The following is a 230,686-nucleotide window of genomic DNA, read 5'->3' as shown; positions in this document are numbered from 1 at the left end:
ACGGATCAAATTAGCGGATGCCAGAAGTAAAACGGCTAAAGTTGCCTGTTTAAAGCGCTTTTGATCAATCCGATCCGCAACACGCCCGCCAAGCCACATGCCCAGCACCGCTGGCACCACCATTGCGATGGACAAAGGCGCAGTCTGGAACGTGAACACGCCAGACGCAATATGCGCCCCAAAGAGAACAACAGCCCCAAGGCCGTAGATCACACCTTGGACACGAATTTGCTCATGTTTCTCTGTTCCCAGCGCTGTGAGATAGGTGACTGTCGGTGGTCCCCATACCCCAGACATGCCGCCAATACTGCCCGCAACCGCGCCAACGAACATCTCTCCTTTGGGCGTGGGATTCGAAATCACGATAGTACGCCCCAACAACTGCAAAAGCGAAAACAGTGCGACGGGTACACCAATCAACAGAAGCAGCGCTTCCGCAGGCAAAACCCGCACGAATTGCGCGCTGATCGTCAGTGTTATTGCCCCCGCGACGAGAAAGCGACGAAAGCGTTTGACAGATTCCAATGCCGCAGCATGCCCCTGACGCAGGGCCTGAAGACCGTTGGTCACCAATGTGGGGACAATCAAACCGGCCAAAGCCAGTTCTGGAGACACAAATGAGCTCAAACCAGAGATCAAAACCATGGGCATGCCAAAACCGACCATGCCTTTGATAACCCCGGCCAAAATCGCGACAAACCCGCATAAGGCCCATAGGGCGATCGGCAATTCCAACAAAAGCACATCCATATCTTGCTATAGACCGTAACGAATGCGACGGCAAAATTTCAGCGCGAAACATACAATCAAAACGCCACGTTATTGGGTATTTTTGTTGCGCTGCAACTGCAAAAGAATTATGTCACACTGCAGAAACAGAGGGTTTAGACGTATGGCGCATGATGGACAGGACTTGGCGATGGCAACTTCGGTGATTCTTCCCGATCTTCTGAAACTCACCGGGGCGGCGGTGGCGCCTGTGGAGGGGATTCTGGAAACCGCGATTGCGCGGGTGAAGGACACGGTATCTGAGGATGGGCGCGTTTCTGGCAAACTCATCGAACGTCACCAAACCGCAGCCCACGGGCTGAGCTGGCTGGCGACCTATGCGCAGTCGCTTAAACAGATGCAGGGTTGGGCGGAGAAGCTCAACGGCGACGGCAAATTTGGTGAGATCGAACAACTCATTCACCAGATCGCTTTCGGCGAATACCTCTGGCAAGTGTATGGCGGTATTCCGATGAGCCAGGGCGAAATCATCCGCCTGCAGGATCTTGGCCTGACCCAAGACGAAATGCGCGGCTTGATGACCCCAGAGGTCATGACACTTTGCGACAAAGGCAACTCGCAGGACGCGCGCATGCGCCTTGTTGAACTGATGCAGGAACAAGCGGCCAACATCACAGTTGGGGCCTCTGGCCTTGATGAAGAGCTGGAGATGATCCGGGATCAGTTCCGCCGCTTTGCGGTGGATCGCGTGGAGCCCAATGCCCATGAATGGCACCTCAAAGATGAGCTCATTCCAATGGAAATCATTGAAGAGCTTGCAGAAATGGGCGTGTTTGGCCTGACCATTCCTGAGGAATACGGCGGGTTTGGCCTGTCCAAAGCCTCCATGGTTGTGGTTTCTGAGGAACTCTCCCGCGGCTATATCGGCGTGGGGTCTCTGGGCACGCGTTCTGAGATTGCCGCAGAACTGATCCTCTGCGGAGGCACTGAGGAGCAGAAACAGAATTGGCTGCCCAAACTGGCCAGCGCCGAAATTCTGCCGACCGCGGTTTTCACCGAGCCCAACACCGGCTCTGACCTTGGGTCGCTGCGCACCCGCGCCGTGAAGACCGAAGATGGCAACTGGGAAGTGACCGGCAACAAGACATGGATCACCCACGCGGCCCGCACCCATGTCATGACCTTGCTCGCGCGCACCAATCCCGACAGCACCGATCACCGTGGCCTGTCGATGTTCCTCGCGGAAAAGACCCCGGGCACAGATGAGAACCCCTTCCCGACCGAAGGCATGACCGGCGGTGAAATCGAGGTGCTCGGTTATCGTGGCATGAAGGAATATGAGCTGGGTTTTGACGGCTTCAAGGTCAAAGGTGAAAACCTGCTCGGCGGCGAAGAAGGCAAAGGTTTCAAGCAGTTGATGGAAACCTTCGAATCCGCACGTATTCAGACTGCCGCCCGTGCTGTCGGTGTGGCGCAAGCCGCACTGGACGTGGGCATGCAATATGGCATCGACCGCAAACAGTTTGGCAAGTCTCTGATCGACTTCCCACGTGTGGCTGGCAAGCTGGCCATGATGGCCGTGGAAATCATGGTGGCGCGTCAGTTGACCTATTTCTCCGCTTGGGAGAAAGACAATGGTCACCGCTGCGACCTTGAAGCAGGCATGGCGAAGCTGCTGGGCGCACGTGTGGCTTGGGCGGCGGCAGATAACGCGCTGCAGATCCATGGCGGCAATGGCTTTGCGCTGGAATACACCGTGAGCCGGATCCTCTGCGACGCACGCATCCTGAACATCTTTGAAGGGGCTGCAGAAATTCAGGCGCAGGTGATTGCGAGACGTTTGCTGAGCTGACACCCGCTCTCAGTTGGACAGCAGACTCAAAGCGCGGCTCTCCCTCGGAGCCGCGTTTTTTTCGCGCCCTGTTAACCTTTGCGTGAAGGTCAAATTCGGCATGCGGTATCGCATCTGCATCGCGTCGGTATTGCGTCGGTGCCATTTTCACCGCAGGCTTTGCAGGTGCGGCAATGACCGGTGCGTACGGTGCAAAACGCCCCCAAAAGCAACGCCGCAGTCTTTGTGATATGATTGGAGGTTTTCATGCGCTGTGTCACCATCACTTACGAGTACGAAGGCGATGATATGGTTTGGGTTGCCAACTGCGAAGCCTTCATCAACGCAGTCGGCAATGATCCGGGGGCGGCTGGCTTTTCCTATCAGGTGGCGGTGGCCGATGATGGCATCACGCGAGTGCATTGGGGCCGCTGGAACAGCGATGCGGTTTTGAGACATGTGCAAGCACAGGAATATTTCAAAACCTTCGATGCCAAGCTGCGCCAAATGGCAAACGGGTCTCTGACCACCATCACTGGGGAAATGCGCGATCATACCGATGACTGGCATGCGCGCGCCCCTGACGCAGCATACCCAGACCCATCACTGCCGGAATGAGTAGGAAGATGATCCATTGAGGCATGATCCATAAAGTCTGAAGCCGCGCCATCCCATAAAAGACAAACAGTCCTGCAAACCCCAGTTGCACCGCGATCATGACATTGGCAAGCGGCGGGTTTGGATGGCCTATCAGCCAAAGACATCCGGTGGCCAAAACCAGCAACACGACTGTCACAGCATGCCAAAGCACAGCACTGATGGCACGGATCTCAATGGGGAGCGCGTCCGTCGCCTGCACCACGTGATGAATTTCTGGTCCGCCCAAAAAGACATGCACCACCGTTGTCACACATAAAAGCAGGCTCGCAGCAGCCATCCAATAGTTGCGTCTTTTACTTTTCATCGTGACCTCCTGATTCCGTACGCTAGCGTATGTCTTGAATATTTGAAGCTTTGCTTGCCCGAGTCAATACGGCATCGTATGGTGCATCCATGGCACAGAGATTATCCAAAGACGATTGGTTGCAGGCTGGCTGCCTCGCCCTGACCGAAGCCGGGCCCAAAGCGCTAAAGGCGGAGCCTTTGGCACGTCGGCTGGGAACCACAAAGGGTTCTTTTTACTGGCATTTTGATGATGTCCCCACGTTCCAAAGAGCTTTGATGGAGATGTGGAAGAACCGCGCCTATGAAGACATCGTGACGCTTCTTGATCAGCAAGACAGCCCCGTGCTCAAGCTGCGCCAACTGGCACAGATCGCCGGGTCAGGTGCGCCTGAAGAATTTGGCGGCCTGGGGCTGGAACCTGCCATCCGCGCATGGGCGCGTGAAAGCGAGGCGGTGGCGCAGGCGGTGGGTGATGTGGATCGCAAACGCATGGGCTATGTGCAGGAGCTGTTTGAAGCGATCGGTCTGACCAATCCGGAGTTGACCCGCCTGCTTTATGCGGCCTTTGTGGGCATGGAAGAGCTTTCCACCCACGATCAGGCGGACAACAGTTCTGCGCTTGGCACTCTGGTGGATTTGATTTTGGCACTACATGAGGCAAATGGATGAAACAGCGGGTATGGGTAGCGGGCGCGATGGCGCTGGTTTTGGCAAACTGTGGGCCGAGTGAAACAGTCACGCAATATGGGGGAAGCACATATGACTGGCGCCTGACGGAAATCGACGGCACGGAGGTGACCTATCAAGCGACACTGGAGCTTTCTGAAAATGGTGCGGTCGACGGCGCAGGCCCATGCAATGGATTTTCCGGCAGTCAGAGCGCACCTTATCCATGGATCGACATTCAGATAGATTTTGTCGAAGAACTCTATTGTGCCGATATTGACCATGAAGAAGCATATCTGGCGGCTTTGAGCGAGATGAGCCTCGTTGAAGTGGCTGGCACCACAATGATCATGAGCAATGAAGCCGGGCGACAGATGGTGTTCAGCGGGATCGGATCCGACGCTCCAAGCGATCCATAAACCGCGCACGCGCCTCGGGCAGGGGCCTGTGCCCCAAATCCGGTGCAAGTTTCTCTGAGAGGAAATACCCCGTGGTGATCAGCCCCTGCTGTATCTCCACATCCGGGGCCTGCCCCTGCCCCAGCATCACCGGCGGCAGAGGCAAGAGCCGATCCGCCCAGTCTCCGGCCCCTTGAGCAGAGACCGCGCGGCCCGATTTGGGCGAGACATAGGTCAGGCTTTCCGTGCTCCCGGTGACCGCGCATTCAGAGAGATCAAGCCCGTAACCCAAGGCAGAGAGAAGCGCCATTTCCCAGCGCAGATAAGCCAGCGGCCAGAGATCATTCTGGCCCAAAAGATCCAGCAACTGACGGCTTTGCAGATAGAGCGCGGCATGAGGTTCCCGATCTGGCAGACAGAAGCCCAACAGCGCCGTGACCGCATTGAGACCCGCAAGCGCAAAGCGATCACTGAGGACGGCGGTGCGCGCGCGCAGAGGCTCCACGGCAAAGGTGCCAATATGATCTGACAGCCGCGCCCGCCAGGTCAGATCGACCTGCCCACCCGGTTGCAGAATCGGAGTCATCTTACGGCTGATGCCGCCCCGTACGATCCCGGCATGGCGCCCATGCGTTTCGGTGAATGCCTCCAGAATGACGGAGGTCTCACCGTGTTTTCGTGTGCTGAGCACAAAGCCCTGATCCCGCCAATCCATGGTCTGCTCCTTTGGCATAGAAAAGCCTCTGGCACGGCGAAAGGAAAGCTTTAATCCGACAGTCCCGGCTCATCCAGAAGATGGCGGCCCTGACGGTCTTCCACCTCAATGACCCAGGCATCGGGATCAAAGCTGCGCTGGCGGGTCAGGGCCGCGTCCACATCTGCCTCCGGCCCCTCGGCCAGCACCACCCATGTGCGCGCGCCACTCATGAGATCAAAGCTGCGCTGATAGGCCATGGCCTGCCCATCAAGCGTGTTGAGTTTGACCAGAACAGCCCCGGCAGTGTCATCTCCATGGGCCACAACAAAGGCCGCAATATCGGCCAGACGCAGGCGGGCGAGATAGGCATGCACCCAGAACTCAGCGGTTAAACGCATGACAATTCAATACACCTATAGTAGTTAGGGATACCCGCTTTGCGGTTATTTTTAAGAAAGGTCTTAGTTGTGCGACCAGAATTGAAAACACCCCTATTGGTGCGTCTGCTGTTTCTGGCAGCGCTTGTGTTGATCGGGCTGGAAGCCGCTGGCGTGATTGCGCCGGAAGACATGCCCCTCGCCCATATGGCCATCGTGCTTTTGGCTGTGGCCGCGGTGGTCTGGGGCATGGTGGCGCTCATGCGTTTCCGTCGCTGAAGTTGAGCCCCATCTCAGAATAACGCTCTTTCTCTTCCAGCCAGTTCGGGCGCACTTTCACCTGCAAGAACAGGTGGATACGGCGTCCCATGAACTCTTCCAGTTCTTCACGGGCGGCCTTGGAAACGGCCTTGATGGTCTCGCCTTTGTTGCCCAGAACGATGCCCTTGTGACCATCGCGCATCACGTAGATCATCTGATCCACCCGGGCGGAGCCGTCTTTACGCTCTTCCCAGTTTTCGGTTTCAACCGTCATCTGATAGGGCAGTTCCTGATGCAGACGCAGGGTAAGCTTCTCGCGTGTGATCTCTGCCGCAATCATCCGCATGGGCAGATCGGCAATCTGATCTTCGGGATAGAGCCACGGCCCTTCCGGAAGTTGAGCTGCCAGCCATTTGCGTAAATCAGCACAGCCATGGCCTTTTTCCGCAGAGATCATGAAAGTCTCTACAAAGGAAAATCGCTCATTGAGATCTTTGGTCAGCGCCAGAAGCACGTCTGATTTCACCCGATCAATCTTGTTGATCGCCAGCGCCACTTTGCGGCCCTGACCGATCTCTTCAAGTTGCTCCAGAATGGCTTCGACACCTTTGGTCACGCCCCGGTGTGCTTCCACCATCATCACGATGATATCCGCATCCGCAGCACCGCCCCAAGCAGCCGCGACCATGGCGCGGTCGAGACGGCGGCGGGGCCGGAACAGGCCCGGCGTATCCACAAACACAAGCTGGCTGTCACCCTCCAGCGCCACGCCCCGTATGCGGGCGCGGGTGGTCTGAACCTTGTGGGTCACGATGGACACCTTCGCCCCCACCATCTGGTTGGTGAGCGTGGATTTGCCCGCATTGGGCTCTCCGATCAGGGCAACGAATCCGGCGCGTGTGGTCATATCAACAGCCTCAGTGTTTCAGCAAATGCTGGTTAAGTGGCGTCTGTAGCCCAAAACACACGCCGGTGCCAGCAGAAGTGCCGCCAGCGGCGCTGAGGGTTATTCTGACCGCGCGGCCAGAAGCTGATCGTGGATCTGCTGATACATGGATGTCAGCGCCCAAGTCTCCTTTTCCATGGCAGCAAAATTCTGCCCCCGCAGAAGCAGCGCCTGCATCATGTCTGGATGGGCCCCAACGCGATCAGAGCGGTCGATCTCCTGCTTGGTGTACCAGCGCCCCTTCTTCCAAAGGTGACGCCCGATCCTGCGCACGCGCAGTGCAATCAACAGGCTGCTCATCAGGTGAAAGCGCCGCAACACAAGCGGGGCAGCCCCCCCATGCACCTCTTCTATGCGGCGCACAAACCGCGGGTAGATCTCAGCAAAGGGCAGTGCGTGATACTCATCAGCCGCCAGCCAGGCGAGATCTTCATATCCAGCACCCAGAAAGCTGTCTTCGAAGTCAAACCAGCCGATGATACCCGCATCGGAGACGGCAGCATTGGCAAAGCGGTTGTCCCACTTCAGAAAATAGGCATCGGTTGGCAGAAACTCTGCAGCGATGGCAGCGGGATCATAGCCGGTCAGGGCCGCGCCAAAAACTTCGGCAGTGCGCAGCGGGCCTTCCACAAAATACCTGCGATCCTGTGCGCGAGCAAAGAGCACAGGCACATCGGCTGCAGCCACAGGACGCCCGATCTGTCGCTGATATTGAAACACCGAGACAATCGCCTGCTCAAACAAGTCTCCACGCTCGGCTTTTGGCAAAGCCCCCATGGTATTGGCCAGGCTCACCGGTCCCATATCCGTTTGAAAAAGGAAGCCAGCACGCTCCCCAAGCAATTGCGGAAAATGCGGCGTTAACGGCGCCAGATGTTCGAGAATGCGTTTTTCACGTGCCGCCCCTTTGGTGTTGTCACGGCGTGAAACGATGACAGTGCGGTCTTCCAGAAACATCCGAAAAACAGCACGATCGCGTCCACCGGGACAGCTGGCTTTCAAAACCGGCTGCCCCAGTAGGTCTTCGGTGGCGGAGATGAGGTCAGAGACCTCAACCCCGCCAACATGATCCACATGGTCTGGATCTGTCATCACGTCCTTCATTACTGGAGGCGGCTCTCTTGTACGCCCTCAGAGGATAGTGCAACGCCGCTGCCTGTCACCAGATCCTTGCGGTTACGCTGCATGCGCTCAAGGAACTCGCGCAGCTTGGCCCCTTTGGGCGTCGCGCGGGCAACCGTTGGCACACCATTGCCGCCCCCTGTCTTAAGCTCCGGGAAGATCGCAAAGATCTCATCCCGTGCTTCAGTGGACAGCGACTTGAGAGCCTCAGTGCCCGTGAAGAGCGTTTCCGTCACTGTGCCCTCAGACCAGACCAACTCGTGGTTTTCGCAGAGGAAGTGATGGTAGTGAACCCCATCAGGATTGTCCTCGATCACGTCAATGCCGGGGAACATTGTCAGCTTCTTAGCCGCAATCAACACCTCGGATTGACCGAACACGCGCTCGGCAACACGGGAACTGATGAAGATACGATGCTGTGGGCTGACCACCAGATCGTGGGTCGGCAAACCCATGCCCAAAGCCCCGGCAGAAATGCGGATCGGCTTGAGATTAGGATGTGCATCCAGCTCTTCAGCAGAGAGATGCCGCGCGCCAATCCAGCGAATCGGCTGCGCATCGCGATCTTTCGTGAGCACCTTATCCCCTATCTTCAGCGTCTCAATCTCACGGTCGCCCTCTGGCGTTGCAATGCGGGTGCCGCTTGCAAAACAGACAACGGTGAAGTTGATCTCTTCGAAGTTATCAAAGGAGATGTTGCCAATCTGGCCACTCTCATCGCCGGAAGTGATCTGATAGGTCCCGCGCGGGAAAACACCCTGCACATTACCATCGAGAATATCACGCAGCGTTGGTTGGCCCTGCCCGCCAAACTGGATGGTCTGGCCCTTGCTGGAGGTGAAGACACCTTCGGCGCTGCTGTCCAGTCCTGTGATGGTCGAGACATCCGTGACGTTCGTGGTCAGGGTGATCTTGTCATCATTGGCGGTTTCATCGGCCACATAGTGTTCAACCGATTTGACCGTGTCACGATAGCCTGAGCCCAGTTTATCCACATGACCGTTTCCGGCATCGTCGATGAACGCATGAACATGTTCATCGGTGGGATCGTCACTGACATAGGTATCCCGCTCAGAGCCACCGTCGATCTGATCATTGCCATCGCTGCTGACGAAAGTGTCCTGACCCGTCTGACCAAAGAGCCTGTCATGCCCCACGCCACCATCGATCACATCTTCGCCGCTGCCCCCGATGAGCAGGTCGTTGCCATGATCGCCTTCGAGCGTGTCATCGCCACCGCCACCTTGCAGCAGATCATTGCCATCGCGCCCTTCGATCCGATTGTCACCGCCATCGCCGGTGATCCAGTCGTTGCCGCTTGAACCGATGACATTTTCAAAGTTGGTCGTCGATTCAAAATCAACCACCACATTGTTGTGATTGACCAGTTTGGCCTGATCCGTGTTCATGTCAAAGCGGACATGGGAAATGCCGTTGCCGTTGGCCCCCTCAAAGGACACGGTGTCGTTGCCGGCACCACCATCCTGATTGTCCACGCCCTGACCACCAGTGACCAGATCATCGCCGTCGCCGCCAGAAAGCGTGTCGTTGCCACCACGCCCGTCGATGACGTCGTTGCCCCCTTCGCCCTTGATAACGTTGCCGCCGTCTGTGCCGGAGATCGTGTCGTTGCCACGCGCACCAATTGCGTTTTCAAAGTTGCGCACGGTCTCAACGGTCGGGCCGCCGTTCAAACGCCCGGTGCCCGCCTGCAGATCAAGTTCTACAAACTCTGACGCAGTGCCAAAGGAGTCTGCATAGGACACCGTATCATTGCCAGCGCCACCATCCATGGAGTCGGTGCCAAAGCCACCAGCAACGAAATCATTGCCGTCGCCCCCCGTGATCGTGTCATGGCCTATCCCACCCAAGAGGGTGTCATGGCCGAGCCCACCTTTGATGTTATCGTTGCCCGACTGGCCATAGATCGCGTCGTTGCCAGCACCGCCTTCAAGATAGTCGTTACCAGTGCCACCATCCAAAGTGTCATTGCCCTGGCCACCGTAGATCTCGTCATTGCCGTGGCCGCCCAGAATCGAGTCATTGCCTGCTCCACCGTCGACGAAGTCATTGCCGGACCCTGCATCAATGGTGTCATTGCCGGCCACGTCGAGCGTTTCCACCACAGAAACGTTGTCGATTTTTCCGTCACTGCTGTGATGCTCCCCCGTGGCTGTGGTGTTGATAATCCGCAGCGTCGTGTTGGGGGTGGTTGCCGTGAAGGTGAAGCTGACCTTTTGTGTGGTGTTGTTCTGAACCGCTACGGACTCCGAGGAAATCACATTGCCATTGGCGTCCAGCACATCAATCCGGAAGCCGTGATGGGCTGCGCCATTGTTGTTTTCAAAGAGATCCAGCGAGACGGTGTGCTCTGCGCCAATGTTGGTCGCAAAGGTCTGCTGAATGGCATCATTGCCCGCAGCGCGACCGCCATTGTTGAAACTTACAGCGCCATTAATGTGCGGCGCAACACCATCGCCATTTCCATCGATCCGCTGCCAGCCTGCGCCGCCCTGATTGAAATTGCCATTGCTGATCAGGTTGCCGGTGTTGCCACTGTTATTGTCGCCATAAATGCGGTCGCCGCCATCGCCAGCAGTGATGCTGTCATTGCCGCCACCGCCAAAGACCGTGTCGTTGCCTGTGCCGGCGTCGATGGTGTCATTGCCTGCATTGCCAGCAACCACATCGTTGCCAGAGCCAGCTCGCACCACATCATTGCCACGGCCAGCATCGACATAGTCGTTGCCAGATCCGGCATTCACCGTGTCGTTGCCACCATTCGCATAGATGATGTCATCGTTGCCGCCTTCCGTTGGCAGGCGGGCATCATTGGAATCCACCCGATCCCCGTCGCCATCGCGATAGCCCGGAAAGATATTGTCATTGCCATTGCCGCCGCGCACGACGCCATCAGGACCAAGCTTCAGGGGACCGAGCGAATTACCGCCGCCACCGCTTCCACTGCCGCTGCCGCTCCCACTTCCGCTGCCCCGTCGACCTCTTCCTCGACCACCACTACCGCTTCCGCTACCGCTACCACCTGACATCGCAGCATCTCCTAGTCTAAATTCCCTGCCACCGGCGCGCTATTCTGGCGCGTGTTTGATTGGTGGCGATACGTTTTTTGACAGCTCAGTTCTCAAGCCCACCGCACTTAATGGCAGGACAATATGCTAAAGACGTGCTAAAATTCTGTCACAAATGCGTTCCCAGAGACCAATTTATGGGCGAGTTGCAGCCTTTCGGAATCTAGAGCCCACACCCCACTCCAAAAGGTTGCATACCGCGCAAGGCAATAATGCGCCCGTTGATTCGAATTGAATTGATCTAAGATCCAGTCAGCCGCTCACCTGCGCGAGCAACATCTTGGCAGCAGCCTGTTCAGCCTTGCGTTTAGAGCTATCAGTGGCTTCTGCCACGGCGCCGTTCTGAAGCTTCACCGCGATGGTGAACACTGGTGCATGATCTGGACCAGAGCGCCTTACCAGCTCATAAGACGGCGGCGGCAACTTACGCGCCTGCGCCCATTCTTGCAAGCTGGTCTTCGGATCACGCGCATCCGCTTCAACCGTTGTCACACGATTGCCCCAAAGTCGCAAAATCAGCGCTTTTGCCACCTCAAAACCGGCATCGCGATAGACCGCAGCGAGAATCGCTTCCATGGCATCGCCCAGCAGCGCCTGTTTGCGGCGACCGCCAGACATCATTTCAGAGCGGCCCAGTTTCAGCGCTGCGCCCAGATCAATCTCACGGGCCACTTCGGCACAGGCCTCTTTGCGCACCAATGCATTAAAACGTGGTGCCAGCTGACCTTCGGAGGCGGATTTGTCATGCTCCAACAGCGCTTCGGACATCACGAGACCCAGCACACGATCGCCAAGGAACTCCAGACGCTGATTGTCCTGCCGTGTGGCAGAAGACATGGACGAATGTGTCACCGCACGCACCAGAAGCTCCGGGCGGGCAAATTTATGGCCCAGCCGTATTTCCAGCGCTTTGAGCTCTGCGGATAGTTTCACTTTGGCCTCACTCAACCGCCTTGAAGAACCGATCGCCGCGCCATGTCCAGAACGCAAACATGGAACGGCCAGCAGAGGAGAACATGATGCGGTCTGCGCGGCCGATCAGGTTCTCGTAAGGCACAAAGCCCACCCCACGCGCGGATTGTGGCACGCGGCTGTCAGTGGAGTTGTCACGGTTATCTCCCATGAAGAAATAGTGGCCTTCAGGAACTGTATAGATGCCGGTGTTGTCCGATCCCTGCGTGGTGATGTTCAGGGTGGAGTACTGCACACCATTGGGCAGGGTTTCGATATAGCGTGACTTGGCACAGGCTCCGCCATCACCAACCGGGCCATTTTCACAGCGCGGGCGGTGACGTTGTGGACCTTGCGGGCCATATTCTTCGGTAAAGACACCGCCATCTTCGCGCTTGACCACCTGACCGTTGATGTAGACCGCGCCATTGCGCAGCTGCACCTTGTCACCGGGCAGGCCAATCAGGCGCTTGATGAAGTCATAGCCAGTGACGGGATGGCGAAAGACCACCACATCGCCGCGCTCAGGCTCACCACCAAACAAGCGCTCATTGCTGCCCTCACCAAGCCATCCACAGATGTCTTTGGCATCCACATTGATGCCCACAGCCGGAATACGGACAGAGGGGCAGGAGGCATAGGAATAGCCATAGGTCATTTTGTTGACGAAGAGGAAATCTCCGATCAGCAACGTGTCTTTCATAGAGCCGGATGGGATCCAGAAGGGTTGAAAAAACAGGGTGCGGAACACACCGGCAATCAACAGCGCCCAGAAAATCGTTTTGATGGTCTCGACGATACCGTTGTCGCTTTTGGCTTTCTCGGCCATGAGGTCACTCTCCGCTTTTTCACCAATCTGCTTTGGTCTTGGGTTACATGCGGGTGTCAGCGCGGGCTGTCAACCCGACCACTCCCCTGCCTATGCGTCTTAGGCTGACTCTGGCGCGATTGGGCGGGCTTCGATCACCACAAAGGCCTGCGCCCACGGATGATCATCCGTCAGAGTGACATGAATGATCGCCTCATGGCCCGGAGGGGTCATCTCAGCGAGCCGCTCTTTGGCCCAACCGGTGACCTCCATAACCGGCTGTCCACTGCGCAGATTACTGACCGCCATGTCTTTCCAGCTGATCCCCATGGCCAGCCCCGTGCCCAGCGCTTTGGAACAGGCTTCTTTGGCGGCCCAGCGCTTGGCATAGGTGCCGACGCTGTCCCGCCGCCGCTCAGCCTTGGCCTGTTCTACATCGGTGAACACGCGGTTTTTGAAGCGCGCCCCAAAACGGTCGATGGTGCCTGCAATGCGGTCAATATTGGCAAGATCGCTGCCGATACCGAGGATCATAACACTTACCCCTGCAACCGTGCGGTCAGGATTTTGTAGCCTGCAAAGCCGAAAAAACCCGCAAACGCGAGATCAAACCAACGAGATGCGCGACGGTACCCCCGAACGACTTTTTCTGAAGAGAACAGGAATGCATAGCCGATAAAGATCAGAATCGAGCCTACATAAAGCAGGCCGAAATAGCCGAAGAGTGTTACGGGTGTGGCATCGGCAGGCGCAACGATGGCATAGATCGAGGCCCAGCTGAGGATTGCCTTGGGGTTGGTGATGTGGATCGCGGCGCCCTTGGCAAAAAGGCTGCGTGCGCTGCCTGAAAATGGCGTACCTGCGGCGGCGGCTGTGTCTTTGGCAACCGCGCGTTTGAGCGCCTTAAGCGCCAGCCATCCGAGATAAGCGGCCCCCGCATAGCGAAGAATTTCAAACACCCAGACATTCGCAAGCATCACAGCAGACAAACCAAGCGCGGCAGCAATGCCCCAACTGGCGGAGCCTGCCAGAATGCCGAGCGCGAAGGCCAATGCAGACCGGCGGCCTGCGGACATGGCGGTGCCAGCGATTCCCATGGTGGCCGGCCCCGGAGAACCGCCCGCCATAAGCCAGGCTATCCAGATCGCTATGAATTCAGGTGTGATCATCCCGTGGAACCGGTCCGCGCAGCATCCATCAGGCGGCGCATTTCGCGGATGGCAGGATCCAGCCCGCGGAAAATGGACTCCCCAATCAGGAAGTGCCCGATGTTGAGCTCCATCACCTCCGGCAGGGCTGCGATGGGTTGTACCGTGTCATAGGTCAGCCCGTGACCGGCATGCACCTCTAACCCAAGAGACTGGGCAAAAGTGGCCATTTCGGTGAGCCGTGCAAGTTCTGCATCGCGTTCGTCAAACCGGCACTCTGCGTGGAAGTCGCAATAGGCGCCTGTGTGCAATTCGATGACCTCAGCACCGATACGGGCAGCAGCTTCGATCTGGGGTTTCTCTGCGCCGATAAAAATCGACACACGGGAGCCCGCCTCACGCAAAGGGGCGATATATGCAGCCAGTTTGTGCTCTTCTCGCACCACATCCAAACCGCCTTCGGTCGTGCGTTCTTCCCGCTTTTCCGGCACAATGCAAACCGCATGAGGCTTGTGACGCAGGGCAATGGCCTGCATCTCGTCAGTGGCGGCCATTTCAAAGTTAAGCGGCACCGAAAGCGCCTCCATCAAGGCATCAATATCGGCATCGACAATATGGCGGCGGTCTTCGCGCAGGTGCGCGGTGATGCCATCTGCCCCCGCCTCTTCGGCCAGTTTGGCCGCGCGCACCGGATCAGGGTAGGCACCCCCGCGGGCATTGCGCACGGTGGCCACGTGATCGATGTTCACCCCAAGACGCAGCATGCTCATTCTCCTTATGCCTTGGCCTGATTTGCATTGGCCCAATGTCTTTGCATGGACCCTATGACGGCGGTGCCACAAGGAAAACCGCTTTTATGATCAAAAAACGTGATGGGGGTCAGTTGTCGGCGTGAACATGGGCCGCCCGCTCCTCGGCCATGGCCCGGGCCTTGGCAATGCGCGCGGCAAATTTGGCAGATCGACGCTTCTGATAGGCACGGATCAGAGGCACAGAAATGTAATACATAACGGTCGCGGCAATAATACCCGGCAAAATGCCCCCCACCATATAGGGAAAGAACACCTCGTCATAAAAAACCCTGAGCCCGTGCCAATCGGCGACATCATCGGTGAAAAGCGTCCAGAAATTGTGCCACAGATCCGCTCCGGCATTGGCGAATTTACCGCCCAGCGACTGTGTGTCGCCTTCTTCAAACTCAGTGCCCAGCAGGAAGTGTCCGGTTTTCAGCGACACAATGCCAATCGGCAGATAGGTCAACGGGTTGCCAAAGAAGGTCGCCAGCAGTGCCGCCAGAAGGTTGCCCCCCAGGATGCGCGACAACAGCGCTGCCACCACGAAGTGCATCGTGTAAAACGGGGTAAACGTGGTGAAGACCCCGGCCCAAATACCGCGCCCAATGGTTTCAGGAGAGCCGGGCAGCCGCCGCAGCCGGTGCTGCACATAGCGCGCAGCGCGTCCCCATCCACCGCGGGGATAGAAAAACTCACCGAGAATACGGAGAAAAGGCCTTCTATCGCGGCGCTTGAATACCACGGGGTTCTGTCCTCGGCTGTGTCAGGGTGCCAGCGCGTCGCGGGCCCTGTCAGGATTTCGATAGCGTTCGATCTCGGCCACGTCAGTTTCCGCTTCCAAAGCCAGCATCAGCTTGTGCAGGTGTTCGGCGTCGCCGAGGTCCACACTGATCAGAAGGCGGTAAAAATCCGGTTTCCGGTCCACGAACTCGAGGTCAGAGATATTGGCCTTATTCTCGCCAATCAATGTGCAAATACGCCCCAGTACCCCGGCGTCATTGCCGATGGTGACCAGCAATTGCACCGTATAGATCGGTTTGTGCTTGCCTGCATGCCAATGCAGGTCGAGCCAGCGGTCCGGCTGGTCTTCATAGTTGGACAAACTGTCGCAGTTGATGGCATGCACCACAACGCCCTGCCCACGATAGGTGATCCCGACAATCCGTTCGCCGGGCAGTGGCTGACAGCAGGGGGCACGCTGAAAGCTCTGATCATCAGACAGACCGATCACCGCGCGCTCTGCCGCAACCTCGTCGGTCTTTTCTGGTGCCAGATCCGGGTAAACGGCCTGCAACACCTCATGGGCTGTCAATTCAGCAGAGCCAAGTCGCGCCAAGAGCTCATCACGCTCTTTCAGACGTAGGTGTTTGGCAGCCAGATCGAGCACTTTGTCGGTGGCTTTTTTGCCGACGTGTTCAAAAGCGGAGCGTGCCAGCTCTGCGCCCAGCTTCACATAACGTTCCCGATCCAGCTCACGCAGGGCCCGGCGAATCGCCGTGCGGGCCTTGCCGGTTTTGGCGATATCCAACCATGTGGCCTGCGGCATCTGACCTTCGGCGGTGATGATCTCCACCGACTGGCCGTTTTTGATGCGTGTCCAAAGCGGCACACGTCGATGATCGACTTTGGCGCCAACACAGGCATGGCCGATGCGGGTGTGAATCGCATAAGCGAAATCGATCGGTGTTGCACCCCGCGGCAGCTGCACCACCTCCCCTTTGGGCGTGAAACAGAAGACATGATCAGAATACATCTCAAGCTTCACAGCTTCGAGGAAATCCTCATGATCTTCTTCGGCATCAAACTGTTCTGTGAGGCCAGAAATCCATTTCACCGGATCCACCGCAAAGGGGTTTTCGCCGCGCGAGCCATCCTTGTAGGACCAATGCGCAGCCACACCGGTTTCGGCCACATCATGCATCTGATGGGTGCGGATCTGTACTTCCACCCGGCGGCCATTGCGGCCTGACACAGTGGTGTGAATAGAGCGATACCCGTTGGACTTGGGCTGGCTGATATAATCCTTGAACCGGCCCGGCACCGCCCGCCAGCGTTGGTGGATCACCCCAAGCGCCCGATAGCAGCTGTCCTCAGAATCGGTGATGATACGAAAGCCGTAAATGTCGGACAGACGCGAAAATCCCTGATCCTTCGCCTGCATCTTACGCCAGATCGAATAGGGTTTCTTCGCACGCCCCACCACGTCACCCGGCACGTAATGATCGGCCAGTTCCTGCACCATGTCATTGGTGATGCGTTCAATCACATCACCAGTTTCCTTCTGCAGGGTGATAAAGCGGCGCATGATCGACGCACGACCTTCTGGATTGAGCACCTTGAACGCAAGATCTTCGAGCTCGTCGCGCATCCACTGCATCCCCATGCGTCCGGCCAGCGGCGCATAGATATCCATGGTTTCACGTGCTTTTTGCGCCTGTTTTGCCGGGCGCATCGCCTTGATCGTGCGCATGTTGTGCAACCGGTCGGCCAGCTTCACCAAAATCACCCGCAGGTCTTTGGACATGGCCATGAACAGCTTGCGGAAGTTTTCAGCCTGTTTCGTCTCAGAGGAGGACAGCTGCAGATTGGTCAACTTGGTGACACCATCCACAAGCCCGGCAACCTCGCCGCCAAAGGTCTCTGCAACCAGATCGTAGGAAGCTTTGGTGTCTTCGATGGTGTCATGCAAAAGCGCCGTGATGATGGAGGCATCATCCAGATGCTGCTCCGCCATGATCCAGGCAACTTCGATGGGATGGGAAAAATAGGGCTCACCGGAATGACGAAACTGCCCGTCGTGCATGTCGCGGCCAAATTCATAGGCCGCGCGAATCAGATCAGCGTTTGTCTTCGGATTGTAGGCGCGAATGAAATTGATAAGGTCATCAGCAGGGATCATTGGCGCCCACCTATAGTTCCGTAGGGCTTAGCCCTGTCCTTGCGCTTCCATCAGGGCCCGCAGGAGCTTCTCTTCGGACATGTCATCCTCAGCGGGGGCATCCGCCTCAGCACCCATCAGAAGTGCCATGCGGTCTTCTTCAGGCTCATCGACTTCAATCTGGCTCTGGTTGGCCTCGATCAGACGCTCGCGCAGCTCGTCAGCGGTCTGGGTTTCTTCTGCGATTTCACGCAGGGCCACCACAGGGTTCTTGTCGTTGTCACGATCCAGAGTGATCGCGGCGCCAGCGGACACCTCACGGGCACGGTGGGACGCAAGCATCACCAGCTCAAAGCGGTTGGGGACTTTGTCTACGCAGTCTTCAACGGTCACGCGGGCCATCGGGCACTCCATTCGTTATGGATCTGGTCGGAAGTCGTGTATCTACGCGGGATTGCACCCCTTGACAAGCAAGATTCACAGCGGTCGCACTTCATCCCGCGCGCTTTGCGGCAATTGTGCATAGAATTCTGCCACCGTGCCCCCCAAAACCGGGTGACGCCACGTCGCAGCCACATCCATCAGAGGGGCCAGAACAAAGGCCCGCTCCTGCATGCGCGGATGGGGAAGAATCAACTCCTGCGGCGTTGATTTCACCTGTTCTTCCAAAGGCAAGTCGCGCCAAGCGGTTTGCGTTTCAAAATCTGGGCGCACCAGATCTCCGTAGGCGATCAGGTCAATGTCCAAAGGGCGAGTGCCCCAACGTAATGTGCGCTCACGACCAAAAGAGGCTTCGATTTCATGCAGGCGCGCCAGTAAATTTTCCGGCATCAAATCGCTCTCAATTGTGATTGCGGCATTCACATAATCGGGCCCTGCTCCTGCCGGGAAACAAGGTGTTTGAAAGAATCGGCTAATTGCGCGAAGATGAATACCATTACAATTCAATTGCATAATTGCGCGTGCAATGGTTTGGTCGGGAAAACCAAATTCAGAAGGCAAATTACCACCAAGAGCCAATAGACCGAAATTAGGCACTTTCTTCTCCGTGAAATGAGGTGCGTTACTGCAAGAATTCTTCGCAGCGCTTGCGAGCGCGAAAAATATGATTATTTTAGCGACACTGCTTCGTCCACTCAAATTACACTCACGGGACATTCCAGACGGGGCAGGCTTAGAAAGGACATTTTGATGTTTTACAAAGACGAACGGCTTGCGCTGTTCATAGACGGTTCGAATCTATACGCGGCCGCAAAGTCGCTCGGATTCGATATCGACTACAAGCTTCTGCGGCAGGAATTCATGCGCCGCGGCAAGCTGCTGAGAGCATTCTACTACACAGCGCTACTGGAAAATGACGAATATTCGCCAATACGACCTCTGGTCGATTGGTTGCATTACAACGGCTTCACCATGGTGACCAAAGCGGCGAAAGAGTACACGGATGCTCAGGGGCGCCGTAAGGTCAAGGGGAACATGGACATTGAGCTGGCTGTGAATGCAATGGAACTGGCGCCACATGTGGACCACATCGTTCTGTTCTCTGGGGATGGAGATTTCAGACCGCTGGTGGAAAGCCTGCAACGTCAGGGCGTGCGTGTCTCCGTGGTCTCCACGATCCGCAGCCAGCCCCCAATGATCAGTGATGAGCTGCGACGTCAGGCGGACAACTTCATCGAGCTAGACGGGCTGCGTGAAGTGATCGGCCGCCCACCGCGCGATCCAATGCCTGAACACAGCCGCGAAGCGGAACTGGCAGACGACTGATCCTGGGGATGGATCATCATTGAGTGGCAGAAGCCGGGATGCACAAGCACCCCGGCTTTTTGTTTGTTTACGCCAGCATTCGCGCAACTGATTGGGCGGCGCCCCGCACTGGAGCGCGCGCAACAAGAAACGAGCGGTTTTCAGGAGCCGTTTATCTGATTGTGCGTATCGATGACACGACTGGGCCACGTGCTTTTGATATATCCCAGAACATCAAGAATATCCTGATCACTGAGACCATCACCAAATCCGGGCATATTGCTTTGATACCCCTGCCCTACCACCTGTTCGGTGCCAAATTTTGTGATGGCAAACAATATGGCGTCAGGATGATGCCAGGTATGGCCGCTGGAGTCATGCGGCGGCGCAGGCAGCAGACCATCAGCGTCACGCTGGCGCCAATTGGGTGCGCCTTCAAGCTTTGCCCCGTGACATACCGCGCAATTCTCCGCATAAAGTTCTGCGCCACGGGCCACGTTTTCCGCCTTGTCATAGGGCAGCACAACTTGCGCCGCTTCTGCATTGGAAGGGCGCAGACCAAACTGCCAGACAGCACCGCCCATCAAGACAAGGCCAAGGATCATTCCCGTGCGCTTGAGCACGGAGGCATGCAAGTGTTTCATCATGATTTCCATCCTGTTTTCCACTCGCTAACAGCCTCCCCTGCTGGAAGGTCAAGCACTGGACGCAGCGATGTGAAACCTCTACCCCTGAGGGCGCAAAGGCGGGGGCCAGCCCCCGTCGCACAGGTGCGACTCCCCCGGGATATTTTAAGTCAAATGAAGTCCCCGGGTAGGAAAAGCGACAGAACAGACCCAGGAGACAGCGGCCATGACGCATCAGAAGATCACCATTCCTACCGCCGCCCTCATATTGGGCGCAGCTGGGCTCATTCCCTTTGTCTGGGGCGCACTGACCTACCTGAACGACACACTTGCGCTTTGGGGCACCGAAGTTTTGGGGCCAAGGTTTGTCGGGCCCTATATTCAGCTTTTTTATGGCTCGGTTATCTTGAGCTTTATGTCTGGCGTGCTCTGGGGGTTTGCCACCAAGGCGGACGGCAGGCAGGCGACCCTGTGCTATGCGCTCTCTGTAATTCCTGCGCTCTGGGCCTTCTTCATGACGGGCGGCGGCCCCACAGGCGCGGCCAGCAATCTGATTTCTGGCTTCATTGGCCTGCTATTGCTGGACTATTGTTTCTTCAAATGGGGCCTCACACCCCCCTGGTGGATGCAGCTGCGCGTGTTTCTGACCAGCGTTGTGATCTTATGTCTGGGTATCGGGGTGGTGATGTGAGCCACAAAACTATGGGTTAAACAAATGATATCAATTCATTTTCTACTCACCGCTTTTGTTGTGGTCATCGCGCCCGGCACAGGGGTCATTTACACTTTGGCAATGGGGTTGGGCCAAGGGCCACGCGCTGCGCTTTGGGCGGCGCTGGGATGCAGCCTTGGAATTTTACCTCACCTGCTGGCCGCGACATTGGGTCTGGCAGCGGTGCTGCACACCTCTGCTGTGCTCTTCAATGTCGTGAAGTTTGCGGGGGTGAGCTACCTCCTTTATTTGGCATGGCAAGCCCTGCGCAGTGACGGTGCCTTAAGCCTGCGTGCCGAACGCGCAGTGCAAAAGGGCGCCGTGATCGCGCAGCGCGGGGCGCTGATCAACATCCTAAATCCGAAACTCTCGGTATTTTTCCTCGCACTGCTGCCCCCGTTTTTGAGCGGTGTGCCAGAAAATGCCATCACCGAGATGGCCCTGCTCGGCGGGGTGTTCATGGTGATGACCTTTGGCGTTTTTGTGCTCTATGGGCTGTTTGCCGCCAAAGCGCGGGATGTGCTTTTGAGCAGTGAGCGCGTGATGACCTGGCTGAACCGCAGTTTTGCGGCGATTTTTGTGGCGCTGGCGGGACGGCTGGCGATGGAGCGGGTATGAGCGATAAAGAGACACTGGAGGTCTATGCCAAGGCCGCCGAGGATTATGCCGCGCGCTTTGGGAAAGTGGCAGAGGGCGACATTGATCAGTTCAGCGATCTGAAAGCACTGTTTGAGCTTTTGCCTGACAATGGACTGGTGCTGGATCTGGGCTGTGGCCCCGGGCAATGGGCCGCCAAAATTCGGGAAGCAGGCTATCAGGTCGAAGCTATGGATGCCTCCCCGGAAATGGCGGCGCTGGCCAAAGAGCGGTTTGATCTGGATGTGACAGTGGGGGTGTTTGAGGATCTGACAGCAGAGGCCAGATATGATGGGATCTGGGCCAATTTCAGTCTGCTGCACGCGCCACGCGCGGATTTCCCTGCCCATCTGGCGCGGATATATCGCGCACTCAGACCCGGCGGCGCGTTTCACATCGGCATGAAGCTTGGTACGGCAGAGGCGCGAGACGGTCTGGGGCGGTTTTACAGCTACTATGGCGAGGCCGAATTGATCGACCTGCTGGAGGCCGCCGGCTTTACCGTCATCCGAAAAAGGCGCGGCAACGGCAAAGGATTGGCTGGCAGTGACGACACATTTGTCATACTGACCGCCCATGGCTGATTTGATTGCATATACCGATGGCGCATGTTCTGGAAACCCGGGTCCGGGAGGCTGGGGTGTGTTGCTGCAGGCCAAGGATGGCGACACCGTGATCAAATCACGGGATCTGTCCGGTGGCGCACCGGAAACCACCAACAACAAGATGGAGTTGATGGCCGCGATCATGGCGCTTGAGACGCTGGAACGGGCCAGCACCATCACCGTTGTGACCGATAGCACCTATGTCAAAAACGGTGTAACCGGCTGGATTTTCGGCTGGAAGAAAAACGGCTGGAAAACATCAGCCAAGAAGCCTGTGAAAAACGTCGAGCTGTGGCAACGGCTGGATGCGGCGCAGGCGCGCCATCAGGTGACATGGGAATGGGTCAAAGGCCACGCCGGACATCCGGAGAACGAGCGTGCCGATGAGCTGGCGCGCGCAGGCATGGCCCCGTTCAAAAAGTAAGCTGTTAAAAGGCAGACAGCGCTATTTGCGATAATGGGTCGGCACGATGATCAATGCGCCGATGGAAGCGACAATTGCATTCAGACCGGGGCTGCCAAAGCCGATGTGAAACATGCGGCTCACCATGAAAAACAGGAACGCCCCGCCGATGCAGATGATGATCGACGGGATGTAACCATTGCGGGTGAACCCGCTGCGTTCAGCCGCGTAGCCGATGATGCCCGCAATCACCATGGTGCCGAAAAATGCGAAAAACATGCTGCGTCCTTACAGTGTCTGACCTTTGGTGAGCGGGAAGCCCCGCAGGAAGATATCCGCATCCTGCGCGCCTTTGCCGGCCCGCTGTAGACGCAGAAGCTGCACAGCCCCGTCACCACAGGCCACAGTGAGCGACGCCTCATCAAGCAATGTGCCAGCCTGCCCCTGCCCTTCGGCAATGCGCGATGCGAGCAGTTTCACCCGCTGTCCATCAATTTCAGTCCATGCGCCGGGAAACGGCGACAGGCCGCGAATTTTGCGATCCACCTCAATGGCGGGCGCTGACCAGTCGATGCGGGCCTCTGACTTGTCGATCTTTTCAGCGTAGGTCACGCCGTCGTCAGGCTGTGGTTTTGCAGGCAAATCCGCCAGCGCGCCCAATGTGTCAACAATGGCTGTCGCCCCCAAGACCGCAAGCCGGTCATGCAGCTGCGCGGTGGTTTCTTCTGCCCCGATGGCGATTTCGCGGCGCAGGCGCACAGGGCCCGTATCAAGCCCTGCATCCATCTGCATGATGCAAACGCCGGTCTCCGCATCCCCGGCCATGATCGCGCGATGGATCGGCGCGGCCCCACGCCAGCGCGGCAGCAGGCTCGCGTGGATGTTGAGACAGCCCTGTGTCGGCGCATCAAGCACCGCTTGCGGCAGAAGCAACCCATAGGCCACAACAACCCCAACATCTGCTTTGAGGTCGCGGATGGTTTGCTGCACCTCATCGTTGCGCAGAGTTGTGGGGTGATGCACCTCAAGACCCAGTTCTAGCGCGCGGGCGTGCACCGGGGTTGGGCGGTCTTTCTTGCCACGGCCTGCGGGGCGTGGGGGTTGGCAGAACACGGCGGCGATTTCATGGCCTGCCTCTACCAATGCATCAAGAACGGAGACGGAAAACTCCGGGGTGCCCATGAAAAGAATGCGCATTTCTGTCTCTCCTGCTCTTTTGTGTCAGCGGCGCTTTTGCGCCTTCTTGATTAGCATGGACCGTTTGGTTTTGCTGAGATGATCAAAATACATCTTGCCGTTGATGTGGTCGATCTGATGCTGCACAGAGGTGGCCCAGAGACCGACAAAATCCTTCTCCACGGTTGCGCCATGCTCATCCATATAGCGCACGGTCACGGCGCGCGGGCGGGAAATTTTGGCAGACACCCCAACAAGGTTCGGGCTGGCCTCTTCATGCTCACGCGGCTGCACGGAGGCATGCAGAATTTCGGGGTTGGCCATGCGGATGGCCTGATTGCCCTCTTCGGTGGCATCCACCACGATCAGGCGCTTGAGCACACCGATCTGGTTTGCCCCCATGCCGACACCGGGCATGGCATACATGGTGTCGATCAGATCATCCCAGACTTGGCGGACCTCATCGGTGATCTCCGCCACAGGGTCGGAAACAGTGCGCAGGCGTTTGTCTGGCCATGGCAGGCAGGGGCGAACGGTCATGGGGTGGTATATCCTTGCAAAATCTCGGTGCGGGCGGTTTCGGATAGGTGATCCAGCGTCACGCGACCGGCGAGATGGTCCATTTCATGTTGAATGCAGCGGGCTTCAAAGCCGTCAAAATCACGCTCATGCGCGCGGCCAAGCTCATCTGTCCACCGCACTGTGATCCCTGTGGGGCGAATAACCGGCACCATCAGGTTGGGGATCGAGAGGCAGCCTTCCTCAAGGCTCTCCACGGTCTCGCTCTGCGTGATGATTTCAGGATTGAGAAAAGCCATGGGGGTGCGCGTGCCCTCTTTCCATGTGCAATCCATCACAAAGAGCCGTTTCATGACCCCGACTTGCGGCCCGGCGAGGCCAAGGCCCGGGGCGGCATACATGGTGTCAAACATATCGGCAATCAGGGGGCGCAGGTCTTCGTCGTTCACAGGCGCGCAAACCTCAGACAGGCGCGCATCTGGATAGAAGACCAGCGGAAGAACACTCATCCGCGCGCCAGCTCACGCTTCATTTTCTGGCTCTTGCGGGTGATCATCTGGCGCTTCATCGGGCCAAGATAGTCGATGAAGAGTTTGCCATTGAGATGGTCAATTTCATGCTGCACGCAGGTCGCCCAGAGCCCATCAAAATCGCGCTCCTGCGGGTTGCCATCCTGATCAATCCAGCCCACGCGCACCTCTGCCGGGCGGGTGACCTCGGCAAACTGCTCAGGAATGGAGAGGCAGCCTTCTTCATAGACATTCAGATCCTCGGAGCTGGACAGCACTTCGGGGTTGAACATCACCATGGGCTCTGGCGTGCCATCCTTGACGCAATCCATCACGATCAGCCGCTCCAGCACACCCACCTGCGGTGCCGCAAGACCGATGCCCGGCGCGTCATACATGGTTTCCAGCATGTCGTCGGCCAGCCTGCGCAGATCATCATTGAGATCAGGCACAGAGGCGCAGATTTTCTTCAGACGCGGGTCGGGGTGGATGAGAATTGGTTTGATCATGGCCTTCATCTAGGGCAGTCGGGCCTTACACGCAACGGGCTTGCGCAACAGGCCATGGGCAGGGTTGCACATGGGACGCAAATCGCTAGCGTGGCTTGCGATGTTAACAAAGGACGCCCCCCATGAATTTTGATGAAATCATCGACCGTTTTGGCACCCATTCCGTGAAATGGGACATGATGGAGCAGCTCTATGGCGTGCCGGCCGATGACGGAATCGCGATGTGGGTGGCGGATATGGATTTCCGCCCTCCCCAATGTGTGAGCGATGCCATTGGCAAAATGCAGTCTCAGGGGGTCTATGGCTATTATGGCGATGAGAGCGCCTATCGCGCGGCGATCTGCTGGTGGATGAAAACCCGCCACAATTGGGAGGTGGATCCTGCGTCGATTTTCACCACCCATGGTTTGGTCAACGGTACCGGGCTTTGCGTGGACAGCTTCACCAAACCCGGCGAGGGCGTGGTCCTGACCACGCCGGTCTATCACGCCTTTGCCCGCGTGATTGAGGCGGCGGGCCGTGAGGTGATCGAATGTCCTCTGGCCTTGACCAATGGGCGCTATGAGATGGATTTTGACGCTTGGGATGCGCAGATGAAAGGGCATGAGACCATGTTCATCCTCTGCTCCCCGCACAATCCGGGGGGGCGCGTCTGGACCCGCGAAGAGCTTCAGGGCGTGGCGGATTTCTGCAAACGCCATGACCTGATTCTGGTGTCAGACGAGATCCACCATGATCTGGTCTATGCGGGCAACACACATATTCCGATGACCAATGTGGATCCGAGTATTCTGGACCGGCTGGTGATGATGACGGCCACCACAAAGACCTTCAATATTGCAGGCAGCCATTCAGGCAATGTGATCATTCCAGACCCGGCGTTGCGGTCAAAATTTGCCGCGCGCATGGCCGCGCTTGGCATTTCTCCCAACAGCTTTGGCCTGTTCATGGCGGAGGCGGCCTATTCGCCGGAGGGTGCGGCCTGGGTGGATGGGCTGATCAGCTATCTCGACACCAACCGCAAGATTCTGGATGCGGCGATTGCCGAGATCCCCGGCGTGGCCTCCATGCCACTGGAAGCGACCTATCTGAGCTGGGTGGATTTCGGCGACACCGGCATGGAGCGCGCAGAATTCACCCGGCGGGTCGAGAAAGACGCCCGCATCTGCGTCAACCACGGCACCACTTTTGGCAAAGGCGGCGAGAGCTATCTCCGGTTCAACATCGCCACGCCACGGGCACGGGTGGAAGAAGCGGCTCAACGCCTGCGCGCTGCCTTCGCCGATCTGCAGTAAGCCTTCTGGGCTCAAACGTTTGGACCTCTCAGAGCGGCGGCGCTCCCGCCGCTTTGGGCCCATCCAGGATGGGCCCGCCCCGTTGGGCGTGGCTCAGCTGCGCTGAGCCTGAGGCGCAAGACCTCTGCAAAGCGCCACATCCTAGTGTCGAGATCAGTTGGGACGGTCCAGCAATCCGGCCGGCACAGTTTCACCGCGATAGAAATCCACCGGTGCCTGATCTGACGCGGGGGTGAACCTCTTGAACTCATAGTGCATTTCGCCATCTTCCTCATCGGTCGCGATGACCAGACACTGATAAAGATGTTTGCTGCCATCATAGAGGTTCACCAACCCGCGCAGCTGCGGCGCGGTTTGTGCATCCAGCGTGAAGCCATCCTCCAGAAAGCGCAGCACACGCACACTCTGTCCATCCGCCTCCACCCGCAGGCGATGGCGTTGTTTCTGAGCTTTCTTGCGTGCGGCGTCGATGCCGGCCTGCACTTCGGCAGAAAAATACGTGGACATGGGCGTCTCCATAGGCGGGCTTGATCGTTCTTGTGATGGTGCGCCGGGTCAAGCGAAGATTCGGTAAATGCCTGCGAAGTGAGGCTTCAGCCCCACAGATACACCACCTCTACCGCTGCAAACTCTGCTTCCAAAAATCTCGCGACAAATCCCTTCACCACAAACCCTCTGTGCAAAAACGCGCAGCCATCGCGCGCCTATCGCTGTTTTGACAGAGGACCGTGACAGCTAGATGTCACTCAAACACTGATGCGCAACACAGAAAGGACTGTCTCATGGGGCTGCTGGTGGACGGAAAATGGACAGACAAATGGTATGACACCAAAAGTACCGGGGGGAAATTCGTGCGCTCACAAGCCCAGTTTCGCAACTGGATCACCCCAGATGGCAGCGCGGGTGCCACCGGCGTTGGCGGCTTCACCCCCGACAGTGGCCGCTATCACCTTTACGTCTCTTATGCCTGTCCCTGGGCCCATCGCACCCTGATCTTTCGCACCCTCAAAGGGCTTGAAGCGCATATCTCCGTCTCTGCCGTACACCCGGACATGCTTGGCGATGGCTGGACATTTGAGAGAGATGAAGACGGTGCCACCGGCGACACGCTCTATGGGCTGCCTTTTGCCCATAGTCTCTACACAAAGGCGGACCCCGCCTATTCAGGCCGTGTCACTGTGCCGATCCTATGGGACAAAGAGCGCGAGACCATCGTGAGCAATGAAAGTTCCGAAATCATCCGCATGTTCAACAGCGCCTTTGATGGTCTGACCGGCAACCATCTTGATTTCTGGCCAGAAGCGGAGCGGGCAGAGATCGAAGAGGTCAATCAACGTATTTATGATACGGTCAACAACGGGGTCTACAAAAGCGGCTTTGCCACCACGCAGGCGGCCTATGATGCGGCAGTGCATCCGCTGTTTGACACATTGGAGTGGCTGGAGGCGCGTCTGAGCAACCAGCGCTATCTGATGGGGGATCACATCACCGAAGCAGATTGGCGTCTGTTCACCACGCTGATCCGCTTTGATCCGGTCTATCACCTGCACTTCAAATGTAACCGCAAGCGGCTGGTGGATTACCCCAATCTCTGGGCCTACACACGCGAGCTCTATCAGGTGCCCGGCGTGGCAGAGACGGTGAATATGCCCCATATCGTCGGGCATTATCACCGCAGCCATGCGAGCATCAATCCGCATGCGATCGTGCCCATCAATCCGATCCTCGACTATGACGCCCCCCATGGGCGTGAGCCTCTTTAGGCGCAGACCCAATGGCCCTACGCAGGTAAGAAAGCTTGCGCAGGGCCAAAGAGATGCGCTAGGCGCGCCTTGCAGGATGGAGCAAAGCGCAATGACCAACAGGCAGACCCAAAATCAGAAGACGCCCCGCGATCATGGCGGCGGCATTGATGCCGCCATTGCCCGATGGGGTGGTACCCGCGCGGGCTGGCTGGATCTGTCCACAGGCATCAACCCAACGCCCTATCCGGTCACCGCCTTTCCCGCGGATGCCTGGACGGCCCTACCGGACAAAGCCGCGCAAGAGGCGCTGCTGCGCGCCGCACGCCAGTTCTGGAACGTGCCTGACACGGCTGCCATCCTGGCCGCGCCCGGTGCCTCTGCGCTGATTGCTCGTATTCCTGCATTGGCAGCAACTGGCCAAGTGGACATCCCCACGCCCACCTATAACGAACATGCCGCCGCCTTTGCCGCACAGGGCTGGCACTTTGCAGACAACGCGCCTGATGCGCGGGTGTTGGTGCACCCCAACAACCCAACAGGCCATTTCTGGAGCACCGATGACCTGACCGCCCCCCTGATGGTGATCGACGAAAGCTTCTGTGACATCGCACCCGAACGCAGCATGATCGCAGAAGCGGCCAAGCCCGGTCGGATCATTCTCAAGAGCTTTGGCAAATTCTGGGGCCTTGCCGGTGCCCGACTGGGTTTTGCCATTGGCGATCCCGCGCTGATTGCGCAACTGGCAGATTTCATGGGGCCTTGGGCCGTGTCCGGCCCCGCGCTGCATCTGGGCACAGCGGCGCTGTCAGATCCCGACTGGGCCGCAGAGACCCGCGCACGGCTGGCTCAGGATGCAACGCGGCTGGACGATCTGATCTGCGCCAAAGGGGCCACGCTGGCAGGTGGCACAGATCTTTTCCGCCTCTATGAGGTGGCAGATGCCGCCCTCTGGCAGGAGCGCCTGGCACAAAGCCACGTCTGGTCCCGCATTTTCCCCTATTCAAAATCCTTCCTGCGACTGGGTCTGCCCGCCGCAGACCGCTGGGCACAATTGGAGGCCGCATTATGAGCACTGCAGCAATCTTGGTCGGCGCGCTGTTGCTGGACGCCGCCTTGGGCGAACCCCGCTGGCTTTGGGACAGGATGCCCCATCCGGCCGTGTTGATGGGACGCGCCATTGGCTGGGCCGATACCCGCTTCAACAGCGGCATGGCCCGGCAGGCCAAAGGCGTCGCCTTGGTTTTGGCGCTGATCACGGCGGCGTTCTTTCTGGGCAAAATCATCGCGCTCTTTGGCTGGCTGCCACAGATGCTGATCGCGGCGATCCTGCTGGCGCAGCGATCCTTGGTGGACCACGTGCGCGCCGTGGGAGATGGGCTGCGCCTGTCGCTGGGCGAAGGGCGTCGCATGGTTGCGCGCATTGTCAGCCGGGATACCGCCACCATGGATCAAAGCGCCGTGGCCCGCTCCGCAATCGAATCTGGTGCCGAAAACCTCAGTGACGGGGTGATTGCCCCAGCGTTCTGGTTTCTCATCGGGGGGCTGCCCGGCCTGCTGATCTATAAGGTGGTGAACACCGCTGACAGCATGATCGGCTATCGCACGCCACGCCATGAGGATTTCGGCTGGGCGGCGGCGCGGCTGGATGACCTACTCAACTGGGTGCCGGCGCGGCTCACCGCCGGGCTGATTGCGCTGACCCATTTGGGGCTCTCCCAATGGCAGGCAATCCGGGAAGATGCCAAACTGCACCGTTCCCCAAACGCAGGCTGGCCTGAGGCCGCCATGGCGCGCGCGCTCAACGTGGCTCTGGCCGGGCCGCGCTCCTATGACGGCAGATTGCAGGCGTTCCCATATGTGAACCCGATGGGGCGCAAAACCCTCAGCGCAGACGCTGTTGAGGCCTGCTGCCGCGCGCTTTGGCTGAGCTGGGGCGGCGCATTGGCGGTGGTCTTCCTGTTCGCACTGTTCTGATCTTAGCTGCTGGGCGCTTGCCCCGTGGTCAGGCTCTGTCTATGTCTGAGATAGTTTCTGACCACGAGGGATTTTCATGCGTCTTTTGCCCGCGCTCGCCGCGCTTGTTCTGTCTGCGGCCACCGCCAGCTCCGCCTATGCGCAATGCGGCGGCTCCTTTAGCAGTTTTGTCAGCGGCCTGAAGCAGGAGGCCCGCGCCAAAGGCTATGACAAATCCACAGTGGATCGTTTCTTTGCCAGCGCACGCCAAGATCCCAAAACCCTGAAGGCCGACCGCTCTCAAGGCGTGTTTCAGATGCCGTTTCTGGATTTCTCCCAGCGCCTGATCAGCCAGAACCGTATTGATGTAGGGCGCAAGAAATCCAAACAATATGACGCCACCTTTGACCGCATTGAGCGCCAGTATGGCGTCTCGCGCGGCGTGCTGCTGGCCTTCTGGGCCTTTGAAACCGACTACGGCGCCTTTCAGGGGGATTTCAACACGCTGAACTCTCTGGTGACATTGGCCCATGACTGTCGCCGCCCCGAGCTCTTCCGACCACAGGTCTTTGCCGCGCTGGAGCTTTACACACGTGGCGATTTCAGCCCCACAAAAACCACCGGGGCCTGGGCCGGGGAAATCGGCATGGTCCAGATGCTGCCTGCCGATATTATCGAAAACGGTGTGGATGGCGATGGCGATGGCAAGGTGCGCCTGAAAACCTCCGCACAGGATGCGCTGATGTCTGGGGGCAAAATGCTCTCTCACCTCGGCTGGCGCACGGGTGAACCCTGGCTGCAGGAAGTCACCGTGCCCCGCGATCTGGATTGGTCCAAATCCGGGCTGGACACCACATTGCCGGCGCAGCAGTGGGCCAAAATGGGCGTCAAACCACGGGAAGGGCAATTCGCCAACCTGCCCGCCTCCCTGCTGTTGCCACAGGGGCGCAAAGGGCCTGCCTTTCTCGCCTACCCCAACTACAGCGTTTATTTTGAGTGGAACAAAAGCTTCGTCTACGTGACCACAGCCGCCTATTTCGCCACCCGTCTGGAGGGTGCAACCCGCTATGACGCGGGCGACCCTGATCCCGGTCTCACAGGCACTCAGATGAAAGCGCTGCAGAAGAAACTCAAGGCACGCGGCCACGATGTGGGCAAGGTCGATGGCATCCTTGGCAAGCTGACCCGCCGTGCGGTGCAGGCCGAACAAAAGCGCCTCGGCCTGCCAGCAGATGCCTGGCCGACAGCCGCGCTGCTCAACGCGCTCTGACGCCCAATCTGGCACACTACATCTGGCGGCGCGGCTCAGGATTGCGCCGCCACCTCCCTGACAGGAAACCGCTGCCCATCGGCGGTCTGCACCACCAGCCGCCCAGCGTTTTCCACAATCCGGTCACAGCGCTCTACCCCGGTGACAAAAGTCACACAGACCACGCTGTCCGCCCCCACCTGCCAATGCCCATACCAGGTGCCACCGCCGCCATAGGTGTATTGATACTGGCCATTGGCCTCATAGACAGATTGACCATCGTCAAAAAACACCAACCGCTGCCCAGACAGCCGTGCCTCCAGCGCCGCTTTATCAAAGCTCTGATCCCCAGACTGCGCTTTCCAATCCTGCGCCCATGCTGGCGCCGCCAGCAGTATCCCCAAAATCCATAAACCGCGCATCTGCACACCTCCTGCCTGCCCCATCCTAGACAGATCAGAGAAAACAGCCGCGTCACAATCCGGTGAGACAGTCTTCTTCTGGCAAGAAATACTCCGGGGAGGAGTCACAGCCTGCTGTGACGGAGGGGCTGGCCCCTCCCTCTTTATGCAACCAGCGTTTCCGCTGCTTTCAGATCCACAGACACCAGCTGGCTCACCCCCTGCTCCACCATGGTCACGCCAAACAGACGGTCCATCCGCGCCATGGTCACGGCGTGGTGGGTGATGATCAGAAAGCGGGTGTTGGTGCGGCGGCACATCTCATCCAGCAAATCACAGAAGCGCGTCACATTGGCATCATCCAGCGGCGCGTCGACCTCATCGAGCACACAGATCGGTGCCGGATTGGCCAGAAACACCGCAAAAATCAGCGCCATGGCGGTCAGGGTCTGCTCGCCCCCGGACAAAAGCGACAGCGTCGACAGTTTCTTACCCGGCGGCTGACACATGATCTCAAGTCCTGCTTCCAGCGGATCGTCGCTTTCCACCAGAACCAGATTGGCCTCGCCGCCGCCAAACAGATGGGTGAACAGCAGGGAGAAGTTGGAATTCACCTGCTCAAAAGCCGTCAAAAGCCGCTCACGGCCTTCTTTATTGAGGCTGGCAATGCCATTTCTGAGCGTGCGGATGGCTTCTTCCAGATCAGCCTTTTCACTGACCAGACCGCCATGTTCTTCTTCAACTTCCTTGATGTCTTCTTCCGCGCGCAGGTTGACCGCACCAAGACTGTCGCGCTGCCGCTTAAGCCGGTTCACATCCGCTTCCGCAGCTTCAGAATCCGGCATCTTATCGGGGTCCAGCGCCAGGCGTTCCAAAAGTTCGGCAGGGGAGAGCTCCTGCTCTTCGCGGATCCGCTCCGCCGCATAGGTCACGGTTTCACGCGCCGCATCAGCCCGCGCTTCTGAGCGTGCCCGTGCCTCCCGCGCTTCGCTGGCCAGCCGCTCGGCATCGCGCTCCGCATGTTCGGCTTCCCGCAGCGCGCCTTCGGCTTCGGCCAGCGCATCGGCCGCCACGCGCCGCCGCTCATCCGCCGCGTCAATCGCTTCGCTGAGCTCTTCGCGTTTGGCGGCGATCTCCTCCGGAGCGGCGCCTGCGTCGATCAGCTCTTCTTCAGAGGCATCCTTGCGCTCTGCCAGCTCGTTCATGCGCTTTTCTGCGGTTTCCAGCCGATGCCGCCAGCCGCTGATCTCTTTCATGACTTCCTGCGTGCGCTTCAGGCGCGCTTCGCCTTCGCGGCGCAACTCATCATGGGCCGAGCGGCGCGACATCATCATGATCCGCGCGCCTTCCACGGTCATCTTGATGTCTTCCACACTCTGACGAGCAGCATCCAGATCGCCCAGATCCGCCAGCGCCCGCTCCGCTTCGGTGAGCTGCTGACGCGCGGCCATGGCCTCTTCTTCGTGGCGGGTCACGGCCAGCCCGAGGCTTTCGAGCCTGCCTTCGGCCAAATTGCGATCTGCTTCGGCGCGGCTGAGCGCACGGTTGGCATCCGCCACCGCACGATCCGCCGCGCGGCGCGCCTCTCGGGCGGCCAGATCCACATCGGCCAATTGGCGCAGGCGGGTCTGTAGCGTCTCATGCGCATCCACCGCCCCATCCGTGCGGGCCGTGGCCTGTGCCATCGCCTGTTTGAGTTCTTCGAGCCGGTTGAGCTGTTGCAGGCGCAGCGCGGCTGCACTGGGGGCATCTTCTGCCCAGGCGCGATAGCCATCCCAGCGCCAGAGATCCCCTTCCATGGAGACCAGCCGCTGTCCGGGCTTCAGAAGCGGCTGCAAGCGCAGGGCATCCTCGGCGGCCACCAGACCAATCTGGCTCATACGGCGCTCCAGAACCTCGGGCACGGAGACATGCTGCACCAGCGATGTCACCCCATCCGGCAGCGGTTGCACATCGCCATATTGCGGCAGCACATACCAGCCGGATGGGCCATCTTCTTCAACCTCCGGCGCGCGCAGATCATCGGCAAGCGCCGCGCCCAGCGCTTTTTCAAAGCCCTGTTGTACCTGCAGGCGGTCCAAAATCTGCCCGCCCTCCGCCGTATCGCGCTCCACCAGCTTGGCCAGCGCCGTGGTCTCTGCCCGCAGGGCGTTGAGCTCGCCTTCGGCTTCAGAGCGTTCGGCCCGCGCTTCTGCCTCCCGGCTCTGCGTCTCGGCGCGCTCTTCCTCCACCTCTGCAAGACGCTCTTCCGCGTCCTGCGCGGCCTCAATGGCCTCTTCTTCGGCCTCCCGTGCCCTCTCCAGATCTTCTGCCGCCCGGCTCAAAGCCCCTTGCGAGTCAGCAACCGCCGCGCGGGCCTTTTCTGCCTCTGCCTCACTTTTGGCTTGGGTCTTCTGACTGTCATCCAGCAGGCGTTGTGCGGATTGGTGGCGCGCGGCCAAACGGGCCACATCTTCGGTCAGCTGAGACAGCTCTGCCTCTCGCTCCTGCAGCACGCTGGCGGCTTCGCGGCTTTCATCAGAGGCTGCCTCAAGCTTGTCCTCATGGCCTTCGCTGGCCTTGGCCAGCTCCCGCTGTTCCCACTCCAGCCGCTCGATGGTGTCTTCGGCATCGCGATTGAGCCCGGATTCACGCTCCATGTCCCGCGCCAATTGCAGGATGCGGTTTTTCAGCGTTTCAATGATCTGCAGCGCATGGGCTTCCTGATCATTCAGGCCATCCCGCTGCACCTGAAGGCGTTGCAACACCGCAGAGGCAATCGCCTCTTCCTCACGCTTGCCTGGCACCACATCATCACAGGCCGTGCGCTGCGCCGCCGCCGCGCGCGCCAGCGCTTCGGCCTTGGCGGCCTGTGTGGTGCGGGTGCGCAGCTCTTCATCCGCGGTGGCACGGGCGTCATCCGCCTCCCGCCAGCGCCGGTAGAGCAGCATGCCCTCTGCCTGCCGCAGCTCTTCGCCGATGGCACGATAGCGGGCCGCCTGTCGCGCCTGCCGCGAAAGCTGACTGAGCTGACTGGCCAGTTGCTCGATCACATCATCCACACGGGCCAGATTGGTCTCTGCACCCTTGAGTTTCAGTTCCGCCTCATGGCGGCGTTGATACAGACCCGAGATGCCGGCGGCCTCTTCGAGGATACGCCGGCGCGCCTTGGGTTTGGCATTGATCAGCTCTGCAATCTGGCCCTGACGCACCAGAGCTGGCGAATGGGCGCCAGTGGAGGCATCGGCAAAGAGCATCTGCACATCGCGGGCGCGCACGTCTTTGGTGTTCACCTTATAGGCGCTGCCCACATCGCGGGTGATGCGGCGGATGATTTCAAGCGCATCATCATCGTTGAACCCGGCGGGCGCGAGGCGCTCGGAGTTGTCGATCTGCAAGGAGACTTCCGCAAAATTGCGCGCCGGACGCGTGGAGGCCCCGGCGAAGATCACATCTTCCATGCCCCCGCCGCGCATCGCCTTCGGGCGGTTCTCCCCCATGACCCAACGCAGCGCTTCCAGCAGATTGGACTTGCCACAGCCATTGGGCCCCACAACACCGGTCAGACCATCTGCGATGATCAGATCGGTAGGGTCCACAAAGCTTTTGAAGCCTGTCAGTCTGAGTTTAGAAAAGCGCAACTCGCGGTGGGTCCTGTGATTCCTTTATATTAAGGAAGTGTGCAGAGGTGGCTTGTGGTGAGTCAACGGCAAACCACTGTATATGGGATTTACCGGAAAGTTATCCACAAGATATCGCCCAACGTTCTGGATATCTTTGGCCTGTACCGGCGTTTGACCCACTCTCCGCACCGCATGCCGCAGTCTCCGCCCACGTCGCCTCCCAGGTCACCTCCGTGCGCGCGCTCAGCAATTGGGCGCCATCTTCGCACATATCCCGCCTTTTCATCAGAATAGCGCGCCCTCTCTGGACAGGCTCAAGACGATCTGAGAGAGATCGCATAAGAGACAGGAGGGGGAAACAGCCATGTCAGACCAGACCACCGCCATCGAAGTGGTTGCAGGCGATCCACGCGATCCACAGGCCACCGCACTTTTGCAGGCGAGCCATGCCCTGATGCAAGAACTGTTTGATCCCGAAGACAATCACTATCTCTCTATCGACGATCTCTGCATTCCCTCGATTCAGTTTTTCGTCGCCCGTGAGGGCGCGCAGACTTTGGGATGCGTCGCCCTGGCCAACAAAGGCAGCTATGGGGAAATCAAATCCATGTTTGTGGACCCGAGCGCGCGCGGCAAGGGCATTGCGCACAAGCTCATGAGTCAACTCGACGCGGCCGCACGCGCCGCGCAGCTCACAGCAATCAAGCTGGAGACCGGCGATAAGCTCAAGGAAGCACATGGGCTTTACTACGCGCATGGCTTTGAAGATTGCGACCCCTTTGGCGATTACGAGGCCAACAGCTCTTCGATCTTCATGACAAAATCGCTGACCTGACACCACGCGGCCACCTCGCATTCCGGGTTCCACAGACGTTTCTCAACGTTTCTGTGTCGGGAGAGGACTTGCCCTCGCCCAGCCCTCGTGGTCAAATATCCTGACCAGTTAGGCGAGAAGGATTTCCATGCCGTTTCAGAAGGTTCAGCCCGAAAAGCTTTCCACATCGGTTGTGCGACAGATTGAGCTGCTGATTTTGCGCGGCATTCTGCGCCCCGGGGAACGGCTGCCTGCGGAGCGGGAGCTCAGCGACCGTCTCGGCGTGTCGCGACCCAGCCTGCGCGAAGCGATTGCGACCTTGCAGGACAAGGGGCTGCTGACCTCCAAAGCCGGGGCGGGGATCTTTGTGGCAGATGTTCTGGGGAGCGCCTTTTCTGAAGCGCTGGTGCAATTGTTTTCGGCCCATGATGAGGCGGTGTTTGACTACATCGCCTTTCGCCGTGACATGGAAGGGCTCGCCGCAGAGCGCGCGGCGGCCTATGCTTCTGACACGGATCTGCAGGTGATACAGGCCGTGTTCGACAAGATGGAAGCGGCCCACCCGAAACGCAATCCAAATGACGAAGCCCAGTTGGATGCGGATTTTCACCTTGCCATCATTGAGGCCAGCCACAACGTGATCATGCTGCATATGATGCGCTCGATGTATCAATTGCTGCGCGAAGGCGTGTTTTACAACCGCATGATCATGTTCAAGCAGCGCACCACGCGGGGCGAACTTCTGGAACAGCACCGCGCCATCAACGCCGCCTTACAGGCCCGTGATTCCAAAGCCGCGCGGGAGGCCGTGATTGCCCATCTGGATTATGTGGAAGGCGCGCTCGCCAACCACAAGAAATCCACACAGAATGAAGAGATTGCCAAACAGCGCTATGAGCATGAGCTCAACCGCTGAGATCAGGCGGCATAGTCCAGCGTGACCTGCAACTGTGTGACGGATTCGGCGGTCATATTCTGCAAGATCAACGCTGGCTCCTGATCAAGGGTCACAAGCGTGCCTTCCACCGTGTGAGACCCTGACAGCAAAATAGTGGCCGTGCCGCTATCCGGATCAAAGGCCGCCTCCCACTCCATCACCGCATCTGCGCCAAAATCGCTGGCGGCAAAGGTCACCACCTCATTGGCAGCATCCAAATCCGCGATCACCACCGCGTCACGGTCCTGATCAAACTCAAACGCCACTTCAAAGCTGTCCGTGCCCGCGCCGCCGGTCAATGTGTCCCCATTGTCCCCAACAAGCACGTCTTCGCCAAAACCACCCTCCAAGACATCCGCCATCTCATCAAGGCTGTCTGGATGTGTGCCATTCAGCGTATCATTGCCAAGCCCGCCCAGAAGGGTGTCCTGCCCGTCAAAATCGCGCAGGAAATCATTGCCCGCACCGCCACGCACAACATCATCCCCAGCCTCTGAGAACCCCAGATTGCCCGCGCCCACGCCGTCATAGATATCGTTATTGTCGCCCAGTGCGATGGTATCATCACCAGCACCGCCGGTCACGGCATCCTCGCCCGCACCGCCAAGGATATAGTCCTCTCCGGCACCTCCGCTAAGCGCATCACCGCTCGCACCGCCCATCAGCGTGTCATTGCCCACGCCGCCATCAAGCCAATCGGCACCATTGCCGCCGCGCAGCACATCATTACCGCCTTCGCCCAGCACCGTGTCATCCTCGGCACCGCCCTCAAAATCATCATCATCACCGGTCAGCGACATCAAACCGTCTGCAGAGGCGAACTCCGCCTGACTGGGCATGTAGCTGGGATCTGAAGCGGGGTCCTCGCTTTCATCTGCGGCACCCTCATCCGGAAGATCATAGCCCGACAACATGTCAGCCATCATGCCAACACCAAACACTGCGGTAATTGCTATAATTGCGAGCATGTCTTTTCCTCACGCCATCCCAAACCTTGAGTAAGGGGTAGCGTGGGAATCAGGCTGCAATGGGGCAGGAGCATGCCGCTTTCTTGCCGAAAGCCTTGCCAAACCCTTTATAAAAAACGGAGGCCGCATGGGGCCTCCGTCTGTGATACTTCTGAGGAACGTTTGCCGAGAGGCAGGACTTCAGGCTTTGTCCGTGCCGACGTTCTCGGCAAATGACTTTTCAAAAGCCTGCTGCTTTTCGGCGCTCGCGTCGGTCTGATAATTGGCTTTCCAGTCATCCATGGTCATGCCGTAAAAAATCTCACGCGCCTCGTTTTTGTCCATCGCAATGCCGCGTTCGTTGGCCGCTTCCTGATACCAGCGCGACAGGCAGTTGCGACAGAAACCCGCGAGGTTCATCATGTCGATGTTCTGAACATCGGTGCGCTTTTCCATAAGATGCGCCCGCAGGGTGCGAAAGGCGGCGGCTTCGAGTTCGATCTGGGTCTGCTTGTCCATGGCTCATCCTTTGAGGCCCCTTTGCTAGGGCACACATGCTGCTGTGGCTCAGGCCTAGCAATCCGCGCCTCTCAGAGCAAGCGCGTCACAATAACGTCAGTGCGAGCCACGGCACCAAGGCAAAGACAAAGATCAACACTTTATAGGTGCCCAGCCACTGAAAATAGAGCGGTGCCAGCGAGCGTTTTTCCACCCCACTGATCCGTGCATGGATATCACTGATCACATCGCGCAACCCGTAGATCATCACCGTGGCAAAAAGCAGAAGCCCGATGTGAATCACCGTCATCCATCCAAAGAAAGCCGTAAGAGTCGCCTGGGTCATGTCAGCCTCCTTTCAGCTGTGTTTGTCCCATGTTTGAGATGGGGAGTACCTCCCTGTCTCTCAAGGGCCCAGGCTTTGGATTTGGCGCCAATATCCTGCGCTCAGAAGCCACCTTCGCGCAAGGTATCGGTTAGGATCGGCGCCAGTCGCTCTGCCCATGCCTGTTGACCTGCCTCTGTGTCGATCTCATCGTGGCGCAGCTCGATCAGCGCATTGAGACGCCCTGAGGCCAGCGCATGCTGGTCAATGCTGTCACCGGGAAGATAGCCGTCATAGGGTTCATTGTCCCCAACGGTCAGATCTTCTTCGCGCGCAAGCCGCGTGATCAGCGCGCGCCCAAAGCGATCCTCCTGCGAAGCATGCAGAACCCCAATTTCCCAAGGGCGCGGCGCGCGGCCTTTCAGCTTGGGCGAAAAGCTGTGCATCGCAATGATCACCACATCTTCACGGGCTGTCGCCAGCGCTTCCAAGGCGTCATGATAAGGGCGGTAGTGGGTGGCAACCCGACGCGCGATTTCCGCATCGTCCACATGGCGGTTGGCAGGGATGATGGTACCGTCATAAAGCCGCATCACCAACGTCGGATCATCCATGCCCCGGTTGGGGTCAATGCACAGTCGGGACCAGTTGGCACAGATCACCGGCGCATCCAGAAGCTCGCCGAGTTTCAGCGAGGTGCCCCGCGCGCCGACATCATAGGCAATGTGGCGCGCCATCTCTTCGGCAGGCAAGCCAAGATCTCCCCCGGCGATGTCCTCGGGCACAAAATTTGAAGCATGATCACAGGTGATCAGCCAACGCGCGCGCCGGTCAGCGCCATAGATAGAAAACGGTGTATATGTCATGGGCCTGTCATTGCTATATAGTTGGATGTAGGTCACTTCTGCGAGAAAGGGAATTCTCGATGCAGGGACAGCTTGCATTTGTTAGCGTTAACAGGTAGCGCAGATCAAGAGATGAGCACGCAGGGAAGTGACTTGCGGGCAAGACGGGCAAAGCCGAAGAAAGACGGATCATGAGACGACTGAGAAACGTAAAAATCGTAGCCACTCTGGGGCCAGCTTCCGAAACCTACGACATGATCCGGGCGCTCCATGAGGCCGGGGCAGATGTGTTCCGCCTGAACATGAGCCACGGCAGCCACGAAGAAATCCGCGAAAAACACCGCATCATCCGTCAGGTGGAAAAAGACCTGCAAAGCCCAATCGCCATTCTGGCAGATCTTCAGGGCCCCAAGCTGCGTGTCGGTGTTTTTGCCAATGGCGAAGAAGAACTGGTCGAAGGCGCAAAGTTCCGTCTGGATCTGGACAGCACAGAGGGCGATGCAGAGCGCGTCTGCCTGCCCCACCCAGAGATTTTCGCTGCACTGAAACCCGGCGCGAACCTTTTGGTGAATGACGGCAAGATCCGCCTGCAGGTCGAAGACTGCGGCGAAGACTATGCCAATTGCGTGGTGACCACGGCAGGCATCATCTCCAACCGCAAAGGCGTGAACGTGCCGGATGTGGTGCTGCCACTGGCCGCGCTGTCAGAGAAAGACCGCGACGATCTGGAATTTGTCTGCGGCCTTGGTGTGGACTGGCTGGCGCTCTCCTTTGTGCAGCGTCCCGAAGATGTTCAGGAAGCCCGCGATCTAGCACAGGGGCGCGCCGCGATCCTCTCCAAGATCGAAAAACCCGCTGCTGTGGAAGCCTTTGATGACATCCTGGCGGCCTCTGACGGCATCATGGTGGCGCGTGGGGATCTGGGTGTGGAACTGCCGGTCAGCGCCGTGCCCCCGATCCAGAAACGCCTGGTGCGTAAATGCCGCCATGTGGCCAAGCCGGTGATTGTGGCCACACAGATGCTGGAAAGCATGATCGACAGCCCGATGCCAACCCGTGCGGAAATCTCCGATGTGGCCACCGCCATCTATGAAGGCTCTGATGCCATCATGCTGTCTGCCGAATCCGCCGCGGGCAGCTATCCGATCGAGGCGGTCACCACGATGAACAATGTGGCCGTGGAAGTGGAAAGCGATCCCACCTACCGCGAAATTATTGAGGCCAGCCGCACACAGCCGCGCTCAGGCGTGGCCGACGCCATTGTGGCTGCGGCCCGTGAGATCGCCGAAACCACACAGGTTGCGGCCATCTGCTGCTTCAGCCAATCGGGCACCACAGCGCTGCTGATTGCGCGCGAACGCCCGCGCGTGCCGATCATTGCCATGACCTCTCTGCGCGGCACCGCCCGCCGCCTGGCGCTCAGCTGGGGCACCAACTGTGTGATCACCTCCAACGTCAGCCGCTTTAAAATGGCCGTTGTCGCCTCGGCCCGTGCCGCACGTGATCTGGGCTATGCGGAGGAAAGCGATCAGATCGTTGTGACCGCAGGTCTGCCCTTCAACGTACCGGGCACCACCAACATTCTGCGCGTGTCGCCTTGTGACGAGCGTTTGATTTTCAACGTCGAGTCAGAGTAGCGTCAGCCGGACAGATTCCGGACGTCCCTATGACAACAGACTATTTGATCACCATCGGGCTTCTGGTCGGGCTGTTTTCCATCCCGGCCATGCTCGCGGCCTATGCCGATGACCGATTCCCCCGCGCCCCCATGGCGGCCTTTGTGCTGTCTGCCGCCGTGATCGCCATTGCGCTCATGCTCAACCCCATGCGCTATAGCGTGGCGGAACTGCCCAATGTGGTGGTACGGGTCATCGCTGATATCCTCAACTGACCTCATTGACGCGCGAGGCCGCAAAAGCGGCAAATAGGCCTTGCGCGCCTGACCTAAGCGCTCTATACGGCGCCTCTATTCGCGCGACCGGCTGGATGGCATGCCGAGTCGCGTTTGTCACCGACCGAATACAAAGGAGACGGAAATGCCTAAGATGAAGACCAAGTCGAGCGCCAAAAAGCGCTTCAAGGTCACTGCCTCTGGCAAAGTGAAAGCCGGCCAAGCCGGTAAGCGCCACGGCATGATCAAACGCACAAACAAATTCCTGCGTGATGCACGCGGCACCACAACGCTGTCCGCACCGGACACGAAGATCGTCAAGGGCTTCATGCCCTACGACCGCTAAGAGGAGATTGATATATGTCCCGCGTTAAAGGTGGTACCGTAACCCACGCCCGTCACAAGAAAGTCGTCAAGGCCGCAAAAGGCTACTACGGCCGTCGTAAAAACACCTTCAAGGTGGCACGTCAGGCCGTTGACAAGGCGAACCAGTACGCAACTCGTGACCGTAAGAACCGGAAGCGTAATTTCCGTGCGCTCTGGATCCAGCGTATCAACGCTGCTGTCCGCGCACATGACGAGGCGCTGACCTACTCCCGCTTCATCAACGGCCTGAACCTGGCTGGCATCGAAGTGGACCGTAAGGTTCTGGCCGATCTGGCCGTGCATGAGCCCGAAGCATTTGCTGCGATCGTGGATCAGGCAAAAGGCGCTCTGGCAGCTTAAGCCACAGCGACAAACAATTCAGAAAAGCCCGGCAGTTTGTTCTGCCGGGCTTTTTCTTTTTTGACTTTTTGCCGGCAGTAAAGCAACCTTAAGGGGTAAAATCACACAATATGCAATTATAGCATACTGCACGAAGTCACCGTGTCCTCTATGGATCCATCCAAATCAGGAATACACTTTTGAAATATTTTGCACTAGTTATTGCCGCCGTCACGCTCAGCGCATGCGGTGATGCCCTCACCTACCCGGCTGAAATTGAGAAACAAAAAGAACAACTGGAAGCAAAAGCTCCGACACCAGTCGATCAAATTCAGATCACGAGCGCAGACACTATCAACAACGGCAACTTCGAAGTCTTGGGCCCTGTAAAAGGCACCGTCGGCAAAGCCACGGCCTTTCATGCCAACCCAACTCAGGAACAAGCCGAACAAAAACTGAGAATCGAAGCCGCAGAACTCAACGCCGATGCCATTATCAATGCCAGCATATCCGAAGTCAAAGTCTGCGCTTTGAGCTGGGGTTGTCGCGAGCTTTCTGGCACTGCGGTCAAACTCACAAAGTAACACATCGCCCCTCAAACAGCAGGGCGCTCCCGCTTCCTGCTGTTCAGCGCTGATCAGCCAGAAAACGCGGCGCAGCCAAACTGGCAAAATTATCTAAAAATCCATTTATCGCCACATTCCCCCCCAAGATTCTCCAAAATTTTCAATGAGAAAGAGGTATCTGCCGGGGGACTATCTGTATGGCGCGTATCAGTGAGCTACATTATTCAAACGCCTATGCCGCGAGCAGCGGTGTCAGTGAATTTCTTGAAATTGCCCTGAACCCCAACGAAAATCCTGCCGACTTTGTTGCCTCCTTTTACGAAGCCAACGGCACAGAAGGTTTTCGCCTGCGGCTGGATGATCCGGGTATCACCGTTTCCACCGGAGCAGGTGGCGAATTGGTCTATGTTATTTCAGCTGATGTCTATCCGATCCAATTGACCGATCCGAACGGCAATACGGCAGGAAATTACGAAGCTTTTGCGCTCACCAATACAACGACTAACACCGTCTTTGATTTCTACGACATTGGCGGCGGCACCCGGAACATCACCGCCACCAATGGTGCGGCCAGCGGTGCCACCTCAGAAAACATCGCGGTTCCTTTCGGCCCCAACGCCACCACCACGACCATTCAATTCAACCAACCCAACCCGGGTACAGCGGTCTATGAAAGCGTTGATCCCGGCGCAACCGGCGTGATTTGCTTTGTTGCAGGAGCTCAGATCATCACTCCGGATGGTCTCAAACCAGTGGAAAGCCTCAAAGTTGGGGATTTGGTGATCACCCGCGACAATGGTTTCAAACCAGTCGGCTGGATCGGACAGCGCACCGTACCTGGAAAGGGCGATCTGGCACCCATTCGACTGGCCAAGGGTTTTCTGGGTGCACAGCGCCCGCACTACGTTTCCCCCAACCATCGCATTCTCGTCTCCGGTGCCTTTGCAGAAATGCTATTTGGCGAAAGCGAAATTCTCGTGCCGGCCAAAGCACTGGTGGTCAACGATCGGGTCAGCCAGTGCCCCTGCGAAAGCGTCACCTATGTGCACATCATGTTCGACCAGCATGAAATCGTCACTGTCGATGGCGTTGAAAGCGAAAGCTTTTATCCCGGAAAATCAGGCATGGACACGCTCGAAGACGCCACCCGTGAGGAACTGATATCGCTCTTCCCGGAACTGGAAAGCCAAGATGCTGCCCCATGGTACACCGCGCGCATGGTCACAACCGCACGGGAAGGGGCGGCCGTTGCAGCCTATCTTTGACAAGGGCAAGCTGAACAGAACATTAGTTGAATTTAAATTGAACGATAACAGAACAAATTAGAAACAAGTTACACTTTATTTACCAAACCACCTTCATGATACCGGAGCGGCATGTGTTTGCCGCGTGTTTGTACCAGTATTTGGAGGTTTCCATGGCCCGGATCACCGAGCTGCATTTTCCCTGTGCCACCACCGCTCCTGAAGCCGTGGAGCCATATGTTGAAGTCACCCTATCCCCAAGCGAGGCGCCCGGCGATTTTGTCCTGTCTCTCTATCACCCCGATGGTACGGTCGGTGTGGAAATTCCTCTGTCACAGCCGAACATTCTGGTTGCCATCGCACCGGACACCAGCGCTCGCAAACTCGTACTGGCCGCTTCACATTTTCCGCTCCTGAATATGCAACCCGACGGGCAGGACCGCGGGAACTACACCGGATTTGCCCTCACCGATATGGCCAGCGGGCGGCTCATCACCTTTTGTGACATCAGTATTGGGGTAACACGCTTGGTGGCGCTTGATGGCGCGGCGCAGGGGCACAGCTCTCGCCCCTTCGCTCAGAAGGCCCCCCCGGCCAAAAGGCTTTGCCCGCCACCGCCTCCCGCACGCCAACCGCAAAGACCTGCCTCTCAACCTCTCGTCGCTCAGGCAGACGGGGCCTCTGGCGTGGCCTGCTTTGCGGCGGGCACCCGCATCCGCACCAAGGTCGGTCATCAGCTCATTGACACATTGCGCGCCGGAGATCTGATCTGGACCCGCGACAACGGCCTTCAACCTATTCTCTGGATTGGCAAACGCACGCTCTCTGGCCGCTTCCGCTATGCCCCGATCCAGATCGCGCAGGAAACCTTTGGCGCACTGAAACCGCATTGGGTTTCCCCGGATCACCTCCTCCTCCTCACAGGCTGGCGTGCAGAACTGCTCTATCAGGAGCAAGAAATTCTGGTTCCGGCGCGCGCGCTGGTCGATGCCTGTGACGTGCGCATCAGCACCTGTGAAACCGTGACCTATTTTCACCTCGCTTTTGAGCATCCCCAGATTGTCAGCGGTGATGGTGTGCTGAGTCAGTGTTTTCATCCAGACAGCGTCGCCAGCCGCCCCGCTGGAGCCAGCGCACATGCCGAGATGTTTGCGCTCTTTCCTGCTCTGGCCGCAGGCGCACATGTCTATGGCAACACACGCAAAAAATCCACTCAGCCAAAGACCCAGACATCATTGGGCCCAATCCTGATGCGGCCACAATAGGCCATGACACGTCAGCTTGCGGCGGGGCCTTTGCCCGCGCCTCGATTTAGGAGAGCCGCTCGTTGAAAATTCTGTGATCAACGCCCAAGAAAAAAGGGGTTTCCCTCCTTTCAAAAGAGGCGTAATGGGCCCCAGCTTTCCCGGCGGGGCCCGTCGATCTGCGCTCTGTCACCACACAGCCTGACCTCGTGGCCCACCGGTTTTTACATGCAGGACACCCATGAGCATCTCTTCCGCAGAAACCGCCGCACCAACCGGCGCTCTGAACCAGATCACAGCCAGCGCGCTGGATTGGACAAACACCATCGTCAATCAGATGAACGGCATCCTGTGGGGCTACCTGCTGATGTATCTTCTGCTTGGCATTGGCGCCTATCTGACCCTGCGTCTGCGCTTCATTCAGATCGTGAACTTCAAAGAGCAGATCCGCCTGACGATGGTGGCGCGCAGCGCGGATGATGCAGGCATCTCGCCGTTTCAGGCCCTCGCAGTCAGCCTCGCCTCCCGCATTGGCACCGGAAACCTTGCCGGGGTGGCCGTGGCGATTTCTCTGGGCGGGCCGGGGGCGATTTTCTGGATGTGGATTGTGGCGCTTTTGGGCATGGCCACCTCCTTTGCCGAAGCGGCGCTGGCCCAGCTCTATAAAACCCGCGATGACAGCGGCCACTACCGCGGCGGCCCCGCGTTTTACATCGCACGTGGCCTGAACATGCCGTGGCTGGGGGCGCTGTCTTCGGTGTTCCTGATCTTTGCTTTCGGTCTGGTGGTGAATGCCGTGCAATCCAATTCCATCGCACAGGCCATGCACCGCGCCTTTGAGGTGCCGGAAATTCTCTCTGGCGTACTGCTGGCCGCAGCCACCGGCCTTGTGATCTTTGGTGGCATCCGCGCCATCACCCGCGTGGCCTCTCTACTGGTGCCGTTTATGGCCGGGGCCTATATTCTGGTGGCACTCTATGTTCTGCTGACCAATGCCGCGGATGTGCCCGGCGCACTTGTACAAATCGTGAAAGGCGCTTTTGGCCTGCAAGAGGCCGCGGGAGGAGCCGCCGGAGGCATGACCGCTGCGCTGCTCAACGGGGTAAAACGCGGGCTCTTCTCCAATGAGGCAGGCATGGGCTCTGCACCCAATATCGCCGCCGCTGCCACACCCGTGCCCCATCACCCGGCCTCGCAGGGATTTGTGCAGGCCTTTGGTGTTTTCATCGACACCATCCTTGTCTGCACGGCCACCGCTGTGATGATCATCCTCTCCGGTGCAGATAAAATGGTTGATGCGGATGGCAACACGCTTGAGGGCATCGCCATGACGCAACAGGCTGCCGCCGCTTTCCTTGGCCCCTTTGGCACCTATTTCATCGCAATCGCCGTATTGCTGTTTGCCTTCACCACCATCATTGCCTGCTATGGCTATGCGGAAAGCGGCATGGTCTTCCTGAAAAAAGATGGCCCCAAGGCGCTTGGCTTGCTGCGGGTGTTCCTCCTGCTGTTCCTGATCTGGGGGGCGGTCCAATCGGTGGGCGTGGTGTTCAACGCGGCGGACATGTCCATTGGCTTGATGGCGCTGCTTAATCTGGTGGCGCTGGCCTTGCTGTCACCCGTGGTGATCCGTCTGGCGCGTGACTATCAGGCGCAGCGCAAAGCGGGCCAGACGCCCAGCTTCCACATCACAGATCACCCTGATCTGGCCAAAGGTGTGGACGCGCAAATCTGGAAGTAAACAGGCCTGCTGCGGGCGCACGCGCCTGCACCCGCAGCAGCGGACTTGCAATCAATGGGCCTTGTGGTAGGAGGTCTGCGGTAATTTCTTCACTTGGGACAGCCCTGTCATGGACGATCTGCGCATCAAATACATCGACGCCATTGCCGCCGCTGCGGATGAAGCCGCTCTGGAAGAGCTGCGCCTGCAGGCCGTGGGCAAAAAGGGCGAAGTCAGCCTGAAAATGCGCGAGCTGGGCAAGATGACCCCAGAAGAGCGTCAGGTGGCAGGCCCGGCGCTCAATGCGCTGAAAAACGAAATCAACTCTGCGCTGGCGGCCAAGAAGGTTGCGCTGGCCGATGCCGCGCTGGATGCCCGTCTGGCCACCGAATGGCTGGATGTGACGCTGCCTGCGCGCAACCGCCGCGTCGGCACCATTCACCCGATCAGCCAGGTGACCGAAGAGGTCACCGCAATCTTTGCCGACATGGGTTTCTCCGTGGCCGAAGGGCCGCAGATTGAAACCGACTGGTATAACTTTGACGCGCTCAACATCCCCGGCCACCACCCGGCCCGCGCCGAGATGGACACGTTTTACACCCATCGCGCCGAAGGGGACGAACGCCCACCCCATGTGCTGCGCACCCACACGAGCCCGGTACAAATCCGCTCGATGGAGAAAACCGGCGCGCCGATCCGCATCATCTGCCCCGGTCGTGTGTACCGCGCCGATTATGATCAGACCCACACCCCGATGTTCCATCAGGTCGAGGGCCTTGCTTTGGGCCGCGACATCTCCATGGCGAACCTGAAATGGGTGCTGGAAGAATTCTTCTCTGCCTTCTTCGGCACCGAAGTGAAAACCCGCTTCCGCGCCTCGCACTTCCCTTTCACGGAACCTTCCGCTGAGGTGGACATTCAGTGCAGCTGGGAAGGCGGCACCGTGAAAGTGGGCGAAGGCGACGACTGGCTTGAGGTGCTGGGCTCCGGCATGGTGCACCCCAAGGTGCTTGAGGCGGGCGGCATTGATCCAAATGAGTACCAAGGCTTTGCTTTTGGCATCGGGATCGACCGTCTGGCGATGCTGAAATACGGCATCCCCGATCTGCGTGCTTTCTTTGACAGCGACCTGCGCTGGCTGCGCCACTATGGCTTTGCCAGCCTCGACCAGCCAACGCTGCATGGTGGTTTGAATCGGTGAGCCTACTGCCCGAGGAACTTCGCTCGTTTTACCGAGAGGCTTTCCTCGGCGAGATGCCACCAGAGGGCATCGTGCGCCATAAAAGGAAGCAATTTAGAGCGGAACATCATTATTTTCCTGCTTTGAAGTATTGGACAGACTACCAAGCGAAGTTCGAGTACTTGGACGTAAAGTCCCAAGGACTACTAGCGGGGGCGAGTATCAATACTGCCGTCTTTGCCATTTTTTTGACTAGACGATCGCCCGCAACCGATACTACCCCACTGATTGACACGTTCATCTTATTGGTCGCGTTTTTGGGTTTCGCGTGCGTAATATACTCTGCCATTTGTTCTTTGAGATGTTTCGCTACTACAACAGGCGCTCCATTTAGAAGCTTTGTGAAGCGGATACGCAAATTCGAAGACGCTTTCATCGGTGTTGAAGGGAAAAAACGCGAGGCTGCGATAGACTGGCTCCTTTCTTCCTATACGGAATTGATCGCCGCGCCTTTTCACCTGCATCCAGAAATTAAAGAATGCTTGAAGCAAGAGTTTGACAAGCTGTGTCAGGCAGCGCCGCTGGCTGGAGTAAAGATCAAACTTTCCTTCGACGAAATCGACAAAGAGCTTCGAGGAATTTTTGATGAACTGCGATACCGTGCTGAAAGAGAAGTTGAAATCAGGCATAGTAGATATGCCTCTGCCAGAGTATCGCTTAGATTCAGCATCTTGCTGCTTGCCCTGCTAGTGTTTCTGGTTGCTGAAAAGCACCTGAATTTAACACCACTCTAGAACCTAGCACCAAATCACTGGCACTTTCACAAATGCCTATGCAACCGAACAAACTAGACTTGCAATTCAACTAGAATGTCATGACCCGCCTCCTCATTGTTGAAAGCAACTCCACCGATCTTCTGGCGCAAAGCCGGTCTGCTTCCGCCTATTTCCTGAAAGCCTTTCAGGCGCTGATCCCCCATGCGGAACTGCGGGTGGTGGCGCCTTATGCCGCGCCGCTCACTGCCGCTGTGTTTGACGGCGTCGATGGCATTGTGTTCACCGGGTCCGGCGTGGATTGGACCACCTGTGATGCGCGGGCGGCCCCCTTGCGGGCCGCGATGGAATTGGCCTTTGCCACTGGCCTGCCGGTCTGGGGATCGTGCAATGGCATGCAATTGGCGGCCTCGGTTCTGGGCGGCCATGTGAACGATTCGCCCAATGGGTTGGAGTTTGGCCTGGCCGCGCAGGTCACCTTTACCGAAGCGGGCCGGGCGCATCCGATGTTTGGCCAGCGCGATTGCGGCCTCTCCAGCCCCTGCATTCACTCCCATGAGGTGGTGCGCCTGCCGGAGGGCGCTGAAATCCTCGCCTTCAATGCCCACTCACAGGTTCAGGCGATGGCCTATACCAAAGGCGGCGTGAACTTCTGGGGCGTGCAATACCACCCTGAAATGAGTGCGCTGGACATCGGGCGGATTGCCGGATTTTTGAGCCTGCGCGACGATCATGCCGCCATGGTGCCCGATCTGATGTGCGCCGACACAGATCAAGCCGCAGCAGAACGGCTGGGCGTGCGCGCCGGTGATCTGTCCCCACATATGCGCATGCGCGAACTCTCCAACTGGCTGACCCACATCGGTGTGGCCGCCTGATACATCTCCGCTGCCCCACATATATGTGACGTGACACGCCGCCCCGCTGGGCTAATGTCAGCGTCATGACACGCCTTGCCCTTCGCCTCTCCGCCTGTGTGGCGCTGTTTTTCCTCGCGGCCATGGGACCATGGAAAAGCGATGCCGCAGCCTGCGGCGAGGATATCGCCTGCCCTTTGGGGGAGCGCTCCTATCATGTGATGGCCCCGGACGGTTGGGATGGCCTCACCCCTCTGCCTGTGTTGCTGCATTTTCACGGCTGGTCGCGCACCGGCACCCATGCACAGCGCTCTGATCGTGTGGGAGCCTCCACCAAACGGCGTGGCGTGCTTCTGGTGACCCCCAATGGCCTTAACAAAAGCTGGAATTTCTGGAACGCAGACAGCCCGGATGTGCCGTTTGCTGATGCGGTGCTGGCAGATGTGGCGCAACGCTTCCCGGTGGATACCACGAAAATCTATGTCTCCGGCTACTCTTTTGGATCCGCGATGGCGTGGCGCTATGCCTGCGCCAGCGGCAATGACGTGGCCGCACTTCTGGCAATCGCGGGCAGCCTTGATCAGAGCGAAACCTGCGCTGAGGCCCCCGCAGAGGTGCGCCATGTGCATGGTCTGGCCGATACGGTGATGGATTTCCCAATGGGACCGAATGGCGATACCACCTATCCCGTGGCGCTGTGGCGGCGCGCGCTGAACTGTGGGACACCGGGCGTGGATCAAGGCGACTGGCAAGTGCGCAGCTTCCTGACGCTCAGCCGCACCACTTGGGACTGCGAGGGCGGCGCGGTGACACTGGATCTGCATCCGGGCGGGCACTTCATTCCCCATGGGTGGATTGGCCATCAATTGGACGCGCTTTTGGGCCTCACCCCAAGCTATCCGTGATCCCTATATTGCAGCAAGGCTTGCACATAAGGGCAATCTTTGTCATTGCCTGCTGCAACAAACATGGCTTGCCATAGGACACCGGACAGATGAAATTCACTCTTTCTTGGCTGAAAGACCACCTTGAGACCGACGCAAGCGTTGACGAGATTGTCGAAGCGCTGACCGACCTTGGCCTTGAGGTAGAAGACGTATCCAACCCCGCAGAGCGGCTGGCCGGATTTACCCTCGGCAAAGTGGTGCATGCCGAAAAGCACCCGGATGCAGATAAGCTGCGCGTTTGCAAGGTCGCCACCGACGAAGGGGAACTGCAAATCATCTGTGGTGCGCCCAATGCGCGCGAAGGCATCACCGTGGTTGTGTGCAAACCCGGCATGTATATTCCCGGTCTGGATATCACCATCAGCGTGGGCAAGATCCGTGGCGTGGAAAGCTATGGCATGATGGCCTCTGAGCGTGAACTGGAGCTGTCAGATGAACATGACGGCATCATCGAACTGCCCTCTGGCGAAGTGGGCGACAAATTTGTCGACTGGCTGGCGGCAAACAGCCCGTCCAAAGTGGACACAATGATCGAGATTGCGATCACGCCAAACCGCCCGGATGCTCTGGGCGTGCGCGGCATCGCGCTGGATCTGGCGGCGCGGGGTCTGGGCAAGATGAAACCCGCCAAAACCGCAACCATCGAAGGCAGTTTTGAGAGCCCGATCTCAGTGACCATTGATGACGACACCAAGACCGACGGCTGCGAAGTCTTTGCCGGACGCCTGATCAAAGGTGTGAAAAACGGCCCCTCCCCACAGTGGTTGCAGGACCGTCTGAAAGCCATCGGCCTGCGCCCGATTTCCGCGCTGGTGGACATCACCAACTTCTTCACCTTTGACCGCAACCGCCCGCTGCATGTGTTTGACGCCGACAAGGTCAACGGCAACCTGCGGGTGCACCGCACCGAAGGTGGTGAGACCCTGATGGGGCTGGACGAAAAAGAATACACATTTGCCCCCGGCATGGTGGTGATTTCTGACGATACGGCGGTCGAATCCATCGGCGGCATCATGGGGGGGCTGTCTACAGGCTGCACCGAGGACACCACCAATGTCTTCCTTGAGGCCGCGGTTTGGGATCACATTCAAATCGCCTACACAGGCCGTGGTCTGAAGATCAACACCGACGCGCGCTATCGCAACGAACGTGGCATCGACCCGGCTTACAACATGCAGGCCATGGAGGATGCCACCCAGATGATCCTCGATCTCTGCGGCGGTGAAGCCTCCACCATCGTCACCGCTGGCGAAGTGCCGGATGTGTCGCGCGCCTATAAGCTGGACACAGATCGCGTGCAGTCTCTTGTGGGCATGGAGATCCCTGCCGAGACTCAGCGCGCCACGCTCGAAGCCCTTGGTTTTACCATCGAAGGCGACATGGCCCATGTGCCAAGCTGGCGGCCGGATGTGCGCGGTTCTGCCGATCTGGTCGAAGAGGTGGCCCGCATCGCCTCGCTGACCAAGCTGGAAGGCAAGCCTCTGCCCCGCGCCAGTGCGGGCCTGCCGGAGCAGATCCTGTCACCCATGCAAAAACGCGAACAGATCGCGCGCCGCACGACGGCCGCACTGGGCTACAACGAATGTGTGACCTACAGCTTCATCGACAAAGCGGCGGCAGAACTGTTTGGCGGTGGCTCTGAGGCGACCATGCTGGAGAACCCGATTTCCAGCGAGATGAGCCACATGCGCCCATCGCTGCTGCCCGGCCTGTTGCAAGCCGCAGCCCGCAATCAGGCACGTGGATTCATGGATATGGCGCTGTTTGAATGTGGCGCCGTGTTCCACGGTGGTGAGCCGGGTGAGCAGGAAAACCTGCTGACCGGTATTCTGGTGGGTCGCACTGTTGGCAAAGACATCCATGGCGAAAGCCGTGGCGTGGATATCTATGACGCCAAGGCGGATATGGAAGCGGTGATGGAAGCGCTCGGCGCGCCTGCCAAGCTGACCTACAACCGTGGCGTCAACGGCTGGTGGCATCCGGGCCGCAGCGCGAAGGTTGGTCTGGGCCCGAAGAAAATCCTTGGTGCCTTTGGTGAGATTCACCCCAAGGTGCTGGATGCGCTGAATGTGAAAGGCCCGGTTGTGGCCTTTGCTATCCACATCGCCGACATCCCGCTGCCACGCAAAAAATCCGCCTCCAAAGGCGCTGTGACCATGTCTGATCTGCAAGCGGTGGAACGTGATTTTGCCTTTGTGGTGGATGGCGATGTCGAAGCACTGACGCTGGTGAATGCGGCGGCTGGTGCAGATAAGGCGCTGATCGAAAACGTGCGCGTCTTTGACGAATTCATCGGCGGTGCATTGGGAGAGGGCAAAAAATCCCTCGCCATCACCGTGCGCCTGCAACCCACCGACAAGACGCTGAAAGAAGCCGATATCGAGGCCGTCGCGGCCAAGATCGTCGAGAAGGTGACCAAGGCCACCGGCGGCACTCTGCGCGGCTGATACATCCGCCAAACAGTATCAAGATCACAAAACGCGCCCCCTGTTGGGCGCGTTTTTGTTATGCTCCCGCGAGATGCGCCGCCAATGTATCAAACACCAATCGCATACGGCGACTGTTGTGCAACTCGCGGTGTGTGGTCAGCCAGATTGGGAAGACAATCGGATCAAGCTTCGGCAGAATACGCTCCACCCCCGGTGTCATCTCCGCCACTTCCTCAGCCATGGGCGCGATGCCAAACCCCTGTTTGCACATCTCCCACGCCACAAGCCCGCTGTCGGATCCAGTGCGAAAATTCTCCTCCGTGATTGGAAACCCCAAAGGTGTGAGATGCGCCAGCATCCGTGCCACATTGCCGGAGCCAATAAAATCATGGGCCGTGAGATCGTCCAGCGCCTGCGGCCTGCCACGCCGTTCCAGATAGTCGGTGGCGGCATAGAAATATCCGTTGGCCTCCCGCACCAGACGCGCAATCAGATCCGGTTGTTCCGGGCGCACATGGCGCACCGCAATATCAGCCTCCCGCCGCATCAGATCCTGCACATCATCAGAGGCCACCACATCAATGATCAGGCCTGGTGCCTTGGCACGCAGCTCTCGCAGGATCGGCGGCAGCAGATAGACAGAATAGACATCAGAGGCGGTGATCACCACTCGCCCAGCAACAGTTTGCCGCTGCCCGGAAGCCACAAGCGCCACCCGATCTGCCGCCGCGCGCATGGCCCGCACATGCTCCAGCAATTCTCCCCCGGCCACGGTCAAAGCAAGGCTGCGCCCCACCCGTTCAAACAGCATCACGCCCAAATCCGCTTCCAGCGCGGCCACTTGCCGCCCAACCGTGGGCTGGGTCTGGCCAAGTTTGCGCGCTGCAGCAGACAGAGAGCCTTCCTCGGCCGTCGTCAAAAAGGCGCGGATATGGTTCCAGTCAAAGGGGACATTGGGATCAACCATGCATTTACGTATAACAAACCTGCGAATTTCGGCAATTCTCATAGGGTTTATGTATACCTACATTGCTCGACAAAGGAGCCCACCATGCAAAACATCGCCAAATTCTGGGACGGGATCGCGGAGAAATACGCCAAGTCCGACATCCGCGACATGCAATCCTACACCTACACGCTGGAGCGCACCCGCTCTTATCTTGCCCACACAGACCGCGCACTTGAGCTGGGCTGTGGCACCGCAGGCACGGCCATTGCCCTAGCGGATGCGGTTGCCGAAATGGTCGCCACCGATGTCTCCAACGGCATGTTGGATGTGGGGCGGGAGCGCGCCAAGACGGCTCAGACAAGCAACCTCCAGCTGCTGCAAGCCACCGCAGAAACCGCGCCAGATGGCCCGTTTGACGTGGTGATGGCGCATAATCTCCTGCATCTTCTCCCAGATCCAGACAGCGCCTATGCCGCCATCGCCGCCCGGGTCAAACCCGGCGGGCTTTTCATCTCCAAAACCCCTTGCCTCGGCGAAAAAATCACCTCGCTCAGAGTGCGCCTGATCAAGCTCGCCCTGCCCCTGCTTCAGCTGTTGGGCAAAGCCCCTTTCGTGCGTTTTGTGACCATCGCAGAGCTCGAAGCCGCCGTGACAGCTGCCGGGTTTCAGATCATTGAAAGCGGCAACTTCCCGGCAAATCCACCAAGCCGCTATCTGGTAGCCCGTAAAATCTGACACTGCATCAGCCACCGGGGGATTGGTGCGCCCGGCTGGACAGGCTATGACCATGCCAGGCAAAAGAGGATACCCCATGAGCTTGAATGTTTACCTGTCCGGCGAGATTCACACAGATTGGCGTGAGCAGATCATCACCGGTGCCGCCGACCTGAATGTCACCTTCAACAGCCCGGTGACCGATCACGGCGCATCCGATGATTGCGGCGTGGCCATTTTGGGCGCAGAAGACAACAAATACTGGCACGACCATAAGGGCGCTATGGTCAATGCGATCCGCACCCGCAAGGGGATTGAAGACGCTGATGTGGTCGTGGTGCGCTTTGGCGAGAAATACCGTCAATGGAACGCCGCCTTTGATGCCGGCTATGCGGCGGCGCTTGGCAAATCCATCATCGTGCTGTCCATGCCCGATCAGCAACACGCGCTGAAAGAAGTGCACGCCGCCGCTCTGGCCGTGGCCGAAGAACCCCGTCAGGTGGTCGAGATCCTGCGCTACGTGCAATCCGGCGCCCTGCCCCAAAGCTGAGGTGTACCTCTGCCACAGAGGCGTCTGACGCATCGTCAGCCTTGCGCGCTCAAAACCTGCCCTCCTAAGTTGTGGCAACACGGGAGGGCACTATGGAATTTGACTACATCATCGTGGGCGGCGGCTCCGCAGGCTGTGTGCTGGCATCACGCCTCACAGAAGATGCCGACACCACCGTCTGTCTGGTGGAAGCTGGCGGCAAGGGCGAAGACATCTTCATCCGCGCCCCTGCTCTGATTGCCGCGATGGTGCCCGGTCGCCCTAAAATCAACAACTGGGCGCTGCACACCACGCCCCAGCCCGGCCTCAACAACCGACGCGGCTTTCAACCCCGCGGCAAAGCCCTCGGCGGCAGCTCGGCCATCAACGCCATGCTCTATATCCGCGGCCATCAGCAGGACTATGACGAATGGGCCGAGCTGGGTTGTGAGGGCTGGGATTGGCAAAGCGTCCTGCCCTACTTCAAAAAGGCTGAGGGCAATCAGCGCGGCGGCGATGCGCTGCATGGTCAAGCCGGCCCGCTTCAGGTCGGCGATCAAGCCGAACCCCGCCCGATCAACGACGCCTTCATCGAGGCCTGCAATCGCCACCAGATCCGCAGCACCACAGATTTCAATGGCCCCGATCAGGAAGGCGCTGGCCACTATCAGGTGACGCAGTTCTATGAGGGGGATCACAAAGGCGAACGCTGCTCCGCCGCTGCCGCCTATCTGCGCGAGAATTTACATCGCCCCAACCTGACCGTGATGACCAAAACCCAGGCCCGCAAGGTGCTGACCGAAGGCCGCCGCGCCACCGGTCTGGAGATCAAACGCGCCGGTCAGGTGCAGGCCCTGACAGCGCGCAAAGAGGTGATCCTCTCCAGCGGTGCCTTTGGTTCCCCACAACTGCTGCTGTTGTCAGGCATCGGCCCCAAAGCTGAGATCGAAAAACACGGCATCCCTCTGGTGCATGAGCTGCCCGGCGTGGGCAAAAACCTGCAAGACCACCTCGATCATGTCCTCAGCTATAAAAACAAAAAGAAAGACACCGTGGGGCTGACACCGGGGGGGCTGGCCAAAATGGGCAAAGCCGCGCTGCGCTGGCGCAAAACCGGCACGGGCCTCTTTGCCTCGCCCTTTGCCGAAAGCGGTGCCTTCTTCAAAACCGATCCCAGCCTGTCACGTCCCGACATTCAGCTGCATTTCGTGGTGGGTATCGTGGATCAGCACAACCGCAAAATGCACCTGCCCTATGGCTACAGCTGTCACCTCTGCGTGCTGCGCCCTCAAAGCCGTGGCAGCGTGACCCTGCACTCTGCCAATCCCGCCAAGCCCCCCAAAATCGATCCCGGCTTTCTGGAAAACGAGGCCGATCTGACGGTCATGAAGAAAGCTGCGAAAATGCTCGACAGCATCATGGATGATCCGGCCTTGGCCGCCTGGCGCGGCAGCCGCTACTATGATCACGACGGCTCCGATAAGGCCTGGGAAGAGGACATCCGCAACCGGGCCGATACCATCTATCACCCGGTTGGCACCTGCAAAATGGGCACTGACCCCATGGCCGTGGTTGACAAAGACTGCCGTGTCCATGGCATGGAGGGCCTGCGCGTGGTGGATGCCTCGATCATGCCACGTCTGATTGGCGGCAACACCAATGCCCCAACCATCATGATTGGTGAAAAACTGGCCGACGCAATCCGCAGCGCCTAGGCTCAGGACCCACTAATTTTTCTGCACCGGTGCTAAAACGTTAATGGGTCCTGAGCCTAAGCTTCATTTGACCTGAAATATCCTCGGGGGTCAGGGGGCAGACAGCCCCCTGTTCTTTTACTCCCCGCCTCAGACCGGGCGCGGTGGAATATTCAGACCCGCCTGCACCGCAGGACGCGCCAAGAAGCGCGCCAGATAGGCGTTCACATTGCGATAGTCGTCCCAGCCGACAAGCTCCTGCGTGCCATAATAAGCCAAGGCATTGAGCCATGGCGCAATGGCAATATCCGCAATCGAGTAGGATCCGGTGATCCAGTCACGCCCCTCCAATTGCCGCTCCAACACTGCCAGCAACCGCTTGGCCTCCAGCCGGAAGCGCTCTCTGGGGCGGGGATCTTCAATCTCTGCACCGGCAAATTTGGTGAAATACCCAAGCTGCCCCAGCATCGGGCCCAGCCCGCCCATCTGAAACATCACCCATTTCAGCACATCATATTTCTCAGCCGCAGTCTCTCCGATCAACTGGCCGGTCTTCTCCGCCAGATAGATCAGGATCGCACCGCTCTCAAACAGTTGCACCGCCGCCCCATCCGGGCCCTGCGGATCAATGATCGCGGGTATTTTGTTGTTGGGGTTCAGCACCAGAAATTCCGGGCTGCGCACATCCGCATCACTCAGCGTCACAAGATGCGCCTCATAGGGCAGGCCGATCTCTTCGAGCATGATCGACACTTTCACACCATTGGGCGTGGGAAAGGAATAGAGCTGCAAAAGCTCAGGGTTTTCCGCCGCCCAGCGGCGGTTGATCGGATGCGTTGTCACAGCTGTCATGGCAATCTCCTTCTGCGGCCCTGCGGGGATAGATAAGCTGTTTTTCCCATAGTGCCAGCCACCTGTTCGTGCGCATGACAGCATGATACTGTGCATCAGCGCAGAGCCAATAAAACATGGGACAGGCCCAAAGGGGCACAGGAAGTGGGAGACTGCAAATGGAAACAGTGATTGAACAGGCACAGGGCTTTGCCCCGCTGATCCTCGCGGCGGGCAAGGCCCTGATCGTTCTGGTGATCGGCTGGATGGTGGCCGGTGCCGTCAGCCGCATGGTCCGCAACCGGGTCAACAAAACCCCTGAAATCGACAAGACCCTCGGCAATTTTGCCGCCAGCATCGTACGCTGGGTGATCCTGCTGATGGTGCTTGTGGCCATTCTTGGCATCTTTGGCATCGAAGCCACCTCGCTTGTGGCCATGATGGGTGCTGCCACGCTGGCCATTGGTCTTGCGCTGCAAGGCACGCTCTCTGATCTGGCTGCGGGCTTCATGCTGATCCTGTTCCGCCCTTACAAAATCGGCCAATACGTTGATGTGGGCGGCACCGCAGGCACGGTGGTGGATCTCAACCTCTTTGTGACCGAGCTGGTCACCCCGGACAATGTACAGATCATCATCCCCAACGGTCAGGCGTGGGGCAGCATCATCACCAACTTCTCCGCCCATGACACCCGCCGCGTGGATGTGGTCTTTGGCATCGACTACGGCGATGATGCGGATAAGGCCAAGCAGATCATTCTGGACACAGCCAATGCCGATACCCGCGTGCTCAAGGATCCCGAGGCCTGGGCGCAGGTCACCAATCTGGGCGACAGTTCAGTGGACATCACCATGCGCGTCTGGTGCAACGCCGCCGATTTCTGGGAGCTGAAATTCGGCCTCACACAGGCGGTGAAAGAAGCCTTCGACAAAGACGGCATTTCGATCCCCTACCCGCATACGGTGGAAATCCGGCGCGAAAGCTGACCCTCGCGCAGATCGCGCACTCATCACAGACAAAAGGCACCCTGCGGGGTGCCTTTTTTTCGCGATATTGATGGGGCTTTGCCAGATTACATCAAGATGATCTGGGATGTGCCACTGCCTTCGCGCAGCGCATGCACCGATGCCAGATCCGGATCATTGATCCAGCCTTTGGCCGCCGCGCGGTCCGGGAAGGTCAGGATCACCGCCACCGTGGGCGCAGCGCCACCCCCTTCAATCACCTCCGCCTCCTTGGAAACTTCCATGGCCGCGCCGCCATATTTGTTCAGGGCTGCGCCTGCCTGCGCACGATAGGCGTTAAAACTGTCTGGGTTGGTGATCGTCAGATTGACAAAGGCATAAGCGGTCATGCTGTGCTCCAATTGCTGTTGTGTGACCCTGAGATAGGAGCGCGTCCTCCGATCAAAAATGATCATTGCTGCAAGCCTTATGTGCAAATATGATCACCCTATGCAAAATTGGGACGATCTGAAATTTGTCATGCACACCGCCCGCCATGGCGGCACCAGCGGCGCGGCGCGGGCGCTTGGCGTGAACCACGCGACTGTTGCGCGCCGGATTTCCGCCGCCGAAGCGGCTCTGGGCACGCGATTGTTTGACCGGCTGCCCAGCGGTTATGTCCCCACTGAGGCTGGCTGGGAGGCCGTAGAAGCCGCAGAGGCCATGGCCCGACTCAATCAGGATCTTGACCGCCGCATCACCGCGCGGGACACTGCCATCTCAGGCCCTCTCAAAGTCACCGCTCCGGAATTGCTGATTGCCCGCGTTCTGGCCCCCATCGTGGCAGACTTCCTGCACACCCATCCGGATGTAGAACTCTCGCTGGTGGCCACCAATGCCACACTCAATCTGGCACAGCGGGATGCGGATGTGGCCATCCGTTTTGCCAAGTCTCCACCCGACACGCTGGTGGGCCGACAGCTGTTTGAACAGAAAGGCGCGGTCTTTGCCCATCGCGATCTGATTGCCCGTGACCCCGGCGGCACAGCACCGCTTGATTGGATCCGCTTTGCCCATTGGCCCGGCCCTCCCAAGGAGATCAAAGACATTCGCCCCAATCTGGTGCCCCGGCTCACCGTGGATGACATGGCCGCCGCCGTCGGCGCGGTACGCGCACAGATCGGTGCCACGCGTATGGCCTGCTTTCTGGGTGACAGCGACCCTCTGTTGGCGCGTGTGCCCGGCCTGCCGCTGTTTTCACAGGCGCCGCTTTGGGTGCTGACCCACGCAGACCTGCGTCAGGTCCCCCGCGTGCGCATTTTCACCGAATTTGTCACCACACGCCTCAAAGCACTTCAACCTTTGTTTGAAGGTCAAACGCCCGCCTCACCCTGACTCTGTGTCTCTTGAGGGTCAGAAAACCGATCCGGCGCCTCGGGAACAGAGATCTTGCGCTAGAAAGTCTGCTGCCAGTCAAAGCTCACTACGGTCCGCCCTTCACTGGATCGACGCAGCTCTGAACGCAACTGGCCAATTGTGAGACCAACCATGGCTTCCCCTTCGCCCCACGAGTGATCTGCAGCCGTGTTGGTGAGACCGTCTACACGAATATCTGTATCACTGGTGTTGGTGGATCCAATCGTAAAGCCATAGTCGAAAATCATGCCATTGTTCAGCTCGATAGCTTTCAGAAACTCGGCCGCCACATAATGCGCAACAGAGGATCCAATCCTCTGCGTCGTTGAGGCAAAGGCATAATCCTGTGCCTCTTGCACAATCGCGGCATACCGCAGCGAAATCATTTCCTGAAAGCCAAGCACGTTGTGAAATTGCAGAGCGGGCGAGACATAGCCCACCAGATAGTCCTCTTCTGCACTGTCCAAACCGGTCGCGACAACGGTTGTATCATTGATGGTACGCTCGGAGTTCAGATGCATCACACCAACGTCAAGGCTCCACCCAAGGCCCGTCGGCTTCACCTGAGACAGGCCCGCGACCAAACCGTAACCGGTACTGTCAAAGCCAACATCCGCCTCACTATCTGAATTCAACGCGGTGGCGCCCAGATAGTAGTCCAGACCATTGCTCAGTTGGCCCCCCCGCTGGACGCCAACTCCAGCGCCGCTGTAGTCGCCCGCAAAGGATGCATCCGAACTGTCCGAATAATATCCAAAAACACCAAACCAATTGTCGCCGTCACCAATGGCATCCGACGTGGTGATGCCTCCAGAGGTCCGTGCCCCTCTATGGTGCAGCTGTCCAAGCAGGCCCACGACATTGCGGGTGGTCGCGTTTTGCAGGCTCAGATCGACAACATTCAGGTAGTCTCCATCGACCACATAAGCGCCGTTTTCCACGTTGATTGACGCCAGATCCCCCGGTTGATTTCCGGGTGTGCTGACGAAGCCTGAGCTTGAGAACCCGCCAAATTGGTAGCGGCCAGACACGCCCGCACCGAAATGAAAATGCGCATTTTCGATACTGCTGCCGTTAAAATATGTGGAGCCGCTGATCACCGACCCATCAAGAAAATAGGTATCTGACCGACCATCGTTTGCATATTCCAAGGCCACGCCGCCGCCCAGCGCCAGAATCCTGCCTGAGTTGTGCAAGGTAAGCCCATCCGCAGCATCCACCACTTCGATCAAACCTTGATTGTTTGTCGGTGTGCCCACACGCGTGAGAGTGCCGCTGTTGACCACCGCCACCTCATTGAAATCTCGCAAGTAGATCGCAGCATCGACGGCACCATTTGTGATCGTGCCAGCGTTGTAGACATATCCAGCGCTGCCAGCGCTATTGTCACCATCCAAGTCCAGGACATTGCGCGCAGAAGAGGTCTCATCATTGCGAATGGTGCCAAAGTTGCGCACGACAACGGAGGGGCTATTGAACACATCAATAGGGTATGTGCGGGCAGAGATCGTGCCATAATTGGTGATATCAACACTGTCATCGTTCTGCACATCGATGGCATCTGCATCACTTCTAATCGTGCCATGGTTGATGATCGTGATGGTCACGCCATCGCCATTGGGATCCACAGCATTCACGTCGCTGGAGACCAAGCCTCTGTTAATAATAGTATTATTGTCACCCGTTGTCACAATCGCGGAACTTCCGGCGGTCACAATGGAGGCCGTATCGTCAATCGTGAGGGTGTCATCGCCATCAACGGTATTGCCACCATTGGTGACTGTCGTGGGCGCGATAACCGTAAACTCCTCTGCAAAACCTGGAAGAGCCGCTCCGGATAGTGCCAATAACATCACCACTGCTACGATACGCATTTAGATCCCCTTTGTTGTCCCTCCATACACATCTCATAGGAGGCTTCCTCGCGCGTGGCAGTGGGATACCGACACCCCTCTCGCCACAGCACAGGTTCATGGCCAGAAATGTGCGTTTCCGGTCCTCACTCCCCTTAGGAAGCAGGCCTTAAGAAAACACCAAACATTTTGACAAAAACATTCTAAGCGCATCAGCGCGACATACTGAAAATACCCATAAGAATGTGCCTCATCTGACTGCGCAACAGCGCAACGCGCACATATCTGAGCAAAATACTCAGTAGGCCACACCTACAAGAGATGCAAATGAAATCGAACATAAGACGGTCTGGATCTCGTCGGCAAAACACCCAGTCAGCCTGTCCATTCTTGCACACGCAAAAATGCCCCCAAAGCCACAAGGGCCTTGGAGGCAATACAGTTTAACTCTTCAGCGCCAGCGCCGGGGAGATCACATCAATGCCCAGCGCCTTGCCCACCGCATAGTAGGTGAGCTGACCGGCATGCACATTGAGCCCATTGAGCAGATGCGGATCGTCCTCACAGGCCTGTTTCCAGCCTTTGTCCGCGAGGTTCAGCAGGAACGGCAGGGTGGCATTGCCCAACGCCTGCGTGGAGGTGCGCGCCACCGCGCCCGGCATATTGGCCACGCAATAATGCATGATACCATCCACCTCATAGATCGGATCAGCATGAGTGGTGGCACGGGAGGTTTCAAAACAGCCGCCCTGATCAATCGCCACATCCACCAGCGCCGCACCGGGCTTCATCTCTGAAAGCTGCGCACGCGATACCAGCTTGGGCGCTGCTGCCCCGGGGATCAGCACGGCACCAATCACCATATCCGCCTCCCGCACCAGCTCCGCGGTGGCGCCAGCGGTGGAATATTGGTTCTTGAAGGTGCCGCCAAAGACATCATCAAGATATTTCAGGCGGCTCAGAGAACGGTCCAACACGGTGACATCCGCGCCCATGCCTGCGGCGATCTTGGCCGCATGAGTGCCCACGACACCGCCGCCGATCACCACCACTTTGGCCGGAGCCACACCAGGCACACCGCCCATCAAGACGCCCCGCCCGCCATTGGCCTTTTGCAGGGTCCAGGCCCCCACCTGTGGCGCGAGACGACCCGCCACCTCAGACATCGGCGCCAACAACGGCAGGCCGCCATGCGCGTCGGTCACGGTTTCATAAGCGATGGCCGTACAGCCGCTTTCCATAAGATCCTTGGTCTGCTCCGGATCTGGTGCCAGGTGCAGATAGGTAAACAACAGCTGCCCTTCGCGCAGCATCTTGCGCTCACCGGCCTGCGGCTCTTTCACTTTCACGATCATATCGGCGGCGGCAAAAATCTCTTCTGCGGTGCCAAGGAGAGTCGCGCCCGCCGCGCGGTAGTCCTCATCCTGAAAGCCTGCGCCATTCCCGGCACCGGCCTGAATGATCACCTCATGACCATGCGCCACCGCCTCACGGACGGCATCTGGCGTCATGCCGACACGGAACTCCTGGGGTTTGATTTCAGTTGGGCATCCGATCTTCATCGCGGCATCTCCTCAATGTACCTAAGGTCAGGTTAGGAAGCCCTCGCCGGAATGTGCTTCATTTTTAAGCACTATGAAAACTCGCATTTGCAAAAATCTTCGATTATTTATGACCATGACGCAAGGAGCTTTCATAATATGTCTTTGGATCAGACGGATCGTCGCATCCTCACAGTCCTGCAAAAGCAGGGCCGCATCTCTAATGCTGAACTTTCAGAGAAGGTGAACCTCTCCGCTTCCGCCTGTCACCGGCGTGTGCACCGCCTCGAAGAAGATGGCTATATCCGCGATTACGTGGCGCTGCTGGATCCGCGCAAAATGGATGTGCCCACAACGGTCTTTGTGGAAATCACCCTGTCCGGTCAGGCTGATGAGGTGCTTGATGCCTTTGAAAAGGCCGTGGCCCGCATTCCGGACGTGCTGGAATGCCATCTGATGGCGGGCACGGCGGATTACATTCTGAAGGTGGTGGCACAAAACACCGATGATTTCGCCCGCATCCATCGCCAGCACCTCGCCCGCCTGCCCGGCGTCGCCCAGATGCAAAGCTCCTTTGCCCTGCGCACCGTCTTCAAAACCACAGCCCTGCCGGTGTGACACCCCCTAACGCGGGTGTCACAGTCACAAAGGCCGCGCTCTGATCCTTGTCAGAGCACGGCCGTCTCTTTTGTCACGGCGGTGGCGCCTGCCTCCCGCAGGCGCAGGCTTAAAACATAGTTTTGAGCCGGGCCCAACCAGAAGCGCGCATTTCTAAATGCGCTGCGCCCGGGCGGGAGCCCACCCGGACAATCCCCAACAGGAAAAGCGCGCGCGGCTCACTCTGCCTCTGGCGCCAGCTTATCCTGCGTACGAGTGTCAAAATCCTCAGCAGAATGGCGCTCATGGAGTTGCTGCTCTGGTTCGCCCCAGGAGCGGTTCACTTTCACGCCGCGTTTGACGGCCGGGCGATCATTGATCTCTTTGGCCCAGCGCTGCACATGGCCGTAGCTCTCCACATCCAGAAACTCCGCCGCATTATAAAGGCGTCCCAGCACAAGCGCGCCATACCAGCTCCAGATCGCAATATCCGCAATGGTGTACTCGTCACCCGCGATATAGCGGTTCTCAGCCAACTGGCGGTCCAGCACATCCAGCTGACGTTTGGTCTCCATGGCAAAGCGGTTGATCGGATATTCCCATTTTTCTGGCGCATAGGCATAGAAATGGCCAAAACCGCCACCCAGATAAGGTGCGCTGCCCATCTGCCAGAACAGCCAGCTCAGCATCTCGGCCCGCTTTTCTTTGGGCCCCAGAAAGGCGTCAAACTTCTCCGCCAGATGCAACAGGATCGCGCCGCTTTCAAACACGCGCACCTCTTCCTCACCGCTCAGATCCATCAGCGCCGGGATCTTGGAGTTCGGGTTTACATCCACAAAACCAGAGCCAAACTGATCACCTTCGCCGATATTGATCAGATAGGCGTCATATTCTGCACCGCTATGGCCTGCCGCCAGCAGCTCTTCAAACATCACCGTGACTTTCACACCATTGGGTGTGGCCAGCGAATACAGCTGGAAGGGATGCGCGCCCCGAGTCAGCGTTTTGTCATGGGTGGGTCCGGCAATCGGCCGGTTGATATTGGCGAACTGCCCGCCGCTCTTGCTTTCCCATGTCCAGACCTTCGGGGGTGTGTAGCTGTCCGTCATCTTTGCGCCCTTCCTAAAATGCGTTTTCGTTAACTTAGGAAGTTTCCCACCAAAACAAAGCCTTTGGCGCAAATTGACAGAAGATCCCGTTCACAGCTTCGTGCGCAATCAAAGGAGGCTATACATGCGGCGCAATATGGGCTAGGTGCTGCGCTTCTTGCCACAAATGATGATGAGAGCGGTTCAGACAATGAGGGAGCCCGCCGACGCCGTCCAGCTGGCACTCCTCAGATGAAAAGTAGATTTCACCGTGAAAACCGCACTTCAGGCCGCGCTTGACGCCAAAGGCTATGACACACTTACTCAGGTTCAGACCGCCGTCATGGCGCCAGAGCTTCAGGGCAAAGACCTGCTTGTTTCCGCACAGACCGGGTCTGGCAAAACGCTGGGATTTGGCCTCGCCATTTCTTCCACCCTGTTGGCTGAGGCTGAGGCCTTTGAAGAGGCCGCAGCCCCGCTGGCGCTGATCATCGCGCCCACACGTGAACTGGCGCTTCAGGTCAAACGCGAACTGACCTGGCTCTATGCCGAGGCCGGAGCCCGCGTGGCCTCCTGTGTGGGCGGCATGGACATGCGCGACGAACGCCGCGCGCTGGCCCGTGGGGCCCATATCGTTGTGGCCACACCGGGCCGCCTGCGGGACCACATTGATCGTGGCTCCATTGATCTGATGGACATCCGCGCCGTGGTGCTGGATGAGGCCGACGAGATGCTCGATCTGGGCTTCCGCGAAGAGCTGGAGTTCATTCTGGAACAGGTGCCCGCCGAGCGTCAGACTCTGCTGTTCTCCGCCACCGTGCCTAAAATGATCGCCGAGCTGGCCAAAAACTATCAGCGCGATGCGATCCGGGTGGAAACCAAATCCGAACAGAAACAGCACGCCGACATCACCTATCGCGCCATGACTGTGATGGACCGCGATGCGGAAAACGCCGTGATCAACACGCTGCGCTTTTACGAAGCGCCCAATGCGATTGTCTTTGCCAACACCCGTGCCATGGTGGCGCGCCTGACAACCCGCCTGTCCAATCGCGGCTTTCAGGTGGTCTCGCTGTCAGGTGAACTGTCTCAGACAGAGCGCACCCATGCGCTTCAGGCCATGCGCGACGGCCGCGCTCGGGTTTGTGTGGCCACCGATGTGGCCGCGCGTGGCATCGACCTGCCAAACCTTGATCTGGTGGTGCATGCCGAACTGCCCAACAACCACGAAACCCTGCTGCACCGCTCTGGCCGCACCGGGCGCGCAGGCCGTAAAGGGGTGTCTGCCCTGATCGTGACCCGCAAATCGCGCAAAAAAGCAGAGCGTCTGCTGCGGTGGGCCAAGCTGGAAGCCGAATGGTCCGGTGCGCCTTCTGCCGAAGAGGTCAGCGCGCAGGATCAGGCCCGCATGTTTGCGGATCCCGACTGGACATCTGAACCAACCGTTACCGAAACGCCTCTCATTGAAGCTTTGCTTGGCACATTTTCGGCTGAGCAAGTGGCTGCGGCCTATCTGCGGCTTTACAATTCCAAACATTCCGCCCCCGAAGAGATCGCCCCCTCCGATGCCAAACCGGCCCCGCGCAAGGACTTTGGCCCCTCGGTCTGGTTCTCCATTTCCGGTGGCCGCAACAAAGGCGCCGAGCCGCGCCGCCTGCTGCCCATGCTGTGCAAACTGGGCGATCTGACCAAAGACGACATTGGCGCCATCCGCATCAATCCTGATGAGAGCTATGTGCAGGTGCTGGAAAGCAGCGTCGCCGGCTTCCTCGCGGCCATTGGCCCGGCCATGACCCTGGAAGAAGGGGCAAAGCTGGCCCAGATGGACAGCGCCCCAGTGCTGGAGCGCGGCCCCTCCCGTGGCCCACGCGAAGGCGGACGGGATGGCTATCGCGAAGGCCGCGACGGGCGTGATGGTGGCAGAAAACCATTTGGCAAGGGCCCCCGCAAAGAGGGCGGCAAACCCCATCGTGGCAAAGGCAAGTTCGACAAACACAACACAGACCGGGATGCCACCCGCTCTGAGCGGGGTGAAAAGTCGGAATTTCACAAGCCAAAACAAGATAAATTTTCCGAAAAACCCAAAGGCTCAGGCCAGAAACCCGGCAAATCCACACCGCCTGTCGCGTGGAATGACGATCCGGCACCACGCCACAAGAAGCCAAAATCCAGCGCCCCCAAAGCAGCACCCAAAGGCGGCAAGTCCAAACCCGCCTATGGCGCAGGTCCGGGTGGCAACGCCGCTCCACGCCGCCGCGCCATGGCCGAAGGTGCCTTAAGCGAAGCCAAGCCAAGCCGCAAATCCGGTGATAAGCCCAAAGGCCCACCGCCCCCCAAGGGCAAATCCAACAGCAAGAAGAACAAAGCCCGTCGGGCCGCTGCTGCGGCGGCTGCCCCCAAAGGCAAACAGCGCGGCTGATACATTCATGCGAAGCGATTGAGGCATGGGTCTCACTCGCTTCGCATGACAGAGCCACTCGACACAAAAGGTGGCCCGCCCTCTGTAGGCCGCCCAGCCATTGCTCAGGACCGCGCCACGCCTTCTTGCGGCACAAAGACATCTAGCGCGCTGCCATCCGGCGCTGTCAGCGTCAGCATCTGTGTGGCATTCGCCCGTCCACGCAGCGTGGTCTCTTCCACCGGAGACACCCCCATCCCCATGGGCAAGGTGATCCCTCGAACGGTCTCCGCATCTAAAATCACCGACAGATCATGCGCCTTACAGGCCTCCTGCATGCGTTTGGCTTTGTTGATCGTGTCACCGATATAGACCACCTGCCGCTTCTCCCAGCCGCATTCACCCACGGCAACCGGTCCCCCGGCAATGCCCATGCGCAACGAGGGTGCCACGCCAAATTTGGCCAGATAATGCCCCTGCCGCGCTGCCAGCACCTGAAAGATCTCATCGATGCACTGCAGCAGCTGCATATTGCCATCCGCCCCGCGATCCAGCCAGCTCATGATGATCTCATCCCCAACATAGTTGTGGATCACACCACGGTGCTTCTTGATCGTGGCATCAATATCCAGAAACACCCCGGTGATCAGTTCCAGCGCCTTCTGATCCCCCAGCGTCTCCGTGATCGCCGTTGAGCCCCGCAGATCCGCCAGCACAAAAATCCGGCACTCTTCCGTCGGGCGGGCATAACGGCCCAGAATAAAATAGGTCAGGGTGCGTCCCCCGATCAGCCGCCGCGCCTGCAACAGGATCTGCACCACAACCGCGGCCACCAGCGCAAAAAGGAAGTCCGGGCCAAAGCCGTTCTGGATCCAGTCCACATAAACATCGCGGTCCCCGATCAACACAACATGCGATCCCGCCAGCGCCACGTAGATGATCAGGCAGGTGATCGCGACCCGCAGCGCCACACCCCGCCGAAACTTGAGACTGCGCTGCCAGCGCCCAATCGCGCTGTTGCTGATCCAGACCTCCAGCGCCACCGCCACTGAGGCCACCGCCATACCGCGCACCGCGCCCCGGATCGGCGCTTTCAAACCCCAATTGCGATCAAGAATTTCATTCATCATCAGCCCGTAAAGCGCGCCAATGATGGCCCCTGCCACCAGTACAAAGACAAACGACCCAAAGGTGCGCTTCATTGCAAAATCCGTCCCAATTCCCTCTGCGTGGGGTGCCCCCCCAACCTGCTACGCATGTAATCACAAAATCCGTCGTAGCAATAAAAGACAAACCCCCACAGCAAAGCCATGGGGGTCGTCAATTCTTGTGTCCAAAGCTCTGAAGAAGAATTGCTTAGAGCAAACCTTCACGCTGTGCTTTCTTACGCGCCAGTTTACGGGCACGGCGGATCGCTTCAGCTTTTTCGCGCGCTTTTTTCTCGGACGGCTTTTCGAAATGTTGCTTGAGCTTCATTTCGCGGAAGACGCCTTCACGCTGCAGCTTTTTCTTCAGGGCACGAAGCGCCTGATCGACGTTGTTGTCACGAACACTAACCTGCATGTGGTTTTCACCACCTTTCTAAGTTTGAGTTGCAAGGAAATTGCAGGAGGCCGCCGTATAGCAACTTGCCCGAAGTTTGTCTAGTATGGCTGCAACCGCACCGTTTGAGAGGCAGACACCCATGCACGACGACGCCCAGAACCACGCATCAACAGATATCAAAACCCGCCTTCTGGAGGCCGCAGAGATGCATGTGCCCTTTGATGGCTGGTCTGAAACCACTTTTGTGGCCGCCATCGCAGACACGGGCGTGGATGCCACCGTAGCGCGCGCGCTCTGCCCACGCGGCGCTGTGGATCTGGCCGTCGCTTATCACAAACGCGGTGATTCTCAGATGGAAGACGCGCTGCGCGCAGCTGCGCTTCAGGATATGAAGATCCGCGAAAAGATCACCTTTGCCGTGCGCACGCGGCTGGAGCTGTGCCCGGATCGCGAAATCATCCGCCGGGGCAGCACGCTCTTTGCCCTGCCGCAACATGCCGCCACCGGTGCACAGCTGATCTGGGGCACCTCGGATGCCATCTGGCGCGCCATCGGCGACAGCTCCCGCGACATCAATTGGTACTCCAAACGCGCCACCCTGTCCGCGGTATATTCCGCCACCGTGCTCTACTGGCTCGGCGATGACAGCGACGCGCAGGAGGCCACTTGGGCCTTTCTGGATCGTCGCATCGAAAACGTCATGCAGTTTGAAAAGACGAAAGCCCAGTTCAACAAAAGCCCTCTGGGCAAGCTCATGGCGGCCCCGCTCAATGCGCTGTCCAAATGCCGCGCCCCTGAACCACCCAAAGGTCTGCCGGGCAACTTTGAAAACCTCTGGACCCCGCCCCCCAGTTCCTGAGTCGCCCCCGGGCTTCATTTGATCACAAATATCCTGGGGGAGTCGCAGCTTGTCTGCGACGGGGGCAACGCCCCCTCCTCTGGCCTCCTACGCCAGCATCGCACACAGGCGTCAGGCGCATGCGCCGATGCCCTCCCATGACGCTCTCCCCTCGCGTCAGCGCGACAAAAGTCCCTGTTCCCCCAAGCCCTGCCTCTGCTAGACAGTCAACAAGATCACGGACACAGAGATCGCAGAAGGGACCGCGTCATGTCACAGACCATGCAAGTCGTAGAAATCAGCACCCCCGGCGGCGCGGAGGTTTTGAAACGCACCACCCGTGACATCCCCACGCCCGGCCCCGGCGAAGTGCTGATCCGCGTTGCCTATGCAGGCGTCAATCGCCCCGACGTGCTGCAGCGGGCCGGTCTCTATAATCCGCCTGCAAATGCCTCCGACCTGCCCGGCCTTGAGGCCTCAGGCACCATCGCAGCGGTGGGCGCAGGGGTCACCCAATGGGCCGAAGAGGACAGCGTTTGTGCGCTGCTGCCCGGCGGCGGCTATGCAGAATATGCCCTGACACCTGCCGCGCACTGCCTGCCTGTGCCCAAAGGCATGGATCTCAAAGCCGCCGCCTGCCTGCCCGAAACCTTCTTCACCGTCTATTCCAACGTGTTTCAGCGCGGGGGATTGAAAGCCGGCGAACGGTTTCTGGTGCATGGTGGCTCTTCTGGCATCGGCACAACCGCCATTCAACTGGCGCAAGCCGCTGGCGCGCGCGTGTTCGCCACCGCAGGCTCCGCAGAAAAATGCGATGCCTGCGTAAAATTGGGGGCCGAACGCGCCATCAACTACCGCGACGAGGATTTTGTCGATGTCCTGCGTGCAGAAGGCGGCGCCGATCTCATTTTGGATATGGTGGGCGGCGATTATCTCCCACGCAACGTCAAAGCCATGGCCGACGATGGCCGCCTTGTGCAGATTGCTTTTCTGCAGGGCCCCAAGATCAGCCTCAACTTTGCCCATGTCATGATGCGCCGTCTGACCATCACCGGCTCCACCCTGCGTCCGCAAAGCGATCTGGCCAAAGCCAAGATTGCCGAGGCACTGCTGCAAGATGTCTGGCCTCTGCTCGAAAGCGGCCGCATCGCCCCTGTCATGGACAGCACATTTGCCCTGCAAGACGCCATTGCTGCCCATCAACGCATGGAAAGCAGCGGTCATATTGGAAAAATTGTCCTGCAAGTGGCGCCCTAACAGTACCATCGCGAGGCGCAGGGTTCCTGATGTGTCTGCTAACACACCCTGATTCCTGCGCTTTTTGCCGCTTGGTCAGCGTCTCTGACGTTTTATTCACAAATTAAGCAACTAAAGGTTGACTGGTAATATCTCTTAAGTAAATATCAAGGTATTGAAAACACCACTTACGAACACGGCCACCACTCACGGAAGCCTTATTTTCAAGAGCAAACCAGCACCCTATCGCTGGCACAACAGAATACAAAAAGCCGCCGGATTTTCCGACGGCTTTTTCATTTTTTAACCCTCGTACGGCTGCCTCAAACAGCGGCTTTACGGCTCTCGTCGAGATAGATTTCACGCAAACGGCTGGCAATCGGCCCCGGCGTGCCATCGCCCAACGCAACGCCATCAATTTCCACAACCGGCATCACAAAGGCTGACGCTGAGGTGGTGAAGGCCTCATCCGCCGCCTGAGCTTCTTCAATGGTGAAAAGCCGCTCTTCAATCTTCAGCTGCGCCTCTGCCGCCATGCGCAATACGGCCTTGCGCGTGATGCCATGCAGAATGTCATTGGACAGCGGGCGGGTCACGATCACGCCGTCTTTCACGAAATAGGCGTTGTTGGAGGTGCCCTCAGTCACATAGCCGTCTTCTACCATCCACGCATCATCACAGCCGGCTTTCTTGGCCATCATCTTGCCCATCGACGGATAGAGCAATTGCACGGTCTTGATGTCACGACGCCCCCAGCGGATGTCTTCAATCGAGATGATCTTGGCCCCTTTCTTGGCCGCCGGATTGTCCGCCAGCCCGGGTTTGTTCTGGGTAAACAGCACAAGGCTCGGCTTGGTGTCCGAAGAAGGGAAAACAAAATCACGGTCGCCATCGCTGCCACGTGTCACCTGCAGGTACACCAGACCTTCGTCAATGTCGTTCAACTCCACAAGCTTGCGGTGGATCTCCAACAGCTCTTCCTGCGTGCAGGGCGCCGCCATCTCCAGCTCATCCAGAGAGCGCTGCAAACGCACAGCATGCCCTTCAAAATCAATCAGCTTGCCATCCAGAACCGATGTCACCTCATAGACCGCATCCGCCATCAGGAACCCACGGTCAAAAATCGAAATGGTGGCCTCGGTCTCCGGCAGATATGCGCCGTTCACATAGACTGTGCGGGTCATGGTTGGTCGTCCTTCTTTCTGCTCCGGCCCCTGAAGCCGGTGTTCATGGTGTCTCTACTGAATTCCCGCGCGCCTGCAAAGCGCGCATGCTGCCACAACGCGGCGACACTCCCTATCCTACCGCACGCGGGGCCTGCCCCTCCGCCTGAACGGGCCGGTCAAAATCCTCTGGGCGCAACGCGCTTTTCTGCAACAGATGCCGCAATGCCACGGCAATCGACAGTGCATCGTCCACCGCATCATGCGCCCGCGCATCCTGATTGGGCAGCCCATAGTAACCGCCCAGCTCATTGCTGCTCAGTCGTGCCATATCCTCTTGCGGCATGCCTGCCTTGAGCACAAGATTGCGCACATTGCCAAACCGATGCGCCGGGATCGGCGGCGCAATGCCCGCCAGATAGCAGCTCACGCCCAGCGCATAGAGCTCATCTTTGCCCCAGCTCCACAAAGGCGCACCTGCAGCAAAGTCCCGCAAACCGTCCAGACCCGCCTGCAGCGTGCCACCGTCCTGCGCAATCCGCGCGTTGCTCACCCCGGTCAGCTCTTCAAAATAGGGTGTTGCCTGACAGGGCATCCCTTGACGATCCAGTGGCATCACCACCGCCTCATAACGCGCCAGCACCTCAAAATCATCTTCCAGCGACAGTGTCACAGCGCCAATCTGCACCAGCATCGGATCGGGATCTTCCGGCCCAAACCACAACCGCCCCAAAGCGCCCGCATCGGTCAGATACTCGGTGTCAAAAATGATGGCTGTTTTCATCGCGCCCTTATCCCCAGAGCGCGGCCTCTGGCGGGTGCACGCCCCTGTCATCAAACAAAAGTGGTGTGTCACGGTCTTCGGCCAGCAGAAGCGGCCCGTCAAGGTCGGTGATCATGGCCCCCTGCGCCACCAGCGTGGCCGGTGCCATCGCCAGCGAGGAGCCAACCATGCAGCCCACCATGACCTTATAACCTTCCGCCAGAGCCGCTTCGCGCAGTTTCAACGCCTCCGTCAGCCCGCCAGTTTTGTCCAATTTTATGTTCACCACGTCATATTTACCCTTCAATTTGGGCAGACTGCTGCAATCATGGGCACTTTCATCGGCACAGACCGGCACCGGACGCTCCATCCCGATCAGCGCCTCATCCTCTCCCGCAGGCAAAGGTTGCTCCACCAGAGCCACACCGAGACGTACGAGATGTGGCGCCAGATCCGCATAGACCTCTGCCGACCAGCCCTCATTGGCATCCACGATGATGGTGGATTTCGGCGCCCCTGCGCGCACCGCTTCCAGACGCGCCATATCATCTGGCGTGCCCAGTTTGATTTTCAACAGCGGGCGATGCGCATTCTTGGCCGCCTGAGCCTGCATCTCCGCAGGTGTGGCCAGCGACAGCGTATAGGCGGTGATCTCCGGTCCCGGCTTTGGCAATCCGGCCAATTCCCAGGCGCGCTTGCCCGCCTTTTTGCATTCCAGATCCCAAAGCGCCGCATCCACGCCAAAACGGGCTGCGCCAGCTGGCAAGAGATCATACAGGGCCTGACGGTCAAGCCGCCCACTCAACGCCTCAATCTCTGCGGTCACGCTTTCAAGGGTCTCATCGTAGCGCGCATAAGGCACACATTCGCCCCACCCCACATGGCCCTCATCTTCCACCCGCACCGTCAGCACCTTCGCCTCCGTGCGTGAGCCGCGCGAAATGGTGAACACCTGCGCCAGTTTGAACACATCCGGGGTGACAGAGATTTGCATATTTGAGTCTCACTCAGCTTTTTGCCGCCACCCCCGCAGAGATAAAACTGCCGAGGCTTCATTTGGCCTAAAATATCCTGAGGGTCTGGGGGCAACGCCCCCAGCCTCTTGCTTCACAGCTTACAGCGCTGCCAGCGCATCCACCAGCTTGCCCGCGCCAAAGCGGAACGGATCTGTGGCAGGCAGACCCATGTCGGCTTCGATTTTCGCCAGATAGGCTTTCGCCTCATCCTCTGCCATGTGCTGGGTGTTCACAGAAACGCCCACAACCTGACAGGCCGGGTTGGCCACCTGTGCCAGCGGCAGCGCCATATCCCGCAGCGCTTCCAGGCTTGGCTGCTGATACTCCGGCAAACCCCGCATGTGATCGCGGGTCGGCTCATGCGCCAGAATAAGCGCATCCGGCTGCCCGCCATGGATCAGCGCCATGGTCACACCAGAATACGACACGTGGAACAGGCTGCCCTGCCCCTCAATGTGATCCCAATGATCTGCGTCATTGTCCGGGGTCAGCCACTCAACGGAACCCGCCATGAAATCTGCAATCACCGCATCCAGCGGCACGCCATCCCCGGTAACCAAAATGCCGGTCTGCCCGGTGGCACGGAAGGTGGATTTCATACCCCGCTTGCGCATCTCCGCATCCATGCAGAGCGCGGTGTACATTTTGCCCACGGAACAATCCGTGCCGACCGCCAGACAGCGCTTGCCCGTGCGTTTTTTACCATTGGCAATCGGATACTCCACCTCTGGCACCCGCACATCATGCAGCTTGCGGCCAGTGGCTTGCGCAACCGCGACCAGATCCGGCTCATCACGCAGCAGATTGTGCAGACCAGAGGCCAGATCAAAGCCCTCTTCCAGCGCCATCACCAGCACTTTTTTCCATTCCTGAGAAATCACGCCGCCGCGGTTTGCCACGCCGATCACCAGCGTCTTCGCGCCAGCTTCGCGGGCTTCAACCAGCGTCATATCCGTGAGGCCCATGTCCGCCTTGCAGCCTTCCATACGGAATTGACCCACAGCATTCTCCGGACGCCAGTCTTTGATGCCCTGAGCCACTTTGGCTGCCAGTTGATCGGGCGCATCGCCCAAAAACAGAAGATACGGTGTCTCGATCATCGCGCGTCCTTCCCAATGTCTCGCGTAAGTCTTGTTGACCTATATTCTCCGACCATTGATGAAATTTCTTTGTGAACCCACCACAAAATCAGCTCATTCACACAGTTTCTTCACCATTTTTGCCATTTGGCGAAAGATTCTCCCTCGACGCTTCGTAAAGTGGCGCAAATCTACGTCTCATCCACACCAACCTGCCGCGCCGCAGCGTTCTCTTGCCGCAGGCGCAAAATATCCTTGCGCTCGGTCGCGCAACTTCATACCACAACAGGCAAGCAAAACGTAATTTCCTTACCGAGAGACCGATATGAGCTTCCGTATCCAACCCGCCGCCCCTGCCCGCCCCAACCGCTGCCAACTGTTTGGCCCGGCCTCCAACACCAAACTCTTTGCCAAAATGGCGGCCTCTGCTGCGGATGTGATCAACATCGACCTCGAAGATTCCGTGGCCCCCTCTGACAAGGACATGGCTCGCGCCAACGCAATTGAAGCGATCAACACGATCGACTGGGGCAACAAAACCCTATCCGTGCGCATCAACGGGCTGGACACCCCCTATTGGTATCGCGACGTGGTGGATCTGCTGGAACAAGCCGGGGAGCGCCTCGATCAGATCATGATCCCGAAAGTGGGCTGCGCCGGTGACATCTACGCCGTGGATGCGCTGGTCACCGCCATTGAGGCCGCCAAAGGCCGCAGCAAACGCATCAACTTCGAAGTCATCATCGAATCGGCCGCGGGCATCGCCCACGTGGAAGAAATCGCCGCCGCCTCCCCACGCATGGTCGCCATGAGCCTCGGCGCCGCAGACTTCGCCGCCTCCATGGGCATGCAGACCACCGGCATCGGCGGCACACAGGAAAACTACTACATGCTGCACGCAGGCCAGAAACACTGGTCCGATCCATGGCACTGGGCGCAGGCCGCCATCGTTGCCGCCTGCCGCACCCATGGCGTATTGCCGGTAGATGGCCCCTTTGGCGATTTCTCCGATGATGAGGGCTATATCGCACAGGCCAAACGCTCCGCCACTTTGGGCATGGTCGGCAAATGGGCGATCCACCCCAAGCAGATTGCCCTGGCCAATGAAGTCTTCACTCCCTCTGAAGAGGCCGTGAACGAAGCCCGCGAAATCCTTGCCGCGATGGAAACAGCCAAAGCCAATGGCGAAGGCGCCACTGTTTACAAAGGTCGCCTTGTGGATATCGCCTCAATCAAACAGGCCGAAGTGATCGTGGCTCAGGCAGAGCTGATCGCAGGATCCTAAAGCGTTTCGGGTTTGACCTGTCTCAGGTTGAGCCTGCAGAGACGCCTCAGGGGCGCATCCTCAGGATCGCACCCGCGCAAATTCTGGATCATATGGCCCCGCCGGAATCACTTCGGCGGGGTATTTTGTGCCCAGCATGTCAATCTCCAGCGCACGGCCGGTTGCGGCCACCTCCGGGTCCACAAAAGCCATCGCCAGATTGCGTCCAATACGATGGCCCCAGTCCCCTGAGGTGACCGTGCCCACAACCCGCTCCCCCAGCATCACACTGGATCCCGGCTGCGCCCAGCGATCTGCGCAGTCCACCACCAGAGTCACCAGACGTTTGCGCGGCCCCTCCGCCTGACGGGCGAGAAGCGCGGCTTTGCCAACAAACTCCGGCTTCTCCATCCGCACAAACCGATCCAACCCCGTCTCAAACGGGTCAAACTCCGTCAGGATCTCCGTCTTCCAGTGCAAAAAGCCTTTTTCAAGCCGCATCGCATCCACCGCACGCGCCCCAAACAGCCGCAGGCCATGCGCCTCCCTCGCCTGCCGCAGTGCCCGATAGGCCGCATAAAGCTGCGCATTGGGCACATGGATTTCATAGGCCAGTTCACCTGAGAAACTCACCGCCATCACAATGGCAGGCGCAATCCCCACAAAGGCCTCGCGCACCGACAACCAAGGGAAGGCCTCTGACGACCAATCCCCACGCGCCACCTCCGCAAGAACCGCCCGCGCCTTCGGCCCCGCCAAAACAAGAATCGTCCAGTCATTGGTCAGCGAGCGGATCTCAACATCCTCCTCCGGCCTCACATGCGCCGTCAGCCAGTCCATGTCGTGATACTCAGAGGCCGCCGCCGAACCATACCAAATCCGCGCCGCCCCCGTGGCCCCCGCCGGAAGATGCGCAACCGTCGCCTCTCCTTTCAGCATGCCCTGATGGTTGAGCAGATAGCCCAGCCCAACGCGCCCCGCCCGACGCGCCACAGCCCCGCAGAACATCCGATCCAGAAAACCCTGCGCATCCTCGCCGGTGATCTCAAAGCGGTTGAACCCGCTGACCTCGGTCAAGCCAACGCCAGTCTGCACCGCATGGACCTCCTCGGCCACAACCGCCTGCACCTCATTGAAGCGAAACCCCAGCGTCTCGGTGAAATCCGGCGTCGGCTTGATATAGTCCACCCGCTCCCAGCCGTTGACGACAGTAAACTCTGCGCCTTCTGCCGCCAGAACAGGCGTGAGAGGCGTTGTCTTCATCGGCCGCCCGGCAGGGCGATGTTCATGCGGGAAGTGAAAGCGGAATTCGTTCTGATAATCCTCAATCGCTTTCAGCGCGGTGAGTTCCACATTGGCATGTCCGGTGAAGCGGCGCGGATCAATCACCCAGGTGTCGTAACAAGCCTCTCCATGCACAATCTGCTGCGCCAGAAGCCAGCCATGACCGCCCCCCTCGCCCAGCCCCGCACGCAACCCAATGATGCAATAGGCGTTGCGCTTGCCGGGGATCGGCCCCACCAGCGGCGCGCCATCAATGGTATAGGTGATCGGCCCGTTCACCACCGTATGAATGCCCACCTCCATCAGCGCAGGCATGCGCGCAAACGCCCCCTCCAGCACATCACTCACCCGGTCCAGATCATCCGGGCACAGCGCGTTGACAAATTTGGGATCAATCCCATCCATGCCCCAGGTCTTGCAGTCCTGCTCATAAAACCCAACCAGCAGACCATTCTTTTCCTGCCGGGAGTAATAATCACTGATCGGACAGCGCAACAGCGGCACCCGGTGCGCCAGATCCCGAATCGCCGGGATCTCCTCGGTCAGGAAATATTGATGTTCCATCGAAGCCACCGGGTGATGCACCCCCATCATGGCCCCCACTTCATTCACCCGATAGCCACAGGCATTGACCACAATATCTGCATGAATGGTGCCTTTGGGCGTCTCCACCTCCCAGGTGTCATCGTTCAATTGTCGCAGCGCCGTCACCGGCGTGTGCCGATGCACCTCTGCCCCGGCCTGCCGCGCGCGCCGCGCCAGCGCCTGACAGAGCTGGGCCGGGTCAATATCGCCATCCAGCGGATCCCAAAGCCCGCCAATCAGATTTTCCGTCGAAATCAGCGGGTGGCGCCGCGCACATTCCTCCGCATCAATCACCTCAAAATCCACGCCCATACCCCGCGCCATGGAGGCAAAATGGCGGTACCCATCCATCTGCGCCTCGGTATTGGCCAACCGGATGCCCCCATCGGCGTGGTGGTAGTTGATGGGATACTCGGGATCTTCGGCCAGCTCTTTGTAAAGGCGGATCGAATGGCTTTTGAGCCCCACCATGGTTTGGGTCATGCCAAAGTTGGTGACCTGCGCAGCAGAATGCCAGGTGGTGCCAGAGGTGAGCTCGTCCCGCTCCAGCAACATGACATCGCTCCAGCCCTCCTGCGTCAGATGATAGAGGGTGGAGCAGCCCGCAATGCCGCCGCCAATCACCACAACCTTGGTCCGTGTTTTCATGCCTGCCTCAAAATATGTCGCATCAACAACTCCACTCTAACGCAAAAGGCCGGGGGCGCGGCTTGTCTGATTGCGACATCAGGCTCGGCAGCGCCGAGCCGGGCCCAACCGCTGGCAAGGGCCCGGCAGGGCCCTGAAGCGGGCGGGAGCCACGCCGCACACATGTGCTCCATCAGGCTGGGTCACATCCGTCCAAAAGACCTCAGGCGCGCTCGTCTTTGGGGGAGCCCAACACAACATAAGAGGTGATGGCGTTCACCTTCTCCACCGTGCCCAGAACATCGGTGTGAAACCGTTTATATGACCCGATATCAGCCACTTCGACACGCAGTAGATACTCCACCTGCCCGGTGATATTGTGGCATTCGCGCACTTCTGGCGCCGCTGCCATGGCCCGCTCAAAGGCAATCTGCGCCGCCTTGGTATGGGAGTTCAGCCCCACCGTGATATAGGCCACAAACCCTTTGCCCAAAGCCGCCGCATCCAGCACCGCACGATAGCCGGAAATGATACCGGCTTTTTCCAGTGCCGCGACTCGGCGCAGACAGGCCGAAGGCGACAGCCCCACCCGTTCCGCCAGCGCCAGATTGCTGATCCGCCCATCACGACTCAGAACACGCAATATTTCGTCATCTATTCGATCAATACTCGACATAAGTTGCGAACTTATATGCAATAACACACTAAACGCAATTCCATGGCGCATTTTTTCGCTCAGGATTGCGCAATGACTACTGATATCTTCCTCGCCCTCGCCTTCTTCGCTTTTGCCACCCTGTTTTCGCCGGGTCCCAACAATCTCATGCTCATGGCCTCCGGGGCCAATTTCGGTCTGCGCCGCTCGCTGCCCCATCTTCTGGGCGTGGCCACAGGCTTTCCGGCCATGCTGACGTTGGTCGGCCTGGGGGTCATGCAGCTGTTTGATGCCTGGCCGCACAGCCACACCGTGCTGCGTGTGATCGCTGTGGTCTATATGTTCTGGCTGGCCTGGAAAATCGCCCATGCCGCACCGCCAAAGGATGCGGATACCGAGAGCCGCCCGCTGACCTATCTCCAGGCCTCCGCCTTTCAATGGGTCAACCCCAAAGCCTGGACCATGGGGCTGGGCGCCATCACGCTCTACGCCACCTCCCGCGACCTTGACGCCATCCTGATGGTGGCTGGCACTTATCTGCTGATCGGCTGTTTTTCCGCCGCTGCCTGGACGGTGCTGGGCACCGGCATCCGCCGCCTGCTCAACCGCCCTCAGCGGTTGATGATTTTCAACTGGACCATGGCCGGGTTGCTGCTCGCCTCCCTGATCCCCGTCTTCCTAATGCCTTCCTGATGCCCGCATAGGCTCTGATTGTGCAGCGGCCTGATCCACCGCTGCACACCTTGCTCCGCGTTCTCTAGCCGGTGACACCCGCAGGTGTCGCCACATCCGCCGCTTCCGCGCGCGTCAAAAGCGGCAGGCAGATTTCTGTCAACAGATCCGCTTCTGCCACCTCGCGTGGATTGTTGAGATACCTTTCAAAACAGGGGGCATCAGCGGGCAATTCGCCCGATTGGGGCAACCATTGCCCATAAAGCACGTCATAGGCCCCCGACAGGCCAGCATAAGGGCCTTGGTAGGTCAAAACAGCCATCCGCCCAGCAGGCAGCACTTTGCGCTGCATCTCTGCAGGCACCTCTCCCGCAAGCAGTTCCGCGCCCGCCATACTGCGCAACTCCGCCTCTGCCACTTCGGCGGGATTGTCGAAATAGAGCCCAATCGGCAGCCCCAGCCGGGGCCAGAGGTTGCGGCTCTGACATAGGGTGAAAAATCGCTCAAAGGCTGCGCCAATCTCATGATAGCTGCCTTGATGCGGCAAGCCGATCACGATCTGCTCAGGCGCGCTACGCACAATGACATCATACATAAATCTCTCTCCGGTTTTTGTCTCAGGGGCGAGATAAAGCGCATGCAAGGCATCTGATGGCGTACAGGTGGGCTGGCTCCGAAAGGCCTGCGGCGTCTGCCCATACTGGGCGGCAAAGGCCCGGTTGAAGCTGCGCAGCTGGTCATAACCCACCTGCTGCGCCACCTCGGTCACAGGGACATCCTCGCGCAGCAACAGGCTTGCAGCCCGATGCAGGCGCACACGCCGCACGGCCTGCGCGCAGGTTTCCCCGGTCATGGCCCGAAACACCCGGTGCCAGTGAAAGCGCGACATGGCCGCCACCTCCGCCAGACGATCCAGCGACAGATCCTCTGCCGGATGGTCGTGGATATAGGTCAGCACCCGCAACATGCGCGCCTCATAATTCTGCATCACATCCTCTTTGATCTCTGCCCCCTGACTGTCACAGCTCCACAGGACAAATCTTGCTGAGTTGCGATCCTGACCAATGCCATGCCCCGTTGCAATTACCCTTGGTCAGCGTCATATAGCTCTGAAGTGAGACAAGCGCGTGGAGTGCCCAATGACCAACTATCTCGACTTCGAAAAGCCGCTCGCCGAAATCGAAGGCAAAGCCGAAGAATTGCGCGCCATGGCGCGGCAAAACGAAGAGATGGATGTCACCGACGAAGCGGCGGCTTTAGACCGTAAGGCCGCAGAGCTGCTCGAAGAGCTGTACAAAGATCTGACTCCCTGGCGCAAATGTCAGGTGGCGCGCCATCCACAGCGCCCGCATTGCCGCGATTATATCGACACGCTGTTCACCGATTACACCCCGCTGGCGGGCGACCGCAACTTTGCCGACGATCTGGCGGTGATGGGGGGGCTGGCGCGCTTTAATGGCAAGCCGGTCATGGTGATCGGTCAGGAAAAGGGCAATGACACCAAATCCCGCATCGCCCATAACTTTGGCATGGCGCGTCCGGAAGGCTACCGCAAGGCGGTGCGCCTGATGGAAATGGCCGGGCGCTTTGGCCTGCCGGTTGTGACACTGGTGGACACTGCCGGGGCCTATCCGGGCAAAGGTGCCGAAGAGCGCGGCCAGTCTGAGGCCATCGCCCGCTCCACGGAAATGTGCCTGCAGATCGGCGTGCCTCTGGTGTCTGTGATCATCGGCGAAGGCGGCTCAGGCGGCGCCGTGGCCTTTGCCACCGCCAACCGCGTCGCCATGCTGGAACATTCGGTCTATTCGGTGATCAGCCCGGAAGGCTGTGCCTCGATCCTGTGGAAAGACAGCACCAAGATGCGCGAAGCCGCAGAAGCCCTGCGGGTGACCGCACAGGATCTGCATCAGCTTGGCGTGGCCGATCGGGTAATTTCTGAGCCCAAAGGCGGCGCACACCGCGACCGCGCCGCCACCATGCAGAATGTGGCCGACGCCATTGCCGAAATGCTCGGCGAGTTGGAAGAGATGTCTGCCGCTGATCTGGTGTCAAACCGGCGCAAAAAATTCCTCAACATCGGTGCCAAAGGCCTCGCCGCCTAAGTCCAGGCCTGAGGCCAAACCTGAGCCCAGCCACGCGGCGCTCCCGCCCAAAACCCGCGCCTCCCCTGAGGCGCGATTTTGGTTGGGCCCGGCTCAAGGCTGCGCCTTGAGCCTCTGCGCGCCCTCTCTGGCGCAGAAGAGCCGACAAGAGAGCGCTTGCTTTACCGTGCTGAAGACGTAGCCTGAGCCTATGTGGACACTGCTGAAACACCCGATTTTCTCGCGCCTGTTTGCCGCACAACTGGTGGCGCTAGCAGGCAGCGGCCTCCTAACGATTGCTCTGGGCCTGCTGGCGTTTGATCTGGCCGGTGCCAATGCCGGCGCAGTGCTCGGCATCGCCTATACCATCAAGATGGTGGCCTATGTTGGCCTCTCGCCGGTGATGGGCGCATTGGTTGTCAAACTGCCGCGCCGTGCTGTCCTGATCGGCGCGGATGTGATTCGCATCGGCGTGGCGCTTTGCCTGCCTTTTGTGGACAGTGTCGGGCAGGTCTACGCGCTGATCTTTCTGCTGCAAGTGGCCTCCGGCGTCTTTACGCCGACCTTTCAGGCCACCATTCCCGATATTCTGCCCGATGAGGAGGAGTACACACAGGCGCTGTCCCTGTCGCGACTGGCCTCGGATCTGGAGAACATCCTCTCCCCCGCCTTTGCAGGTCTATTGCTTCTGGTTATGAGCTTCAGCGGTCTGTTTGTTGGCACTGCGCTAGGGTTTGCCCTCTCCGCGCTGCTGATCCTCAGCACCCGGCTGCCCCGCCGCGCGCCCAGCACCGAACGCCCCTTTGTGGCCCGGTTGACGCGCGGCAGCTGGATCTACCTCTCAACACCCCGCCTGCGTGGCCTCTTGGCCTTCAACATGGCCGCAGCGGCCACCACCGCCTATGTGCTTGTGAACACCGTGGTTGTGGTGCGCGACAGCTATGGCATGGCGGAAAGTGGTCTTGCGATTGCCATGGGAGCTTTTGGGGTGGGCAGCATGATCGCGGCCTTCGCCCTGCCACGGCTGCTCCACCACATCTCTGACCGCAGCCTTATGGGACTGAGCGCGGCCCTGCTGGCCCTTGTACAACTGGCCCATGGGCTCGTGATCTGGACGCAGGGGCCCCTTACTTGGACAGGCTTCCTTGCGATCTGGGCTTGCGCAGGGTTGCTGTTTTCCGCCGTCATGACCCCCTCAGGCCGCCTGCTCAAACGCTCCGCCCATCCCGAGGATCGCGCCGCTGTCTTTACCGCGCATTTTGCGCTCAGCCACGCCTGCTGGCTGCTGGCCTATCCACTGGCTGGCTGGACCGCCACCGCCGGATCTCAGGCGCTGTCATTGATCGTGCTGAGCGTGATCGGCCTTGGCAGCGCCGCGCTGGGATTTGCGCTCTGGCAGCGCAGCCCCGCAGATCTGCCGCATACGCACCCCGATCTGCCAGCAGACCACCCGCATCTAAAGGCTCACGGCGCGCATAATCACGCCCATGACTTCATCATTGATGACAATCATCTGGTCTGGCCAAACCGCGCCTGATCCGCGTTTCAAATCCGGACCTAGCGCGCCAGAAGCCGCAATCCCTGCGTCACATCTGACCGCACGGCCAAACGCAGCCCCGGCTCATCCCCGGCCTTCAGCGCGGCAATGATCAGCCGATGATAATGCGGCGGTTCTGTGCGCCGCAGCCGCCCGTAGAGCGCCCGCATGGTGGGTCCCAGCTGCAGCCAGACGGTCTCTGCCATGGCCAGCATCGCCGGGGCCTGCGCCCGCAAATAAAGCGTGCGGTGGAACTCCAGATTGGCGCGGATATAGCCAACAGAATCCCCTTTACGCACCGCGTCAGCCACCGTGCCATTGATGCTCACCAAACGGTCGATCAGCGCCATATGCGCCCGCGGCAGCGCCCGGCTGGCCAGCTCCACCTCAATCAACGCCCGCAGCGCTGCCAGCTCTTCCAGGCGCTCACTCGAGAGCTCCGGCGTGGCCACCCGCCCGGAGCTGGACAGGGTCAGCGCCCCTTCGGCCACCAGACGGCGCACCGCCTCCCGTGCCGGGGTCATGGAGACCTCATACTCCTTGCCAATGCCCCGCAGCGTCAACGCCTCGGCGGGGGCCAATTCGCCATACATGATCCGCGCCCTGAGCGCGCGATAGACCCGGTCATGGGCCGACGTGGATGGATCAGAGGAGGCAGGGCGCGCATGGGTAATCATAGATCTCTTGTGATCACAAAAAAGGCGTGCGTCAACCGCAGCCTGTCACAGGCTTCAGATGGCCCGCCCTGCCCCGCCCGCAACAGGCGGAGCCCCCCACAGGCTCAGCCCCTATCCTCAAAGCGGTATCGGTGCAGAACCTGCCCATCCGTGCGCAGCCAGCGGCGCGGCGTCTCATAGGGCCCATGCAACCGCATCACCACATCCCAAAACGCCTGAGAGTGGTTCATCTCCTGCAAATGCGCCACCTCATGAGCCGCCACATAATCCAACACTTCCGGCGCGGCCATCACCAGACGCCAGGAAAACATCAGCGCCCCGGCAGAAGAGCACGAGCCCCAGCGTGAGCGCGTATCGCGCAGCGTCATGCGGCTCGGCGCTCTACCAAGGCGCATGGCATAGTGATCCACCGCCTCTGACAATCGGTGCCGCGCCAGGTCTTTGAGATAAGTCTGCACCCGTCGCGCCACCTGATCCGGCTTGCCCGGCACCGCCAGCGTTTCCTGCCCCAAGACAACACTGCGCCCCGTGCCGGCCACAATCACCCGCTCCCGCCCGGCCACCGGCACCTGCGCTCCAAGCGCAATGGTGACCTGCGCAGGCTGTTTCGCCAGTTGCTGGCGCAACCAGTCCTGTTTCTCTTCGGCAAACCCGAGCGCCTGCGCCGCGCTGACACCGCGCGGCACGGTCAGGGTCACCTTGCCATCCAGTCGCGACACCCGCAGGCTGATGCGGCGCGCCCGTGAAGACGGGCGCAAAACCACCGTGATGGGCGGCGCTCCGGGGATGATATGTTGCGCCATAGGCCCTCCTTCGCCGCGTTTGGTGTGATACCCTTTGACACGCGGCCCTTGATATGGCACGTCGCGCAAACCGTCGAGACCGACTCAACCGATTGAAGGGGATTACCCATGCCCAAGGAAGAATGGGGCGTCAAACGTGTGTGCCCAACCACAGGCAAACGTTTTTATGACCTGAACAAGAACCCTGTCATCAGCCCATACACAGGCGACGTCGTTGAAGTAGAAGCCGGCAAAAGCCGTATGATTGCTGCCGATGCAGAAGACGCCGCAACACTTAAGGCAAAATCCGCCAACTTGGATGACGCGGATGACGTGCTGGAAGATGATGACGCCGTAGATCTGGACCTCGATGATGATGTTCTGGATGACGACGAAGACGACAACGTTTCGCTGGATGAAATCGCGGATGTGGCGTCTGAAGACGACGACAACTGATCGTCCGAAAAAATCTTCAAAAAACTTCTCAGGGGCGGAATTTTTCGCTTGAACCCGCCCCGGGAAGCGCCTAATCAGGCGCACACAGACGGAAACGTCACACTGGTTTGGGGCCTTAGCTCAGCTGGGAGAGCGCTACAATGGCATTGTAGAGGTCAGGAGTTCGATCCTCCTAGGCTCCACCAAATCACTCCACTAAGACAGTTTACATGACTTGAGAGCCTGCGCATTTTTGGTGTTTGCAGATCCAGCAGATCGGGCAAAACTCTACGTTGCTCCCTTCGGATGCCCGCCTACAGCATTGACAGAGCCCCCGAGATACCGACAGGAAAGAGCATCAATTTTTTAGTTTATTGAGAGCTCTAATGAACGACCTCACCCTGATTCAATATTGGCACCAAGGCACCCTGCCAGATGATCTGCAAGCCTGTCAGGACACTTGGACCACAGCCTGCGCCCAAGGCAGCAGGCACCTGTTTGATCGCCAAAGCGCCGCAGCTTTCATCGCAGAGCACTTTGGCCCACGCGAACAAAAAGCCTTTGCCGCCTGCGCCCTGCCGGCCATGGCCTCAGATTATTTCCGCTATTGCGCCCTCTATGTTCTGGGTGGGCTCTATGTTGATATCACATGGGAAAATCATCACCCGCTGGATGAATTTTTGACCGGCCTGGATCCCGAAAAAGACGGCTTCCTCATGAACTTCAACGATGTGCCCGGCAACGTCGCCTCGCACCCTGTGTTGAGCCTGATGGGATCCATGAATTTCGATCTGGTCCTCAATGGCGTCATCTACGTCAAACATCCCCAGAACGCCTTCATCAAAGCCGTGCTGGATCTCTGCACCAGCCTGATCGAACGCAAGGCCACCAACGATGTCGGGCTCGTGACAGGCATCGGCACTCTGATCTCTCTGATCAATCTCCACAAACTACCGCAAGCCGGCTTGGATCCCGTACTTGGTACATTGCAAAAGCAATTCCCGGACTATGCCGAAGTCTTTGCGACATATCGAGCGGAACTGGCAGATCACTACGACAGTTGGAGCGCCGCAGGCAAAAACATCCAGCAAATTCCGATGGATGAGATTGCGCCTTACATCGTGCGCAACAAATCGGCCTCCGCCCCTGAACGCCACGAGTGGCGCGATCACACAGGCTCAATATTCCAATAAGCTCTCCCAAACAGACCCGTGCCTTCAGACAGAATAGCCCCCCTGTGCGCCCGGAAAGCGTGCGGGGGCAATGTGCCCGGCATAAATGGCACAAGCCGCATTCGCAAGATGGTGCAACGTTGGGCAAATCTTAAGGCTTGAAGACTTAGCCGTTGATCCCGAAGGTTTTTTCCCGCACATTTGAGAGGCTGGGGGCCAAAGGTAGAAATGCGCAATGCGGACAAGTATCGCATCGCGTATCGGCAAACATGCGCCAATCGTGTCCCACATGGCGCAAGACCGGAGGTAAGTGATCGTGCGCGAGCGTCTCAGCTGGCTGAGCCAATCCCGCTCCGTTGAGCTCATTGTTCTGTTTTGTTTCGCGGCCCTCATCGTGGCCTTTGGCGTGGTGTTCACGCTGATATGGGATGCAGAAGAACGTGCCAGCAGACGCGAAATTGCCTCCGTTCAGCGCGTTTTTGAAAGTCACAAATATGCCCTCCTCAATGAAATGGAGCGCTACGCTGCCTCCAACGCGGCCTATATCAACATCGAATATGACTTCTCCGGCCCTTGGGTGAAAAACCGTTTTGCGGATGACATGGCCGAGGAGTTTCCGCATTCCGGCGCCTTCTTGCTTTCCCCGGACGATCAGGTCGCCTTTGAGCACACAACAGCCGAGGTCAGCGATGTTGCCCCTGTGCTCACCAACCCAATGTTTCAGGCCGCCGTCGCAGAGATTCGCACAAACTTTCGGGAACTCCGCGCCCTCATGCCTCAGGGGAGCGGGAATTTCTCTGGCAAACTTGATCAGCTTTCAGACATTCAGGCACTCACCATCAAGGAGCAGGTGGCCCTTGTCGGCAGCTTCGCCATTGTGCCCGATCCGGGCGGCATCCCAATTTCCGAAAACATGCCCTATGTGCTGGTGACCATTCACCTTCTTGATCGCCCGCATCTGGACCGCATTCTGCAAAACCTGTCCCTCGCCCATCTGGAATTCTCTCCCACGCCCGGCGATCGCTGGGCAGAATTCCCAATTCTCGGAGCAGATGACAGCGTCAAAGGCTATCTGACATGGCCCCCCATGAGCCGCAGCATGATCATCCTGCTGACTTCCGCGCCCGTGTTGCTACTGTTTGTCGGGCTGATCGTTGCGCTGGCCACCATTGCCATCCTGCGCAACGCCCGCGCACAGAACAAACTCAAAGCTCTTGTTCAGAAATCCCTGCATGACGCCCAACATGACAGCCTCACAGGCTTTGCCGAACGCAAGCATTTCTACGAGCGCGCAGCCGACGCGCTCGACAATCCGCCTTCTGGGGCCGCAGCGTTGATTTATTGCGACATCGATCGCTTCAAGCACATCAACGACACTTGGGGCCATGCGGCAGGCGATGAGGTGATCAAGGTTCTCTCAAGTCGCATTAACACCCGCTTTGCCACCAATCGCATTGCCGGACGTGTGGGCGGAGATGAATTTGTGATCCTGGTCACTGGCTATGAAGATGCGACTGAAATTGAAACCGCCACCCGTGACCTGCTCAGCAGCCTCAATCAACCCCTGACCATTGGCGGCAAGCCAATCGCCCCTCAGTGCCGCGCAGGCGTGGCACATTTCCCCGATCACGGACAAAGCGCCAAGGAACTGATGCATGCCGCCGATGTGGCGTTGCGCCACTGCAAAACCACCGCACAGCGCGATTTTGCCGTCTTTGATCCTGCCATGGATGACGGGCTGATCGAAAACCGGGAATTGCGCTCGGATCTACAGACCGCCGCACAGGACGGGCAGCTGGAACTCTACTACCAGCCAATCCTGCGCAACCCAGATGCCACCCCGACAGGGGTGGAGGCTTTGTTGCGCTGGAACCACCCGACACGCGGACTGGTGCCGCCTGATCGCTTCCTGCCATTGGCGGAGGCCTCCGGGCTCATGCCAGACATTGGCAAATGGGTGGTCCAGAATGCCATCAAGGATGCCGCCGAATGGCCCATGGCGTTTGGTGTCTCCATCAATGTGAACTCCTCTCAGCTCTTGCATCCGGAATTTGCACAAGATGTAGAAAACGCCCTCGCCACGCATGGGTTACCCGCTGAAAAGCTCACCGTGGAAATCACGGAATCGCAAATTCTGGACCGCATCGAAGACACTCAGACAGTCCAACAGACCCTGAACAATCTCGGTGTGCGCTTTGCGCTGGATGATTTTGGCACTGGCTATTCCAGCCTGAGCTACCTGCACCTGTTTGAGTTCCACTCGCTCAAAATCGACAAGAGCTTTCTGGTGGGGCACAATTTCACAGACAACACCAAAGGCCTGCTGACCACGATGATCAACATCGGTCAGGTGCTCTCCATGTCTGTGGTTGTAGAAGGCGTCGAGACCGAGGCCCAGCGCGCCTTCCTGCGTCACTCTGGCTGTGATTTTCTGCAGGGCTTTCTCTTCGCACGCCCCTTGCCGCTCAGCGACCTGCTGGCCGCTTACGGCCAAAGCGACATGGCCACGCCGCGCGTCTCTGTCACGCCCGAATAAACATGCCCAAATAAAAACCGCCGCCATGGGCCTCCCCACAGCGGCGGTTTTCGCATCAAACTCTGAGTCAGAGACCTTCTGGCTGCCCAACCACAACAAACAACAGCCCGTCGCTGTCCAGAAACTGACGCGCCACCCGCGCCACATCTTCGGTGGTCACCGCATCAACCCTGTCATTGCGCGTGGCGATGTAATCAATCGGCATGCCGTCCATCTGCATGGAGACCATGATATTGGCGATCGCCCCATTGCCGTCAAAGCGCAGAGGATAGGCACCGGTCAGCAGCGCCTTGGCTTTCTCAACCTCTTCTGCTGTCGCACCTTCAGCGGCCATGCGCGCCCATTCTGCCTGCACCACCTCAAGCGCCTGCGCCACGCGATCATTGGCGGAGGACACGCTGCCCAGATAGACATTGGCCAGATCTCGCAGCACCAGATAGCTGTAGACCCCATAGGTCAGCCCGCGTTTTTCGCGCACCTCGGTCATCAGACGGCTCTCAAAACCGCCCCCACCCAGAATGGTGTTGAGCACATAGGCCGCAAAGAAATCAGGATCATCGCGATCCATGCCCTCCTGCGCCCAGACCGCCACGGATTGAGGTGTGTTGAAATCCACCACATCCACGCCCCCCGCGATCTCCAGCTGCGCAGGCGTGGGCATCGGTGCCCCCGTCTCAGGCAGATCCCCCAGCAACTGATCCAGCAACGGGCCAAGCTCCTGCGCGGTGATGTCGCCCACTACGCCCACAAACAGCCGATCCTTAGCCAGAGCCCCCTGATGGGCGGCGATCATATCGCCCCGCGTCAGATGGGTAACACTCTCTACTGTGCCTTCCCCATTTGAGCCATAAGGATGGTCACCATAGATCAACTCTGCCAACCGGGTGCTGGCAATGCGTTCCGGGTCCTTGAGATCAGAGCGGATGCCCGAGAGCACCTGCTGACGCACACGGTCCAAGGCATCCTGCGGAAAGCTTGGTGCCACCAGCGACTGACGCAACAGATCAAGCGCAGCGTCGCGATTCTCGCTCAGCACCCGGGCCGAAATCGAGACGGCATCGGCGTGGCTGTCATAGCCGAACTGTGCCGCCAGTTCCTCTGAGGCTTTGGCAAAACCCTGCGCATCCAGCTCACCGGTGCCTTCTTCCAGCAACCCCACCATCAGATTGGTCGCCCCGCGTTTCCCCTCTGTATCCAGCGAAGTGCCGCCTTTAAACCGGAGTTCTAGCGCCACAAAAGGGATCGACGGCTCTTCCACCAGCCAGGCTTTGATGCCGCCCGGCGAGGTCACTTCCTTGATATCAATCTCTGCCCAGGCCGGTGCTGCCACGCACATCGCCACAATCATCGCCCCTCGGGCCATCCACGCGCGGATCATTGGGAGACCTCCTCTTCTGCGATCTTGAGCCATCCGGTCACCGATTTGTCCTTGTCAAAAATCATCTCAGCCGCCGCCATGATCTCCTCCGGGGTGACCGCCTGCAACACCTCGGGCCAGGCCTGAATATCGGCAATGGTCAGCCCAGCCGTCAGCCCCCGCCCATAGCGGTTGGCCACGCTTTCCACACTGTCACGCTCATAGATTTCGCTGGCCCGCAGCTGCATCTTGATACGGTCCAGATGAGCCTCATCCACGCCCTCCTCCATGAAGGCGGCCACAACGCCATCCATCGCATCCTCTGCCTCCTGCAACGTGATGCCCGGTGCGGGCACGGTCAGCAGATTAAAGGTGGTCGCATCCAGCGAGGTTCCCCGATACCAGGAGGTCGCATAAATCGACTGCTGGGTCTCAAACTGCAATTTCTGGCTCAGCACAGAAGTCTGTCCGCCCCCCAGAAGCTCCGCCAACAAGGTCAGCGCCGCCGCCTGTTTCTGATCGCCTGGGTTACGCTCCGGGGCCAGATAGCTGCGCGTCACATAGGGCTGCGCCACACGGGCATCATAAAACACCATCCGCCGCGCGCTGGTCTGAGGCGGCTCACTTGGGCGCGCCCGCTCCGGCAGATCCGGGTTGGCGGGGATCACGCCGTAATACTGCTCCGCCAGCGCCTTGACCTCGTCAGGCTGCACATCCCCCGCCACAATCAGGATCGCGTTGTTGGGCGCATAAAAGGTGCCATAGAACTCCAGCGCATCTTCCAAATCCAGCGCCTCCATCTCATGACGCCAGCCAATGATCGGCACGCCGTAACGGTGGTTCAGATACTGCGCCGCATTCAGCTGTTCACGAAACAGCGCACCGGGATTGTTCTCCACGCGCTGATTGCGCTCCTCAATAATGACATCACGCTCCGTCAGGATCTCCTCTTCGCCAAGCCGGATATTGACCATGCGGTCGCTCTCCATCCGCATCATCAGCTCCAGCCGGTCTGCCGCCACGCGCTGATGATAGGCTGTCATGTCATAGCTGGTGAAAGCATTATCCCGCCCACCATTGGCCGCCACAGTTGCCGAAAACTCGCCCGGCGCCAGCGTGTCCGTACCTTTGAACAGCAGATGCTCCAGAAAATGTGCCACCCCGGAGACGCCGGGTTTCTCATCCGCCGATCCGGCGCGATACCACACCATATGCATCACCACAGGCGCGCGGTGATCCTCGACCACCACAACCTGCATGCCATTGTCCAAGGTGAAATCCGTAACGATGTCCTCAGCCACCGCCGGCATTGCAAGGCCCGCGCCTGCAATCACCGCCAAGACGATCCGTCGCAACATACTTGTGTCTCCCAACCCTTAAGCGCCAGCACATGCCCTAGGGCTCAGAGCCCGCGTGTTCCGTGCACATTGGCAAATTGTCATATCAAATAGATACGCCCCCGAAGGGGCGCTGCAAGAGATCAAACGAGAAAGTGAGACCGCGCGCCCCGTGTCACTGCACAGGGGCCGAAGGGGTTTGCACCCCAGCCCGCTTCCAGCGCCACCATTCTTCGCGATAGTCCAGCGCCTGAGGTTTATAGACATCCTCATAGAGGCCCTTCTTGGTGATCCGAATACTGGTAAAGCGCCCCCGCTTTCTGCGGAACTCTTCATCTTCCTCAAACACCACTTGGCGAATGTTGGGATCACGCCCCATGCGCGAGGCGTAGCTCACCAGCGCGCTGTCACTGCTGGGCACAGAGCTGTTCAGAGCGCTGCGCGCCGCAGCAGAGCCACCAAGCGCGGCCACCGCATCACTCAAAGGATCCTGATCCGTGCGGTTCACCCCACCCGGCACGGGTGGCGGCAGTGCCGCATAATCCGCAGGCTGGGTGAGCTCTTTTCTTGGCAGGATCGAAAACTCATCCGGCCCGGGGGTCGAAGATTGATTGGAACGCAGAGTATCGCTGCTGGTGCATCCGGCCACAGCCACCACCATCAACAGTCCCAGACACTTCAGACGCATCACGCCCATGCTCACCTCTCCAGTACATTGAGCACAGCTTTACCCGATCAAACGGATAAGGTCACGCTTCTCTTTTGTCGCCACCACCAAAGATGACAAGACCAATCGCCCCGGCAAAAATCCAGATATCCGCCACGTTGAACGCATAAGGATTGTTGATGCCACAGCAGGACATATTGAGAAAATCAACCACCGCCCCGAACAACAGGCGGTCCACAACATTGCCCAGCGCGCCGCCAATCAGCAGACCTGCGCTGATCATGCCCCATTTGCCCGGCGGATCTTTGCGCACCCAATAAAGCACAAACCCACAAATGAGAATCGCCAGAGCGATAAGCACCCATTTGGCCGCCTCCGGGCTGTCAGAAAACAGGCCAAAGTTAATGCCCCGGTTCCACGCCATGTGAAACTGCAGCAAGGGCGGAAAGACATCGATATGCATCACCTCGCGCAGATTGAGCGCATTGAGCACAAGGAATTTGCTCGCCTGATCGGTGATAAAGGCCCAAAAGCCTGCCCAAAACACAAGACGCAACAACCGCGTCCCCCTTTCTGCCTGTCTGCCTCTTGGCGCGGCTCCGTGTTGATCACAGAATCTTGCGCCCTACTGTTGCCTCTATGCTACGGCAAGCAAGGTATCGTCAACAAGGGGGTTGCGAGAAATCCAAAACTGGACATGTCCCGCCGCGTAAAGCGTGCCACACGGCGGGATCTTAGGACAAAATTAGTGCCGGAAATGGCGCATTCCGGTGAAGACCATCGCCAGACCGGCCTCATCTGCCGCCTTGATCACTTCTTCGTCACGCATGGAGCCACCCGGCTGAATCACACAGGTGCCACCTGCTGCCGCCGCTTCCATAAGACCATCGGCAAAGGGGAAGAAGGCATCAGAGGCCACAGCAGAGCCCTTGGCCGGGCTCTCGCTCATGCCCAACTCATCGGCCATACGCTGCGCCTTGGCTGCGGCCACATTGGCGCTGTCCAGACGGCTCATCTGTCCGGCACCCACCCCAACGGTTGCGCCGCCTTTGACATAGACGATGGCGTTAGATTTCACATGTTTGGCCACTTTCCACGCAAACAGCAGATCGTCGAGCTGCGCCTCTGAAGGGGCCACTTTGGTCACCACCTTCAGATCCTCTTTGCTGACGTAGCCGACGTCTTTGTCCTGCACCAACACGCCACCGGCGACCTGCTTATAGGCGGTGATCGCTTCGCGCACATTAGGCAGACCATCGGTCAGCAGGAGACGCAGGTTCTTCTTGGCCGCAAAGATCTCTTTTGCCTCTTCCGAGGCACCCGGCGCAATCACCACCTCGGTGAAGATCTCAACAATCTTAGTGGCGGTCTCTGCATCCAGCGGCTGGTTCAGGGCCACAATGCCCCCAAAGGCAGAGGTGCGGTCACAATCAAAGGCTTTCTGATAGGCTTCGACCAAGGTGGCGCCCACGGCCACACCGCAAGGATTGGCGTGTTTGATGATCGCCACAGCCGGGCTCACCGCCGGATCAAACTCCGCGACCAGCTCAAACGCCGCATCCGTGTCATTGATGTTGTTGTAGCTCAGCTCTTTGCCCTGAAGCTGGGTGGCCGTCGCCACACCCGCGCGGCCTGATCCATCAGTGTAGAAGGTCGCTTCCTGATGGCTGTTTTCGCCATAGCGCAGGGTCTGTTTGATTTCGCCGGCAAAGGCACGACGGCGAGGGGCTTTCTCTTCAAGCGCTTTCGCCATCCAATTGGACACAGCCGCATCATAGGCCGCGGTGCGCGCATAGGCGGTCTGTGCCAGTTTCTGACGGAAGGCAAAGCTTGTCTGCCCATCGTTTGCATCCAGCTCCGCCAGCAGCGCATCGTAGTCTTCAACATCAACAACCACATTCACAAAACCATGGTTCTTGGATGCCGCACGGATCATTGCCGGGCCGCCAATGTCGATGTTTTCAATGCAGGTCTCATAGTCCCCGCCTGCGGCCACGGTGGCCTCAAATGGATAGAGGTTCACCACCAGAAGGTCGATGGCACCGATACCATGTTCGTCCATAGCGGCCACGTGATCGTCATTGTCGCGCAGCGCCAGCAAGCCACCATGCACCTTGGGATGCAGCGTTTTTACGCGGCCATCCATCATTTCCGGGAACCCGGTGACCTCAGACACGTCTTTCACCGCCAGACCGGCGTCGCGCATGGCTTTGGCGGAACCGCCCGTTGAGAGGAGCTCAACACCCCGGTTTGAAAGCGCAGTGGCCAGTTCGATCAATCCGGTCTTGTCGGATACGGAGAGCAATGCGCGGCGAATGGGGTGGAGATCGGTCATAGGGGCGGGGTCCTTGGGCTCAGCTGTTTAATTCCATCTCATCCCGGTTCAGGTCCCTGATCGCCACATTGGTCTCATGGGCTTTGCTCAACGACCACCGGATGCGGGTCGCATACTCCATTGCCACGCCAGATAGAACGATTTGTTTCGTCGCACGTGGCTTTAATCGCCCTTTTTCCAGAAAAACACTGGCATCCAGCCGCATTTTGGCAATGGCATCATGGCGGAACACCCACAATTCCCCACTCTTGAGCGCAATCGACACCGCCGCGCCGCCCATATCCAGACTGGCGTCCACCTCAGGGTGCAGATGAAAGGCGATCTCAAACCCGATGCCCTGCAAGGCTCCATCGTCCATGGCTTTATCAAACCGCTGTTTGGCGACATCATCCATCGCCACCAGCAAATCCTCACCCGCCATGCCGCGCCCATCAAAGGTCAGCTCCAAAGTCCGCGCATGGGTCAACCCATGGGTTTTCACATAACCATCGTGCCCCCCTTCAAAGCGCAGCCCGTCGCTGGCCTGGCTCATCTGGATCGGCACATTCTTGGGGGCATCCACCAGTTGCTCCTCACGCCAGCCCTTGCCTTCCTGACCAAGCCGCGCGCTGGAGAGTTCATCCACTGTCACCGTCGAATGTGAGGGCGTCGCGCGGCCAAACCGCCGCCAGTCCTCGCCAAAGCTGGCCCCGGAGCCACAATTCACCACCACAGGCCGCCGCCCGCTGGTCAGCTCAAACGCCAATGTGGAGGCATGGGCATTCAGCGAGCTGGCCCCGCTTGGCGGTGCGCTGGCATCAATCACCGCGCTGGTGCGCCCTGCTGACAGGCGCGCATAGCCCATCGCCAGCCCATCCGCCTGCCGTGTCTTGTTGCCGCTTTCGGCCAAGGCACTGTCCAGACGCCCCTCCATGCCGCGCCCGCCGCCATGAAACCGCGCCAACCCGCCATCCGCATGGCGCAGTGTGCGCAGCGTCGGCGCGATCCGCTCAATCGCCTGCAGATGCACCTCCGAGGGCTGCATGTCCGCCTCTTTCAACGCGGTCGCCGCCCAGGTCAGTAGCGTAAACACCTCCAACAGCTCTTCCGGGTTGCGCGTCGGAATACCACCCTGCGCATCCACCTGCCGCGCGCATTCCTTGTCCAGCGCCTTACAGGCGGGGGCCACATGCATGCCCATCCCTTCCAACGCCAGCCCGGCATAAATCAACCCGGTCAGCGCCTCAAACCTGGGCAATCCCGGGGCAGTCTTGTGCCAGCGTTTGGAGAGGAAAATCGTCTGCTGCGCCAAGGAGCGGTAAAATTCCTCAGACTGAGCCGAATCTCGCGACCGTAGCAGGAAAATCGCATGGCTGATCCACCGGATCAGCCTCCGCCCGGCAAGATCAGGTGTCCAGCCCGGCCCAACACCGCGCCCATAGCGCGCAATCCAACGCCACAGCCAGTCCTGCGCCCGCTCCCGCGCAGGCGCATCGCCCACCGCCGCCAGATCATCAAGCCAGGCAAAGCCATGCAGATCCTCGGCAAAGACCTCGTCAGGCGCCTCAAGGTCCCACATCGACGTATTGGGGGCCGTCACAAGATGACCGGCAAAAAGAAAATTGCCTGCAACCAACTGTTTGCCACGGGCATACAGCCCGATGGTGCGTGGCTCTGGCATGCTGGTAAAGCCCGTCGCCGGGCCTGCGCGCGTCGCCATGCGCGCCGCCACACGGTGCATCACACGGGTCCATCGCGCCGATATGGTTTCTGGGTTGGACATCCACTCTGCCTCTACGCTCTCTGGCGTTTTGGCAGGAGTGTAGCGAGCTGTTAGCGCTGAGTCACCGATTCAATCGCGCGCAAATCTCCCATGGCAAGAGACGGCTCACGCCCCCTTGCGCAACATCGCCATATAAAAGCCATCCATACCGCCCTGCGCGGCCCAGTAGTCTGGCCGCAGACGCAGGCCACCTTCTTCGGTGACCCATGCCGGATCCACGCCATCAATCAGCACCGCGTCGCGATCTACCGTAATATCCGCCCAGCGCGCCACGGCCTCTTCCACCTGCACCTCACCCTCATCCGGCAGTAGCGAACAGGTGCAAAACACAAGCCGCCCGCCCGGTTTCAGCAAGCCAATGGCGTGATCCAGAAACACCTCCTGCATGCCAATCAGATCGCCAAATTCACTGCCATCCTTGGCAAAAGGCAGATCCGGGTGGCGTCGAATGGTGCCGGTGGCCGAACAGGGCGCATCCAGCAGGATCGCATCATATTGCCCCTCTTGCGCCATGACATCACCCACAACAACCTCTGCCTGCAACTGCACCCGCTTGAGGTTTTCCCGCAGCCGCTCCATCCGCGCGGGGTTGTCATCCACCGCCGTCACATGCGCGCCAGCGGCGGCGACCTGCATGGTCTTCCCCCCCGGAGCGGCACAGAGATCCAGCACTTTTTCACCCGGCTGCGCCTTCAGCACCTTTGCCGGCAAGGCGGCCGCCGCATCCTGCACCCACCATTGGCCCTGCTTGAACCCCGGCAAGGCCGTCACCTGCCCGGCCTCCTGAAGACGCACCGATCCGCTTGGCAAAAGCCTGCCCCCGACCATTTCAGCCAGCGCGGCGGCATCACCCTTGGCCGTCAGGTCCAGCGGCGCACCGGCAAAATGCGCCGCCTCAATCTCCAGCATGACCTCATTTCCATAGGCCTGTGCCAAGGGTTTGCGCAGCCATTTTGGCAAGCGTGGCACCCGCAGCTTGTCCCAGTCCTCCTGCCCTTTGTCCGCGACCTTGCGCAGCACCGCATTCACAAGCCCCTTCATGCCCGCCGTGCGCTTGCCTTTGCTGACAATCTCCACCGCGTCATTGATCACCCCATGCGCCGCACCGCCCTGACACAACTCCACCGTCGCCATGCGCAGCACATTCTGCACCGTCATCGCCGGTGTCTTTTTCAGATGTTTCTGCAACACCCGATCCGCCCGCTCCAAAGAGCGCAGCGTCTCTGTCGCCAACCGTTGCGCACGCGCCCGGTCTGCCGGATCCAGCTTCTGCAAGGCCCCCGCCTGAATGACATCAGACATCAGGCGCCCGTCCCCCATGACCTTGTCAAGCAGATGCACGGCACTGCGGCGGGTTTGGTAACCGGATTTGGACATAGGAGATTCCTTGCGGGCTTGAGAACAGCGGACGGGCGCGTATATCAAGGGGGCAGCTTGAAAGGAACCCTCTCATGAGCGACACGCCCGAAACCCGCGCAGACCTGCCCGAAGCCGCCAAACGCGCCCTCGCCGAAGCAGAGGAGCGCCGCCAAAAGGCCAAAGCGATGGAAATGCCCACCGAGCTGGGCGGCCGTGATGGGCCAGAGCCTGTGCGCTACGGCGACTGGGAGAAAAAGGGCCTCGCCATAGATTTCTAGGCTTAAGCCCCCTACTCTTCAAAATCCCAACCCGCCGCAGCAAAGGCCTCTACAAAAGGGCCAATGAAACTCGGCCTCAATGTGTATCGCCCCGAGAGCGTCAAATTGGGACGCAGGTCGGGATATCTTTCGCGCATCAGACCGATCAACTCGCTGGCTCGCTCATGATTACCAAGCTTTTCATGCGCCGCCGCCGCGAAAGCAAAATCAAACACAGAGACATCACTACGTTCCGCAATATCCCATTCCAGCGCTTTGATCACATCCGCATAATTTTCCAGAAAAAACTGTGCGAGACCATAGTGTAAGCGATGCGCGGACAAGACTTCCCCGGTGAACCCATGGGTGTCAGGATTGGTGGCAATCGCAACCTGCTCAAATCGACCGTTGTAAAATCCGACGAAGCCATAAAAATACGAAATAAATGGGTCATCAGGCGCAGCGGCATAGGCTTGCTCTGCCAGAACCCATCCCGCATTCCAGTCGTCTCCCAGCATCTGGCGCATCCCCTGCGCCATCAGCACACGCGCACTCTCAGGAGCCAGCGCCCTGGCAATGGAGAGCCCCTTATCCGCTTCCAGAAGATAGGCCCGCGATTGCCCGCCTCCCATGGTCAGAATGGCAAGACTGATCATGCTGATCGCAAAAGACGCATGCGCATCCGCATTCAGAGGCTCAATATGCACAGCGTGACGAAACATCTCCGCCGCCCGTTTTTGCCCCGGATAATCCACAAAGGGCAGCATCACGGGGAAAGCCTGCTCCATGATTTCTCGTGCATTCAGCCCTGACATGTCCGGCAGCCCAACAAGGTGGGCTTCACGTTCAGCCCATTTATCTTCGGGGTGTGGGCTTTGCTTGATGTCGAGCATCTGAGAGCCAAAGATGCCGATCACGAAACATGCTGCCGCCAGAACCAAAAGCCAATGACCACTGCTCTTCTGAGCCTCCTGCATCAGCGCAGCGTTCTGCGAGTCTAGAGTTTCTACCATCAGTGCGAACCTGCCCTGATCAATGGTGAAGCGCAAAGGCTCTCCGTATCCGGCGCCGGTGTAGTAAGTGGTCAACGCACGTTGCAACAGCGCCATACTGTCTTCTGAAACATCGGAAAGCGCAGCCGCAGGCAATTCAGACAGATATACTTTGAGCAGACGGCCAAAAAGGAAGCCCAGCGCTTCGGGATGTGCGCTTTGCAGATAGGCCTGTACGCGTTCAGCCGCAGGTCTCAATTCTGTGTGCGAAACCGTCATCCTGTCTGTCTTAACTTGGGAAGCAGTCTGTCATAGTTCCCGGCCTCTCTCATGCGGCCAACTCCAGATTTAAACATGGCCGCGCATTTTCCTGACCTGACCTAGAGGGGGAATGTTAACATACCTTCCAGCAAAGCACCGAAACCCGTTTCGGTCACCCCCGAGGCAGAAATTTTGACATCGAACCGTTAACCTTTGCACGCCTGAAAAAGCACCGCTGTGATACCGGTGGAAAACCGACGCAATACCGACGTCAAAAACGGCCTTCCAGTAAAAGTTAACACCCCGGCACATCCCTATGCGTCGCTGCGCCATCCTGCCGCTTGAAACAAACGCAAATACCGCTGCCCATAATCTTCCGAAACACCAGTCATGAACACAGCGTGCACTCTTTCAGGTTGGAATGTCGGCCACTGTCGCCTGATCTCTCCCACCAGCTTTGTCGCCTCCTTGTGACGACCAACGGCCTCATAAGAAGCCGCAAGGAAAGAGGCGCGTACAGCGTTTTGTTCAACACCCCGATTGAGAGCCAACTCAAACGCCTCCAAGGCAGATTGATAGTTGCCCAGCTCAAAGGCTGCAAAGCCATAAATCGCTGGATTGCCCTGCCCCGGCGCATCCGCAGCAGGTTGAGTGACTTCCAGAACCTGCTCGAACTCTCCCATAAATAATAGGATGAGCGCATGAAAAATCAAGATGCGCCGATCCCCCCCTTCTGATCTATATGCCTGTAAGCTAAGGTTTTTCGCCTCTTCCCAGCGCCCCGCGCCAAAGGCTGTCCAACCTGCAGCAGACAAGGTCCAGGGATCATCGGCGCCTCTTTCCACCGCCAAATCTAGCATCGCCTGCGCTTCTCGCAGCACCCCCTGCGCCCGCCCAGATCCACGCGTCACAATCGCAATGCTGCTAAGACTGTGCGCTGCTGTGGCATAGCTGCCCGGATAATCTGGATAGCGCGAGATTACAGCTTTAGAATGCGAGATAACACGCTTCTGGCGCGCCACATCCATGAAGGAAAACATGTGGTTGCGTCCAACCATATCCAGCTTCTCCGGCGTCATCACCTCAAGCCTGGACGCTGACTGCGGCAACAAAACATGGTCCTCCGCCGCCACGACCGACGCTGCTTTGTGGAACTCAGGAAACGGACGCCGGACCTCTCTGATAGCATCAGAAAAAGCGCAGAAAGACCCCATTCCCAGCACCAACACACAAACCGCTCCCCAAAGAAACGTATTGGGCACCCCCTCCACACCGCTCTCAACGATACCGCCGGCATCCTGTGTGGTGTTCAAACGCGCGTCCACACGGTCCAAATCGCTGTGTTCATTTGGTAATTCGCGTTGGCCGGTCATGCTGACGCCTTTCAAAAATGCGCCGCAAACAAATAAAAAATGAGAGAAAAAGCGGCTTCCGTTGCGTAATAGAGCCTTCCTAGACGCAAACAACCTGTTCTGTCGGATAGGTCAGACCTATCACTTAGGCGAATGACCGGCTCTCGAAAGAACCGGTCGCTCGCATCTCTATTGATGCCCCTTACAGGCCTAGAGCCTGCTTGCGCTCTTCGGCAAACCCTTGCACCAGTCGGTCTGCCACCAGAGCAAGTATGGCCATCGCCACTCCTGCGGTGACCCCAAGGCCCACATCAGCCTGCCCAAGCGCTAGAAAGATGGACTGACCTAAGCCCGTCGTCCCAATCAACGCAGCAATCACCAACATAGCAAACGCATAGAGAATGGTCTGATTAAGCCCGAGAAGGATTGTCGGCGCCGCATAGGGTGCACGTACCTCAAACATGGTTTGCCACTTACCTGCCCCGCTGGCCGTAGCCGCTTCGATCATTTCTTCTGGCGTGGAGTTCAAACCATGCCGCGTGTAGCGGATCATAGGCACAACCGCATACATGCAAATAGCCAGAAACGCAGAGAATTCTCCGATTTGGAAAAACATAAGCACAGGGATCAGAAAGACGAACAGCGGAATGGTCTGCAATGTGTCACAGACAGGGCGGATCACCATCCATGCCCGCGGGCTCATGGCGGACCAAAACCCAAGCACACCGCCAACAAGAGCACAGGCTGCAACAGATGCCCCACTCAGATACAGCGACAGCAAGGCACGCTCCCAAAGGCCCGAAACCAAGATTAGCCCAAGCAGCACGCCCACCTGAATGGCCAGCTTACGCCCCCCTGCGACCCAACCAACGGCACCAACACCAAAGATCACACAGGCCCAAGGCAATTGTGCAATGCCCGTCTCAAGCACATAGGCACCAATCAATACCAGGCCAGCCTGAGGCAGATGTCCCCGCAACGCGACAAGTGCAGCGATCGCAGCAAAGACAGCGTAAAAAACAAGGCTATGCTGCGTCGTCCATGCAAAGCCCCACGTGAACGGCAATACCGCATCCGACAGACCAATCCGCAATGGCAACAATCCATAGAACATGGAGGTGTTCTTGATCGTGTCCAACGTGGCACCGTGATTTGCCGTGAATTGTCCCACCCCATGATCAACTTTGTCGGCGACACCATCCATGGCGGCAATACCCGCCGGGTTCCACCCCGCGATCACGGCCCAGACAGCCACCAGCGCACCAATGGCAAAAATGCCCAGCGCCACGCGTTTGTCCTGCGCCGGGCGTGGCTCTGCCAGCGCGGCGGACATGCGGTCAATCACAACGGCGAACACCACAATCACAGATCCTGCAAGAAACGCGGGTCCAAACAACGCCTTGCGCATGGTCAGGAGCACTTCCCAGCCGATATCCTCAAAACCGCCAATCACCGCCGCGATAATGACCATACTCAACGCCGCCATCAGACATTGGTTGAAGCCCACCATGATCTGTTGTGACGCAGCGGGCAATTCTACCAAAAACAACTGTTGGCGCCGGGTGCCACCAGACATCACGGCCGCCTCGCGGATTTCTGGCTCCACACGCTCAAGTCCCAACAAGACGTTACGCGCCATTGGCGGTGCTGCAAAGATTGCAGAGGCAATCAGCCCCACCACGGGACCAAAGCCAAAGAGTACAAGCAGAGGCGTGAGATAGGCAAACGTCGGCATGGTCTGCATCACATCCAAAACCACATTCACACTGCTTTTGAGTTTCGGATATTCGAAGGCAAGAATGCCAATGCCCGCCCCCAACAGCGCCGCCAACGGCACGGAGACCGCCACCAGAGCAAGCGTGTTCATACCCTCAAGCCAATAGCCACTGATCACAACAAAGCCAAAGCCGAAGAAGCCAAGAGCGGCCATGCGCGCGCCGCCGATCAACCAGCCAAGCGCAGTGACGCTGCCCAAGATAAGCGGCCAGGGCGCGCCGCCCAACAGCCCACCGACCCATGTCATTGGAAATTCAAGAAGATAGGAAAAGACACGTGCAATCGGCTTGAACACCGCCAAAAACCAACCGACGCCCGCGCCGACCCAATCGGTCATCGGCACAGTCAGCGCATCAGGCCAGCTCACCAGCCAAGTCAACTCCTCTCCCCAAAATCGGCAGATTGCGGCAATCACCAGCACCAGAAGCGCCGCGACACTCCCCCGCGTGATCTGTAGCCTGCGCGCCTGATCTTGGAAGGCTGTCTCAACGGCGCTCATGTTTCTTCTGCCTGCAAAGCTTTGGCAAGTTCATGCGGATTGACCGCGCCAATCAACTCACCCTGCGCGTCCCGCACAGGCACCGGCTCATACAGATCCATACATTTGCTCAGCGCCGCGTCGATGCTCATGCCCACGCGAATGCCGGGATCATCGGGCATATTGGCCGGGATGCCCTCCATCAAGACGGATTCCACCCGTGCGTGACGCCCTTTGGGAACATCTTTGGAAAACTCTGCGACATAGTCATTCACCGGATGCAGAATGATCTCTTCCGGGGTGCCAATCTGCACCACTTCCCCGTCTTTCATAATCGCAATACGATCAGCAAGCTTGAGGGCTTCCTGAATATCATGCGTGATGAAGACGATCGACTTTTTCAGAGTCGCTTGGATATTGAGGAATTCATCCTGCAATTGGCGGCGAATGAGGGGATCCAAAGCCGAAAACGGTTCATCAAGAAACCAGATATCTGGGTTCACGGCCAAGCTGCGCGCGATTCCGACGCGCTGACGCTGCCCCCCTGACAGGTTGCGCGGATATGTGTCTTCACGCCCGTTCAGATCAACCATCTCAAGCACTTCCAAAGCGCGCGCGCGGCGCTCGGCCTTGCCCATCCCCTGCATTTTCAAAGGGAAGCCAACATTGTCCGCCACGGTCATGTGCGGGAACAGGCCGAAGTGCTGAAAGACCATGCCAAGCTTGTGACGGCGCAGCTCAATCAACCGCTTGTCGCTGGCCTGCAGAATATCTTCGCCGTCGATGCGCACCGACCCGGCGGTCGGCTCAATCAGACGCGAAATGCAACGGATGAGAGTCGATTTACCGGAGCCCGACAGGCCCATAATCACAAAGAGCTCACCTGACTTTACCTCAAAATTCGCGGCACGAACGGCCGGGATGAGGCTTTTTTCCTTGAGCTTTTCCGCGATACTTTTGTCATCCCCAACACTACGTGCATCACGCAGTGCAGAAGCGGCGTTTTCGCCGAAGACCTGCCAAAGGTCTTCGACGGCAATCGCCGGAGCGGTGCTATTTTTTTCAGTCATTTGGTCTTACTTGGTTGCAGCGTCGACAACGGGCTTCCAGGCGCCTTCATTGGCGGCCATCCACTCGGCAACAACCTCTTCAACGGAGTCACCGTCAACATCCACGGCGCCCATCATCGGCTGCTGTGCTTCCACAGACAGCTGATAATTCACCAAAATCTCATGTGCGGCTGGCCATTTGTCTTTCAGACCCGGCCATGCTGCCTTGAAAATACGGCTGGCAGAGAAGTCACAATCATTGATGGCGTTTGGATTTGGCCCCCAGGCTGGATCCGTGAAACATGCATCCTCACCTGCGGGAAGTTCCACAAATTTCACATCATATGCAGACATGGCCCAGTGCGGCTGCCAGAAGGTGATCAGCAATGGAGACTTTTTCTCAGTAGACGCGCGCAATTCTGCGATCAACGCCCCCTCAGAGCCTGCTGGCACTGCCTTGAATGGCAGATCCAGCCCCACCATGCGATCTGCTCCCGGTGTCCCCCAATCCGCAGGGTAATCCACCAAGCGGCCTGCGGGTAGAGTTTCAGCAGTGGCAAAATTGATGGCACAGTCTTTCAACGCTTCCCAGGCTGGCAGGCCCGGACAGAGATCGGCCACATGTGCGGGGTAGGCAATGCCTTCGCGCGCATTCAGACCAAGATCCGACAGCTCTTCAAGTTTGCCGTCATCTTTCAGCACAGCATATTGATCAGAGACGTTCGAAGACCAGATTTCCAGCGTCGCGTGGATGTCTCCATCCGCAATGGCCTGAAACTGGTTCATCATCCCGGCGGTGACATATTCAACCTCGTAGCCAGCGGCCTTAAGCATCTCACCGGCAACATGCGTGGTCACGTGCTGGCCCGTCCATTCATTCAGGGCCAGTTTGATTGGCTCATCCGCAGCCCCCAGTTCAGCAGCCTGAGCGGACATTGCCACTGCAGTCACGGCCAAAGCAGACAAGCTGGCTTTCAAAATCTTGGTCATGCATCTCTCCCTGCGAGTCATTTTTTAAATGATCATTTAAGTTTTTGACTGACCGCATAAAAACACACGAACATCCACCTGCCAACAAAAAATACATCTTTTGTCGACCACAGCCAAAGAGTAGCGTGTTTTTGAGGCGATACCAACCAGCCCCCGCCAGCACACCACCGGCGGAACATATATGAAATCGCAATTTAACTTCAGTATCTTAGGCTAAAAGTTACAGCCCCAACACATCCAGCATGTCATATTCGCCGGGCTTTTGACCTTGCCCCCAAAGCGCTGCCTTCAGAGCGCCACGCGCGAAGATTGCACGGTCCGTTGCAAGGTGACGCAACACAATGCGCTCCCCTGCCGCCGCAAAAAGAACGTCGTGCTCTCCAACAATGTCTCCGCCACGAATAGCCATAAAGCCAATGTCGCCACGTTTACGGGCACCGGTGATTCCATCTCTGCCACGATCCGCAACATCCGAAAGCGCAACGCCCCGCCCCTGCGCAGCGGCCTCTCCCAGCATCAAAGCGGTGCCACTGGGCGCATCCACTTTGTGATGATGATGCGCCTCAATGATCTCGATATCGAAATCCTCATCAAGAGCAGCGGCAACTTTCTCGGTCAATTTGGTCAACAGATTGACACCAAGGCTCATATTGCCAGCCCGCACAATTACCGCATGACGCGCACAGGGGCCCAATTGGGCGATGTCATCCTCTGTCATGCCAGTTGTACCGATCACATGCACCGCACGCGCCTGCGCCGCCAATTTGGCAAATTGCACTGTGGCAGCAGGTGCTGTGAAGTCGATCACCGCCTGTGCCTTGGCAAAAGCATCAAGCGCCTGATCTGTAACCGTCACCCCAAGAGACGCCCCACCCATAGCCTCGCCAATATCGCGGCCAACCCACTCATGCCCTTCGCGCTCAACCACGCCCACAAGTTTGGCTTTGTCACTTTCCACAACGGTCTTGATCAACATCTGCCCCATACGTCCTGAGGCTCCGGTGATGACGATTCCGGGCAAGTCTTGCATGAGGGGCTCTCCAATTATCAGGCTGCCAATACGACGTTGCCCTCTGCTTATAGAAAGCAATCCAGCTTGGCAAAGCCTGTCAGAAAGCCTAAGTGAAGCTTATGGCAAAGAACTCTTTCTCTGAGGGCCGTGGCCCCTCCCAGCGTCAGTTGCGTGTTGGCGAACTGATCCGGCGCACCCTGTCCGAAGTCCTGCTGCGTGACGAATTGCATGACCCCGATATCACCCGCCTGTCCCTGACGGTAGGCGAAGTGCGCGTGACTCCTGATCTCAGCATAGCAACGGTGTTTGTACTGCCTTTGGGGGGCGACAAACAGGAAGAAGCGATTGCACTTCTGGCCCGTCACAAAGGGGAATTACGCCGCATCATCGGTCGCAAAGCCAAACTGAAGCATGCACCTGATCTACGCTTCCGCATCGACACCACTTTTGATCAGATGGACGCCACGCGGCGCATGCTGTCTGATGAACGCGTTCAGGCAGATGTGGCCAAGCCCGACGCAGAGGACAGTGACGCCCCGTGATCCGCTATGCTGCCTTCCTTCTGGTGATGTTCCTCCCTGGCTGGGCCAGTGCGGTGACATGTCAGGACGAAGACTTTGAAGGCACGAGCATGACGGTCTGTACCGTCGATGTCACCCAAGAAGACCTGCGCCTTTTTCTGAGAGATGACAGCGGCACAGTGTTGGGGCAATTTCGTGATATCGAACGCGACCTTGCAGACGAACAAAAGCTCGCTTTTGCAATGAACGCGGGCATGTATCATGCCAACCGCAGCCCGGTTGGCTACTATGTCGAGAATAACAAAGAACAAGCGCCGCTTCTCACCAATGCGAGCAGCGGCAATTTTGGACTTTTGCCCAACGGCGTGTTTTGTATCACACCCAAATCCGCGCGGGTCATTGAAACACTGACCTTCGCCAAACAAGCCCCCGAATGCCGCGACGCCACACAATCCGGCCCGATGCTGGTGATTGACGGTGCCCTCCATCCGCGGTTTTTGAAAGACAGCACATCACGCTTTTTACGCAATGGTGTGGGCACGTCCAAAGATGGCACAACCGCCTATTTTGTGATCTCCAATACGCCAGTCACATTTCATCGCTTTGGGCGTTTCTTTCGAGATGTCCTCAAGACGCCAAACGCGCTTTATTTTGACGGCAAAGTCAGCCGTCTGCACGCGCCCCAACTTGACCGATCGGATGCAGGGTTCTGGCTCGGGCCAATGGTCGGTGTGGTCGATTCCAAGTGAGCCTTTTGGAGGCAGCTATTGAATGATCGCGCTGCTCCACTCCTTCAAAAAGGTCCGCCTTTTCAAAGGGTCTAGATAGGTCATCAAAGCGGGTTCCAAAGAAATCACACTTTGCACCATTGCAATCGGAGTTTGAGCCAAAGACGGCAAGGGAAACTTGGCGGCATCGGGCACGCCCTGCTGTATCTCAAGCAAATGCTGTACAAAATCGGCAGCTTCAGAAGGTCTTTTCGTCTGGTCACTTACAAACGCAGTGCGCATCATGATGGTTGGAAAGTCTGAGGGCAGTACGATTTCCAAAAGCTCTGCACGATCTTCTCGCGCAGCGACATAGCTGCCCAATACGTTGTAGGCGACCAGCAAATTCCCGGAAATAAGATCATCAATCATTTCGCCCGAACAACAATAGAGCTGCGCATCCAAGCCCCCCATTACTTCCATCAAACGCCAATAGGTTTCGGACGCACGGGCATCCTGCGTGGCAAAAAGGTACCCGAGCCCGGACGCGCGAACGTCATAAGTCCCCACACGTCCTCGAAATACATCCGGCCGTGCCCGTAAAGCCTGCACCAGTGCACGGCGTGTTGCGGGCACCTCACCATCTGGGAACGCGGACCGATTGATCACAATCGTGGCGGGCTCTGCTGTAAAAGCAAAAAGACTGTCATGCCAATGCGCCCACTCTGGCTCCCCCAAATCAGGCAAAGCCATGGCATACCCATCGTTAACCAGCTTGAGTTGCAAATCCATGGCGCTTGAAATCACCACATCAAAACGCTCCGGCGCATTGCGAAAGACGTCATCAATCTGCGCCGTACCCGTGACAAAATACTCAACTGAGACACGCGGATGCGTGACAATGAAAGCTTCAATGATCGGTGCGAATAAGGCTGTATCCGTACTGGATAAAATTCGCAGTACAGACGCACTTTCAGGACTCTCAAAGCGGCTTTGATCTTCCCAATCCTGCGCAAGAACAAACATCGGCAGAAGCCACAATATCAAAGCGAAAACGTAACGCATGCGCCCCCCTCTTCACGGTTTTCCAACGACAATGCCCCCCCATGTGCAGCGGCCACATCCTGCGCGATGGTCAAACCAAGACCAGAGCCGATAATGCCTTTCGCATTGTCTCCGCGCGAAAAACGAGCAGCGAGTGTCGTAATTTGCCCCTTTGGAAAACCCGGTCCTTCATCCTCGACCACCACCATAGGATATGGCTCTGCAGCCACTCGAATGAGTATTTCGCTTTCGACAGGTGAGTATTTCAACGCATTATCAATGAGATTGCGCAGTGCGTTCTGAAGTAAAATGGGATCCCCCGTGGTTTTTACCTCCGGTGCGCTGATCACCGTGAGCGCAATGTCTTTCATTTCGGCAACTGGGGTCAGGCGGATCACCAAATCCTGCGCCAGAACAACAAGGTCCAGTTCTTCTCGTTCGAGATGGTCGGCCCGAAACGTAATCATCGCATGATCAAGCAGCTGCCCTGCGGCACGAGAGCTTTCGTCTATCGCCCGGACCATGGCCCGCAAAGCTTGCCGATTATCTTCTCTCTCCACACGTTGCAGCGTGGTTTCTGCATGGCTTCTGACCGTGGCAAGAGGCGTACGAACACGATGTGCAGCTTCCGCTATAAAGTCTTCGGACTGCTGCAGTGACGTATCAAGACGCGCCATCAAGTTGTTGAGAGATGTAACCAACGGCCCCATTTCCATAGGCACAGGCTGCCCAACAGGACTGAGGTCTTTGGGGCCGCGTTTTGTTATCGATGTGGTCAACCGCTCCAATGGGCGAATGGTCGTGGAGGTTGCCCATGACGCGACCAGAACAGATAAGAAAAAGAACCCAACTCCAAAATAGGCGACATTGCGGGAAATTCGATTGAGCGTCTGCTGCAAAGCATCCTGTGTCTGCGCCACTGAGACCGTGACATGCGTTCGGGTGTCAGCCTCCACCAAAGTGCGCCCACCAGACACCACTCGGATCGCGTCCCCTCGTATTTCGGTGGTCACATGACCACGCTGACCGCCATCAAAAGGATGCTGAGGGAGGTTCTCATATCCAGAAAGCAGCACGCCGTCCTGATGGATCGCGTAAAAAACACGATCGTCTTCTTCAGTGCTCAAAATTGCGAAAGCGGCATAGGGAAAATCGACTTCGACGACGCCATCTCTCAGGCTGGCCGCGTCCAAAATAGAGGTGACAGAGGCATCCAGAATGCGATCCTGCCCCTGTTGTGCGATCTGAGCGGCGTAGCTACGCACAACAAAAAAAAGCAGTATCGCAAGCCCAGCCGCACCGCCAATCAAGGTGAGCGCCAACCGCGCGCGCAGCGAACCTGAAACATTCGCCACATCACGCATGATCAAGTCGGTATCCCAATCCACGCAACGTGGTGATTTGTAAAGATGACGCGCCGAGGTGCCGTCTTAGCCGACCGATATAGACCTCTATCGCGTTCTCAGAAACATCTTCGTCGTAAGAGAACAAACGATCAGCCAGCTTTGCTTTTGAGAAAATCTGCCCTGGCGCGTTGATCAAGAGTTCCAGCAGCCTCAATTCACGGTTGCGCAAAGTCACAACCTGATCCCCAATGCGCAACTGCCCCGCCACAGGATCCAAAACAACATTCCCCAGTTGCACGACGGGCTGGGCATGCCCCGCTTTGCGGCGCAAAACCGCTCGGCAACGCGCCTGCAACTCTTCATGATCAAAGGGTTTGGTCACGTAATCATCCGCCCCTAAATCGAGCATACTGATTCTGTCGCTGACCTGTGAGCGGGCGGTCAACACAATCACCGGCGTGTCATTTTTGCCTGCCCGATGCTGTCTCAAAAAGCTACGACCATCACCATCAGGCAGCATGATATCCAGTAGGATCAGATCGTAGTCACCCGTTTCAACGAAAGCAGATGCATCCTCAATTTTATTTGCATGATCAACGACATGACCATCCATTTGCAGGCGTGCGCTGATGGCTTGCGCCAGTTCCATATTGTCTTCGACCAGCAGGAATTTCATCGCCTCATGCACCTTTCGTTCGGCATGACAGGTTTGTGACAGGTAGCCGTGTTTGAGTGTCCCCCAACTGAGCCAGCTTTCGTTCAGTTGTCAAATTGGGAGGACATCATGAAAAGATTTGACCTGGGCCGTCGCGCCCTGATGGCGACCGCTGTGGCGGCCATGGCCTTTGGCGGGCCAGCCCTTGCAGACGGGCATAAATCAGTGGACAGCATCCACTTTCTGATCCCCGGCGGCGCCGGCGGCGGCTGGGACGGTACCGCACGCGGCACCGGCGAAGCTCTGACCAAAGCGGGCATCGTGGGCAACGCTTCATATGAAAACATGTCTGGTGGTGGCGGCGGTAAAGCCATTGGGTATCTGATCGAAAATGCAGACAGCAACCACGGCACGCTGATGGTGAACTCCACCCCGATCGTGATCCGCTCCCTGACTGGCGTTTTTCCACACAACTTCCGTGATCTGACTTTGGTCGCAGGCACAATCGGCGACTATGCTGCGATCGTTGTCGGCAAAGACAGCCCGATCAACTCCATGGACGACCTGATCGCAGCCTATGATGCAGATCCTTCTGCAACAGCCATCGGTGGCGGGTCGGTGCCTGGCGGCATGGATCACCTCGTTGCAGCCATGGTTATGGAAGCAGCAGGCAAAGACGCATTGGGTGTGAAATACATCCCCTATGACGCCGGTGGCAAAGCCATGGCGGCATTGCTGTCAGGGGAAATCGCAGCCCTGTCGACTGGGTTTTCCGAAGCGGTGGATCTCTCCAATGCAGGCGAAGTCAAAATCATTGGCGTGACCTCTGGCGACCGCGTCTCTGCGGCGCCAGATGCGATGACCATGAAAGAGCAGGGCATCGATACGGAGTTTGTGAACTGGCGCGGCTTCTTCGCGGCTCCCGGCCTGCCGGACGACAAGCTTGCCATGTATCAGGCAGCCCTGAGCAAAATGTATGAAACTGATGAATGGGAAGAGGTTCGCGCGCGCAACGGTTGGGTCAATATCCACAACAGCGGCGATGATTTCCAAAGCTTCCTTGAGGACCAAGAGAAAGTCATCGGCGACCTCATGAAAAAGCTCGGCTTCCTGTAATCACATACGCTGAAGACAACGGCAGAGCGGGGCTACGCTCTGCCGAATTTGGAGCGGCGTGCAGCCCCCAACCGCCCCCTATATTCAATGGAAGGAGAGCTTCATGGCTCTTGATCGCTGGATCGCGCTGATCTTGCTGGGCATCTGTCTCACCTATGGCTACGCGGCCTGGTTTACGATGGACGGCAGCCTGGCCCCATTCATGAAACGCAACCCTATCTGGCCCAGTACGTTCCCCAAGGTTCTATCTATTTTCGGCATCATGGCCTCCTCCATCATCCTGCTTGGATTGGAAAAAGTAGAAGTCAAAATTGGCGATATCGATTACCGCCGACTGCATGAATACAAGCTGGGCCAGGCGCTCATCCTGCTTGGGCTAATGGTGATCTATGCGCTGATGTTGCGCCCCGTCGGTTTTATTCTCTCCACCAGCGGTTTTCTGATGTTTGGATCTTTCATTCTCGGGGAGCGCAAATGGCACATCATGATACCCGTCGCTGCCGCAGCAACTCTTATTGTCTGGTATCTCGTGCAAGAAGTGCTCGGTATCTATATGCGCCCGCTGCCGGGCTTTATCGGAGGCTGACATGCTTGAAGGACTCATGATCGGTCTGCAAACGGCCTTTTCCATCCAAAACCTACTCATGGTGATTGGTGGCTGCCTGATCGGCACATTTATCGGCATGCTCCCAGGCTTAGGCCCAATGTCGATCATTGCCATTATGATCCCGGTCGCCATCTCGATGGGAGACGCCTCCGCCGCCCTCATTCTCTTAGCTGGCGTTTATTACGGCGCCATCTTTGGCGGCTCCACCTCCTCCATCCTACTCAACGCGCCGGGGGTCGCTGGCACTGTGGCATCAAGCTTTGATGGCTATCCAATGGCCAAACAAGGCAAGGCGGGCAAAGCGCTCACGGTGGCTGCGATTGCCAGCTTCGCAGGGGGAACAATTGGCGCACTGTTGCTGATGATTTTTGCGCCCATGCTGTCATCCGTCGCTCTGTTATTTCACTCCGCCGAATACTTTGCGCTGATGGTGGTTGGCCTGTCAGCCATTGCCGCGTTTGCGGGCACCGGGCAAGTTGCCAAGGCGTTGATGATGACGGTCCTCGGATTGATGATGGCCACCGTTGGCGAAGGCGCTTTATTTAACATGCCGCGCTTCACAATGGGCATTATGGATCTGCAATCAGGCTTCGGCTTCATTACCCTCGCGATGGCCATGTTCGCCCTGCCAGAGGCGCTTTTCCTCGTGCTCAAACCACGTTTGCCTGGCGAAAATGGTGATGACGAAATCAAAGACCTACGCATCACCAAAGACGAAGCCAAAGCGATCACACCTGTTATTGGGCGTCAGTCTCTGCAAGGGTTTTTCATCGGCGTGCTTCCCGGAGCGGGCGCAACCATTGCCAGCTTTCTAGGCTATGCGGTGGAACGCAACATCGCCACGAAAGAAGAACAGGAAGAATTTGGCAAAGGTTCCATCAAAGGCCTCGCTGCGCCGGAGACCGCCAACAATGCAGCATGTACCGGATCCTTTGTACCTCTACTGACCCTCGGCATTCCCGGCTCGGGCACGACCGCCATCCTGCTTGGAGCGCTGATTGCGTTGAACGTCACTCCGGGGCCACGGTTGATGATCGACGAGCCACAGATTTTCTGGGCGGTGATCATCTCGATGTACATTGGCAATCTGATCCTTCTGATCCTGAACCTGCCACTGATTCCCTACATCGCCAAAGTGCTTTCTGTACCGCGGAACTACCTGATACCCTTCATTCTGTTCTTCACGCTGATGGGCGCCTATATCGGGCAAAACAACGCCACTGAACTCTTGATCCTTGTGGGGTTTGGTGTGTGCGCTACAGCGCTGCGTTTTGCGGATTATCCACTGGCACCATTGCTGATCGGCTTCATCCTCGGTGGCATGCTAGAAGACAATTTTTCCCGCTCTATGCAGCTCTACGATGGCATTGCCTTCATCTGGGAGCGCCCAATGACATTGGGTTTATTAGTCATCGCACTATTGCTGGTGCTGTTGCCAAGCTTTCGGGCCCGCCGTGCACGTTTGCGCGCAGAAGGCATCGCCGACGGAGATTGACCCCTTTGCCACCATGTCAGGGCTCCTGTCTTTAAGAACATACATGGCCATTGGGTCTCGAAGATCCGATGGCCTTTCTCTTTGGGTGTTTTTTCGATCCGGTTAAATTGACAGGATCAAACCAATCCGGTAGGTCGCCGCCTTCACTGCACATCAAGAGGTCAAAAGCATGGGACGCAAACGCAAAGGACGCGACATTTCTGGCTGGCTTGTGGTCGACAAACCCGCTGGCATGACCTCCACCTCTGTGGTGAACAAAGTTCGCTGGGCTTTCAATGCGAAGAAGGCCGGTCACGCGGGCACCCTGGATCCTGATGCAACCGGTGTTCTGGCCGTGGCACTTGGCGAAGCGACCAAAACGGTCCCTTACATCACCGATGCTCTAAAGGCATACACGTTCACTGTACGTCTGGGGCAAGCGACCAATACCGACGACGCCGAAGGCGAAATCATCGCACAGTCCGAAAGCCGTCCTTCTGACGAAGAAATCAAAGCGGCATTGGGCCAGTTTGTCGGCGACATCATGCAAGTGCCCCCCAAGTTTTCTGCGGTGAAAATTGACGGGGAGCGCGCCTACAAACTGGCGCGTGATGGCGAAGATGTCGAACTCGCCGCCCGCCCGCTTTGGGTCGAAGAGCTTTTGATGATTGAACGTGAAGACGACGATCACGTCACATTGGAAATGACCTGTGGCAAAGGCGGCTACGTGCGCTCCATCGCCCGTGACTTGGGTGCGGCCCTTGGCTGCCATGGACATGTGCGCGAACTGCGTCGCATCTGGTCTGGCCCTTTTGATGCCAGCGAAGGGCTGAGCATTGAGAAAATTGACGAGATGGCAAAGCAACCCGATCTTGATACCCACCTGCGCCCTCTCGAAGATGGGCTTGCTGACCTGCCCGAAGTCAAAGCCACGCCAGAAGGCACGGTGCGCCTACGCAATGGCAACCCGGGCATGGTGCTGGCACATGATATTGAATACGGCGAAGAATGCTGGGCAAGCTATGAAGGTGAGGCCGTGGCTGTTGGCACTTTCAAAGCCGGAGAGTTGCATCCCAGCCGGGTCTTTGTGAAATCAGAAGATCTCTGACACAACCCCGGTCATGATCACGCGCCACTTTCAAAAAGACGATGCCGCCTCCTCCGCGATCTACTCTGATTGCGAGACATATCGCTATGCGCTGACCCGCATTTGGGACAGCGCGCGGCCACGTCTTCTGTTCATCATGCTCAACCCTTCCAAGGCGACCGAGCAGCAGAACGACCCAACCATCGAACGCTGCGAACGCCGTGCAAGAGCCTTGGGTTTTGGTGGGTTTCGCGCGGTGAACATCTTTGCCCTGCGCGAAACCGACCCTAAGAAAATGCGCCAGCACCCCGCGCCAGCGGGGCCTGACAATGACGCTGTTGTGGCGGAAAGCTGTCTGTGGGCGGATACTATCCTCGCGGCCTGGGGAGCGCATGGCGACCATCAGCAGCGCGGCTTTCAAATGCGTGACGTACTGCGAAGCACCGGGCAGGATATTCACTGTCTGGGCCTCACCAAGGCGGGGCATCCGCGCCACCCGCTTTACATTGCCTACACGCAACAGCCGGAACTCTGGCAACTGAACAACCGCCAGACCTAGCAGTGCAGCAATTCCCCCTTTTCTTTTAAGGGTTTTGCGCCTATGTACGCCCATCTCTCAAGGGAATCTCTTGAGGGAAATCTCTATGGACCTTGCTGGACGACATCCCGGCTCGTGCCCGAAACCCTTTGATATAGGAGACCCCGATGTCGATCACTGTTGAAGAAAAAGCACGCCTGATGAAAGAATTCGCAACCAAAGAGGGCGACACCGGTTCTCCGGAAGTCCAGGTTGCAATCCTGACATCCCGCATCAACACCCTGACCGAGCACTTCAAAACCCACAAGAAAGATAACCACGGCCGCCGTGGTCTTCTGAAAATGGTTGCTCAGCGCCGTAAGCTGCTGGACTACACCAAGGGCAAAGACGAAGCACGCTATCAGGACCTGATCAAGCGTCTGGGCATCCGTCGCTAAGACGCGCCACAGTTTGATTTTTAAACCGCGTCCCTTGGGGCGCGGTTTTCTTTTGGCGCTTCGGAATCCCTTGGCTGCGTTGTCAACAAGACTGCGCCCTCCGCACCTGGGCAAGGTAATTTACTGACCGCTTGCAGCCATCTCCATATATGTAATATTATATCATAACATATAATCTTGGAGCTCCCCAATGACCGACCCCCGCCTCCCCGTAACAGTGCTTTCGGGCTTCCTAGGCGCAGGCAAAACCACCCTGCTAAATGGCGTTCTCAACAACCGTGACGGATTGCGTGTGGCCGTAATCGTCAATGACATGTCCGAAGTGAACATCGACGCAGACTTGATCCGTGAAGGCGGCGCAGAGCTTAGCCAAACCGAAGAAACACTGGTTGAAATGTCAAACGGATGCATCTGCTGCACCCTGCGTGATGACCTGTTGAGCGAAGTGCGCCGCCTAGCCGCAGAAGACCGCTTTGACTATTTGCTCATCGAGTCCACCGGCATCTCTGAACCACTGCCTGTTGCCGCAACATTTGAGTTTCGAGACGAATTTGGCAACAGCCTCATAGACGTGGCCCGGCTGGACACAATGGTCACAGTGGTGGACGCCGTGAACCTCCCTCGCGACTTTGCCAGCCACGATTTGCTTGCCGATCGCGGCGAAACCCTGGGCGACGAAGACGAGCGGGCCCTTGTGCACCTGCTGACAGACCAGCTGGAATTTGCGGATGTTGTAATCCTCAACAAGGTCACTGACGCAGGCCCAACCCAAACGGATGCGGCGCGCAAGATCATTCGCAGCCTGAACGCTGATGCCCGGATCATTGAAACCGATCACAGTCAGGTGCCTGCCATGGAGGTGCTCAACACTGGGCTCTTTGATTTTGACAAAGCCCACGAGCACCCCATGTGGGCCAAGGAGCTTTACGGCTTCGCGGATCACACCCCCGAAAGTGACGAGTACGGCATCACGTCCTATGTCTATCGTGCTCGCCAGCCCTTTGATCCTGCCAAAATCCATGCGGTCTTAAATGGGGATCTGCCCGGTGTTATTCGCGCCAAAGGCCACTTCTGGATCGCGAACCGCCCGGACTGGGTGGCAGAATATTCTCTTGCAGGGGCCCTGTCCTCGATTGCGCCTCTGGGCACATGGTGGGCCTCCGTCCCAGAGGAACGACGTCCGACACATCCTCAAGCGCAGGAATATATGGCGCAACATTGGGCAGAGCCCTTTGGCGATCGCCGTCAGGAACTGGTCTTCATTGGGTCTGGCATCGACTGGGCCACGTTGCGCGCGCAGCTTGATCACTGCCTGGTAGCGAAAGCCTCTCTCGATACGCTTCCAGACTATGCCGATATGGAGGACCCTTTTCCGCTCTGGCGGCGGGCCTGAACGGGTTCGCCCCCAAGCCCTAAGAACTTGATATGCAAGTCGCATAATTTACCTGTCCGACGGCGTTAATTTGGCTAGGGTGCATCAACGAAATGCAGGGCGGCGGAGCGACATGGAAAACACAAGCGTTGATGTCTTAGTGGTTGGAGGAGGCACCGCGGGGTTTGGTGCAGCACTGGCGGCAGCTCGAAAAGGGCTGTCCGTCACCCTTTTGGAAGCGAACTCCAAAATTGGCGGCGTGATGGCCTTCTGCCCCGGCATGCCGTGGGGTGGGGGATATCCTTGCGACCATAGCATCGGCGGTATCTTCGAAGAATTGACCAACCGCCTCACAGCGATGTCACCCCCAGCTGCGGAAAAGCGCGCCTCGACGCTGGCAAATTTTGGGCCTGAAGTCATTTATGACCACGACATTGCCACGCTGACCATGTTTGAAATGCTGGAAGAAGCAGGTGTCGATCTGCGGTTAAACGCCACGCACGACCAGCCCACTCTGCACAATAACAGCATCACTTCCGTCACCTACTTTGACCGTAATGGCAGGCATACTGTCACCCCCAAGATTGTCATCGACTGTTCTGGGGATGGCGACTTGTCTGCCAAAGCAGGCGTGCCTCACACTCTGGGCGATACCAATGGAAATATGATGGGTGTCACCCTGAGCTTTTTCATGGAAGGTGCCGATTGGGACAGAGTCTTCGCGCAGCAAGATCCCTATTTTCAGGATTACGCAGCAGTGGGCATTCGCGAGGAGCGCCTTCATCCGGACCTCGCAAAGCTCTATCTGATGAAGGGGTTTCACCCCGGCTCGGTGTTCTGCAACACAGTTGTGATACGAGGTGTGGATGGCACAAATGCCCAAAGCATAAGCCGCGCCACCCAAGAGGGCCGACGCCGCTGTCTACAACTCTCGCAGTTTTTGCGCAGCGACGTTCCCGGCTTTGAGAATGCGCATATGAAGATGTTAGGCCCCACTGTGGGCGTGCGTGAAACGCGCAAATTAGAGGGGATGGTGCGGGTGTGCGGCGCAGATCTCGCGCAGGCGCGAAAATACGAAGACGGCATCGTCTGTTGTGACAATCCCATTGATGACGTGATGCGCGACTCAGACAGCATGACACATGAAGCAATTGTACAACCCGGGCAATATTACACCCTGCCCTTCCGCGCGTTGGTTCCCAAGACCATCCGCAACCTGATGTTTGCGGGTCGCATTGTTTCAGCAGATGATGTGGCATTTGCCTCCGTACGTGGCATGCCACAATGCATGACGATGGGGCAGGCCACCGGCACGGCCGCCGCCCTTGCGCTAAAGGCCAGCGTCAGCGTGCAGAAAATAGCCACAGAAGACTTGGTCGCAGATCTGGTGCGCCAGGGCCTGCATGGTCTGGGAGGCGAGCCATTGATCGCCCCTAACACCTGACGCCAAGTCAATTTGACAGAGCCGCCATTCACTCTCAAAATCCACCTCTCAAAGGGGAGGACACCATGAAAGCAACTTTGTCAGTATTGATACGCATGGGCAGCCTGCATCGGCTGTTTCCATTCTGGCTCGTTGGTCTTTGGCTGATCACGCAAAACCTGTCGTGGTGGATTCCTGTTGTACTGGTGTATGGCTACATCGCGCAGCTTTTCGTCGAATACGTGATGCATCGCTTCCTGTTTCACCGCGAACCGCCCACGGATCAGGGCACATTCAATGAGCTGTACAAAAGCCACATTGGCCACCACGAGTATCCAACCGACCCCGAATTTTTTACCGGTGACGATCATTGGTATCCTGTACGCTTTGGCGTTTTGTCCATCGCGATACATACGCTGATTCTCTGGCCTTTCCTTGGCCTGAACATGGCCTTTACCCTGTCCTACATTGCCCTTTTTGTTGGCTCGGTCACCGCCTTTGCAATGTATGAATACTGCCACACCCTATCCCACCTCAACGTTCCCAAAGGAAAGTTCGGGCAATACGTCACACGCAAGCACCTTGCGCATCACTTCCAAGACCACCACGCCACATTCCAAGTCAGCTTTGGTCTGGATTGGATTGATCGTCTCTTTGGTACAGCCCACGACAGAGCCACTGCAAAAGAACGTTTTGATCGCAAGACACTCTTGTCTATGGGTATGGATCCAGAAGACCTGCGGCTTGTGACCGCGCGCAAGGCCTTCGGCATCACCGAACGCCCGGGCGCCAAACGTGCAAAAGCCGAACAGACCTAAACTCAAGCCACAACAGAGAGCTTCGGGCGCCCAGCCGGGCGCGCGTTTCTCCGTACCCCTGCTGGAAAACGATGCGCAAATGACAGGCCCGCCCGAATGAACTCGGGATCCATGCGCCCATGTGTGACACAGGCCACAGCCGACCTTGCCGCTGAGGCGTTGTCTCGGCGCATGTGATGCACCATTGAAATAATCTGGATCTCGTCTTCCGTCACGGTCTTCTTTGCCTCAAGGCACAGAGGGTCGCGCATTTCAGGCCCGCTCTCGCTTTGGCGGCAGGTCAACCAGCTCACAGCCATTTTCTGCAATCCATGTGCCACAGGCAGTCCAATCGCTTCGCCATAACGTTCGATTGCGATGTCAAACGCGCGTGCGCAAGCCTTGGCCTCCCCCTCCAACATGCCCAATACCAAATGACGCAACACCGGCAGCAGACCCATCTCAAATGTGTCACAGCCAACGGTACGAAGCACATCTATGCTTTTGTACGGCATGCTCATGCTTTCTGCTCCATATCCGTTTTCGCGCCATGTGGCGATTTCACGAGAAACCGAACAACACTCGGATCAGACGGATCAAGCACCAGAGGACCATGGTGCATGGGCGATGCCGCCTTCGCCGGGAAACGCAGACTGGCTTCCATTGCGGAACGCAGCTCGGGTTTCAAACCACAGCCTGTTCTTTGAGCAAGATCGTCAGTTGCCAAAAGCGTGGCAAAGAGATGGGACATCGTATGATCCTCTGGCCGATGCGCGACCATCGGCGCCAAGGTAATAGACGGATGTCGCGGCTTCATAATTGGAAACCCCGGCTCATCTGAACGATGTCTGGCTGGGCACATATTATCTGATAAATTTACTCAGATTATTCAAGCCCGTTATTCTCTTTGAATCACAAAAGCCACACACAATGGTGTGGCTTAGGCGCATTTCATTAAGTCTCCGACCTATCTGCCCTGATCATTTGTGGAAATGACGGCGGCGACACGTTTTCCGATTTCCCGGCTCCCCTTCAGGGACGGGTGGATCATATCCACGCCGTGGAAACTGCGATCCCCTTCTGGCACCAAGTCTTGCAAAGAGACAAAATGAACGCCCCAATCCAACTCTGCCAATCGCGTAATGCGCTCCTCTAACACTGCGCCATTGTCCCGGCACCCCTCAATCGGAGACCACACGCCGGGACTGCGCAAATACCCAACGTAGGCAACCTGTGCGCCTGTGGCGCGCAACCTCTGCACCATCTCAGGGATTGCCCCCCGCTTGCCATCCTCTGAAATCAGCTTTTCCATGGTACGCGTGCAGGCCCCGCACCCGCATCCCAGCCAGAGATCATTGCCGCCGCCATTGAGCACAATCCAATCCCAATCGCCCTTGCGGTACTGACTGGAAATTCTGAGGCCTAATGCCCCCGTCACAGGCAAGCTATATAAAACGCGCGCACCGCTCACCGCATAGCTTGAGACCGGTTCATCTAGGGCATCTTCGATGGCATGTGACACAGAGGCCTGCGTCAGTGCGTGCCACGCCATCATACTATCCCCCATGGCCATGATCCGTGGCGACGCAGGAGCCGAGGAAACTGTGCTCTTGGATACAACATCTTTCGCATCAGACGCGTCCGCGCTTGTCGACCGATCAACAGAAGCTGACACAGTCGCCCCATCTGGCGAAGGATCAACTTCAGAGCATCCTGACAATAGGGCGAGCGCCGCGCCGACCAAGCTAGAAACCAAGAAAGAGGCTTTCATAGAACATACCTAAAATTGCACGCCATCGGCGCTACCAGAATCACACGACAAGCCCCCAAGCCGTGCAGCACAATCATCTTCAACAATTTCGCACCAAATTGCCACGGTTTGCGCGTAAACAATATGTTGCCCCAAACGCAGCAAGAGTAACACATCTTGCCACGCGCGCCCCTTCCGCCAAAACCCCACTCTTCAAAATCTGGTTTCCAAAAGGCCTATTTTCAGATATGGGCCGACCATCTGAAAGCTTGCGCTCTGATCCCGGCGCTCGAAGCAAGATAACGGGGATCGGTGGCAATGGGGCCACCATTTCAAACGGGAGACCTGGGATACGCCTAGGAGAGCTCCCAGACAGGATACGATGATGTTCGAAGTAACAAAGAAATCCATGCAGTGGGGCGAAGAGACGCTCACACTGGAAACGGGTAAAGTTGCCCGTCAGGCCGACGGGTCCGTGATCGCCACTCTGGGCGAAACATCCGTTATGGCCAACGTGACTTTTGCTAAGTCACCAAAGCCAGGTCAGGACTTCTTCCCACTGACCGTACACTACCAAGAAAAATACTATGCCGCTGGTAAAGTACCGGGTGGCTTCTTTAAGCGCGAAGCGCGCCCAACCGAAAAAGAAACCCTGACCGCGCGCCTGATCGACCGTCCGATCCGCCCGCTGTTTGTGGATGGCTTCAAAAACGAAGTTCTGGTCATGTGCACCGTGCTGTCGCACGACATGGTCAACGACCCTGACATCGTGGCGATGATCGCAGCCTCTGCCGCACTGACCATCTCTGGTGCGCCATTCATGGGCCCAATCGCAGGTGCACGTGTTGGATATGAAGACGGCGAATACGTTCTGAACCCAACCGTTGACGACATGCAGGATCTGCGCACCAACCCAGATCAGCGTCTGGATTTGGTTGTGGCCGGCACCAAAGATGCCGTGATGATGGTGGAATCTGAGGCTTATGAGCTGACCGAAGCAGAGATGCTCGGCGCGGTGAACTTTGCCCACGAGAACATCCAGCCGGTGATCGATCTGATCATTGATCTGGCCGAAGAAGCGGCCAAAGAGCCGTTTGACTTCCAACCACCAGAGTACGCCGACCTGTTTGAAGCGGTAAAAGCTGCTGGTGAAGAGCAGATGCGCGCAGCCTTCGCTCTGCGTGACAAGCAGGAACGCACCACTGCTGTGGCTGCCGCACGCGACGCGATCAAAGAAGCTCTGTCTGAAGAGCAGCTCGAAGACGCGAACCTCGGCTCCGCTCTGAAGAAGCTCGAAGCAGGCATCCTGCGTGGTGACGTTGTCAAAACTGGCACCCGCATTGACGGCCGTAAAACTGACGAAGTCCGCGACATCGTTTGTGAAACCGGCATGCTGCCACGGACCCACGGCTCCGCTCTGTTCACCCGCGGTGAAACACAGGGGCTGGTTGTGACCACTCTGGGCACCGGCGACGATGAGCAGATCATCGATGCGCTGCACGGCAACTTCCGCTCCAACTTCCTGCTGCACTACAACTTCCCTCCCTACTCTGTGGGTGAAGCTGGTCGCGTGGGCCCTCCCGGTCGCCGCGAAATCGGTCACGGCAAACTGGCATGGCGCGCGCTGCAGGCGGTTCTGCCAGCGGCAACCGACTTCCCATACACCGTGCGTGTTGTGTCTGAGATCACCGAATCCAACGGCTCTTCCTCTATGGCATCCGTTTGCGGTGGCTCTCTGTCCATGATGGACGCAGGTGTGCCTCTGAAATCCGCCGTTGCCGGTGTGGCCATGGGCCTCATCCTGGAAGACAGCGGTGACTACGCGATCCTGACCGACATTCTGGGTGACGAAGACCACCTCGGCGACATGGACTTCAAAGTGGCGGGTACCGAAAACGGCATCACCTCGCTGCAGATGGACATCAAAGTCGCAGGCATCACACCTGAGATCATGGAAAAAGCGCTCGCACAGGCAAAAGAAGGTCGCATGCACATCCTGGGTGAGATGAACAAATCTCTCTCCGGCGCATCGGAATTCTCCGTCCACGCTCCGCGCATCGAGACCATGAACATCCCAACCGACAAGATCCGCGAAGTGATCGGCTCCGGTGGTAAAGTGATCCGCGAAATCGTCGAAGTCTCCGGCGCCAAAGTCGATATCAACGACGAAGGCGTGATCAAGATTGCATCGCCAAACGGTGACTCGATCCAGAAAGCCTACGACATGATCCACGCGATTGTGGCAGAGCCAGAAGAAGGCGCGATCTACACCGGTAAAGTTGTGAAAATCGTCGACTTCGGTGCTTTCGTGAACTTCTTCGGTAAGCGCGATGGTCTGGTGCACGTGTCTCAGATCGAGAACCGCCGCCTGAACCACCCGTCCGACGTTCTGAAGGAAGGTCAGGAAGTGAAAGTCAAACTGCTCGGCTTTGACGACCGCGGCAAGGTGCGCCTGTCCATGAAAGTTGTGGATCAGGAAACCGGCGAAGAGATCGTTCCAGAGAAAAAAGAGAAGAAAGAAGACTAAGCGCTTCCTCTCTTCTGAAATAAAAAAGCCCCGGTTGCGAAACCGGGGCTTTTTTTGAAAGGGTGCTCGGGGATCAAGCCGCCGCCCATTCCTCATCCAGATCAGCTTCAGAGACATGCTCTTGTCGAGCTTCGTCAGCCACACGGAACCCTGACAGCCCATCCACCAGCCGATCCACAGCCATATCAAGGCTTGAGGTCGCCGCAGAGGCTTCTTCAGACCGCGCTGCATTGGCCTGCGTCTCAGAGCCAATCGTTTGCATACTGTCGCGGATCTGGGCCACGGATTGTGCCTGCTTGTCCGAAATTTCAGAGATTTCCGCGATATTTCCGCGCACTTCACTCACGTCATTCAAGATGGTCTCAAGCGCAACACCAACCTCTCGCACCAGTGAAACACCGCTCGCTACGTGGCCGTTGCTCTGAGAGATCAATCCATTGATGTTCTGAGCGGCTTCCGCAGAGCGATGCGCCAATTCACGCACCTCCGACGCCACAATGGCAAAACCGGCTCCCGCTTCACCCGCACGTGCGGCTTCCACACCTGCGTTCAAAGCGAGAAGATTTGTTTGGAAAGCAATGTCTTCAATCAGCGTCACCACATGATCAATTTGACTGGAGCTGGCCTCGATTTCATCCATGGTGGACACAGCTTGGCGCACCACTTCCGTGCCATTGCGTGTAAGATGCGTTGTGTTGTCAAAGCGCTTTTGCGTGTCCATCGCTTTGCCAACAGCGCCTTTCATGGCCTCCGCGATATGCTCTACGGCTTCTGTGACATGTTGCAATTCGCCAGCTTGCTTTTCCGTACTGTGTGCTACGTTCAAAGACACTTCAGAAAGCTCGCGGCTGTCGATTTCAATCTGACTGGAAATCTTGGTCACCGAACTCACAATCCCCCCAAGAGACTGCACGGAGTCATTGAAGCTCTTGCGCAGGTCTTCGTAGCCATCGGCGAATTTGTCATGAATGAAGGCATCTAGGTTGCCTTGCGAAATACGAGTCAAACGCTCATGCAACGTTTCCACCACGTGTGATTGCGCTTTCTCTTTAGCCTCAATCAGCGCCTTCTCTTCGCGAACGGTATCCATCAACTCGGCTTGTGCGGACTGTTCTTTGCTCAGCGCCTTCAACTGACGCTTATAGTTGATCACCGAGCCGACAAGGATTCCTGTCTCGGCCACGACGATCACAGCATGAAGCGCTGTGCGCCCGACATTTTCAAGCAAATCTACCGAAGGGTACACCAAGGAGGGTAGAAGGAAGGTCATGCTCAAATGGTGCAGCGCAATAACACCTGCGGCGGCGACAATTGAAACGGGACAAATCAACATGGAAATCATTGCCAACATGGCAAAGAACATCATGTGAATGTCGAGCTGCCACGGATGGCCCGCCATCGCCGCCAACAGCACCATAATCTGCCCACAACATGCGACAGATACGCTCAAACGCGCAGCGAGACCGCCACCAAGGCGCGTGGCGTAAACTGCCAACCCAACAAGTATCGCCGATCCACCGGTGATCACTGGTACATTGCCGCCGAGCATAGCCCCGACCCCGACTGCAACAACGCCGAGCAGAGCTGCCACGATCGCCAAAACTTTTACGCCTGTTTGGCGAGATTTCACCAATTTGGGATGTTCTTTCATGTCTTCACATCGCAGAGCCAAGCCAGCGCGTCGCCGTCGAGGATGGCCCATGCCCCATTCAATTTAAGTCGCATGTCGAAATCTTCGGCGTCAGATGTCCCCATTATGGCAAGAGGCGCACGTGATACGCCCACCACCCAGCCACCGGACTCTTCAACCAAGCTAGTCAGGTCAACTCCTGGACCCGCGACGACCACCCTGGGGCCACCTTCTTTTAAAGGCGCGCCAACCATTGTCATGACGGGTAAAACCGTCGCACAAAACACACCCGCAAGGACCACGGGGAGATATTGGGCAAATCGCATCATGCAACCTATCTGCATGCTGACCGGTTTCTACCAGATTAACTCTGGTCACTTTGTGAGCGATCCGCAGGCATTCTTTGCGTCACAGTCACCATTTTGCGGCCACGCAAGATGCCACAGGGCTCAATCTGAAAAATAAACGCACCGCCAATAACTTGGCAGTGCGCTGAGGATAAGGTGCAAAAAGAGCAATATCAAAATTGCTCCGGAAATGCCTTACTGAGGCAGTTTCGCAGTTCGAAGATACGGAAAATGCGTGGTGAATTCACCGTATTTTGCTTTGGCGTCTTCGTCGCTCACGGCGACCGGAATCACCACATCACCGCCCGGGGTCCAATTCGCAGGGGTGGCTACGTTCTCTTTGGCTGCTGTCTGCAGCCCATCCAACGCACGCAAAACTTCCGCGAAGTTGCGGCCAACATTCATTGGGTAAGTCATAGACAGCTTCAGTTGCTTGTCTGGGCCAATAATGAACACAGAACGCACTGTTGCACTATCTGCAGGCGTGCGCCCATCTGGCAAATAGGCTTCCGCAGGCAACATATCGAACGCTTTGGAAACAGCCAGCCCGTCATCGGCGATGATTGGGAAGCCAGCATCGGCGCTGGCGTAGGATTCAATATCCTTCTTCCAGCCTTTGTGGTCCTCAACGCCATCGACGGAAACGCCAATCACTTTCGTGCCGCGTTTCGCCCATTCGTCCGCCAACTGAGCCACAGCTCCAAATTCGGTGGTACAGACAGGCGTAAAGTCTTTGGGGTGCGAGAACAAAATCGCCCAGCTTTCGCCGATCCAATCGTGAAAAGTGATCGTTCCCTGATCGGTTTCTGCCGTAAAATTCGGCACAACATCATTGATACGAAGGCCCATGGGTCCCTCCTTTTACTTGGGTGCACATGCCACACAGTGACCAAAAACGGGCGCGCCAAAACGCGCGGGCTAGGCCAATGTGCAAAAATAGGTTTCGACGCCGCAACGCGACATTGCGCAGACTACATCTGTCTCCCATGAACGCCACCCCCTCTGTGCCAGAAATAATTTGATCAAATTTATTGTGACCGGACGTCCAGCCACTTGCGGGGCCCAAATTTGCTCGGCACAGTGGCGTCAAGATCGAGAGGGAGTGAACACCATGATCGAGAAACGCCAATTCTACATCAACGGCCAGTGGGTCGATCCTGTTGCCGCCAATGACCTCAATGTCATTGACCCGGCCACCGAAGAGGTCTGTGCCGTGATCTCCTTGGGGGATCAGGCCGATACGGATGCCGCGGTTGCAGCCGCGCGCGCCGCTTTCCCTGCCTGGGCCGAGACACCACTGGAGGAGCGCGTTTCTTTGGTGAAAAAGCTGCGCGACATCTACACAGCGCGCCGTGAAGACATGGCAGAGGCCATGCGTCTGGAAATGGGCGCGCCAAAAGATCTGGCCACGAACAACCAATGGGGCGCGGGCGTCTGGCATTTGGATGGCTTCCTACAAGCCTTGGAGAGCTTTGAGTTTGAATACGCCATGGGCGCGGATCGTATGCGCAAAGAGCCGATTGGCGTCTGCGCTATGATCACCCCATGGAACTGGCCAATGAACCAAGTGTTCCTGAAGGCAATCCCTGCCTTGCTGGTAGGCTGCACCATGGTTCTAAAGCCCTCCGAAATCGCGCCGCTCTCCTCTATCCTCTTTGCCGAAATGATGGATGAAGCTGGCTTCCCCGCCGGTGTTTTCAACATGGTCAACGGAGATGGTGTTGGTGTAGGATCACAACTTTCCTCACATCCGGGCGTTGATATGGTGTCCTTCACCGGCTCTACACGTGCAGGCATCGCCATCTCCAAAGCCGCCGCGGACACACTCAAGCGCGTCAGCCTCGAACTGGGCGGCAAAGGTGCCAACATCATCTTTGCGGATGCAGATGAAAAAGCCGTCAAGCGCGGCGTAATCCACTGCATGCAAAACTCTGGCCAATCCTGCAACGCACCAACACGTATGATGGTCGAAAGCGGGCGCTATGCAGACGCCGTAGAACAGGCCAAGGCCGCCGCAGAAGCCACACAGGTGGGTGCCACCACTGAGGCCGGTCGCCACATTGGGCCGGTCGTGTCGGAACTCCAGTTCAACAAAATCCAAGGGCTGATCGAAACCGGCATCAAAGAGGGCGCAACCCTTGTCGCAGGTGGTTTGGGACGGCCGGAAGGGGTCAACAAAGGGTATTATGTGCGCCCCACGGTCTTTGCCGACGTGACCCCAGAGATGACCATCTACCGCGAAGAGATTTTTGGCCCGGTCCTCGCCATCTCGTCTTTTGAAGACGAAGCACAAGCCGTGCAAATGGCCAATGACACGGTCTATGGCCTGACCAACTACATCCAGACACAGGATGACGAGAAACGTCTACGCGTGGCCCGCCAAGTGCGTTCTGGCATGGTGGAAACAAACGGCATCTCCCGCGTCAACGGCTCGCCGTTCGGCGGCTACGGCCAATCCGGCAACGGCCGCGAAGGCGGCACATGGGGGCTAGAAGAGTTCTGTGAAACCAAAGCTATCTCCGGCGTGCCAATGAGCTGATCACAGCTCACGACAGAAGAAAAAGCGCCGGGCAATCGTCCGGCGCTTTTTCGTTTTGAACACACTACTTTTTCTGCAACGCCTGTTGCGCTTCAATCTGCGCCACCGTGGCCAATACCGTCGCCACCCGCTTTTCGTCTGGCGGATGGGTCCCCCAAAAACTCAACTTTCCCGTGTCCAGACGATCCCCTTCGGGGCGTGCAAAATACCGCGCCCCCGCCACTGGATCATAGCCAGCCATATAAGCAATGCGGGTTCCGAGCGTATCACTCTCCAACTCATAGGCTTGAGAGTAGGCCATGCCGCCAGCCGCAGCGCCAAGCGCCATGCTACTTTCAACAAGCAGCGGATCATATGAATTGCCATTTGACGCCCCGGCAGCAGCCGCCAGGGTGCCGAGAATGAGCGCACCAGCCAAAGCCTGTTGCTGCTGCTTGTCGATATGGCGCCCGATCAAATGCCCATATTCGTGCCCCATGACAAAGGCCACTTCGTCGTCATTTGCGCTGTCTTGCAGCAAAGGCATGCTCAGCCGAATGACAGGACCGGATTTTTCATATGTAAAGTAAGCATTTCGGCTCTTCATCTCCCGATCAATTTCGACTGTGACATTACACTCAAAATCACCGCGATCGGCTGTCGCGGCCTCACAAACAGCCCTGCCTGTGGGTACAATTTTTGCCCGCACACGATGGAAACGCCGTTCAGCAGCAGATGTGGACATCGGCGCGCGGGCGGTTTGTGCCTGACCCTCGGCAAAAAGCTGTTTTGCACGAGAGGTCTGCTCCGCGCTTATGCTGGGCAACTCATAGGTGGTTCCGCAAGACGTTACAGCCAACAAAGCCGTCGCCAACCACACCGCAGCCAATTTCCTTTTCGTCACACCCAGATCCTTTCAAACAACAGTACGCCCGCATTGATCACGCCTATGCCCCACAGGGGCATAAGCTCAAGCAAATACTACCAGCCACATCTTATAGGTGTGTAAATCAGGCCCAGTCCAGACGGAACCTGCTGCGCTCTACGCCGCAGGTTTTCCTGCGCGATTGCGCCGGCGACGCGGACGGCGTGTGTTGGGCTTGGCGCCATCCCCTTTACGTGCTGCGGTCTCAGACGGACTCTGAGCCGCTTTTTGCCCCGAGCCACGACCTCGATTTCGAGACTTTCCGCCGCCACCTGAGCGCGGGCCACGCCCATACTGTTTCTTGGGCTCCTCAGGCTCCCCTTCAGGCCGATCAAATCGGCGGCCAATCAGCTTCTCAATATCCTTCAGGTAGTCCCGTTCATCCGCAGCGCAGAAGGATATCGCGCGCCCATCGCGCCCGGCACGGGCAGTGCGCCCAATGCGGTGCACATAGCTTTCCGCCACATTGGGCAAATCAAAATTGATAACCAACGAAATCACCGGAATATCAATGCCACGCGCGGCAACATCCGTTGCGACCAACACTGTAACCTCACCATTGCGAAAGGCTTCAATTGCACGGTCCCGCTGGCCCTGACTTTTGTTGCCATGGATCGAAGCCGCATTGAAGCCTTCAGCCACCAGCTGCTTCTTCATCCGCTCCGCACCATGTTTGGTACGCGAGAAAATCAGCGTGCTCTCCCCCATATTCTCCGACAGGATTTCCCGTAGCCGTTCGCGCTTCTCAGCCTTTTCATGAAACTCAACAGATTGGGCAATCTTATCCGCCGTCTTGCCGGGCGGCGCAATTTCCACGCGTTTGGGATCGCTGAGATACGCGCGGCTCAGTTCTTCCATTTGTTTGGGCATGGTTGCCGAAAACAGCATGGTCTGGCGCGGTGTGCCCAGATGAGGCGCAATTTTGCGCAGCGAATGGATGAACCCCATGTCAAGCATCTGATCCGCTTCATCGAGCACAAGATACCCCACCGTCGACAGATCAATCTCGCGCCGATCCAATAGGTCAATCAACCGTCCCGGCGTGGCCACAAGAATATCTGTGCCACGTGATAACATAGAAATCTGGCGATTGATGGATTGCCCGCCGACAACCGTCATCACTTTCATCGGCGTGCCCTGCACCATCGGGCGCAGGTTGTCCGCAATCTGATTGACCAGCTCGCGCGTCGGCGCCAACACCAAGGCCTTCACGGTCTTAGGGGCTGGTTTGCCACGTTTTGCCAGCAACTGATCCATCATAGGAAGGCCAAAGGCGAGAGATTTGCCCGTTCCGGTCTGCGCAAGCCCCAATATGTCATGACCTTCCAAAGCCAGTGGAATGGCTTTTTGTTGAATAGGGGTCGGCGCATCAAAGCCGGCCGCTTTCAAGCCCTTGAGCAAAGTCGGCGACAGTCCCAATCCGTCAAATGTCGACATGTCTATGTCCTTTCATGCCGCACACTCAGGCACGGCCAACGCCACCTCCCGCAAAGGAGAAGCAACAGGGTAAGGCAGCACCGCCACGACACAGACGTATTCTGTGCCATCCGGCCTGTCCGTCAGAACCCTGCGTGATGGGAACGAAATCTGTCACTGATGCGCCCGTTCGGTCTCAGAAAACCCGGCGCGGCCTGCTCACGCGGCTGCGCAGCAACCCGCCCCACATAAGACATCCCGTCAACTTGTCAAGCAGCGCGGCACAACGGGAAAAGGGGCCGATGCCCTGCATCCGCCCCTTCATTTGGCTCTCAATATCCCGGGGTGAATTGACCATATGGCCAAGAGGGGCTGGCCCCTCTTCCCCCAAAATCATGCCTTGACGGTCAGCCTTTGCCCTTCCATGGCACCAGATATTTCTCGGCCCAACGCATCAGCATGTCGATGCCAAAGCCGATGATGCCAATCAGGATAATGCCCATCAGAACAATATCCGTATCCTGAAACTTGGACGCGGCCACAATCATCTTGCCCACACCTTTTTCAGCGGCAACCAGCTCTGCAGCCACAACCGTCCCCCAGCACACCCCCATGGCAACCCGCGCGGCGGTGAAAATTTCAGGCAAGGAGTTCGGAATGATCACATGGCGCAAAATCTGTCGCTTGCTTGCACCAAGCGAATAGGCGGCATGCACTTTTGAGATTTTCACCCCGGACACGCCAGAGCGTGCGCCAATTGCCATAATCCAAAGCGCCGCCAAAAACAGCAGGATGATCTTGCCCTGCTCGCCGATCCCCGCCCAAATAATCACCAAGGGAATCAATGCCAGTGGTGGCACGGGGCGCATAAATTCGACGATCGGATCAAACCACCCTCGGAACCAGTTTGACAGCCCCATGGCATAGCCCAGCGGGATACCCACCGCGGCGCCCAAGGCAAACCCAACAATCACGCGAAACAACGAATAGCTGAGATGCTCAGCCAGCGTGACATTCTGATACCCATCACGGCTAACTGAAATCAGTCTTTGCCACACGCTCTCTGGAGCAGGCAGCCAGATGTTTTCCATCTGCCAGCCTTTGTCCGGCTCAAAGTTCAACGTGCCCTTATCCGTAAGGGCAACACGGCCAAAGCCCACATCCACATCCGTGTCACGGCTGATCGGTGTCTCGTTCACCGCAACGATCTTTGCCCCGTCTTTGCGCGTGACCGCATCATTGGCATCCCATCGCAGCAGCTTGGAGCGATAGGCCTGAACAACCAGCGTGTCATTCTGCGCCAGCCCTTCGTTGCCATCCACCACAGGCGCATCGGGCTTCTGCCCTGCTTCATGCACCCGAACGGCAACCTGCGCCTGCGCGGTTTCACCATCCGCTGTCTCAAGCGTATAGGTAAAGCGCGCATCGCCCAGAAACGGTCCCGGAGCGTGCAGGAACTTTGGCAACCAAGCGGATCCTGTGAATGCCCCCCAGATGACAAAAATCAAAACAACCGAGATGACAGAAGCCGCCTTGTTGGACACCACGGCACTTTCATCGCCAAATGTCACCGTTTTCAGGGAGGTAAAATCTTGAACAGGCGACAGCCGATGCTTGATCTGCGTATAGACAAACAGCGCAAATAGAATGAGCCCGATGTACAGTGCCAGATACGGCAACATGCGCAGCACCGACAAAAACAGCGTGATCAACTCGCCGCCGAGATCTGCAATAATCTGTCCCATTTATGCGCTCTCCTCTGTGCGGCCCATGATCTCTTCTTCCATGTTCCAGATCATGTTGAGGATCTCTTCGCGGGTTGGCGCGTAGTCGGGGTGTTTCTTCACCTCACGCAAATCCGCCCCCACTCCCATATCTGCAAAAGGCAGACGGTATTCCTTGTGTATGCGCCCCGGACGTGGCGCCATCACCAACAACCGCTCGCCCAGCAACAGCGCTTCTTCAACCGAGTGCGTAATGAGAATGATCGTCTTACCCGTCTCTTTCCAAAGTTTGAGGACGAGGCTCTGCATTTTCTCCCGCGTGAGCGCATCCAAGGCACCCAGCGGTTCATCCATCAGGATGACATCCGGGTCATTGGCCAAGCACCGAGCCAGCGCCACCCGTTGCTGCATCCCACCAGAGAGCTCATAGACCATCTTTTCTTTAAAGTCCTGCAGACCAACCACATCGAGCAGATGATCCACGATTTCCGCGCTTTCCGCTTTGGGCATCCCCTTCATGTCCGGCCCAAAGCTCACATTGTCCCGCACGCTCATCCACTCAAACAGCGCGCCCTGCTGAAACACCATGCCGCGTTCCGCATCAGGCCCGGTCACTTGGTGGCCGTTCAGGACGATCTGTCCTTCCGTGGGGGCCAAAAAGCCTGCCACAATATTGAGCAAGGTGGTCTTACCACACCCTGATGGCCCCAGTACGCTCAACAGTTCCCCTTGTTTGAGATCTAGGCTCACGTCCTTGAGCGCCTGAACATGCCCACCATTGGGCAAATCAAACCGCATGGACAGATTTTGAATAGATAATCCTGTCATGGTCCCTGTCAGTCATTGGGCACGTCAAGCAAAACACTCAACGCGCACGGCGGTGAGCCGCCTATATCGTGGGAAAGAAGAGGTAAAGGACTGGAGCACCGTTCGAAGCGGGCTCCAGCCCACAGTCAGGCTTACAGCCCTTTTGCAGCTTCCAAGGGCGCGGTGTTCACCGTACCGTCATAGCTGTCCAATGCACCGGGGATAGAACCAGCATCGACAAAAACGCCCGCAACACCTTGCATGAAGCTCTGCGCCGTCCCGCCGAGCCATGCTCCGCTCAATTGCTCATCAACTGTTGGGAATTTGAAGGTGGCCAGTGTCGAAGCCGTGGCCTCTTCATCCATACCGGCATCTTTGGCGATCACCGGCAGCATTTTTGCCTGATTGGCTTCATCGGCCCACATGGCATTTGCCTTGGCTGTCACTGCGAGGAACTGCGCCAGCATGTCGCCCTCTTCTGCGATGAAGGAAGCCGGGGCCGTTGTGGCATCAAACACCAGAATACCCAGCTCTTCTTTCTCTGCGCCTGTCAAAAGCACATTGCCGTGCTCGGTCATACGACGCAACGCACCACCCCAGCCACAGGCCATATCCAAAGACCCCTGAGCCAGCGCTGCGGCACCTTCTGCCGGCGCCATATCCACAACTTCCATTGAAGCCACATCAACGCCAAAGTGGTTCATTTGGCTCAGGAAGCCATAATGCGCCGCGGTTCCCAGAGGGACGGCCACTTTCTTGCCAGCGAGTTCTGCCGCGCTGTCTTTGTCGATCTCCAAGCCCGATGCGACAACACAGTTGTCATTGTCGGAATAGCTTACAGCAACGTCAACAATCTGGATATCCTGACCTGCACTGGCTGCGACAACAAAAGGCGGCACCCCTTGGCTCACCGAAATCTGCACATCCCCAGAGGCCATGGCCGCACTCATCGCTGTACCTGTGTCAAAGCTCACCCAATTGATGGTGGTGCCCAGCGCTTCTTCATACATGCCTGTTTGTTTGGCGTATTGGAATGGCATTGGCCATTCGAGAAAGTAGGCGACGGTGATTTCTGCGGTCGCGGCCTGTGCCCCCAGCAGCATGGCCGTGGATGCGGTGGCGCCCAAAAGCACTTTTTTGATACTCATCTTCAATTCTCCCGTTGTCTGTAGTGGCGCGTTATGAACCGCACCCAATGGACCTTATGATCTCTTTTTGAGCTGTCAGCAAAACGCGTCCCCCTCAATCCGAGCGGAAATTCACCGACCGATCAATGTTTTTTTGGTCAAATCAATGTGCTCCGCCCCCTGCGCCTCCATCGATTGAAATTTTGACCATTTGATAGAAACACATATAAAATAAGGCTTTGCGGCACTTTGAGAAGTTCTCAAAGGAGAACGCTGGCAGTCTTTGGACTTATAAAGATACAACTTTTGGCCCTATAAAGCTGCTTGAAAAAGTCGCGAGGATATCGTGCAAATCGAGATACATCGCCCGTAGAGGGTCAATCAGCACGCCAAAGTTGCGTTTTTTTAAGGAGTCTCCCGCCATGGACGGCATTCTGAAAGACAATGACATCAGCCATGTCGTCAAAGCAGACAAGGCCCATGTTTGGCACCACCTGATCCAACACAAACCTTTTGAGACCAATGACCCGCGTATCATCATCGAAGGGAAGGGCATGCGTGTCTGGGATCAGAACGGCAAAGAATACCTTGATGCGGTGTCAGGCGCCGTCTGGACGGTGAACGTGGGCTATGGCCGCGAACGCATCGCCAATGCTGTGCACGAAAACCTCATGAAAATGTGCTATTTTGCAAATGCCGCCGGCAATATTCCCGGTGCGCTTTACGCAGAGAAACTGATTGAAAAGATGCCGGGAATGAGCCGCGTCTACTATTGCAACTCAGGGTCAGAAGCCAATGAGAAGGCTTTCAAACTGATCCGCCAGATCGCGCACAAAAAATACGGCGGTAAGAAAACCAAAATTCTATACCGTGATCGCGATTACCACGGCTCTACGCTCGCAGCCATGTCTGCGGGTGGGCAAGACGAACGTAACGCGCAATACGGCCCCTTTGCACCGGACTTTGTCCGCGTGCCACACTGTATGGAGTACCGCAAAGAGGAGCTAGGCCTTGGCCACCTATCCGGTCGTGACTTTGGCATTGCCGCAGCCAATCAAATCGAAGATGTGATCCTGAGAGAAGGCCCAGAAACCGTGGGGGCTCTGTGCTTGGAGCCCGTCACCGCAGGCGGTGGCGTGATCACCCCACCTGAAGGGTATTGGGACCGCGTACAGGAGATCTGTCAGCAATATGACATCCTTCTCCATATTGATGAGGTCGTCTGCGGCATTGGACGCACGGGCACCCATTGGTTCGGCTATCAGCACTACGGCATCAAGCCTGACTTCGTAACCATGGCCAAAGGCGTTGCCTCTGGATATGCCGCAATCTCCTGCATGGTCACCACCGAAGAAGTCTTCGAAATGTTCAAATCCGATCCAACTGACAAGCTGGATCATTTCCGGGATATTTCCACATTCGGTGGCTGCACCGCCGGTCCGGCTGCCGCTCTGGAAAACATGGCCATCATCGAAGAAGAAGGGTTGCTGGAAAATTGCACCGCCATGGGCGAGCGCATGATGGGCAACCTCAAGGCCCTCATGGAGAAACACGCCATCATCGGTGACGTGCGTGGCAAAGGACTTTTCCTTGGCTGCGAGTTGGTCAAAGATCGTGAGACCAAAGAGCCTGTAGATGAGGCAGACATTGCCGCCGTGGTCGCAGACTGTGGCGCACAAGGGGTGATCATCGGTGCTGCCAACCGCTCGGTTCCGGGCCGTAATAACGTCATTGCCTTCTCGCCTGCATTGATCGCCACAGCCGCAGATATCGACACAATCACAAATGCGGTAGACAACGCGCTCACCAAAGTCTTCGGCTGATCTGTTTTGCGAACGTCAGGGAGGTCGGGCGTTGTCCGTCCTCCCTTGAACGCACCCCACTTTGCGCTGCTGAAACACAGGTTTGACTTTCAAACGCGCCGCCTTTGCCTTCCTCTTTGGCATCCAGTTTCACCCTGTGCCACCAGGTTTGATCGCGCGCCCATTCTGCAAATGGCACCAAGATAGACCTCTGCAATCACGGCCTCGTCCGCCTAGCCTCAAGCATAAACGAACTGTGAAGCCCGAATGACAAAGTCCAGTTTGCAACCCAAATAAGTCCAGTATAGCGTCCCACCATGGCTATCTCGGTTGAAACCTTCTTCCTCTCACCTGACTCTCAGGGCACACTTCAGGCCCAAATTCAGCAACTTATCGCAGAAGGCATTCTTTCTGGCCGGTTTCGGCGTGGAGAAAAACTACCCTCCTCACGCAAACTGGCAAGCCATTTGGGGGTGTCGCGTATCACCGTCACCCTCGCCTATACCGAACTTTTGGCCAATGACTATCTGACGTCGCGCGGGCGCTCTGGCTACTACGTCAGTGAGAACGCCCCTGTTCCGCCAAGTTTTTCGCCCCCCAAAGAGCGCGAAGACAAGGTCGACTGGTCCCGCGCTCTTGGGCGTCGGTTCACAGGGGGGGTGACCCCGGACAAACCCAAAGACTGGGCCAATTATCGCTACCCGTTCGTGTATGGGCAAACCGATCCAAGCTTGTTCGATCACGCCAACTGGCGGCTCTGCGCCCTTCAAGCTCTTGGGCAAAAAGATTTTACGGCTCTCACCTCTGACTACTATGATCAGGATGATCCCGAATTGGTCGAGTTTATCGCGCGCAATACATTGCCACGCCGTGGCATCATTGCGCGCCCCGAAGAAATCCTGATCACACTTGGTGCTCAAAATGCACTGTGGATTGCGGCTCAGGTGCTTCTGACACAACGCCGCACAGCCGCCATAGAGAACCCTTGCTACCACGCGCTGCGCGATATTCTCAACCAGTCTCGCTGTCATGTGGAGCCTGTCAATGTGGACAAGGACGGCCTTGATCCAGCCCAAATTCCCGAAGAATCCGACGTCATCTTCACCACCCCCAGCCACCAATGCCCCACCACAGCCACCATGCCCATGACACGCAGGCAGGCTCTTTTGGATCGCGCACGTGAGATCGACGCGCTGATTGTTGAAGACGACTACGAGTTCGAAATGTCCTTTGTGGATGCCCCCTCACCTGCGCTGAAATCGCTCGATACCGAAGGGCGGGTCATCTACGTCGGCAGCTTTTCCAAATCTCTCTTTCCCGGCCTGCGACTGGGCTATCTTGTTGGCAGCGAAAGCTTCATCCGCGAAGCCCGCGCACTGCGTGCTTCCGTTCTGCGCCACCCGCCAGGGCACATTCAGCGAACCGCAGCTTATTTCCTGTCTCTAGGGCATTATGATGCCTTGATCCGCCGCATCAGAGACGCACTCAAAAGCCGCCGAAGCATTATGCAGGAAGCCATTGACCATTCCGGCCTATTGGTCGCAGGCAAAGGGGCCGAAGGCGGATCCTCATTCTGGATGCAGGGACCCAGCGCCTCCAATGCCGCCCACTTCGCGCAAAACCTCAAGCAAGAAGGCGTATTGATCGAGCCGGGCGCATCCTTCTTCTCAGGTGACACGCCACCTCAGAACTTCTATCGCCTAGGGTATTCCTCCATTCCGGCAGAGCGCATACCCGCAGGCATCGACAAAATCGCAAGAGCACTCTCCCAGGAATAAAATTGGCCATATCTGGGCAGCAAAACTGGCCCTAACGCCCCACACCACCAAACCGTAATTTCACATCAAAACAGCACGCCCATCTCAAGTGGGCGCAGTATGGAGTTCGCCTCATGAAAATGACAACCGAAGAAGCCTTTGTAAAAGTGCTTCAAAAACACGGCATTGAGCATGTCTTTGGCATCATCGGCTCTGCTTTCATGCCGATTTCTGACATTTTCCCGCAAGCAGGGATCACATTTTGGGACTGCGCACACGAAGGCTCCGGCGGCATGATGGCCGATGGCTACACGCGCGCCACCGGCAAAATGTCGATGATGATTGCGCAGAACGGCCCCGGCATTACCAACTTTGTGACCGCTGTAAAAACCGCCTATTGGAACCACACCCCGCTGCTTCTGGTGACCCCACAGGCAGCCAACAAAACCGTTGGTCAGGGTGGCTTTCAAGAAGTCGAACAAATGGCCCTGTTCCAGGACATGGTCGCCTATCAGGAAGAAGTGCGCGATCCGTCCCGCGTGGCCGAGGTGTTGGCCCGCGTGATCGCACAGGCCAAACGCCACAGCGCCCCAGCTCAAATCAACATCCCTCGTGATGTCTGGACACAGGTGATCGACATCACGCTGCCGGAACCTGTGGAGTTTGAAGCCTCCTCTGGCGGCACAGATTCGGTCGCACAAGCCGCCGCTCTGCTCTCTGAAGCCAAAAACCCTGTCATGCTCAATGGTGCCGGTGTTGTGCTGTCCAAAGGCGGCATTGACGCGTCCATGGCACTGGCAGAGAAACTCGATGCGCCCGTCTGTGTCGGCTACCAGCACAATGACGCCTTCCCCGGATCGCACCCGCTGTTCGCAGGCCCGCTTGGATACAACGGGTCCAAAGCGGCCATGGAACTTATCAAAGATGCGGATGTGGTCTTGGCCTTGGGCACCCGATTGAATCCGTTCTCCACCCTGCCCGGCTATGGTATGGAGTACTGGCCGACCGACGCCAAAATCATTCAGGTGGACATCAACCCCAACCGTATTGGCCTGACCAAAAAAGTCGATGTCGGGATTGTTGGGGATGCAGCCAAAGTCGCAACAGGCATCCTGACACAGCTGGCGGAAACCGCAGGCGACGCAGGCCGCGACACCCGTAAGAGCCACATTGCCAAAACAAAATCCGCTTGGGCACAACAGCTGTCGTCGATGGATCATGAAGACGATGATCCCGGCACCACTTGGAATGAGCGCGCGCGCGCGGACAAACCTGAATGGATGAGCCCGCGCATGGCATGGCGCGCCATTCAATCCGCGCTTCCTCGCGAAGCCATCATCAGCTCCGATATCGGCAACAACTGTGCCATCGGCAACGCCTATCCAGATTTTGACGCGGGCCGAAAGTATCTGGCACCGGGTCTGTTTGGTCCCTGTGGCTATGGTCTGCCTTCTGTCATTGGGGCGAAGATCGGCTGCCCAGATGTGCCCGTGGTCGGCTTCTCAGGTGATGGTGCCTTTGGCATCGCGGTCACAGAGCTGACAGCGATTGGCCGCGAAGAATGGCCCGCAGTGACGCAGGTCGTCTTCCGCAACTACCAATGGGGTGCCGAGAAGCGCAATTCGACCCTGTGGTATGACGACAACTTCGTTGGAACCGAGCTGGACACTCAGGTCTCTTATGCAGGGATCGCGCAGGCCTGCGGCCTGCAGGGAGTCGTTGCGCGCACGATGGAAGAATTGACCGCCGCGTTGAACAAGGCTGTGGAAGACCAGATGACCCACGGGAAAACCACCTTGATCGAAGCGATGATCAATCAGGAACTCGGAGAGCCCTTCCGCCGCGATGCCATGAAGAAGCCCGTTGCGGTCGCCGGCATTGATCCTGCCGATATGGTTCCTCAGCAAGGCCACTAAAACCATGTTCGGGAGGATGACATCAATCCGCCCGACGGAAAAGTCGGGCTGCACCTGCCATTTACGACATGTGCAGCCCAGTTCAAATCAAGCCAAAGCGAGGGTCACCGCCGTGGCATCCACGATGTCCTGCACGGTTGCGCCACGGCTCAAATCACAGACAGGCTTACGAAACCCTTGGAGAATGGGGCCCAGAGCCTGCGCGCCAGCCAGTTCCTGCGCCAATTTATATGCAATGTTGCCCGCATCCAGAGATGGAAACACCAAAACATTGGCATCTCCGGCTCCAAGCCCCTTCTTCTCCGCCACAGTTGGATTAAGCGCGGCATCCCCCTGCACCGGCCCCACAAAGCCCGTGATCTCCGCAGCCGCGCGCACCTTGTCCACACTCGCCCCAGATCCAGAAGCGCCTGTTGAAAATGACAAGAGCGCCACGCGCGCTGTCCCTAATAACGTTCTGCCTGAGCGCTCAGACGCCTGCGCAATGGCCGCCAGCGCCTCGGCGTCCGGGTCCACATTCAAACCGCAGTCCGCAAAAATCACCTCTCGCCCACTGGGAAACCGCATCAAAAAGAAAGAGCTTGGGACCGTCACGCCATCGTCCAGCCCAATGCCAATGCTGGCGGCTTCTATCACTTTCTTGGTGGAGGCAACCGCCCCAGCCACCATCGCGTCTGCTTCACCAACGGCCACCATGGCAGCTGCACGATATAACGGGCGCGCCACCATCCGCCGCGCCACCGCTTCTTTCACGCCTCGCGCCGCCATCAACGCAGATACATACGCTTCCGTATTGTCGCCCAGCGCTACCGGCACACAAATTCCATCGGCCCGCAAATGCTCCGCAGCTTGCGCAATCCGATCGTCTTCCATTTCGGGCATCACAACCCGTGATTTGCGTGCTTTCGCACCAGCGATGGCGGTTTCTAATGCTGACATTGTTCCTCCCCAATTCCTGCAATTAAGGAGCCACTCGTGACAGAAAACGTCAAGATCAACCGCGGTCTCAAGGGTATTTACTTCGAACGCTCCGGCGTCAGTCACATCGACGGAGCCAAGGGGGAACTCTCTTATCGTGGCTATTCCATCCATGATCTCGCTACCCAATCCACGTTTGAAGAAGTGTGCTATCTCCTGATCCATGGTGAGCTGCCCACGGAAGCTGAACTTGCCGATTTTGATGCTGCCCTCAAAGCGGCGCGCGACCTGCCTCCAGCGATCTATGAGATTATCCGCGCCACCAAAGACGGCCATCCGATGGATGTGCTGCGCACAGCCGTTTCAGCCCTCGCCGCGCTTGAAAGTGACAGCCAAAACACCGGCGCGGAGGCGTTTCTATCAAATGGTTTGCGCCTCACCTCGCAGGTGCCAATGATCATCGCCGCGCATGAAAACATCCGCAACGGACGTGATCCTGTGCCCGCCGACAAAACGCTCAGCCATGCCGCCAACTGGCTCTGGATGCTGAAAGGGGAGAAGCCTTCTGAGGACGCCGCCAAGCTTGCGGATGTGGATTTTATCCTGCACGCCGAACACGGCGCCAATGCGTCTTCATTTGCCGCGCGCGTGACCATAGGCACAGATACAAACCTTCATGGCGGCATCGTGACCGCGCTCTCCACGCTGGCAGGCCCAGCCCATGGCGGCGCAGCAGAAGACGTGATGAAAATGGTGCAGGAGATTGGCACGCCAGAAAACGCGGCCGCCTATGTCAAAGCAAAACGCAAGAACCGCGAAGCTGTCACCGGCTTTGGCCACCGCGTCTACCGTGCAGAGGATCCGCGCGCGCGCCACATGCGGGATGGCGTCAAGAAACTCGGCGAAGAAATGGGCGCGCCGGAATGGTATGAAATCCTGCAAGGCGTCGTAGACGCCATGAAGCCTTACGCGCGCCATGGCCTAAACGTGAACGTCGACTTTTATTCCGGCGTCATCTACCAACTGCACGGCATCCCGATGGATCTCTATGTGCCGATCTTCGCAATTGGCCGTATGCCGGGCTGGATCATCCAGTGCATGGATCAGCAAGACAGCAACATCCTGATACGCCCCCTGACACTTTACAATGGTCCAGACATGCGCGCTTACACGCCTGTGTCAGAGAGATAAATCCCCGCCCAACGCCAACATTGCCTTGACCAACAGGACCGGTTTGTCTCTGCTGACAGAAAGAAGGATTTCCCCGCTTGCGTGCGACAAACAGAACTGGATCCCCCGGCCTCCTCTCCTCGCAGATCAAAATGCGCATAAAGGAGGCGTTTCATAAGAACTTCCCCGGTGTCGCCGTTGCAATTACCGTGGCCGCTACGGCGCAACTTCTCTCTGAGCATCATGGCGCGCCAGCTATGCTGCTGGCACTCCTCTTTGGGATCGCCCTGAACTTTCTTGGAGAGGAGGGCCGCACCGTGGCCGGTGTCGGCTTCTCCGCCCGCACCCTCCTGCGCATTGGCGTTGCCCTGTTGGGTGTGCGTATTTCTGCCATGTCGGTGATGGCTCTGGGTTGGTCTCTGATCGCTTTGACCATTCTGGGCGTCGCAACCACCATTGGTTTTGGTTTGTTTATCGCCCGATTTCTGGGCCACAAGTGGCGGTTTGCCACGCTGACCGCAGGGTCCGTTGCCATCTGCGGCGCCTCTGCCGCTATGGCTATCGCCGCCATCCTACCTAAGGATGATCGCAGCGAAGAACGCCTGCTCTTCACGGTGATGGGCGTGACCGTGATGTCCACCATCGCCATGATCGCCTATCCGGCCATCGTGACCCAACTCGAGTTGGGTGATCAAATGGCCGGTGTCTTCTTAGGGGGCACAATCCATGACGTGGCACAAGTTGCAGGCGCAGGGTTCTCCATATCTCAGGAAGTCGGCGACACGGCCGTCCTGGTCAAGCTGATCCGCGTGTCCATGCTTGCCCCCGTTGTTCTGATTGCGTCGCTCCTGATCCGCAGCTTGGTAAAAACCCCCACAACCGGCGAGCGCCCCCCAATTCTGCCCGGGTTTGTGCTCGGTTTTTTGGCGCTGGCAACGCTCAATACATTTGGCGCGATCCCTGCGCCAATATGTGACCTTCTCAGCGACATGTCCCGCTACTTCCTGCTCACAGCAGTGGCGGCTGTGGGCATGAAAACCAATCTCAAACAGGTGCTCGGCGTTGGCGGTGCAGCCATTGCGCTCATCATTGTCGAAACCCTGTTCATTGCAGGCTTTATTCTCGCGGGGATTTACTTGCTCACCTAGAAACGCGCCAAGGGAGGCCAGATGACATTCCAGCAACCCGCCCTCAATACAAGCCCTCACGTCTCTGACGAAATTCGTCAGACAACCTGTTATATGTGCGCCTGCCGATGCGGCATCAATGTGCACATGAAAGACGGCAAAGTTGCCTATATCGAAGGGAACCGCGACCACCCGGTCAACAAGGGCGTGCTCTGCGCCAAAGGGTCTGCGGGGATCATGCAGGTGAACGCGCCTTCACGGCTCAAAAAACCCCTTAAGCGCGTTGGCCCACGCGGGTCAGGCGAATTTGAAGAGATCAGTTGGGAAGAGGCGATGAACACCGCCGTGGGCTGGCTCACGGAACTGCATGAAACCGCCCCGCACAAACTCGCTTTCTTCACAGGCCGCGACCAATCCCAAAGTTTCACAAGCTTCTGGGCACAGCATTTCGGCACCCCCAACTACGCAGCACATGGCGGCTTCTGCTCGGTCAACATGGCGGCGGCAGGCATTTACACAATGGGCGGAGCCTTCTGGGAATTTGGGCAGCCTGATTGGGACCACACAAAACTCTTCATGATTTTTGGCGTCGCTGAAGACCACGACAGCAACCCGATCAAAGCAGGCATCGGCAAGATCAAAGCACGCGGAGCCAAGGTCATCGGCGTGAACCCTGTGCGATCCGGCTACAACGCCGTGGCAGACGAATGGGTCGGCATCACTCCGGGCACCGACGGGCTGTTTATTCTCGCCCTCATTCATGAGCTGATGAAGGCGGGCAAGATCGACCTGCATTACCTCGCACAATACACCAATGCAGCCGTGCTGGTAGACGCGGAAACCGGCCTACTGATGCGCGATGCGGATGGCAAAGAACTGGTAATTGACCGCACCACCGGCAAACCCACGCCTTTTGACCAAAAGGGCGTGCGCCCCGACCTGTCCGCGACCTATCGCAAAGCAGGCGTCACCCATCGCACGGTGATGCACCTGATGGCGGAGAAATACCTTGATCCCCAATACGCGCCGGAAAACGTGGCCGAGAAAACCGGCATCTCCGCCCAAAAGATCAAAACCATCGCCGCCGAACTGGCCCGCGTCGCTTTTGACGAGGCCTTTGAGCTGGAACAGGACTGGACGGACTTCCGTGGCGAAACCCACAAGACCATGACAGGTCGCCCGGTCAGCTTCCACGCCATGCGCGGAATTTCCGCCCATTCCAATGGTTTCCAGACCTGCCGCGCCCTGCATGTGCTGCAAATCCTTCTGGGCACGGTCGAAGTTCCCGGCGGTTTCCGCTTCAAGCCCCCCTATCCCAAGCCGGCGTCCGCTCACCCAACGCCACACGGCTATGGCCGCCCGGGCAAACCCCTCGCTGGTCCGCATCTCGGCTTCCCGCGTGGCCCCGAAGACCTGCAGATCAATGAGGACGGCACGGCCTGCCGGATTGACAAGGCGTTCACATGGGAAAACCCCATGTCCGTGCATGGCCTCATGCATATGGTGATCTCAAACGCCCACGCCCAAGATCCTTATCCGATCGACACGCTGTTCATGTACATGGCCAACATGTCGTGGAACTCCACGATGAACACCTCTGGCGTGATTAAGATGCTGACCGACCGCAATGATGATGGCGGCTATCGCATCCCGCGCATCATCTATTCCGATGCCTACAGCTCAGAAATGGTCGCTTACGCCGATCTGATCCTGCCAGACACCACCTATCTGGAGCGCCACGACTGTATCTCGCTGCTCGACCGCCCCATTTGTGAGGCCGATGGCGCCGCTGACGCCATCCGCTGGCCGGTGGTGGAGCCGGATCGCGACGTGCGCGGCTTCCAATCCGTCCTGATCGAGTTGGGCGCGCGCATTGGACTGCCACATTTCCTCAATGAGGATGGCACCCCCAAATGGAAAGACTACGCCGATTATATCGTGAATCATGAACGTCGCCCGGGCGTCGGCCCGCTCGCGGGCTTCCGTGGCGAGGAGGGCGATCAGTTTGGCCGCGGCAAGGTGAACCCGCAGCAGCTACAGCGCTACATCGACAATGGCGGCTTCGCCATCGAACATGTGCCCGACAATGCGCGCTATATGAAACCATGGAACCAGCACTATCAGGACTGGGCGGTGCAGATCGGCCTTTATGACGCGCCCCAACCCTTCTTGTTCCAACTCTATGTGGAACCGATGCGCAAGTTCCAGCGCGCCGCCGAAGGGCATGGCGACATCCAGCCGCCAGATCATCTGCGTGACCGTCTAAAGCAGGTGATGGACCCGCTGCCGATCTGGTATGAACCGCTGGAAGATGGTCGCGTTGACCCGGACGAGTTTGATGTACATGCGCTCACGCAACGCCCGATGGCGATGTATCACAGCTGGGGCACCCAAAATGCTTGGCTACGTCAGTTGCACGGGGAAAACCCGCTCTACCTGCCAACCAAACTCTGGAACAAACATGGTTTTGAAGAAGGCGACTGGGCACGCGTGACCTCTGCGCATGGCGCTATCACTGTCCCTGTGGCCCATCAGTCAGCATTGAATGAAAACACCGTCTGGACGTGGAATGCCATTGGCAAGCGCCGTGGCACCTGGGCGCTCTCTGAAGATGCGCCGGAAGCCAACCGGGGCTTTTTGCTCAACCATCTGATCCACGAGCTTCTGCCGCCCAAAGGGGATGGCCTGCGGTGGGCCAATTCTGATCCCATCACCGGACAGGCCGCTTGGTTTGATCTGCGTGTGAAAATCGAAAAAGCGGCCGTGCCTGTTGTGGCGCAACCGACCTTTGCCCCCATCACATCACCTGTGCCGCAAGGTCCGGAAACACTCACATGGAAGGTCGGCAAATGAGTATGACCTCAATTCAAAGAGCGAGGCTCCGCACCTCCGCGATAAAGCTGCAATACCGACACAATACAGAGGTCAAAACATGACTGATCTCCCAACCCAAACCAACCGCAAGCTCGGCCTCGTGATCGATCTGGACACCTGTGTTGGCTGCCACGCCTGCGTGATCTCCTGCAAAGGCTGGAATACGGAAAACTACGGCGCGCCTTTGTCTGATCAACGCCCCTATGGCACAGAACCCATGGGCACATTCCTCAACCGCGTACACAGCTATGAGGTACAGCCCGAGGACGGCACAACGCAGACCGTCCACTTCCCAAAGTCTTGTTTACATTGCGAAACCGCACCTTGCGTGACCGTCTGTCCTACAGGGGCCAGCTACAAACGGGTTGAGGATGGCATTGTTCTGGTCAATGAGGATCACTGCATCGGCTGTGGCCTTTGTGCCTGGGCCTGCCCCTACGGCGCGCGTGAGTTGGATCAGGAAGAGGGTGTGATGAAGAAATGCACCCTGTGTGTCGATCGCATCTACAATGAAAACCTGCCCGAGGAAGACCAAATTCCATCCTGCGTGCGCACCTGCCCCGCAGGCGCTCGCCACTTCGGCGACCTGTCTGATCCAAATTCAGACGTCAGCCAACTTGTTGAAAGCAGAGGCGGATTCGACCTCATGCCGGAAATGGGCACCAAACCTGTGAACAAATATCTGCCCCCAAGACCCAAGGATTCCTGGGATGATCAGAGCCTTCTGGCTCCGCTTCTGAAACCTGTGGCCGAAGAGCCGACCGGTTTCCTCGGATGGCTCGACAAAGCGCTGGATAAACTGCCCGGAGGGTCTGCCTGATGCATCCCGCACCATCCGTCATCATCTTTTCCACCCTCTCTGGTCTTGGGTTCGGCCTTCTATTCTGGCTTGGCATCGATCTGACGCCCCCAACAGGCGGAGTGGCTTTTGCTTTCTTTTTCATAGGCTTTGCTTTGGCGGTGGGCGGGCTTTTGTCCTCTACCTTCCACCTTGGCCACCCAGAACGCGCCTGGCGTGCGCTTAGCCAATGGCGGACCAGTTGGCTCAGTCGCGAGGGCATCTGTGCCGTCGCCGCGCTCTGCCTCATGGGGCTCTACGCGCTCTGCCTGATCTTCTTTGCCACACATATCGTGATCTTAGGCTGGATCGGAGCGCTACTGTCACTGCTGACTGTCTTTACGACTTCGATGATCTATGCCCAGCTCGATACTGTCCCGCGTTGGAAAACCCCATTAACGCCAGCACTGTACCTCAGTTTCTCGCTGGCAGGGGGGGCTCTGTTGTCAGGCCGCATCACGATTGCCATCGTCTTGCTGGCCATCGCGGCTGTCATCCAAATCCTCTGGTGGATAAGGGGCGACAGCGCGCTAACCAGTAGCGGCACAGATATGGGCACCGCCACAGGATTGGGCGACCGCGGCACTGTGCGTTCTATGGCGCATCCACACACCGCGCCGAACTATCTGGTCAAGGAGTTCATCTATGTGATCGGCCGCAAACACGCCCAGAAACTGCGTGTGATTGCTTTTGTGCTCACCTTCGCACTGCCCTTGGTGATCTTGACGCTTCTACCCTTCAGCCACATCCTGGCTGGAATTGCTGTACTCAGCCATATCGCAGGCGTTGCCACATCCCGCTGGCTGTTCTTTGCAGAGGCCGAACATGTGGTCGGCCTCTACTACGGCATGCGTTAACGCGCCTTCCCGCGCCAGGTATCAAGCCAGGCGCGGAACCGGCCGCGCTTTTCGGTGATATTGTCGCCAGCGGCATCCCAGCTGTCCGCCACATCATCGAGCACAGGGTCGATCCGCGCCTCGCGGAACCGCCGCCAGCGCACATAGACCGCCCAGAAAAGCGCCGCCATAAGTGTCAGGAAAATGATGTTGAACCATGGAATGATGGTCACATCCGGCCCGGCTACAGGTTTGATCCCCACCGCGTTGGGAAAGGCGGAAAAGAACTCGTTGCGCCAGCCATAATGTGTGATCACCACCCACTCAGGATCCGCCTTGGTGGACACCAGATCACTCGCTTCTGTATAGAGGTTGGCCGTGTCAAACTTGAAATAGGGAGGCCAGCTCCAACCCGTATCTTCATTGCGATAGACCCGCGCATTTTCATTGGCATCAAAGGCCTGAATGAACTGCACATCCCGGTTGACCAACCCTTCGGATTGCGTGTCTGGTTTAGACCAGAAAATCCGCGTCCAGTCTCCCAATTCCTGCCGCTCTTCATAGGTGCCAACAACCCGCACCACATCATGCTGTGGCAGCGTATAGTGCAGCCAAGCTGCCAAACCGCCCCAAACGAGGACCCGGAAAATCCATTTAGCATAAACCATTTAAGCTGCCCTTACATAAAGTTGATCACGTAGATGAGGATCGCCACAAGCGTAACAGGAACGATATAGACACCTAAGATCAATTTGCGACGCAAAGAGCCATCATATTCTTCAAGACCCTGCGCAATAAAGGCATCCCGATCCCCTGTCATGCCCTCTTTCTCCCATCGCGCCTTAAGTTTGCCGCGCCGTACCGCACGAGAATAGAATGACAGGCAGACATAGATCACCGTCAGCACCACAAAGCCGATCACCATCAATCTCACAAGTGCCATGCTGTGCCCTCCTTAAGTTCGCCCTACTGCACCCCAAGGGCCCACACGCGCAATCATATCATCGCTGACTCGACGACGAGATACCCGTGGCATTTCAAATGGCGTGTCAAAGCCAAACAGTGCTTCACGTGCGCCCACTTTATCCACCAGATATTCCCGCTCCAGAAAGTCTACGACAAAGCTTTTCTTGGTCTCTGACCATCCGCGATACAGGCGATAAAACGCCTCTTTGTGGCAGATAAACAGCTGACGGATATCTTTGGGGGCGAGTTCTGCAAGCAGCATATTCACCAAATCAGCCTGATCCGTATCCGTGGCCCGCAGGGTGTAGAAATAAGCCGGATGGTCGCTGGTCACCTTGGGCCATTTGCCATTGTTATCTGCCCAATCCACCATCTGTCGCAGCGCGTGATATTCCGGCGGCAATCGGTCTGCATGATTGCGCGCCAGTCTGCGAATGTCGCTGCGTGTCGCGCCAGTCAGGTCTACCCCCGCTTCTTGCGCAGCATCCACGACAATGAAATCCATCTTCTGACGCAAAATCGCGCTGCCATCGACGCCGCGTGCTTTCACAATTGGCTCGGCCAGATCGTTGTAATCCAGAAACTTCGCGATTTGATTTCGGTCTTTAAAATCAAAGGTATATTTGATCGCCAACTTGCCCAGATCGGCCTTATCCCCGGCGGTGATCACCGCCGGATGCGCCAAGCCCCGAAACAGATAAACCCCACCAAAATGCGCGGTCCAGTAATCCTGCTGATCAAATTCCATATGTTGGAGCGTCACTGGATTGCGCGTCACATCTCCGGTCTTTTTCGCCAGCGTGATCATCTCCGCTATCAGCACATCATCAAACCAGCCGTCTTCCTCCTGCGTGAACCGATCCGCCAGCTGACCCAGCTTTTCCGCATCGCGCAGCGTGCCTTCTGTTGTGTCCGCCTCAATGGTGACCTTGCGGATGTCCATCAACCGACTGGGTTCGCTAACTGAGAACACCGAGTTCACCAACTCACCCGCCACCGCATCCCGCGCAGTCAGCGCAAAGAGCTGCGGCTCGTTTTCCTCGATAAAATGGCGCAGAATGTCCCGACTGGTTGAGAACTTCGCATTCAGCAACGGCGCAGTTTTCTGCTCGGTGGTGAGCAAAATAAACTGCCGGTTACAGCCCCCGTGGTTGAGATACAGCGGATCATCCAGCTCATCGCCGATCTCCGGGCTAAAGCCCGAAATATCGATGTGAAAATCGGTGAGGCTGGTGGTTTTGCCCGTCAGATGTTTGAGCGCACGATTGTACCGCTCCACCAGAACAGGCGAGGCCACCTCGATCAGATTGCCAAACATCAGGCCACGTTCAATGAGACGCTTCATATGTCATCCTCGCCAAAACGTTTTTGCCTTCCCAACGCCAAAGCTAAGACTAACGCAGGAACAAAGAAAACCGATATCATCATCATTTGAAAACGCGCGTATCTCCAAAACTGCGGGGCATCTGCATGACCATCCAAGGTATCCGTCAACGAAGCAAAGCAAAGCGCAAGCACAATGCCAGCTGCGACGACGACGATGGCCCCAAGGCCAAGTTGCCTTAACGCAACAAGAAGGAAAAATGATTTATTTTTCAGGGCTTTCCTTGATGCTTTCTGCGCCTTACCACACATCGCAAAAGCCAAGGCGACACCTAAAAACAAAGGCAAAAATAGAGCAACTAGTCCGATCATAGAGCACCGTTATTCAGCATTTCGCACTCCCCTTGGGGAGTACTGCCCCCAGGCGCTTAAACATCGCATTTCTCCGATTTTCTGATCTCTCGATTGATGCCGCTCACAAACAGACCATTCAGCAATGGCCAGAACAATCATCAATAAAGGCAATCCAAGTCCAGCCATCCAGAGGCGATCAAGGGAGTTGATTTCAAAATCGTTGAAAGCACTGCCATGCCCCAACGCCGTATAGACAAAGAGTAAAGCGACAGAGAGCAAAAACGGTACTCTAAACCTTAGGTCTAACGTTTCTCCCACGGGCAGCTTTTTTCTTTCGCGACCGACCCACCATGCAAGGAGAAGCAGCCCCAAAATAGATCCGAAGACAACAAAATAGAATGCGTAGAGAAGCGCTATCATCACCGATCCTCCAACACCTGATCCCGCCCACGCCGCGTTTCAACAGCCTGCGCATGGCCAAACCACGCCAACCCCAAAAGCGGCAGCCAGACGATCCCCGCCATCAAGGACAGTCGTAAATGCACCCAGAGCGCGCCAAAGGGATCAATCTCAAAATGCCCCAGCGCCTCAAACCCGCGCATCTGTGTAACCACCACAGAAACCAAGATCCCAATGGCCAGCAAAAACCCCGCTGACAGGGCAATCCCATGGATCACCTTGCCATGGGACCGCGTCTCGCGATCCACCAGCAGGCGTGGCAACAGCACTGCCAAGAGCGCAAGCACACCCAGAGGCACCGCCGTGTTCCAGAAGCCTATGCTGTCGATCACAAACACTAGGCTTTGCCCTCCAGATACCGCCGCTTCGCCGCCTCAGACCGCTGCATGTCGCGCACCATATTGGCAATCGCCACCTCATCGGATTTATCAGCATAGCGGAACTCACTGTCCGCATAGCGGTTGATCTCCTGCACCACCATGTCGGTGGTGATTGGCACCCGCAGTTCGCCAATCATGGCTTTCTTGGTGTCATAGTCTTTGGTCAGGAAAAGCTCCGGCTGCTCCATCCATGCGTCGGGCAGTTCAAAATCCATCGCCCGCACTTTGACTGCATCGGTGATGTTCTTGATCGCCCGCCCGGTAAAGCGCGGATCCGCTTCCTGAATGGCTTTCAGATAGGTGCCCATCTTGGCAATAGTGTCCAGCTCACCAACCTGCCCATGCACCTTGTCAAAGACATTGAGCAGGCCTTCCTCATGCGGCCGATTGTGGCTTTCAAAGCTTGCTGCCACAGCTTTCTGAATGGCCTGCGCCTCAAACAGCTCATGATCCCCCAGCGCGATGTCATGGTTCTTACCCATCAAGAGCGCAAGGATGTCGATGTAGTCCTCCCGTGTTTGCGGCCCATCCACCAGGAACCGCGCCCCGGCCCGCTGGCGCAGCGCATCATCCACATTCTCAGGATAGTTGGAGAACATCCCAAAAGTGCAGTTGCCCCGCACCACCGTATTGGCTCCAGCAAAGGCTTCCATAAAGACCGCGGTGACCTCTTGTTGACCCGCCGAACTCTGCCGATCGCCACGTTTGCCTGCGATCTGATCAATGTCGTCGATTGTGCCAAAGCCTATCACCTGCGGATCCAGCACATTGGCCACAAAAGACTTGGCATTCTGGCCAGACTTGCCCTGATAACTGTCGATATTGTCGATGCCAAAGTTCTGATAGCGAAAGGCATAGCCCGCAACCTGACAATAATCGTTGATCAACCCAGCCATCATCTGAATAAGCGTGGTTTTCCCGGTCCCCGGTGCGCCATCGCCCATAAAGGTAAAGATAAACCCACCCAGTTCAGCAAAGGGGTTGAGCCGCCGGTCGAAATCATAAGCCATCAACATCTTGGCCAGCTTCATGGCCTGATATTTGGCGATGTGATTGCCCACCACCTCATTGGGCTTTTTGAAACTCATGGTCAGCGTCGTGCCTTTGGCCACCCGCGCAGGCGTAAACCCGTTGATCGTCAGATCATCCGCCTCGACCTTCCAGCTAACCCCCACAAAGGCCCCAAGCTGCGGCGCGTTCTGCGCCCGTAAAGCCAGCTTCTCCATCAACTGCTCAGCATAGGCACAAACACAAGCGATCAACTGATCCTCCCGGCTGACCAACGCGGCAATATCCTGATCAAGCTCCCACAACGCGCCGTGCAGCGCCAACAGTGCATTATCGGTAAGGATTTCCTCAACCTCACCAACCTCAACCTGGGTCTCCCCCAACAAGGGCGCCAACAGAAACGAGGTTGCATTGGCAAAAACATAAGTGACCGCCAAAGCCTCCGCCGCCAAAAGTTCGGAAAACGCCGTCTTCTTATCCGCACCAAGCGCGCCCGCAAGATTGTCCCGCTTCAGATCTGCCAAGCCCGCGGCCTCGGCAAAATTCTCCCCAACCGCCAACGCAATTGCCAAGGCGCGCCGCAGCCCATGCAGCACATTGGCCTGAACCGGGGACACCAGCGGATCTTCCGCCCCTGCCCCCTCAATACGCTCCACCAGATGCACCCCCTCTGGGCGCGCCGTGGAACGGGTCACCAAACCCGGCGTGGTGCTGCGAAACCGCCGCCGCGTGCCAATCCCGCTGGAGCGCTCCGGCTGTGCTACCGTCTCTTTACCCTTGGCAATGCGGGGCGTGTGATCAAACCCATCCAACATCCCCACAGCCGCGTCATAATGTTTGCGAATATCCTCTTCGCGCAGCTCCATCTGATCGCTCATCAGGCTCATCGTTTTGCGTCCTCAAACTTCTTCTGTCTCAAATTACTCGCACCGCAGGCTCGGCCTTCAGGACCAAATCAATATCTCAAAACCCTTCCCTGGGGGCTGACCACATATTTTTTGACGCTGCCAAATCCGGGAGGATTTAGCTCTTCCAATGCCTGAAACGGTCGTTGCGGCAGAATGATCGCCCGCTCCATGCGCGTTGCCCCGGTGTCACCAGCCCGACCGGCAAAAGGATCCAGAGCAAAGACCTCTCGCTCTACTGAGCCAAACCAGCCGGAGCGCTCATCTTTTACACTTTCACTGACCAGATCTTCTGTGGTCCAAGCCAATGTCCAATCTTCACCCTCAGGTGCCCGCGCCGCCTCAAGAACCTCACGAATTGGCCCGGATTGCCGTGTAAAGGCGCTGGAATACATCGGCCCCACGTGAATACGCCGCAAGCGCTTGGGGTGCAGATCGTCAAAGCTCTCATCAAAGCCCTTGGCAATGGTCACAAGCTTCAACCCTGCAACCGCCTGCGCCATCAGATGCGCCTGCACCTCCGGCCAGCGCCGCTCATCCTTGGGCAGTGCCCGCCGTCCGGTGTCTTCCAGATCCAGGATATAGATCGTCGGCAGGTTGACCTGACTGTCATAGACCGCCCAATGCAACAGAAATTTACGCCGCCGCTCCGACAGATTGCCCAGCCAGCGCACCTCTGGATGGTTCTGCGCCCAGAACAGCTGCCCCTTGAGCAGTTCCTCATAATAAAGCCGCTGACTTAATGCGAATTGCAGCTTTGTGGGAATGTCCTGATCGCCAATAATGCTGCGCAGCATGCCCTCTTTAAGCTGTTCCGCAGAGGGCATATTGCGCAGATGGCTTTCTGCCTGCTGGGCATCATTGGCCATCACCAACAGCTCATTGAACATCGGAAAGCCGCTTTCCACCGCGTCCATCGCGAGGCTGCCAAAGAACTGCCCGGTCTGCCGCCCCACCAGCAGATACTTCATGCTCAGCGCTTTAAAGGTATAGCCAATAGCCGCGAGATACCGCGTGAGGATTTCCACCTCATTTTTGCCGAGCGCCCCCTCAGCTGCCCGCGCCGCAGCGACCTGTGTCAGATGCTCCGTGATGCGCGCAAACTTCTGAAAATACCGCCGCGACGCGCGGGTCTCCATCAGAGCGATGTGGTCTTTGGTTGTGTCGGTCATTTTCCCTCGCAGAGGTACCTCTTATTGCGGTTCCTACTGTCTCGAACTTTTTTGGAACTGAATGTTATTCATCAGAAGAGCCAATATCAGCACTCCAAAATGGGTCTTTTTCTTTCGGTAATGTAACACCTTCCGGCAACCGACTTACCGCCAACTTAGTAAGATGAAACTCTGATGCGTAGAAAGCCACAATACCGAGTATCTGAGGCCAAAACTTTTGCAAAAATCCCGCTCCAAGCCATCCAATCAAAATGAACGCCCACATCCAATACTGAAGCTTATACGCGTATCCTGGCAGAACAACGAGTCCTTGGTCCACGGCAGCTCGCCAACTTGAAACCGGTCGATCGGTATTAGTATCGGCAAGCTTTAGAGGATGCGTTGCCGGCACAAACCAAAAAACTAAACTTCGAAGAACACGCCAAAAAAACCACGCGATTGGGACTAGAAAAACAACTGGTGCCCATATCTCCAACTTAGGCACGAGAGTGTCGCGGAACGACTTCGGAAACAGCCCATCATGCAGCATCATTAGAAAGACTATTCCGAGGATCAAGATCAGGCCGGGAAGGTAGAATGCAAATCGCAGCATAGGATGCATAGCCTAATGTCCTTCCAACCCGATACAATCACGCCCCATACAGGTTCTTATCGTGCTTCTCGACGATCTTCTGGAACCGCCGTGCAAAGCGTTCATCCGCCTTGGATTTCGCCTCCAACACGTCACGCGCAAACACCATATGCTCCTCATGGGCTTCCATCATGTCCGCCATACGCTGGTTGGTCGCCGTGCCAATCGCCGCCATGGAGGCCTGCGCCTCCTTGTCAGTTTCCACACCAATCTCATTGATGCGGTGCGCAATGTCCTGCTGCTGGGCGGTCTTCAACGATTTGGTCAATGCATCATACAGCACCACGCGTTGCTTGGTGTCTGTTTGCAGCTTGTTAATCAGCACCATCTGCGTCGCTGCTTGGTTCTGCAGACTGTCGACCCAGGTTTTGCCTTTCTCAATATACCGTTCCAGCGTCTGACTCTTGGCCAGTTTCACTTGCTCTTGCTGCACCAGTTCATTGTAAGCTTTGTTGAGATCAGCCAGTTCGGTCTCAAGCTTGGTCCGCGCGGCGGCATCCTGCTCCACCGCAATCTTATTCTCAATCTCGATGATATTGGGGTCCATGCCCAAAATCTCCGTCCGCAGGCTTTCCAGCTCGCCCACGGTAAACTCCCGCTCGTCCAGCGTCTCGGTCAGATTGGCTTCAACCTTCACCTTCTGCTCCTCCAGAACGGCAAGCTGGCTTTCCAGTAGTCTGGTGATCACATCAGATTTCGCAATCAGATCCTGCAGCTTGTCATCAATATTGGCAGTCTTGATGCGCTCCGCCCGCATGGATTCGGATTTGCCACGACTGAAGATGCCCACAAAGCTCTCCCAGCCGGTTTTGTCTCTCATCTGATCAAAATCTTTAGAAAATGCCGCTGTGACATCATCGAGCCCCATAATTAGCTCGGCAATATTGGCATTCATCACCTCGGTATGCGCGTGCACATCGTCCAATGTGGCATTTTCGATATCAATGGCAACATCTGTATCAGTCTTCATCTTGGCCCGCGCCGCATCAATCCGACCTGTCAATTCTGCAATTTTAGTCTGCGCCTCTGCCACCTGCGCTTGAGATTCACGCATTTGCGCTTCAAAATTCGCCATAAAACACTCCTTGTATCAATACGTTGAGACAGACATGGGGAATGTTATAAGCATTTACATCCACCTCGCCTCTAAATCGGTGCAACTGTTGCAAATGTGCACAACAAAAGAAAGGGTGGCTTACTCTCACTCAATCAGTCAGACGGGTGCCAGACGTAACACTTTGTTCCAAGCCACTGCGCAATCTGCGTAAGCTGCGCATCAAATCAAACAACTCAGCCTCTTCCATGCCCGTCGCATCGGCGACACAGCGGCCGATGTCATGGACATTCGCACGCAGTGCCTTTCCTGCTGCCGTCACAGACACACGAACACGGCGCTCATCTTCCGGGTCCCGCGTTCTAACCACAAGCCCGGCTTTCTCCATCCGCTTAAGAAGGGGAGTCAGCGTGCTACTTTGCAGCCCCAACTGTCCCCCCAAGCCGTTCACAGTCTGAGGGCATTGCTCCCACAGCAACACTAAGACCAGGAACTGAGGATAGGTCAGCCCATAAGGCGCTAAGAGCGCTTTGTAGAGGCGCGCAAAAGCATGCTCAGTGCTATAAACTTCAAAGCACAGCATCCGATCCAGAATAGAGTGCGCATCGCTCGACATTAGAAATCCCCTTCACTGAGACATTAAATCGCACGCGATTAAATCACAAGACTTGACGAATCTCGTGCCAACTATCTAAATCGCCCCATATTAAATCGTGCACGATATATTATGGAGACTCACATGCTGCAATCCACACTCTACACCACCTCTGCCACCGCCACTGGTGGCCGCGAGGGCCGCGTCACCTCTCAGGATGGCAAGCTGGACACTGTCCTCTCCACTCCCGCTGAACTTGGCGGTGCGGGCGGCGAAGGCACCAACCCCGAACAAATGTTTGCAGCAGGCTATGCAGCTTGCTTTCTGTCAGCGATGAAATTCATCGCCATGCAGCAAAAAACCACACTACCTGCGGATGCCACAGTCACGGCAACGGTTGGCATTGGCCCACGCGAAGATGCTGGATTTGGACTGGAGGTTGGCTTGAAGGTGACACTGCCAGGTATGGACAAGACAGCCGCAGAAGCACTGATTGCCACGGCTCACGCCACCTGCCCCTATAGCCATGCCACACGTGGCAATCTCGACATTACACCAGAGTTGGCATAAGCGTGTTCAACATGGGCAAAACCGGCCGCCCTTTCAAGGGCGGCCAAATCGAGCCGCGCCCGTCAGGGCGCGACCGCTGGATCACCCCACAACGTTGAATTCAGGACCATAGGGATAGCCGGTGATATTCTCATTGCCGTCGTCTGTGATCACAAGAATATCGTGTTCCCGATATCCTCCCGCGCCCGGCTCACCTTCCGCAATGGTCAGCATCGGCTCCATCGAAATAACCATACCCGGCTCCAGAACCGTCGGAATATCTTCCCGAAGCTCCAATCCCGCCTCGCGCCCATAATAGTGGCTCAGCACACCAAAGCTGTGCCCATAGCCAAAGGTGCGATATTGCAGCAAATCGCGCGCCGCAAAGAACGCATTGATCTGTTCCGTCACCTCAGCGCAGCTCGCGCCGGGCTTGAGCAACGAAATGCCCAGCTCATGCGCCCCCACATTGGCCTCCCACAGCTTCAGGCTGGCATCATCCACCTCGCCCACAAAAAGCGTCCGCTCCAACGCGGTGTAGTAGCCGGAGATCATCGGAAACGTATTGAGCGACAGAATATCCCCACGCTGCAATTTGCGTGCGGTCACGGGGTTATGCGCCCCATCGGTGTTGATCCCGGATTGAAACCAAACCCAAGTGTCGCGATACTCGGCATCCGGGAATCTTTTGGCAATCTCAAGCTCCATCGCATCGCGCCCAGCCATGGCCACGTCAATCTCACGCACGCCTTCCTTGATGGCGTCGCGGATCGCATAGCCCCCTACATCGGCCACCGCGGCCCCGGCCCGGATCAACGCAATTTCCGCCGCACTCTTATGCATACGCTGGCGCATGGTAGGCTCATACAAATCCACCATCTTTGATGGTGCAAGGAAGCTTTGCAACTTGCCCTGCTGCAGCATGGTCAGGTGGTCACTTTCATAGCCAATCGCCGCAGCTTCCCCCGTGATGGATTTGATCGCACGCCAGTAATTGTCGCGCTGCCAATCCGTATAGGTGATATTGTCGCCATAACAGCGCCGCCAGGGTTGCCCGGCATCAATCCCTGCAGAGATAGTCACACAATCCGTGGCGGTCACCACCACCGCATAGGGCCGCCCAAAGGCACAATAGGTGAAACCAGAATAGTAGGACACATTATGCATCGATGTGAACACGGCGGCATCCACCCCATGCGCGGTCATGATGGCGCGCAGTCCCGCCACGCGCGCGGCATATTCCGCCTCAGCAAATTGCAAAGGCGCTTTTTCACCATTGTGGAAACGATAGAATTCAGGACGTGCAGTCATTTCGACCTCCGATCAAAGAGGTCCCGGCGTTCAGGACTGGTAAGATAAAAGCGCATTCCGCGCAGGTGCTACACACCTGGTGTTGGAATGTGGCGACGCCATCGCCAGTGCTGGTTCAGATATTGCACAAATCATGCCGGATTGGACAAGCAAATTCTGGCACAACCCAAGCGCGCACAACCTTGCGCCCAAGTTTTTTGCGCTTACGGTGACATCACAGGAGGCTGCCATGCAAACCGGACCCAACAACCTCATCACCGACATTGCAGGCCTGCGCGTCGGCCATGCACAGGATGACACCCTCAAAAGTGGGGCCAGTGTTCTGATTGGCGCAGCACCGTTCATCTGCGGGGTCAGCGTGATGGGAGGGGCCCCCGGCACTCGGGAAACCGATCTTCTGGCTCCGGACAAAACCGTGCAGCAGGTCGATGCGCTCACCCTATCGGGCGGTTCGGCCTTTGGTTTGGATGCCGCCTCCGGTGTGGCAGATGCACTGCGCCACCAAGGGCGCGGCTTCCCTGTTGGGGGGCAGACCGTGCCCATCGTGCCCGGTGCCATTCTGTTCGATCTGCTCAATGGCGGCGATAAAAGCTGGGGTGACAACCCTTATAAAGCCCTCGGTACTGCAGCGTTGGCTGCGGCGGATACAGAGTTTGCGCTTGGCTCCGTTGGCGCAGGCACCGGCTGCACCCTCGCCTCCCACAAAGGCGGCCTTGGGTCTGCTTCCATAATTTTGCCATCAGGTCATACTGTGGGAGCCTTGGTGGCCGTGAACGCGCTTGGAGACGCCTCCCCGGATGGACAACACTTCTGGGCGGCGCCTTGGGAGATCGACGCCGAATTTGGTGGCACAGGTCTGTTGCCCGACGCACCGACCACACCGCCCAATACCAAGCTGTCCAGCCACAACACCACCATCGCCATTGTCGCCACCGACGCCGCATTGACACAGGCGCAATGCACCCGCATGGCCACAGCCGCCCATGACGGCATGGCGCGCGCTTTGGTCCCGTCACATACCCCGATGGACGGCGATTTGATCTTTGGCGTCAGCACCGATGCCAAACCACTCACCAATGAGACTGCCGACACATTGTGGATAGGTCATGCCGCCGCCACCTGTCTGGCGCGGGCCATTGCGCGGGGTGTCTGGCACGCCACGCCAAAGCCAGGCGATCTTCTGCCCTGCATGAATCCCTAGGCAAACAGCATACGTGCCACGTCACTCTGCGCATCCGCAAAAGCATCAATAACGTCAAAATGGTGCTTCCCGCCTGCCACGATGCGATCACAGCCCCATGCCTCAGACAGCCAGCGCGCCTGATCGAGAAACACAGGCCGCTCCTGCGCCCCAACCAGAACAGTCACCGCCACGCCAGCGCGCGGGCGCTGCCACACCGGGCTTTCCACCTCACATTCCGCCGCATCCAAATGCAGTTTCTCATTCATCGCGGTCAGCATCAGCGGGCGCAGATCCGCAACAGGTGAAATCGGCATGACGCGCGTGATGCGCTGCGCAACCTCTTCCCGCAAGACACCCGCGCAGATCATGCGCGCCACCAGATGGCCGCCAGCCGAATGCCCCGCCAAGACGATTGGTCCCTCAACCATTGCCGAGGCTTTGGTCACGGCCTCAGCAATCTGGCCAGTGATGTCAGAAATCCGCACCTCAGGCGCCAGATCATAAGACGGGACAGCGACAGCCCAACCCTGTGCGACGGCCGCCCGTGCCAGATGGCTCCAATAGGATTTATCAAAGGCCATCCAGTAGCCGCCATGCACAAACACAAAAAGCCCTTTGGCCGCACCTTTTGGCGTGATCAGATCAAGCTTCTGGCGCGCGCCAGCCCCGTAGGCCACATCCTCCTGCGCCCCTGCGGAAGCGCGAAATGCGGCCGCCTCTTTTGCCCACCGCGGTGGAAACCCATCCGCCCCGGCAATATACGCCCCATTGGAATAGGCATCATCCCAATCCATCTCAATCTCCCCCAAACAGATCTATCTGGCACTCTGCGCGAAAGCAGGGGCAAGCTCAAACCGCTTTTGAGAGGGGGCCTCGGGCCTTTAACAAATCTGTCATGACACCGTTACAGGCGCGTCACCTCCCCATGCGACGCCCAGCGCAGAATTCAACATGGAGATGCAAAATGTTGCTGCGCAACCTATGCCTGACCTCCGCGCTGGCCCTGACCGCTGGTCATGCCGCCGCCGAGATGAACTTCAACCGCATCGCCTCGTTCCCTGTTGTCAAAAACATGGCCGAAGGCGAAGACACCCAACGCGAAACCTCCCCGGAAATCATTGCCGCCACCCAAGATGGCATGACTCTGGTCTATACAGACAGCCCGCTGGGCGTGCTGGGTCGCATCGACATCTCCGATCCGAGCAGCCCCCAGCCCCTGGGCAATGTGGCCCTTGTGGGCGAGCCGACCTCTGTTGGCATCATCGGCGATGTCGCCATCGTCGGCGTAAACACCTCTGAAAGCTATACACAGCCCTCCGGCGTGCTTCAGGCCATCAATATCACAGACGGCACCGTCGTCACCTCTTGTGATCTGGGCGGTCAACCAGACAGCGTCGCCATTGCACCGGATCAGAGCTTTGTTTCGGTTGCCATTGAAAACGAGCGTGACGAAGACCTTGGCGATGGCCGCACCGGTCAAATGCCTGCGGGCATGCTGGCCATGGTCTCGCTGACTGATGGCGCGCTCGCCTGTGACACGCTGCGCATGGTCGATATGACGGGCCTCGCAGAGGTCTCCCCCGAAGATCCGGAACCAGAGTATGTTTCGATCAACGCGCTGGGGGAAACGGTTGTGACTCTACAGGAAAACAACCACATGGTGGTTGTCTCCAAAGAGGGTGAGGTGATCTCTCACTTCTCCGCAGGCGCGGTGGATCTGGACGGCATTGATGCCACCGACGAGCGCGGCGCCCTGATCTTCACTGAGAGCCAGAAAGCCCGCCTGCGTGAGCCGGATGCGGTGACTTGGATTGATGACAGTCACTTCGCCACCGCCAACGAAGGCGATATGGATGGCGGCTCCCGTGGCTGGACCATCTTCCACAAGGACGGCACCGTTGTGTACGAAAGCAGCACCGACTTTGAAAAAGCCATCATCCAGATCGGTCACTATCCGGACAAACGCTCTGACAGCAAAGGTGTGGAGCCTGAGAGCGTGACCTTCGCCAGTTTCAACGGCACACCTTATGTGTTTGTAGGGGCCGAACGCGCCTCTGTTGTGGGGGTTTATGATGTCACCAACCCAGCCTCCCCTGTTCTGAAGCAGCTTCTGCCCTCCGGTGTTGGTCCAGAAGGTTATGTGGCCATTCCAGAGCGCAACCTGTTGATTTCGGCGAATGAGAAAGACCTGATCGAAGACGGCGGCGCGCGGGCGCATGTGATGCTTTTTGAATATCAGAATGCACCGGCCTCTTATCCGCATCTGACCTCGGAAGGCGCCGATGAATTGATCGGCTGGGGCGCGCTCTCTGGCATGGTTGCCGACAAGGACGGCATCGTCTGGGCGGTGAATGACAGCTTCTATGGCTTCCAGCCCTCCATCTTCAAAATCGACACCACCCAGACACCGGCCCGCATCGTCGATGTGATCCGCGTCCACCGCCAAAATGGCACGCCTGCGCAGAAGATCGACATGGAAGGCATCACACTTGATGGCAAAGGCGGCTTCTACGTGGCGTCCGAAGGCCGCACCGACCGCGTGGTCCCTCATGCGATTTACCATGTCTCTGCAGAGGGTCTGATTAAGGATCGCAAAGGCGAAATCGGCCTTCCCGCAGAGCTGATGTCTGTTGAAAAACGCTTCGGCTTTGAGGGCATCACCAGAATTGGCGGCACCCTTTGGATGGCGGTGCAGCGGGAATGGAAAGACGACCCCCAAAACCACGTGAAGCTTGTGGCCTATAACCTTGAGACAAAGGAATGGGGCGCCGTGCACTACCCCAAAGCCGAGCCAGCAACCGGTTGGGTCGGTCTCTCAGAAATCGTTGCCCACGGGGACTGGGTCTATGTTGTGGAGCGTGACAATCAACACGACCACCGCGCCGTAACCAAGAAAATCTACCGCATCCCAGCCTCCGAAATGGTGCCTGCCCCCCTGGGTGGCCCCCTGCCTGTGGTGTCCAAAACGCTGGTGCGTGACCTGCTGCCGGATCTCACCTCCACCGGAGGCTATGTTCTGGACAAGGTCGAAGGTCTGGCCATTCTGGAAGATGGCACCGCTTTTTTCTCAACCGACAATGACGGTGTAGATGACCACTCCGGTGAGACCATTTTCCTGAACATCGGCAATATCGAACCTGCCGCCAACTGATCAGACTCTCCCCGTCAGACCAGTCAGAGCCCCGTTGCCTCCTCGGCAGCGGGGCTTATGCCTTTAGGCGCATCCACATGAGATAAACGGCCACGCCGGCAGCAGCCAAACTGCCCGACCACACCAGTGCGCCCTGAAACCCCAGCCAATCCGCCATCCCGCCAATCGCGCCAGCGCCAAGCGCCGATCCGCCTGCTGCAATCACAGCCCAAAGGCTCATCACACGCCCCCGCATATCATCCTCAAGATCGAGCTGAATCGCCGTCTGCGTTGAAATCGCGGTCACCGTGGTCACAAAAGACATGCCCGCCGCCACGGCCAGCGCCATATGCCAATGGCTCACCAACCCAAGCAGCGCCACAAGGCAAAGCCCAAACACAATCGCCAGACGGGTCAACAACGGCAGCCGCCCCGGCACCTGCGGTGGCAGGGCCGCCTGAGAAAACCCACCCAAAATTGCGCCAACCCCGGTGACACTCATCAACACGCCCAGCCCGTCAGCCCCGCGACCAAAGACGCCATCTGCCAGCGGTGGCAAGACTTCCAGCGCGCCCCGCGCCACCAAGGCCAGCACCCCGGCCACAAACATGGCCTCCCGCACCGCGGAGGTCTGCCAGACATAGCGCACCCCTGCGGCCAATGCCTGAAAGAACGGCTCCCGCGCACTGCCAGTCTCCCGACGTGGGCGCAGCGACAGGCGCGACAGAGCCACCAGATAGGGCACAAACAAAAGCCACTGCACCAAAAGCGTGTGCCCCACGCCAATCGTTGCAATCAAAACGCCGCCCACCGCCGGCCCCACCATACGCGCAATATTGAAATTGATCGCCACAATGGTCACGACGGACCCGACATATTCGCGCCGCACCAACCGGGGCGTCAGCGCCATGCGCACCGGATGATTGGCGGCCATCACCATGCCAATCAGCAAGGAGAGCAACGCCAATAGAAACGGTGTTTCCATACCTGTCGCTACAATCGCCCAAAGCACGCCGCACAACAGGAAGTTACAGCCTTGAACAGCCAAGACCGCATGTTTGACGTTCATCCGGTCCACCCAGACACCCATCAAAGGCGACAGCACGATGGATGGCGCAAACAACAGCATGGCGACAAAGCCAACAAAACTCGAAGAGTTCGTCATCTCCCAGGCCAGCCAGCCCATCGCAATGCGCTGCATCCAGATGGCCAGCAATCCAAAAGCAGCTCCAAAGACATAGGCGCGAAAGTTGGCCGATTTCAAAGCGCCCAAATTCACGCGCTACTCCTGCTGTCAGAAATCATCGGCGCAGTCTGAACTGAACATGTTAAGAGTGCAACCAACGAAAAACGCGCGCCCCAATCGGAACGCGCGCTCCCCTTCATGGGGCTGACAGCAAGGGAGGAGGATCTGTCAGTTGGTTTCTTCGGATCAGTTGACGGCCTTCGCGTCCACCACATCCTGCTCCACGGCCTTGGGTGCGCCTGTGGAAATCTCAATGCGACGCGGCTTGAGTGCCTCAGGAATTTCACGCTGCAACTCAATATGCAGCATGCCATCCTCATGGCTCGCGCCCGTGACGCGGACATGATCCGCCAGATGGAAGCGCCGTTCAAAAGCGCGGGTGGCAATCCCACGGTGCAGATATGTTTTATCCTTGGCGTCATCGCCTTTCTTGGCGGTCACAATCAGCGCATTTTCCTTGACCTCAATGCTCAGGTCATCTGCGCCAAATCCGGCCACAGCCAAAGAGATGCGATAGGCATCATTGGCGGTCTTCTCGATATTATACGGGGGGTAGCTCGGCTGGGCGACATCATTGGACAGAACACGGTCCATCATATTTGCCAACTGATCAAAACCAACGGTCGACCGGTACAGCGGAGCCAGATCAAAAGTGCGCATGGGTTATCCTCCATTGAGCGACAACAATATGTAAAATGCCTTCCCGAGGGACAGGCGGTGTTGCGTAAGACCCGATTGCGGCGCCTTACGGAAACAGAGGTATGCGCAGATACAGGGGTTTCAACCCCCTGTCTTTCACAGCGGCTTGAAAAATAGAAAATACAAACAAATCAAATTACTAACAGACATCTAGGGGCGTACAAACTTGGCCCCAGACGTGCTGCGTGTGCCAATCTGGATACGTTTCACCCCCGCTGGGGCCTGCGCCACGGGCCTGTCTCCAACCCGCATACGCCGCTTCAATTCGGCCACAACCTCCGGCAGTTCCATGCCAAAGGAAACCTTCTGCCCCTCTGGATTGTCCCCGGTCGCAGAGACCACCGACAGGATCCGCACCCGGTTGCCGTAGCGCACAAACACAGGCGCTCCCGAAGAACCAAAAGTCACGTTGCAATCAAATGTCAAAATACCCCAGCCACGCTCCAGAATGGAGCAGTCCCGCTGCCACGACAGATGCTCACTGCGCCCTCGACCATAACTCAGCACAGAGACTTTCTCTCCCTCCTGCGGGTCCACATGGATCGCAAAAGGATCCGCTTCCGAGCTTGAGATCGGAGAGGCCAGCCGCAACAGCGCAACATCATGCGGGATCATTCTGGTGCTGATTTTGCCATCCGCACTGTCCTGATAGCCCGCATCCACAACGATGCGATTGACCTGCCGCTCCGTCAGGGACTGCCCCTCAACATAACCCGCTCGAAACATAATCTGGTCCGCAGGCAGAAGGCGCCCATTTGCGTCAAACACACAATGCGCTGCGGTCAGCACCTGATCGGGCGCAATAAGTGCGGCGGTACAAAACCCGTTGCCGGCGGCGTCCAAGCGCCCTATCGCCTCCCACCCCAGCAAATCACCACGGCGCAGCAAGGGCTGCAAACGCTCCTCTGCGGCCAAAGGTTGCGTGATCACGCTCAAAACCACAGAGAGCATACATCCCAAGACCCGCATCGCCATCTCCTCCAAACCTCAGTTCGCGCCGATTATGGGCGAATAAACTTTGCCCCTGTTGCGCTGCGTTTCTGCAAAGACGCCGTACCTGCCGCCTGAAAGGGCTCCGCCTCATGAGCTGCCAGAAGCTCGGGCAGGCTGTGATCCAGCGCGGCACCCAACGCCACTTTACTGCCCTTCAGATCCGCCTTGGCCGCAACCACGGACGCAATGCGCACCTGGCCGCGATCAAACACAAACACCGGTGCGCCGCTGCTGCCAAAATCGATATTGCAGGACAGCACATGCACCCCGCGCTGACGCCCCATCACTTGACACATCTCTTGCAAGGAGGGGGCTTCTGCGCGCCCAACCGCATAGGACACCACCCCGATCTGAGAGCCCTTGCGCAGCCCACCAGTGGTTTCAAATGGATCAATCATCGTGTTGCGCACGGGGTGATGCAGCTCAAGAAGCGCCAGATCATTCTTAATATTCTCAGTCGATGCCGTATCCGACCGCGCATACTTCGGATGAACAGTCGCGCGCCGCACCGTGCGATAGGCTTCCGCACGTCCATTGCGCCAGCCTGCACGAAATTCAATTGCACCAATCGCATGGGGCGCACCGCTGCCTTTGGCAAACAAACAATGTGCCGCCGTCAACACCAGATCCGGCGCGATCAAAGTCCCAGTGCAAAATCCCCGCCCATCAATTTCCAGACGCCCAACCGCGCCCCATTGGCGGCTGTCTTCTCCGGTATCAAGACGGCGTAGTCCCGAATCCTGCGCAGCGGCAAAAGACGCCAAAAACATCGTGAACAGCACTGTAAAACGCAACAGCATGGGATCTCCATCAGAAGGGGCTCTGGTTTGATTAACCTTGATCTACCCCGAAGCTAAGGCGGAATTAGGGCAAGCCAACACCCAATGATAGATCATTACACAACCCGCCAAGGTTCTTGGGCGTCTGGCAAGCGCAAAGGCAAGACGCTATGGTATGCCCCATGACTCTAAACACGCTCTCCACCCAGTTTTCCACACTTGATGCCATCGCGGTTGCCGTGATTGTGCTTGCTTGGATCATCACAACGCATCTCATTGAAAATCCACCGAAAAACCATCCGTCTGTGTCGCGCCTCATGGCATTCTATCGGCAGGAATGGATGGTACATTACGTGGAGCGCAACGTGCGGGTGTTTGATGCCCAAATCATGGGGAACCTACGCCAAAGCACGGCGTTCTTTGCCTCCTCTTCCATGATCGCCATTGGTGCTCTAGTGGCCTTGATTGGCAACACTGATCAAATAGCAGGCGTCACCCGCGACCTCACCCAAAGCGCAGAGCCGGCGCTGGTTTTGGAGCTCAAGCTGGTGCTTGTGCTGCTCTTCATCGGCAATGCCTTTCTGAAGTTTGTCTGGTCACATCGCCTGTTCGGCTATTGCTCGGTCCTGATGGCCGCTGTGCCCAATGACGCAGAGCACCCCGCAGCCCTGTCACGCGCTCAGAAAGCAGGTGCCATCAACATCACCGCCTCCCGCAGCTTCAACCGCGGGATCCGCGCGATATATTTTGCCTTGGCCGCCATCTGCTGGATTCTCGGGCCGCTGGCCCTGTTGTTGGCGGTAATGGTCACGGTGATCGTTCTGGGACGGCGTGAATTCGCCTCCCAATCCAGAGCTGCCCTGCTGAAAGAGCCACGTTAAACCGGCGGAATCGGCCTTGGTGCGCAGCTACACCCGGTGGTAGGGCGCGCCTGCCAGGATACTGGCCGCGCGGTAGAGCTGTTCGCTCAGCATCACGCGCACCAACATATGTGGCCAGACCATTTTGCCAAAGCTCAATTTGGCATCCACCCGCGCCCGCAAGCTCGGATCGATCCCATCCGCACCGCCAATCACGAACGCCAGATCGCTGCGCCCGTCATCGCGCCAACCAGAAATCTGTGTGGCAAAATCCGGGCTGCTCATCACCTTGCCACGCTCATCCAGCGCACAGATGACGGCGCCTTTGGGGATCACCCCTTCCAGCAAGCTCGCCTCGGCAGCCATACCGCCGCCTTTGCGATCTTCAACCTCATGCACCGCCACAGGCCCAAGCCCCAGGGCCCGGCCCGTGCGATCAAACCGCGTCAGGTAATCGTCAAGCAGGTCGCGCTCTGGGCCAGACCGGAGCCGCCCCACGGCGCAGATATGCACCTTCAGTGCCATACGTTGTCCTTCCGGCCCTCCAGATCATCAGAGGGCCGCCTGAAACTTTATGCGGAGCCGCCGGGGACCCACATCTTTTCGAGCTGATAGAACTCGCGCACTTCAGGGCGGAAGATATGTACAATCACATCACCGGTATCGACCAGAACCCAGTCCCCTGTGTCCTTGCCTTCCACTTTCGCGGCGCGGCCAAACTCATGTTTGAGACGTTCCACCAGTTTTTCGGCAAGCGCCACAACTTGACGCGAAGAGCGCCCGGAGCAGATCACCATATAATCGCCAATCGACGTTTTGCCGCGCAGATCAATCTGCGCCACGTCTTCAGCTTTATCTTCATCCAGTGAGGTGAGGATACGGGCAAGCAGTGCCTCGCTTGTCGCATCCGAAGAGTCCGACGTCACAATCGGACCTGTGTCAGCAGCATTTGCCACGTCAGTGTTCAAAGACAGAAGTCTGCCCTCCTTGTAGCGCACCCGTCAGCCCCGGTGCCGGGCATAAATTCAAGATAGCACCGGTTGGACGTTTTCTCAACGAAAGGCAAGATGGATTCCGCAAAACCCTTAAAAATCGCGTATTTTCCATGCGCAAAAGACCGAAATCTCCATCGCCCCAACGCCCTCCAAGACATGTTGAAGCATTGCTCCTCCAATTGCTGCGGAGCAAAATCTCGCAATGGCACTCATTTTCTGCCCCCATCGGCCTCGGAAAAACGTTAAGGCATTGATGATCGCACATCTTAGCGTGGGGTGTCCTCGGCCTCCTGGAGCACCCGCACCTCGCGTTGCGGGAACGGCAGTGAAATACCCTCAGCCTGAAACGCATCCCAAAGTGCCAGATACACATTGCCCCGGATGTTGGTCAGCCCACCCGTCGGATCTTTGATCCAGAACCGCAGGATATAATCCACACTGCTGTCTCCAAAACTCACGATATGGCAGACAGGCGTATTGGGATAGGTCAGCACCCGCTCAACAGATTTGGCCGCCTCCACCGCCACTCTGCGCACCTGATGCGGATCATCGCCGTAAGCCGTGCCAAAGTAGATATCGAGCCGCACATAGGTGTTGGAATGAGACCAATTCACCACCTGATTGGTGATCAAATCCTCATTCGGTATCAAAAACTCGCGCCCGTCCCTTGTCACCACACTGACGTAGCGCGCTCCCAAAGAGTTGATCCAGCCAAAGGTTTCTCCAAGCGAGATCACATCACCGGGCTTGATAGACTTATCCATCAGAATGATCAGCCCGGACACAAGGTTAGACACCACCTTTTGGAGGCCAAAGCCAAGCCCCACGCCGATAAAACCCGTCAGAAACGCCAGTCCCTTCAGGTCAAACCCAATGATGCGCAAACCAATAAAAAAGGCAGCACTGTAGAAAAACACTTGTAGCAGCTTGCCAAACAGAACCCGCATGGAGGGCGATATGTCTTCACTGCGCATCAGCCGTGCATCGGCCTGTCGGGAGGCCAACCGCGTGAGTGCGAAGGTCACGCCCAGCATCAAAATCGCCTGCGCGATCATCCACAATGAAATCCGGGTTTCGCCAAACACCAATGCCATGCTGTCCATCAACAAGACGGCATCGTCACGCAGCCCAGTCAGCACCAAAGTGACCCAGATCCAGGCGCCGTATCTCAAAAAAGCGCGGAGCGTGGTGTTCTGCACCACCCGAAGCACCACAACAACCACCAGCCAGGCCAATGCCAGATTGGCAAGCCCAACCAGAAGGTAGGAACGGCTCGGCCAGGTAGCCGCGCGCATCCCCCACACGGTGAACCAGATCAACACATTGAAAATAAACAGCGCCATGCGCCGATGCATCATCATGGCATAGCGATAACGCCATTTCGGCCACCCCTCGCGCGTCTTCAGCCAAGCGTAAAACCGCGGTTTGAAAACAAAAGCCAATCCATAGGCCACTGCTATGAGGACCAGCGCGATCACCACCTGATAGGCCGCCCAAGGGCGCAACAGGCTCTCGGAGAAATCCACCAACCGCGCCCATATGCCCAGCGCGATCTCGGTTGTTTCGGTGCTATCTTGCGGAACGTCCGTATCAGGCACGTGGCGCTCTGCGCCTGCGATACGATCCAACTCGGTCTCGTCCGTCACCGCAGAGGGATCGACGGCATCGGCGGCGGATGTCTGGAGCTCTTCTTCCATGCATCATCCTTGCACGTGGGCCTGCGTCGAGGCAACGCAGCATTCTGCACCCTGCGTCACTTCTCTGTGGCTTCTGCTTGAAGGAATCCGCCTGTCCGTGTACTGGGATCATATGAAACGCATCTACGACATCTCTGACCGCGCCTTTTTGCCATGGCGATTCTTTGGTCAGTCGAAATCCGTCGTCGCCGCGCTATGAGCTTGCGGCACAGCATCGCTGCGCCTTTCTGACAGCCATTTCTTCTAGCTATACAAACAGAATGGAGAGGACCAATGTCCCCCAAAACGCTCTATGATAAGATCTGGGATGCCCATGTCGCCCACGAAGCTGACGATGGCACCTGCCTGCTTTATATTGACCGTCACCTTGTTCACGAAGTGACCAGCCCGCAGGCGTTTGAAGGCCTGCGCATGGCGGGACGCAAGGTGCGTGCGCCAGAAAAAACCATTGCCGTGCCGGACCATAACGTCCCCACCACGGCGGGTCGCGAAGACCCTGCGCAGATGACCGAAGAGTCGCGTATTCAGGTTGAGGCGCTGGACAAAAACGCCAAAGAGTTTGGCGTGCATTACTATCCGGTGTCTGACGTACGTCAGGGCATCGTGCACATCGTTGGCCCGGAAAACGGCTGGACCCTGCCGGGCATGACTGTGGTCTGTGGCGACAGCCACACCGCGACCCACGGCGCATTTGGCGCGCTGGCGCATGGCATCGGCACCTCTGAGGTGGAGCATGTGCTCGCCACCCAGACGCTGATCCAGAAAAAATCCAAAAACATGAAGGTGGAGATCACCGGCAAGCTGAAGCCGGGCGTGACCGCCAAGGACATCACACTGGCGGTGATTGGCGAAACCGGCACCGGTGGCGGTACAGGTTACGTCATCGAATATTGTGGTGAAGCGATCCGCGATCTGTCCATGGAAGGCCGCATGACCGTCTGTAACATGGCCATCGAAGGCGGTGCCCGTGCCGGTCTGATCGCCCCAGATGAAACCACCTTTGCCTATTGCAAAGGCCGCCCACACGCTCCGAAAGCGGGTGCTTGGGAGCAGGCGCTGGAGTATTGGAAAACGCTCTACACCGACGAAGGCGCACATTTTGATAAAGTGGTGACCCTGAAGGGCGAAGACATTCAGCCGGTTGTGACCTGGGGCACCAGCCCGGAAGATGTACTGCCGATCACTGGTGTCGTGCCTGCGCCAGAAGATTTTGAAGGCGGCAAGGTCGAAGCTGCGCGTCGCTCCATTGAGTATATGGGCCTGACCCCGGGCCAGAAGCTGACTGACATCGAGATCGACACCGTCTTCATCGGCTCCTGCACCAACGGTCGCATCGAAGACATGCGTGCCGCCGCCGAAGTGCTGAAGGGTAAGAAGATCAAGGAAGGCATGCGCGCCATGATCGTGCCGGGCTCTGGCCTTGTACGCGCACAGGCCGAAGAAGAAGGTCTGGCGGATATCTTCCGTGAGGCGGGCTTTGAATGGCGTCTGGCAGGCTGCTCCATGTGCCTGGCGATGAACCCCGATCAGCTGTCTGAGAACGAGCGTTGCGCCTCCACCTCAAACCGCAACTTCGAAGGCCGTCAGGGCTATAAGGGCCGCACACACCTTGTGTCCCCAGCCATGGCCGCCGCTGCCGCAATCACCGGCAAGCTGACTGACATTCGCGAGCTGATGTCGTGAATGGCTGAGTTCAGCGACTTCATCATCTATCTTGATGAAAGCGGCTCTCCTGCTTTGGATGCCGACAAAGACGAATTCCCTGTCTTTGTGCTTGCCTGCGTGTGCGTGAACAAATCGCATTATTGCGATGACCTCGTGCCACGCTTGCAAGCCTTGAAGTTTAAGTACTTTGGGCATGATCAGATTATTTTCCACGAGCGCGACATACGTCGTCAGAGCGGTGACTTTGTCGCGCTTCGTGGTGACCGAAATCTGAGAAACGCCTTTCTTGATGAAGTCACTGAACTGATTAGTTCGTTTGATTTTGATGTCGCAACGGCCGTCATAGACAAGCAGAAACTGAAGGAGAAATACCCTGATCCGAAATCACCATATGAGCTGTCTTTGCTGTTGGTGATGGAGCATCTGGCACTAATGCTGCGGGATGCCGATCAAATTGGCAAAACCGTGCATGTCATTGCCGAGGCGAGGGGTAAGCCGGAAGATGCGGAACTTGAACTGGTGTTTCGCCGTATTGCCAATGGACAACCTCCTTTGCGCAGCAATCAACGCGATCTGATCACTCAGTTTGATTGGCAAATCCTGTTTTGCGACAAAAAGTCAAATTCAAGCGGATTACAGCTTGCAGACCTCATTGCGCGCCCCATTGGATTGCACCAACTTAAACCTGAACAAACCAACCGGGCCTATGACGTAATCGCCGAAAAAGTGGCGTGGTGGATTAAGGCCTTCCCCTAAAAGCAGAGGGGCCACCGGACAAGCCAGTAGCCCCACGCCGACCGAAAAAAGTCCAGCCCATTTACCCTCAATATAGGGGGTATACACAAAAAGTAAAGTTAACGAGCCAGGCTCGGAAGGAACCGAAACATGAAAAAATTCGAAACCTTTTCCGGTATCGCAGCGCCCATGCCGCTGGTGAATATCGACACCGACATGATCATCCCCAAGCGCTTTCTGAAGTCGATCCAGCGGACCGGCTTTGGTGTGAGCCTGTTTGATGAGATGCGCTACAATCGCGACGGCACGGAAATCCCGGATTTTGTGCTCAACAAAGCGCAGTATCGCGAGGCTCAGATCCTGATCGCGGGTGACAACTTCGGCTGTGGCTCTTCGCGTGAGCACGCGCCATGGGCGCTGGATGATTTTGGCATCAAGGTGATTGTCTCCACCTCTTTTGCCGACATCTTCTTCAACAACAGCTTCAAGAACGGCATGCTGCCGATCGTGCTGCCACAGGAGCAGGTCGACATCCTGATGGCCGATGCGGAAAAAGGTGCCAACGCGCGCATGACCGTTGATCTGGAAGCCCAAGAGATCACAACCTCGGATGGCGAAGTGATCAAGTTCGAAGTGGACGCCTTCAAAAAGCACTGCCTGCTGAACGGTTTGGATGACATTGGCCTGACCATGGAGAAAGAAACCTCCATCGACGCTTATGAAGCCAAGGCCAGCGCAGAGCGCCCTTGGGTCTGACCTAAGTTTAAGTCAATCAAACGCGGCGCCCCCGATGCGCCGCGTTTTTACTTTTGGAGGGGATATGCTACTCACAGCAGCCTCCTATATACCATCTCTAGCCCCCCTTTGCCCGGCCAACTAAGCGCTGCACCGCACTGTCAGCCGCGCCGCTGTGAGATCATTGCGCAGGCACAACAGCCTCTGCGCCCTCGCGGCGCATATGTTTGCTGTTCAGTTTCAGAACCAGCCAGATCATCGTCACCTGCAACCCAACGGCCACCGCAGAAATGAGCAGATAGATCAGAGAAAACTTCTCCACGAGACCGCTCGCCACAAGCCCTTTGTTGAGCCAGAAATGCAGCATCACCGAGAGGGCAACCCCGGGACAAACCAGCGCATAAGACCCAGCGGACAGACCCGGCCCCGTCACAAATTTGGAAACATAGCCAAACCCACGCAGCACAGTCAGCCCAAGCGCCAGAATGGCAAGCTGCACCATCAGCAGCGTGGTCAGCAACGACAGCGTTTCGCCCGCGCCACCGTGCACGTCAAAATGCACATGCAGGCCATGACTCTGACGCAGCCAGGCGATCGCGACAACGGTGATCAGCGGCACAATCACCAAAAGCGTTGGCGCCGATTCGGCTGACGCCCCATGTTCCATCATCGCGCGCAATCCAAGGATCACATTGGCCACCGCCAACAGCAGGGCAACAACGATGAAAAAGCTAGACAGGATAAAAGAAATCCCCACCGTCAGCGCGACCGAGCTCATCGCAGCCGGAGCGGCCATGCCCACCCCAACCATTGCAAATGCAAAAGCCGGAAGGACCTGTGCAAAACTGTTGTTTGTCGAGCAGTCAAATCCCCCCTTGATCAGCACACGACCAAAGAAGTCTCGCATGATCAAAAGCCCATATCCTCCGATCAGCAAAAAGGCGACCATCGCCATGGGGAAGAGGAACTCCACCACAGTCCACAGCCCTGGGACAAAGACCAACCCAAGGATAAACCCTCCATTCACCACCATGGCCAGAGCAAGTGGGATGGCCATAAGCTGCGTTTCGGCGTTGGATCTACGCAAAGCGTCATAGGCTTCGGACAGCCGGAAAGCTGACAGGCTGCGCAGGTTCCAGATCAACGATTTGATCAACAAGAGCGCAAATCCAGCAATGCCCAGCATCGCAACAACGATCGCAACTTTCAAAGCCAGCGGACCATCACCAAAGGCGGCCATGATGTCTTCAAATATCGGGACGGGCTGGTTTGGATGTGGCACCCAGAACATCATAAACATGAAAAACGTCACCATCAGGCCACCCGCTCCGAGGGTTGCCAAAAAATACAAAGGTGAATACGGCGGGCGCTCTTGCAGCGATGCGGGTTGTGTCATGGCATTTCCTTTCACATTCCAAAATATGAATATGAAATTCAGCCCTCACACCTTGACCTAGATCAATACACATTCAAATTACAGAATACTTTTGACGTAAATTCTGGCAAAACTGTGGCGCGCGACTTTCCACGGCTCACGGATAGAATCGCGTTACGCTGAAAGACAAATAGGCCCTCAAAACCCGATAGAAGCCTGAAAAACATGCACCTTCTTGACGCTTTCATTGATGCAATCGCGCACCAGTCTCCCTGCTGCAACGAGGAAACTCCGTGAAATTCCAAACAAATCCTTGAGACCACGCCACAACCAATGCCACAATAAGGCATAAATGAGGCACTCCGCCCCAAGGCGGGATCAAGTTGGAACAAGATCGCGGGTCCGTCAGAGACCACATAATCGCGGCATCCGGTTTGAAAGGGTTAGAGCAGTGATAGGCAAAATCATTGGCGCGGGCACGCGTGCAAGTCTTGTGGCGTTGTTATTTGCGCTTCCCGCTGTGGTACTGCCCTCTGTCAGCGCTGACGCCATTCAGATCATGCTGTTGTTTGCCCTGTTTTCAGCATCCCTCGTCTTCATCGAATATGCCACCAGCGCACCCTCCATTCTGGAATTTCGCTACGCGCCACCCTTCAACCGCCTGCGCTTTCTGGCGATTTTCTTCACGGTCTTTGCCCTCTCAGTGATCGCACGCGGAGAGCTGGCCCCAAATGCCTTCACGGCTTTCTTACACGCGCTTGGCATCATTGTGGGGGATGTGATCGACTTTCCCTATTCACCTGTGCGCCTGATGGTGATCATGCTGCCAGAGAACGCCACGCCAGAGCTGATCCGCGAAGTGCGCACAGCCTCCGGCCTCAGCTACCTGATTTCTATGATCACTTTGGCGGTGTTTTATTTCTTCGTGCGCATTCTCGAGTGGCCCGCCCGCAATGGGGCCTTTAACGTCTGGGTCAATCTCCCGCTCTTTGATCCGACGGCTGGCGGTGACGTGCTGCCACGCCTGCAACGGGATGGCCGTCTTAATATTGCGTTAGGGTTTCTTATGCCATTCTTAATCCCGGCGATCATTCAGATGATGTCGGACCTGATTGATCCAATCTATCTGTCTGATCCTTTGACAATGATCTGGACAATCAGCGCATGGGCTTTCATTCCAGCCAGCATGATCATGCGCGGCATGGCAATGACCCGCGTCGCCACAATGATCGACGAAAACCGCCGTCGCGCTTATGCGGCGTCACGCGGCATGCATCCAGCCTCCTCCACTGCCTGATTGTGCTGCTGGGCCTCTTCTGGGGGGCCACGCAGCTACAAGCGCAGACGTTGCGGATCGCCACCTATGACGTGGAATTGTCACGCAAGGGCCCCGGTCTCATGCTGCGCGACATTCAGCGTGGCACACCGCAAGTGCAGGCCATCACGCAAGTTGTCAGCCACATCGCGCCAGACATTCTCTTTTTGCAAGGCGTCGATTACGACGCCGACTTGCTTGGCCTGACCGCCCTGCGCGACCACTTCGCAACACAGGGCATAATATACCCGCATCTCTTTGCCCTGCCCCCCAACACTGGGCTACCAACGAGCGTGGATCTGAATGGGGATGGCATCCGTCACCGCGCAGCAGACGCACAGGGATACGGCAAATTCCGAGGCGCGGGGGGCATGGCCCTGTTATCAAAATGGCCCATTGCCCTGCAACGGGACTTCACCGCACTGCTCTGGAAAGAACTGCCTGACGCTCAATTGCCCAGCCTGAATGGAGCCCCTTTCCCCTCCCAAGAAGCGCAAGACATCCAGAGGCTCTCCTCCACCGGTCATTGGGTTGTGACCGTCACGGCCCCCAGCGGCCCCATCTCGCTCCTGCTTTTCGCAGCCGGTCCCCCCGTCTTTGACGGCCCCGAGGATCGCAATGGACTGCGCAACGCAGATGAAATCCGGCTCTGGACGCAATTTCTTGATGGCAAACTCGGACCACTGCCAGACACACCGCTGGTCTTGCTGGGAGGCGCAAACCTCGATCCCATCTATGGCGAAGGCCGTCACGCCGCCATTCACGCCCTCCTCGCACATCCGCGCCTGCAAGACCCCCTCGCCACCGCCGGTCCAACAGTGGATTGGCGGGATCCCACTCCGGGTGATCTGCGTGTGGACTACCTCTTGCCAAGTCGTGACGTCACCGTGTCCAAAGCCGGTATTTTCTGGCCCAAGCCCCCCGCACCGCTCTCAGAGCGCCTGTCCTTCAGCGGGACAATTGCCAGCCGTCATCACATCGTTTGGGCGGACATCCAATTTTGAGGAAGCCCCTCGTCAAACCCCTTTGTTTCTTGATCTTTGCCCGCTCACTCGCTAACCCGTAGCCAACCAATTTGATCAAGGACGGACCCCCATGAGCAACCCTTCGCTTCTCATCCTCGCCGGTGACGGCATCGGCCCCGAAGTCATGACCGAAGTGCAGCGTATTATCGGCTGGTTTGGCGACAAACGCGGCCTGAAATTTGACGTGAGCGAAGACCTCGTGGGCGGTGCGGCCTATGACAAACACGGCGTGCCGCTGCATGACGACACGATGGCCAAAGCACAGGAAGTGGACGCGGTTCTGCTCGGTGCCGTGGGCGGCCCAAAATACGACGATCTGGATTTTTCTGTGAAACCAGAGCGCGGCCTGCTGCGCCTGCGCAAAGAGATGGACCTCTTTGCCAACCTGCGCCCGGCGCAATGCTTTGACGCGCTGGCGGATTTCTCCTCCCTGAAAACCGACATCGTCTCCGGCCTCGACATCATGATCGTGCGCGAACTCACTGGCGGTGTCTACTTCGGCGAGCCACGCGGCATCTTCGAAGAAGGCAACGAGCGTGTGGGCATCAACACCCAGCGCTATACCGAAAGCGAAATTGAGCGCGGTGCACGCGCAGCGTTTGAGCTGGCGATGGTGCGCGACAAACGTCTCTGCTCCATGGAAAAAGCCAATGTGATGGAAAGCGGCATCCTGTGGCGTGAAGTGGTCAACGAAGTGGCCAAAGACTACCCGGAAGTCGAACTCTCCCACATGTATGCCGACAACGGCGCGATGCAGCTGGTGCGCGCGCCCAAGCAGTTCGACGTGATCTACACCGACAACCTGTTTGGCGACATCCTGTCTGATTGTGCTGCAATGCTGACCGGCTCTCTGGGCATGCTGCCTTCCGCCTCCCTTGGCGCGCCGATGGCCAATGGCCGCCCGAAAGCGCTTTATGAGCCGGTACACGGTTCCGCGCCCGACATCGCAGGTCAAGGCAAAGCCAACCCCTGTGCCTGTGTGCTCTCCTTCGCGATGGCGCTGCGCTATTCCTTCAACGAAGGCGCGGAAGCGGATCGTCTGGAAGCGGCAGTGGAAAAAGTCTTGGCCGATGGCGTGCGCACCGCAGATCTGATGCAATCCGAAGGCGAAACCCCTGTCTCCACATCCGAGATGGGTGACGCCCTTCTGGCCGCACTGGACGCCAGCCTGTAAGGCAATCCCCAAATACCAACCGAAGGCACCCTTTTCCCAAAGGGTGCTTTTTTGTTGCTAGAGTCCCTTAAAAAGGCGGCGGACGCATGCGAACAGGGCTCGATTTCACCACCGAAGTGTGGGTTGTCGCCATACGGCTAAAGCGCTCCAGCAGTGGATCAAGCTCTTCAATGGTCTTGAGCAGGATACGAGCCACAAACCCGTCCTCTCCGGTCACCTTATCACACTGTACAATCCGCTCTGTGAGCTGAATTTCTTGCTCCAGAATATGGCGTTTACCAGGCAAGGGGCGAAATCTTACCACCGCTTCCAGCGTATACCCTAAAGCAGTTGGCGCCAGTTCCACAGTGAACCCCTGAACAACACCCAAGTCCTGCAAGCGGCGCACGCGATCCCGCACGGTTGGTGCAGACACTCCAGCCTCTTCTGCCAACTCTTTCCAGCTCACACGCGCATCTTGCAGCAAGGCCTTCAGGATTTGACGATCCAACATATCTAAGCCATTTTCCATTCTGTTACACATACGCCAACTTATCCACGAAATCAAAAGTCCATACTGCACTTTATCTTACAAAACACGGACACAGATCCAATTCACCCCCCTATTCTTTGCACAAAAAGGGGGTCTTATGACTTGGGAAATATGGATGTCATTTGCTTGGGTATCTGCGGCAAACATTGTCACACCCGGACCGGCAAACATGAACACACTGCGCCGCGCCGTTCAATTCGGGGGATGGCAAGTGATCCCTACGATCATGGGCAATACTTTAGGGCTGGCAATCGGTGGCTTCATTACGGCCTACGGCGTTGCCGCATTGGTATTGTCATCACCGCCACTTTGGGCACTGCTAAATTACACAGGTGTGGCCTATCTCGTCTGGCTGGGTCTCAAATTGCTGTACGCTCCCAGAGATGCAGACCTGCGAGAGGACAATGTAAGCGCGCAAATGCCACGCAAACTCTTTATAGAAGGCCTGCTTTTGGCTCTCACAAACCCCAAAGCGCTTTTATTTTATGTCGCGCTTTTCCCACAGGTCATGCAGCCCATCTCACCAGTCGGTCCTCAGGCAGCACTGCTTGTCAGCACATACTGCGGCCTCTCCATAATGTCGCTCAGTCTTTACGCCACATTTGCCAACAGTCTGCGCGCTTTTTTTGCCACCCCCACTCATTATCGAAGGTTCCGACAAGGTTCAGGTGCGATTTTAATCACCTTCGCTCTCAACCTTGTTTCTGGGGCATAGAGCCAAGCCCTAAAGTGCCTCATTAAAAATCAGCGCGGCCGTCCTACCGTATCGATGGCCGCGGATTTTTGCGCCCGTGGCTGTAGATCGACTTGACGCTCCATTCCACCGCACGGCGCATCGCTTTGCCAAGCGCCGTGTCAAAAGCCAGCACGATATCATCCATGTCATCACTCGGAGAGCTCGCAATCCGCTCAAACGTCTTGGAGCCGATGATATGGTCGTCAAAGGCATCCACGATCTTGATGTTGAGCATCACATGCACCTCAAGTGCCTGGCTCTCGCTGTCCGCTTTCGGCAGACGCGCCTGAAATTCGCGCAGGTCCGTCACGATCATGTAATCTGGACGCAGCCCCACAGAAGAGCGCCCAACAGCAGAGACCCTATCGCTGTTTTCAAAGCTCTCAATCAACAGCGTCTGCAACATGACAGGTGCCCGATCCACCCAGCGCACGCGCGGCAGATATTCAAACCGATAAGGCGTCGGCTGCACCGCCACCTGATCTGTGTTCACAGCAGAAGACGCCGTTGGTTCTTCGACAGAAATCTGCTGACTCAAACGGGGCAGCTTACTGTCAAAGGTGCTCTTGGGAGTGAGCGTATAAAGATCCGTCGGGGCCGTGGCCCGATTGATCGTGCCGATTCCAGTGCACCCAGTCACGGCCAAAGCCCCGGCCAGAATAACAAAAGACATCCATCTCATCATCGGCTGAACTCCGAGCCTTGCGTACCTAAGAGAAAGCGCGCCGGATCCCGGCGGATGCGCTCCACCAGCCGATCCAGATTGCGCACGAGGAACCGCGCCTCTTCAACGAAACGCACGGTCTCCGGCAGCCCCAGACGCAGAAACTCTGACACCTGCCGCTCATTCTGCGTGACCACCGCTTCCACCGTCCCAATCAGGTTGGAGGCCGAGGCCGAGGCCGCGCGCACGTCACTGGCCGCCACCTCTATATCACCGGTCACACTGTCCACCGCTGTGGCCACCGCCGCCACCGCGCCACCAATATCGTCGACGATCTGATCCACATCCTCATCCAGAATGCGGTTCACGCCGCTGAAGGTCTCTCCCGCCGTCGACAGGGTGACATCCGCGGTTTCCATTGCTTGGTAGATGGCTTCCAAAGTCGCATTGGAGCGCTGAAACGTATCTGTGGCGGCCAGCAACGTGGCGCTGCCCTGCTCAGAAAGCACATCCAGATCGCCCTTGGCACTCACGGCCAGCGCGTCAATGTTGCCAATCATATCATTGGCAGACTGCGCCGCGGCACTGATGTCTGCCACCACGGAAGGCAGGTTTTCATCCACCGTGCTGCGAATTACATCCAGCGCCGCACGCGCGCTTTCTGCGGCCGCCTCCGCATCCGCTACAAACTCCGTGGCATCCCCTTCGATCAACAGGGTCACGCTGTCTGCGGTGGCATCCAATGAGCGCATCATCTCATCGGTCAACTCAAGTGTTTCATTGAACTCCGCCAGCGTGCCGCGCGCCTCAACCAGGCGCGCCGTAGCCGTTTCAAGCATCTCCGCACCCTGCGCGGTCAGAGCCTGCACACCGCTTTCAATCGACACCAGCGTGTCATTTGCCTGATCCACCAGTGGAGACACCTGTGTAGTCGCCAGCGTGCGCACGTTGCTCAGGGTCTCTGTGGCCTCCGTCGCCAGAGGCTGAAGATCCGCCGTCATCAGCGTCGTGGCCGTATCAGATGCCGTGCGCACCGCATTCAAGGTCTGCGTCGCCGCGTCGGTGGCCGTTTCAAAGGAGGCAATCGCCGCCTCCGACTGCGCCACCCGCGCCTGCACCTGCGCGCCCACATCCTCATAGCGCGCCATGAGGCCAGAGGCATCCGTGCCCACCTGCGCCACCTGCGTCTCAATCACCTCAGCTGTGTCCTGCACCTGTTGCACAAGGGCCGGCAGACGCTCTTCGATCAAAGCCTGCGCCGATTGTATCGCCGACAGAGCCGAAGGCTCCAGAACCGTCACCACATTTTCCAGCGCGGCGGCGGCATCCGCTCCTCGGGTGATAAAATCCTTCAACTCCTGCTGCATCAGCCCGTCCGCAGTGGCAAAGGCGCTTTCCGCATTGGTCAAGGTGCCCTCTGTCCGCTCGGCGGCCTCCTTGATGGACCCCAGCGCAGATGTGGCCTCCTGCAAGGTGACTTCCGCCGTATCTGAAAGCTGCTCTAAGCGCCCGGTAAAGGCGGCAATCTCCCGCGCCGCGCTGCCCACATCATCGGAGAGTTCTTCAAATTCCGCCAGCGTCCGGTCCAACCGGCCTGAAGCGCTGGCAAGATTGCCAAGCAACTCATTCACCGCAGCGGTATTCTCTTCACTGACAACACCTTGAATGTTTTCCAGAAGGCCAATCGCCTTCTCCATCAACTCCGGCGCGCCTTCGACCACCGATTGCAGCGCGCTTTTTTCCGTGGTGATCTCCCCGAGTTCCGGCAAAGCCTGCGCCGTGGCTGAACCGCCGGACAAAGCCACAAAGCTCACCCCGGTCACCCCCTGCCCCTGCAGCTTGGCAATCGTATCGGTCTTCACCGGCGTATCCGCAGCCACCTCGATGCGCACCCGCACCTTCGAAGGATCCGCGTCATCCAGCTCCAGCATCACCACCTGCCCAACGGGCAGACCGTTGTAGCGCACCGCGCCAGCGGTCCCCAATCCACTCACATTGTCAAAGAGCACATCATAATAGGCGTATTGCCGCTCCAGATCGATTTTGGCCAACCACAGCACAAAACCGAAGGATCCGATCAACCCGACCAGCGCAAAGATCCCGATCAACAGGTAATTGGCCCGTGTCTCCATGACTTATTGGCTCCCGCTTTTCTTGACCTGCGCGGCCCGCGCCCTTGGGCCAGTGAAATATTCCTGCACCCAGGGATGATCGACATCTGTCATGGTTTCTATCGGACCTTCCACCAGAACCCGTTTTTCAGCAAGCACTGCAATACGATCACAAATGGCATACAGACTGTCCAGATCATGTGTCACCATGAAAACCGTAATGCCCAAAGCGCGTTGCAATTCACCAATCAAATCATCGTAGGCCGCCGCCCCAATGGGATCGAGCCCGGCCGTCGGCTCATCCAAAAACACAATCTGCGGATCCAAGGCCAAAGCCCGCGCCAGCGCGGCACGCTTGCGCATCCCCCCTGACAGCTCACTGGGCAGCTTATCACAGGCAAGATGCGGCAGACCAACAAGACTGATTTTGAGGCCCCCCAGCTCTTTCATCAGGTTGGTGGACAGCTTCAGGTGCTCCCGCATCGGGGCCATGACATTTTGCAGCACCGTCAGCGCAGAAAACAACGCCCCATCCTGAAAGGCCACGCCCCAGCGGGTCTCCACCTGTCGCCGCTCGTCCTCTGGGGCCGTCAGAACATTCGTACCCAGCACTTCAATGCTGCCAGCAGCGGGCTGATTGAGGCCAACAATCGTGCGCAACAGAACCGACTTACCTGTCCCCGATCCACCAACGATCCCCAAGACCTCGCCGCGCCAGACATCCAGATCCAGATTGTCATGCACCACCTGCGGGCCAAACTGATTGCGCAGACCACGCACCTTGATCACCGCGTCCCGTTGGGATGTCTCCACCATGCTCACACCCCCAGCTCGGCAAAGAAAATCGAAAACAAAGCGTCCAGCGCAATCACAAGAAAAATGCCCTGCACCACACTCGATGTGGTGCGCCGCCCCACAGAGGTGGAGCTGCCCTGCACCTGAAACGCCTGCCAGCAGGCGACAACCCCGATCACAAGCGCAAAAAACGGCGCTTTGACCATGCCCACAATCAAATGCTTCACATCCGTGTTTTCATGCAGGCGCGTGATGAACATGCCCGGGCTGACATCAAGGCTGACCCAGCTCATCAAGGCCCCGCCAAACAACCCAAAAAGATTGGCGACAAACCCCAAGAGCGGCAACATCACCAGAAGCGCCAGAACACGCGGAACGACGAGCACTTTGATCGGATCCAGTCCGAGGGTCTGCATCGCATCAATTTCCTGCTGCACCTTCATGGATCCAACAGAGGCCGTAAACGCCGATCCAGACCGCCCCGCCACAATGATCGCTGTCAACAGAATGCCCAGTTCGCGCAAAACCGAAATCGAGATCAGCTCCACGACAAAAACTTCGGCCCCAAACTGTTGCAGCTGGCTGGCCCCCTGAAAGCCAAGCACCACACCAATCAGAAACCCCATCAGGGCCACAATCGGCACCGCGCTAAAACCAACGTCTTGCATATGTGTCACCAGCGAAGCCCAGCGCAGCTTGTGTGGCTGCATCAGGGCCCCCGCGATTCCGGCAAGCACCTGCCCCAGAAAACTGATCAGAGAAAGCGCCGCGCGATATCCTGACACGGCTGTCTTGCCCAATTGCTCGACCCATGCCCAGCGGCCAAGCGCCACCACCTCATGCATCTCGCTTTCAAACGCGGCCTGCGTGACGGTCTCAATCAGCGCGATATGGTCAGGCGCACCACCAGAAAGCGTCACCTCTCCCCCGGCTTGCGCAACCCGTTTGCGCAGCCGCGACACCATCCAGGCGCCGCCAGTGTCAATCCCGGTCAATCCCTCCAGCTCAATCCGAACAGCCCCCGTCAGAGCCTGTGCCTGCGCGAAGCTCTGCTCCAAAGAGCCAAGATGCGCTGTCACCAAATCACCGGACAGCTGCACCACCTTCACAGCGGCATCATCGCGCAGCTCAAGATGCGGTTCATCCACGCCCATGCGCGTCACAACCTAGGTGCCAGAAAAAGGGGAAGGGCAAAGCGCATTCTGCTCTCAACTACGGGGGTCCAGAAATTTCATACAAAACCTAACAAACAGTAGTGGATGGTAAAAGCCAATGCTCTCAGGGCTCACGCAGTCTTGCTTCCAATGTCGAAACGTCAGGCCGTTCCAAACGGGTTAGCGCCTGTTGAACAAGCCTGCGCGCCCGCGCGCCTTCCCAATCTGCAGGCAGAACCAATTCCTGAACGGCGCCATGGCGCAATCTAAGGCGACGCCAATGGTGCAACACCGCCAGCCGCAGCGCGACCCGGCTCCACAATTCATCCGGCGACGCATGTGACAGGACCCGTCCGACCGCCGCTGCCAGTTCATCGTATTCCGCCCGCATCACCTGAGGTGCCAAAGCATCGCTGACCCACGGCGGCAACAAATCTGGCGCAAACCGGCTCACCAAGCAGGCTTCCGTGCTGCGCATCGCTCCGGCCACCAACGCGGAGCGCGGTGTCAAAAGCGCCGCACCGTCCGGCAATTCCGCTTCAAAATCAATCTGTGCAATCGTCGGTGCCCCAATCACAAGAGACACCGCGTCTGCTCCGTTTACGCCATCTCCGTAGATATGCGGACGTGCGGCTTCCGTCGCGGTCCAGCCCCGCGCGGTCAATCTATGCGCTGCCGCGCGTCCACGCTTTTCGGTGACAACCCATCCATCACGACGCAAACGGTGCAATGCCACGCGCAAAGCCTGATTGTTGATCCCCAGACGGCCAACAAGGCGATCAAGAACCGGCCCAGAGAGCCACGTCTCTTCTGTCTGCAAAAGATCGCCCAACACCGTGACCACCACGGACCAAACCTTGATCGGACCGCAGCCAATGACAGTGTCGATATCGTCTTGCAGATCAACGTGTTGCATAACCGCTACCCTAGCTATTCGACGCCGGGCAAACAAGCATTGCACGCTGCGTTACTCGGTCGATACCTTGCAGCTTCGCAATTGCTTTCACATCCTACGCAAAAGATACGGTCATCGATCCCGATCTGTGACATCAAATGAAGACCGGTCAGATAACGCACTCAAAGCAACTTGAGAGGGAGCCTGATAATGCTCAGCCAAGCAGATGATTTCTTGACCGAAACCGAAGTGCTGCATGACGCAATCGCCGACATCTCAGACGCCGATCTGCAACAGATCACCCAGTTCAAAGGCTGGACCATTGAGGATGTTCTGATCCACCTGCACTTCTGGAACACGGTCGCAGATTTTTCGGCTTCTGATGAGACCGCCTTCATGACGCGTATGAAGGGAGCCATGGCCTCCCTCCAAAAAACAGGATCTCTACGCAGCTTTGAAAACGACACGGTTCCAGAACGTGGAGCTGAACTGCGCGACATCTGGCTCCGTTCTGCACAAGATATGGCCACGCGGTGGCGCGATATGGATCCCAAAGCGCGCTTGCCCTGGGTCGGCCCCTCCATGTCGGCGCGCTCCTCCATGACCGCCAGACAGATGGAGACCTGGGCGCATGGATTTGAAATCTTCGATCTACTTGGCCAATCCCGTGCTGATACCGACCGTATCCAGAATATCGTGGTCCTTGGCGTAAACACCTTTGGCTGGTCGCATCAGGTCCACAACCTTCCAGTTCCCAAGACACTCCCCCGGATTACACTGACCTCCCCATCAGGCGCCATTTGGACGTTTGGCGAAGAAGGCAGCGACAGCGTGACAGGCTCCGCCGCAGATTTTGCGGCTGTGGTGACTCAAACCCGCGCTTTCTCTGACACTAACCTGGTTGCCTCCGGCCCCATCTCCACCACATGGATGACCCACGCACAGTGTTTTGCCGGCCCGCCCGAGACACCTCCAGCGCCGGGCAGCCGATACAAAAAGACTTAGCCCGACTTGATCATCGGCATCTGCTCCGCATAGTGGCCCCATGCTTGATCTCCTGCCACCTGACCTCCCACAAACCTCCGCATTGCTCCTGTTGGGCACCAGCTTTGCCACCTCTTTGATGACCGCCGCTCTGGGTATTGGCGGCGGGGCAATCTTTTTGGCTGTGGCGGCGGTGCTTTTGCCCCCGGCGGCGCTGATCCCGGTTCACGGCGTGGTACAGCTTGGATCCAATGCCGTGCGTGCCGCGATGTTTCAGCGCCACATCCTGCGCGGGGCCTTACCTGCATTCACAATTGGCGCGCTTCTGGGCGTGGCACTTGGGGGCAGCATTGCAGTCAGCCTCTCGCCCGCCATGGTGCAGGCAGGGATCGGACTGTTCTTATTGTGGGTGGTGCTGGGCAAAACCCCAGCATGGATCGGGCGCTGGCCCATTGGCGCGGGGGCATTTTCCAGCTTTCTGTCGATGTTCTTTGGCGCAACGGGTCCTTTTGTGGCGGCTTATGTGAAGACAATGCAACTGGACCGCCACACCCATGTGGCCACCCATGCCGCTCTGATGACTGTGCAGCATGGCCTCAAAGTGGCAATGTTTGGCGCGCTTGGCTTTGCCTATGCACCATGGGCGCCATTTATTGCTGCGCTGATCCTCTGTGGGGCGGCGGGCACCTGGGTGGGCAAACATGTGCTGGGCCGCCTGTCTGATCACGGGTTTCACCGGGTGCTCAATGGGCTCCTGATCCTGATTGCGCTGCGGCTGCTCTGGGGCGGAATAGCCGCAACCTTCTGAAAATCCACACCGCTGGAATACAGACGCAATACCGACGTATTGCAGATGCGCCGCTCTATCCCCATTTGCCCAAAACCGGGGATCGGTGTATGACGCCCCCCTGATCAGGAAAGCGCGCGCGATGACCCAACACAGATCCGAACTATTGATGCCAGCCGGCAACCTCCGCAAACTCAAGATGGCGGTCCTCTATGGGGCAGACGCCGTCTATCTCGGCACGCCCGACATGAGCCTGCGGACCAAATCCGAGTTCTCGCTTGAGGATGTGATCGAGGGCGTGAAGTTCTGTCACGAACACGGTCGCCGCGCCTATCTGACGCTGAATTTGTTCAGCCATAACAAAGATATCCCCAAGCTCGATGAATACATCGACACCGTGCGCAAGGTGAACCCGGATGGGCTCATCATCTCTGACCCCGGTGTGTTCCAATATGTGCGCGAACGTGCGCCGGAAATCCCGCTGCATGTCTCCACGCAGGCCAATATCGCCAGTTGGCTGACCACCCAGTTCTGGCAGGCGCAGGGCGCGGACCTTGTGGTTCTCGCCCGCGAAGTCAGCTTCCCGGAACTGGAAGAGATTCGCGAGAAATGCCCAGACATCAAGCTCGAAGCCTTTGTCCATGGCGCCATGTGCATGACCTATTCCGGGCGCTGCCTGCTCAGTAACTTCATGGCAGAGCGCGGGGCCAACCAAGGCAACTGCGCCAATTCCTGCCGCTGGAACTACAAGTTCCACATGCGTCTCAAAGACGGCACCGTGCAGGAATTGATTGTAGATGAAGACAACATCCACATGTTTGAATTCCTGCTCGAAGAAGGTGTGCGCCCCGGCGAGTTCCTCCCCATTCAGGAAGATGAGCGTGGCAGTTATATCCTCAACTCCAAAGACCTCTGCCTGCTGCCCAAGCTGGATGATTACCTGCGCATCGGCGTGGACAGCCTCAAAGTGGAGGGACGCGGAAAGTCTGAATATTATGCTGCCATCGTCGCCCGCGCCTACCGCATGGCGATTGATGATTACTACGCGGATCCGGAAAACTGGGACGCTTCTGATTACATGGGGGAGCTGGAAACCGTGGGCAACCGCGGCTACACACTTGCCTTCCACAAAGGCCGCCTGACCAACCTCGCCCACGGCTATGAACAAACACAGGCGATTGCCCATTGGGAATATGCCGGATTTGTCACCGAAGTGGTGGATGACGCCTTCCATGTGGAGGTGAAGAACAAGCTTGAACCCGGCGACGTGATCGAAATTGTCTCCCCCATCGCGCGCAACACCATTCTGCTGCGGGCCTATGACTATGAAATCGCCGCCACTGGCGAAAAGAAAGACGTGATCCACGGCTCCACCAAAACCGTGATCCGCCTGCCGTTCTCCCTGTTTGCCCAAGAGGACATCAACGACCTGCGCAGCAACTTCCCCGCAATGACCGTGCTGCGCAAAGAACGGGCGCTGACAGAGGAACAATGGAAACGTCTTCAGCTCGACAAAACCGCCTTGGCGATGGAGGTGAAAGACACCACCAATGAAACCGCCTACAAACGTCGGCGTGACGCGCTGGTGGAAGCGATTGAGGCAGACACAAATACCAAGCGTTTCAAGACCAACCGCAAAGGCACAGAAGGCTGCTGTGGCAAAGGCTGCAACGGTTGCCTGATCTTCTGGGAAGACCCGATGTATGCCAAAGCGCGCGAGGTTCTCAAGGAGCGCAAGATGGGCTCCATGCTCAGCCGCGCAGAGGCAACAGAGCTAAAACTGCCCGCAGCGGAGTAAAACAAAGCCCGGTCACCTCTGACCGGGCTTATTTATGTTCTGTAGAAGTAATAGCGCTCTGGCGCGACGGTGGTTGGGCCGCGCACCTGCTCAAAACCTTCCAAAGGCTGACCTGAAACCAACACGCCACCGGGCAACATGATGTCCCGGATCAAAGCCGAAAGGCGCGCAGCCTCCGCCACATCCTTGGCTTTATCACCAAACCCGAAATCATAGTGGCCAAGCGCCACCCTTGTGCCATCCTGCGCCATCTTGCGCAGCATGTCCTCAGCTTCGCCTTGCAGGAAATCCTCTTCTGGCGGCACACAGGAATGATGACAATTCAGCGCGCGGTCGATCACCCAGATCCGACGATCTGGCGCAATTTCGCGAATATGGTCATAGGTGCGCCCATTGCCCAATCCCATATCGAGGAAATCCCCCTCAAGATCAGCCACCAGATCACGCCCCCATTCCAATCCCTCGGCCTGAGCCGCAAGGCGACGCATCATACTGTTCAAACGGCTCATGAAATGCCTTTCTCATCATGGCGATAAAGCCGCACCGGCCCTCCGCCCATTTCCTGCAAAAACTGTCGTGAAAACTCCCAGATATCCGCGTCATGCACAAGATGATGCGTCAGGTATCCCAAGGGTTCTTGATTGTCTGTGATCATGCCCCGACGCTCTTTCAGCAAGGTCACAATCTGTGAAACCAACACCTCTGGATCAACCAAACCTCTGGTACCACGCCAGAAAATAGGATCCAGATGCGTGTTGATCTGCGCAACACCGGGTGCGGCCTCAGGGGATGTCCGGGCGTTGTATGCTGACACTGCATCAAAGCCTGAGGGTGCCAAATGCGTAAATAACGCGTCGTCCATACGGTTCCACGGTGGCACAAACATCGGCGCAAGCCGTGCGCCAAATAACGTGGTCATACGCCTGTAGGCGGCTTTCAGATCTGCCACCGCAGCCGCCTCGCGCCCTGCACCAAATTCTGCGTTTTTGACCCCATCCGGGCTATGGCTGATGTGGCTCCACCCATGCACCACCGGCACAAACTGCGGCGACAACCCTTTAGCCAGCGCTTCAGTTGCATGTTTGGGCACAATCGCCAGATGGACAGGCATCGCCACCGCCGCACTCAACGCCGCAAGCTGTTCCAGCGCTTCGGTTGGAGCCACCGCATCATCATCACGCCACCAAAACGGCAATTCACGCCCCTCCGTGCGCCAGAGCGTCAGTTCCCTGCGCAGCGGATGCCAATCGACCTTCACGCGCGGCGCTCCGCCAACATCCGCTCCACGATGGCAACGCTTTCCTGCGCACCAGCCATCTGCAACCCCGATGCGCTGCGCCGCCCGCTGCTGATCACACGCTTAAGTTCGGCAAGAAGGCTTCGCGGCGTCAGATCCGCCGCGCTGACAACTTCAATTCCGGGTTGCGCAGCCAGCGCGCGCGCCCTTAACGTCTGCTCCACTTCTCCACCATCATCAAACGGCACAAAAACCGCAGGCACGCCCGTTTGCAGCACATCCAGTGCGGTGTTGTACCCACACATGCTCACGGAGGCTGTCACCCGATGCAGCATCTGGCGAAAGTCTGGCCGCACCGCTTCAATTGTGATGCTGGGGTCATCCGCCTGCGCCTTGAGTGCTGCAATCCGCGCCTCTCGATCTGCCCCCCCCACCAGCAGACGCCAACGCAAAGGGCTGCGCTTGGCCGCCGCAATGGCACAGGCAAAAAGCGCATCGCCAACGGACCCACCACCCGCGCTCACCAAGATCTCTCCGGCACCGACGCCTTCGGTTTCAACCTCCGGAGCCGAGGGTGCCACATAGCCGGTATATTGCAATAAATCTGCAATATCATTTGTCACAGGCCAGCTCATTTCAAGCCGCGTGAGCGCGGGGTCCGCATGCACCAGAACCGCATCATAATAGGCCTTCAACCGATCCCGCGCCGCTGCCGCCTTGCTGGCTTTACTCGGTGGTGCCAGAATATCCCGTACAGATGACAGGATCAGAGGTGCAGGTGTCAGCCCCTGCGCTGTCTGCAATAAAACCTCAAACTCAGCTGCGAGGCTGCGCCGCCCAAAAGGGAAAAGCTCTGTAATGACCACATCTGGCTGCATCTGCTGCACAGCCGCGGCGAGTTTTTGCCGCCGCGCAGTCAGATATGCCTCGTCTGCCTCCACCCCAAGGTCTGTCAGCAATTTGGTAAAATCGACACCATCGGAGGCCAAAGGCGGCAATTGTACAAGCGCCACCCCCTCTGCCTCCAGATGCGGCGCGGGCCGCCCGCCAGACACAACCACGACATCGTGACCCGCCCGCACAAACGCCCGCGCCAATGTCAGTGCCCGCGAAAGATGCCCTGTGCCAAGCAAATGGGTGACAGCGATCAAAACCTTCATGCGTCGCGCCTTTCCAGTCGGATGATGGATGGGTCCGCCACTCTAATCTCATCTCCCTGAAGTTCCACCACAAAAAGTCGATTGCGTTTCACAGCGAAAGGCGCAGGCCCGTCAAAATCCCAGCCATAGGCCTTGGCCAGCACCATCCGCATTGTCCCGATATGACATACGGCAAGGCTGTCGCGCTTCAACCCAAACAGCCATGGGGCCACCCGATCCCAAACCTCTGCGGCGCTTTCTCCACCGGGCGGGCGATAGCCCCATCCCCACTGCTCAATGTCGCGAAAACCGCTTTTGGGATCCGCCTTCAGATCCAATCCTTTTTGGCCTTCCCAACGACCCCAATCCATTTCGATCAGCGCATCCACCACCTGCGCCTGCCGTCCGGCCACAATCTGCGCTGTCTCTCGGGCCCGACTCAACGGCGTGGCATAGAGATCCGCCTCTTTCCATTCCTGCGGCAAGGCAAAAGCAGACAGGTCTGCCCGCGCCTGATCGTCCAGCGGAATGTCCGTCCGTCCCTGTATCCGATGGGCCCGGTTCCACGCCGTATGCCCATGACGCATCATCGCAAATCGGATCATTGTGTTTCCTCCAACATGGGGGCCAGCACACCCCACAGCGTCTCTCGCGCAGCAGGCAGCAGATGCTGCGCCGCGACCCTGTCCCGCGCGCGCGCTGCACGCTGATGGTGGTAGCGCGCATCACTCAACACATGTGTCATTTCCGCAGCCAGTTCCGCTGGCTTCCCGATGGGTCGCAAGCCTTGCGGATCCACCACTTCATTCACACCAGGACGATCTTCGGCCACCACAGGCACCCCATGGGCCTGCGCTTCCAGATAGACCATGCCAAACGCCTCATTTACACCCGGCCACAAAAACACGCGCGCCCGCGCATAGGCCTGCGCCATCCCGGCGGCATCCAACTGCCCCAGAAACCGCACCCGCGCGCCAAACGGTGCCAAAAGCGCTTCCACCTCTGCCCGCATCGGCCCATCCCCGGCGATCTCAACCTGCCAATCCCCTTCAGGCATCCGCGCCAAAGCCTCCGCCACAATGCGATAAGAGGAAAGCTTGTCTCCCGCGCGCATCATGCCAGCGACCAAAATCACCGACGCGCAGGCTGCAGCAGGCGCGGGCAAAGCCTCCATCGCCAGAAACGGCGGCAAGGCCACAAGCCGTTGGTCCACGCGTCCCTGTTCGCGCAGGGCCACGGCATCCCGCTCGGTAAAATGAAATACCGCATCTGCGGCATCAATTGCCGCTGCTGCACGGCGCTCAAACCAATCCCAAGGGCCCCCAAGCCGCTTGCTGGCCCGTGTCGCTTCGATCAGCAAATAGGGGATACCCAAAGCCGCACTCACTGCAGGCCCCAGCAGATCGGGTGCCTTGTAGTAGCTGTGATAGGTCACCCATGCGTTCCACCCCGCACGCTGCCCCTGTGTGATCAACCGCGCCACGTCCGCCTCAGCCTCTGAAAACAGGCGCGCCTGCAGTGCCAGATCCCCGCGCTTGTCAAAGCTGCGCAGCTCAGATGCCAAAACAGGGTCATGCCCCTCATGGCGGAGCACCTGAAGCATATTGCGGGCGATCTGGCGCTCTCCCGAAGGCACCGGGTGATGCGGCGATTTCAGCGGCGCGTAAAAGGCAATCCGCGCCACGTCCTTACGTCTCCTGATCCGCAGTCATCGCCGACTGCAAGCGCTGATCAAGCTGCACAATCCCCGGCTGCATCAAGAAGGAGGCGGTCAGGCGCGCATAGGCCGCCTCGGCAAGCTCTGCACGCAAGGCCCCATCCTGCGCCAAACGCAGCATCGCGGCGGCCAAAGCCTCTGGCGCATCATCGCTCAGGACACCATGTTCCCCATCGGTGATGAACTCAGGAATGGCAGAGACCGGTGTCGACAACAGACACAGTTTTTGACTTGCAGCTTCCATCAGCACATTGGGCAACCCATCACGATCGCCATCCTCGGCAATACGACTGGGCAGAACAAACACATCTGACGCCCGCATGGCCGCGATGACTTCCGGTTGATCACAGGCCCCACGCCAGGTGATCCGCTCCGCAATGCCCAAACGCGCGGCTTCCGCCTCAAGCGCCTTGCCGGACCCGCCGCCGCCAATATGCTCCCAGTGCCAATCCAGCTCCGCCGGCAAAAGGGCTAGCGCCGCGATCAGCCGATCAAACCCTTTCTTTTCCACCAGACGTCCCACCGACAGGAAACGCATCGGCCCGTCCGTTGGCTGTACCTCTGGTGGGTTGGGAAACCGTGTCAAATCCAAGCCATGATAAATCAGCTCCACCCGATCTGCCCGATCGGCAAGCTCCGCCAGATGACGTGCACCCACGCCGGTACAGGTGGCCAGAAAGGCTGCGCCAAAAGTGTCTTTCTGAAGCTTTTCACGCTTCTCCCACTCAGGAGAGGTCCAGATATCTTTGGCATGGGCCGAAACAGACCAGGGCATCTGACGCATAATCGCCGCATAACGCGTTACAGAGGCGGGCGTGTGCAGGAAATGCGCATAGAGCAGATCAATATCGTCGCCCAATTCCCGCGCCAGCACACAGGCCTGACCAAAACGGCGCACACGATTGCGGGTCTTGTCCCGCTTCAAATCCTTCAGCCAGACCGCAGCAGCCCGCCAAAAGCCGGGCTTTGCCGCCGCACTTAGCATCCCCCGCAACACCCTCAGAGGCTCCTGATGGAGGTACTCTGGCAGGTAAAATACCGGCGCTTTCAACCGCTCGTGCAGCGGGTGGCGCTTCTTATCGGTGGGAAAGCGCAGCGACCAGAGATCCAGATCATACCCGGTCTCTTCCAGCGCCACCAACTCCTGTGCAATGAAGGTTTCAGACAGGCGTGGCCACCCTTTGACCACCACCGCTACCTTTGGTCGTTGCGTCGTCATACCGCGCCTTGTGATTTCGTGTATCCCAACATCGCCAGCGTCCGCTCCGAGACCACATCCAGCCCACTCAACAAACCCGGCACAAAGGCGTGGCTCGGCTTGGGTTGATCAGGCAAGGCACGGATCGCAGCAATCATCGCCTCTGCGGTAAACCCATCCCGCGTTTCATCCAGCATGCGCACCAGACCAAGATCTTCTGCACGGCTGGCGCGAATGTGTTGCTCCATACGCGGACGGGTCCGCGGGACAATCACCACAGGTTTGTCAAAGGACAGCACTTCACAGAACGTGTTGTACCCCCCCATGGAAACGATCCCCATCGCGCCCTTCATCAGGGTCTCCATGCGGCTGTCAAATCCAACCGCTTGCACGCGCCCGTTCAACTTGGCCACCCGTGCTTCAAACTGCGCCCGCAAATCCACAGACAGAAATGGCCCATACACCAAAAGCGCCCGTGGCGAGAGGTCCGGATCCTGCTCATAGGCAGACAGCACCAGATCCACCATGCCCGCGCCGTCGCCGCCGCCACCCGGAGTGACCAGCACATAGGGCTGCTCGGGGGTTTCGCCTTCGCTCAGCGCCTCACGATGCAAATAGCCTGTGAATTTCATTTTTGAGCGGAAGCTCTCAGACAGGTCCAGTCCGGCGGTCGGGTCATAAATCGACCGCAGCCCATACACCCAGGTTTCGTCGTAATAGCGCTCTGCCGCCTCGCGCGCGCCTTTGCGATCCCATTCCTCCGCCAAGACTTCTGGCTCATCCAAAACATCGCGCAACCCAAGCACCAGATGCGCCTTACGTTTCAGCTTCAGCCATTCCAAAGCGGGCAGAAGCTCCCCGCGAAATCCGGTCGGCTCCTTATCCACAATCAGCATATCAGGGTCGAAATGCTCTACCGCGGCCTTGATCAATCCAGCGCGCAATGCGGTGGTTTCATCAATGTGCAAACCAAGACGTTCACTCTCATAATTGCCATCGGGCGTCTTCGTCACGCCGGGCAGGCGGATATGGTCCACATTATCTGGAAATGGGAACCGCCCCGCAACGGGTGATCCTGTCAGGATCAGTGCGGAAATATTGCTGTTGGCCTGTGTGATCGCCGTTGCCAGCGCTCTGGAACGACGCAAGTGCCCCAAGCCATAAGTGTCATGGCTGTATAAAAGCACCCGCGGAGAGCCGCTGGCCAATCGCTCTGTTGTCATAGAAGTGAGCTCTGACAATTTCTGCGCCTCAATTCAACTTAAAGCCGCAAATCCGAGTCGGACCTGGGCAGCACGCCTTTGATATCGTAGAGCAAAGCCTCAGCCTTTCCGAGAGCTCTTATCGCAGCGCCGCCCATATCAACAAACTGGCGATGCGCCACGGCCACGACGATACCGTCATATGTCCCATTTTGAGGCGCTGCAATCGGTGTAAACCCGTATTCTGCCTGCACCTCTTCCCCATCAACCCAGGGGTCCCACACATCAACCTGCACACTGTAGCTCTGCAACTCGTCCACAATATCGGCGACGCGGGTGTTGCGTGTATCCGCACAGTTTTCCTTAAAGGCCAACCCCATCACCAGCACACGTGCGCCCGCCAGATTGGTTCCTTTGCGCAACATGCCCTTGATCATTTCCTGGGCCACATGACGCCCCATATGATCATTGATCCGGCGCCCTGCCAAAATCACCTCTGGGTGATATCCCAGCTGCTCCGCGCGAAAGGTCAGGTAATAAGGATCCACACCAATACAGTGCCCTCCCACCAAACCAGGCTTGAACGGCAGGAAGTTCCACTTGGTGCCCGCCGCCTCCAACACCTCAAGCGTGTCCAATCCCATGCGGGAAAAGATCAGCGAAAACTCGTTTACAAGCGCGATGTTAAGGTCGCGTTGGGTGTTCTCGATCACTTTGGCCGCCTCTGCGGTTTTGATCGAACGCGCCGCGTGCAGACCCGCTTTGATCACAGGACGGTAGATCGCATCAACGCGCGCAAGCGTCTCATCATCCTGCGCCGCAATCACTTTGACGACATTTTCAAGTGTGTGCTCCGCGTCACCCGGGTTCACACGTTCCGGCGAATAAGCCAGCTTGATGTCCACTCCAGCGGTCAACCCACTCGCAGCCTCAAGCGCCGGGCCACAGACCTCTTCGGTCACACCCGGATAAACTGTGCTTTCCAAAATCACCAAAGCGCCCGGCGTCAGATAGGGCGCGATGGTTTCACAAGCCCCCAGCACCGGGCCCAAATCTGGAGCCTTTGCATCGGTTATCGGCGTTGGCACACTCAAAATATAGGCACTACAGCCCGCCAAATCCGATGCATTCCCACTGAAAGCCATCGCACTCGCGGCCACGGTTTCAGAAGACACTTCCCCGTTGGGATCTTCACCCGCTTGCAGACGTGCAATCATCTTGGGATTGGTGTCAAACCCCACAACCGCAAAGCCCGCCCGCGCAAGACCCAAAGCAAGCGGCAGACCAACATAGCCCAACCCCAAAACGGCGATTTTTTCCTGTATCGACTGGCTCACGTGAGAAGCGCCCCCAATGTTTTGCGGCGACCGTTGAAAGTTACTTGTGCGCTATCGGTTTTACCTGCGCTTGTCACCCCCCAAGGCTGTGCAAACCGCCTGTCAGGCAAGGTATTCCCTTTCGCAAAACCCTGCACTTCCTGTAAGACGAAATGAGCACGACAGGGGAACCTACACACATGATCCGATTTTTGCTGACCATTCTGACAGTCTGTCTGCTCTTGCCGGCATCTTTTGCAAAGGCCCAAGACAGCGCCACAGACGCCAGCACGCCCGATGTGAATGCCTCCATCTCCCAGATTATGGAGAAGGCCGCAGAATCCGGCATGACCGTGATCATTCTGGATGGCAACGGCACCCCAATGGCCTCAACGGAGACAAGCGAGGCAGCGACGGACCCGATCTCCGAAACCACCAATATGACCGCAGTCATGCGCCTGCAGTGGAAGCTGGAAGGGGTCAACGCCGTTTTACTGGATCGTCTGGAACACTTCCCCGCGGCCCTGAACGAGGTGCTCTTCATTCTGCGCGCTTCAAGCCCGGATCAAACGATCTTCTTCTTTGTGAAGCAGCTTTTCATCACATTGTTCTTTCTGGCCATCGGCGTCCTGTTTGAGCGTCAGATCTACGGCAAACGGATCGCGCGCCACTTTGTTGTGCCGCTGATCAAAGACGCGCCTCAAGGCTACACGCAAAAACTCCCATTTCTGCTCGTGCGCTTTATTGGCGGTGTGATTGGTGTCTTTGTCAGCATGGCGGTGGCCGCTTTTCTGGGGCTGATCACTTTTGGTCCTTCAGACGATTCCGCCGTACGCTTTACTGTGGCATCTATTTTTGCGGCTTACGCACTCACACGTCTCATCGCGCTGATTTGGCGTATGATCCTCTCACCTTATCTGCCGCAATACCGCATCCCTGCCTTCTCCACACCAGACGCAAAAAAACTGCATCTCTGGGTCTGCGGGCTTGGCATGGTGGATGCCATCACCATCATCTTTGGCGAATGGCTCAGTGAGCTTGGTCTGGTCTATGACGTCTATGCGATGATGACCTTCCTGATGTCTTCGCTGTTTGCCTTGGGCAATGTCGCGATGGTCTTTGCCAATCGCACCGCGATCGCAAACGCACTGCGCAATGGCCGCCCCAGCACAAAAGTGCCCCTGGCAACCCGCCTCGCCAGCACCCTCTGGGCGCCGATATTTCTGGTCTACATCGTGTTTGGTTGGGCGCGCCTGACTTGGAACCTGATCATGGGCAATGACACGGAGATCCCCCTAATCGCCGGGGCCTATGTGATCCTGACCGCGGTTCTGGTGGTCTATGCAACGATCAACTACGGCATTGAGCGCTATTTTGAACGCAGTCGTAACGTCAAAGAAATGAACGATGCGGCCGACGCCCTGCGCGAAGAAGCCGAAGATGAGGGCACGCTGTCTGAACAGCAGGAACAGGAGCTGAGCCTGCTCGAAGATCTGATTGATCACCGTCAGATGAACACGTTTGAGGAACTGGCCCGCCGTGTCTCCGGTGTGCTGGCGCTGGTCGCCGGCCTCTATGCCGCGCTTTACATCTTCAATCTCGACCACATGCTGACAGATGACATGGTCAGCGGTCGCATGCTGGATGTGGTTGTGATCCTCTTCATGGGCTATATCGGTTTTCACACCTTCCGCATCTGGATTGACCGCCGCATCCGCGAGGAATCTGGAGATCCGGAGGCCGAAGCCGAGCTCGGCGACGAAGGCGGCGGTGCCAGCGCAAGCCGTTTGGCCACGCTCCTCCCGCTGTTCCGCAATTTCATTCTGCTGGTGATCATGGTCACCATTGTCCTGATTGTGCTGATGGAACTGGGCGTCAACGTCAGCCCCCTGTTTGCCGGTGCCGGTGTTGTTGGTCTGGCGGTGGGTTTTGGGGCGCAATCTCTGGTGCGCGACATTTTCTCCGGGGCCTTCTTCCTGTTTGATGACGCCTTCCGCAAAGGCGAATACATCGACATCGGATCCGTCAAAGGCACGGTGGAAAAAATCTCTGTCCGCTCCTTTCAACTGCGCCACCACCTCGGCCCGCTCCACACCATTCCTTTTGGCGAAATCCAGTATCTCACCAACTATTCGCGCGATTGGGTGATCATGAAACTCAAACTGCGCGTGACCTATGACACCGATGTGGAACGGGTGCGCAAACTGGTGAAGAAACTCGGGATTGAGCTGCTCGATGATCCGGTCATTGGCCACAACTTCATCCAACCCCTGAAATCGCAGGGTGTGGTGGAAATGCAGGACAGCGCCATGATCATCCGGGTGAAATTCATGACCAAACCGGGCGATCAATGGCTCGTGCGCAAGAAAGTCTATCAGGAGATCCGAGAGCTCTTTGCGCGCGAAGGCATCAAATTTGCCCACCGGGAAGTCACCGTCCGCATCGCCGATGATGAGAAAGCCGAAGAGCTGACCCCAAAACAGCGCGAAGCCGTTGTCGGTGCGGTCGAAGCCGCCATTGATGAGGACGCAATGGAGGGCGGGCCCGCAGGTGGCAGCGGCGACTGACCACCTCCCTCACGAGAGCATAGAGAGCCGGGGCGCCTTCGCCTCGGCTCTTTTCATTTTGAGCCCTGCTCGCCGCGCAGTGATGATCTGCACGCAGCATGGCGGTGTGAGCTTTTGGGCCAGAGCCCGTTAACCATTCCCCCCATCACCGCTTATGAACAAACGGTAAAAAAGGTACATAAAATTATCGGCAAATGAATTGAAAACACGGTCAGTACAAAGAGGACTTTGGCATGTCACCGGACATCGAACGCGCATATCGCCTTCTGGACGTCACCCCAGACGTATCTGAGAAAGAGATGCGCTCGGCCTGGCGCAAATTGGTGCGCCGCTATCACCCGGACCTTGCCAAAACAGATCCCGAAGACGCCAGCCGCCGCATGGGCGAAATCAACGCGGCTTTTGACGCGCTCACACATCACAGATCACAACAGGATCAGAAGCCACCACGCAAACCCAAACGCCGTAAAGCTGCACAGGCCACAAAGGAGACATGTGGAGCCCGCCGCACCGCCCGTACCTACAACAGCCAGCCTCAAACCACGGCAAAACGCAAGACCACCCGCACCACAGAACGCAAACGCACGCAGGAAGCTCCCAAGCGCGAGGCCGCCCCGCACCCACGCCGCACGCATTCTGAGCAAAGCGCCAAATGGAGCCTGCGGGACCAAGAACTGGTCAACGCCGCGCGCGCACGTTTCGAAGAAACCCGCGAGAACCTCAGCAGCGCAGCGCGCCGCCCCACATATTCGGTCTGTCGCTGAACGCCTTAACTTCGGTTCGGGTCCATCGCATCGCGCAGCCCATCGCCAAAGAAGTTGAAGGCCAGCACCACAATCACGATCGGCAACATCGGAATCGCCGTCCAGGGGTAGATCTCAATCGAGGCCAAATTTTGCGCATCATTGAGCATCACGCCCCAACTGACCGCCGGGGCCCGCAGACCAAGACCAAGGAACGAAAGCGCCGTCTCCCCCAAAATCATCGCCGGAATAGATAGCGTCGCACTGGCAATCAGGTGGCTGAGGAAGTTGGGCAAGAGATGCTTCTTGATCACCCGGCTCGGCTTCGCCCCCATCATCTCTGCCGCTTTGACAAATTCCTCTTCCCTCAGAGACAGGAATTTGGACCGCACCGCCCGCGCCAATCCCGGCCAGTCCAAAATGCCTAAGATGATGGAAATAATGAAAAACACCGACACCGGTCCCCAATGAGACGGCACCGCCGCCGACAGCGCCAACCACAATGGCAGCTCCGGCAGGCTGCGCAGCACTTCGATCACCCGGTTGATGATCCAGTCAAGGAAACCGCCAAAATACCCGGCAATTGAGCCCAGAATGATCCCGATCACAAAAGACACGGTGATCCCTACAAGCCCCACAGTCAGTGAAAGCTGCGCCCCATAGAAAATACGCGAAAACACGTCACGCCCCAAACGGTCCGCACCAAAGAGGAACAGCGTTGTCCCCTCCGGCGCACAGAACAAATGCGTGGTCGAAGGAAACAGCCCAGCAAGACGATATTCTGCCCCCTCACAGAAGAAGTTCAGCTTCGCCGGGCTGTCGTAGTCAGGCACATATTTCCAGCTGAAGCTCTCCAGATCCATCTCCGCCGTGGTCGGATAGACATGCGGCCCGATGAATTTGCCCTCATGAAACAGATGCACGGCCTGCGGCGGCGCATAGATATAATCTTCAAGCCGCTCATTGGGGGAATAGGGCGCGATAAAGCCCGCAAAAGGCAGCGACAGATAGGCCAGCAGCAGGAAGATTGCACTCACCAGCCCCAGCCGGTGCTGCTTGAAGCGCAGCCACAGCAGTCGCGCATTGGACATATCCAGCTCTGCACTGCGCGCCTCTGCGGCGGCCACGGGATCATAGGGCGCCTGATCTACAAAACGTCCATCCGGTTGCATGCTCATCGCTCCCGCCCTCCAAACCGAATGCGCGGATCAAGCAGCGCAAGCAGCAGATCCGAAATCAACGTGCCAATCAGCGTCAACAGCGCCACAAACATCAACACGAAGGCAGACAGGAACAAATCCTGCGACTTCAGCGCCGATAGCAGCAGTGGGCCAATGGTCTGAAGCCCCAGAACAACCGAAACCAGAACAGAACCCGACACCAGCGAGGGCAGCAGCGTGCCAATGTCAGCCACAAAGGGGTTAAACGCCACCCGCAGCGGATATTTGGACAGCATCCGTGGCTCACTCAGCCCTTTGGCGCGGGCGGTTTCAACATAGGGCTTGCCCAACTCATCCAACAGATTCGCCCTGAGCCGCTGCATCATCGCCGCCGCACCGGAGGTGCCAATCACAAAGGTCGGGATAATCAGATGAATGAGCACCGACTTCATTTTGTCAAAGCTCATCGGCTGACCCTCATATTGCGGATCCATCAAGCCGCCAATCGGTAGATTGAGATAGCGGTTGCCATAGTAAAACAGGATCAGCGCCAGCAGAAAGTTCGGCGTCGCCAGCCCGAGATAGCCAACGAAAGCCGAGGTATAATCCACCCAAGTCTTTGATTTGGCCGCCGCCAACACCCCCAGCGGCAGCGCCACCGCATAGATGAACAATACCGCCGCCAGATTGACCAGCACGGTCATCCAAAGCGCGCCGCCCACAAGGTCCGCCACCGGCTTGTCGTATTCAAACGACCAGCCGAATTCGCCCTGCAACAGCCCGGCAAACCCATGCGGCCCCGGCATAAAACCCGCCCAGATCATATATTGCTTCCACAAGGGCTGATCGAGCGAGTATTCCGCGCGCAGGAACTCGGCCTTGGCGATACCCGCCGATTGTCCTGTCGCCCGCAACTCATTGATCTGATTGGACAGGTAATCGCCCGGCGGCAGGGTGATGATGACAAACACCAGCACCGACACCACAACAAGCGTCGCCAGCATGGTCAGGAAACGGAAAACCGCAAAGCGCAGCAGAGCCATGAGGCACTCCTATTCCACAAAAAAGAATTCATCAGGGCGATGCACCCCGAAATGCGCCCCCGGCGACCAGGCCCAGATCGCCTTTTCCGGCACATTGCGCAAGCGATTGGAGACCACAACCGGCTGTGGCGCCCCATTGAGCAACCCAATGGCAAACACATTGTCGGCATGAATATCCACCATCTTCTGCCAGATCGCGCCACGCTCCACCGCACTAAACGCGCGTGTCCATTCATGTGCCAGATCGTTTAACTCAATAGCGGCGTCCATATCAGGCGCTTCACCCACTTCCCCATGGGTTTGATGATATTGCCCCCACATGGGCCAGGATTGAAACGCCTGATCCCAAGGTGCCAGATAGCCTGGTGAGGTATAGGTCTGTGGCAAGCCATTGTCCCAGCCAAACCACGTCGACATCATGCTTTCCCCGGAATAGACCCGATTGCGCAGAATATCGCGCTCCAGCGGGCGCATGATCAGCTTCACACCCAGTTCTGCCCAGTTGTCGATGATGATCTGAAGCGCATTCTCAACTTCCTGACGTTCGCCAGCGGTCTCCACCACCACCCAGACAGGCCGCCCGTCCGGCAGCAATCGATACCCATCCTTATCACGCTGATCCAATCCCATCTCGTCCAGCAGGGCATTGGCCTGCGCCACGTCACGCACGGCCCAGGCCTTGCGGTTTTCTTCTTTGTAGAACGGGCTGATGGGCAGCACCGTCATGCCACCTTCTTTGGCCAGACCAAAATACAGGCCTCTGTTGATGATCTTACGGTTGATCGCCAAGGATAGCGCCCGGCGAAACCGCACATCGCGCAGCGTCTCGCGCCACATGTCATCATGATAGTTCAAGTTGGGATAAATCGCGATCTGGCTGGCAGTGCCATTGGCCCAGAGCTTGGTCTCATAATTGCCAGTGGCCTCGCCTTTCTTGAGGATCGCCGCATCCTTGAAATCCAGCCCCCGCGCCTGCAGATCAACCTCTCCTGCATTGGCCTTGGCCGCCACAAGACCCGGCGCAACAACCTGCATTTCCACCACATCAATATACGGAAGCTGCACCCCATTGGTGTCCACCCGATGATAAAACGGGTTGCGCACAAACAGGAACCGGCTCTTGCCATCCTTGGTTGCCAACATCCATGGCTGCAACGTCGCCAGATCCGGATTGTCGAATTTATACATATTGTCGAGACGATTGTGCAGCGCCGCCCAACTGCGCACACGGGCCTCATACAACAGATCGCTCAGCGTTTCTTCATCGGTATAATCCGCATGATAGGGCTTCAACTGATGTGCTGGGCGGTAGATGAAAGGCGGGCGCGCCTCTGCCAGCATCTGCAAGAACTGTGGATTGGGCTTGGACCATTCATAGATGACAGTCTGCGCATCCGGGAAGCTTACCTTGGGGAGTTCCCCTTCCACCCGCAGAAAATCTACCGGGCCAGAGGGCGACAGCAGCTCATTATTGGCCACATCTTCCCACCAATAACGGAAATCCTCAGAGGTAAACGGATGCCCGTCAGACCACTTATGGCCAGGGCGCAAATGCATGGTGAACTTCTTGTCGTCTTCGTTTTCAAACGCCTCGAGAATATCCGGCACCAGCTCATAGCGCTCGTTATAGCCAATCAGACGCGCGTAGCCATAGACCACCATCTGGCGCACATCCTTGGATCGGGTCACCATGGTGCGCAAAGTTCCGCCCTGTTGCCCCACTTCCCGATTGCGCAGCGTGAGATCGACAACCTTGGGCACGGTAGGGACACGCTCTGCAACAGGCGGTAAATTACCTGCGTTCACCTCTTCCTGCCAAAATGCGCTCTCCGGATACTCCGTCGCCAGCGCGGCAGTGAAGCCAAAGGTCCCAAGGGCGGCAAATGCAAACGCAACAACCTGTGTCTTAAGCATGATAGCGTACCTTATGTCCGGGGTCCGTTTCGGTCAGAGGAGGCGCATCCGTGCCGTCAAACCGAAAGGCGTCTGGCCAAGTGGAGGGATCACCCGCCCCCTGCGCCACAATGTTGAGATTGATCGGGCGGGCGATGTCCGGCTCCGGCTGCGCAGCAATCAACGCTTTGGTGTAAGGATGCTGCGGATTGTAAAACAACTGTTCCGGCGGGCCTTGCTCCACCACAAGACCGGCGCGCATGACAGCCACCTCATCGGCGATCCGCGCCACCACGGCCAGATCATGGCTGATGAACAGATAGCTCAAGTTCAGTCGATCCCGAATGTCTTCCAGCAGTTGCAACACCTGTTCCTGCACCGACACATCCAGCGCAGATGTCGGCTCATCACAAACCAGAAACGTCGGGCCAAGCATCAAAGCCCGCGCAATGGACAGACGCTGCCGCTGACCACCCGAGAACGCATGTGGATACCGGGTAAGCATGTTCTCACTGAGCCCAACCCACTTCAGGATTTCCACCGCTCGATCCATCCGTTCCGACGCCGTGCCAATGCCATGAATATCCAGCGGTTCACAAAGCGCATCTTTCACCCGCATCCGCGGATTAAGCGTGCTGTAGGGGTCCTGAAACACCATCTGTGCCTTGCGCTGAAAGGCCAGTCGTTCCGCCCGGTCCAGATCCTGCAGGTTCACCGCCTCCGCGCCCGGTTCGGCACGAAACAGGATGGAAGCTCCAGGGTCCGCATGTTCTGCGCCCAGCGCCATCCGCGCACAGGTGGTTTTCCCTGAACCGGATTCCCCAACAACCGCGAGCGTCTTGCCGCGCTCCACGCCAAAGTCGATGCCGCGCACCGCTTTCACCACCGTCTTGGGTTTCCAAGCCGAAGCGCCTTTGAGCACATAGGTTTTATTGACCGAGCGCATCTCCAGAATATAGTCGCGCTCTTCTTCCTTGAGACGGCTCGCAGGCGTGGCCGGAATTTCAGGCGCCGCCGCCATCAGGTCTTTGGTATACGGGTGATGCGGATCACGCAGGATCAGCTCCGCTGGTCCCGCCTCCATCACACGGCCCCGATTCATCACAACAACGTCATCCGCCATATTGGCGACCACACCCAGATCATGGGTCACAAGGATCACCGCCATGCCGTATTCAGCCTGCAAATCCTTGATAAGTCCCAGCACCTGCGCCTGCGTGGTCACATCCAGTGCCGTTGTTGGCTCATCGGCGATCAAAAGATCCGGCCGGACCACCATCGCCATTGCGATCATGGCCCGCTGTCGCATCCCACCCGAGAGCTCAAACGGATAGCTCTCATAGACCCGCACAGGATCTGGAAACCCCACACGTTCAAACATCGCCAACACACGACGCTTGCGCTCTTTGGCATCAAAATTGTGATGCAGTTTAAGCGCTTCCGACACTTGGTTCCCGATCCGGTGTAGCGGAGACAAAGAGCGCATAGGCTCTTGGAAGATCATCGAAATTCGCCCGCCTCGAATGGCCCGCATCTTTCGCTCACCAAGCCCAAGCAGATCGACACCCGCAGCCCCATCAGGCCCAGCCAAGGTGATTTTGCCAGACCGGACCTGCGCCGATCCCGGTAGAATACGCAGCGCAGACCGACAACTCAGTGTCTTGCCCGATCCGCTTTCGCCCACCAATGCCAGGGTCTTACCCGGGGCAACCGAAAAGCTGACATCGTCCACCACAGGCGCGGCATTGCCGAACCCGATCGTCAGATTCTCCACAGTCAAAAGTGCCGTCACACCGATGTCCCTCGCCACGCTCTTTTCGTCCCACCTCGCGGCAGAGCGGCTTTTTGTCAACTGAACATGATTATTTCAGCTCTCGCAAGCATCTAGGCTCTCTGCACTGTTCACGAAGTGCACAATTGCCGATCACTGCCCGCTTCAAACGGCGGGTCACTGCAAGGCCATGCACTCCCGACTTGCATTGTTCTGGACCGGATGCGACTAAGCCGTCATATTAACTTTTGAGCCGCAGTCTTTTTTATCTGCCGTTTGTTTGGTTCGTTTTTGATTTTTTGCCCTTTGGCGCAGCCCACCGCTGCGGAGACTTTTATGAAGACAGTTAACCAGAGTTTCCTTGCATTTGCGGACCGTCGCTTTCGCCTCAGCGGGCGCGCCCTGATCGAGAATGGCCACCCGTATTTTGTGCCCACCGATGGGCTTCAGGCACAGGCAGACCAATGGCCACAGGGCTATCTGTCCATGTCTCACTATGATTATCTCGGCCTGATGCACCATCCCGCCACAACAGGCGCAGCCAAAGCAGCCATTGAAGCACAGGGCACAGGGGTCGGGGCCTCCCGTCTTGTTGGCGGTGAACGGCTGGCCCATCGCGCGCTCGAAGAAGATCTGGCAGATTTCCTGGGTGTGGGCGGTGTATTGTCCATCATCTCGGGCTATCTCACCAATGTCTCCGTCATTGGCCTCCTGTGCGGGCCGCGCGATCTGGTGCTGGTGGATGAGTTGTCCCACAACTCCATCATGGTCGGTGCGCGCAGCTGCAAAGCGCATGTTGAGACCTTTGCCCACAATGATCTGGACGATCTGGAACGTCTGCTGCGCGAACATCGGGCCGAATATGGCCGCGTCCTGATCTGTACCGACGCACTTTTCTCTATGGACGGCGACATCACAGATCTGCCGCGCCTGCTGGACATGAAAGATGCCTACGATGCATGGCTCCTGCTGGATGAGGCCCACTCCTACGGTGTGCTTGGCACCACGGGGCGCGGTCTCTGCGAGCATTTTGGCGAAGACCCAAACCGCGTTGAAGTGGCCATTGGCACGCTCTCCAAAAGCTTCGCCTCCTCCGGTGGTTTCATTGCCGCAAATGCCGATGTCATCGAGTGGATGCGATTCTGCCTGCCCGGTTTTGTCTACTCCGTCGGGTTGGGGCCATCGACAGTGGCCAGCGCCCATGCGGCCCTGCGTCTCTTGCGCAGTGAGCCTGATCGGGTGACAACCCTGCGCCGCAACTCTCAGTATTTTCTCAAAAGGGCCGCCGAAGCTGGGCTGGACACCGGCACCGCCATCGGTGAAGCCGTGGTGCCTATCCTGTTTGAGACACCAGAAGACTGCGTCTTTGTCGCCGAAGCTCTGATGGCACAAGGCATCTATGCGCCGCCAGTTGTGCATGTTGGCGTGCCGAAAGACATGCCGCGCATCCGCTTCTTTATCTCAGCCGCCCATAGCCCCGAAGACCTTGATCGGGTGATTGCAGCGGTAGAGAAAGCCGCGCAGGCCGCAACCGCTCTGCGCAGACGGATGAGCGCGGAATAAATCCCATGCACGATCAGACTTGCGAAACACTTTGGGAAAGTCATCCCGCCCGCGCAAGCCAGAACGCATCGCGTTTCTGGGAAGGGTTTCGTGCCCTGCTCTTGATGACACTGGGGGTGTTTGCCTTCCTGCCAAATGCACAGGCAAAGCCAAAACTCAGCATTCTTTCGACACAAAACACAGCGCAACTACCCACGGCAAACGCAGGGTTTCCTCATCCCGAAGAGCCAGGACAGCTGTTCTTCCTGCAGCGCACATTGAATGCCAACACCGTGGTGTATACCGCACGTTTTGACGCCAACGGAGATCTGGATGCCACCGCCCCCATCGCAGTCTACTGGCGGCGCTTCGCAGATGCAGGCGCCATTATGCCACTGCGCTGGTATGAACGCCTCTTTGGCTTTGGTGTGCGCCTGACACAGACGTCTCAAAATCAACGTTTTGTCACCTTCAATGCCCTCAAGGAACATCGGCTCGAACTGCGCCAGACCGGCCCTTTTTCTGCGGCCTTGTTCACACGCCAAAACAACCAAGACTACCAATTGATTTACGCCTATCTGGATGTCGATGACAGCGGCCTCCTGCCCAAGGTCACCGGGCTGCGCCTTTACACGCGCGACCCACAGACCGGACTTTATGTAACGCATAACATTGCCGTTTCCGGCGGAACTTATTCACAATGACCCAATTGTCCCCCACACCCATCCGCACCGTCATCGTCGGTGTTGGCAACTGCGCCAGCTCTCTCATTCAAGGCGTCTCCTACTGTCGCGCCCTAGGAGACAAAGCCATCGGCGTCAGCTTCCCTGATTTGGGTGGCTATACCCCTGCTGATGTCGATCTGGTGGCTGGCTTTGACGTCGACAGCCGCAAAGTTGGCAAGACACTGGGTGAGGCGGCCTTTGCGCCGCCCAATTGCACAGAACAGTTTCATACCGATGTGGCCGAACACACTGGGCCTGTACTGCGCGGCCCCGATCTGGATGGCGTTGCAAGCCACATGCTAGCCAACCCCGCGGACCGCAGCTTCCGCCTGTCTGAGGCCCCTGCGCTTTCCAAGGCTGAGATCGTCAGCCAACTGCAAGACCTGCGCGCTGAGGTGATGATCATCTTCCTGCCCGTAGGATCCCAGAAAGCCGTCGAATTTTATGTGGACTGCGCGCTGGAGGCGGGGGTGGCCGTGGTCAATGGCATTCCGGTCTTCATTGCCTCCCATCCCGTCTGGGCTGATAAATTCCGCGCCGCAGGCCTGCCCATTCTTGGCGATGATTTCAAAGCACAGATGGGGGCCACAATCCTGCACCGCACGCTTGCCAATCTGGCAGAAATGCGCGGGGTTGAGATTGACCGCACCTATCAGCTCAATGTCGGCGGCAACACGGATTTCCTCAACATGAGCGAAAACGCCCGCCTCTCCAACAAACGGGAAAGCAAAACCGAGGCCGTGCAGGCCGCCATGGAACAGCGCCTGCACGACAATGATATCCGCATTGGCCCCTCCGACTATGTGCCATGGCTCAATGACCGCAAAGTGGCCTATGTGCGGCTCGAAGGCCGCCTGTTTGGGGGCGCGCGCACCAATATCGAAGTGCGGCTGGATGTCGAGGATAGCCCCAATGCCGCCGCCGAAGCGCTGGTGGCCATCCGGCTGGCCCGCATCGCCCGGGATCGTGGATTGGCAGGCCCCATCGCAGAGGCCAGCGCCTTTCTGTTCAAACATCCCCCTGAGCAAATCGAAGATACCGATGCCCATGATGTTGTGCTGAAATTTGTCCAACAAGGCGACTGATCCTATGCGCGCGGCTTTTGTTTCCGGCGGCTCCAGTGGCATTGGTTTCGCCACAGCGCATGCGCTGGCCGTTAAAGGCCACGACCTTGCGCTCTTTGCCCGGGATGCGGCCAGACTGCTTGAGGCCCGCGCCGCCATTCTGGCCGATGCGCCTGACATTCAAGTGGAGACCTATGCCGTGGATGTCGCCAACCGCGATGGCTTCGTGGCCGCACTCACAGATGCTATGGCAAAACTGGGGCCCCCAGAGATGGCCGTTGCAAGCGCCGGCATGGCCACGCCGGGCCTTTTTACCGAACAAAGCTATGAGCTGCATGCACGCCACATGGCGGTGAACTACCTTGGCGCACTTACGCTGACCGACATCCTGTCCGGTCCAATGGCCGCCGCAGGGGGTGGAAAAATTGGATTGATCGCCTCAGGTGCGGCCTTCTTTGGGATCTATGGCTACAGCGCCTATGCCCCCTCCAAGTTCGCGCTGCGCGGCCTGTCAGAGATCCTGCATCTGGAACTGGCCCCCAAAAACATCTCGGTGACATTGATCTATCCGCCTGACACCGACACCCCCCAACTGGCCGAAGAGCTGCGCACCAAACCGTTGGCGACACAGAAAATCACCGCTGGCGGCGGGCTCGCACAGCCCTCAGAGATCGCGAAGAAACTGATCCATGGCATGCAGGCCGGACACCCTGTGGTGACACCGGGGCTGCAAATGACGCTGCTCTACCGGTTTGGCAGCCTGCTTGCGCCGCTCCTAAGGCTGTATCAAAAGCACATCATCGCGCGGCATAGCGCATCATGACCCCGCTCATGATTCACAAAATCGCGCTGGTCGCCAGCAGCATCATCGGCGCGGGCTTTGCCCTTTTGGCGGTGATGACGCTCTGGCCCGCGCTGCGCAGCAAGAGCCTCGCCTTAATGGGCACCCTGCTCAGCGCCACTCTGATCATGTTGTGTCTCTGTGGGCTCTTTATGATGGGGCCGCAGGTGCTCATTGCGGCCGGAGCCCTCGCCGCCGCCCGGATCAGCTATGAGGTGGCAACTCTGCGCTTTTCACAGGACCGCTACGTCATCCTCTGCGTAACAGCCGCCACCGTACTCACTGTCGCAAGCGCGCTCTATGTGCCTGTCGCGCTGGCCTGCGCGGCGCTGTGGTTTGGCCTCTTCGCCTGCAAAGCCTGCGCCATCACAGTGCACAAGTACCGCATCACCAACATTCTGCTGTTCCCGGTCCTGCCCTTCGCAATTCTGGCCCATGGCGCCGTGTCGCCCAACCTCACTGCATTGATGCTCGCAACCTATGTCATGGTCGAGATCTTTGACAGTTTCGCGCTGTTTTTTGGCAGCCTTCTGGGTCGTACCAAGGCTTTTCCAGGTGTCAGCCCAAATAAAACCGTCGAAGGCCTGATCGGCGGGGCCGCAGCTCTTTTGATCGCCGCCTGTGCTGCGGCTGTTATGTGGGAGTTTCCCCTCGCACTCACCGCACCCACCGCGCTGTTGACAGGGGGCCTCGCCGTCGCCGGCGATCTTGCCGCCTCCCGCCACAAACGCCTTGCCGGGGTCAAAGACTATCCCAAATTCCTACCGCGTCAGGGCGGGTTGCTGGACAGTCTGGACAGCTGGATCGCCGCAGGCGGCGGGCTCACCGCGCTCAACCTGCTGATCTATCTCTGGTGACAGACTTGCCACAAAGCCCTCCCGCAGTGACACTGACCCCATGAAGGCCGCGCCCCTCTTTCCCCGCCTTCCAGTGCTGCGTGTGCTGGGCAAGCCCTTGTTTTTGAGGCTCCTGCTTCTGCTGGCGGTGATTGAGGCGATTTTTCTGGCCGAAAGCTTCACCACCCTGATGGAACATGCGCTGCGCACACAAGGCCGCGCGCTTGATGTGCTGCACCTGCTGAGCTTCAAACTGCCCGAAATTCTTGATCTGGCGCTGGCTCTCAGCCTGCTGATCGCCACCTATTTTGCCACGCAAGACGCCCGCAATCGCGGTGAGCTGATCATCCTTGCCACCGCAGGCGTTGCATGGACACGGGTGATTGCCGCCGTCCTGCTGATCGGCACCTTGGGCGGCGTGATCAGCTTCCTGAACGCCGGACTTCTGCACCCCATGGCACGCTACGGCGAGCGCCTTGCCCTTGCTGAGCTGCAGAAAAATCACCTTCTGTCCCGCATGCAAAACGGCACCACGCAAACCGCCGTTCAAACCCTCAATGACACCACTTTTGTCGCCCTGCCAGCGCAGGATCCCGCAGCGCAGGCGGGGGGCCAATTGCTGGTGTTTCAGCCGCAAGAAACGCCGGGGAATTGGCGCATTGCCCAGTCTCAGCACTGGCAGATCACCGCGCAGCCGCCCTCAGACACCCATAAGATTTCCGTAAAAAACCTCACCGTGATCACCGGTCATGATCCCACCCCAACAGAGCCCGCGCCAACGCTCAACCGCTTCACCACAGAGACCGCGAGCTTTGCCTTCTCCATGTCTGATGCCCTTCCACCTGCGGATACCAGACGCAGCGCCGCAGAGCGCCTGCTTAATCTCACAGGGGATGAGCCCGCGCGCCTCACCCGCCTGATCACACGGGCTCTTATGGTGCCCATGGCCGGGCTGCTTGCACTCGCCGCCCTTGTGGTCGCGCCCCGCGGGGTACTGCGCATGATCTCCCTGCCGCTGGCCGCGCTCCTGATGCTCTGCGTTGATGTGGCAAGCCGTGCCGCCATTACACCGCTCTCCGCAAGCCTATCCGCACCGCTGCTGATTGCACTGGCCTCTGTGCTCTATCTCGGCCCACCTCTGCTGGTGCTCGGCCTGCGCGGCGAGGCGCTAATGACACCAGACAGGTCCCGCACATGATCTGGCGCAGCCACACGGGCCTCGCCGTGCGCGCGATGATGCGCATGGATCTTTCCGTGATCGCCTTCCTGATGTTCACGCTGCTGGTGGTGGCGCTCACCATTGATCTGGCCAAATGGCTGCCCTCTGTGCAAGCCCGCGCAGACACCACCCAAACACCCTTCGCAAAAACGCTTCTCACCTATGTTGCCTACCGCAGCATCGACATTGTCACCCGCCTGCTGACCATGGCCTGTGTGGCGGGCGGTTTCGTCGCCGCCTTGCTGCGCCATCAACGTCTGGAGGATGTAGTGCTTTCCGCTGTTGGCGCAGGCCCCTCGCTGCGCTTGGTCGCCATCTTGCTGTCGGGGCTGTTGCTCGGCACCATACAATGGGCCGGCGAAGCATGGCTGCGACCCATTGCCGTGGCGGCGCAGGTGCAGGAAAATCTCGGCGACTACGGGCAGCGCTATCACAACACAGACACCGGCACACAATGGCTGGTGCAGGAGCACATCGCCCTGCACGGCACGCTCATCCGCGGCCCAGACATGCATCTCACCAATGTGAGGCTCTTTGGCGGCGTCGATACTCCAGAGCTGACCCATCTGCTCCATGCCGAAAGCCTACACCCCGGCCCACGCCCCGGCCTCTGGACCTTCACCAATGCCACCCTCTGGCATCTCAACAGCAATCGTCCCACAGAACAGCTTGCAACACTCACAACACCCCTGCCCTTTGATGCCATGCGCCTGCGCTGGTTTGGCATTGATGCCTATTACATGCCCACCGCCGTGGCCCGACACATCGCCACGCTGCCCCATGCCCCCAATGCCTCGGATGCGGCAACAGCCGTGGCCGTGCGCCGTGCCGCGCCCGTCTTGCCGGGCATCTTTCTGCTTCTGGGTATCAGCCTCGCCAGCCTCGCCACAGGCCCCCGCCGCCTCTCTCCATTTCGCCTGCTGGCCTTGGCCGCTGTGGCCTATCTCTGCGTTGTCTCCGTAAAAACCTTCTGGGCTCTGGGCATCCATGCCGTCTTGCCCCCGGCTGCCGCCGCCACCTTGCCAGCCTTCTTTGCGCTCGCCGTGGCCACGCTCATACAGCTCCACCATGCGGGCAAACTGCGCGACATCCTTCCCATCTTGCACAAGAGGCATCCATGAAAATCGTGCAAATCACGCCCTACGCCATGGACCGCCCCGGCGGGGTGCAAAGCAATATCCGCGACCTGTCTGCATGGCTGCGCCAACAGGGCCACGAAGTCAAAATCATCGCCCCGCCCAGTACAGACCTCCCCGGTGAGATGCGCACAGTTGAGCCCGGCGTGATGACAGTGGGCACCGCGCGACCATTCTCCATCCATGGCACGCAGTTTGAAATCAGCCACGCCAAAACGCGCATCCGGCGCGCAACGGTGACAGCCCTGCGAGACTGGGGCGCAGAGGTGGTGCATTTGCACACGCCCTGGACGCCGCTGATGCCATGGCAGATCTGGCGCGCGCTCAAACTGCCCGCCATCGCCACATTCCATGCCACCCTGCCAACAGGCAGCGGATTTGATCCCCTCGCCGCCGCCCTGCGCCGCGTCGGGCATCACTTCAACCGTCACCTGCATCGCATTGTTGTCCCCTCCGAAGCGCCCTTCATGCAATGGAAGACCGCAGGGGCAGACCCGCTACCTGTGATCCTGCCCCCGACAATTGACCTTGCGCCATGGCGCGCAGCCGCCGATGAAATCAGCAAGCCCGCCAACTTTCGCGCTGTCTACATGGGGCGGCTTGAGGCGCGCAAAGGCGTCTCTGTATTGCTCACGGCATGGCATAGGGTTCAGCAGGCCCTGCCTCAGGCGCAGCTGATCATCGCAGGCACCGGCGAAGAAGAGGCAGCCCTGCGCGCACAAGCGCAGGATCTGGCGCTGGCAAATGTCACCTTCCAAGTCCCCCCCAGCCACGCCGCCGCCAAAAGCCTCATCGCAGGGGCGCACGCCTTTGTCGCCCCCGCATTACATGGGGAAAGCTTCGGCCTTGTGCTGATTGAAGCCATGGCGGCGGGCGCGGTGCCCGTTGCCGCCGCCAACGATGGCTTCGCAACCGTTCTCACCGAGGCGGGCAACTCCCTGCTCTGCCCGCCGGGCGATGCCGCCGCTCTGTCCGAGACACTGCTGCACCTCGCCGCATCCCCGGCGCGCTACAACGCGGCCCGCGACTGGGCCAGATCCCATGCTGCCCGTTTTGACGTCACCGCCGTTGGCCCGGCCTATGAAACCCTTTTGCAGGAGGCCCTCTTGCATGGCTGATCGCAGCACAGCTCTTGCCAAAGCACAGACCACATGCCAGACCTTCAGAGCATTCATTTGCATATTTTTTAAGACCAGACTTGGGCATAAAGCCATTGATTGAAGGCGATCTTGTCATCTCTGCCGACTTCGGCACCTCCGGCGTGAAAGTCGGCGTTGTGGACAGTTCCCTGACCATTCTGGCACGCGTCACCATCGCCTATCCCCTCAATCTCGCCCCCGGCGGCATCGCCGAACAAAACCCGACAGACTGGTGGGAGGCGCTGGCACAGGCGCTGCACGCGCTGCATCAGGAGCTTCCTGATCTGAAATCCCGCGCGGCCGCATTGGTGTTTTCTTCCCAACTGCTCGGGCTGGTGTGCTGTGACGAAGATGGCACACCGCTGCGCCCCTGCCTGACATGGCTGGACAAACGCGCGGCCCCTTTGGGCAAAAAGCTTGTGGGCGGCTTTCCCGAGATCCATGGCTATAATGCGCCGCGTCTGGCCCGCTGGCTGCGCATCGCCAATGGGGCGCCTGCCAAAAACGGCATGGACCCAACCGCCAAAATGCTCTGGTTCATGCAACAGGAGCCAGACATCTACGCCAAGACCCGCTGGATGGTGGATGTCAAAGACTGGCTGGTGCATCGCGCCACCGGCACGATGACCACCTGCCCCGAAAGCGCCAATCTCACATGGGTGATGGACACGCGCCTTGGCCGCGAGGGCTGGTCTGAAACACTCTGCGCCCTCACCGGCATCGATCCGCGCAAACTGGCCCCGATCACACAGGCCGACACGGTTGTGGGCCCGCTCACGCCGCAAGCCGCCACAGATCTTGGCCTGCGCGCCAATGTTCAGGTGCTGGCAGGCACATCAGATGCCATGGCCTCCACACTTGGCTCCGGTGAAGTGGCCGATGGGGCGCTGCATGTTTCTGTCGCCACCTCCGCATGGATCGCAGGTTTCTTTCCAAACCGCCGCCTCAGCGTCGCGCATTCCTATGCCACGGTCACCTCTGGCCTCAACTTCCGCCCGCTCCTGATCGCCAGTCAGGAAAACGCAGGATCCGCACTGGATTGGGTGGCCGCGATCACCGGCGGCGGCGGCACGCCCTATGCTGATATCGGCACACCACAGCCAGATGATCCGCTGTTTCTACCCTGGCTCGCCGGCGAACGCGTGCCGGTGGACAATGACCGCCTGCGGGGCACTTTTCATGGCCTCAGCCTGCATCACGACGCCGCCGCCCTGCGCCGCGCCGCCATCGAAGGCGTCGCGCTCAATCTGCGGTGGGCCATGTCCAAAGTGGCGCGTGAGAGAGGCGCGCAGACTTCCGGGACGCTCTCCATCACCGGCGGTCTGGCCGCCAACCCTGCTTTTGCCCAAACCCTCTCAGATGCACTGGGACGCAACGTGCGCGTCTGCGCCGCCCGCCATGCAGGCATGCTGGGCACAGCCACCCTCGCCGCCCCACTCATGGGCTGGGCCGACAGCGTCACAGAGGCCGCCGCCCGCCTCAAAACCCGCAGCTCTGCCACCTACACACCTGATCCTGATCGCAGCGACGCGCTCACACACCGCGCGCACAGCCTCAACAAAATCCGCCGCCACACCATCCGCAGCTACACCTGAAGGAGACCGCCATGATTGATGGTCTGATGAAATCCACCATCGACCCGCTCTGGGAAGCCATGGCCACCCCTTTGGTCAAGGCGCGTCTCACGCCCAATCAGGTCACTTTCATCGGGCTTGTGCTGATCATTCTGGTGTCCCTCGCCTATCTCTGGCACCAGTCCGCCGCGCTCTATGGGCTCACCCTCGCACTGGCCTTTGTGTTTGACGCGCTGGACGGTGCCGTGGCGCGGCGGCGCAACATGTCCACCAAAGCGGGCGGCTATTTCGATGCCATGGTGGACCGGTATCAAGAGCTGGTGGTGCTCGCCACGCTCGCCCATCTGCACGACGTCTGGCCTCTGGCACTGGCCTGTTTCTCAGGCTCTGTCATCACCTCCTACGCCAAGGCGCGCACGGCCATTGAGATGCCAATCTCCAACACCAACTGGCCCGATGTCTTCGAACGAATGGAGCGCATCATCTATCTCTGTGTCCTGATGCTCGCCGCTGGCCTGCTGGGCACAGGGCTGATCGCTTGGGGCTTGGCGCTCTTTGCTGTGCTGACCCATGCCACCGCCCTGCAAAGGGCGCGCCGCGCCACACAGATGCTGCGCGCTCAGGATGCGGCTGATGAAGAGATCACAGCCCCATAAGCCCCGCGACTGCCGCGCCAGGCGCACCACATGTCCGGCACATAACTTGTGACGTAAAACAGAAATCCACTTAACAGCAGCAACTCGGTGCTGGCATAGGCCGCATAGACCTCATAGCGATAGGCCTCCGGCGCATATCCCTTGCCCAGAAACAGGCACAGATACACCACACCAAGCACAATCGGCACCCAGACATAGCCCCGCCGCCAGCGCCCAAAACGCGGTGACCACACCCGCCCTACCACGGTCCCCTCTGGTCCCATGGCGGCATAGCTGCGCGACAAAACCTCTCCGGTCACAATGGCAAAGGCCTGAGAAAAGAAAAACACATAGCTCCCCGCCATATGCTGATCGCGGAACTCCGGGAACCGATACTGGCTCAACACCACCATGCCAACCGACGCCAGCGCCTGCAGGGCCACAAGCAGCCATGTCAGCCCGACCACACGCTGGCTTGCACGCCCATGCCGTTGCAGTTCCCGCAAGGCCGGGACACTGACAAGAACAACGCCCACAAACAGTGCCACCGCCGACAACAGCAGCCAAATGGCAAAAGGCTCCCCAATGCGCGGATCCGCAATCGACTCGCTGATGGTGCGCGCGCGCATCGCACTGAGATCAGGATAAAATGCGGCAAACTTCCAGCGCGCGGTGTAAATCTGGACATTTACTGTCAGCGTCACAAACAGCGTGGCGATCAGCGAAATCAGCATCGCCCACCCTGTGCCTCGGCTGGGAGCCCATTGCCTCTGCGTCATGATGTCAAATCTCTTTGGTCAAATACTCATCTGACACGATGCGCCCTGCGTCCATCTTGATCAAGCGGTCACACTTCCCAAATTGGTGATCATCATGGGTCACCGCCAAAACGAGCCGCCCGGATGCGGATAATTCCGGCATCAACACATCATAGAAAAACGCCCGGTTCGCCGGATCCTGATCCGCGGCAAACTCATCCAAAACAATGATCGGCCGCTGCTCGGCCAATGCTACCGCCAGCGCCAGCCGACGGCTTTGCCCCGCAGACAAGCTTGTGTTGGAAAACTTGTCCCCTAACAGCTGCACACGTTTGGCCAACCCCAACTGCGCAATGCGCGCTTGAAGCGCCTCCAACTCGCTTTCCGGGAGGCCATAGGCATGATCAAACAGATGAAACTGGGCAAAGACCGCAGAAAACAACTCACGGTATCCAGCAGTTGTCGCATCCGTCAACGCCACGCCGTCCAAAGTGATCTCGCCCTTGGCCGGGTGCCGCATCCCCGTGATCAAGGACAAAAGCGTGGTCTTGCCAGAGCCGTTGCCCCCACAGATAAACACCGTCTCCCCCGGATGAAACGTCAGATCCACAGGCCCCAGATGAAAGGGCACCACGCCCTCACGCGCCTCTCCCACATCGGCTGTCACCTGACGTAGGGCAATTTCAGAGAACGCTGAGACGGTCCGCTGTGGTGCGGCCAGCGCAAGGTTTTGTGCCGCCATAAGATCCGCTTCAACCTGTTTGATTTTAACATAACTGCTCTCGGCTTTGCTCAGCATCGGCAAGGCCGCGAAAACCATCTCGGTCGGGCCATTGACCAAAAACACGATCGTCAGCACCTGAAACATCGCCACGGCCCCGCCCGATTGCAGATAGGGCAGGGCAATCACCACAAAGCACAACAACAGCGCCACCGCCGATTGTGCGCCTGCGGTACTGCCCGCGAACAATCGCTCTGAGCGCATTCTGCGAAATACCTGTGTTTCAATCACACCCTGCGTTTCGGCCTCCAGAGCCGACCGGCGACTGGCCCGCAGCCGCAGTTCCTTCCAGCCTCCGAGCATATCGGTGACCCGATCACAATAAAGCGCAAAGGAATCCGCCGCCCGATAGGCCCACCGCCGCGCTGGCCCATCCAGGAACGCAAAGGAAATCCCCCCAATGATCAGCGCGCCAAGCGCAGCCAGCCCGGCAATCCAGCTCACATAAAACAGATAAGGGATGGCAAAGAGCAAAACCACACAGGCCCCGATGCCCTCCACCAGAAACACCACCGCCTGTGCAAGTTGGGTGACCTCAGCGGTCATGGCCCCATAGACTTTTCCGTGACGCCCGCTGATCAGGAAATCAATATTGGCCCGCAGCAACAGTGTTGAAAGGCGATTGCGCATCTGTGCTTCGATCCGGGTGATCAGCGTAAAAGCGCGCACCTTCTGCAGATAGCCAAAGCCAACCATGCTCACCACGCAAAATAGCAGCATCACCACCGGCCAGCCGAAGCCTTCGCCATGGCGGCGCGCGGTTTCATTGATCGCAAAAATCATACCTGCGCGGCTGAGCCCAGACAGCAAGGTGTAAAACACAATGCGATCTTTCACGCCGCCCCCGGCCCCCAGAAGGAAGCGCACCACTTCAAGACGCAAACGCAGGGTATTTTTGGGGGCCACCTCTGGCGACGTCGTCATTTCAAAATTCACGCTCACAGGGCCCTCAAACGCACTTTTTTGGGTCTTGTTAACGAGTTAGGCCCGAAAAATCACACCTACGCAATACAGACGTGAAACAGACGTAATACAGACACCCCGTGTTTGAGCCCAATTTCAGCACCTGAGTCGCATTGCTTAGCACCCTCCCGCCGGGAACCAGACATGAAATTCGGTGCCATGCCCCAGCCTGCTCTGTGCCTCAATAGCCCCATCATAGCGCGCCACCAACTTACTGGTGATGGAAAGGCCCAGCCCGGTGCCTTCTCCTTGTTTTGTCGTGAAAAAGGGATCGAAAATCCGGGTCAGATGTTCCGCCGTCATGCCAATACCCGTATCTCTGACGATGATCAAAACACCCTCGCGCCCCTCTCTCTGCTGATCTTCGGCAGCAAGCGTCAGATCCCCGCCCTCTGGCATCGCATGTATGGCATTAACCATCAGATTGATCAGGATTTGTTGCAGCTCCGTACGATTGATGGCAACCGTGTTAAGACTGTTCAACTCCTGATGCAGCACGATCTCACTGTTGCTCAGTAGGTGCTGCACCAACGGCAGCGTGTCCAAGAGGATGTCTGCCGGGCGATGCTGCGCACTGCCCTCGGCATATTCATCCGGGCGCGTGAACTGTAAAAGTTTGTTCACAATGAGAAAAATGGAATGTGTCTGCTCATCAATGAGACGCAGCTCTGTCTTGATTTGATCCGCCTCCGCGCCCAGCTGCACCCGTACCACATCCAAATTGCCCTGTATCACCTGCACAGGGTTGTTGATCTCATGTGCAATCCCAGCGGCAATCTCCCCGATCGCGGCCAGCTTCTCGGACACCACCAACTGTTTGGTGGTCGCCTCCAGCCGCCGGTTGACCTCTTCCAGATCCTGCGTCCGCGCCGCCACGCGCCGCGTAAGCTCCCGATCTCGCTCCTGAATTTGCTCCAACAGGCTGTCCATCTGTGCCGCCACACGGCCAATTTCACCGCCAGAATTCTCCACGCCGGTGCGCGCCCCAAGGTTGCCCTTTTCCACTTTTGAAATCGTCCGCAGCATGCGCTCCAGCGGGGCAAAAATCTGCTGTGCCCAGCGCAGGAAAATAGGCACGGAAATCAAGACGATAACCGCAAAAGCCACGGCAAAAGTCAGAATGGTAGAGAATTTTGCATCCCGGAACGGCTGATCCAAAAAGCCGACGTACAGCATGCCCACACGCTTTCCGAAACTGTCCGTAATCGGCTCATAAGCTGAGATATACCAATCATTTACCACAAAGGCGCGATCCAGCCAGACCTCTCCGCGATCCAGAACCGCTTCCCGCACAACACCGGACACACGCGTACCCAGCGCGCGTTCATCCTGAAAAAGGCGCACATTGGTGGACACCCGCACATCATCCAGAAACAGCGTCGCCGTCCCCTGACTGCCTTCGGTCAGGCTGGCTGTCGGATAAACCAAGTCATTGATTGTATCGATAAAAGTGAGGTTTCGATTGAGCAGAACGCCCCCCACAAGCGCCCCGCTGCGCCCATTGCCAGAGATCGGCGTGGCCGCATGCACCATCATGCCACGGGCCTCTACCTTCCGCTCTGTCGGCACCGCAGCCTGCGTCGGCACCAGATCAATCCGCGCCTTATTCGCCAAATACGGAGAGACCTGCCCAAGATCAGAAGCTTCAAAAACATCAATCCGGGCAGACCCTTGCCCCGCCAAGGCCCCGGCAACAACAGGCCATTTCGTCAGCCCCAGATCATCGACAAACTGGGGCGACGACAACACCGAGCCTTCCGGCGTGATGTAATACAGAAAATCCAGTTCCAGCTTCGCACGCTGATATTCCAACAGGGCCAGAATGCCTTTGCTGTCATTCTCCGCCACCCGGCTCACGAAGCCTGCGGAATCGGCGATAGCCTGCATGCGCAACGTGCTATTTTCAAGCAATTGGGAAAGATACTGATCCGCAATGGTCAGCTCCCCATTCACCTTTGCAATCAATAGGTTGTCAAATCTAGAAGACCAATTGATTGCTGTGATGATGAAGAAAATCGGCATAATGACAAGCGTCGGCAACAGCGCGATCGCCAACAATCGCATGCGCACCGATGTCGGCCGACGCTTTGGTCGTGGTGCCCTGTCAAGCGGATCAGTCATTCCACATGGCACATTTGCGGTCGATGGTCTTGCGTGAAATACCCAGCCGTCGCGCCGCCTCTGCCCGGTTGCCATCACAGGCATTGAGCACGGTCAAAATGTGACGCCGCTCCACCGCCGCAAGACTGTCCACAGCCGCCACTTCCTCATCGGATCCATTGGCCGCAAATTCCGCAGGCCATTCGCCCACAATCAAAGACCGTTCAATCAGATTGCGCAACTCTCTCACATTGCCCGGCCAGTCATAGCGCGCCATGTTCAACAAAACCCCTTCTGACAGGGTGAGAGGCGGCACGCCCAGCGACCGGGAAATCTCCTGCAAAAACATCAACGCCAGCTCTTTCAGATCGCCATTGCGCGCACGCAGCGGCGGCATCTGAATATTCAAAACATTGATCCGATGATACAAATCTTCACGCAGACGCCCCTCTTTGACGGCGGCTTCCAGATCCGTGTTGGTGGCAAACAAAAACCGCAGATCAAGCGGCACCTCGCGTGAGGAGCCAACAGGCCGCACCTTCAGGTGCTCAATCACCCGCAGCAAAGCCGCCTGAACGGGCAGGGGCAATTCAACAATCTCATCAAGATAGAGCGTACCGCCATTGGCGTTCATAAACACACCGTCATGGCGCACCGTGCGGCCACCTGCATCCTGACGGATATGCCCAAACAGCTCATGTTCGATCATATCTCCCGCGATGGTCGCACAATTGATCGGAACAAATGGCTTGTCTGCACGGGGAGACATCATATGCAAGGCCCGCGCCGCCACTTCTTTGCCGGTTCCAGTGTCCCCTGTCAGCAAGACGGGGGTCGGCAAAGGCGCGGCCCGCGCCATCGTTACGCGGATCGTCTCAATTTCCGGAGAACTGCCAAGCAACCGCGCCCGGACCTGTTCATTTCCAGACGCAAGCTCATACTTCAAAAGGTAATTTTCACGCCGTAGGTTCACCCGATCCAAACAGCGCGCAACCGCATTGAGGATCTGGTTGGAGCGAAATGGCTTGAGCACAAAATCCACAGCTCCGGCCCGCATCGCCTCAATCGCCGTATCCATATCGGCAAAGGCTGTGATCAGGATCGTATCCGCAAAAAAGCCCAGCTTGCGCTGATCACTCAGCCATTCAAGGCCCGTGGTGCCCGGCATAACATTGTCCAAAATCACAATATCAAAGTGATTGGCATCAAGCATGCGGCTGGCAACTTCGGTGTTGGCCGCCTGCTCGATACGCCCCACGACAGGATCGAGGATTTTGACAATGAAATTACGGATACCCGGCTCATCATCCACAACCAAAACAGAGGCTGTGGACAGCCCCATGCCAAATTCGGACGGCGCTTTGGGTTGCGGACGGAGCCGCTCGATCTGAGTCATCGTATCAGTCCAATCTTACGGAACTCCCGCTGGCCTGATCAGAGGTGGCAAAACCAGCTTCGTGCAGGCCGTAGTACGCAACCACGGAAATAACGGCAACCGCCACACAGGCCATAAAAAACGTCTTCATGTCATTGGTCCTCAATATCGCTGTATAGGCGCAGATAAGCGATCAAATCTGCGCGGTCTTCGGCGCGGGCAATGCGTTGTACTGGCATTTTACTCCCCGCAATATACACGTCTGGCCCCAAATCAAAAAGCGCATCAATGGTTTGTCCATTCCAGACGATCTCTGCGTCCTGAAGCGTTTTTGAATAGGTGTAATCCGGCACTGTTCCTGCCGGACGTCCAAACAAATCTTTCAACGTCGGCCCCGCTCGACGCGCGCTGTCTCCTGTCAGTGTATGGCAAATGGAGCATTTACGCTGAAACTGGCGCTCGCCATTGGAGGCGCTGTCATTGCCGTTCAGAAAATCCCGATCCTCGGCCACCATGCGGGGCGCATCGCGCGGATCAGACAGGGGCCAGCTGAACATGGCATCATCCAGTCCCCCGGCATGGATGTTCTGACCATCCGCCGCAAAGGCTAGCGCCCAGATCGGCCCACGATGGGTTGCTTTGATATCGCTGGCAATCGACCAATCCACCGTATTCAGCAAGAGGATATACCCTTCCCCATCGCCAACAGCGAGCATCCCACCATCACGGCTCATGTCCATCGCCAGAACAGGGCGGCGTTCAAGAGTGATGTCCTTGATCACCTCGGCACTGTCCAAAGACACGATCTTGGTCACGCCATCCACCGCACCAAACGCCAGCCAGCCAGCCGCTTCATTCAAAACCAGCGTGTTCACACCAAAGCCATTGGACAAAAACAACTGCTCCAATGTGCCCCTGTCAAAATCAAATACCCGAATGCGCCCATCCGCTGAGGCCACAAAAAGCACCCTGCCTTGCTGTGCAAAGGCCACGTCGTTGACGTTGGCACCCACCTGAATGAAACGCGGTGCGGCCCCTGTTAAAGACCATACGCCAAGGCGCCCATCCCAACTGGCGCTTACCACATGCTGCCGATCCGGTGACACGGCCAAAGACAGGACCTTGCCCAGATGATGGCCAAGCACGCTGGACTGACCAGTCGCCAGATCCCACAGACGCACCGCAAAATCATCGCCTGCGGAAACCGCGCGTGCCTCATCAACAAAGGCCACCGCATTCACCGCCGCGTCATGCCCCTCCAGCCACTGTGGTTGTCGGTTGGCCCACAGCCCCAGTGCATTGTCAAAACTCGCAGTCAATATGCGACTGCCATCGGGAGACACGGCGATGCCTTTGATGGGCCCACCGTGTCCTTTCAACTGAAAGAAATCTTCTGCCAAAGCCTCCAAAGGCCAAAGGCACAATGCGATCAGCAGCCCGAGATAGCGCATATTTATTCGGCAGGGGTCGCCTGATCCGGCGCGGCATCTGATTTGGCCATTTCTTCCTCATACCAAAGCGAATGGTGCTCTTTGGCCCATTGCTCATCCACTTCACCGGTGGCCATGGTCTCAAGTGCGCCCTCCATACCCACACTGCCAAGGTAGATATGCGCAATCACGATCGCGATGAAGACAAAGGCCACAATCCCATGCCACAGCTGGCTCAGCTGCATCTCTTCATAAGGCGACAGTACCTCTGGCAGAGCGCCCCCAGCGAACAGTTGCGGCAGGCCCGTCATATTGAGCACATGGAACGTCTTGGCAAACATCGGCAGCTCAAACGGAAAGAGCAGCGCCAGCCCCGACATGGAAATGGAGACCCCAAGCACAATCACCGCCCAAAAGACAATCTTCTGACCCGCGTTGAATTTCTTGGCCGGGGGATGCACGCCCTTGGTAAACAAGCCGCCCGCCTGCGCCATCCATTTGATATCCGTGCGATCAGGAATGTTGTGCTTCACCCACATCACGAAAACCATGATCAGGGCCAACATGAAAGCCCAGGCCACATTGTTGTGCACCCATTTTCCCGCCTGCGCGATACTGGCATAGGCCTCATGCCCAAGCCATGGCAGCAGAAATTTGCGCCCCGCGATCAGGAAAAGCCCGGTCAGCCCCAAAAGGATGAAGGACACGCCCATCACCCAATGCGAAAAGCGCTCAATCGCCAGAAAGCGGATGATGTTGCGTCCGGTCTTGGCCCCTTCAATCATGATCTTGCCGCGCATGGCCCAGAACACACCAATCACCAGCGCCATGCCGCCCAACAGATACAAACCATAGGTCAGCAGCGGCCCCTCACGGAAGGCGAGCCAGGCCATGCCGCTGTCCTGAATCAAAAGGCCGGTGGTCGGCCCGCGCGCAGATGTATTGGTGTCCGCACTCCCGTACCGTAGGGCTCGGAACACATCGGCATCCGAGGCCACGCCCCGTGTGCCCAACTGCCCTATCAGAGCCTCTACATTGCCTTGCCCGGTGGCATCGCGGCGAAAGCTGTCGTCCAGCTTTTCGCCACGCTGACGGGCCATGATATCTTCAAGCGTTTGGGCTCCACCTGTTGTGCTCCGATCAGGAGCCGCATCCTGCGCCACCGCAGGCAGCGTCAGAAACAGGGAAAGAACGATCCAGAGAAGCGCGCGCATCACATCCTCATGTTGTTTGAGTCACATGCATTCAACGGAGGCCGCGTGCCTCAACGGAGCATGTTTGAATTCTTCAAAGTAAAGTGTCCTGCGGCGGCAAAAGCCGCCGCAGAAATCAAAAGCCGCCTCAGCCGCCCTTCTGTTCATAGGCTGTCCCCCAGCCCCAGGCACCTGTGCCAAAGCCACGTGCCACAACCCGCTCACGATAGATGGCGGACACAACGTCCCCGTCACCCGCCAGAAGCGCCTTGGTGGAGCACATCTCCGCGCACAGCGGCAGCTTGCCTTCAGCAATACGGTTGCGACCGTATTTGGCAAACTCCGCGGTGGAGTGGGTTTCTTCGGGGCCACCGGCACAGAAGGTACATTTGTCCATCTTGCCGCGGCTGCCAAAGTTGCCCGCCTGCGGATACTGCGGCGCACCGAAAGGACACGCATAGAAACAGTAGCCGCAGCCAATGCAGAGATCTTTGGAGTGCAGAACCACGCCTTCTTCGTTCTGGTAGAAACAATCTACCGGGCACACGGCCATACAAGGCGCATCGGAACAGTGCATACAGGCCACGGAGATAGACCGCTCACCCGGATTGCCGTCGTTGATCGTCACAACACGACGCCGGTTGATGCCCCAAGGCACCTCGTGCTCGTTCTTACAGGCCGTGACGCAGGCGTTACATTCGATGCAGCGTTCCGCGTCGCAGAGAAACTTCGCTCTTGCCATTTCTCTTCCTCCTTATGCTGTCCAGATTTTGCAGAGAGTCGCTTTGGTCTCCTGCATCTGGGTCACGCTGTCATAGCCATAGGTCTGTGCCGTGTTGGTGCTTTCGCCCAACACGTAAGGATCGGCCCCTTCCGGATATTTGCTCCGCAAGTCTTCTCCTTCGAAATGCCCCCCAAAGTGGAACGGCATAAAGACCACACCTTCGCCAACGCGGTTTGTCACCATGGCCATCACTTTGACCTTGGCACCTTCCGCACCCTCGACCCAGACCTGCGCCCGATCACGCACACCAAGATTATTCGCATCGCGCGGATTGATCTCGATGAACATGTCCTGCTGCAACTCTGCCAGCCAAGGATTGGAGCGGGTTTCTTCCCCGCCACCTTCGTATTCCACCAGACGTCCAGAGGTCAGGATCAACGGATAGTCCTTGCTGAAATCCTGTTTCTGGATGGAGGCATACATGGTCGGCAGGCGATAGAATTTCCGATCCTCATAGGTCGGGTAATCCGCAACCAGATCACGACGATTGGTGTAAAGCGGCTCACGGTGCACCGGCACAGGATCCGGGAAGGTCCAGACCACGGCACGGGCCTTGGCATTGCCAAATGGCGCACATTCATGCTTGATCGCCACGCGCTGAATACCGCCAGACAGGTCGGTTTTCCAGTTGGTCTTTGGTCCGGCAACCGCATCAATCGCTGCACGCTCTTCCGCAGTCAGATCACCATCCCAGCCCAGATCCATCAGCATCTGCATGGTGAATTCTGGATAGCCATCCTGAATCTCGGAATCGAGACTTGCCACACCTTCGGCCAGCAGATTGTCACCATCCCGCTCCACACCAAAACGTGCACGGAACGTCAGACCACCCTCAGAGACACGTTTGGACATGTCATAGAGGTTGGGCGTGCCCGGATGGTTCATCTCTGCCGTGCCCCAACAGGGCCATGGCATGCCATAGTAATCCCCATCAGCGGGACCACCGTTGGCCTTCAGCGTGGTGCGATCAAAGGTATGCTGGTTCGCCATATGCAGCTTGATGCGCTCGGGCGACTGACCGGTGTAGCCAATCGTCCACATGCCTTTGTTGAATTCGCGGGTAACGCTCTCAACAACTGGGGTGTTTTCATCTTCCATTTCGATGTTGCGGAAGAAGCGATCAGCCCAGCCGAACTTGTTTGCAAAGAGACCCATGATTTCATGGTCAGGCTTGCTTTCAAACAAGGGCTCGATGATCTGATCACGCCACTGCAAAGACCGGTTGGACGCGGTCGCAGAGCCACGGGTCTCAAACTGAGTACAGGCCGGAAGCAGATAGACCCCATCGGTACGGTCATGAAGCACAGCGGAAACAGTTGGGAACGGGTCAACCACGACCAGCATGTCCAGCTTTTCCATCGCGGTCTTCATTTCCTTGCCGCGGGTCTGAGAGTTTGGCGCGTGGCCCCAGAGTACCATGGCCCGCACCTTGTCGGGGTTGTCCATGTTGTCCGGATCTTCCAGAACACCGTCAATCCAGCGCGACACCGGAATACCGGTGAGGTTCTGAAGTGATTTCTCTTTGCCATCCGCACCTGTGGTCTTGGCAAATTGGCCAGCCAGCCATGCGTCATCTTCTTCCCAGATACGGCCCCAGTGCGCCCATGCGCCTTTGGACAGGCCATAGTAGCCCGGCAAGGTGTGTGACAGAACGCCAAGGTCTGTGGCTCCCTGCACGTTGTCGTGGCCACGGAAGATGTTGGTGCCGCCGCCTTCTGTGCCCATGTTGCCAAGAGCCAACTGAAGGATACAATACGCACGCGTATTGTTGTTGCCATTGGTGTGCTGTGTCCCGCCCATGCACCAGATCACGGTGCCGGGACGATTGTTCACCAGTTGGCGTGCCACACGACGCAGCTGTTCTCCCGGCGCGCCAGTGACGCGTTCAACTTCTTCCGGGTTCCACTGCTTCACTTCTTCCTTGATCTGATCCATGCCCCAAACACGGGTGCGGATGAACTCTTTGTCCTCCCAACCGTTTTCGAAGATGTGCCAGAGAATACCCCATACCAGCGCCACATCGGTGCCGGGACGGAAGCGCACATATTCATCCGCATGGGCCGCCGTGCGTGTGAAGCGCGGGTCACATACGATCAGTGGCGCGTTGTTGCGCTCTTTCGCGCGCAGCACGTGCAGCAGCGAAACCGGGTGGGCTTCGGCTGGGTTGCCGCCGATGATGAAGATGGCCTTGGAGTTGTGAATGTCATTGTAGGAGTTGGTCATGGCGCCGTAGCCCCATGTGTTCGCAACACCCGCAACCGTGGTGGAGTGACAAATCCGCGCCTGGTGGTCCACGTTGTTTGTGCCCCAATAGGCGGCAAACTTGCGGAACAGATAGGCCTGCTCATTGTTGTGCTTGGCAGAGCCGAGCCAATAAACGCTGTCAGGGCCGCTTTCTTCGCGGATCTGCATCATGCCGTCGCCGATCTCATTGATCGCCTGTTCCCAGCTGATGCGCTTCCACTCACCACCCTCTTTTTTCATTGGGTACTTCAGGCGACGTTCGCCATGGGCGTGTTCACGCACCGACGCGCCTTTTGCACAATGCGCGCCAAGATTGAACGGGCTGTCCCAGCCCGGCTCCTGGCCGATCCAGACTCCGCTTTGCACTTCCGCCACAACTGTACAGCCCACAGAACAGTGGGTGCAGACAGATTTGACAGTTTGCACAGCCGTGTTGATTGCCTCTTGCGCATGCGCCTGAGTGACGGTGCCACCAGTGGCACCAATCGCTGCCAATCCGCCAATGGCGAGACCGGATCCCCGCAAGAATGTACGGCGATCCACAGCTTTTTCAGCTGCGACAGACAGGATACTTGTCCGCTGGGGGCGTCGCGCAACCCCGTTGGTCTTTTTCCTAAGCATAGTTTCCTCCCCTTGCTGCCCCGCTTCAGGGCTGGCTAGGTCTTTCTCAAATCCCGACCGGTGGGCGTCACGCAACCGGTGGTCGGGGGCGGGTGAAAACGTCCGGGATCAGAATCGGGCGCTGTCGAGATATGCGCGGGTATGCGCGGTGTCCTGCATCTTGTCGCTGGACAGATCCACGGGCTGGGCTTCCGCCGCATCTGGCGAAAGGGCCACCGCCGCGGCGGCTGCCGGGGCTGCCGCTGTTGCGAGCTTCAGAAAGTCACGCCGGCTTGCGCCTTTGTCTTCTGGCTGGCTCATAGCTTGCTCCTTTAAAGTGTCGGTTGGGGCCCGACGGTGTCAGTTGACGTTCACTCCGCCCCCATGCGGAACGCCTGTGTTTCAATCTCCAGAAACGCTTTGCCCACCGTGCCGACCGGCGCATAAAAGACCGAGTTCTGCGCAGCTTCGAGATCTGTGAAAAAATGCTCGGCCCAGGGCGCGATATGGGTAAAGTAAAAATCTTTCTGCCGGGTCAGGGGCACCGGTGCGCCAAAGCGCCCCCGGATCATGCCCGCCATCATCTCCAGCAGACTGGCAATGTTATCTTCAGGCTCATAGACATTTGGCGCGCGACTGATGCGCAGCGCGCCCATATCGGCACGCAAGGTGGCCAAAGGTTTCTCGTTCAAGAACCCCGTCAGATAGTAAGAGGCAAAAGGCATCAGCTCACCGCGCCCAAGCCCAATGAACAGCGCGTTAAACTCGCGCTCCACAGCTTTTTCATTGGTCGCCTGTGCCACCCGTGCCAAAGTTCCAATGGCCTGCCCCAAGGCGCTTTCGTCTCCTCCAAGAGCAGCAGCCTGCGCCAACACCGCCTTACCCGGTGGATTGGCAAACAAAGCGGCGAGAAAATCATAAAGATCCGCACGCAGCAGATCTTCTTCAGCTACCTCAAATTCAGGTGCGGCTTGGCTCATGGCTGGGCCCTTTCTTCCGTGGTCTCTGCTGCGGCAAAAGTGAACCGCAAACGCCGACGCACAGGCGCACTCTCCTGCGGGTCTGGCGTCTCATCTTTTGAAGTTTCAAAATTGTCTGTGGGTGCAGCCACAGAAAAGACAGGCGTCGGCGTTGCCTCGAACTCCACCTCTGCCACGGCCTCCAGGGGCGCGTCCTCATCCTCAGACACATCGCTTTCAGGCAGGTTTTCTTCAGATTGGGCTTTTTCTTCAGCCTGACGCGCCATTTCTTCGACATGTTTCAACATGCCTTTGCCGATCTGATAGGCCGTCTGCATGCCTTCAACGACCATCGCACTGTCAGTAAAGTCTTCGCCGTAATCAACCAGCTCATCAACGTTGGCGAGCACCGGATTGGACAGCCAAAGCTTACGCAAGGCGCGGCGACGAATGCGCTCAGGCACCGCTTTGGCCAGAAAAACCGAAAAGTCATCCCCCTGCGCCAGTGTATCAGGATCCGGCAACGCCAGTTCCTCAAGAATTTCGGCATCGCTTTTCTCTTCAAGCGCCGCGTGCTGCGCCTCCAGCGTTGCGGCGGCTTCCGCACGCGTATCCGCTTCAGCCTCCGCCGCGACGGCCGCCTTCCGGCGCGCCCAGAAATCTCCGCCCCGGCTCAATGCGGCCTCCCGCTGCGCGGCGCGCGATAGACATCGGACAATTGGGAAATACGTGCATCCCCGCGCCCGTCTTCCACCAAATCCATGCGCTTCTTGTCGCGGCGGCGTTTTACAAACACCTCTTCTTCGTGATGTGCCTCCACAAAGTCCCGCACAAAAGCCACCAGACCTTCCGGCATCGGCACGAGCTCCAGCAGCTCTTCACCACTGTCAGCATAATCCTGAAATTCATAAGCGGAGACTGTGGCCAACAAGACATCATAAGGATGTTCACCACTCGGACCGTCCTGTTCCCGCATCACAACCCCAACAGAGGGCACGCGCGCAGACAGAGAGGCCAAATAGGCCTCGGTATCCGTATGCCAAAGCTCCAGAGGCACGGTTGCCGCGTGAAATTCCACAACATCGCCCTCTTGGCGCAACACCTGCCAGTCCGCCTGCGCCGCACCGGGGATAACCGCTACAACCTTCCACGAAAATGGCACCCATC

Annotated in this window: 220 protein-coding genes and 1 tRNA gene (2 of these 221 running past the window's edge); 95 read left to right on the top strand and 126 right to left on the bottom strand. The window is 57.8% G+C overall.

Going from position 1 to position 230,686, the window contains the following annotated elements:
• Window positions 1-750: the 5' portion of a sulfite exporter TauE/SafE family protein gene (locus J7382_RS03445; protein ID WP_209067144.1), read on the bottom strand. The gene continues 18 nt to the left of window position 1, outside the view; only the first 750 of its 768 coding nucleotides appear in the window; the start codon lies at window positions 748-750; the stop codon falls past the left edge of the window.
• A 142-nt stretch (window positions 751-892) separates the two neighbouring features.
• On the opposite strand from J7382_RS03445, the gene J7382_RS03440 reads away from it, so the two are divergent.
• Window positions 893-2,581, top strand: a complete 1,689-nt coding sequence (locus J7382_RS03440; RefSeq protein WP_209067143.1) for an acyl-CoA dehydrogenase family protein — start codon at window positions 893-895, stop codon at window positions 2,579-2,581.
• Between the two features lie 246 nt (window positions 2,582-2,827).
• Window positions 2,828-3,178, top strand: coding sequence for a hypothetical protein (locus tag J7382_RS03435; RefSeq protein WP_209067142.1), 351 nt, complete (start codon window positions 2,828-2,830; stop codon window positions 3,176-3,178).
• Here the strand turns inward: J7382_RS03435 and J7382_RS03430 are convergent.
• Window positions 3,093-3,524 carry a hypothetical protein gene (locus J7382_RS03430; protein ID WP_209067141.1) on the bottom strand — a complete coding sequence of 144 codons (432 nt, stop codon included), beginning with the start codon at window positions 3,522-3,524 and terminating at the stop codon, window positions 3,093-3,095. The genes J7382_RS03435 and J7382_RS03430 overlap by 86 nt on opposite strands.
• Window positions 3,525-3,613: 89 nt before the next feature.
• Here J7382_RS03430 and J7382_RS03425 point away from each other — a divergent pair, with 89 nt between their 5' ends.
• Both J7382_RS03425 and J7382_RS03420 read left to right on the top strand, forming a co-directional pair.
• Window positions 3,614-4,174 (top strand): TetR/AcrR family transcriptional regulator, encoded by a 561-nt coding sequence (locus J7382_RS03425; protein ID WP_209067140.1) that lies wholly within the window; start codon window positions 3,614-3,616, stop codon window positions 4,172-4,174.
• Window positions 4,171-4,590 carry an META domain-containing protein gene (locus J7382_RS03420; protein ID WP_247744790.1) on the top strand — a complete coding sequence of 140 codons (420 nt, stop codon included), beginning with the start codon at window positions 4,171-4,173 and terminating at the stop codon, window positions 4,588-4,590. The genes J7382_RS03425 and J7382_RS03420 overlap by 4 nt, the downstream gene beginning before the upstream one ends.
• On the opposite strand, the gene recO is transcribed toward J7382_RS03420, so the two are convergent.
• Together recO and J7382_RS03410 are read right to left on the bottom strand one after the other, a co-directional pair.
• Window positions 4,553-5,284, bottom strand: coding sequence for a DNA repair protein RecO (gene recO / locus J7382_RS03415; protein ID WP_209067138.1), 732 nt, complete (start codon window positions 5,282-5,284; stop codon window positions 4,553-4,555). The two genes, J7382_RS03420 and recO, sit on opposite strands and share 38 nt — an antisense overlap.
• A 50-nt stretch (window positions 5,285-5,334) precedes the next feature.
• The gene (locus J7382_RS03410) at window positions 5,335-5,664 is read right to left on the bottom strand and encodes a DUF1491 family protein (RefSeq protein WP_209067136.1); all 330 of its coding nucleotides are present in this window, start codon (window positions 5,662-5,664) and stop codon (window positions 5,335-5,337) included.
• Between the two features lie 81 nt (window positions 5,665-5,745).
• Here J7382_RS03410 and J7382_RS03405 point away from each other — a divergent pair, with 81 nt between their 5' ends.
• Complete coding sequence (locus tag J7382_RS03405) at window positions 5,746-5,922, top strand: hypothetical protein (protein WP_158500709.1); 177 nt, start codon at window positions 5,746-5,748, stop codon at window positions 5,920-5,922.
• On the opposite strand, the gene era is transcribed toward J7382_RS03405, so the two are convergent.
• The 12 genes from era to folK form a co-directional block, all read right to left on the bottom strand.
• Window positions 5,903-6,811, bottom strand: a complete 909-nt coding sequence (era, locus tag J7382_RS03400) for a GTPase Era (RefSeq protein ID WP_209067134.1) — start codon at window positions 6,809-6,811, stop codon at window positions 5,903-5,905. The genes J7382_RS03405 and era overlap by 20 nt on opposite strands.
• Before the next feature lie 99 nt (window positions 6,812-6,910).
• Window positions 6,911-7,942 (bottom strand): hypothetical protein, encoded by a 1,032-nt coding sequence (locus J7382_RS03395; protein ID WP_209067131.1) that lies wholly within the window; start codon window positions 7,940-7,942, stop codon window positions 6,911-6,913.
• A gap of 11 nt (window positions 7,943-7,953) precedes the next feature.
• A complete protein-coding gene (locus tag J7382_RS03390; protein WP_209067129.1) occupies window positions 7,954-10,878 on the bottom strand; it encodes a Hint domain-containing protein in 2,925 nt (974 codons plus the stop codon).
• 435 nt (window positions 10,879-11,313) lie between these two features.
• Complete coding sequence (gene rnc, locus J7382_RS03385) at window positions 11,314-11,994, bottom strand: ribonuclease III (RefSeq protein WP_209067126.1); 681 nt, start codon at window positions 11,992-11,994, stop codon at window positions 11,314-11,316.
• Between the two features lie 7 nt (window positions 11,995-12,001).
• Window positions 12,002-12,841: a signal peptidase I gene (gene lepB / locus J7382_RS03380; protein WP_209067124.1), complete on the bottom strand. Its 840-nt coding sequence runs from the start codon at window positions 12,839-12,841 to the stop codon at window positions 12,002-12,004.
• Between the two features lie 99 nt (window positions 12,842-12,940).
• Entirely contained in the window at window positions 12,941-13,354 is a 414-nt protein-coding gene (acpS, locus tag J7382_RS03375; protein ID WP_209067121.1) for a holo-ACP synthase, read from the bottom strand.
• A gap of 5 nt (window positions 13,355-13,359) precedes the next feature.
• On the bottom strand, window positions 13,360-13,947 hold the full coding sequence (locus J7382_RS03370; RefSeq protein ID WP_348539996.1) for a LysE family translocator: 588 nt from the start codon (window positions 13,945-13,947) through the stop codon (window positions 13,360-13,362).
• Window positions 13,948-13,985: 38 nt separating this feature from the next.
• Window positions 13,986-14,732: a pyridoxine 5'-phosphate synthase gene (locus J7382_RS03365; protein WP_247744788.1), complete on the bottom strand. Its 747-nt coding sequence runs from the start codon at window positions 14,730-14,732 to the stop codon at window positions 13,986-13,988.
• Between the two features lie 115 nt (window positions 14,733-14,847).
• A complete protein-coding gene (locus J7382_RS03360) occupies window positions 14,848-15,504 on the bottom strand; it encodes a DUF2062 domain-containing protein (protein ID WP_209067114.1) in 657 nt (218 codons plus the stop codon).
• Window positions 15,505-15,525: 21 nt separating this feature from the next.
• A complete protein-coding gene (locus J7382_RS03355) occupies window positions 15,526-17,661 on the bottom strand; it encodes a bifunctional (p)ppGpp synthetase/guanosine-3',5'-bis(diphosphate) 3'-pyrophosphohydrolase (protein ID WP_209067112.1) in 2,136 nt (711 codons plus the stop codon).
• A 27-nt stretch (window positions 17,662-17,688) separates the two neighbouring features.
• Window positions 17,689-18,042: a DNA-directed RNA polymerase subunit omega gene (rpoZ, locus tag J7382_RS03350; RefSeq protein WP_058241112.1), complete on the bottom strand. Its 354-nt coding sequence runs from the start codon at window positions 18,040-18,042 to the stop codon at window positions 17,689-17,691.
• 75 nt (window positions 18,043-18,117) lie between these two features.
• Entirely contained in the window at window positions 18,118-18,780 is a 663-nt protein-coding gene (gene folK, locus J7382_RS03345; RefSeq protein WP_348539995.1) for a 2-amino-4-hydroxy-6-hydroxymethyldihydropteridine diphosphokinase, read from the bottom strand.
• 51 nt (window positions 18,781-18,831) lie between these two features.
• Between folK and J7382_RS03340 the strand changes: the two genes are divergently transcribed.
• The gene (locus tag J7382_RS03340; RefSeq protein WP_058241110.1) at window positions 18,832-19,407 is read left to right on the top strand and encodes an NYN domain-containing protein; all 576 of its coding nucleotides are present in this window, start codon (window positions 18,832-18,834) and stop codon (window positions 19,405-19,407) included.
• Between the two features lie 140 nt (window positions 19,408-19,547).
• Here the strand turns inward: J7382_RS03340 and J7382_RS03335 are convergent, their stop codons facing one another.
• Window positions 19,548-20,033, bottom strand: a complete 486-nt coding sequence (locus J7382_RS03335; RefSeq protein ID WP_247744787.1) for a cytochrome c — start codon at window positions 20,031-20,033, stop codon at window positions 19,548-19,550.
• Window positions 20,034-20,238: 205 nt separating this feature from the next.
• On the opposite strand from J7382_RS03335, the gene J7382_RS03330 reads away from it, so the two are divergent.
• Genes J7382_RS03330 through rnhA form a run of 4 tightly spaced genes read left to right on the top strand, consistent with a single transcriptional unit; the run spans window position 20,239 to window position 22,389 of the window.
• Complete coding sequence (locus J7382_RS03330; RefSeq protein ID WP_058241109.1) at window positions 20,239-20,703, top strand: DUF3429 domain-containing protein; 465 nt, start codon at window positions 20,239-20,241, stop codon at window positions 20,701-20,703.
• Window positions 20,704-20,727: 24 nt separating this feature from the next.
• Window positions 20,728-21,342: a LysE family translocator gene (locus tag J7382_RS03325; RefSeq protein ID WP_209067108.1), complete on the top strand. Its 615-nt coding sequence runs from the start codon at window positions 20,728-20,730 to the stop codon at window positions 21,340-21,342.
• A complete protein-coding gene (locus J7382_RS03320) occupies window positions 21,339-21,944 on the top strand; it encodes a class I SAM-dependent methyltransferase (protein ID WP_209067106.1) in 606 nt (201 codons plus the stop codon). Before J7382_RS03325 ends, J7382_RS03320 begins: the two co-directional genes overlap by 4 nt.
• A complete protein-coding gene (gene rnhA / locus J7382_RS03315) occupies window positions 21,937-22,389 on the top strand; it encodes a ribonuclease HI (RefSeq protein ID WP_209067104.1) in 453 nt (150 codons plus the stop codon). The genes J7382_RS03320 and rnhA overlap by 8 nt, the downstream gene beginning before the upstream one ends.
• 21 nt (window positions 22,390-22,410) lie before the next feature.
• On the opposite strand, the gene J7382_RS03310 is transcribed toward rnhA, so the two are convergent.
• Genes J7382_RS03310 through def (J7382_RS03290) form a run of 5 tightly spaced genes read right to left on the bottom strand, consistent with a single transcriptional unit; the run spans window position 22,411 to window position 25,081 of the window.
• Window positions 22,411-22,647 (bottom strand): hypothetical protein, encoded by a 237-nt coding sequence (locus tag J7382_RS03310; RefSeq protein WP_209067102.1) that lies wholly within the window; start codon window positions 22,645-22,647, stop codon window positions 22,411-22,413.
• Window positions 22,648-22,656: 9 nt separating this feature from the next.
• A complete protein-coding gene (gene fmt, locus J7382_RS03305) occupies window positions 22,657-23,565 on the bottom strand; it encodes a methionyl-tRNA formyltransferase (protein WP_209067099.1) in 909 nt (302 codons plus the stop codon).
• Between the two features lie 24 nt (window positions 23,566-23,589).
• Entirely contained in the window at window positions 23,590-24,084 is a 495-nt protein-coding gene (def, locus tag J7382_RS03300) for a peptide deformylase (RefSeq protein WP_209067098.1), read from the bottom strand.
• Window positions 24,081-24,572: a peptide deformylase gene (def, locus tag J7382_RS03295; RefSeq protein ID WP_209067097.1), complete on the bottom strand. Its 492-nt coding sequence runs from the start codon at window positions 24,570-24,572 to the stop codon at window positions 24,081-24,083. Before def (J7382_RS03295) ends, def (J7382_RS03300) begins: the two co-directional genes overlap by 4 nt.
• Window positions 24,569-25,081, bottom strand: coding sequence for a peptide deformylase (def, locus tag J7382_RS03290; protein WP_209067096.1), 513 nt, complete (start codon window positions 25,079-25,081; stop codon window positions 24,569-24,571). The genes def (J7382_RS03295) and def (J7382_RS03290) overlap by 4 nt, the downstream gene beginning before the upstream one ends.
• Before the next feature lie 122 nt (window positions 25,082-25,203).
• Between def (J7382_RS03290) and J7382_RS03285 the strand changes: the two genes are divergently transcribed.
• Entirely contained in the window at window positions 25,204-26,376 is a 1,173-nt protein-coding gene (locus J7382_RS03285; RefSeq protein ID WP_209067095.1) for a MalY/PatB family protein, read from the top strand.
• Window positions 26,377-26,529: 153 nt separating this feature from the next.
• Here the strand turns inward: J7382_RS03285 and J7382_RS03280 are convergent, their stop codons facing one another.
• The gene (locus J7382_RS03280) at window positions 26,530-26,883 is read right to left on the bottom strand and encodes a hypothetical protein (protein WP_058241198.1); all 354 of its coding nucleotides are present in this window, start codon (window positions 26,881-26,883) and stop codon (window positions 26,530-26,532) included.
• 275 nt (window positions 26,884-27,158) lie between these two features.
• Between J7382_RS03280 and J7382_RS03275 the strand changes: the two genes are divergently transcribed.
• The 4 genes from J7382_RS03275 (at window position 27,159) to J7382_RS03260 (ending at window position 31,344) form a co-directional block, all read left to right on the top strand.
• Entirely contained in the window at window positions 27,159-28,139 is a 981-nt protein-coding gene (locus J7382_RS03275; RefSeq protein ID WP_209067094.1) for a glutathione S-transferase family protein, read from the top strand.
• Between the two features lie 91 nt (window positions 28,140-28,230).
• Window positions 28,231-29,190, top strand: a complete 960-nt coding sequence (locus J7382_RS03270) for a threonine-phosphate decarboxylase (protein WP_209067093.1) — start codon at window positions 28,231-28,233, stop codon at window positions 29,188-29,190.
• A complete protein-coding gene (gene cbiB / locus J7382_RS03265; protein WP_209067090.1) occupies window positions 29,187-30,095 on the top strand; it encodes an adenosylcobinamide-phosphate synthase CbiB in 909 nt (302 codons plus the stop codon). The genes J7382_RS03270 and cbiB overlap by 4 nt, the downstream gene beginning before the upstream one ends.
• Before the next feature lie 76 nt (window positions 30,096-30,171).
• A complete protein-coding gene (locus J7382_RS03260; protein ID WP_209067088.1) occupies window positions 30,172-31,344 on the top strand; it encodes a lytic murein transglycosylase in 1,173 nt (390 codons plus the stop codon).
• A 35-nt stretch (window positions 31,345-31,379) separates the two neighbouring features.
• Here the strand turns inward: J7382_RS03260 and J7382_RS03255 are convergent, their stop codons facing one another.
• Entirely contained in the window at window positions 31,380-31,745 is a 366-nt protein-coding gene (locus tag J7382_RS03255; RefSeq protein ID WP_209067087.1) for a hypothetical protein, read from the bottom strand.
• A 143-nt stretch (window positions 31,746-31,888) separates the two neighbouring features.
• Window positions 31,889-35,344 carry a chromosome segregation protein SMC gene (gene smc, locus J7382_RS03250; protein WP_209067086.1) on the bottom strand — a complete coding sequence of 1,152 codons (3,456 nt, stop codon included), beginning with the start codon at window positions 35,342-35,344 and terminating at the stop codon, window positions 31,889-31,891.
• 346 nt (window positions 35,345-35,690) lie between these two features.
• On the opposite strand from smc, the gene J7382_RS03245 reads away from it, so the two are divergent.
• Both J7382_RS03245 and J7382_RS03240 read left to right on the top strand, forming a co-directional pair.
• Window positions 35,691-36,161 (top strand): GNAT family N-acetyltransferase, encoded by a 471-nt coding sequence (locus tag J7382_RS03245; protein ID WP_209067085.1) that lies wholly within the window; start codon window positions 35,691-35,693, stop codon window positions 36,159-36,161.
• A gap of 127 nt (window positions 36,162-36,288) precedes the next feature.
• Window positions 36,289-37,056: an FCD domain-containing protein gene (locus tag J7382_RS03240; RefSeq protein WP_209067084.1), complete on the top strand. Its 768-nt coding sequence runs from the start codon at window positions 36,289-36,291 to the stop codon at window positions 37,054-37,056.
• A gap of 2 nt (window positions 37,057-37,058) precedes the next feature.
• Here the strand turns inward: J7382_RS03240 and J7382_RS03235 are convergent, their stop codons facing one another.
• The 4 genes from J7382_RS03235 to J7382_RS03220 form a co-directional block, all read right to left on the bottom strand.
• Window positions 37,059-38,045 carry a calcium-binding protein gene (locus tag J7382_RS03235; protein ID WP_209067083.1) on the bottom strand — a complete coding sequence of 329 codons (987 nt, stop codon included), beginning with the start codon at window positions 38,043-38,045 and terminating at the stop codon, window positions 37,059-37,061.
• A gap of 180 nt (window positions 38,046-38,225) precedes the next feature.
• A complete protein-coding gene (locus J7382_RS03230) occupies window positions 38,226-38,543 on the bottom strand; it encodes a DUF1244 domain-containing protein (RefSeq protein WP_209067081.1) in 318 nt (105 codons plus the stop codon).
• Between the two features lie 85 nt (window positions 38,544-38,628).
• Window positions 38,629-38,868 carry a DUF6868 family protein gene (locus tag J7382_RS03225; RefSeq protein ID WP_058241089.1) on the bottom strand — a complete coding sequence of 80 codons (240 nt, stop codon included), beginning with the start codon at window positions 38,866-38,868 and terminating at the stop codon, window positions 38,629-38,631.
• Between the two features lie 101 nt (window positions 38,869-38,969).
• On the bottom strand, window positions 38,970-39,713 hold the full coding sequence (locus J7382_RS03220) for an N-formylglutamate amidohydrolase (protein ID WP_209067079.1): 744 nt from the start codon (window positions 39,711-39,713) through the stop codon (window positions 38,970-38,972).
• Between the two features lie 170 nt (window positions 39,714-39,883).
• Here J7382_RS03220 and pyk point away from each other — a divergent pair, with 170 nt between their 5' ends.
• From pyk to pheT, 13 genes are all read left to right on the top strand, one after another.
• Window positions 39,884-41,329, top strand: a complete 1,446-nt coding sequence (pyk, locus tag J7382_RS03215; RefSeq protein ID WP_058241087.1) for a pyruvate kinase — start codon at window positions 39,884-39,886, stop codon at window positions 41,327-41,329.
• Window positions 41,330-41,358: 29 nt separating this feature from the next.
• Window positions 41,359-41,583, top strand: coding sequence for a hypothetical protein (locus J7382_RS03210; protein ID WP_209067076.1), 225 nt, complete (start codon window positions 41,359-41,361; stop codon window positions 41,581-41,583).
• A 145-nt stretch (window positions 41,584-41,728) separates the two neighbouring features.
• On the top strand, window positions 41,729-41,929 hold the full coding sequence (gene rpmI / locus J7382_RS03205) for a 50S ribosomal protein L35 (protein WP_209067074.1): 201 nt from the start codon (window positions 41,729-41,731) through the stop codon (window positions 41,927-41,929).
• Window positions 41,930-41,943: 14 nt separating this feature from the next.
• Entirely contained in the window at window positions 41,944-42,309 is a 366-nt protein-coding gene (gene rplT / locus J7382_RS03200) for a 50S ribosomal protein L20 (RefSeq protein ID WP_058241084.1), read from the top strand.
• A 179-nt stretch (window positions 42,310-42,488) separates the two neighbouring features.
• Window positions 42,489-42,872, top strand: a complete 384-nt coding sequence (locus J7382_RS03195) for a hypothetical protein (protein WP_209067072.1) — start codon at window positions 42,489-42,491, stop codon at window positions 42,870-42,872.
• A gap of 179 nt (window positions 42,873-43,051) precedes the next feature.
• Window positions 43,052-44,119 (top strand): Hint domain-containing protein, encoded by a 1,068-nt coding sequence (locus tag J7382_RS03190; protein WP_209067071.1) that lies wholly within the window; start codon window positions 43,052-43,054, stop codon window positions 44,117-44,119.
• A 152-nt stretch (window positions 44,120-44,271) separates the two neighbouring features.
• Window positions 44,272-45,363, top strand: a complete 1,092-nt coding sequence (locus tag J7382_RS03185; RefSeq protein ID WP_209067070.1) for a Hint domain-containing protein — start codon at window positions 44,272-44,274, stop codon at window positions 45,361-45,363.
• 220 nt (window positions 45,364-45,583) lie between these two features.
• On the top strand, window positions 45,584-47,083 hold the full coding sequence (locus J7382_RS03180) for an alanine/glycine:cation symporter family protein (RefSeq protein WP_209067068.1): 1,500 nt from the start codon (window positions 45,584-45,586) through the stop codon (window positions 47,081-47,083).
• Window positions 47,084-47,192: 109 nt separating this feature from the next.
• A complete protein-coding gene (gene pheS / locus J7382_RS03175) occupies window positions 47,193-48,263 on the top strand; it encodes a phenylalanine--tRNA ligase subunit alpha (protein WP_058241080.1) in 1,071 nt (356 codons plus the stop codon).
• Window positions 48,260-49,036, top strand: coding sequence for a hypothetical protein (locus J7382_RS03170; RefSeq protein WP_209067067.1), 777 nt, complete (start codon window positions 48,260-48,262; stop codon window positions 49,034-49,036). The genes pheS and J7382_RS03170 overlap by 4 nt, the downstream gene beginning before the upstream one ends.
• Window positions 49,037-49,116: 80 nt before the next feature.
• Entirely contained in the window at window positions 49,117-49,893 is a 777-nt protein-coding gene (locus J7382_RS03165; RefSeq protein WP_209067066.1) for a type 1 glutamine amidotransferase, read from the top strand.
• A 65-nt stretch (window positions 49,894-49,958) separates the two neighbouring features.
• Complete coding sequence (locus J7382_RS03160; protein WP_209067064.1) at window positions 49,959-50,777, top strand: polyhydroxybutyrate depolymerase; 819 nt, start codon at window positions 49,959-49,961, stop codon at window positions 50,775-50,777.
• An 89-nt stretch (window positions 50,778-50,866) separates the two neighbouring features.
• A complete protein-coding gene (pheT, locus tag J7382_RS03155) occupies window positions 50,867-53,266 on the top strand; it encodes a phenylalanine--tRNA ligase subunit beta (RefSeq protein ID WP_209067062.1) in 2,400 nt (799 codons plus the stop codon).
• A 58-nt stretch (window positions 53,267-53,324) separates the two neighbouring features.
• Here pheT and J7382_RS03150 read toward each other — a convergent pair whose 3' ends face one another.
• Window positions 53,325-54,215 (bottom strand): LysR family transcriptional regulator, encoded by an 891-nt coding sequence (locus J7382_RS03150; RefSeq protein WP_209067060.1) that lies wholly within the window; start codon window positions 54,213-54,215, stop codon window positions 53,325-53,327.
• A gap of 84 nt (window positions 54,216-54,299) precedes the next feature.
• On the opposite strand from J7382_RS03150, the gene J7382_RS03145 reads away from it, so the two are divergent.
• The 3 genes from J7382_RS03145 to J7382_RS03135 all read left to right on the top strand — a co-directional run bounded on the left by J7382_RS03145 (window position 54,300) and on the right by J7382_RS03135 (window position 57,155).
• Window positions 54,300-54,932: a class I SAM-dependent methyltransferase gene (locus J7382_RS03145; protein ID WP_209067058.1), complete on the top strand. Its 633-nt coding sequence runs from the start codon at window positions 54,300-54,302 to the stop codon at window positions 54,930-54,932.
• 76 nt (window positions 54,933-55,008) lie between these two features.
• Window positions 55,009-55,461 (top strand): YtoQ family protein, encoded by a 453-nt coding sequence (locus J7382_RS03140; RefSeq protein WP_209067054.1) that lies wholly within the window; start codon window positions 55,009-55,011, stop codon window positions 55,459-55,461.
• A 92-nt stretch (window positions 55,462-55,553) separates the two neighbouring features.
• Window positions 55,554-57,155 (top strand): GMC family oxidoreductase N-terminal domain-containing protein, encoded by a 1,602-nt coding sequence (locus J7382_RS03135; protein WP_209067052.1) that lies wholly within the window; start codon window positions 55,554-55,556, stop codon window positions 57,153-57,155.
• A gap of 129 nt (window positions 57,156-57,284) precedes the next feature.
• Here J7382_RS03135 and J7382_RS03130 read toward each other — a convergent pair whose 3' ends face one another.
• Window positions 57,285-57,986: a glutathione S-transferase N-terminal domain-containing protein gene (locus tag J7382_RS03130; RefSeq protein ID WP_209067050.1), complete on the bottom strand. Its 702-nt coding sequence runs from the start codon at window positions 57,984-57,986 to the stop codon at window positions 57,285-57,287.
• A gap of 158 nt (window positions 57,987-58,144) precedes the next feature.
• Between J7382_RS03130 and J7382_RS03125 the strand changes: the two genes are divergently transcribed.
• Window positions 58,145-58,951 (top strand): mechanosensitive ion channel domain-containing protein, encoded by an 807-nt coding sequence (locus J7382_RS03125; RefSeq protein WP_209067048.1) that lies wholly within the window; start codon window positions 58,145-58,147, stop codon window positions 58,949-58,951.
• An 86-nt stretch (window positions 58,952-59,037) separates the two neighbouring features.
• On the opposite strand, the gene J7382_RS03120 is transcribed toward J7382_RS03125, so the two are convergent.
• A complete protein-coding gene (locus J7382_RS03120) occupies window positions 59,038-59,319 on the bottom strand; it encodes a DUF1330 domain-containing protein (protein WP_058241071.1) in 282 nt (93 codons plus the stop codon).
• A gap of 100 nt (window positions 59,320-59,419) precedes the next feature.
• Between J7382_RS03120 and J7382_RS03115 the strand changes: the two genes are divergently transcribed.
• A complete protein-coding gene (locus tag J7382_RS03115) occupies window positions 59,420-60,304 on the top strand; it encodes a LysR family transcriptional regulator (RefSeq protein WP_209067046.1) in 885 nt (294 codons plus the stop codon).
• Between the two features lie 59 nt (window positions 60,305-60,363).
• Here the strand turns inward: J7382_RS03115 and J7382_RS03110 are convergent, their stop codons facing one another.
• Complete coding sequence (locus tag J7382_RS03110) at window positions 60,364-62,199, bottom strand: hypothetical protein (RefSeq protein ID WP_209067044.1); 1,836 nt, start codon at window positions 62,197-62,199, stop codon at window positions 60,364-60,366.
• A 422-nt stretch (window positions 62,200-62,621) separates the two neighbouring features.
• Window positions 62,622-63,740 (bottom strand): alanine dehydrogenase, encoded by a 1,119-nt coding sequence (gene ald / locus J7382_RS03105; RefSeq protein ID WP_209067042.1) that lies wholly within the window; start codon window positions 63,738-63,740, stop codon window positions 62,622-62,624.
• Window positions 63,741-63,878: 138 nt separating this feature from the next.
• Between ald and J7382_RS03100 the strand changes: the two genes are divergently transcribed.
• Window positions 63,879-64,337 carry an Lrp/AsnC family transcriptional regulator gene (locus tag J7382_RS03100; RefSeq protein WP_209067040.1) on the top strand — a complete coding sequence of 153 codons (459 nt, stop codon included), beginning with the start codon at window positions 63,879-63,881 and terminating at the stop codon, window positions 64,335-64,337.
• Between the two features lie 218 nt (window positions 64,338-64,555).
• On the opposite strand, the gene yghU is transcribed toward J7382_RS03100, so the two are convergent.
• Window positions 64,556-65,425, bottom strand: coding sequence for a glutathione-dependent disulfide-bond oxidoreductase (yghU, locus tag J7382_RS03095; protein ID WP_209067038.1), 870 nt, complete (start codon window positions 65,423-65,425; stop codon window positions 64,556-64,558).
• 250 nt (window positions 65,426-65,675) lie between these two features.
• On the opposite strand from yghU, the gene J7382_RS03090 reads away from it, so the two are divergent.
• Window positions 65,676-67,823: a DEAD/DEAH box helicase gene (locus tag J7382_RS03090; RefSeq protein ID WP_209067036.1), complete on the top strand. Its 2,148-nt coding sequence runs from the start codon at window positions 65,676-65,678 to the stop codon at window positions 67,821-67,823.
• 104 nt (window positions 67,824-67,927) lie between these two features.
• On the opposite strand, the gene J7382_RS03085 is transcribed toward J7382_RS03090, so the two are convergent.
• Together J7382_RS03085 and rpsU are read right to left on the bottom strand one after the other, a co-directional pair.
• Complete coding sequence (locus J7382_RS03085) at window positions 67,928-69,004, bottom strand: adenylate/guanylate cyclase domain-containing protein (protein ID WP_209067034.1); 1,077 nt, start codon at window positions 69,002-69,004, stop codon at window positions 67,928-67,930.
• A 154-nt stretch (window positions 69,005-69,158) separates the two neighbouring features.
• Window positions 69,159-69,365, bottom strand: coding sequence for a 30S ribosomal protein S21 (gene rpsU, locus J7382_RS03080; RefSeq protein WP_005614280.1), 207 nt, complete (start codon window positions 69,363-69,365; stop codon window positions 69,159-69,161).
• Window positions 69,366-69,486: 121 nt separating this feature from the next.
• Between rpsU and J7382_RS03075 the strand changes: the two genes are divergently transcribed.
• Both J7382_RS03075 and J7382_RS03070 read left to right on the top strand, forming a co-directional pair.
• Window positions 69,487-70,206 carry a COQ9 family protein gene (locus J7382_RS03075; protein ID WP_209067032.1) on the top strand — a complete coding sequence of 240 codons (720 nt, stop codon included), beginning with the start codon at window positions 69,487-69,489 and terminating at the stop codon, window positions 70,204-70,206.
• A gap of 249 nt (window positions 70,207-70,455) precedes the next feature.
• Window positions 70,456-71,442 (top strand): NAD(P)H-quinone oxidoreductase, encoded by a 987-nt coding sequence (locus tag J7382_RS03070; RefSeq protein ID WP_209067030.1) that lies wholly within the window; start codon window positions 70,456-70,458, stop codon window positions 71,440-71,442.
• A gap of 302 nt (window positions 71,443-71,744) precedes the next feature.
• Here J7382_RS03070 and J7382_RS03065 read toward each other — a convergent pair whose 3' ends face one another.
• From J7382_RS03065 to dgcN, 4 genes are all read right to left on the bottom strand, one after another.
• Window positions 71,745-72,605, bottom strand: coding sequence for a D-amino-acid transaminase (locus tag J7382_RS03065; protein WP_209067028.1), 861 nt, complete (start codon window positions 72,603-72,605; stop codon window positions 71,745-71,747).
• Between the two features lie 112 nt (window positions 72,606-72,717).
• Window positions 72,718-73,368: an exonuclease gene (locus J7382_RS03060; protein WP_209067026.1), complete on the bottom strand. Its 651-nt coding sequence runs from the start codon at window positions 73,366-73,368 to the stop codon at window positions 72,718-72,720.
• A 7-nt stretch (window positions 73,369-73,375) separates the two neighbouring features.
• Entirely contained in the window at window positions 73,376-74,341 is a 966-nt protein-coding gene (gene dgcA, locus J7382_RS03055) for an N-acetyl-D-Glu racemase DgcA (RefSeq protein ID WP_209067024.1), read from the bottom strand.
• Window positions 74,342-74,461: 120 nt separating this feature from the next.
• Window positions 74,462-75,463 carry an N-acetyltransferase DgcN gene (dgcN, locus tag J7382_RS03050; RefSeq protein ID WP_209067023.1) on the bottom strand — a complete coding sequence of 334 codons (1,002 nt, stop codon included), beginning with the start codon at window positions 75,461-75,463 and terminating at the stop codon, window positions 74,462-74,464.
• Window positions 75,464-75,767: 304 nt separating this feature from the next.
• Between dgcN and J7382_RS03045 the strand changes: the two genes are divergently transcribed.
• Complete coding sequence (locus J7382_RS03045; protein ID WP_058241056.1) at window positions 75,768-76,727, top strand: L-malyl-CoA/beta-methylmalyl-CoA lyase; 960 nt, start codon at window positions 75,768-75,770, stop codon at window positions 76,725-76,727.
• 60 nt (window positions 76,728-76,787) lie between these two features.
• Here J7382_RS03045 and J7382_RS03040 read toward each other — a convergent pair whose 3' ends face one another.
• Both J7382_RS03040 and J7382_RS03035 read right to left on the bottom strand, forming a co-directional pair.
• Window positions 76,788-79,223 carry an FAD-dependent oxidoreductase gene (locus J7382_RS03040; RefSeq protein ID WP_209067020.1) on the bottom strand — a complete coding sequence of 812 codons (2,436 nt, stop codon included), beginning with the start codon at window positions 79,221-79,223 and terminating at the stop codon, window positions 76,788-76,790.
• A 202-nt stretch (window positions 79,224-79,425) separates the two neighbouring features.
• On the bottom strand, window positions 79,426-79,878 hold the full coding sequence (locus tag J7382_RS03035; RefSeq protein WP_209067016.1) for an Lrp/AsnC family transcriptional regulator: 453 nt from the start codon (window positions 79,876-79,878) through the stop codon (window positions 79,426-79,428).
• Window positions 79,879-79,950: 72 nt separating this feature from the next.
• On the opposite strand from J7382_RS03035, the gene J7382_RS03030 reads away from it, so the two are divergent.
• On the top strand, window positions 79,951-80,550 hold the full coding sequence (locus tag J7382_RS03030; RefSeq protein ID WP_058241054.1) for a LysE family translocator: 600 nt from the start codon (window positions 79,951-79,953) through the stop codon (window positions 80,548-80,550).
• Window positions 80,551-80,614: 64 nt separating this feature from the next.
• Here the strand turns inward: J7382_RS03030 and J7382_RS03025 are convergent, their stop codons facing one another.
• Window positions 80,615-81,520: an AraC family transcriptional regulator gene (locus J7382_RS03025; protein ID WP_209067014.1), complete on the bottom strand. Its 906-nt coding sequence runs from the start codon at window positions 81,518-81,520 to the stop codon at window positions 80,615-80,617.
• 148 nt (window positions 81,521-81,668) lie between these two features.
• On the opposite strand from J7382_RS03025, the gene J7382_RS03020 reads away from it, so the two are divergent.
• On the top strand, window positions 81,669-82,631 hold the full coding sequence (locus J7382_RS03020; RefSeq protein WP_209067012.1) for an acetyl-CoA carboxylase carboxyltransferase subunit alpha: 963 nt from the start codon (window positions 81,669-81,671) through the stop codon (window positions 82,629-82,631).
• 190 nt (window positions 82,632-82,821) lie between these two features.
• Window positions 82,822-84,147, top strand: coding sequence for an MFS transporter (locus J7382_RS03015; RefSeq protein WP_209067011.1), 1,326 nt, complete (start codon window positions 82,822-82,824; stop codon window positions 84,145-84,147).
• A 20-nt stretch (window positions 84,148-84,167) separates the two neighbouring features.
• On the opposite strand, the gene J7382_RS03010 is transcribed toward J7382_RS03015, so the two are convergent.
• Both J7382_RS03010 and J7382_RS03005 read right to left on the bottom strand, forming a co-directional pair.
• Window positions 84,168-84,824, bottom strand: a complete 657-nt coding sequence (locus J7382_RS03010) for a GntR family transcriptional regulator (RefSeq protein ID WP_058241050.1) — start codon at window positions 84,822-84,824, stop codon at window positions 84,168-84,170.
• A 104-nt stretch (window positions 84,825-84,928) separates the two neighbouring features.
• Window positions 84,929-85,627 (bottom strand): SprT family zinc-dependent metalloprotease, encoded by a 699-nt coding sequence (locus J7382_RS03005; protein WP_209067010.1) that lies wholly within the window; start codon window positions 85,625-85,627, stop codon window positions 84,929-84,931.
• Window positions 85,628-85,735: 108 nt separating this feature from the next.
• Between J7382_RS03005 and J7382_RS03000 the strand changes: the two genes are divergently transcribed.
• The 4 genes from J7382_RS03000 (at window position 85,736) to J7382_RS20205 (ending at window position 89,749) form a co-directional block, all read left to right on the top strand.
• Complete coding sequence (locus tag J7382_RS03000) at window positions 85,736-86,062, top strand: TIGR02300 family protein (protein WP_209067008.1); 327 nt, start codon at window positions 85,736-85,738, stop codon at window positions 86,060-86,062.
• Between the two features lie 109 nt (window positions 86,063-86,171).
• Window positions 86,172-86,247 (top strand) — tRNA-Ala (locus J7382_RS02995).
• 180 nt (window positions 86,248-86,427) lie between these two features.
• Complete coding sequence (locus J7382_RS02990) at window positions 86,428-87,234, top strand: glycosyltransferase (protein ID WP_209067006.1); 807 nt, start codon at window positions 86,428-86,430, stop codon at window positions 87,232-87,234.
• A 295-nt stretch (window positions 87,235-87,529) separates the two neighbouring features.
• Complete coding sequence (locus J7382_RS20205) at window positions 87,530-89,749, top strand: bifunctional diguanylate cyclase/phosphodiesterase (protein ID WP_209067005.1); 2,220 nt, start codon at window positions 87,530-87,532, stop codon at window positions 89,747-89,749.
• Between the two features lie 67 nt (window positions 89,750-89,816).
• On the opposite strand, the gene J7382_RS02980 is transcribed toward J7382_RS20205, so the two are convergent.
• The 7 genes from J7382_RS02980 to J7382_RS02950 all read right to left on the bottom strand — a co-directional run bounded on the left by J7382_RS02980 (window position 89,817) and on the right by J7382_RS02950 (window position 98,584).
• On the bottom strand, window positions 89,817-91,127 hold the full coding sequence (locus tag J7382_RS02980) for a pitrilysin family protein (RefSeq protein WP_209067003.1): 1,311 nt from the start codon (window positions 91,125-91,127) through the stop codon (window positions 89,817-89,819).
• Window positions 91,124-92,464, bottom strand: a complete 1,341-nt coding sequence (locus J7382_RS02975; RefSeq protein ID WP_209067002.1) for a pitrilysin family protein — start codon at window positions 92,462-92,464, stop codon at window positions 91,124-91,126. Before J7382_RS02975 ends, J7382_RS02980 begins: the two co-directional genes overlap by 4 nt.
• A gap of 154 nt (window positions 92,465-92,618) precedes the next feature.
• Entirely contained in the window at window positions 92,619-93,140 is a 522-nt protein-coding gene (locus J7382_RS02970; RefSeq protein ID WP_247744785.1) for a DUF3035 domain-containing protein, read from the bottom strand.
• Window positions 93,141-93,192: 52 nt separating this feature from the next.
• Entirely contained in the window at window positions 93,193-93,666 is a 474-nt protein-coding gene (lspA, locus tag J7382_RS02965) for a signal peptidase II (protein WP_058241194.1), read from the bottom strand.
• Window positions 93,667-93,855: 189 nt separating this feature from the next.
• Window positions 93,856-95,445 (bottom strand): bifunctional phosphoribosylaminoimidazolecarboxamide formyltransferase/IMP cyclohydrolase, encoded by a 1,590-nt coding sequence (gene purH, locus J7382_RS02960; RefSeq protein ID WP_209066999.1) that lies wholly within the window; start codon window positions 95,443-95,445, stop codon window positions 93,856-93,858.
• A 19-nt stretch (window positions 95,446-95,464) separates the two neighbouring features.
• A complete protein-coding gene (locus J7382_RS02955; RefSeq protein ID WP_209066997.1) occupies window positions 95,465-97,207 on the bottom strand; it encodes a heparinase II/III family protein in 1,743 nt (580 codons plus the stop codon).
• 105 nt (window positions 97,208-97,312) lie between these two features.
• Window positions 97,313-98,584, bottom strand: coding sequence for a transcription antitermination factor NusB (locus J7382_RS02950; protein ID WP_209066995.1), 1,272 nt, complete (start codon window positions 98,582-98,584; stop codon window positions 97,313-97,315).
• A 74-nt stretch (window positions 98,585-98,658) separates the two neighbouring features.
• Here J7382_RS02950 and J7382_RS02945 point away from each other — a divergent pair, with 74 nt between their 5' ends.
• On the top strand, window positions 98,659-98,844 hold the full coding sequence (locus tag J7382_RS02945; RefSeq protein WP_058241040.1) for a DUF1674 domain-containing protein: 186 nt from the start codon (window positions 98,659-98,661) through the stop codon (window positions 98,842-98,844).
• A gap of 11 nt (window positions 98,845-98,855) precedes the next feature.
• On the opposite strand, the gene J7382_RS02940 is transcribed toward J7382_RS02945, so the two are convergent.
• The 6 genes from J7382_RS02940 to dapB all read right to left on the bottom strand — a co-directional run bounded on the left by J7382_RS02940 (window position 98,856) and on the right by dapB (window position 106,751).
• Window positions 98,856-100,094, bottom strand: a complete 1,239-nt coding sequence (locus J7382_RS02940; RefSeq protein WP_209066994.1) for a hypothetical protein — start codon at window positions 100,092-100,094, stop codon at window positions 98,856-98,858.
• Between the two features lie 296 nt (window positions 100,095-100,390).
• Window positions 100,391-101,449 (bottom strand): tetratricopeptide repeat protein, encoded by a 1,059-nt coding sequence (locus J7382_RS02935; RefSeq protein WP_209066993.1) that lies wholly within the window; start codon window positions 101,447-101,449, stop codon window positions 100,391-100,393.
• 181 nt (window positions 101,450-101,630) lie between these two features.
• Window positions 101,631-103,703 carry an ABC transporter permease subunit gene (locus J7382_RS02930; RefSeq protein WP_209066991.1) on the bottom strand — a complete coding sequence of 691 codons (2,073 nt, stop codon included), beginning with the start codon at window positions 103,701-103,703 and terminating at the stop codon, window positions 101,631-101,633.
• Complete coding sequence (locus J7382_RS02925; RefSeq protein WP_209066990.1) at window positions 103,700-104,752, bottom strand: glycine betaine/L-proline ABC transporter ATP-binding protein; 1,053 nt, start codon at window positions 104,750-104,752, stop codon at window positions 103,700-103,702. Before J7382_RS02925 ends, J7382_RS02930 begins: the two co-directional genes overlap by 4 nt.
• Window positions 104,753-104,758: 6 nt before the next feature.
• Window positions 104,759-105,712: an ABC transporter substrate-binding protein gene (locus J7382_RS02920; RefSeq protein WP_348540002.1), complete on the bottom strand. Its 954-nt coding sequence runs from the start codon at window positions 105,710-105,712 to the stop codon at window positions 104,759-104,761.
• A 229-nt stretch (window positions 105,713-105,941) separates the two neighbouring features.
• Window positions 105,942-106,751 (bottom strand): 4-hydroxy-tetrahydrodipicolinate reductase, encoded by an 810-nt coding sequence (dapB, locus tag J7382_RS02915; protein WP_209066988.1) that lies wholly within the window; start codon window positions 106,749-106,751, stop codon window positions 105,942-105,944.
• Between the two features lie 101 nt (window positions 106,752-106,852).
• On the opposite strand from dapB, the gene rbfA reads away from it, so the two are divergent.
• Window positions 106,853-107,275 (top strand): 30S ribosome-binding factor RbfA, encoded by a 423-nt coding sequence (gene rbfA, locus J7382_RS02910; RefSeq protein ID WP_209066986.1) that lies wholly within the window; start codon window positions 106,853-106,855, stop codon window positions 107,273-107,275.
• A gap of 26 nt (window positions 107,276-107,301) precedes the next feature.
• On the top strand, window positions 107,302-108,003 hold the full coding sequence (locus tag J7382_RS02905) for a phosphodiester glycosidase family protein (RefSeq protein ID WP_209067574.1): 702 nt from the start codon (window positions 107,302-107,304) through the stop codon (window positions 108,001-108,003).
• A 15-nt stretch (window positions 108,004-108,018) separates the two neighbouring features.
• Here the strand turns inward: J7382_RS02905 and J7382_RS02900 are convergent, their stop codons facing one another.
• Genes J7382_RS02900 through J7382_RS02890 form a run of 3 tightly spaced genes read right to left on the bottom strand, consistent with a single transcriptional unit; the run spans window position 108,019 to window position 111,027 of the window.
• Window positions 108,019-109,026, bottom strand: a complete 1,008-nt coding sequence (locus J7382_RS02900) for an ABC transporter substrate-binding protein (protein WP_209066984.1) — start codon at window positions 109,024-109,026, stop codon at window positions 108,019-108,021.
• Complete coding sequence (locus tag J7382_RS02895) at window positions 109,005-110,369, bottom strand: sensor histidine kinase (protein WP_209067573.1); 1,365 nt, start codon at window positions 110,367-110,369, stop codon at window positions 109,005-109,007. The genes J7382_RS02900 and J7382_RS02895 overlap by 22 nt, the downstream gene beginning before the upstream one ends.
• The gene (locus tag J7382_RS02890; protein ID WP_209066982.1) at window positions 110,362-111,027 is read right to left on the bottom strand and encodes a response regulator transcription factor; all 666 of its coding nucleotides are present in this window, start codon (window positions 111,025-111,027) and stop codon (window positions 110,362-110,364) included. Before J7382_RS02890 ends, J7382_RS02895 begins: the two co-directional genes overlap by 8 nt.
• 108 nt (window positions 111,028-111,135) lie before the next feature.
• Here J7382_RS02890 and J7382_RS02885 point away from each other — a divergent pair, with 108 nt between their 5' ends.
• The 9 genes from J7382_RS02885 to J7382_RS02845 all read left to right on the top strand — a co-directional run bounded on the left by J7382_RS02885 (window position 111,136) and on the right by J7382_RS02845 (window position 119,878).
• Window positions 111,136-112,122, top strand: coding sequence for a tripartite tricarboxylate transporter substrate-binding protein (locus tag J7382_RS02885; protein WP_209066980.1), 987 nt, complete (start codon window positions 111,136-111,138; stop codon window positions 112,120-112,122).
• A gap of 103 nt (window positions 112,123-112,225) precedes the next feature.
• Window positions 112,226-112,708, top strand: a complete 483-nt coding sequence (locus tag J7382_RS02880) for a tripartite tricarboxylate transporter TctB family protein (protein WP_209066978.1) — start codon at window positions 112,226-112,228, stop codon at window positions 112,706-112,708.
• 1 nt (window position 112,709) lies between these two features.
• Window positions 112,710-114,224 (top strand): tripartite tricarboxylate transporter permease, encoded by a 1,515-nt coding sequence (locus J7382_RS02875; RefSeq protein ID WP_209066976.1) that lies wholly within the window; start codon window positions 112,710-112,712, stop codon window positions 114,222-114,224.
• A 169-nt stretch (window positions 114,225-114,393) separates the two neighbouring features.
• The gene (gene truB / locus J7382_RS02870; protein ID WP_209066974.1) at window positions 114,394-115,311 is read left to right on the top strand and encodes a tRNA pseudouridine(55) synthase TruB; all 918 of its coding nucleotides are present in this window, start codon (window positions 114,394-114,396) and stop codon (window positions 115,309-115,311) included.
• A 13-nt stretch (window positions 115,312-115,324) separates the two neighbouring features.
• Window positions 115,325-115,849: a DUF1643 domain-containing protein gene (locus J7382_RS02865; protein ID WP_209066972.1), complete on the top strand. Its 525-nt coding sequence runs from the start codon at window positions 115,325-115,327 to the stop codon at window positions 115,847-115,849.
• Between the two features lie 146 nt (window positions 115,850-115,995).
• Window positions 115,996-116,265: a 30S ribosomal protein S15 gene (rpsO, locus tag J7382_RS02860; RefSeq protein WP_058241030.1), complete on the top strand. Its 270-nt coding sequence runs from the start codon at window positions 115,996-115,998 to the stop codon at window positions 116,263-116,265.
• A 190-nt stretch (window positions 116,266-116,455) separates the two neighbouring features.
• Window positions 116,456-117,658 (top strand): GTP-binding protein, encoded by a 1,203-nt coding sequence (locus tag J7382_RS02855; RefSeq protein WP_209066970.1) that lies wholly within the window; start codon window positions 116,456-116,458, stop codon window positions 117,656-117,658.
• A 112-nt stretch (window positions 117,659-117,770) separates the two neighbouring features.
• Complete coding sequence (locus tag J7382_RS02850; RefSeq protein ID WP_209066968.1) at window positions 117,771-119,081, top strand: FAD-dependent oxidoreductase; 1,311 nt, start codon at window positions 117,771-117,773, stop codon at window positions 119,079-119,081.
• A 65-nt stretch (window positions 119,082-119,146) separates the two neighbouring features.
• The gene (locus J7382_RS02845) at window positions 119,147-119,878 is read left to right on the top strand and encodes a sterol desaturase family protein (RefSeq protein ID WP_058241027.1); all 732 of its coding nucleotides are present in this window, start codon (window positions 119,147-119,149) and stop codon (window positions 119,876-119,878) included.
• Window positions 119,879-119,880: 2 nt separating this feature from the next.
• Here J7382_RS02845 and J7382_RS02840 read toward each other — a convergent pair whose 3' ends face one another.
• The 3 genes from J7382_RS02840 to J7382_RS02830 form a co-directional block, all read right to left on the bottom strand.
• Window positions 119,881-120,378: a hypothetical protein gene (locus J7382_RS02840; RefSeq protein ID WP_247744784.1), complete on the bottom strand. Its 498-nt coding sequence runs from the start codon at window positions 120,376-120,378 to the stop codon at window positions 119,881-119,883.
• A complete protein-coding gene (locus J7382_RS02835; protein WP_209066966.1) occupies window positions 120,375-120,608 on the bottom strand; it encodes a hypothetical protein in 234 nt (77 codons plus the stop codon). The genes J7382_RS02840 and J7382_RS02835 overlap by 4 nt, the downstream gene beginning before the upstream one ends.
• A gap of 216 nt (window positions 120,609-120,824) precedes the next feature.
• On the bottom strand, window positions 120,825-121,628 hold the full coding sequence (locus J7382_RS02830; RefSeq protein ID WP_247744783.1) for an SGNH/GDSL hydrolase family protein: 804 nt from the start codon (window positions 121,626-121,628) through the stop codon (window positions 120,825-120,827).
• A gap of 364 nt (window positions 121,629-121,992) precedes the next feature.
• Between J7382_RS02830 and pnp the strand changes: the two genes are divergently transcribed.
• Window positions 121,993-124,134, top strand: a complete 2,142-nt coding sequence (gene pnp, locus J7382_RS02825) for a polyribonucleotide nucleotidyltransferase (RefSeq protein WP_209066964.1) — start codon at window positions 121,993-121,995, stop codon at window positions 124,132-124,134.
• Window positions 124,135-124,207: 73 nt separating this feature from the next.
• Here pnp and J7382_RS02820 read toward each other — a convergent pair whose 3' ends face one another.
• The 3 genes from J7382_RS02820 to J7382_RS02810 form a co-directional block, all read right to left on the bottom strand.
• Window positions 124,208-125,785 (bottom strand): methyl-accepting chemotaxis protein, encoded by a 1,578-nt coding sequence (locus J7382_RS02820; protein WP_209066963.1) that lies wholly within the window; start codon window positions 125,783-125,785, stop codon window positions 124,208-124,210.
• Window positions 125,782-126,093, bottom strand: a complete 312-nt coding sequence (locus tag J7382_RS02815) for a hypothetical protein (RefSeq protein ID WP_209066962.1) — start codon at window positions 126,091-126,093, stop codon at window positions 125,782-125,784. Before J7382_RS02815 ends, J7382_RS02820 begins: the two co-directional genes overlap by 4 nt.
• 213 nt (window positions 126,094-126,306) lie before the next feature.
• Window positions 126,307-126,960, bottom strand: coding sequence for a peroxiredoxin (locus tag J7382_RS02810; RefSeq protein ID WP_209066961.1), 654 nt, complete (start codon window positions 126,958-126,960; stop codon window positions 126,307-126,309).
• A gap of 262 nt (window positions 126,961-127,222) precedes the next feature.
• On the opposite strand from J7382_RS02810, the gene J7382_RS02805 reads away from it, so the two are divergent.
• Window positions 127,223-128,650, top strand: a complete 1,428-nt coding sequence (locus J7382_RS02805; RefSeq protein WP_209066960.1) for an aldehyde dehydrogenase family protein — start codon at window positions 127,223-127,225, stop codon at window positions 128,648-128,650.
• 64 nt (window positions 128,651-128,714) lie between these two features.
• Here J7382_RS02805 and J7382_RS02800 read toward each other — a convergent pair whose 3' ends face one another.
• The 5 genes from J7382_RS02800 to J7382_RS02780 all read right to left on the bottom strand — a co-directional run bounded on the left by J7382_RS02800 (window position 128,715) and on the right by J7382_RS02780 (window position 134,649).
• Window positions 128,715-129,533, bottom strand: coding sequence for a M48 family metallopeptidase (locus J7382_RS02800; protein ID WP_348539994.1), 819 nt, complete (start codon window positions 129,531-129,533; stop codon window positions 128,715-128,717).
• A 138-nt stretch (window positions 129,534-129,671) separates the two neighbouring features.
• A complete protein-coding gene (locus J7382_RS02795) occupies window positions 129,672-130,991 on the bottom strand; it encodes a DEAD/DEAH box helicase (RefSeq protein ID WP_058241020.1) in 1,320 nt (439 codons plus the stop codon).
• A gap of 386 nt (window positions 130,992-131,377) precedes the next feature.
• Window positions 131,378-132,652 (bottom strand): ABC transporter permease, encoded by a 1,275-nt coding sequence (locus J7382_RS02790; RefSeq protein ID WP_209067569.1) that lies wholly within the window; start codon window positions 132,650-132,652, stop codon window positions 131,378-131,380.
• A gap of 63 nt (window positions 132,653-132,715) precedes the next feature.
• Window positions 132,716-133,522, bottom strand: coding sequence for an ABC transporter ATP-binding protein (locus J7382_RS02785; protein WP_058241019.1), 807 nt, complete (start codon window positions 133,520-133,522; stop codon window positions 132,716-132,718).
• Between the two features lie 131 nt (window positions 133,523-133,653).
• Window positions 133,654-134,649 carry an ABC transporter substrate-binding protein gene (locus tag J7382_RS02780; RefSeq protein WP_058241018.1) on the bottom strand — a complete coding sequence of 332 codons (996 nt, stop codon included), beginning with the start codon at window positions 134,647-134,649 and terminating at the stop codon, window positions 133,654-133,656.
• A gap of 401 nt (window positions 134,650-135,050) precedes the next feature.
• On the opposite strand from J7382_RS02780, the gene J7382_RS02775 reads away from it, so the two are divergent.
• The 3 genes from J7382_RS02775 (at window position 135,051) to xsc (ending at window position 140,103) form a co-directional block, all read left to right on the top strand.
• Window positions 135,051-136,451 (top strand): aminotransferase class III-fold pyridoxal phosphate-dependent enzyme, encoded by a 1,401-nt coding sequence (locus J7382_RS02775; RefSeq protein ID WP_209066959.1) that lies wholly within the window; start codon window positions 135,051-135,053, stop codon window positions 136,449-136,451.
• Window positions 136,452-136,747: 296 nt separating this feature from the next.
• Window positions 136,748-138,208 (top strand): PLP-dependent aminotransferase family protein, encoded by a 1,461-nt coding sequence (locus tag J7382_RS02770; protein WP_209066958.1) that lies wholly within the window; start codon window positions 136,748-136,750, stop codon window positions 138,206-138,208.
• Window positions 138,209-138,321: 113 nt separating this feature from the next.
• Window positions 138,322-140,103, top strand: a complete 1,782-nt coding sequence (gene xsc / locus J7382_RS02765; RefSeq protein WP_209066957.1) for a sulfoacetaldehyde acetyltransferase — start codon at window positions 138,322-138,324, stop codon at window positions 140,101-140,103.
• An 87-nt stretch (window positions 140,104-140,190) separates the two neighbouring features.
• On the opposite strand, the gene J7382_RS02760 is transcribed toward xsc, so the two are convergent.
• Entirely contained in the window at window positions 140,191-141,042 is an 852-nt protein-coding gene (locus J7382_RS02760) for a phosphate acyltransferase (RefSeq protein WP_209066956.1), read from the bottom strand.
• Window positions 141,043-141,078: 36 nt separating this feature from the next.
• On the opposite strand from J7382_RS02760, the gene J7382_RS02755 reads away from it, so the two are divergent.
• The 5 genes from J7382_RS02755 (at window position 141,079) to J7382_RS02735 (ending at window position 147,887) form a co-directional block, all read left to right on the top strand.
• A complete protein-coding gene (locus J7382_RS02755; RefSeq protein WP_209066955.1) occupies window positions 141,079-142,212 on the top strand; it encodes a citrate/2-methylcitrate synthase in 1,134 nt (377 codons plus the stop codon).
• 131 nt (window positions 142,213-142,343) lie between these two features.
• Entirely contained in the window at window positions 142,344-143,339 is a 996-nt protein-coding gene (locus J7382_RS02750; RefSeq protein ID WP_209066954.1) for a putative sulfate exporter family transporter, read from the top strand.
• A 21-nt stretch (window positions 143,340-143,360) separates the two neighbouring features.
• Complete coding sequence (locus J7382_RS02745) at window positions 143,361-146,171, top strand: molybdopterin oxidoreductase family protein (protein ID WP_209066953.1); 2,811 nt, start codon at window positions 143,361-143,363, stop codon at window positions 146,169-146,171.
• A gap of 79 nt (window positions 146,172-146,250) precedes the next feature.
• Window positions 146,251-147,012 (top strand): 4Fe-4S dicluster domain-containing protein, encoded by a 762-nt coding sequence (locus tag J7382_RS02740; RefSeq protein WP_209066952.1) that lies wholly within the window; start codon window positions 146,251-146,253, stop codon window positions 147,010-147,012.
• On the top strand, window positions 147,012-147,887 hold the full coding sequence (locus J7382_RS02735; RefSeq protein ID WP_209066949.1) for a DmsC/YnfH family molybdoenzyme membrane anchor subunit: 876 nt from the start codon (window positions 147,012-147,014) through the stop codon (window positions 147,885-147,887). Before J7382_RS02740 ends, J7382_RS02735 begins: the two co-directional genes overlap by 1 nt.
• Here J7382_RS02735 and J7382_RS02730 read toward each other — a convergent pair.
• The 11 genes from J7382_RS02730 to J7382_RS02680 form a co-directional block, all read right to left on the bottom strand.
• Window positions 147,884-148,534 (bottom strand): DUF1523 family protein, encoded by a 651-nt coding sequence (locus J7382_RS02730; protein ID WP_209066947.1) that lies wholly within the window; start codon window positions 148,532-148,534, stop codon window positions 147,884-147,886. The genes J7382_RS02735 and J7382_RS02730 overlap by 4 nt on opposite strands.
• 11 nt (window positions 148,535-148,545) lie before the next feature.
• On the bottom strand, window positions 148,546-148,809 hold the full coding sequence (locus J7382_RS02725) for a hypothetical protein (protein WP_209066946.1): 264 nt from the start codon (window positions 148,807-148,809) through the stop codon (window positions 148,546-148,548).
• 12 nt (window positions 148,810-148,821) lie between these two features.
• Complete coding sequence (locus tag J7382_RS02720; protein ID WP_209066945.1) at window positions 148,822-150,177, bottom strand: DUF6638 family protein; 1,356 nt, start codon at window positions 150,175-150,177, stop codon at window positions 148,822-148,824.
• Window positions 150,174-150,527: a hypothetical protein gene (locus J7382_RS02715; RefSeq protein ID WP_209066944.1), complete on the bottom strand. Its 354-nt coding sequence runs from the start codon at window positions 150,525-150,527 to the stop codon at window positions 150,174-150,176. Before J7382_RS02715 ends, J7382_RS02720 begins: the two co-directional genes overlap by 4 nt.
• A 9-nt stretch (window positions 150,528-150,536) precedes the next feature.
• Window positions 150,537-150,929, bottom strand: coding sequence for a hypothetical protein (locus J7382_RS02710; RefSeq protein WP_209066943.1), 393 nt, complete (start codon window positions 150,927-150,929; stop codon window positions 150,537-150,539).
• Window positions 150,929-151,306, bottom strand: a complete 378-nt coding sequence (locus tag J7382_RS02705; RefSeq protein WP_209066942.1) for a hypothetical protein — start codon at window positions 151,304-151,306, stop codon at window positions 150,929-150,931. The genes J7382_RS02710 and J7382_RS02705 overlap by 1 nt, the downstream gene beginning before the upstream one ends.
• Window positions 151,306-153,243 carry an ATP-binding protein gene (locus J7382_RS02700; protein WP_209066941.1) on the bottom strand — a complete coding sequence of 646 codons (1,938 nt, stop codon included), beginning with the start codon at window positions 153,241-153,243 and terminating at the stop codon, window positions 151,306-151,308. Before J7382_RS02700 ends, J7382_RS02705 begins: the two co-directional genes overlap by 1 nt.
• A 68-nt stretch (window positions 153,244-153,311) precedes the next feature.
• Complete coding sequence (locus J7382_RS02695; protein WP_209066938.1) at window positions 153,312-154,433, bottom strand: hypothetical protein; 1,122 nt, start codon at window positions 154,431-154,433, stop codon at window positions 153,312-153,314.
• A gap of 64 nt (window positions 154,434-154,497) precedes the next feature.
• Window positions 154,498-155,034, bottom strand: a complete 537-nt coding sequence (locus J7382_RS02690) for a hypothetical protein (protein ID WP_209066936.1) — start codon at window positions 155,032-155,034, stop codon at window positions 154,498-154,500.
• A 28-nt stretch (window positions 155,035-155,062) separates the two neighbouring features.
• A complete protein-coding gene (locus J7382_RS02685) occupies window positions 155,063-156,139 on the bottom strand; it encodes a hypothetical protein (protein WP_209066934.1) in 1,077 nt (358 codons plus the stop codon).
• A 130-nt stretch (window positions 156,140-156,269) separates the two neighbouring features.
• The gene (locus J7382_RS02680) at window positions 156,270-156,734 is read right to left on the bottom strand and encodes a MarR family transcriptional regulator (protein ID WP_209066932.1); all 465 of its coding nucleotides are present in this window, start codon (window positions 156,732-156,734) and stop codon (window positions 156,270-156,272) included.
• Window positions 156,735-156,857: 123 nt separating this feature from the next.
• Here J7382_RS02680 and J7382_RS02675 point away from each other — a divergent pair, with 123 nt between their 5' ends.
• A complete protein-coding gene (locus J7382_RS02675; protein WP_209066930.1) occupies window positions 156,858-157,283 on the top strand; it encodes an organic hydroperoxide resistance protein in 426 nt (141 codons plus the stop codon).
• Window positions 157,284-157,364: 81 nt separating this feature from the next.
• Here J7382_RS02675 and J7382_RS02670 read toward each other — a convergent pair whose 3' ends face one another.
• Window positions 157,365-158,573, bottom strand: a complete 1,209-nt coding sequence (locus tag J7382_RS02670; RefSeq protein WP_209066928.1) for an aminopeptidase P family protein — start codon at window positions 158,571-158,573, stop codon at window positions 157,365-157,367.
• Window positions 158,574-158,802: 229 nt separating this feature from the next.
• On the opposite strand from J7382_RS02670, the gene J7382_RS02665 reads away from it, so the two are divergent.
• Window positions 158,803-159,774 carry a P1 family peptidase gene (locus J7382_RS02665; protein ID WP_209066926.1) on the top strand — a complete coding sequence of 324 codons (972 nt, stop codon included), beginning with the start codon at window positions 158,803-158,805 and terminating at the stop codon, window positions 159,772-159,774.
• Here the strand turns inward: J7382_RS02665 and J7382_RS02660 are convergent.
• Window positions 159,771-160,550, bottom strand: coding sequence for an alpha/beta hydrolase (locus J7382_RS02660; RefSeq protein ID WP_209066924.1), 780 nt, complete (start codon window positions 160,548-160,550; stop codon window positions 159,771-159,773). The genes J7382_RS02665 and J7382_RS02660 overlap by 4 nt on opposite strands.
• A 170-nt stretch (window positions 160,551-160,720) precedes the next feature.
• Here J7382_RS02660 and J7382_RS02655 point away from each other — a divergent pair, with 170 nt between their 5' ends.
• Window positions 160,721-162,907, top strand: a complete 2,187-nt coding sequence (locus tag J7382_RS02655) for an esterase-like activity of phytase family protein (protein WP_209066922.1) — start codon at window positions 160,721-160,723, stop codon at window positions 162,905-162,907.
• 55 nt (window positions 162,908-162,962) lie between these two features.
• Here J7382_RS02655 and J7382_RS02650 read toward each other — a convergent pair whose 3' ends face one another.
• From J7382_RS02650 to J7382_RS02635, 4 genes are all read right to left on the bottom strand, one after another.
• Entirely contained in the window at window positions 162,963-164,165 is a 1,203-nt protein-coding gene (locus J7382_RS02650) for an MFS transporter (protein ID WP_209066920.1), read from the bottom strand.
• Between the two features lie 153 nt (window positions 164,166-164,318).
• Entirely contained in the window at window positions 164,319-164,792 is a 474-nt protein-coding gene (locus tag J7382_RS02645) for an Hsp20 family protein (RefSeq protein WP_209066918.1), read from the bottom strand.
• Between the two features lie 189 nt (window positions 164,793-164,981).
• Window positions 164,982-165,800: a trypsin-like peptidase domain-containing protein gene (locus J7382_RS02640; protein ID WP_209066916.1), complete on the bottom strand. Its 819-nt coding sequence runs from the start codon at window positions 165,798-165,800 to the stop codon at window positions 164,982-164,984.
• A gap of 32 nt (window positions 165,801-165,832) precedes the next feature.
• Window positions 165,833-166,624 (bottom strand): trypsin-like serine protease, encoded by a 792-nt coding sequence (locus tag J7382_RS02635; protein WP_209066914.1) that lies wholly within the window; start codon window positions 166,622-166,624, stop codon window positions 165,833-165,835.
• Window positions 166,625-166,785: 161 nt separating this feature from the next.
• Here J7382_RS02635 and J7382_RS02630 point away from each other — a divergent pair, with 161 nt between their 5' ends.
• Window positions 166,786-167,484: a DUF599 domain-containing protein gene (locus J7382_RS02630; RefSeq protein ID WP_058238552.1), complete on the top strand. Its 699-nt coding sequence runs from the start codon at window positions 166,786-166,788 to the stop codon at window positions 167,482-167,484.
• A 27-nt stretch (window positions 167,485-167,511) separates the two neighbouring features.
• Here the strand turns inward: J7382_RS02630 and rlmH are convergent, their stop codons facing one another.
• The 3 genes from rlmH to J7382_RS02615 all read right to left on the bottom strand — a co-directional run bounded on the left by rlmH (window position 167,512) and on the right by J7382_RS02615 (window position 170,155).
• Window positions 167,512-167,982, bottom strand: coding sequence for a 23S rRNA (pseudouridine(1915)-N(3))-methyltransferase RlmH (gene rlmH, locus J7382_RS02625; protein WP_209067567.1), 471 nt, complete (start codon window positions 167,980-167,982; stop codon window positions 167,512-167,514).
• Window positions 167,983-168,035: 53 nt separating this feature from the next.
• Window positions 168,036-168,419: a ribosome silencing factor gene (gene rsfS, locus J7382_RS02620; protein WP_223229161.1), complete on the bottom strand. Its 384-nt coding sequence runs from the start codon at window positions 168,417-168,419 to the stop codon at window positions 168,036-168,038.
• A 305-nt stretch (window positions 168,420-168,724) separates the two neighbouring features.
• Window positions 168,725-170,155, bottom strand: coding sequence for a mechanosensitive ion channel domain-containing protein (locus J7382_RS02615; protein WP_209066912.1), 1,431 nt, complete (start codon window positions 170,153-170,155; stop codon window positions 168,725-168,727).
• Window positions 170,156-170,428: 273 nt separating this feature from the next.
• Between J7382_RS02615 and leuC the strand changes: the two genes are divergently transcribed.
• The 3 genes from leuC (at window position 170,429) to leuD (ending at window position 173,311) form a co-directional block, all read left to right on the top strand.
• Window positions 170,429-171,838: a 3-isopropylmalate dehydratase large subunit gene (gene leuC, locus J7382_RS02610; RefSeq protein ID WP_209066910.1), complete on the top strand. Its 1,410-nt coding sequence runs from the start codon at window positions 170,429-170,431 to the stop codon at window positions 171,836-171,838.
• Entirely contained in the window at window positions 171,839-172,576 is a 738-nt protein-coding gene (locus tag J7382_RS02605; RefSeq protein WP_209066908.1) for a DUF3800 domain-containing protein, read from the top strand.
• A gap of 129 nt (window positions 172,577-172,705) precedes the next feature.
• The gene (gene leuD / locus J7382_RS02600) at window positions 172,706-173,311 is read left to right on the top strand and encodes a 3-isopropylmalate dehydratase small subunit (RefSeq protein WP_209066906.1); all 606 of its coding nucleotides are present in this window, start codon (window positions 172,706-172,708) and stop codon (window positions 173,309-173,311) included.
• A gap of 160 nt (window positions 173,312-173,471) precedes the next feature.
• On the opposite strand, the gene J7382_RS02595 is transcribed toward leuD, so the two are convergent.
• The gene (locus J7382_RS02595) at window positions 173,472-174,686 is read right to left on the bottom strand and encodes a hypothetical protein (RefSeq protein WP_209066904.1); all 1,215 of its coding nucleotides are present in this window, start codon (window positions 174,684-174,686) and stop codon (window positions 173,472-173,474) included.
• Between the two features lie 430 nt (window positions 174,687-175,116).
• On the opposite strand from J7382_RS02595, the gene J7382_RS02590 reads away from it, so the two are divergent.
• From J7382_RS02590 to leuB, 3 genes are all read left to right on the top strand, one after another.
• Window positions 175,117-175,962, top strand: coding sequence for a hypothetical protein (locus tag J7382_RS02590; RefSeq protein WP_209066902.1), 846 nt, complete (start codon window positions 175,117-175,119; stop codon window positions 175,960-175,962).
• Window positions 175,963-176,012: 50 nt separating this feature from the next.
• Window positions 176,013-176,984 (top strand): endonuclease/exonuclease/phosphatase family protein, encoded by a 972-nt coding sequence (locus J7382_RS02585; RefSeq protein ID WP_247744782.1) that lies wholly within the window; start codon window positions 176,013-176,015, stop codon window positions 176,982-176,984.
• A gap of 91 nt (window positions 176,985-177,075) precedes the next feature.
• Complete coding sequence (gene leuB, locus J7382_RS02580; RefSeq protein WP_209066900.1) at window positions 177,076-178,179, top strand: 3-isopropylmalate dehydrogenase; 1,104 nt, start codon at window positions 177,076-177,078, stop codon at window positions 178,177-178,179.
• 67 nt (window positions 178,180-178,246) lie between these two features.
• Here leuB and J7382_RS02575 read toward each other — a convergent pair whose 3' ends face one another.
• Window positions 178,247-178,672 (bottom strand): Lrp/AsnC family transcriptional regulator, encoded by a 426-nt coding sequence (locus J7382_RS02575; RefSeq protein WP_247744781.1) that lies wholly within the window; start codon window positions 178,670-178,672, stop codon window positions 178,247-178,249.
• Between the two features lie 136 nt (window positions 178,673-178,808).
• Between J7382_RS02575 and J7382_RS02570 the strand changes: the two genes are divergently transcribed.
• Window positions 178,809-179,426 (top strand): LysE family translocator, encoded by a 618-nt coding sequence (locus tag J7382_RS02570; RefSeq protein WP_209066898.1) that lies wholly within the window; start codon window positions 178,809-178,811, stop codon window positions 179,424-179,426.
• A 43-nt stretch (window positions 179,427-179,469) separates the two neighbouring features.
• Here J7382_RS02570 and J7382_RS02565 read toward each other — a convergent pair whose 3' ends face one another.
• The 5 genes from J7382_RS02565 to J7382_RS02545 all read right to left on the bottom strand — a co-directional run bounded on the left by J7382_RS02565 (window position 179,470) and on the right by J7382_RS02545 (window position 185,087).
• Window positions 179,470-180,120 (bottom strand): ABC-type transport auxiliary lipoprotein family protein, encoded by a 651-nt coding sequence (locus tag J7382_RS02565; RefSeq protein ID WP_209066896.1) that lies wholly within the window; start codon window positions 180,118-180,120, stop codon window positions 179,470-179,472.
• 8 nt (window positions 180,121-180,128) lie between these two features.
• A complete protein-coding gene (locus J7382_RS02560; protein WP_209066894.1) occupies window positions 180,129-182,243 on the bottom strand; it encodes an MlaD family protein in 2,115 nt (704 codons plus the stop codon).
• Window positions 182,244-182,246: 3 nt separating this feature from the next.
• On the bottom strand, window positions 182,247-183,038 hold the full coding sequence (locus J7382_RS02555; protein ID WP_209066892.1) for an ATP-binding cassette domain-containing protein: 792 nt from the start codon (window positions 183,036-183,038) through the stop codon (window positions 182,247-182,249).
• 2 nt (window positions 183,039-183,040) lie between these two features.
• A complete protein-coding gene (locus J7382_RS02550) occupies window positions 183,041-184,171 on the bottom strand; it encodes an ABC transporter permease (RefSeq protein ID WP_209066891.1) in 1,131 nt (376 codons plus the stop codon).
• Between the two features lie 124 nt (window positions 184,172-184,295).
• On the bottom strand, window positions 184,296-185,087 hold the full coding sequence (locus J7382_RS02545; protein ID WP_209066889.1) for a PaaX family transcriptional regulator C-terminal domain-containing protein: 792 nt from the start codon (window positions 185,085-185,087) through the stop codon (window positions 184,296-184,298).
• Window positions 185,088-185,276: 189 nt separating this feature from the next.
• Between J7382_RS02545 and J7382_RS02540 the strand changes: the two genes are divergently transcribed.
• From J7382_RS02540 to J7382_RS02530, 3 genes are all read left to right on the top strand, one after another.
• Window positions 185,277-186,071, top strand: a complete 795-nt coding sequence (locus tag J7382_RS02540; protein ID WP_209066888.1) for a TIGR03084 family metal-binding protein — start codon at window positions 185,277-185,279, stop codon at window positions 186,069-186,071.
• Between the two features lie 40 nt (window positions 186,072-186,111).
• Window positions 186,112-186,858: a sulfite exporter TauE/SafE family protein gene (locus tag J7382_RS02535; RefSeq protein ID WP_209066886.1), complete on the top strand. Its 747-nt coding sequence runs from the start codon at window positions 186,112-186,114 to the stop codon at window positions 186,856-186,858.
• A 121-nt stretch (window positions 186,859-186,979) separates the two neighbouring features.
• Complete coding sequence (locus tag J7382_RS02530; protein WP_209066885.1) at window positions 186,980-188,635, top strand: U32 family peptidase; 1,656 nt, start codon at window positions 186,980-186,982, stop codon at window positions 188,633-188,635.
• A gap of 32 nt (window positions 188,636-188,667) precedes the next feature.
• Here the strand turns inward: J7382_RS02530 and J7382_RS02525 are convergent, their stop codons facing one another.
• From J7382_RS02525 to J7382_RS02490, 8 genes are read right to left on the bottom strand one after another with little or no spacing between them, the layout of a single operon-like run.
• Window positions 188,668-189,144 carry a class I SAM-dependent methyltransferase gene (locus J7382_RS02525; protein ID WP_209066884.1) on the bottom strand — a complete coding sequence of 159 codons (477 nt, stop codon included), beginning with the start codon at window positions 189,142-189,144 and terminating at the stop codon, window positions 188,668-188,670.
• The gene (locus J7382_RS02520) at window positions 189,141-189,893 is read right to left on the bottom strand and encodes a polysaccharide deacetylase (RefSeq protein WP_209066883.1); all 753 of its coding nucleotides are present in this window, start codon (window positions 189,891-189,893) and stop codon (window positions 189,141-189,143) included. The genes J7382_RS02525 and J7382_RS02520 overlap by 4 nt, the downstream gene beginning before the upstream one ends.
• Window positions 189,890-191,032, bottom strand: a complete 1,143-nt coding sequence (locus J7382_RS02515) for a glycosyltransferase (RefSeq protein ID WP_209066882.1) — start codon at window positions 191,030-191,032, stop codon at window positions 189,890-189,892. The genes J7382_RS02520 and J7382_RS02515 overlap by 4 nt, the downstream gene beginning before the upstream one ends.
• Window positions 191,029-191,616 carry a histidine phosphatase family protein gene (locus tag J7382_RS02510; protein WP_209066881.1) on the bottom strand — a complete coding sequence of 196 codons (588 nt, stop codon included), beginning with the start codon at window positions 191,614-191,616 and terminating at the stop codon, window positions 191,029-191,031. The genes J7382_RS02515 and J7382_RS02510 overlap by 4 nt, the downstream gene beginning before the upstream one ends.
• A complete protein-coding gene (locus J7382_RS02505; protein ID WP_348539993.1) occupies window positions 191,613-192,695 on the bottom strand; it encodes a glycosyltransferase family 4 protein in 1,083 nt (360 codons plus the stop codon). The genes J7382_RS02510 and J7382_RS02505 overlap by 4 nt, the downstream gene beginning before the upstream one ends.
• A 4-nt stretch (window positions 192,696-192,699) precedes the next feature.
• The gene (locus tag J7382_RS02500) at window positions 192,700-193,947 is read right to left on the bottom strand and encodes a glycosyltransferase (RefSeq protein WP_209066880.1); all 1,248 of its coding nucleotides are present in this window, start codon (window positions 193,945-193,947) and stop codon (window positions 192,700-192,702) included.
• Window positions 193,944-195,149, bottom strand: coding sequence for a glycosyltransferase (locus J7382_RS02495; protein ID WP_209066879.1), 1,206 nt, complete (start codon window positions 195,147-195,149; stop codon window positions 193,944-193,946). Before J7382_RS02495 ends, J7382_RS02500 begins: the two co-directional genes overlap by 4 nt.
• A 38-nt stretch (window positions 195,150-195,187) precedes the next feature.
• Complete coding sequence (locus J7382_RS02490; protein ID WP_209066877.1) at window positions 195,188-196,465, bottom strand: nucleotide sugar dehydrogenase; 1,278 nt, start codon at window positions 196,463-196,465, stop codon at window positions 195,188-195,190.
• A 179-nt stretch (window positions 196,466-196,644) separates the two neighbouring features.
• On the opposite strand from J7382_RS02490, the gene J7382_RS02485 reads away from it, so the two are divergent.
• Window positions 196,645-199,011 (top strand): mechanosensitive ion channel domain-containing protein, encoded by a 2,367-nt coding sequence (locus J7382_RS02485; RefSeq protein WP_209066875.1) that lies wholly within the window; start codon window positions 196,645-196,647, stop codon window positions 199,009-199,011.
• Between the two features lie 233 nt (window positions 199,012-199,244).
• A complete protein-coding gene (locus J7382_RS02480; RefSeq protein WP_209066873.1) occupies window positions 199,245-199,775 on the top strand; it encodes a J domain-containing protein in 531 nt (176 codons plus the stop codon).
• Window positions 199,776-199,780: 5 nt separating this feature from the next.
• Here the strand turns inward: J7382_RS02480 and J7382_RS02475 are convergent, their stop codons facing one another.
• Genes J7382_RS02475 through J7382_RS02460 form a run of 4 tightly spaced genes read right to left on the bottom strand, consistent with a single transcriptional unit; the run spans window position 199,781 to window position 205,642 of the window.
• Window positions 199,781-200,932 (bottom strand): ABC transporter permease, encoded by a 1,152-nt coding sequence (locus J7382_RS02475; protein WP_209066872.1) that lies wholly within the window; start codon window positions 200,930-200,932, stop codon window positions 199,781-199,783.
• Entirely contained in the window at window positions 200,929-201,957 is a 1,029-nt protein-coding gene (locus J7382_RS02470; RefSeq protein WP_058238580.1) for an ABC transporter permease, read from the bottom strand. Before J7382_RS02470 ends, J7382_RS02475 begins: the two co-directional genes overlap by 4 nt.
• A gap of 9 nt (window positions 201,958-201,966) precedes the next feature.
• Window positions 201,967-203,871, bottom strand: coding sequence for an ABC transporter substrate-binding protein (locus J7382_RS02465; protein ID WP_209066871.1), 1,905 nt, complete (start codon window positions 203,869-203,871; stop codon window positions 201,967-201,969).
• Window positions 203,864-205,642: an ABC transporter ATP-binding protein gene (locus J7382_RS02460; RefSeq protein ID WP_209066870.1), complete on the bottom strand. Its 1,779-nt coding sequence runs from the start codon at window positions 205,640-205,642 to the stop codon at window positions 203,864-203,866. Before J7382_RS02460 ends, J7382_RS02465 begins: the two co-directional genes overlap by 8 nt.
• A gap of 315 nt (window positions 205,643-205,957) precedes the next feature.
• Here J7382_RS02460 and J7382_RS02455 point away from each other — a divergent pair, with 315 nt between their 5' ends.
• From J7382_RS02455 to J7382_RS02410, 10 genes are all read left to right on the top strand, one after another.
• A complete protein-coding gene (locus J7382_RS02455) occupies window positions 205,958-207,184 on the top strand; it encodes an aminotransferase class I/II-fold pyridoxal phosphate-dependent enzyme (RefSeq protein ID WP_209066869.1) in 1,227 nt (408 codons plus the stop codon).
• Between the two features lie 5 nt (window positions 207,185-207,189).
• Window positions 207,190-207,867 carry a DUF4833 domain-containing protein gene (locus J7382_RS02450; protein WP_209066868.1) on the top strand — a complete coding sequence of 226 codons (678 nt, stop codon included), beginning with the start codon at window positions 207,190-207,192 and terminating at the stop codon, window positions 207,865-207,867.
• Window positions 207,864-208,973 (top strand): inositol-3-phosphate synthase, encoded by a 1,110-nt coding sequence (locus tag J7382_RS02445; protein ID WP_209066866.1) that lies wholly within the window; start codon window positions 207,864-207,866, stop codon window positions 208,971-208,973. Before J7382_RS02450 ends, J7382_RS02445 begins: the two co-directional genes overlap by 4 nt.
• 4 nt (window positions 208,974-208,977) lie before the next feature.
• Window positions 208,978-209,775: an SDR family NAD(P)-dependent oxidoreductase gene (locus tag J7382_RS02440; RefSeq protein ID WP_209066864.1), complete on the top strand. Its 798-nt coding sequence runs from the start codon at window positions 208,978-208,980 to the stop codon at window positions 209,773-209,775.
• An 8-nt stretch (window positions 209,776-209,783) separates the two neighbouring features.
• Window positions 209,784-210,650, top strand: coding sequence for a phosphatidate cytidylyltransferase (locus J7382_RS02435; RefSeq protein WP_209066861.1), 867 nt, complete (start codon window positions 209,784-209,786; stop codon window positions 210,648-210,650).
• Window positions 210,651-210,690: 40 nt separating this feature from the next.
• A complete protein-coding gene (locus J7382_RS02430; protein WP_209066859.1) occupies window positions 210,691-211,827 on the top strand; it encodes an LptF/LptG family permease in 1,137 nt (378 codons plus the stop codon).
• On the top strand, window positions 211,824-212,969 hold the full coding sequence (locus J7382_RS02425; RefSeq protein WP_209066857.1) for an LptF/LptG family permease: 1,146 nt from the start codon (window positions 211,824-211,826) through the stop codon (window positions 212,967-212,969). The genes J7382_RS02430 and J7382_RS02425 overlap by 4 nt, the downstream gene beginning before the upstream one ends.
• Window positions 212,966-214,102: a glycosyltransferase family 4 protein gene (locus J7382_RS02420; protein ID WP_209066855.1), complete on the top strand. Its 1,137-nt coding sequence runs from the start codon at window positions 212,966-212,968 to the stop codon at window positions 214,100-214,102. The genes J7382_RS02425 and J7382_RS02420 overlap by 4 nt, the downstream gene beginning before the upstream one ends.
• Before the next feature lie 80 nt (window positions 214,103-214,182).
• Window positions 214,183-215,718, top strand: a complete 1,536-nt coding sequence (locus tag J7382_RS02415; protein ID WP_209066853.1) for an FGGY family carbohydrate kinase — start codon at window positions 214,183-214,185, stop codon at window positions 215,716-215,718.
• An 11-nt stretch (window positions 215,719-215,729) separates the two neighbouring features.
• A complete protein-coding gene (locus J7382_RS02410; protein ID WP_209066851.1) occupies window positions 215,730-216,353 on the top strand; it encodes a CDP-alcohol phosphatidyltransferase family protein in 624 nt (207 codons plus the stop codon).
• On the opposite strand, the gene J7382_RS02405 is transcribed toward J7382_RS02410, so the two are convergent.
• The 13 genes from J7382_RS02405 to J7382_RS02350 form a co-directional block, all read right to left on the bottom strand.
• Window positions 216,317-217,111, bottom strand: a complete 795-nt coding sequence (locus J7382_RS02405; RefSeq protein WP_209066849.1) for a hypothetical protein — start codon at window positions 217,109-217,111, stop codon at window positions 216,317-216,319. The two genes, J7382_RS02410 and J7382_RS02405, sit on opposite strands and share 37 nt — an antisense overlap.
• A 4-nt stretch (window positions 217,112-217,115) precedes the next feature.
• Complete coding sequence (locus tag J7382_RS02400) at window positions 217,116-218,813, bottom strand: cyclic peptide export ABC transporter (RefSeq protein WP_209066847.1); 1,698 nt, start codon at window positions 218,811-218,813, stop codon at window positions 217,116-217,118.
• A gap of 138 nt (window positions 218,814-218,951) precedes the next feature.
• A complete protein-coding gene (locus tag J7382_RS02395; protein ID WP_209066845.1) occupies window positions 218,952-220,955 on the bottom strand; it encodes a cache domain-containing protein in 2,004 nt (667 codons plus the stop codon).
• Window positions 220,948-222,330: a sigma-54 dependent transcriptional regulator gene (locus J7382_RS02390; protein ID WP_209066842.1), complete on the bottom strand. Its 1,383-nt coding sequence runs from the start codon at window positions 222,328-222,330 to the stop codon at window positions 220,948-220,950. Before J7382_RS02390 ends, J7382_RS02395 begins: the two co-directional genes overlap by 8 nt.
• 4 nt (window positions 222,331-222,334) lie before the next feature.
• Window positions 222,335-222,460, bottom strand: coding sequence for a hypothetical protein (locus J7382_RS20070; protein WP_262975164.1), 126 nt, complete (start codon window positions 222,458-222,460; stop codon window positions 222,335-222,337).
• 1 nt (window position 222,461) lies between these two features.
• Complete coding sequence (locus J7382_RS02385; protein ID WP_209066841.1) at window positions 222,462-223,760, bottom strand: c-type cytochrome; 1,299 nt, start codon at window positions 223,758-223,760, stop codon at window positions 222,462-222,464.
• A 2-nt stretch (window positions 223,761-223,762) separates the two neighbouring features.
• Complete coding sequence (locus tag J7382_RS02380) at window positions 223,763-224,953, bottom strand: formate dehydrogenase subunit gamma (protein WP_209066840.1); 1,191 nt, start codon at window positions 224,951-224,953, stop codon at window positions 223,763-223,765.
• A gap of 127 nt (window positions 224,954-225,080) precedes the next feature.
• Window positions 225,081-225,674 (bottom strand): formate dehydrogenase FDH3 subunit beta, encoded by a 594-nt coding sequence (gene fdh3B, locus J7382_RS02375; protein WP_058238596.1) that lies wholly within the window; start codon window positions 225,672-225,674, stop codon window positions 225,081-225,083.
• A gap of 12 nt (window positions 225,675-225,686) precedes the next feature.
• Window positions 225,687-228,581, bottom strand: a complete 2,895-nt coding sequence (locus tag J7382_RS02370) for a formate dehydrogenase subunit alpha (protein ID WP_058238597.1) — start codon at window positions 228,579-228,581, stop codon at window positions 225,687-225,689.
• A gap of 108 nt (window positions 228,582-228,689) precedes the next feature.
• Window positions 228,690-228,881 (bottom strand): ubiquinol-cytochrome c reductase iron-sulfur subunit N-terminal domain-containing protein, encoded by a 192-nt coding sequence (locus tag J7382_RS02365; protein ID WP_058238598.1) that lies wholly within the window; start codon window positions 228,879-228,881, stop codon window positions 228,690-228,692.
• A gap of 50 nt (window positions 228,882-228,931) precedes the next feature.
• Window positions 228,932-229,540: a molecular chaperone TorD family protein gene (locus J7382_RS02360; RefSeq protein ID WP_209066839.1), complete on the bottom strand. Its 609-nt coding sequence runs from the start codon at window positions 229,538-229,540 to the stop codon at window positions 228,932-228,934.
• Complete coding sequence (locus J7382_RS02355) at window positions 229,537-230,196, bottom strand: DUF3306 domain-containing protein (RefSeq protein WP_209066838.1); 660 nt, start codon at window positions 230,194-230,196, stop codon at window positions 229,537-229,539. Before J7382_RS02355 ends, J7382_RS02360 begins: the two co-directional genes overlap by 4 nt.
• Window positions 230,193-230,686, bottom strand: partial view of a DUF3305 domain-containing protein gene (locus J7382_RS02350; protein ID WP_209066837.1) — the 3' portion only. Its footprint extends 64 nt past the window's final position; 494 of the gene's 558 nt are visible here — the last part of the coding sequence; the start codon falls outside the window, past its right edge — the gene reads right to left on this strand; the stop codon is at window positions 230,193-230,195. The genes J7382_RS02355 and J7382_RS02350 overlap by 4 nt, the downstream gene beginning before the upstream one ends.

Source organism: Shimia sp. R11_0, from assembly GCF_017744035.1.
Lineage (GTDB): Bacteria > Pseudomonadota > Alphaproteobacteria > Rhodobacterales > Rhodobacteraceae > Shimia > Shimia marina.
The sequence above is the reverse complement of the archived record's forward strand: the minus strand, read 5'-3'. Positions and strand labels throughout refer to the sequence as shown.

Excerpts from the sequence above, each read along its gene's own strand:
- J7382_RS03260 (WP_209067088.1), top strand. The coding sequence starts at position 30,172 with ATGCGTCTTTTGCCCGCGCTCGCCGCGCTTGTTCTGTCTGCGGCCACC.
- J7382_RS02480 (WP_209066873.1), top strand. The coding sequence starts at position 199,245 with ATGTCACCGGACATCGAACGCGCATATCGCCTTCTGGACGTCACCCCA.
- leuC (WP_209066910.1), top strand. The coding sequence starts at position 170,429 with ATGTCCCCCAAAACGCTCTATGATAAGATCTGGGATGCCCATGTCGCC.
- J7382_RS03100 (WP_209067040.1), top strand. The coding sequence starts at position 63,879 with ATGTCTTTGGATCAGACGGATCGTCGCATCCTCACAGTCCTGCAAAAG.
- J7382_RS02710 (WP_209066943.1), bottom strand. The coding sequence starts at position 150,929 with ATGATAGCGCTTCTCTACGCATTCTATTTTGTTGTCTTCGGATCTATT.
- J7382_RS02925 (WP_209066990.1), bottom strand. The coding sequence starts at position 104,752 with ATGACTGAAAAAAATAGCACCGCTCCGGCGATTGCCGTCGAAGACCTT.
- J7382_RS02530 (WP_209066885.1), top strand. The coding sequence starts at position 186,980 with ATGACCCAACACAGATCCGAACTATTGATGCCAGCCGGCAACCTCCGC.
- J7382_RS02735 (WP_209066949.1), top strand. The coding sequence starts at position 147,012 with ATGCATCCCGCACCATCCGTCATCATCTTTTCCACCCTCTCTGGTCTT.
- rpoZ (WP_058241112.1), bottom strand. The coding sequence starts at position 18,042 with ATGGCCCGCGTGACCGTTGAAGACTGCGTAGACAAAGTCCCCAACCGC.
- J7382_RS02630 (WP_058238552.1), top strand. The coding sequence starts at position 166,786 with ATGACTCTAAACACGCTCTCCACCCAGTTTTCCACACTTGATGCCATC.
- J7382_RS03070 (WP_209067030.1), top strand. The coding sequence starts at position 70,456 with ATGTCACAGACCATGCAAGTCGTAGAAATCAGCACCCCCGGCGGCGCG.
- J7382_RS03420 (WP_247744790.1), top strand. The coding sequence starts at position 4,171 with ATGAAACAGCGGGTATGGGTAGCGGGCGCGATGGCGCTGGTTTTGGCA.
- J7382_RS02745 (WP_209066953.1), top strand. The coding sequence starts at position 143,361 with ATGACATTCCAGCAACCCGCCCTCAATACAAGCCCTCACGTCTCTGAC.
- J7382_RS03225 (WP_058241089.1), bottom strand. The coding sequence starts at position 38,868 with ATGACCCAGGCGACTCTTACGGCTTTCTTTGGATGGATGACGGTGATT.
- J7382_RS02680 (WP_209066932.1), bottom strand. The coding sequence starts at position 156,734 with ATGTCGAGCGATGCGCACTCTATTCTGGATCGGATGCTGTGCTTTGAA.
- J7382_RS02955 (WP_209066997.1), bottom strand. The coding sequence starts at position 97,207 with ATGTCCAACCCAGAAACCATATCGGCGCGATGGACCCGTGTGATGCAC.
- J7382_RS03210 (WP_209067076.1), top strand. The coding sequence starts at position 41,359 with ATGACAACAGACTATTTGATCACCATCGGGCTTCTGGTCGGGCTGTTT.
- J7382_RS02770 (WP_209066958.1), top strand. The coding sequence starts at position 136,748 with ATGGCTATCTCGGTTGAAACCTTCTTCCTCTCACCTGACTCTCAGGGC.
- J7382_RS02880 (WP_209066978.1), top strand. The coding sequence starts at position 112,226 with ATGGCTCTTGATCGCTGGATCGCGCTGATCTTGCTGGGCATCTGTCTC.
- pheT (WP_209067062.1), top strand. The coding sequence starts at position 50,867 with ATGAAATTCACTCTTTCTTGGCTGAAAGACCACCTTGAGACCGACGCA.
- J7382_RS02700 (WP_209066941.1), bottom strand. The coding sequence starts at position 153,243 with ATGAGCCTGATGAGCGATCAGATGGAGCTGCGCGAAGAGGATATTCGC.
- fmt (WP_209067099.1), bottom strand. The coding sequence starts at position 23,565 with ATGCGCATTCTTTTCATGGGCACCCCGGAGTTTTCCGTCTCCGTTCTT.
- J7382_RS03150 (WP_209067060.1), bottom strand. The coding sequence starts at position 54,215 with ATGGTTGATCCCAATGTCCCCTTTGACTGGAACCATATCCGCGCCTTT.
- J7382_RS03040 (WP_209067020.1), bottom strand. The coding sequence starts at position 79,223 with ATGAAAACACGGACCAAGGTTGTGGTGATTGGCGGCGGCATTGCGGGC.
- J7382_RS02510 (WP_209066881.1), bottom strand. The coding sequence starts at position 191,616 with ATGATCCGATTTGCGATGATGCGTCATGGGCATACGGCGTGGAACCGG.
- J7382_RS03430 (WP_209067141.1), bottom strand. The coding sequence starts at position 3,524 with ATGAAAAGTAAAAGACGCAACTATTGGATGGCTGCTGCGAGCCTGCTT.
- J7382_RS02655 (WP_209066922.1), top strand. The coding sequence starts at position 160,721 with ATGTTGCTGCGCAACCTATGCCTGACCTCCGCGCTGGCCCTGACCGCT.
- leuB (WP_209066900.1), top strand. The coding sequence starts at position 177,076 with ATGAGCAACCCTTCGCTTCTCATCCTCGCCGGTGACGGCATCGGCCCC.
- dgcN (WP_209067023.1), bottom strand. The coding sequence starts at position 75,463 with ATGATCGAGACACCGTATCTTCTGTTTTTGGGCGATGCGCCCGATCAA.
- J7382_RS03275 (WP_209067094.1), top strand. The coding sequence starts at position 27,159 with ATGGGGCTGCTGGTGGACGGAAAATGGACAGACAAATGGTATGACACC.
- J7382_RS02380 (WP_209066840.1), bottom strand. The coding sequence starts at position 224,953 with ATGCGCGCGCTTCTCTGGATCGTTCTTTCCCTGTTTCTGACGCTGCCT.
- J7382_RS02535 (WP_209066886.1), top strand. The coding sequence starts at position 186,112 with ATGCTTGATCTCCTGCCACCTGACCTCCCACAAACCTCCGCATTGCTC.
- lepB (WP_209067124.1), bottom strand. The coding sequence starts at position 12,841 with ATGGCCGAGAAAGCCAAAAGCGACAACGGTATCGTCGAGACCATCAAA.
- def (WP_209067097.1), bottom strand. The coding sequence starts at position 24,572 with ATGAGTGTTCTTCCGCTGGTCTTCTATCCAGATGCGCGCCTGTCTGAG.
- J7382_RS02645 (WP_209066918.1), bottom strand. The coding sequence starts at position 164,792 with ATGCGCACTTTTGATCTGGCTCCGCTGTACCGGTCGACCGTTGGTTTT.
- J7382_RS03145 (WP_209067058.1), top strand. The coding sequence starts at position 54,300 with ATGCAAAACATCGCCAAATTCTGGGACGGGATCGCGGAGAAATACGCC.
- J7382_RS02665 (WP_209066926.1), top strand. The coding sequence starts at position 158,803 with ATGCAAACCGGACCCAACAACCTCATCACCGACATTGCAGGCCTGCGC.
- J7382_RS03130 (WP_209067050.1), bottom strand. The coding sequence starts at position 57,986 with ATGACAGCTGTGACAACGCATCCGATCAACCGCCGCTGGGCGGCGGAA.
- J7382_RS03005 (WP_209067010.1), bottom strand. The coding sequence starts at position 85,627 with ATGGCGCAACATATCATCCCCGGAGCGCCGCCCATCACGGTGGTTTTG.
- leuD (WP_209066906.1), top strand. The coding sequence starts at position 172,706 with ATGAAAAAATTCGAAACCTTTTCCGGTATCGCAGCGCCCATGCCGCTG.
- J7382_RS02575 (WP_247744781.1), bottom strand. The coding sequence starts at position 178,672 with ATGTTGGATCGTCAAATCCTGAAGGCCTTGCTGCAAGATGCGCGTGTG.
- J7382_RS03020 (WP_209067012.1), top strand. The coding sequence starts at position 81,669 with ATGACCAACTATCTCGACTTCGAAAAGCCGCTCGCCGAAATCGAAGGC.
- pyk (WP_058241087.1), top strand. The coding sequence starts at position 39,884 with ATGAGACGACTGAGAAACGTAAAAATCGTAGCCACTCTGGGGCCAGCT.
- J7382_RS02395 (WP_209066845.1), bottom strand. The coding sequence starts at position 220,955 with ATGACTGATCCGCTTGACAGGGCACCACGACCAAAGCGTCGGCCGACA.
- J7382_RS03065 (WP_209067028.1), bottom strand. The coding sequence starts at position 72,605 with ATGACCCGCACAGTCTATGTGAACGGCGCATATCTGCCGGAGACCGAG.
- rplT (WP_058241084.1), top strand. The coding sequence starts at position 41,944 with ATGTCCCGCGTTAAAGGTGGTACCGTAACCCACGCCCGTCACAAGAAA.
- J7382_RS03240 (WP_209067084.1), top strand. The coding sequence starts at position 36,289 with ATGCCGTTTCAGAAGGTTCAGCCCGAAAAGCTTTCCACATCGGTTGTG.
- J7382_RS03230 (WP_209067081.1), bottom strand. The coding sequence starts at position 38,543 with ATGGACAAGCAGACCCAGATCGAACTCGAAGCCGCCGCCTTTCGCACC.
- J7382_RS03180 (WP_209067068.1), top strand. The coding sequence starts at position 45,584 with ATGAGCATCTCTTCCGCAGAAACCGCCGCACCAACCGGCGCTCTGAAC.
- J7382_RS02445 (WP_209066866.1), top strand. The coding sequence starts at position 207,864 with ATGACCCAATTGTCCCCCACACCCATCCGCACCGTCATCGTCGGTGTT.
- J7382_RS02660 (WP_209066924.1), bottom strand. The coding sequence starts at position 160,550 with ATGGATTGGGATGATGCCTATTCCAATGGGGCGTATATTGCCGGGGCG.
- J7382_RS02635 (WP_209066914.1), bottom strand. The coding sequence starts at position 166,624 with ATGCTGTTGCGTTTTACAGTGCTGTTCACGATGTTTTTGGCGTCTTTT.
- J7382_RS03085 (WP_209067034.1), bottom strand. The coding sequence starts at position 69,004 with ATGAAGCGCACCTTTGGGTCGTTTGTCTTTGTACTGGTGGCAGGGGCC.
- J7382_RS03110 (WP_209067044.1), bottom strand. The coding sequence starts at position 62,199 with ATGCGTATCGTAGCAGTGGTGATGTTATTGGCACTATCCGGAGCGGCT.
- J7382_RS02940 (WP_209066994.1), bottom strand. The coding sequence starts at position 100,094 with ATGACGGTTTCGCACACAGAATTGAGACCTGCGGCTGAACGCGTACAG.
- J7382_RS02875 (WP_209066976.1), top strand. The coding sequence starts at position 112,710 with ATGCTTGAAGGACTCATGATCGGTCTGCAAACGGCCTTTTCCATCCAA.
- J7382_RS03160 (WP_209067064.1), top strand. The coding sequence starts at position 49,959 with ATGACACGCCTTGCCCTTCGCCTCTCCGCCTGTGTGGCGCTGTTTTTC.
- J7382_RS02525 (WP_209066884.1), bottom strand. The coding sequence starts at position 189,144 with ATGAGCCGTTTGAACAGTATGATGCGTCGCCTTGCGGCTCAGGCCGAG.
- J7382_RS02975 (WP_209067002.1), bottom strand. The coding sequence starts at position 92,464 with ATGTTGCGACGGATCGTCTTGGCGGTGATTGCAGGCGCGGGCCTTGCA.
- pnp (WP_209066964.1), top strand. The coding sequence starts at position 121,993 with ATGTTCGAAGTAACAAAGAAATCCATGCAGTGGGGCGAAGAGACGCTC.
- J7382_RS02780 (WP_058241018.1), bottom strand. The coding sequence starts at position 134,649 with ATGAGTATCAAAAAAGTGCTTTTGGGCGCCACCGCATCCACGGCCATG.
- J7382_RS02760 (WP_209066956.1), bottom strand. The coding sequence starts at position 141,042 with ATGTCAGCATTAGAAACCGCCATCGCTGGTGCGAAAGCACGCAAATCA.
- J7382_RS03395 (WP_209067131.1), bottom strand. The coding sequence starts at position 7,942 with ATGACAGATCCAGACCATGTGGATCATGTTGGCGGGGTTGAGGTCTCT.
- J7382_RS03410 (WP_209067136.1), bottom strand. The coding sequence starts at position 5,664 with ATGCGTTTAACCGCTGAGTTCTGGGTGCATGCCTATCTCGCCCGCCTG.
- J7382_RS03255 (WP_209067087.1), bottom strand. The coding sequence starts at position 31,745 with ATGCGCGGTTTATGGATTTTGGGGATACTGCTGGCGGCGCCAGCATGG.
- J7382_RS03190 (WP_209067071.1), top strand. The coding sequence starts at position 43,052 with ATGGCGCGTATCAGTGAGCTACATTATTCAAACGCCTATGCCGCGAGC.
- J7382_RS02410 (WP_209066851.1), top strand. The coding sequence starts at position 215,730 with ATGATTGATGGTCTGATGAAATCCACCATCGACCCGCTCTGGGAAGCC.
- def (WP_209067096.1), bottom strand. The coding sequence starts at position 25,081 with ATGATCAAACCAATTCTCATCCACCCCGACCCGCGTCTGAAGAAAATC.
- J7382_RS02855 (WP_209066970.1), top strand. The coding sequence starts at position 116,456 with ATGACCGACCCCCGCCTCCCCGTAACAGTGCTTTCGGGCTTCCTAGGC.
- J7382_RS02370 (WP_058238597.1), bottom strand. The coding sequence starts at position 228,581 with ATGCTTAGGAAAAAGACCAACGGGGTTGCGCGACGCCCCCAGCGGACA.
- J7382_RS02470 (WP_058238580.1), bottom strand. The coding sequence starts at position 201,957 with ATGGCTCTGCTGCGCTTTGCGGTTTTCCGTTTCCTGACCATGCTGGCG.
- J7382_RS03235 (WP_209067083.1), bottom strand. The coding sequence starts at position 38,045 with ATGCTCGCAATTATAGCAATTACCGCAGTGTTTGGTGTTGGCATGATG.
- def (WP_209067098.1), bottom strand. The coding sequence starts at position 24,084 with ATGACCGTTCGCCCCTGCCTGCCATGGCCAGACAAACGCCTGCGCACT.
- J7382_RS03035 (WP_209067016.1), bottom strand. The coding sequence starts at position 79,878 with ATGTCGAGTATTGATCGAATAGATGACGAAATATTGCGTGTTCTGAGT.
- J7382_RS03245 (WP_209067085.1), top strand. The coding sequence starts at position 35,691 with ATGTCAGACCAGACCACCGCCATCGAAGTGGTTGCAGGCGATCCACGC.
- J7382_RS03365 (WP_247744788.1), bottom strand. The coding sequence starts at position 14,732 with ATGCTGCGTCTTGGGGTGAACATCGATCACGTGGCCACCGTGCGCAAT.
- J7382_RS03115 (WP_209067046.1), top strand. The coding sequence starts at position 59,420 with ATGCAAAATTGGGACGATCTGAAATTTGTCATGCACACCGCCCGCCAT.
- J7382_RS02900 (WP_209066984.1), bottom strand. The coding sequence starts at position 109,026 with ATGCGTTACGTTTTCGCTTTGATATTGTGGCTTCTGCCGATGTTTGTT.
- J7382_RS02845 (WP_058241027.1), top strand. The coding sequence starts at position 119,147 with ATGAAAGCAACTTTGTCAGTATTGATACGCATGGGCAGCCTGCATCGG.
- dapB (WP_209066988.1), bottom strand. The coding sequence starts at position 106,751 with ATGCAAGACTTGCCCGGAATCGTCATCACCGGAGCCTCAGGACGTATG.
- J7382_RS02360 (WP_209066839.1), bottom strand. The coding sequence starts at position 229,540 with ATGAGCCAAGCCGCACCTGAATTTGAGGTAGCTGAAGAAGATCTGCTG.
- J7382_RS02540 (WP_209066888.1), top strand. The coding sequence starts at position 185,277 with ATGCTCAGCCAAGCAGATGATTTCTTGACCGAAACCGAAGTGCTGCAT.
- J7382_RS02690 (WP_209066936.1), bottom strand. The coding sequence starts at position 155,034 with ATGCATCCTATGCTGCGATTTGCATTCTACCTTCCCGGCCTGATCTTG.
- recO (WP_209067138.1), bottom strand. The coding sequence starts at position 5,284 with ATGGATTGGCGGGATCAGGGCTTTGTGCTCAGCACACGAAAACACGGT.
- J7382_RS03270 (WP_209067093.1), top strand. The coding sequence starts at position 28,231 with ATGACCAACAGGCAGACCCAAAATCAGAAGACGCCCCGCGATCATGGC.
- J7382_RS02615 (WP_209066912.1), bottom strand. The coding sequence starts at position 170,155 with ATGGAAGAAGAGCTCCAGACATCCGCCGCCGATGCCGTCGATCCCTCT.
- J7382_RS03370 (WP_348539996.1), bottom strand. The coding sequence starts at position 13,947 with ATGGCGGGCGGTTCTCCGGGGCCGGCCACCATGGGAATCGCTGGCACC.
- J7382_RS02805 (WP_209066960.1), top strand. The coding sequence starts at position 127,223 with ATGATCGAGAAACGCCAATTCTACATCAACGGCCAGTGGGTCGATCCT.
- ald (WP_209067042.1), bottom strand. The coding sequence starts at position 63,740 with ATGAAGATCGGATGCCCAACTGAAATCAAACCCCAGGAGTTCCGTGTC.
- J7382_RS03060 (WP_209067026.1), bottom strand. The coding sequence starts at position 73,368 with ATGAAAACAGCCATCATTTTTGACACCGAGTATCTGACCGATGCGGGC.
- J7382_RS02785 (WP_058241019.1), bottom strand. The coding sequence starts at position 133,522 with ATGACAGGATTATCTATTCAAAATCTGTCCATGCGGTTTGATTTGCCC.
- J7382_RS02715 (WP_209066944.1), bottom strand. The coding sequence starts at position 150,527 with ATGATCGGACTAGTTGCTCTATTTTTGCCTTTGTTTTTAGGTGTCGCC.
- J7382_RS02750 (WP_209066954.1), top strand. The coding sequence starts at position 142,344 with ATGCGCATAAAGGAGGCGTTTCATAAGAACTTCCCCGGTGTCGCCGTT.
- J7382_RS02435 (WP_209066861.1), top strand. The coding sequence starts at position 209,784 with ATGATTCACAAAATCGCGCTGGTCGCCAGCAGCATCATCGGCGCGGGC.
- J7382_RS02515 (WP_209066882.1), bottom strand. The coding sequence starts at position 191,032 with ATGAAGGTTTTGATCGCTGTCACCCATTTGCTTGGCACAGGGCATCTT.
- truB (WP_209066974.1), top strand. The coding sequence starts at position 114,394 with ATGGGACGCAAACGCAAAGGACGCGACATTTCTGGCTGGCTTGTGGTC.
- J7382_RS02775 (WP_209066959.1), top strand. The coding sequence starts at position 135,051 with ATGGACGGCATTCTGAAAGACAATGACATCAGCCATGTCGTCAAAGCA.
- J7382_RS02840 (WP_247744784.1), bottom strand. The coding sequence starts at position 120,378 with ATGAGCATGCCGTACAAAAGCATAGATGTGCTTCGTACCGTTGGCTGT.
- J7382_RS02450 (WP_209066868.1), top strand. The coding sequence starts at position 207,190 with ATGCACGATCAGACTTGCGAAACACTTTGGGAAAGTCATCCCGCCCGC.
- rnhA (WP_209067104.1), top strand. The coding sequence starts at position 21,937 with ATGGCTGATTTGATTGCATATACCGATGGCGCATGTTCTGGAAACCCG.
- J7382_RS03140 (WP_209067054.1), top strand. The coding sequence starts at position 55,009 with ATGAGCTTGAATGTTTACCTGTCCGGCGAGATTCACACAGATTGGCGT.
- J7382_RS02560 (WP_209066894.1), bottom strand. The coding sequence starts at position 182,243 with ATGGAGACACGGGCCAATTACCTGTTGATCGGGATCTTTGCGCTGGTC.
- J7382_RS02890 (WP_209066982.1), bottom strand. The coding sequence starts at position 111,027 with ATGAAATTCCTGCTGGTCGAAGACAATATGGAACTGGCGCAAGCCATC.
- J7382_RS03045 (WP_058241056.1), top strand. The coding sequence starts at position 75,768 with ATGAGCTTCCGTATCCAACCCGCCGCCCCTGCCCGCCCCAACCGCTGC.
- J7382_RS03320 (WP_209067106.1), top strand. The coding sequence starts at position 21,339 with ATGAGCGATAAAGAGACACTGGAGGTCTATGCCAAGGCCGCCGAGGAT.
- rpmI (WP_209067074.1), top strand. The coding sequence starts at position 41,729 with ATGCCTAAGATGAAGACCAAGTCGAGCGCCAAAAAGCGCTTCAAGGTC.
- J7382_RS02455 (WP_209066869.1), top strand. The coding sequence starts at position 205,958 with ATGAAGACAGTTAACCAGAGTTTCCTTGCATTTGCGGACCGTCGCTTT.
- J7382_RS02595 (WP_209066904.1), bottom strand. The coding sequence starts at position 174,686 with ATGACACAACCCGCATCGCTGCAAGAGCGCCCGCCGTATTCACCTTTG.
- J7382_RS02865 (WP_209066972.1), top strand. The coding sequence starts at position 115,325 with ATGATCACGCGCCACTTTCAAAAAGACGATGCCGCCTCCTCCGCGATC.
- J7382_RS02990 (WP_209067006.1), top strand. The coding sequence starts at position 86,428 with ATGAACGACCTCACCCTGATTCAATATTGGCACCAAGGCACCCTGCCA.
- J7382_RS02850 (WP_209066968.1), top strand. The coding sequence starts at position 117,771 with ATGGAAAACACAAGCGTTGATGTCTTAGTGGTTGGAGGAGGCACCGCG.
- J7382_RS02815 (WP_209066962.1), bottom strand. The coding sequence starts at position 126,093 with ATGATGCGATTTGCCCAATATCTCCCCGTGGTCCTTGCGGGTGTGTTT.
- J7382_RS03310 (WP_209067102.1), bottom strand. The coding sequence starts at position 22,647 with ATGTTTTTCGCATTTTTCGGCACCATGGTGATTGCGGGCATCATCGGC.
- J7382_RS02425 (WP_209066857.1), top strand. The coding sequence starts at position 211,824 with ATGATCTGGCGCAGCCACACGGGCCTCGCCGTGCGCGCGATGATGCGC.
- J7382_RS03220 (WP_209067079.1), bottom strand. The coding sequence starts at position 39,713 with ATGACATATACACCGTTTTCTATCTATGGCGCTGACCGGCGCGCGCGT.
- J7382_RS02420 (WP_209066855.1), top strand. The coding sequence starts at position 212,966 with ATGAAAATCGTGCAAATCACGCCCTACGCCATGGACCGCCCCGGCGGG.
- J7382_RS03010 (WP_058241050.1), bottom strand. The coding sequence starts at position 84,824 with ATGATTACCCATGCGCGCCCTGCCTCCTCTGATCCATCCACGTCGGCC.
- J7382_RS02945 (WP_058241040.1), top strand. The coding sequence starts at position 98,659 with ATGAGCGACACGCCCGAAACCCGCGCAGACCTGCCCGAAGCCGCCAAA.
- J7382_RS02485 (WP_209066875.1), top strand. The coding sequence starts at position 196,645 with ATGATCCGATTTTTGCTGACCATTCTGACAGTCTGTCTGCTCTTGCCG.
- J7382_RS02935 (WP_209066993.1), bottom strand. The coding sequence starts at position 101,449 with ATGACCGGCCAACGCGAATTACCAAATGAACACAGCGATTTGGACCGT.
- J7382_RS03015 (WP_209067011.1), top strand. The coding sequence starts at position 82,822 with ATGTGGACACTGCTGAAACACCCGATTTTCTCGCGCCTGTTTGCCGCA.
- J7382_RS02390 (WP_209066842.1), bottom strand. The coding sequence starts at position 222,330 with ATGACTCAGATCGAGCGGCTCCGTCCGCAACCCAAAGCGCCGTCCGAA.
- J7382_RS02640 (WP_209066916.1), bottom strand. The coding sequence starts at position 165,800 with ATGCGGGTCTTGGGATGTATGCTCTCTGTGGTTTTGAGCGTGATCACG.
- J7382_RS02790 (WP_209067569.1), bottom strand. The coding sequence starts at position 132,652 with ATGTTGCCGTATCTGGCACTGTACATCGGGCTCATTCTATTTGCGCTG.
- J7382_RS02730 (WP_209066947.1), bottom strand. The coding sequence starts at position 148,534 with ATGGTTTATGCTAAATGGATTTTCCGGGTCCTCGTTTGGGGCGGTTTG.
- J7382_RS03000 (WP_209067008.1), top strand. The coding sequence starts at position 85,736 with ATGCCCAAGGAAGAATGGGGCGTCAAACGTGTGTGCCCAACCACAGGC.
- J7382_RS02820 (WP_209066963.1), bottom strand. The coding sequence starts at position 125,785 with ATGAAAGAACATCCCAAATTGGTGAAATCTCGCCAAACAGGCGTAAAA.
- xsc (WP_209066957.1), top strand. The coding sequence starts at position 138,322 with ATGAAAATGACAACCGAAGAAGCCTTTGTAAAAGTGCTTCAAAAACAC.
- J7382_RS02430 (WP_209066859.1), top strand. The coding sequence starts at position 210,691 with ATGAAGGCCGCGCCCCTCTTTCCCCGCCTTCCAGTGCTGCGTGTGCTG.
- J7382_RS02500 (WP_209066880.1), bottom strand. The coding sequence starts at position 193,947 with ATGACGACGCAACGACCAAAGGTAGCGGTGGTGGTCAAAGGGTGGCCA.
- rbfA (WP_209066986.1), top strand. The coding sequence starts at position 106,853 with ATGGCAAAGAACTCTTTCTCTGAGGGCCGTGGCCCCTCCCAGCGTCAG.
- J7382_RS03440 (WP_209067143.1), top strand. The coding sequence starts at position 893 with ATGGCGCATGATGGACAGGACTTGGCGATGGCAACTTCGGTGATTCTT.
- J7382_RS03030 (WP_058241054.1), top strand. The coding sequence starts at position 79,951 with ATGACTACTGATATCTTCCTCGCCCTCGCCTTCTTCGCTTTTGCCACC.
- J7382_RS02885 (WP_209066980.1), top strand. The coding sequence starts at position 111,136 with ATGAAAAGATTTGACCTGGGCCGTCGCGCCCTGATGGCGACCGCTGTG.
- J7382_RS03125 (WP_209067048.1), top strand. The coding sequence starts at position 58,145 with ATGGAAACAGTGATTGAACAGGCACAGGGCTTTGCCCCGCTGATCCTC.
- J7382_RS03165 (WP_209067066.1), top strand. The coding sequence starts at position 49,117 with ATGACCCGCCTCCTCATTGTTGAAAGCAACTCCACCGATCTTCTGGCG.
- J7382_RS02670 (WP_209066928.1), bottom strand. The coding sequence starts at position 158,573 with ATGACTGCACGTCCTGAATTCTATCGTTTCCACAATGGTGAAAAAGCG.
- era (WP_209067134.1), bottom strand. The coding sequence starts at position 6,811 with ATGACCACACGCGCCGGATTCGTTGCCCTGATCGGAGAGCCCAATGCG.
- J7382_RS02795 (WP_058241020.1), bottom strand. The coding sequence starts at position 130,991 with ATGTCGACATTTGACGGATTGGGACTGTCGCCGACTTTGCTCAAGGGC.
- J7382_RS03340 (WP_058241110.1), top strand. The coding sequence starts at position 18,832 with ATGTTTTACAAAGACGAACGGCTTGCGCTGTTCATAGACGGTTCGAAT.
- J7382_RS03425 (WP_209067140.1), top strand. The coding sequence starts at position 3,614 with ATGGCACAGAGATTATCCAAAGACGATTGGTTGCAGGCTGGCTGCCTC.
- pheS (WP_058241080.1), top strand. The coding sequence starts at position 47,193 with ATGGACGATCTGCGCATCAAATACATCGACGCCATTGCCGCCGCTGCG.
- J7382_RS02930 (WP_209066991.1), bottom strand. The coding sequence starts at position 103,703 with ATGAGCGCCGTTGAGACAGCCTTCCAAGATCAGGCGCGCAGGCTACAG.
- J7382_RS02365 (WP_058238598.1), bottom strand. The coding sequence starts at position 228,881 with ATGAGCCAGCCAGAAGACAAAGGCGCAAGCCGGCGTGACTTTCTGAAG.
- J7382_RS03330 (WP_058241109.1), top strand. The coding sequence starts at position 20,239 with ATGACGCATCAGAAGATCACCATTCCTACCGCCGCCCTCATATTGGGC.
- J7382_RS02605 (WP_209066908.1), top strand. The coding sequence starts at position 171,839 with ATGGCTGAGTTCAGCGACTTCATCATCTATCTTGATGAAAGCGGCTCT.
- J7382_RS02675 (WP_209066930.1), top strand. The coding sequence starts at position 156,858 with ATGCTGCAATCCACACTCTACACCACCTCTGCCACCGCCACTGGTGGC.
- J7382_RS02440 (WP_209066864.1), top strand. The coding sequence starts at position 208,978 with ATGCGCGCGGCTTTTGTTTCCGGCGGCTCCAGTGGCATTGGTTTCGCC.
- J7382_RS02905 (WP_209067574.1), top strand. The coding sequence starts at position 107,302 with ATGTTCCTCCCTGGCTGGGCCAGTGCGGTGACATGTCAGGACGAAGAC.
- J7382_RS02555 (WP_209066892.1), bottom strand. The coding sequence starts at position 183,038 with ATGGTGGAGACATCCCAACGGGACGCGGTGATCAAGGTGCGTGGTCTG.
- J7382_RS03185 (WP_209067070.1), top strand. The coding sequence starts at position 44,272 with ATGGCCCGGATCACCGAGCTGCATTTTCCCTGTGCCACCACCGCTCCT.
- J7382_RS02475 (WP_209066872.1), bottom strand. The coding sequence starts at position 200,932 with ATGAGCATGCAACCGGATGGACGTTTTGTAGATCAGGCGCCCTATGAT.
- rpsO (WP_058241030.1), top strand. The coding sequence starts at position 115,996 with ATGTCGATCACTGTTGAAGAAAAAGCACGCCTGATGAAAGAATTCGCA.
- J7382_RS03285 (WP_209067095.1), top strand. The coding sequence starts at position 25,204 with ATGAATTTTGATGAAATCATCGACCGTTTTGGCACCCATTCCGTGAAA.
- J7382_RS02950 (WP_209066995.1), bottom strand. The coding sequence starts at position 98,584 with ATGTCCAAATCCGGTTACCAAACCCGCCGCAGTGCCGTGCATCTGCTT.
- yghU (WP_209067038.1), bottom strand. The coding sequence starts at position 65,425 with ATGACGGACAGCTACACACCCCCGAAGGTCTGGACATGGGAAAGCAAG.
- J7382_RS02970 (WP_247744785.1), bottom strand. The coding sequence starts at position 93,140 with ATGGGCGTGATGCGTCTGAAGTGTCTGGGACTGTTGATGGTGGTGGCT.
- J7382_RS03280 (WP_058241198.1), bottom strand. The coding sequence starts at position 26,883 with ATGTCCACGTATTTTTCTGCCGAAGTGCAGGCCGGCATCGACGCCGCA.
- J7382_RS20070 (WP_262975164.1), bottom strand. The coding sequence starts at position 222,460 with ATGAAGACGTTTTTTATGGCCTGTGTGGCGGTTGCCGTTATTTCCGTG.
- J7382_RS02565 (WP_209066896.1), bottom strand. The coding sequence starts at position 180,120 with ATGTCTTTTGTTATTCTGGCCGGGGCTTTGGCCGTGACTGGGTGCACT.
- J7382_RS02495 (WP_209066879.1), bottom strand. The coding sequence starts at position 195,149 with ATGACAACAGAGCGATTGGCCAGCGGCTCTCCGCGGGTGCTTTTATAC.
- J7382_RS02405 (WP_209066849.1), bottom strand. The coding sequence starts at position 217,111 with ATGACGCAGAGGCAATGGGCTCCCAGCCGAGGCACAGGGTGGGCGATG.
- J7382_RS03355 (WP_209067112.1), bottom strand. The coding sequence starts at position 17,661 with ATGATCCCTGCTGATGACCTTATCAATTTCATTCGCGCCTACAATCCG.
- J7382_RS02740 (WP_209066952.1), top strand. The coding sequence starts at position 146,251 with ATGACTGATCTCCCAACCCAAACCAACCGCAAGCTCGGCCTCGTGATC.
- acpS (WP_209067121.1), bottom strand. The coding sequence starts at position 13,354 with ATGATCCTCGGTATCGGCAGCGATCTTGCCAATATTGACCGCATTGCA.
- dgcA (WP_209067024.1), bottom strand. The coding sequence starts at position 74,341 with ATGCAAATCTCTGTCACCCCGGATGTGTTCAAACTGGCGCAGGTGTTC.
- J7382_RS02830 (WP_247744783.1), bottom strand. The coding sequence starts at position 121,628 with ATGAAAGCCTCTTTCTTGGTTTCTAGCTTGGTCGGCGCGGCGCTCGCC.
- J7382_RS03075 (WP_209067032.1), top strand. The coding sequence starts at position 69,487 with ATGCACGACGACGCCCAGAACCACGCATCAACAGATATCAAAACCCGC.
- J7382_RS02835 (WP_209066966.1), bottom strand. The coding sequence starts at position 120,608 with ATGTCCCATCTCTTTGCCACGCTTTTGGCAACTGACGATCTTGCTCAA.
- J7382_RS02695 (WP_209066938.1), bottom strand. The coding sequence starts at position 154,433 with ATGACCGACACAACCAAAGACCACATCGCTCTGATGGAGACCCGCGCG.
- J7382_RS03435 (WP_209067142.1), top strand. The coding sequence starts at position 2,828 with ATGCGCTGTGTCACCATCACTTACGAGTACGAAGGCGATGATATGGTT.
- cbiB (WP_209067090.1), top strand. The coding sequence starts at position 29,187 with ATGAGCACTGCAGCAATCTTGGTCGGCGCGCTGTTGCTGGACGCCGCC.
- J7382_RS02720 (WP_209066945.1), bottom strand. The coding sequence starts at position 150,177 with ATGAAGCGTCTCATTGAACGTGGCCTGATGTTTGGCAATCTGATCGAG.
- J7382_RS02725 (WP_209066946.1), bottom strand. The coding sequence starts at position 148,809 with ATGGCACTTGTGAGATTGATGGTGATCGGCTTTGTGGTGCTGACGGTG.
- J7382_RS03325 (WP_209067108.1), top strand. The coding sequence starts at position 20,728 with ATGATATCAATTCATTTTCTACTCACCGCTTTTGTTGTGGTCATCGCG.
- J7382_RS02385 (WP_209066841.1), bottom strand. The coding sequence starts at position 223,760 with ATGCGCTATCTCGGGCTGCTGATCGCATTGTGCCTTTGGCCTTTGGAG.
- J7382_RS02550 (WP_209066891.1), bottom strand. The coding sequence starts at position 184,171 with ATGGGCGTGGATGAACCGCATCTTGAGCTGCGCGATGATGCCGCTGTG.
- J7382_RS03120 (WP_058241071.1), bottom strand. The coding sequence starts at position 59,319 with ATGACCGCTTATGCCTTTGTCAATCTGACGATCACCAACCCAGACAGT.
- J7382_RS02465 (WP_209066871.1), bottom strand. The coding sequence starts at position 203,871 with ATGCTTAAGACACAGGTTGTTGCGTTTGCATTTGCCGCCCTTGGGACC.
- J7382_RS02545 (WP_209066889.1), bottom strand. The coding sequence starts at position 185,087 with ATGCAACACGTTGATCTGCAAGACGATATCGACACTGTCATTGGCTGC.
- J7382_RS02810 (WP_209066961.1), bottom strand. The coding sequence starts at position 126,960 with ATGGGCCTTCGTATCAATGATGTTGTGCCGAATTTTACGGCAGAAACC.
- J7382_RS02980 (WP_209067003.1), bottom strand. The coding sequence starts at position 91,127 with ATGATCCGCGCGTGGATGGCCCGAGGGGCGATGATTGTGGCGATGTGC.
- fdh3B (WP_058238596.1), bottom strand. The coding sequence starts at position 225,674 with ATGGCAAGAGCGAAGTTTCTCTGCGACGCGGAACGCTGCATCGAATGT.
- J7382_RS02570 (WP_209066898.1), top strand. The coding sequence starts at position 178,809 with ATGACTTGGGAAATATGGATGTCATTTGCTTGGGTATCTGCGGCAAAC.
- rpsU (WP_005614280.1), bottom strand. The coding sequence starts at position 69,365 with ATGCAGGTTAGTGTTCGTGACAACAACGTCGATCAGGCGCTTCGTGCC.
- purH (WP_209066999.1), bottom strand. The coding sequence starts at position 95,445 with ATGACCGATCTCCACCCCATTCGCCGCGCATTGCTCTCCGTATCCGAC.
- J7382_RS02685 (WP_209066934.1), bottom strand. The coding sequence starts at position 156,139 with ATGGCGAATTTTGAAGCGCAAATGCGTGAATCTCAAGCGCAGGTGGCA.
- J7382_RS03135 (WP_209067052.1), top strand. The coding sequence starts at position 55,554 with ATGGAATTTGACTACATCATCGTGGGCGGCGGCTCCGCAGGCTGTGTG.
- J7382_RS02895 (WP_209067573.1), bottom strand. The coding sequence starts at position 110,369 with ATGCGTGATGTGGCGAATGTTTCAGGTTCGCTGCGCGCGCGGTTGGCG.
- J7382_RS03335 (WP_247744787.1), bottom strand. The coding sequence starts at position 20,033 with ATGATGAAACACTTGCATGCCTCCGTGCTCAAGCGCACGGGAATGATC.